Below are 227043 nucleotides of genomic sequence, written 5' to 3'. Positions count from 1 at the left end.
CGGCCGGTCCGGATGGAACGGGTCGCGATCGTGGCGCCCTCGCGCGTGCTGACCAACGTGCTGCGGCGGGTCGGGGACGCCGGGCTGGTCGAACTGTCCACGCCCGCCGACGCCTCCCTGGAGACGGTGGCGCGTACGGCCGTCGTCCGGGACGAGGTCGCGGCGCTCGCCGGCTGGATGCCCGCCCCGGCGATGCCCGAACTGGCGGGCCGTCTCGCGGCCCTCGGCGGCGCGGTCGTCGCGATCTCCCGGCCGAGGGGCGCCGAGGCGCCGTCGCTGCTGCGGGCGGGCGGGCTGCGCGGGTCGCTGTCCCCGGTCGTCTCCACGTACGGGACCGTGCCCTACCGCGACATCGATCCCACTCCGCTCGCGGCCGGGGCGTACGTCGTGATGTTCGGCATGATGTTCGGCGACGCCGGTCACGGGGTGCTGCTGCTCGTCGCGGCGGCGGTGCTGTACCGCGCGCACCGGACGGGCCGCACAGACCGCACAGGCCGCGCGGGCCGCCCGGGAGCGCTGGCCCGGTTCGGCCGGGGGTGGCCGTTCGCCCTCGGCGCGGGGGTGACGAGCATCCTGTTCGGCCTGGCCTACGGGGAGTTCTTCGGGCCCACCGGCCTGGTGCCGGTGCTGTGGCTGGCGCCGCTCGCCCAGCCCGTCCAGCTCCTGCTCACCGCGCTCGGCGTCGGCGCGCTGCTGCTCGGCGCCGCCTACGCGCTCGGCGTCGTCAACCGATGGCGCGAGGGCGGCTGGCCGGTCGCGCTCTACTCCCCGGCCGGGATCGCCGGCGCGGCGCTGTTCACCGGGGCCGGCCTGGCGGTCGCCGGTTGGTACGCCGGCCTCGACCTCCTCGCGCTGGCCGGCGGCCTGCTCGCCGCCACGGGGCTGGTCCTGGCCTTCACCGGCTTCCTGGCCGACGCCGGCGGTGGTCCGAGCGGGATCGCCCAGGCCGTCATGCGGCTGTTCGACGTTGTCGTACGGCTGGGCGCGAACCTCGTGTCGTTCGCCCGGCTCGCGGCGTTCGGCCTCACCCACGCGGCCATCGGCTCCATCGTCTGGGTGGGCACGACCACGCTGTGGGCGGGCCGCCCGGTCGCCGCGGTGGTGGTCTTCGTCGTCGGCAACGCGCTCGCGTTCACGATCGAGGCGCTGGTGGTCGGCGTCCAGGCGCTGCGGCTCGAGTACTACGAGCTGTTCTCCCGGCTCTTCCAGGCCGAGGGGCGTCCGTTCCGTCCGTGGCGTCTTCCACCGACATCCGGGGAGGCGAGGTCATGTCCGTCTGGATCAGGAGAGGCCTGCAGGCCGTGAACGCCGTCGTCGTGCTCGCCGCCCTCGCCGTCCTTCTCGCGGCGCTCACCGCGGCGGGCGCTCCAAGGGCGGACGCGGGCGGTGCCCAGGCGGCGGCGGCCGCCGCGGCCGTGAACGGGACGGCGCTGCTCGGCGCGGCCATCGCGGTCGGGGTCTCGGCGATCGGCGCCGGCATCGCCGTCGCCTACACCGGGGCCGCCGCCCTCGCCGCGATGAGCGAGCGGCCCGAACTGTTCGGCCGGGCCATCGTCATCGTCGGCCTCGCCGAGGGAATCGCGATCTACGGCCTCGTCGTCGGCGTCATCCTGATCCAGAGGGCGTGACGGGCGTGGGAACCGTGGCCGTGATCGGAGAGGCCGTCCGCGTCGCCGGGTTCGGCCTGGCGGGCGCGCGGGTCCTCGTGGCCGAGGACGCCGAGGAGGTCCGTACGGCCTGGCTGAGCCTCGGGCCGGGGGTGGCGGTCGTGGTCCTCACTCCCCGGGCCGCCGAGGCCCTCGACCCCACCGCGCCGGGGGAGGCGTCCGGCGGTCCGCTGACGGTGGTGATGCCGGGATGACGCCGATGCGGGACGCGCTCGCTCCCGTGACGGAGGCGCTGCTGCGGCAGGCGCGGCTGGACGCGGACGCCGTCGCCGGCGCGGCCGAGCGCGAGGCCGCCCGTACGGTCGCCGACGCCCGCCGGGATGCCTCGGCCGTCGTCGCCGACGCCACCCGGCAGGGGGAGGCGGAGGCGGCGGCGCACGCGGCGGCGGCGCGGGCGCGCGCCCGCCGGGAGGCGCGCGGCCGGGAACTGGCCGCCCGGCGGGAGGCCCTGGCGGACCTGCGCGGACGGGTCGTCGCGGCGGTGCGGGCGCTCCGCGGCGATCCCTGCTATCCCCGGCTCCTCGACCGCCTGGGCGAACTGGCCCGTGAGTCGGGCGGCGCGGATCTGGTGATCCGCGAGCACCCGGACGGCGGGGTCGTGGCCGAGGGGCCGGGCCGCCGGGTCGACTGCTCCCTCACGGCGCTCGCGGAACGCGCCGTCGACGCCCTCGGCGCGGAGGTGGAACTCCTGTGGGCACCGTGACGAGGGTGAACGGTCCGCTGGTCGAGATCGAGGGCCTGGCCGGGGCGGCGATGTTCGAGTCGGTCGTCCTCGGGCCGCACCGGCTGCCCGGCGAGATCATCGCCCTGCGCGGCGACCGGGCCACCGTCCAGGCGTACGAGTACACGGGCGGGCTCGCCCCGGGCCAGCCCGCCGAGCGCCGGGGCGCGCCACTGTCGGCCCGCCTGGGCCCCCACCTGCTCGGCGGGGTGTTCGACGGGCTGCTCCGCCCCCTCGGCGGCGTCGGCATGTGGCTCGACCCCGCCGCACCGCCCGCCCGTACGGATGACCGCTCGTGGCGCTTCACGCCGCTGGCCGGGGAGGGCCGCGCGGCGCCGCGCGGAACGCCCCTGGGCAGCGTCGAGAGCGGCTCGTCACCGCCCTACCTGGTGCTCTCACCCGGCGGCGAGGTGGCGCGGATCCGGCCAGCGGGCCCCTGCCCCTCCCGGGCGCCCGTCGCGGTCGTGGGAGGCGTCGAGGTGACTCTCGAACGCGAGCAGCCGGTGCGGCGGGCCCTGCCGTACGCCGCCCGGCTCCCCGAGCCGGTCCCCCTGACGACCGGGCAGCGGGTCGTCGACCTGCTGCTGCCGGTGTCCCTCGGCGGCACGGTGGCCGTGCCCGGAGGGTTCGGCACCGGCAAGACCGTGCTGCTCCAGCAGATCGCCAAATGGTGCGACGCCGACGTGGTGGTGTACGTCGGCTGCGGGGAGCGCGGCAACGAGATGGCGGACGTCGTCGCCGAGCTGGGCGAGCTGGCCGACCCGCGCACCGGCGGGCGGCTCGCGGACCGGACCGTCGTGATCGCCAACACGTCGAACATGCCGATGATGGCCCGCGAGGCCAGCGTCTACACCGGCGTCACGGTGGCCGAGCACTTCCGCGACATGGGCTACGACGTGGTGGTCATCGCCGACTCGACCTCCCGGTGGGCGGAGGCCCTGCGTGAGCTCGGCTCGCGCCGCGGCGCGCTCCCGGCGGAGGAGGGCTATCCCGCCGATCTGGCCTCCGCCCTCGCGGCCTTCTACGAAAGAGCGGGCCGGGTGACCACGCTCGGCGGCGCCACCGGGTCGGTCACGATCATCGGCGCGGTCTCCCCGCCCGGCGGCGACATGACGGAGCCGGTCACCGCGCAGACCCAGCGGTTCGTCCGCACCTTCTGGGCGCTGGACCGCGACCTCGCCTACGCGCGGCACTACCCCGCGGTGTCCTGGCCGGGGTCCTTCGCCCGCGACGCGGACGCGATGGCCGCGGCGGTCCCGGACGGCGCGGAGCGACGGGGGCGGGTGAGCGGCCTGCTCGCGGAGGCCGAGCGCGTCTCCGCGCTGGCCGAGCTGGTCGGAGCCGGCACGCTTCCCCCGCAGGAACGGGTCACCCTGCTCGCCGGACGGCTGATCGCGGAGGGCTTCCTGCGGCAGAGCGCGCTCAGCCCCCGCGACCCCTTCTGCCGGCCGGAGCGCACCGCCCTGCTCGCCGACGCGCTGCTCGCGGTCGTCGACCGCTGCCGGACCCTTGTCGAGGGCCAGGTGCCGGTCGCACGGCTGGAACAGCAGGACTTCACCCCGATCCTGCGGGCCAAGGAGGCGCCCGAGGAGGAGATCGCGGCCCGGCGCGACGCGGTGCTCGCCGCGCTGGAGGGATCGCGATGACGGCCTGGGCCCCGGTATGGGCGCCGGTGGAGTACACGGACGTGGTCGAGTTGCGCGGGCCGCTGGTCGTGGTCCGCACCACCGGGGGCGTCGGCTGGGACGAGCAGGCGTCGATCGAGCTGGAGACGGGGGAGCGCCGCCAGGGTCTCGTCCTGGAGGCCGACCGCGACCTCGCCGTCGTCCAGGTCTTCGAGGGCACCGCCGGGATCCGGGCCGAGGGCACCCGCGTCGCCTTCGCCGGGCATCCCCTGCGGATCCCCGTCGGCCCGGGCTGGCTGGGCCGGGTCTGCGACGGCCGCGGCCGGCCGCTGGACGGCGGGCCGCCGGTCTTCGGCGCGGCGGACGCGGCCGTGAACGGTCTCCCCCTCAACCCCACCCTGCGCGAGCCCCCGTCGGATCCGGTGCTCACCGGTGTCTCCGCCATCGACCTGCTGACCACCCTGGTCCGGGGACAGAAGATCGCCGTGTTCTCCGCCGGCGGGCTGCCCCACCTGGAGCTGGCCGCCCAGATCGCCGCGCAGGCGAACGCCGGAGGCGAGACGTTCACCGTCGTCTTCGCCGCGATCGGGCTGACCCACGCCGACGCGGCCACCGTACGGGACACTCTGGAGGAGCGCTCCGCCGCCGGCGAGCTGACCCTGCTGCTGAACCTCGCCGACGACCCCGTCATCGAACGGATCCTCACGCCGCGGCTCGCCCTGACCATCGCCGAGCACCTCGCCTTCGCCATGGGACACCACGTGCTGGTGGTGCTCGCCGACATGACCGGCTACTGCGAGGCGGTGCGGGAGGTGTCGGCCGCACGCGGGGAGATCCCCGCCCGGCGGGCCTACCCCGGCTATCTCTACAGCGACCTCGCCTCCCTGTACGAACGGTGCGGACGGGTGCGGGGACGTCCCGGCTCCCTCACCGTGCTGCCGGTGCTCACCATGCCGGCGGGGGACATCACGCATCCGGTGCCCGACCTCACCGGTTACATCACCGAAGGCCAGATCCTGCTGACCAGGGACGTCGGCCCCTATCCGCACATCGACCCGCTCTCCTCCCTGTCGCGGATGATGCGGGCGGGCGTGGGTGCGGGCCGTACGCGGCCGGAACACGCCGACCTCGCCGCGCAGATCGTCGCCGCCCTCTCCCGCGCCCGGCAGGCGAGGGAACTGGCCGAACTGGTCGGGGAGAGCGCCCTCGGCGAGGGAGACCGCCGTCACCTCGCGCTGGCGGAGGCGTTCACGCGGCGGCTGCTCGCCCAGCGCGGCGACGAGCCCCGCTCGCTCGCGGACACCTTCGGCCGTGCCTGGGAGGTCGTCTCCGTGCTTCCCCGCCGGGACCTGACCATGCTGTCGCCCGAAGCGCTCGACGCGGGCTACCGGGAGAGACGTTGAGAATCCGCGTCCCTCCCGGGAGGGCCGGGCGGCTGTGGCTGCGGCACCGGCTGGCCGTGCTGCGCCACGGACTCGCCGTGCTCGACCGCAAGCTGCGGCTCCTGCGGCAGGAGCGGGACCGCCTCGCCCGCGAGGCCGCCCGCACCGGCCGGGAGTGGGAGGAGGCCTGCCGGGCCGCCGACGCGTGGGTGTCGCGCGCCGCGCTGCTCGGCGGACGGCGGGTGATCCGGCTGGGCAGCGACGGCCGCCTCGCCGAGGTGCGAGTGGACTGGACCGACGCGATGGGGACGCGCTATCCCCGCCGGGCGCTCTTCCGCCCGCCGGACGAGCCCGGGCCGTCGGCTCCGCTCCCGCTCACCGCCGCGCTCGTCCCCGCCCGCGAGGCCTGCCGCGCCGCGCTGCGGGCCGCCGTGGACCACGCGGTCGCCGCGGCGGCCGCCCGCGTCGTGGCCGCCGAGGAGGAGGCGACCGGCCGCCGCATCCGCGCGCTCCGCGACCACGTCCTCCCCCGCCTGGAGGCGGCGCTGGCCGAGGTCGAGCTGTCCCTGGACGAGGCGGAACGCGCCGACGGCGCCCGGGTCCGCCGCGCCGCCGCCGCCCGCGAGGCCGCCGCCCGCGAGATCGAACAGGGCCCCGGAGGCTGATCCATCCGCGGCGACAGGGCAGGAGGTCCCTCGGTTACGGGACCTCCTGCCCTAAGCGGGAGGCGCGGCCCCGGCCACGCTGGAAGAGCAGCGACGGGGGAGAAGGGGGCGTACATGAAAGCGGCAGTCGGCGACCGGCTGATCATCGAGAGCCTTCACCTGGACGGGCCTCGCCGTACGGGCGTCATCACGGCCCTCCACCACAGCGACGGGTCCCCGCCGTACATGGTCAGATGGCTGGACGAGGAGCACGAGACCCTCATCTTCCCCGGCCCGGACGCCCACGTGGAGCCCCGCCGCGAACGCCGTAGGGAGGCGGGGGCCCGTCCGGCCGCCCGGTGACGCCGCGCGGCACGGACGGTCAGCGCAACCGGCGCCGGAAGGGTGAGGGAAGCGGCGGTGCCGGTGCGAGCCGTACGCGCGCGCGCACGACCACCACTCCGTACGGCGTCACGACGACGGGATCGAGGTCGATCGCCGCGATGCCGGGATGGTCGTCCATGAGGCGGCCGACGCGGACGATCTGGTCCTCCAGCGCGCGGACGCCGGCCTCCGGCAGGCCCTGGTGACCGTTTGGCAGCGCCGCGCGGCGCGCCTCGCCGATCATCCGTCGTGCCTCGGCCCGGTCGATCGGCGGCACCCGGAAGGCGTGCTCACCCGCCTGGTCACCCGCCTGGGCATCGGCATGGGCACCCGCCTGGTCACCTGCGTGGGCACCCGCCTGGGCACCTGCCTGGTCATCGGCATGATTATCGGCACTGTCACCGGGCGGCCCGGACGCCGTCCCGCCGGGGCCCACCATGACCAGCGGGCCGAGTGTCTCGCACGCAACGCCCCTGACGACCATCTCGGCGCCCTCTGCGCCCCCGCCGCTCTCGACGCCGGGGACCGTCGCGGCGACCGTCTCGGCGACGTGGACGCCGTAGGCCGCCAGCAGCCGAGCCGCCGTACGGTCGTCGAGCAGGCGTCCACCGGGATGGGCGGCCAGGTCCGCGGCGACGAGGCGGCGGGCGAGCGACGGGTCGACTCCCGGGAGTTCCTCCGGTGGAGGCACCGGCCGTGCCCGCCAGGCGGCGTACCCGTGCGCTCTGGCGAGAGCGTGCGCGGCCCGCTCGGGGGAGGCGTACGCCGGGATCCGGCCGTCGATCAGCCCGTCCCACCCGGCCAGGCACGCGAGCACGGGTTTCGTCGCGGCCCTGGTCACGGCCGCGATCGCCTCCCTGGTCGCCCCCGGGTCCGGGCCGGACGGCGGGGTGGAGACGACGAGGACGGCGTCGACGCCCGGGTCCGCCAGGACGGCCGTGATCGCGACAGCGAGGTCGCCCACGTCGCACAGGTCCGCCACGACCAGGCCGGCCCGCTCGCAGACGCCGGCGGTCACCGCCGCCGCGGGTCCGGAGTCGCTCACGATCGCCACCCGAGGGCCGTCCGGCAGCGGCTGGGAGGCCAGCAAGCGGGCGGTGTCGAGCATGCCCCGCACGCTGTCCTCCCTGATCGCACCACACGCGCGCAACAGCGCGTCCACAGCGGCGTCCTCGCTCGCCGCACCGGGGCCCGTGGCGGCCGGGCTTTCCGGGGCGTCGCGGCGGGCCTTCGTCACGATGATCGGTTTGCGGGTGCCGATCCTGCGGGCGATGCGGCGGAACCTGCGCGGGTTGCCGAACGATTCGAGGTGCAGGGCGATGACCCGGGTCGCGGGATCGTCCTCCCAGTATTCGAGCAGGTCGTTGCCGCTGACATCCGCCTTGTCCCCGACCGAGGCGAAGGAGGAGACACCGAGGCCGCGCCGTCCGGCCCCTTCGAGCAGGGCGACCACGGCCGTGCCCGACTGCGCCATCAGGCCCAGCGGTCCCGCGGCGGGACGTACGGGCAGGAGCCCGGCGTGCAGGCGGGCGGACGTGTTCACGACGCCGAGGCAGCCGGGCCCGACCAGCCGCATGCCCGCCTCGCGGCAGACGCGCGGCAGTTCACGTTCCGCCTCGCGGTCCCCTGCCTCGGTGAAGCCGCCGGTGAGCACGACGAGGGCCCGCACCCGGCGGCGGGCGCATTCGCGGGCGACGCCGAGCACGGCGGGGGCCGGTACGGCGACCACGGCCAGGTCCACCGGCCCGGGCACCACGGCGACGCCGGAACGGACGGGCAGGCCACACACCTCGGCCGCCGGGGACGCCTGGGCCGCGCGGGGGTCGACGGGGTGAATCGGGCCGGGGAAGCGTCCAGCGACCAGGTCACGCAGCACGCGGTTGCCCAGGCCGCCGGGGTCGAGAACGTCCCCGATCACGGCCACCGAGCCCGGGGTGAACACGTGCGCCAGCGACCCGCGCTCCGCCTCGTGCGCCCGGGCCTCGATCTCGGCCACGAGCCTCTCGGTGGGCCGGGCGGCGATGCGGATCTCGACCTGTCCCCGCTCGTAGCGCTGCTCCACCGGCAGGCCGAGATCGTGCAGGACGCGCAGCATCGCCCGGTTCTCCGGCAGGACGGTGGCGACCAGGTCCTCGACGCCCGCGTCCGCCGCGTCCAGTGCGACGTGCTCCAGCAGAAGCGTGCCGAGCCCCTGGCCGTGCACCCGGTCGTCCAGCAGGATCCCCACCTCGGCCTCCGCCCCGCCGGGGCCGGGGATCCACTCGGCCACGCCGGCCACGAGACCGCCGGCCAACGCCACCAGCGCGTGCCCGCCGTAATCCGGACCGGTGATCAGGTCCATGTACGCGTGGGCCGAGGCGGTGCCACCGGCGAAGAACCTCAGGTACGCCGAACGCGGGGACGACCGGGCGATCAGCGCGTGCAGGGCCGCGCGGTCCGACGGCCGCAACGGGCGGATGCGCGCCATGCCACCGTCACGCAGCAGGACGTCACACGCCTCGGCGACGCTTCGGGTCATGGTCCCAGCGTCGGCCGTCGCCCGGCCCGGCCCCAGGGACTTCCTCCCCTGTCAGGAGGGACCCTGGTCCCCACATACGTACGACGTCACCAGCCCACGGAGAGCTGTTGACCGCCCGCGCGAGCCGGTCGCGGGGGTCGTCTGCCCTCGGCAGACATATCGGCGGTTCGCGGGGTGGGGCGGATACAAAGGCGGCATGCCTGTTTCATCGAGCACGAGTTACCGGGATCGGCTGAACGAGAAGCTGTTCCAGCAACGGACACTGCTGTTGACCGGAGAGGTCGACGACGAGATGGCCGAGCGGGTGTGCGCCGAGATGGTGCTGCTGGCCTCGGCGGACCCCGAACGCGACATCATCCTCTACATCAACTCGCCCGGCGGGTCCGTGCTGGCCGGCCTCGCGATCTACGACACGATGAAGCTGGTCCCGAACGACGTGGTCACCGTCGCGCTCGGGATGGCGGCGAGCATGGGGCAGGTGCTGCTGGCCTCCGGCACACACGGCAAGCGGATCAGCCTCGCGCACAGCCGGATCATGATGCACCAGCCGTCGGCCGGGATCGGCGGCACGGCGATCGACATCGCGATCCAGTCCGAGAACCTCAGGTACATGAAGCGGCAGTCCGAGGAGATCCTCGCCGCCGAGACGGGCCGCAGCGTCGAGGAGATCTCCGCCGACAGCGACCGCGACCGCTGGTTCACCCCTGAACAGGCCCGCGACTACGGGATGATCGACGAGATCGTCGGCTCCTTCCGCATCCTCGCGCCGTACGCCGCGCCCACCCGGATGGGGTTCTCGTCATGACGCAGTACACGATTCCGTACGTGATCGAGAAGACGCCGGTCGGGGAGCGGTCGTTCGACATCTTCAGCCGGCTGCTCAACGAGCGGATCATCTTCCTCGGCACCGAGATCGACGACGGCGTCGCGAACGTCGTGATGGCACAGTTGCTCCACCTGGAAGCGGACAGCCCGGACCAGGAGATCAACCTGTACATCAACTCCCCCGGCGGGTCGTCGACCGCGATGCTCGCGATCTACGACACCATGCAGTTCATCCGCGCGAAGGTCGCGACATACTGCATGGGCCAGGCGGCCTCCGCGGCCGCGGTGCTGTTCGCCGCCGGAGCCCCCGGACGGCGGTTCGTGCTTAACCACTCCCGCGTGCTGCTGCACCAGCCGTCCACCCAGGGGCAGGGCACCATCTCCGACCTGGCACTCCAGGCGGCCGAGGTGATGCGGATGCGCACGCAGACCGAGGAGATTCTCAGCCGCCACACCGGGGTGGACGTCGAGCGGCTGCGCAGGGACACCGACCGGGACCGGATCTTCAGCGCCCGCGAGGCCATCGAGTACGGCCTGGCCGACGAGCTGATCGACACCCGTACGTAGCGCTCACGCCACCAGCAGCAGCGTCGTGCCGGACGCGCCGTGCCCGGCGATCCGGCGCGACGCCGTGATCCGCCGTACGGCACGGGTGAGCAGGTGCTCGATCGGCAGCCCGAGCGCGTCGCACACCGAGTGCAGCATCTCCGACGACGGCTCCTTGCGGCCGCGCTCGACCTCCGACAGATACTGCTTGGACATCCCGACCGCGCGCGCCACGTCCTCAAGCGTGCGGTCCTGGTCCAGCCGCTCGTCGCGGAGGATCTCGCCGTACACGGTGCGCAGCAGCCGGTCAGGGCCGTCGGGAATCTCCGGGCCGCGCTTCTCGCCGTCCCGGCGCGTCCGGATGTCGACGACCACTGGTCGGCCCGAAGCTGCCATGTCTGGAGTCTGACACGACCGGATCTCCGGCGACACGCCTGTTCGCGCACAGAGGAGCGGCCGGCCTCCGGAATTCAGGAGCGGCCGGCCTCCGGAATTCAGGAGCGGGTGGCGGGAGGGCGGACGGCGTTCACGTAGTAGAGCACCGGGCCGACGGTGCCCGTGCTCTCGACGCGGAGACCGGCGCCGGGCACCAGGGTGGCGAGCAGTTCCGGCATGGTGGGCCGTACCGCCGGACCCGCCACGATTTCGGCCAGGCGGGCGGCGAGGGGGTTGACCGGCGGGCGGAACTCGGCGATCAGCAGCCGTCCGCCCGGCCGCAGGACGCGGAACATCTCCTGCACGGCGGTGCCTCGGGCCGAGCCCGGCATGTGATGCACCGCGAGGCTGGAGACCACAATGTCGAACGAGGCGTCCGGGAAGGGCAGCGCCTGCCCCTCGCCCACCTCGTAGGAGCAGTTGCCGGGTGAGCGCCGGCGCGCATGCTCGATCATCGGAAGCGACGGGTCGAGGCCGATCACCCGCCCCTCGGGGCCCACGAGAGGAGCCAGCACCCGGCTCAGGTAGCCGGTGCCGCAGCCGACGTCCAGAATCCGATCACCCAGCCCTGCCCCGGACAACGCGGCCAGACGGGTGAAAACGCTGCGGCGACGCCCAGCGAACCCGATTTCGGCCAGAATTTCATAGCCCCGCGGATAATTGATCACGCCGCCCCCGTCATCGTTTTCCGAGTGACGGTGCATGAGCTTTCCCCTGGCCACAGCGCTTCTCCTTCTTGTTCCGGAACAACCTGTTCGGTTATAAATGATCGATTCGCTGGGCCGGAGTGGTCAACAAGCAAATCGGTCAGGCCGTGCCGTACTGAACAAAGGGGGAAACGTGTTCGGAAACCCGCAGCGGGAGAGCACCGACCGCCGGGTACGGCGCACCCGGAAGGCCGTTCAGCAGGCATTGCTGGAGCTGATTCTGGAGAAGGGCTACGAGGCGGTGACGGTCACCGAACTGATCAACCGCGCCGACGTCGGCCGCTCGACCTTCTACGCGCACTTCACCGACAAGCAGGACGTGCTGTTCAGCAACCTCGACGAGCTCTCCGGCCTGCTTCGTCTCGCTCCCGCGGCCGGGCCGGACACGCTGTTCGCGTTCAGCCTGCCGATGTTCGAGCACCTGCACGAGCAGCGCCGGCTGGCGCGCGCGTTGCTCGGACGGCGCGGAGGCAGCGCCGTGCTCGCGCGCGGCGAACAGATCCTGGCCACGGTCGTACGCGACGAACTGCTGGCGACCCTCCCTCCGCGAAGCACACCGCCGCCCTCGCTCGACCTGATGGTGACCTGCGTCGTGGGGGCGTTCATGGCGCTGCTGCGGAAGTGGGCGGACGGCGAGATCACCGCCACGCCCACCGAGTTGGACGCGGCGTTCCGCGCCGTGGTGGCGCCGGGTGTGGAAACCGCCCTGGCGGCAGACCGAAGGCCGTGAGGTCGCTCAGGCGAACAGGCTGAGGACTCGCTTTCCTTGTCGCTCCAGCGCGTCGCCTGCGTTGCGCTCGGCGAAGAGACCGCCCGGGCCGAGCATGAGCAGCCAGACGAAGGCGAGCAGACGCCGGATTTCCCGGACGCGGTCGGTCTCTGCCGCCGTCAGATCGAAGTGTTCCAGCAGCGCGGAGCCATCGAAGGCCCCGTCGAACCGGGAAATGTGCTCGACGACCTCGGCGAGTTCGAAGGCACAGTCGCTGCGGCCCGAGTCCTCCCAGTCGACCAGCCGCACGCGCTCGCCGTCCCACAGGTAGTTGGCCAGGTTGCCGTCCGACAGGCCGAACACCGGCGTGACCGTCGCCTCGGCCAGTTCGTCGGCGCCATTCCCGCTCGTGCTCACCGCGGTCCCAGGACGCGTACGTCTTGACGACCCCGCCGGCGGACATCGTGATGCCGTGGGTGCTGGACTGGCCGGTCATGTCGTCCTCCGGCGGTCGCGGCCGCCGCTTCGGGGGCGCGTGGATTGTCGGGTCCGGACGTTACGCTGCCGGGATGACCGACGCCACGCAGAAGACCGACCGGATCAGGCCGCAGCAGTTCCACGAGATCGGCGGCCTGGAGGACTGGCGGGTGCTGGGTGAGGGGGCGTGCGCCTACTTCCGTACCGGGTCGTTCGCGGCCGGGGCCGCGCTCGTGCGGGCGATCAGCGAACTGCCCGGCGTGGGAAGCGGACACCCCGACGTCGACCTGCGCCACGAGGGCGTCACGGTACGGCTGATCACGATCGCGGACTTCTACGGGCTGAGCGGCCGGGACGCCGAACTGGCCCGGCGGATCTCGGAGGTGGCCCGCACGCTCGGCATCCCCGCCGATCCCTCGGCCGTGCAGAGTGTGCAGGTCACCGTCGACGCCCTCGCCGGCGCCGAGGTGGTGGCGTTCTGGCGGGCCCTGCTCGGCTACGAGGACCGCGCGAACAGCCCGGAAGACCTGATCGACCCGCACCGTCGCGGCGCGGCGTTCTACTTCCAGCGGATGGACGCGCCGCGCCCGCAGCGCAACCGGGTGCACGTCGACGTCTGGGTGCCGTACGACCAGGCCGAGGCGCGGATGGCGGCGGCGATCGCGGCCGGCGGCCGCCTGGTCTCCGACGCGTACGCGCCGTCGCACTGGGTGCTGGCCGACCCCGAGGGCAACGAGGCCTGCGTGGGCGTGGCGGGCTGGATCGACCCCGGCCCGCGCGACCGGTAGGAGTCGTCCGCGGCGTTCGGCGGTGACCTCGGGAGGGGCGATGCAGCGCAGCGCTGTGAGATGGGTGGAGGCACGCCGGGCCAGGCACGCCGCGGCGGCGCGGTGCGCGGTGTCCGTCCAGGAGGCGTCCACGACGCGAAAGCGTCGCGGCCCTGACCGCGCTCACGCACGAACCAGGCCATCCGCCTCCTGGAGGACAGGCTCCGGATCCGGCTGCGCCGTACGACCCGGGACTGGGAGGACCTGCGCGGGCGACATCCCGTAGACGTCGACCAGGAGTGGCGGCGAGCGGTCTGCCCTTCGTGTTCTTCGCCGACAGGCGGACCGGGCGAGGCAACGTCGTCTATCACCGCTACGACGGCCACTACGGACTCATCACGCCCAGCGGCTGACCGGCGTCCCACGGCGGTGTGGTTGGCTGGATGTACTGGTGAGGAGGGGAGGACGCATGCGTATCGCCAACGTTTACCGTCCCCTGGTGTTCGGGTGCCCGGTGACTGCGAAACTGCCCGAGGTGGCGCGCCGGATGACGGAGAAGAACATCGGCGCGCTCGCCGTACTCGAAGCGGACCGGGTCACAGGAGTGATCACAGAACGGGACCTCGTGACGGCGCTTGCCACATCCGCCGACCCCGCCGCCCTGAGCGCGGGGATGTGCGCGTCGTCGGACATCAAGACCGCGACCTTGGACGAGGACACGCGTGAGGTGGCCCGCCGCATGCTCGACCACGGCATCCGTCACATTCCGGTGGACCAGGACGGGCGCCTGATCGGCATGGTGTCGATGCGCGACCTTCTCGCTCTGGAGACGCTCGCGCCTTGACCACCGCCACCTGGTCTTCGGGGTCAGGGGTGGGTTCCCCGTTCCGGCGGGATGGGCGAGAGCTCCAGTTAGATGCACGCCTCCAGTTCCTTCTTGCCGGGCAGGCGGCACAGGCGTACGAGCATGCGCCTGCGGACGAACGTCCCGAAGTCGAAGTGGGATCACACCGGTCCGTGGGTACGGAGCCAGGAACCAGGGGGTGGAACGCGAGATGTCCGGTCACGTTTTCCAGGACGAGATGCGGCAGGTGCTCGACGAGGTGTACCGCGGACGCGAAACGGTCGCGGTCCGGGATGTCTACGCGCAGGCGTCGGCGCGCCTGCACCTGACCGCCGACATGCTCGCGCACCTGAACGAGATCCCGGAGGGCGCCTACACCAGGCAGCAGATGGTCGCGGCGATCAACAGGGTGATCCTGCACCGCAACGAGCAGGACACTCTCGGCTTGATCGACGAGCCTTCCCGGACCGAGTAGGCACAGGACACGGCTGGGGCACGACGCGGCCGCGTACGTCCGCACCACGTCGGACAGAATCCGGCGTTCGCTGGTGATCGGCCGGCCGGGACCCTCGCGGATCCGGCGATCGGAGCGCCGCGTGAGTGGAACGACCTGCCCGCGCCGCCGGAGCGGGCGCGCCGGGAGGAGCTGCGGTGAATCCGTGGTCGCTGACTTACGAGGGGTTCGATCCCGATCACGAAGGACTGCGCGAGGCGCTGTGCACGCTGGGCAACGGCCGGTTCGCCACGCGAGGCGCGGCACCCGAGGCCGAGGCCGGCGCCGTCCACTACCCGGGGACGTACGTCGCCGGCTGCTACGACCGGCTCACGTCGGACATCGCGGGCCATCGGCTGACCAACGAGGACATGGTCAACCTGCCGAACTGGCTGCCGCTGACCTTCGCGACGCCCGGCTGCCCATGGTTCTCCCCCGGTACGGCGGACCTGCTCCGGTACCGGCAGGACCTGGACATGCGCCACGCCGTCCTGCACCGGCTGATCCGGTTCCGGGACGCCGAGGGCCGCGCCACCTCCGTACGGCAGCGCCGCCTGGTCTCCATGGCCGACCCCTACCTGGCCGCACTGGAGACGACCTTCACGGCCGAGAACTGGTCGGGGCCTCTCCGCGTACGCTCCGGGCTCGACGGCCGGGTTGCCAACTCGGGCGTGGCGCGGTACCGGGACCTGCGGGGCGACCACCTGACAGAGCACGCGACGGGAATCGCGGAGCCCCTGACGTGGCTCCGCGCGCGCACCCGCTCCTCCGGCATCGAGGTCGCCCTGGCCTCGCGGATCGACGTCTCCGGCGGCGGAGGCGGGGCGGAGATCGAGCGACACGACGACCACGTCATGGAGACACGCGTGCTGCCGCTGGGCCGGGACCACCCCGTCACGGTCGTCAAGACGGTGGCGCTCACCACGTCGCGCGACCTCGCGGCCGCCGACGCGACCTCGTCCGCGCTGCGGCGGGCCGGGCTCGCGCCCGGTTTCGGCGAACTCCTGGAACAGCACGAGATCGCCTGGCGTGATCTGTGGGATCGGGCCCGGCTGGAGGTGACGGGCCCGCACACCCAGCGGGACATCCGCCTGAACACCTTCCACGTGCTGCAGACCCTGTCACCGCACACCGCCGGCCTCGACGCGGGCGTGCCCGCACGCGGCCTGCACGGCGAGGCGTACCGGGGACACGTGTTCTGGGACGAACTGTTCGTGCTGCCCTGGCTGACCCTGCGGTTCCCCGAGATCGCCCGCGGGGCGCTGCGCTATCGCCTGCGGCGGCTGCCGGAGGCCCGGGCCGCCGCCCGCGCCGCCGGCCTGCGGGGGGCGATGTTCCCCTGGCAGAGCGGCAGCGACGGACGCGACGAGACCCAGCGGTTCCACCTCAACCCCCGCTCCGGGCGGTGGACGCCCGACCACACCCACCTCCAGCGGCACGTCGGGCTGGCCGTCGCCTACAACGCCTGGCAGCACTACGCGATCACCGGCGACATGGAGTTCCTCGCCGGGACGGGCGCCCATCTCCTGGTCGAGATCGCCCGCTTCTTCGCCTCGCTGGCGCGGCTCCATCCCGGGTCGGGCCGCTACGAGATCCGGGGCGTGATGGGCCCGGACGAGTATCACGACGGCTGTCCCGGCGCGGCGTCCCCGGGCCTGGACAACAACGCGTACACCAACATCATGACGGTGTGGCTGCTGCTGCGCGCCCGTCAGGCGCTCGACCTGATGCCGCGACGCGCGCGGGACGACCTGCGCCGCCGTCTCGGCCTGACGGACGTGGAGACCGAGCGGTGGGAGGACATCACCCGGCGGATGCGGGTGGACTTCCACGACGGCGTCATCAGCCAGTTCACCGGATACGAGCACCTGGCGGAGCTGGACTGGGATCGTTACCGGGGCGTGCGCCGGCTGGACCGGGCGCTGGAGGCCGCCGGCGACAGCCCCGACCGTTACCGGGCGTCGAAGCAGGCCGACGTGCTCATGCTGTTCTATCTGCTCACGGCCCGGGAGGTGCGGCAGATCCTCGACCGGCTGGGCTATCCGGCGGCGCCGGGCCTGACCCGCCGCACCATCCGCTACTACCTCGCCCGCACCTGCCATGGTTCGACGCTGAGCGCCGTGGTGCACGCCTGGGTGCTGGCGCGCTCGGACCGCACCGGCTCATGGCGGTTCTTCACCGAGACGCTGACGGGTGACATCACCGACGTCCAGGGAGGGACCACCGCCGAGGGTGTCCACCTGGGCGCCATGGCCGGCACGCTGGACCTGGTCCAGCGCTGCTACCTCGATCTGGAGGCCCGGCCCGACGGCCTGCACCTGAACCCGGTGCTCCCCGAACAGCTCACCACGCTGTCGCTGTGCCTCCGCTACCGAGGCGCGGAACTCGACGTCGACGCCGACCCGGCCCGCGTACGGATCGCCCGGGCCGACGACGGCCCCACCGCCCTGGACCTCGTGGTGCACGGTCAGCACGCCCGGCTCCGGCGCGGCGACAGCCGTACGTTCCCCCTGCCGGATCGCAGGCACGACGGGTGACCGGAGGCCGCGTTGAGGCACCGTCAGCTGGGCTGCCACAGCTCGACGCGGTTGCCCTCGGGGTCGGTGACCCAGCCGAACCGGCCGACGCCCTCCATGTCCTCGGTCTCCTCGGCCACGTCCGCTCCCTTGGCGCGCAGTTGCGCGAGCATCGCGTCCAGGTCGCGGACCCGGAAGTTGAGCATCGTCCGCTGGGCCCGGGAGCCGAGATAATCGGTCTCGGACTCGAAGGTCGCGAACACCGTCACCCCGGCCTCCTGACGCCACACGCCGTTCTCGTCGGCGTCCAGGCCGAGGCACTCGCGGTACCACGCACCCAGGGCCGCCGGGTCGGCGGCGCGCAGGAAGTATCCGCCGATTCCAAGCACACGTTCCATGCCGCTCATCCTGCCAGGATCGCGATCATCCGCCGCATCCCTCAGCATGGCCGCGTCGCCTCCGCGCGGTGCGGATGGTGATGCTGCCGTAAGGGAGATCACCGGTGAGCTGGAGGTGCAGCCCGACGTACGTAGCTCCTCCGGTCAGGCGAGTCGTCCCCCTGAGGCAGCCATCGGCCGGCGCCTCACCCGGTCCGTCCGGTGGGTCTCAGGTCACCAGGCCTCTGCGGTAGGCGTAGACCACCGCCTGCACGCGGTCGCGCAGGTCGAGCTTGGTGAGGATGCGTGACACGTACGTCTTGACGGTCTCCTGGCTGAGCACCAGTGTCGCGGCGATCTCACTGTTGGACAGGCCGTCCGCGATGAGGCGCAGGACCTCCAGCTCACGCGGGGTCAGCGCGACGTCGTCCGGTGTGCCCGCGGCGGGACGGATGCGCGCCGCGTACCTCCCGACGAGCTGCCGCGTCACCTCGGGCGCCAGCAGCGCGGCACCGGCCGCGACGGTACGGATGCCGTGCAGGAGCTGCGCCGGTGGGGCGTCCTTGAGCAGGAAACCGCTCGCCCCCGCGCGCAGCGCCTCGTAGACGTACTCGTCCAGATTGAACGTCGTCACCACGAGCACCCTGACGGGGTCCGCCACCCCGGCGCCGGCGAGCAGGCGGGTCGCCCCGATGCCGTCGAGCACCGGCATCCGCACGTCCATCACCACGATGTCCGGGCTCAGCCGGCGGGCGAGGTCGACCGCGGCGCGCCCGTCGCCGCACTCGCCCACCACCTCCAGGTCGGGCTGGGCATCGATGATCGTCGCGAACCCGGTGCGGATCAGCGCCTGGTCGTCGCAGACCAGGACCCGGACCGGCGCGGTCACGACGGGCTCCCCGCGGGGATTCGCGCCCGTACGACGAAGCCGCCGTCCGTCCGCCGCCCGGCGCTGAACTCGCCGCCCAGTGCGTCGACCCGCTCGCGGAGCCCGGCCAGGCCCCGCCCGCCTCCGCCGGGCGAGCCGGGCCGGGAGGCGGAACCGCCGGTGCTCACCTCCACGACAATCTCCTTCTCGCCATAGCGCACGCGGACCGCCGTGGGGCTGCCCTGGGCGTACTTGAGGGCGTTCGTCAGGGACTCCTGCACGACTCTGTAGGCCACGAACTCGGCGCTGCCGGCCGATTCCGCCCGCCTCCCGTCCTCGGCGAACTCCACCGGCTGCCCGGCCCGGCGTGTCTGCTCCACGAGCGTGCGGAGCTCGCCGACAGACGGCATCCTGACGTCGGTGTGGTCGGGGTTGAGCAGATCGAGCAGGTGCCGCAGGTCGGCGATGGCCCGCCGGCCGGTGTCGCTGACCGCGCTCAGGGCCGCGTCGAGGCGATCGGGCGCCGCGGTCAGGTAACGGGCGGCCTCGGCCTGCACGACCATCGCCGTCACATGGTGGGTCACGACGTCGTGCAGCTCGCGGGCGATCCGGGTGCGCTCCGCGGCACGGGTGGTCTCGGCGACATGCCGGCGGCGTTCCTCCTCCGCGGCCCGGGCGGAGCGCAGCCAGGCCCCGATGCCCCAGGCGAGCGCCAGCGCCAGGTAGAACACCGCGTAACCCTCCGCCTTCTCGGGCGCACCGATTCGCCCGAGCGCGAGCGCCAGCGGCACGTACGCCACGGAGAGGAGGACCACGGCGACGCGCCGGTGACGCTCCAGATGGGTGCCCGCGCTGATGAGCGCGATGGGCATCGCGTTGCTCGCGAGCACGTGGTAGGCGCGGATCTGGTCCAGGACGAAGCCGAGCGACACCAGGGCCAGGCACACGGCCGGCCACCGCCGGCGCACGGCGAGCGGAAGGCACTCCAGGGCGATCACCACGAACGCCAGTGCGTCGAAGGGACGAATCGGCAGGTCGCCGACCTGCGTCCCCTTGCCGTGCAGCGCCGGCAGGAGCGATGCGACGGCCAGCAGCAGCCCGAACGGCAGATCCCGGACCACGACGTCGCACCGCCGCCACAGATCCGTGACCCGCCGTAAATCGATCACTGTGCGAGGGTAGCGGTCGCGCCGCGCCGGAGCGGGACCACGTTGCCGCGCCGGCGGGCCAGCCACATGAACACGACCGTCAGCAGCAGGCCGAAAACCACCGCGTACGGGCTCGCCTCCGGCCCGAAGTCGCCGCCCGTGAGCAGGGCGGGGCCCGACGTCACGCCGTGCAACAGCCCCTGCGTCGCGCCGTTGCCCGAGACCTCGGTGCCGAAGACGCCGGCCGCGGCGAAGTTCCAGCCGAAGTGCACACCGATCGGCACCCACAGAGTTCGGGTCGCGGCGTAGGCGGCGGCGAGCATGCCGCCCGCCTCGACCGCGATGGCGATCGCACCCCACAGGCTGGCGTGCTGGTTGCCCAGGTGCATCAGGCCGAACACCAGACCGGTCAGCACCAGCGCGATCCACGTGCCGGTCCGTTCCTCGACGATCCGGAACAGGATGCCGCGGAACATCAGCTCCTCCGTCACGGCGGCGGCGGCCATGAAGCCGAACAGCCCGGCCGCGCCCGTCACCGAGCCGAGGCCGTCGACCCGGTAGCCCCCCAGGAAGGCGATGTTCGCGATGACCGCCGCGAACATCCCGGCACCGATCAGCAGCCCCCGGCCGACCGCGGCGACGGCCCCTTTCCGGGCCACCTCCACCGGTGCGCGGCGCTCGGACCACCGCACCGCCCGGGCGTACACGAACACGGCGAGCGCGGCGGTCGCGACACCGAGAACCAGGGTGAGGAGCGGGCTCCCCTGCACCGCGCCCACGATCGCGCCGCCGGCGAAGACGACCAGCACGACGGGCACGAGTTGTTTCAACAACCGCATGACGACTCCCTTGAGTGGGGGACTCCGCGACGGGGCGCCGCCGCTACGACTGGAAACGCTAGGGATTCGACGGTCGGGAATCGTCCCCGCACAGTGGACACTCGCGGGTAGCTCGCACGGGGGACAAGCGCAAGCGGCGCTTGACTTCTTGCTCTCGGGAATGCCAGGAGAAAGGCGTAGATCGTGGCGCTGCTGCGATGGTCAGTGGGTATTCAGGTTGGAATCTGCGAAGGGTAAGGTGAGGGTCTGTGACGACGTTCCGGATCAGTGAGGCCGCCGCGTTGCTCGGGGTCAGCTCCGACACCGTCCGCCGGTGGGTGGACGCGGGCCGGCTGGCCGCCGTACGGGACGAGCACGGCCACCGGCAGATCAGCGGGGCCGACCTGGCCGCCTTCGCCCGATCGCAGGTCGAGACGACCGGCGACGGCAGGCGGTCCTCGGCGCGTAACCGTTTCCGCGGGATCGTCACCGAGGTCGTCAGGGACGCGGTGATGGCCCAGGTGGAGATCGCCGCCGGGCCGTTCCGGGTGGTGTCGCTGATGAGCCGGCAGGCCGCCGACGAGCTGGGCCTGGAAGCCGGAGTGGTGGCGGTCGCCGTGATCAAGTCCACCAACGTCGTCGTCGAGATCCCCGGCCACGAGCGCGTGGTCACAACCCCGTAAGGAGCTCCCTTGGTGTTCAGGCGCCTTTCGCGATGGGCGGTCGCCGCGCCCGTCGCGCTGGTGATCGCCGGGCTGTCCGGTTGCGGCTCGGGCGAACCGGCCACGTCCTCGGCTTCCACATCGGCGGCCGCCGCGGCGAAGGAGGTGAACGTCTTCGCGGCCGCGTCGCTGACCGAGACCTTCACCGAACTCGGCAGGACCTTCGAGAGCGCCCACCCGGGCACGACGGTGAAGTTCAACTTCGGTTCCAGCGCCACGCTGGCCCAGCAGATCGTCCAGGGGGCTCCGGCCGACGTGTTCGCCGCGGCCAGTCCGGCCACGATGAAGACCGTCACCGACGCGTCGCCGGCGAGCGGGCCGACCACCTTCGTGCGGAACAAGCTGGAGATCGCCGTACCGAAGGACAACCCGGCCAAGGTGGACGAGCTGAAGGACCTGACCGATCCCAAGGTGAAGGTGGCGCTGTGCGCCGAGCAGGTGCCGTGCGGGGCGGCGGCCGTCAAGGCGCTGGAGGCGGCCGGGCTGAAGGTCACCCCGGTCACCCTGGAGCAGGACGTCAAGGCCACGCTGACCAAGGTCGAGCTTGGCGAGGTGGACGCCGCCCTCGTCTACGCGACCGACGTGATCGCCTCGGCGGGCAAGGTGCAGGGGATCGACTTCCCCGAGGCGGACAAAGCGATCAACGATTACCCGATCGCGACCCTGTCGAAGGCTCCCGCCGGTGACCTCGCCAAGCAGTTCGTCGATCTCGTGCTGTCCCAGCAGGGCCAGGACGTGCTGACCAGGGCCGGCTTCCAGTCGCCCTGACCCCGATGGGCTCCTCGAACGACCCGGACACGTCCGGCGCCGGGGCGGCCGCCGGACGTGGAGTCGCGGGCCGTCCGCCGTGGATGCTGGTGCTCCCGGCTGTGGCGGGGCTGGCCTTCCTGGTGCTGCCGCTGGCCGGGCTGCTGATCCGGGCGCCGTGGTCCACGCTGCTCCAGCGGCTCGCCGAGCCACAGGTGCTGGAGGCGTTACGCCTGTCGCTGCTGTGCGCCACCGCCGCCACGGCCGTCTGCGTGCTGCTGGGGGTGCCGCTGGCCTGGCTGCTGGCCCGGGTGGAGTTCCCGGGCCGGCGGGTGGCGCGGGCTCTGGTGACCGTGCCGCTGGTGCTGCCGCCGGTCGTGGGCGGCGTGGCGCTGCTGCTGGTGCTGGGCCGGCGCGGGCTGGCCGGACAATGGCTGGAGTCCGCCTTCGGGATCACGCTGCCCTTCACGACCGCCGGAGTGGTCGTCGCCGAGGCGTTCGTGGCCATGCCGTTCCTGGTGATCAGCGTGGAGGGGGCGCTGCGCGGCGCGGACCGGCGGTTCGAGGAGGCCGCCGCCACGCTGGGCGCCTCCCGCTGGACCGTCTTCCGGCGGGTCACCCTGCCGCTCGTCATGCCGGGCGTCGTGGCCGGAGCGGTGCTGTGCTGGGCGCGGGCGCTCGGGGAGTTCGGCGCCACCATCACCTTCGCCGGCAACTTCCCCGGCACCACCCGGACGATGCCGCTCGCGGTCTACCTGGCGCTGGAGACGGAGCCGGAGGCGGCCGTCGTGCTCAGCCTGGTCCTGCTGACCGTCTCCGTGGTCATCCTGGCCTGCCTGCGCGATCGGTGGGTGAACAGCCCGTGAGCCTTGACGGTCTGCGATCGGCCCTGGTCGTCCACCGGCCCGCTTTCACCCTGGACATCACGCTCGACGTCGCACCGGGCGAGGTCGTCGCGCTGCTCGGGCCGAACGGCGCGGGCAAGACCACCGCGCTGCGCGCCCTGGCCGGGCTGACCCCCATGTCCGGCGGGCACATCACCCTGGACGGCCGGCCGCTGCACACCCTGCCCCCCGAGCGCCGCCCGATCGGCATGGTCTTCCAGGACTACCTGCTCTTCCCGCACCTGTCCGCGCTCGACAACGTCGCGTTCGGGCCGCGCTGCCAGGGCGTCGCCAAGGCCGAGGCGCGCCGCGCCGCCGCCGCCCTGCTGGAGCGCGTCGGCCTGGCCGACCGGGCGGCGGCCAAGCCTCGTCAGCTGTCCGGCGGGCAGGCACAGCGCGTCGCCCTCGCCCGGGCGCTGGCCGTACGACCGAGGCTGATGCTGCTGGACGAGCCGCTGGCCGCGCTGGACGCGCACACCCGGCTGGAGATCCGCTCCCAACTGCGCCGCCATCTGACCGACTTCGACGGCGCCACCGTGCTGGTCACCCACGACCCGCTCGACGCGATGGTGCTGGCCGACCGGCTGGTCGTCGTCGAGGCCGGCGCCGTCGTCCAGCAGGGCGCCCCCGCCGAGGTCGCCCGCCGCCCGCGCACCGACTACGTCGCCCGCCTCGTCGGGCTCAACCTCTACCGCGGGCTCGGTGACGGCGCCGGGGCGAAGGTCGGCGAACTGCTGCTGCACACCTCCGAACAGCTCGACGGGCCCGCCTTCGTGGCCTTCTCACCCACCGCCGTGGCCCTCTACCGCACCCGCCCCGACGGCAGCCCGCGCAACCTCTGGCGGGCCAGGATCGACGGCATCGAACGGCACGGCGACAACGTCCGCGTCCACCTCGACGGCCCGGTCAGCGCCTTCGCCGACATCACCCCCGCCGCCCTGGCCGACCTCGATCTGAGCCCGGGTGAGCAGGTCTGGGCCTCGGTCAAGGCCACCGAGACCCACGCCTACCCGGCCTGAGCGGGCCCTCCGGCGGCATCCGGGCGCCGGCGGGGCGCCGCGTCAGGCCAGCAGGGTTTCGCCGATCCACCCCTTGGGGTCGCAGCCGGGAGGGACGGCGAAGACGGCGGAGCCGATCGGCGTCGTCCACTCGTTCAGCAGGTCCGCCTCGGCCAGCCGCTCCTGGATCGGGATGTACTGCCGGGCGATATCGGCTTGGTAGGAGGCGAACAGCAGCCCGGTGTCGGCGGTGCCGTCGGAGGAGACGCCCTCGTCGTAGTTGTAGACACGACGAAGGATGTGCGCGCCCGGGTCGGCGACATGCGCCCGGCGGATGTGGGCGAACTCGGAGATGACCGGCAGTCCGGCGGGGGTGAGGCGCGCGAGGTCCGGCTCGTCGTGCTCGCGGGCGCCGGTGAGCGGGGCGCCGTCGGTCAGGCGCCGGCCGATCGTGAACTCCTTGGCGCCGGTGTCGGCGGCGTCCCAGGTCTCCATCTCCGCGCGGATGCGCCGCAGAACCAGGGTGGTCCCGCCGCGCAGCCACTCCTGCTCCCCGGCGAACCAGACCGCCCGGTCGAAGTCGGGTGTGCCGGCGACGGGGTTGACGGTCCCGTCGAGCTGCCCCATCACGTTGCGCTGGGTGGTGTGGGGCTGCTGGGAGTGCGCGGCCCGCCGGAAGCCCCGCTGGGTCCAGCGGACCTTCGCGAACGACCGGGCGTCCTTGACGAGCACCCGCAGCGCGTGGGTGACGGTGAGCGGGTCGTCCGCGCAGATCTGGACGAGCAGGTCGCCGCCCGTCCACCGCTCCTTCAGCCGGTCGATGCGGAAGGCGGGGAGGGGAGCGACGGACTCCGGCCGCTGATCGGACGTCTTGGTGGCCGCGAACAGACCCGGTCCGAAGCCGAAGGTGACGGTCAGCCGGGCGGGCAGCACGGCCAGATGGGGCTCGGTGTCGGCGAGCGCGGGCTGTCCCTGGGTGATGCGCCGGGCATCGTCGGTGAGCACGCGCATCAGCCGCGCCACACTCTCCCGGTCCGAGCCCGCCCGCAGGTCGAACGCCACGAACGCGGCGTGCGCCTGCGGAGCCGTCGCGACACCGGCCTGGTGGGCTCCGTAGAACGGCTCCACCGCCGTCGCCTGGGGCGAGTTCACGCCCGAGCCGGTGGTACGGCCCGCCGTACGCGTGTCGTCGGCGTCGGCGCCCGCCCGGGCCACGACGGCCCCACTCGTCGCGGCGGCGGCCACCACGGCGCCGCCGGACAGCAGCGCCCTGCGGCTCAGGCGCGGGCGGGAGCCGTCCTCCGTCCCAGCATGCCGCTCACTCATCCCATGCCGTCCATGTCGGCGCCCGGCTGGTAGTTCTCCTTGGCTCCGGCGAAGTCCTTGCCCAGAGCCGTGAAGGTGTAGGTGCCGCCCCCCTGCAGCTCCAGCGTGAACGGCACTTCGGACCCCGGTTTGATCTCGGAGGGCACGTCCATGACCATGATGTGGTCGCCGCCGGGCTGCAGGACGTGGGAGCCGTGGGCGGGGACCACGAAACCGCCCTCCTTCGGCCGCATCACCATCTTCCCCTTGGACTCCACGACCTCGTGCAACTCCACCATGGGTGCCGCGGGAGTGCTGCCGGCGATGACGGTGACGTCCGAATCGGAGTTGTTGACCAGCGTGCCGAAGGCGGCGGTCATCCCCTTCTTGGTGGTCTTGACCCACGGGTCGGTGATGCTGAGAGCGACTGCGGAGGATGACGGAGAGGCCGCCACCGCCACCGCCGACGGCGCTGCCGATGAGACGGAGGACGTCCCCTCGGAACCGCAGGCCGCCGTGGCCGTCACTGCGCCCAGGCTGAGAACGACGAGCATGACACGGGAGAACATGAAGATCCCTTCACCCGGCTGAGCCGGTGACTGGTACCGCTGCACTGAACGAATTCGGCGTACTCGGGCGCACGCCGGACGCACCCCGCCACTACCGGGGGTGCCGGTCACATCGGAAAGAGCCCGCCGACCAGGTGACGGTCAGGCGGGAACAGTGCGAACGGTGCCGGGAGGGCCGCGCCGGCCCACCGAATGGCCGAGCAGAACCGACCGCGCGACCACCCGGCGCTCGATCACCGGGACGACGACCGCGCCGTACGCGGGGGCCGGGAAGGCGGCGAACACGATGCGCAGCCGGATCGCCAGCCGGCGCAGCAGGGCCCAGAGCAGGGCCTCGCCACGTGCCAGCCAGACCGCCGTCAGCGCGACCGCCCAGCCGTGCATGACCAGCATGCCCAGGCCGGGCACCAGCCCGGAGTGGACATGGACGCCGCTCATCGCGGAGTCGTCGGTGACCGGTCCCAGGGCGTGCGCGAACGAGAACAGCAGGTGGAGCGCCGCCTGCGAGGCCACCAGGGCCGGGAGGATCACGGCCAGCGTCCGCTCCCGCCGTGCGAGGGCGTGCGCGGGCAGGAAGGCGACGAACAGGGCCACGAGAACGGCGAGCGCGGAGACCGACCCGCCGCCGACAGCGTGCGCCCCGACGCCGAGCGCCACCGAGACCGCGGCGAACGCGGCGGCCCGTACGGCACGGAAGGGCAGGGTGGCTGTCATGGCGCCGCAATCATCGCACACCGCCTCCTCCACCCCCAGTACATGCGGTGCAAATCGTAATAATTGGGTCGAATGCCTCATGAAGGAGCGCGAGCGGTCGATGAGAACGAAGGAACCGGCGCGCGCACCCTGTCGCCCGGCACCGGTTCTCGCCTTCGTGCGGGGGCCCGAGCCCATCCTGAACGACCGATGGCGGCGGTATTGGGGCTGACCAGCCTTTGTGCGATAGTCGTTTTCATCATGCGCGCCGCCCTACCCCTGCGACTCGCGCGGTCGGCCGCCTTCACGGTCGTCTGCGTACTCCTCGCCGTAGGCGCGCACTGGTTCGCCGGCGGGGGCGCCCCGACTCTCCCCGCCCTTCTCGCAGGCGGAGCGGTCGTCATGACCACCGCCACGGCGATGGCGGGCCGGGAGAGGTCACCGTGGGTCGTCATCGGCCTGCTCCTGTCAGCCCAGGTCTTCCTGCACGAACTCCTCGGGTCGCGCTCGCCGTCGATGGAGACGACGGCCGTGGCGCACTCGCACCGGCTGGGAGTGAGCGCCGGGATGCTCACCGCGCATGTCACCGCGGCGGTGGTCACGGGGTGGTGGCTGTCGCGGGGCGAGGCGGCGCTGTGGTCGATCCTGCGCGGGATCGGCACGGGCGCGATCCACTGGCTCCGGGCCGTGCTCGCGGCGTGCCACGTCTTCGCCCGCCTACGCCCCCGCCCCCGGCTCGCGTCGTACGACCTGAGCCGCGAGCCCCGGCGCGAGGCCGTCCTGCGACACGCCGTCATCCGGCGCGGACCGCCGGTTCTCGTGTTCCTGTGATTCTCTCCGAGCCCTCCTGAGGGTTCCTTCGCGCGGCCTGCCCGCTCGGACGTCACGCCTGCCCGCGGAAGCGGCTCGCCTCGACGACCGCGGACCGCTCACGCCGGTCCGTACGGCCCGCGCGCTCGCAGGTGTTCACACACGACGACTGGAGATCCCCGATGACACCGCTGTCCGCCGTCACACGCCGGGCCACGGCCTCCCCGCATGCCTGGAGCCTGTCGTGAAGCGTCCCTCGCTCAGAGCGGTTCTCCTGTTCGGCATCGCGTGCCTCTTCGCGGTGGTGTTCGCCGCCCCCGCGTCCGCGCACGACAGCCTGAAGAAGAGCACACCCGCCGCGAACTCCGTCGTCTCCGGTCTCGGCGAGATCGAGCTGGAGTTCAGCGCGCATGTCAGTTTTCCCGTGGTCGTCCTTCATGACGCGACCGGACGCCGCTTCGAGTCGGGGACTCCACGCGTCAGCGACTCCATGGTGACGGAAGCGGTCTCGGGCCCGCTTCCCCCGGGCGGCTACACCATCGCCTGGCGGGTCGTCTCCTCCGACGGCCACCCCATCCAGGGGGAGATTCCGTTCGTCGTCGGATCATCGTCGGTGACGTCGGCCGGAGGTACGGCGCCGACCGCCACCCCGGTGGCCGGAGCGGACCGCCCGGATCGGGAGACCGGCACACCGGGCTGGATCTGGGCGGTCGTGGCCGCGGTCGCGGTACTCGGAGTGGCCGCCGTCCTGGTGGCGCGGGGCAGGAAACCGGCGACGCTCCCGGACAACTCGGAGGACCGCCCATCGGGCCACGAGAACGGTGAGGGCGAGTGACAGGGAAAACAGCCGGAGCGTTTCTGCTCCTCGGCCTTCTGTGCGCCGTCCTTGGAGTGTTCGCCGCACCGGCGCGGGCGCACGACACCCTGCGATCGAGCACACCCGTCAGCGACGCCGTGGTCTCCGGCCTCGATCTCATCGAGCTGGAGTTCAACAGCCACGTGCGTTATCCCGTCGTGCTCCTGCACGACGCGGCCGGGCAGCGCCTTCCGTCCGGCACACCCCGAGTCCGGGGCGCCAAAGTGACCGTGGACGTCGACGAGCCGCTTCCCTCCGGGAGTTACACCGTCGTATGGCGCGTCGTCGCCGCCGATGGCAGCCCCATCGAAGGGGAGATCCCCTTCACCGTGCGTTCCTCGTCGGCTCCGCCGCCGAGCGCTCCCGCGTCCAGCGCGCCCGTGACCAGCGCTCCGGTGCCCAGTGCTCCGGTGCCGTCGCGTACGCCCGTGCGCGCGATGGGCGGGACGGACGAGCAGGGCGGCCTCCCCGGCTGGACATGGGCGGCTGTGGCGGGGGCGGCACTCGCCGGAGCCGGGGCACTGCTGATGTGGCGGAGGAGGAAACCAGCTGACAGGGGCACCTCGTCCTGAGCCGCCTGGGCTTCTTCGGACATGGGGGCGCTGAAGCTCCTGCCGTGGCATCCTGCCGCGGCTCAGCGGGGCGTTACACGGAGCCCGGCCTGATGTGGCAGACGAAAATGGCGTCAGGGTTGTCTTCTTGTTTGTAGTCCGACCAGTCCGCGCCGCCGGTGTAGCGGTCCCAGTCCGCCTTGCTGATCTTCGTGCCGGGGTTGAATCGGCAATCAGCCTCCTCCGGGTCGGCGAAGGTCTCGGCGACAACGCCTGGATCCGCGCCTAACCGAGTGCCGGCGGGTGCTCGGCTGGACGGCGCCCCCAGGCCGAGATCAGCGGCGCGAGTGTCAGATCGAGTTCGCCCGCGTGGATGGCGGCCAGGTGCGCGTTGATCTCGGCGTCGTCGGCCAGGCCGGCCGCGAGCAGCTCGCCGCGCACGTGCCGGATGGTCGCCGCCTCCAGCCGGTCGCAGTCCGGCCCGCCGACCGGGAAAGAGCCCGCCGCGGCGACGTCTACCAAGCCGGCCTCACGCAGTGCCCGCGGCAGTGTCCGGCCGTAGCGCAGGTCCGCGCCGCGGCGCGCCAGCAGCTCCCGGACCGCGTCGCGCAGCCGGTTGGCCCGCCGCTGCGCCGGGCCGCTGTCGTCCAGGCATGCCAGTGGCTGCAGAGCCGTATCGGCGTCCTCGACCAGCAGCCAGCCGCCGGGCCGCAGCGCCGCCGCCATCGTGGCCAACGCCCGGGCCCGGTCGGGTACGTGGACCAGCACGAGCCGGGCGTGCACCAGATCGAACGTCCCCGGCTCCGGGGGCGGATCAGCGGCGACGTCGTGCCGGCGCACCTCGTAACCGTCGCCCGCCTTCAGCCACGACGGGTCGATGTCCGTGGCCAGCACGTACCCGGTCGGACCGACGGCCGCCGCGAGCGCCTCCGGGATACTGCGGCCACCGGCCCCCACCTCCCAGCAGCGCGAGCCGGCCCCGACCCCCAGCCGATCGAAGTGTCCCCGCGTCACACCGTCGAACAGCTCGGCCAGCCAGACGAATCGCTCGCCCGCCTCGGCGCGCGCGTTGTCCAGCAGGTACCCGCGGGCGGGAGCGGGCTCTCCACCGAGCGGGGTGGTCCCGCCTGTCGGATCCGGTCGGCCACCGACGTGCGGCGGGCGGGGCGAGGAGGTCATCACCACATGGTCACCTCCCCAGACGGCCGGCGCCACGACGACGCAGGAGGGATATCTCACACAGCCGGCGAAACCCACACGTCCCACAGGCCGGACTCTCGATCGGGCGAGACCTCACGGGGAGCGCCGGGCGATATCCGAGGGTTCCGAACTGCGCTTCTGCGCTCAGACCCGGAGGCAATGAAACAGGAAGGCGGTGCCTGGTCTGTCGGCGAACCGTGGGGCGGGAAGGCCGATGGCGGCGAGGGCGCGGCCGGTGAGCCGCACCTGGCTCGACGCCCAGTCGGGATGACGGTCGAGCGGTCCCGACACCTCGCCGGCGATGGCCTCGACGACGTACTCGGCGTCGGGGTCGAGCCCGGGCAGTCGCATCGGTGCCGTCCGCTCCACGACGCCGGTCTCCAGCTGCACATAGGCGTACACGGCCCGGCTCCGGTCGAGGGCCACGATGCCGTGGACCCACGCGGCGGGGTCGGGGTGGTCGGCCCGCACCACCTCGCCGGTATGCAGCAGCGGGCGCAGTTCCTTGTACAGGGCGATCCATTCTGCCAGCGCGGCCCGCTCGGCCGGGGCCCATGCGGTGATGTCGGCCTCGATCCCGGCATGTCCGAACAAAGCGGTGGCAGCCCGGAAACCGAGCGTGGTGACGCGCCCTGTGAGGTGGGATGGGGAGGAGCCGACGTGTGAGCCGATCAGCTCGTACGGCAGCAGCAGGCTGGTCCAGCGCTGGATGTGCTGGCGTTCGACGGGGTCGATGTTGTCCGAGCCCCAGACACGGTCGGTGCGCTCCAGAATGCCGAGATCGGCCCGGGCGCCGCCGGAGGAGCACGACTCGATTTCCAGGGTGGGGAACCGGGCGCGCAGCTCGTCCAGCAGCCGGTAGACGGCCTCGGTCTGCGCATGAGTCCCGGGCACGCCTTCGTGCACGGGCTCGGCCAGGTCACGGTTGTGATCCCACTTGATGTAGTCGATGCCGTACTCGACCACCGTGCTGCTGATCCGTTCCAGCAGGTAGGCGTACACCTCGGGATGCGCCAGGTCCAGAGTGTGCTGGCTGCGCCGGGGTAGCGGCCACCGCCGCGGGTCGGCCAGCAGCCAGTCCGGATGGGCACGGACCAGATCGGAGTCGACGTTGGCCATCTCGGGTTCGAACCACAGCCCGAACTGCATGCCGTGCTCGCGCACCCGCCGGACCAGTTTGTGCAGGCCGTCGGGCCAGACGGTCTCGTCCACGTACCAGTCGCCCAGGCCCGCGTCGTCGCTCCTGCGGTGGCGGAACCAGCCGTCGTCGACGACGAACCGCTCGGCCCCCACCTCCGCCGCGGCGTCGGCGAGCGCGAGCAGGCGGTCCTCGCGGTGGTCGAAGTAGACCGCCTCCCAGGTGTTCATCGTCACCGGGCGCGCCGATCCCGGATGATTCGCCCGGGCGCGCAGCATGGCGTGGAACCGGCGGCTCAACCCGTCCAGACCGGCGTCGGAGGCCGCGAAGTACACCCACGGCGTAATGTACGACTCCCCCCGGCCGAGCCGTACCTCGCCGGGTTCGAGCAGCTCGCCGGCGGCGAGCACGCTGTCCCCCTCCGGGAGCCGCTCGACGTACTGGACGTGGTTGCCGCTCCAGGCGATGTGCACCCCCCACACCTCACCGGTCCGAAACCCGAACCCCGGTGTGCCGACGACGAGCGGGCCGGCGTCGAACCAGGTCCGGCCACGGCGGTTCTCTCGTGACCAGGTGCCCTGGCGCAGCGGCGCCCGCTGCGGGGACCGCTCCCTGGCCCAGCGGCCGGCGAAGTCGAGCACCTCGCCGGCCTGCGCGGGCAGCGGCATCAGGCAGGCCAGGCGGTCCAGCGTGTACGGCGAGGTGGCGGTGTTGACGAGCGTGTGCCGCATCCGTAGCACACCCTGAGGCGTCAGCTCGATCTCAGTGATCAGGTCCAGGCCACAGTCAGGGTCCTGGGCGAGCGCCTCGACCCGGCTTCCGGTCACGGTGACGGCCTCGGCCAAGGTGAACCGGGACGGACGCCAACCGCTGTCGTGACGCCCGGACAGCACCGGTCGGCCGAACCAGCCGTCGCCCTGGCTGGGCACCACATCCTGGCCAGGCGCCGGCGGAAGCCCGGTGAGCGGTCCCGGGCAGACACCCCAGTACGCCACCCGCGGCGGGCGCGGGCCGGCGAGGTCGAGGACGACACCGACGCCGTCCGCGGACAAAGCGATCACCAGAGCTCCAAGCCAAAGGTATCGGGTAGGCATGGCCCCGGAGAACCTGCGAGAGGGAAGGGGCCGGCAGGTGGGTGGGGTGACGCACTCCTCATGCGGCGTTCGCCGGTGCGGTGGTCCCTCGGGGATGAGGTGGTTCTCGATGCCCTGCAGGGTCGCCATGTCGATAGGCGAATCGCAGGTGAAGCATAGGCGCAAGCGCTGGTCGAGAGCAGTCCCGACTGTCCCCGCCTCGCTCCGGCGGTGATCTCTCGATCCGGAAAGCGCCGCAAGAATCGATCGGCGCACCTACAACGAGCTGCCGTCGGCGACGCTCGCCGGGCCGTCCGGCGGGACGGGAAGGATGAATTTCGGGGAGCCACATGATGCCTGACCGAGTAAGTACGGAGTTGCTTCGCACCTGGCGCTCCCCCTGGGCGAACTGCCACTGCTCATGCAACGCAGATGAGGGACAGGAAGGGTGGTGCGAGGGAACGGCAGGCGGGATGCTGGCATGAGGGAGACGAAAATTCCGTCGGGGTGTTCCACAAGCCGGCGAGGGACCACGCGTCACAGGGATTGTTCTCGCTGGTAGAACCCGACACCGCCAACGTCGGAGGTGGCGTGCTTTCCGGTTCTCCCGCTCGGGCCGATGCGCACCGGCGCCGGAACGAGTTCTCTTCACGAGCTGGAATAGCCGAGGGGTTGGTCCCGTGAGCGTCCCGAGAACAGAAAAGCCCCACAAGGCGGTGCTGGCCACCTACAGCGGCTACGACGCGGCCCAGCACGCGGTGGACGTCCTGGCCCGCCACGACTTCCCGATCGCACACGTCACCATCGTGGGCTGCGATCTGAGGTGGGAGGAGAAGGTACTCGGGCGGTGGGGCCTCGGCAGGGCGCTCGTCACCGGCGCGGGTACCGGCGGCTGGATCGGTCTTCTCATCGGCTTGATATTCGCGATCTTCAGCCCGTGGGCCGGATGGGCCATCGGCTCCTCGATCGTGCTCGGGCTGATCTTCGGCCTCGTCTGGGGTGCGATCAGTCACGTGGTGCAGCACCGGGCGTTCGCCTCGATGCCCGCGGTCGTCGCCGACCACTACGACATCCTCGTGGACCCCGAATTCGCCGACGAGGCCCGGCGAGTGCTCACCGACGCTCGTGAGGCCGCTGCGCTCAGGTGAGCGCCAGGAGGGGGATGAGGACATGGCCAAGGCGGTGGGCATCGACCTCGGCACGACGAACTCGGTCATCGCGACCACCGAGGACGCGCACCCGACGGTCGTCCCGAACGCCGAGGGGGCGCGCACGACTCCCTCGGTGGTGGCCTTCACGGACCAGGGCGAGGTGCTGGTGGGCCAGATGGCCAGACGCCAGGCGATCCTCAACCCGAAGGGCACGATCTATTCGGCCAAGCGCTTCATCGGACGCAAGTTCGACGAGGTGCAGAGCGAGATCAAGGCGGTCTCGTTCGACGTCGTGCCGGGCCCGGACGGCGCCGTGCGGTTCAAGGTGCGCGACAAGCTGTACGCGCCGGAGGAGATCTCCGCCTTCGTGCTGCGCAAACTGGCCTCGGACGCCGGGAAGTTCCTGGGAGAGAAGGTCAACGAGGCCGTCGTCACGGTCCCCGCGTACTTCAACGACGCGCAGCGGCAGGCCACCAAGGACGCCGGCAAGATCGCCGGCCTGGAGGTCCTGCGGATCATCAACGAGCCGACCGCGGCGGCCCTGGCGTACGGCCTGGACAAGAAGGGCAACGAGACCGTTCTCGTCTTCGATCTGGGCGGGGGCACGTTCGACGTCAGCGTCCTCGACATCGGCGAGGGCGTCGTCGAGGTCCGCGCTACCTCGGGCGACACTCACCTGGGCGGCGACGACTTCGACCGGCGCGTCGTCGACCATCTGGCCGACGAGTTCCACCAGCAGCAGGGCATCGACCTGCGGCGCGATCCGCAGGCCCTCCAGCGGCTGTTCGAGGCCGCGGAGAAGGCCAAGGTGGAGCTGTCGGCGGTCACCCAGACGCAGGTCAGCCTGCCGTTCATCACGGCCGACGCGACCGGCCCCAAGCACCTGAACACGACACTCATGCGCTCGACCTTCGAGCAGATCACCCACGACCTGCTCGAACGCTGCCGGGGCCCGGTGGAGCAGGCCATGGCCGACGCGAAGCTGACGACGAACGACCTCGACGAGGTGATCCTCGTCGGCGGCTCCACCCGCATGCCGGCCGTACAGCAACTCGTGCGGCGGCTGGCGGGCAAGGAACCGAACATGACGGTCAACCCGGACGAGGTCGTGTCCGTCGGCGCGGCCGTCCAGGCCGCCATCATCAAGGGCGAACTGAAGGACGTCGTGCTGCTCGACGTCACTCCTCTGTCGCTCGGCGTCGAGACGCTCGGCGGCGTGATGACGAAGATCATTGACAGGAACACCACGATCCCGGCCCGCCGCACGGAGACGTTCAGCACGGCGGACGACAACCAGTCGGCCGTGGACGTGGTCATCCTGCAGGGCGAGCGCGAGCGGGCCGCCGACAACCGGGTGCTCGGCCGGTTCCGGCTGGAGAACATCCGGCCCGCGCCGCGCGGGGCGCCGCAGATCGAGGTCACCACCGACATCGACGCCAACGGCATCCTGAACGTCTCCGCCAAGGACAAGGACACCGGCGCCGAGCAGCGCATCACGATCAGCGAGAGCTCCAACCTGGACAGGAGCGAGATCGACCGGATGATCGCCGACGCGGAGCGGCACCGCACCGAGGACGCGCAGCTTCGCGCCACGATCGACGCGCGCAACGAGCTGGACTCGGTCGCCCACCAGGTGGAACGCCGGCTGTCGGAGCTGGGCGAGGCCGTCCCGGTGCACGAGAAGGCGCGGGCCGAGCAGCTGATCATGGACGCGCGTCAGGCGATCAAGGAGGAGGCGCCCGTCGACCGGCTGCGCGGCCTGACCGCGGAGCTGCAGCAGGTCTACCACGGCCTCGGCGTGGCGGCGTCCGCCGCCCAGGCCCAGACCCAGGGGCCGACTCAGACCGGGCCCGGCCAGGCCGCCGCCGGCCCCTCGGACGAGGACGTCATCGACGCCGAGTTCACCAGCTCCGAATAGCCCGTGACATGACCGAGCGGAATGAGACACCACCTCCGGAGCCCCGGCAGGCCGTCGAGGAATCCGTTGCGGAGAAGCTCGCCGAGCTGGAGGACCGGTGGCTGCGGGCCGTCGCCGAGCTCGACAACCTCCGCAAGCGTGCCGCGCGCGACTTGGACCGGCAGCGGATCGACGAGCGCACGCGGGTCGCGGCGGAGTGGCTGCCGGTGGTCGACAACCTCGAACTCGCGCTCAAGCACGCGGGCGCCGACGCCGACGCGGTGATCGAGGGGGTTCGGGCCGTCCGCGACCAGGCGGTCGGCGTGCTCGCACGCCTCGGCTTCCCGCGCGGGGACGACGTGGGTACGCGGTTCGACCCCGCCAGGCACGAGGCGGTCAGCACGGTCGCCGTCCCGGACGCCGACCCCGGCACCGTCGTCGAGGTCGTACGGCCCGGCTACGGCGACGGCGCGCTGCAACTACGCCCGGCCTCCGTCGTCGTCTCCACGAAGGCCGACGAGTGATGGCGGAGCGCGACTTCTACGAGATCCTGGGCGTGCCGAGAACGGCGAACCAGGACGAGATCCAGCGGGCCTACCGGAAGCTGGCCCGCACCTACCATCCCGACGTCAACAAGTCCCCCGACGCCGAGGACCGCTTCAAAGAGGTCTCGGAGGCGTACGAGGTGCTGTCGGACCCCGGGACGCGGCGGCGGTACGACGCGTTCGGACCGGACTTCCGCCGCGTACCCGAAGGCGTCGACCCGGCGACGTACGCCCGCGCCGGAGCGGGAGCCGGCGCGGGACCGGGCTGGGCGGGGCAGGGGCCCGGCTGGGCCCGCGGACCGGGCGGGGAGGAGATCCACTTCACCACCGGCGAGGGCTTCGAGGGCATCGACCTCGAAGACCTGCTCGGCGGCGTCTTCGGCAGGCGCAGGCGCGGCGCGACCGGCCGCGGCTGGGGCCCGGTGCCCGGCGCCGACCAAGAGGCCGAGCTGCCGCTCACGGTCGAGGAGGCCTACCGCGGCGGCCGGCGGACCATCACGATCCCCGGCCCGGGAGGCGGGCGGACCCTCCAGGTGAACATTCCCCCCGGGGTGACCGACGGCCAGCGGATCCGGCTCGCGGGCCAGGGCGGCGCGGGCGGCGACGGCGCCAGGACGGGCGACCTCTACCTGATCGCGCGGATCGCCGACCACCCCCGCTACCGCCTGGAGGGGCGAGACATCCACGTCCGCCTCCCGCTGACGCCGTCGGAGGCCGCGCTGGGTGCGACCGTCGCGGTCGACACGCCCGGCGGGGAGGCGAAGGTCAAGGTGCCGCCGGGCACCTCGTCCGGGCGCCGCCTGCGCCTGCGCGGACAGGGCATGCCTAACCCGCGCGGCCGGCCCGGAGACCTGCTGGCCGAGGCCCGGATCATGGTGCCGCCCACGCTCGGCGACGAGGAGCGCCGTCTGTACGAGCAACTGGCCAGGATCTCGGCGTTCAACCCGAGGAGCCCGTCATGACCTATCCGCTCGTCCGGCTCGCCCAGGTGGACGTCGGGCACCTGGACCTGGAGGGCTTCTCCCGGGCCACGGGACTGCACCCGGAACTGGTGCGTCGCCTCGTGGCGCTCGGGCTGATCGACGCCTGGACCGGCTTCTCGGGCGGCCTGTGCTTCCCGCCCGCCCAGGTCGCCGCCGTGGGGCGCCTTCAGCGCCTGCACGCGGGGCTCGCCGTCAACTACGCCTCCCTCGGCCTCGTGACGGACCTCCTGGACCGCATCGCGGAGCTGGAGGCGGCTCTGCGCACCCGTACGAGATGGACCGGAGACAGATCGTGGACCTGAACCGCCTGACGCAGAAGTCGCAGGAGGCCCTGCACGACGCCCAGACCGCGGCGATCCGCTTCGGACACACCGAGGTCGACGGGGAGCACCTGCTGCTGGCGCTGGTCCGGCAGCCCGACGGACTCGTCCCGCGCCTGCTGTCCGCCGCCGGCACCGACCCGGACAAGCTCCGGCTCGAACTGGAGCACGAGCTGGAGCGGCGGCCCCGCGTCACCGGTCCCGGCGCCGCTCCCGGCCAGGTCTACGTCACCCAACGGCTGTCGCGGCTGCTCGACGCCGCCGAGCGGGAAGCCGGCCGGCTGAAGGACGAGTACGTGTCGGTCGAGCACCTGCTGATGGCGCTGCTGGACGAGGGCGTCGACAGCGCGGCGGGCCGGCTGCTCAAGGGACACGGGCTGACCCGGGAGCGCTTCCTGCAGGTCCTGACGCAGGCACGCGGGAATCAGCGGGTGACCTCCGCCAATCCGGAGGTCGCGTACGAGGCGCTGGAGAAGTACGGGCGCGACCTCGTCGCCGCGGCGCGGGCGGACAAGCTCGACCCGGTCATCGGGCGGGACGGCGAGATCCGCCGGGTCGTCCAGATCCTGTCCCGCAAGAGCAAGAACAACCCGGTCCTGATCGGCGACCCGGGCGTGGGCAAGACGGCGATCGTGGAGGGCCTCGCGCAGCGCATCGCGCGCGGCGACGTGCCGGAGGGCCTGAAGGACAAGACGATCTTCAGCCTGGACATGGGCGCGCTCGTCGCGGGGGCGAAGTACCGCGGCGAGTTCGAGGAGCGCCTGAAGGCCGTGCTCACGGAGGTGACGGCGTCCGAGGGACGCATCCTGCTGTTCGTCGACGAGGTGCACACGGTGGTCGGCGCGGGCGCCGCCGAGGGGGCGATGGACGCCGGCAACATGCTCAAGCCGATGCTGGCCCGCGGCGAGCTGCACATGATCGGCGCCACGACGGTGGGGGAATACCGCAAGCACATCGAGAAGGACGCCGCGCTGGAGCGCCGCTTCCAGCCCGTCTTCGTCGACGAGCCGTCGGTCGAGGACTCCATCTCCATCCTGCGCGGACTGCGCGAGCGGCTGGAGGTCTTCCACGGTGTGAAGATCCAGGACGGCGCGATCGTCGCCGCGGTCGTGCTGAGCCATCGCTACATCTCCGACCGCTTCCTCCCCGACAAGGCGATCGACCTGGTCGACGAGGCGTGCGCCATGCTCCGTACGGAGATCGACTCGATGCCCGCCGAGCTGGACGAGCTGACCCGCCGGGTGACGCGCCTGGAGATCGAGGAGGCCGCGCTGGCCAAGGAGGACGACCCGGCGAGCCGGGAGCGCCTGGAGACGCTACGCAAGGAGCTGGCCGACCTGCGGGCAGAGGCCGACGCCATGCGGGCCCAGTGGGAGGCCGAGCGGCACGCACTGCGCAAGGTGCAGCAGCTGCGCGAGGAGATCGAGAGCGTACGCCGGGAGGCCGAGCAGGCCGAGCGCATGTACGACCTGAACCGCGCGGCCGAGCTGCGACACGGCAGGCTCCCCGAACTGGAGCGCAGGCTGCGTGCCGCGGAGGAACAGCTGGAGAGCAAGCAGGGCGGACACCGGCTGCTGCGCGAGGTGGTGACCGAGGAGGAGATCGCCGGCATCGTGTCGCGGTGGACCGGCATCCCGATCAGCCGCCTGCAGGAGGGCGAGCGGGAGAAGCTGCTACGGCTCGACGAGATCCTGCACCAGCGGGTGATCGGCCAGGACGAGGCCGTGCGGGCGGTCGCCGACGCCATCATCCGCGCGCGCTCGGGGATCAAGGACCCCCGCCGCCCGATCGGGTCGTTCATCTTCCTCGGGCCGACCGGAGTCGGCAAGACCGAGCTGGCCAAGACGCTGGCCGAGGCATTGTTCGACACCGAGGAGAACATCGTCCGCGTCGACATGAGCGAATACCAGGAGCGCCACACCGTCAGCCGCCTCGTCGGCGCCCCGCCCGGGTACGTCGGCTACGAGGAGGGCGGCCAGCTCACCGAGGCCGTGCGGCGCAAGCCCTACTCCGTGGTGCTCTTCGACGAGATCGAGAAGGCACACACGGACGTGTTCAACACCCTGCTGCAGGTGCTGGACGACGGGCGGCTCACCGACGCCCAGGGGCGCACGGTCGACTTCCGCAACACCGTGATCATCATGACGTCCAACATCGGCTCGCACTACCTCAGTGAGAAGGCGGCGCCGTCGGGCGAAATCGACCCGGAGGTGCGCGAGATGGTCATGGCGGAGCTGCGCGCCCGCTTCCGCCCCGAGTTCCTCAACCGCATCGACGACATCGTGCTGTTCAAACCGCTCACCGAGGCCGAGATCGAGCAGATCGTCAAGCTGATGTTCAACGACATCGGAGCGCGGCTCGCCGAGCGCAGGATGACGCTCGAGATCAGCCCGGAGGCGGTCCGCCACATCGCCGAGCGCGGGTTCGACCCGATCTACGGAGCCCGCCCGCTGCGGCGTTACATCGCCCGCGAGGTGGAGACCCGGGTCGCGCGGGCGCTGGTCGCCGGCGACGTCCGCGACGGCGCGACCATCCGGGTGGAACTGTCCGGCGGCGAGATCGTGGTCACGTACGAGAACCCGGAGGGCTGACCGATGCCGCGCACGTTCACCATCCTCGATCCCGGCCTGAAGAATCCGAGGACCGAGCAGTGGGAACGCGTGATCCGCGTTTTTGAGCTGCTTCTCTAGAAGCGAGGACATCATGAAGGCAGTCGTATACGAGGGACCCCGACAGGTCGGCGTCAAGAACGTCCCGGACGCGCGGATAGAGACGCCCACCGACGTCCTGGTCCGTGTGACCACGACCAACATCTGCGGGTCGGACCTGCACATGTACGAAGGCCGGACCGACCTGGAGCCGGGCCGTGTCCTCGGCCACGAGAACCTCGGCGAGGTGGTCGAGGTGGGGCCGGGAGTGGTACGCGTCCGCGTCGGCGACATGGTCTGCGTGCCGTTCAACGTCGCGTGCGGCTTCTGCGCCAACTGCGAGAGAGGCCTGACCGCCTTCTGCCTCACCACCAACCCGGAGCCGGGAGTGGACGGGGCCGCCTACGGCTTCGCGGACATGGGCCCGTACAACGGCGGTCAGGCCGAGCTGCTGCGCGTGCCGTTCGGCGACTTCAACTGCCTGGTCCTGCCGGACGACGCGCGGGAGAGGCAGAGCGACTACGTCATGCTGGCCGACATCTGGCCCACCGGCTGGCACGCGACCCAGCTCGCCTGTGTGCAGGCCGGCGACTCGGTCGTGATCTACGGGGCGGGGCCGGTCGGCCTGATGGCCGCCTACTCCGCGACGTTCAGGAGCGCGGGCATGGTGATGGTCGTGGACCGCCACCCGGACCGGCTGGCCAAGGCCGAGGAGATCGGGGCGATCCCGATCGACGACTCCAAGACGTCGCCGGTCGACCAGGTCATGGAGCTCACGCACGGCAGGGGCGCCGACCGGGGCTGCGAGTGCGTGGGCTACCAGGCGCACGACCCCCAGGGGCACGAGCATCCCAACATGACGCTGAACAATCTCGTCAAGTCGGTGAGGTTCGCCGGGACGATCGGGGTCGTGGGCGTGTTCATCCCCATGGATCCCGGCAGCCCCGACGACCTCTACAAGCAGGGCGAGATCGCCTTCGACTACGGGATGTTCTGGTTCAAGGGCCAGACCATGGGCAACGGCCAGTGCAACGTCAAGAACTACAACCGGCAGCTCTGCACCCTCATCCACGAGGGGAAGGCCCGGCCGTCGTGGGTCGTCTCACACGAGCTGGATCTGGACGACGCGCCCGGCGGCTACGAGCACTTCGACCGGCGGGATCCTGGCTGGACCAAGGTCGTCCTGCATCCCGCCGGCACCGGCTGACCCTCCCGTGGCGGCCGCGGGGCCCCGCGGTCCGACCGCCGGCAGTGAGGGGGACGCGCCATGTGCATGCCGGACGCCCGCTGGCTCAAGCAAAGGCTGCACGACGCCTTCAACAGGCACGATCTGGACGAGGTGATCCAGTGTCACAGTCAGGACGCGGTCCTGGTGACCCCGGCGGGCGTCGCGGAGGGGCACGGAGAGTTAGCTCGTGAACGACCCGCTCTGGTTCTCGCTTGCACGGGATGGCGACGTCATGCGCAGGCGCTAGCCGCTCGCGGTAGCCGGACAGAGCGTCGCTGGTGGCTCTGGTCTGGGGCGAGGCCGAGGCGTTCTGCATGCTGGGGATCGCAGCCGGTGCAGGCCGGATGCTTGACCCTGGGCCGCTTCATAAGTGACTGCCTCGGCAGTCCTCATCGTGTCGATCTGGACTGATCTCTGTCACCTGGTCAGGGGCGGTCCCACCAACAAATGGCTAACAAACGATCAAAAGGCCAGGTCCCTGATCTTGGGAACTGGCCTCTGAGCTGGTGATACGTGGTGGGGCTACCAGGACTTGAACCTGGGACCTCTTCCTTATCAGCCTTTACATCTCGTTCAACCCTGTGTAGTCATTGCGCTACCCTCCGAGTAAAATCGCAGGTGAAGAGCCATTCTGCTGCCATCAGGTGCCGCCAACAGTCGGCTCGTCCCGGACGGTCCTGGTGGCAAGTCGATGGCACAAGATCACCTAGCGAGAGGGGTGAGCGCCGTTGGGATTCTCCCGACCCCGCGTCGGAAAGGACGGCAAGGTTCGCTACGCGGCCGTCTACCGGCCGTTTCAACGACCGCTGGTGGTCGAAGTCGAAGTCCTCCAGCGCTTTTCGGGCAGGAAAGCGGGCGGCGCGGATGCGGGCCTCACCGCCGTGCGATTCGCGGGCGGCGACCTCACGCTGCAGGCAGGCGGCCGGCGTCGTTGTTGACCGCGTGGAGGTGGCCGAGGCGTACGTGACGATCTGGGTTCGTCCCCGTGCCGAGCAGGGCACATGCCCGAAGTGCGGGTGCGTCTCCACTCGTGTGCATAGTCACTATGAGCGACGGCTCGCTGATGCGGCGTTCGGCGGTCGCAGGGTGCTGATCCGGGTGCTGTCCCGCCGGTTCTTCTGCGACAACAGCCTCTGCCCCGCCCAGACGTTCGCCGAGCAGATCGCAGGCTTGACCAGGCCGTACGCGCGGCGGAGCCCGTTGTTGACCGGGATGCTGGATGCGATCGCGCTGGCGTTGGCGGGCCGCGCGGGTGCCCGCCTGGCCGACCTGCTCGGGCTGAGGACCAGCCGCAGCACGCTGCTGCGCCGGATCCGGGCGATGCCCGATCCGGAGATAGGTGTGGTGACTGTGCTCGGGGTGGACGATTTCGCGTTCCGCCGTGGCCACGTCTACGGAACGATCCTGATCAACATGGACACCCATGACCCGGTCGACGTGCTGCCCGACCGGGAGGCCGAGACGCTGGCCGCATGGCTGCGCGCGCACCCGGGCGTCGAGGTGATCTGCCGGGACCGCGCCGGAGCCTATGCCGACGGCGCCCGTACCGGCGCACCGGACGCCATCCAGACTGCTGACCGCTGGCATCTGTGGAACAACCTGGGCAAATACGTGGAGAAGACGGTGGCCGCCCACCACCACTGTCTGCGCCGCGCCGACCCTGCCCAGCCAGCCCCGGTCGCCGGCAAACCCGACCGCGACCTGCAGCAACTGGCCGACAACGCGGCTAAGGCCCGCGCGGAGACCAGCGCGATCGTGGTCCGCACGCGCGAACGCTACGCCAAGGTCCAGGCGTTGAAGGCCGCAGGTAAGGGCATCAAGCCGATCATGCGCGAGCTCGGCCTGGCCAAGGAGACCGTCCGCCGGTTCTACCGCGCCGAGACGGCCGAGGACGTCGTGGCCACCAGCGTGGCCGGGCGGCCGAGCAAGCTTGACCCGTACAAGCCTCACCTGCATGAACGCTGGAACCAGGGCTGTACCAATGTCCTGGAACTGCACCGCGAGATCGCCGCGCGGGGGTACCGAGGCAGCTACGGCTCGGTCCGCGACTACCTGGCCCCGTTCCGCGAGACCCGCGTCGCGCCGCCCGCCGTCACCAAGCCGCCCAAGGTGCGCACCCTCACCGCGTGGATCATGACCCATCCCGACAACCTCGACAGCGACGACCAACTCGCCCTCAAGCAGGCACTCGCCGACTGCCCGCACCTGGATGTCCTTGCCGGGCATGTACAGGGCTTCGCCCAGATGATGCTCGAACGTCGCGGCGATCGGCTCGACGACTGGATGGCGAAGGTCGACGCCGACGACCTGCCCTACCTGCGGTCCTTCACCAAAGGCCTCCGACAAGACCACGCGGCCGTCCTCAACGGCCTGACCCTGCAGCACAGTTCCGGCGCTGTCGAGGGCAACGTCAACCGGCTCAAGATGCTCAAGCGGCAGACCTACGGCCGCGCCACCTTCGACCTGCTTCGCAAGCGCGTGCTCCTCACAACGTGATGCTCATAGGGGGTCGTGATGATCACGAGATGTGGGCCAGATCCAGTTTTCACGTGTCGTCGACAGCTGTTTCGGACAGATGGGATGGCAACGTAACTCCACGCTCTAGGAGCGTGCCGTCCCAAGTGAGGCCCAACCGTGGGCGCCAGTTGCATCCTCTCGCGGTGCGGGTCCTTCGGCGGCTGACGATGGGCCCGGGCTGCTTCCATCGTCCCGAATGGCTGGCATGGTCGTCCTGCTGCTGACGGTCGTGCTCGTGTACGCCGAGTTGAACTGGCCGGGCCGCTTGTTGGGATTGGGCTGGGGAGCCGCTCTCGTGACCGCTGGCGGCTGAGCCTCGGCGATCCCGCGACCCTCACGCCTGGCCCTCGGCCTCCTACTCGGCTCGGTCGTGCCCATGCTCGTGATCGGCGGTGATCTTGAAACGTGAGCCAAGTCAGGTCCATCAAACCCAGCACTTGACACCTCTGCGGATGCAACCTGGGCTTTCATTCACGTGTCGTCGACACCACTCCGGCCGACCGCACCCCGAGACAGAAAAATGAGCGCGTCTACGGCTTCGCGAGCCGAGACTTCGCGCCTTGGCGACTCATGACGGTTCATCGCCGTTGAGCTTCTGGCTTATATTCAAGGCCTCCGTGTGAAGCCCGCCGAATTCCCTGGGGCGTTGGCCGGCAAGAGGCCTGAGGATCTCGATCGCCTCGGAGAGGCTACTTCTTGCTCGATCGGCATGCTCGCCGGTCCGCATCAGTGCTTTCGTCAGGGTGGTCAGCGCCCTCGCCAAGCCAGAGCCGTCTGTGGTGCCAGCCAGGGCGCGGTGTATCTCGACGGCTTCCTCCGCCGCGTTCAGCGCCGATCGTGGCCGCCCAGCATCCAGCAGGAATGCCGCGTGGTTGACCAGCGCTTGCGCGAGCCCAGGGCCATGCATGACGTGGTTGTCCCGGGTCAACTTGCGGTACATCGCTTGCGCCTTCTCGGAGGCCGCCAGCGCTTCGTCCCGATGCCCCAGTATCCACGCCACTCTGGCCATATGACTCATCGACATCGCCAGAGCGGGCAGATGCGCCGCGGGGTTGTCATTCCGCAGGCGACGGCGAAGCTCGACGGCATCCCGTGCCAGGTCGTACGCCGCGAACGGCTGATGCAACAAGTCCAGCATCTGCACGCTGAGGTTGTGCAGCGTCATCGCCAGGTCGGGCTCGTACGCGGCCGGATTATCGCGGGCCAGCCCGTGATACAGACTCATGGCTTCCGTGGTCGCCTGCACCGCCTCCAGGTCACCCAACAGCGACAACTGCTTACCGAGGTTGGTCAACGCCGCGGCAAGTCCGGGCTCGTGAGCAGAACGATTGACCGCGACCAGTCGCCGGTATATCTCAACGGCTTCCAGTGTCGCCTTCCGCGCCATCTCCGGCTCACGCACCTCCAACTGGAAACCGAGGGCGATCAACGCTCCGGCGAGGTCAGCATCGTGAGCGGAGGGATTGTCGCGCGCCAGTTCACGAAGAACATCCACGGCATACCCTGCCGGTTGGCCGGCCTGGTCACGGCGGCCGGATTGTGCGAGTTTCGCGCCCAGATTCATCGCGGACTTGGCCAGATCGGGAAGGTGTGTCGCTGGGCTGCCCCCGGCCAGACGGCGGCGAATCCCCAAAGACTCCTGGGCTGCGCGCACCGCGTCCTCGGGCCGTCCGAGCTCCGAAAACTGTGTGGCCGCGTTGGACAGCGAACGGGCAAGGCCAGGCTCGTGCTGGTCGGGATCGTTCCGGACCAGCACCCGGTATGTCTGGATCGCCTCGTCGGTGGCCTTGAGCGCCTGATCCCACCTACCTAGGCCGGCCCAGGCACGTCCCAGGTTGTTCAGAGCCAAGGCACGATGGGCCGCGTGGCGAGCCGCCTCCTTCCTGGGCAGCTTGCCGAGGAGTGCGATGGCCTCCTCAGCGGCCTCCCTCGACGAATCCCACCTTTCGAGATCGCCCAGATTGGACGAGTGGTTGATCAATGCTTGCGCATGGAGCAGCAGATACAGTTTGGCCTGTGTGACGTGCGGCCCTGGAGATACGCCTGCCCGTCGCGATTCGGATACCGCCGCTTCTGACGCGGTCGCTGCCTCTTCGCGCATCCCCGCGTGCCTCAGCCGGACTGCAGCGCTATTGAGGACATATGCGCGAAGGAGCGGATCCCTCGTCCTCGCGATGATGCCGTCCGCGTATCGGAGGGCGATGGCCGCCATACCGGCATCGAGATCGATGTGCCGGTCGGACGGCAGGTGGGCATGGATGTCGAACAAGACAGCCCAGTCGAGGTCAACGAGGTCAGCCAGCGCGATCAGGGCTGCGCTGCCCGCCTCCAGAGCAAGCCCCGGGTCGGCTGCAAGGATCCTGTTCAAGTGGGAGGCCACGTGAGGCCATCGGTCTCGTGCGGCGGCTGCGGTCAGAAATGTCATCACACGGGCAGCGTGCGCCGGTGGGCGGCCATCGGCCTCGCGGGCGACGAGGATGTCGAGGATCGACGGGGCCCAAGGCGCTGGAGGGTGCGCGGCGACGTTGTGCGCCGGAAGGTGGAGTGCCAGGAAGTCCTCGGCGAGGCGATCGGGATACATCGGCTCGAGAACCGCCTCGCCATCGGCTGCCGGGTAGCAGACGGCGTGGTCGTCGAGGAGCTGGTCGAGGTGGGTCTCCAAGCCGACGCTACGCAGGATCGCCTCGGCATGAGGATAGGTGGTGGGGCCGGTCAGCGTGGCGGTGAAGACGGCCCGGTCCATCTTTGAAGGCCGTGTGTGGAAATCGAGCCCTTCCAAATGTCGTTCATACAGCGCCGTCCAGTGCCCGCGCTCGCGATCGAGCAGATACACCGAAAGGCCGACCATGTCGGCCGGAGGGCGTACGCCTTCGACGTGGGCGTCGACACCGACCAGGGCCGCCACGTGCAGGCCGAGGGTCAGCCCGAAGTCGGGATGCTTCAGCGAGGGCGTTGCCACCTCGGCCGGGTCCGCAAGACCGTAACGGGCCGCGAAGGCGTCACGAGCGGCCGTGAACATTCGTTCCCGTTCACGGAGATCGCCGTCAGAAAGGTGTTCCAGCGCCTGGTCGGTGGTGTCGGCCAGGAGGGGAGGCTTGGCCAGTTCGGCTCGTACAGCGGACCACGGCCGAATCGTGCGGGCCAGCAGCAGCACGCGGACCGGCCCACCCTGGCTGAAGACTTTGTTGCTGAACAACCAGCTGAACTGCGAAAGCGGCCACCGGTCAGCGTAGTCCACGATCACCAGAAGACCGGCGCTGTCGGTGAGCCGGAGATCTTCATGGCGTTCAGAAGATCGAAAGACCGTGCCCTGCAGGGCGGTGGTGATGACCTTCCAGCCGACTGCGGCACTACGCTGGGCCAGCTCCGCCGCCAGCCGTGTCTTCCCCTGCCCGCCGGGGCCGTGCAGCCACCGCACGCCGACCGCAGAGCCAGACTGATCGCGCCAGCGCGTCAGCTCATCGAGTTCCCGATGACGGCCGATGAAATCGACGATCTGGAAGCGAGCGTTGAGCATGCGGCTGGGCTGAGAAAGCAACGTGGCGGTATCGGGCTGCTCACTGGGGCGATGCTCGGTCAACACCCACATGGGCCCACGGCCCTGGAAGACATTCACATCAGCATTGACCGCACCATAGGCGAACCCGCCTTCCGCGCGCAGCACCTGCCGATGATTCTCAGGCTCTTCAGACCTCACCGCCTGTCACCGCGTCCCATCAGACGCGGCGGCATTCGGAGGTCGGACCTGCGCGGGGCCAGCGTGATAGACGTTCACATCACCGCCCATCGCCCCATACGCGTGACCGTGATCACGGGCGGTTATCTGCTGCACCCAGTTCTGCTGCCTTTGTGGCAGCAAGCTCTGTATCTCATCCACCAAGACCTGTATCTCGGCGGCAGCGTCCGGATGCTGCTCCAAAAGCGTTTTGAGCTGTAGGCGCCACAGCGGGGCCACGTCCTGCCGGGCACGCTCCACATCGGACGCCGCGGCCAGCAAAGAGTTGTTGTGGTCCAATAAAGCCTCGACAAGCCTTTGCTCGTTCTGGTCGCGGCGAAATAGCGTGATGACCTTTTCGCGGGTGTAGTCCCATGCGTTGGTTGCCATGGCCGCCACCACAGTCGTGCCTGCGATCTCGATCAATGTCTCTAGCATCGAGTTCTCTCCTCTGGTGGTGAACTATCTGATATCTAACTGTCACCAAGACCTGACCTTGGTGCGCCGTGAGACGGACCCTGCCATCGGCGTTCACAAGCAGCGCCCTCCACTATCCTGGACGTCGACATAGCGGTGTGTCCGCGCCCCATGGTCTCGCCCAGGGACGGTCGGCGGCTTGGTGGCAGCGACCACCACCCGGGTCTAATGGACTCCCGTCATCACGAGGGAGCGACTCAACCGGCATACAGCCCAAAGTAGAACTGACCCACTAGCAATAGACCTACAGCGATCAATTCGTTACAACGCCCCCTCGCGATGATCGCAAAAACTTTTGCGCCGTCCAGGGGACATAGGTCTCCGTCCCCTGGCCCGCGACGCCGGCACCCGGCTCGCGGATGCCACAGGAAGGGTCAAAGCATGGAGATAGGGGATCGATCGAGAGAAGGTTGAGAAGTCGGCCTGCTTGCCACTGCAGTGCGCCCTCCGGATTGCGCGCGGAGAAGAGGCCGCCCGGGCCAAGTGCGCACAGCCAGGAGAAAGCGGAACCTGTCAATTTGATCAAGGCAGTTGAGCTGGGCTAATTCTGTGTCGGCTTCTCCGGCGCGTCCTTCTGCTCGTTCGTGTCGTCGTTGTTGGGCTTGTTGATCCATGCCGGGCCGGGCAGGTCGGGCGGGGTAGGGGTGCCGCCGGAGGCGAAGCGTTCGGGACGGGCTGCCTGAGCGGCGGCCAGAACGCGGGCGCGTCGGTCACGGACGACGGCGGCGCGACCGTAATGTACGTCGACCGGATGGTGGTAGCCGATCCCGGAGTGGTAGTGGTCGTGGTTGTACCAGGTGTAGAAGGTCTGGCAGAAGGCGCGGGCGTCCTCGATCGAGCCGAAGTGGCCAGGGAAGGCCGGGCAGTACTTGAGGGTTTTGAAGCTCGCCTCGATGTGGGGGTTGTCGTTCGATGTCTTGGGGCGGCTGTGGGACTTGGCCACGCCGAGGTCGATGAGCAGTTCGGCCACGGTCTTGGACTTCATCGAACTGCCGCGGTCGGCATGCAGGGTGAGGGTGTCGCGGTTGATCTTCTGCTTGACGGCGGTCTGAGCGATCAGCCGTTTGGCCAGCGCGGCCGACTCGCGGGAGGCGACCATCCAGCCGACCACGCAGCGGCTGTAGATGTCGATGATCGTGTACAGGTGGTACCAGACACCCTTGTCCGGGCCGCGTAGCTTGGTGATATCCCATGCCCATACGCGGTTCGGGGCGTCGGCGAACAGTTCGGATGGTCTTGGGCGGGTGGGTGGCCTGACGGCGCCGATCACGGCCGACCTCGCCATGCTCGCGCAGGATCCGGTACATCGTGGACTCCGACGCCAGGTAGGTGCCCTCGTCCAGCAGCGTGAAGTACGCCGTGGCGGGGGCCGCGTCGGCGAAGCGCTCGTTGAGCACCGCTCGGACGCGGTCACGCTCGGCGGTCGACAGCGCGGCGGGGTGCGGCTTGCGTGGGGTGATGGGACGGGCCGGAGCCGGACTGCGGCGGTTCTTTCGGTACCAGTTGGCCTGCGGCACTCCGGCCGCAGCGCACGCTTTGCGGCGCCCGAGCAACGGGGTGAGTGCCTCGATCGCCTCGGCCTGCGCGGTCTGGATGATCTCGGTCACTGCTCGCCCCGAGCCGTCGAGTTCTCGCTGCTGGTGGCGAGCTGATCCAGCAGCGCGAAGAGCTTTCCCTGCACCTCGATCACCTGCGCCGACACCCACGCCGGTGCCGCACCCGGCGAGGCGGGCGTGCATGTGGTCGGCCTGCCCGAGCTGTCGGTCTGGCCCGCCCGCGCGAGGATCCGCGCCGCGATCTGCAACAGCGGAACACCCTGGCCAGACACACAGGTCACGGTGACGGTGACACCGGCGCTCCCGATCTACAACGCGGCTGCCGATCTCGCCCTGGCCGTGGCGGCGCTGGCCGCCGCAGGCCTCATCCCACCCGAACGGATCACCGGGCGGGTGTTCCTCGGTGAGCTGGCGCTGGACGGCCAGATTCGCCCCATTAGAGGCGTCCTGCCGATGGTGGCCGCCGCGGTCCGGGCCGGTATCAGCACAGTCGTCGTCCCCGCCGCATGCGCGCGGGAGGCGGCGCAGGTGCCCGGCGCCGTGGTAATCCCCGTAACCCGCCTGGGCGACGTCGTCGACGATCTCCGCCGTGGGACCCTCCGCAACCACCACCATGACCACGGGCCGGAGTTCGCGCCGTCGCCGTTCGCCGTCGACCTGGCCGACGTGCCCGGCAACCCGGCGGCCCGCCGCGCGCTGGAGGTCTGCGCGGCAGGCGGGCACCACCTGTTCCTGTCCGGCGACGGCCCGGCCACGATGCTCGCCGAACGCCTCCCCGGCATCCTGCCGCCCCTGACCGACCAGGCAGCCCGCCAGGTCGCCGAGATCTACTCGCTGGCCGGACACCCCGGCAGGGCGCCGGGGATCACGCCTCCGCTGTCGGCGCCGCATCACACGTCCACAGCGGCCGCGATCTTCGGCAGCGTGGCGGGCAACCGCCCCGGCGCGGTCTCACTCGCCCACCGCGGCGTACTGCACCTGGCCGACGCACCCGAATTCGCCCGCCCGGCCCTGGACGGCCTGTGCCGGCCACTGGACAGCGGACAGGTCCACCTCACCGGACTGGGCCGCAGCGTCCGCTACCCGGCACGGTTCACCCTGGTCCTCGGCGCCCGCCCCTGCCCATGCCCCGAACGGCGGGAGGAGTGCGCGTGCATGCCCGAGGTGAAGCGACGCTACCGGGCGCGCCTGGCCCTGCTGCTGTCCCGCGTCGCCGTACGCGCACCCGTCGAGCAGGGGGACACCCTCGCGCGGGCAGGTGAACCGAGCGCGACGGTGGCCGCGCGGGTGCTCGACGCGAGGGACCGGGCGGCCCACCGGCTGGCCGACACACCATGGCGAACCAACGCCGAGATACCCGCACCGAACCTGCGCACCCGCTTCCCCGTCTCCCCGGAGGCCGCCGAGCTCCTACGGTCCGCGACCAACGCCGGGCTCGTGACGGCTGACGGGCTATCGAGGCTGCTGCGCGTGGCCTGGACACTGGCCGACCTGCGCGGAGTTGACCGCCCCCAGGCCGACGACGCCGCGGGAGCCCTCGACCTGTGGAAGGGGGCAGACGGCGATGCAGCCCGGTGACCGCGTCCTGGTCCGCCCCTCCCTCCACATCCCGGTACGCCCGTGGTGGACCGAGTCGTACCACTCTCCGTTCTACTACCCGGGCACGGTGACCCAGGTCAACACACAGCACGGACGCGCTCACGTCGAACTGGACGAGTCGCTATACCCCACACCCTGGCAAGACCGCATCCAGCTTTTCCACCTCAGCGACATCCACAGCTACGGCTGCCGCTGCCAGGAATGCGCCAAACCCGGCCGAGACATCTACCGATACCGCGCCGAGCAAGAACACCGACGAAACAAAGAGCAGCCGCGAGCATTCCGGCTCGACGGGTGATGCCTTGAATTAAATCGGCCACCAAACCCGTCACACCTGTGCCGTCAGCGCAGATCAACGCGGATAGCGGCCGTGATGGCGGACGTTCGGACCTCGCCGCCGTCCGCATTTATTTGTAAGCCGAAACCGGCTAGCGGCGGTATCCCCGCCCATCGATACTCCACGCCCTTTTCCCGGGTGAGACATCCACCTTGAGCTAATCCAACGCCTTGAAAGGAGCGTGCCCATGAACGCTTGGGAGATCGAGGAATTGGTGATCGAAGTCGCGGAACATCTCGACGGCTTCACACCGCTCGTGCGGGCGGGACACCCCGCTTACCTGGTAGGTCCCGGTGGCGCCCGGCTCGTCGTCCACCCGCTGTGGAACCGGCAGGGCCGCATCCGCGTGCTCGGCGTCTACCCCGACGGAAGCAGGAGCGTGCTGCCCGACCAGAGGCGACACGAGATCACCGTGACCGCGGCCCGAGGTGCCGTATTCATCGCCAAGAAGATCGAGCGGCGCCTCCTGCCCGGCTACCGGACCGACCTGGCCGCTTGCCACGGACGCCTGGCCGCCAGAGCCACGCAGGACGGCACTCGGGCCCAACTCGCCGAAACCCTCATTACGTTGCTGCCGGGTGCGAGGTTGATCGACAACGAGCGCACGACCGTCATTTCTTGGCGGCTGGGCACTGCCTCCGGCGCCTTCACCATTCACGGCGACGTCACCGCCACGATCCAGATCGCCGCCGCCGATCGCGAGCTCACCGAACGCATCGCTGACGCCGTACGCCACCGCGCGAGCTGACCGGCGCACCACTGCTGCCGCCCTTCTCATACACACCGAACGGAGAAAGAGCATGTCCAAGGAGACGCTGGAGTGGCTGAACGCCAACACCCTGATCGGCTACACCGCCGCACGCGGGACCGCCTGGCACTACCGCGCCAGCATGCAGGGCGAGGAAGCCAACCACTACCCCGGGCCGGTTCCCGTCGACGACGTCAGACGTCGCCTGTTCAGCTGGGAGGCCCTGTCCCGGCCGATCTACGTCGAAGACCCCGTCACCGGTGGCTTGGCCACCGTCCCCGAGCGTCAGGCCATCGTCCGCAGCGACACCGGCCACGTCATGGGCATCTTCTCCGACGCCTACGAGCCGCACCCGTACGTCGAATGGCTGGTCAACACCATCTCCCGGCTTCTGGACGACGACCTGTCCATCGGCTCGGCCGGGCTTCTCAAGGGGGGAGCGGTCGCCTGGGTCTCGGTGGAGGTGCCCGAGAACATCACCACCCCTGAAGGCGTCGAGTTCCGGCCACACCTCATCGGGGCGACCTCATTCGACGGCTCTTTGGCGACCACCTTCAAGAGAGTCGTCACAAACGTGGTGTGCGACAACACGATGGCCGCCGGCCTCGCCGAGCACGGCCAGCAGGTAAAGATCAAGCATTCGAAACACTCCAAGCTGCGCCTCAACGAGGCCCGGGACGCGCTCAACATCGTCTACCAGGTCGCCGACGACTTCGCCGAGCAGGTCAAGCGGCTGTGCGAGACGAGCGTGACCGACCGCCAGTGGGCCGCCTTCCTGGACGAGTTCGCGCCCATGCCCGACGAGCGGGGACGTTCCCGGAGCCTCGCCGAGAACAAGCGCCAAGTCCTCAACCGGATGTGGCGCCACGACGACCGGGTCTCGCCTTGGGCCGGCTCGGGCTGGGGTGTCATGCAGGCCATCAACACCTACGTGCACCACGAGCAGACCGTCCGCGGCGCCTGCCGCGCAGAGCGCAATGCGCTTCGGACGGTCACCGGTGGCGTCGACGACCTCGACCGTGAGACCACCCGGATGCTTGAGAAGGTGCTCGGCCGCGCCGTCCTGTCCCCCGCTGTCTGACCGCCCATCTCGTACGGCTCGCCGACTCTCGTGCGGGCCGTACGAGGTATTGCGCATCCGAACGAGGCCTCATCGGGCAGGATCAGAGATGGCGACTGCCCGGGGAGTGCGAGATGAACGACAAGACAGCGGCCCTGCTCGACGACGTTGTCTCTCGGCTGGAGAAGAGCATCGTCGCTCGCGACTGCCCGGCCATCGTCGTCCTTGACGGGGACCGCAGGCTCGTGCTCAGCGACTATGACTACCTGCGCGACGAGGCGACGGCCGCAGCCTTCGAGACAGGAGCCGCCGCCAAGGCCCACGAGATCGGCGCAACACGGTGGGTGCTCGCCGTACCGCAGGTGTGGGTCTTCATCCCTCCGAGCACGGTAGCCATGCGCGCGGTGTCGAACCATCCCCTGCGTGAGGGCGAGCAAGAAGCCATTACGTGGATGAGCTGCGACAAGAACGACGGCGTCGACTACGGCCGCGTCCCGTACGCCCGCCGCCCCAATGGTGAACCGATCTTCGGTGATCCAGAGGTATTCACCGTAGGCGTCCGCCCACATGACAGCATGCCGGGCTTCACCCTGCTGCAGGAATATCTTGAGGGCGATACAACCGGCCCTGGCTAGCCGAACAAAGGTGACGATCGGATGAAGACCGCCGCAAGACCTGTGACTACCTAGCCCGAGCAGCCCTCAAGTCAGCGAGAGCTGATATCCCTTCTCTGTGCTACGCCGCATGTTCCAGGCTATTAAAGTGGTGGTCATGTCTTATCCCGAAGATATGGCACGATACGCGGACATGCTCGAGGCGGGCGTGCTGGGCGAGCATATGTGCCTGTCGTGGTGCCGGGGACACAGACCGCAGAGCGTGGCCGAGACGCTCGGAGGCTCCCCTGCGGACATCTCCCTCATGACGCTGCCCGAAGCAGTCGATGAGGCGACCCCGTTCGCCTTGGTCGACGTACGAGGCGATTGGGCACTTATCGCGGAGCCTTTTGGCGGACGCGCCGGCAGCCCGGCGATGCTGCGCCGTCTCGCTGATGGCGGCCGGGCACTCAGTGTGTCGTGGAACGTGGAGTTCGATGTTCGGCTTGTCCATATGAGCGGCGATCATGTCCAGATCCTGGTCGACCCTCCTTCCCGTGGGCAGATTGTCGCGCCGGATGCCGCGGATCTGCCTTTCGGGGAGGGTGTCATGGCGATGCTCGCCTCCGGGCTCGCGCTCGGCGAGAGGCTGTCGGGCCTGCGAATCGATGACGAGTGGTTGCGACTGCCACATGCCCGGATCCGGCTCAGGGGTGGCGCCGCCTCGGCCGGGTCCTGGTTGCCTGAGCGCGCCCAGGGGCATCCGATGCTGGCTGAGCCCGCGCTCGCTGAGATCGTCGAAAACCCCACGCCGCCTGCTCTCCCGCGTATCGCCGCACAAGCTGCGCTCACCGTTGCGGAGCTCACCGGTCTGGCTGACGCGCGCGCCCTGCTGCTCGCTCCGCTCAGTGACCGCGAGCGGAGCGAGCAGCAGGCCAGGTACGAGGCAATGGCCTACCAACTGCTGCGGGACGCTGCCGGTGAGTCCGGCGAGGGAGTGGCGCCGTTGGGCTCGGCCGCAGTCGAACTGCACAATCGAGCCCGGGCGGCGCTGGCCGTCGCCGCCGCTCTCGGCGACGACCCGCAGGAGTCGGCGCGCCTTGCCGTGATCCGGGCCAAGCAGGTGCGTGCGCTCGACACGGATGCTCGGCTGAGACTGCTCGTACTCGGCGAGTGCGCGCGCTTCATCCAGGCACGCGGATGAGCGCTACTGTTTGTCGCAGAAGCTTTCTCCTGGGGGTGGCGTGTTCGGCCCTCTCGGATTGGACGGACCGGAGATGACAATTTTGACATAGAAAGGTGTGCCCGCCCGAGTGCCATTCAGTCCTGGCACGTCCGGGATTATTCGGTTCTGCTGGTAGAACCATCCGAGTCGGGACCCGGACGCACAGTTATCGGAATGTGATATCAGTCGCGCGGAGTAGTTGTTCCCGGCCGACGCCGCACCTTGGCGAGTTGAGGCGAACGGGTACTCGTCGCAGCTCTCCGGAAAGGTGTAGTCGGGGTCGATCTCCCGGCATGTCCCCACAGCCTTATCCCGGTTGGAGGCGATCAGGCTTCCCGCGATGCGAAAGAGCGGTTTCCTCTCCGAGTATAATCCTGAGATGTCCTTCGTGGCGCTATAGGGGTCAGTCAACTGCGGCCGGAACAGGGCATCGTCAATGTGGTGGGCCGTCTCGGTCACCTTGTCGTCGCTCTTACTCAGGCGGTACGTCGGGTTGGCACGGTTGACGACGCAGCCGCCTCGATAGACCGAGATATTTGGCGAGGAGTCGCAGCGGAGGAGCCGGTTGATGTCGAAATGCTGGTAAGGACTGAGCGAGTTATAGTCGAGATAGGATGGGACGTACATGACCGGATTGATCTGGCAGGTCGCCGTGTAGTGCGGAAGGGTGCTTCCGGCGCGGACGGAGCGCAAGTTGTGCATCACCCATCCATTCGACTGCCAGCCGGCTACGGTACGCCTAACGACAACTGGGTCGCCGCCACCCGCACCGGGGATCTGCTCGCACTGGGAGGGACCAGGTGAGCCGACGTTGTCGAGCCACAGCTCGATCGGAGCGGAGTTGAACCTCGCGCCGCCGAGTCGGATCGTGACGTCGCTGAGCCGCCAGGTCGTCTCGATCACACGGGCTCTGGCGTACTCGACAGCCATAACGCCTCGGTAGGCATTGATGATCTGCGTCAGGGTGGCCGTGACCCGGCCCTCCAGCTTCGGCGGTTTCCTAGTGCTGATCGTCCACCACGTGACCTCCATATTCTGCTTGTCGCACACGTTGTGCTGGTTCTTGACCCACCCGTCCTTCGAGTACGCCTTGGTCTTATTCGCCGACTGGTTGCAGTCGTCGAACCAAATCCGTCCAGGCACAGTGGGGACTGCAGTCGCGGCGGCGGTGACCGTGCTGCGCGCGGCTACTCCTGCTGTGGTCCCGGGGTCCGCCACGGTCACACGTAGCATCGGCGGAGTGCCCCCGGCGGTCCGAGAAGACTCAAAGTACCGCTCGTAGCGGGTGCCGGAGCTGACCGAGCCGGTGAGTCTGATGCCGTGGTTGTCGACGCCGTCGGCCCACGCCTGGGCGATGCCGGTAACCGGCCACGTCATTGGTCCCGGTGCCAGGCATTCGCCGGGGTCGTGCGCGGTCACGGCGTTCTGGGTGCTCACCGCAGGGCGCTCGAACCAGTTGATGGTCTGTGGGTCCCACGGCTCGGTGACGGCGCTCGCGGTGATGTCGGCCCCGTCGCAGCCGTAGCCGTCCTGGACATGGAGGGTCAGCTCGGCGGCGACCACCTCCCGCCCGGCCAGCGCCGAGGTGTCGAATGCGAGGTAGGCGTCGGACAGGTCGACGTCGCCGCTGCCGTCAAAGTAGTCGTACGTGCCGGCGGACAAGCCGTCCTCGAAGTATTCGTAGCCCCAATTGGACACCGTGACGTCGGCGGTTAGCGGTAGATCGATGACGGTGTTCTCTCCGGGCGGACCAGTCGGGGTGGGACTGGGACTGGGACTAGGGCTGGGTCCCGGAGTCTCCGTCGGGTCGGGGACGGGCTCCTCCTCCACCCAAGGCGGGTTGTTGGGATCGGTCGCAGCCTCGGCCTGCTCAGGGGTGATGTCTTCGGGGTAGGTATCGGAGTCGGGGTCGTCGAACTCCACGCCGTTCTCGGCTGCGTCCGCCGCTGCTTCCTCCAGAGTGACCGGCTCCTGCATGGGAGGTGCTGCGGACATCTTCTCGGCGGCTTCGACCGCCTCCTCATATGTGGGCTCCTGCAGCTCACCATCGCGGGTCAGCCGCACAGCGACCATGGTGCTGGCTGGCTGGTACTTGATGAACAGGACCGGTCCGCGGGGGACTACGGCGGCTACGAGGGCGGCGGCGCCTACCCGAAGGAGCGGTACCAGCGCCAGTTGGTGTAGTCAGATTCGCTGACCGAGCGAAGCTGGACGCCGTAGTCGGGGTCACCATCCATCCAGCTTTGTACGATCTGCTCGATGGAGTAGTACAGTTCGCCCTCGCCGCGGGGCAGTCGTCGCTGTAGGCGCCCTTGTTGCTGTATTGGCCGGTGCTGGTGGTGGAGGGCTGGTGGGACCACGTCAGAGTGTTGACGTCCCAGTCGGTGGTGATCTTACGGTCGCGGCCGCCGCCGCTGAGCGGTTCGGTGAACCACAGCACGTTGACCGGCAGCAGCACATGCGTCCGCCCGCACCCGGCGCAGATCGTACTCGCCGCGCAGGTCCTCCCTAGGCCGTTGGACGATCGCGGCCGCCTCGGTGAGCGGCAGCGACGACCAGTTGGGCACCTTGACCAGCCGGGAGAAGAACGCCCGTGCCGCGTAGTGGGGGTCGGTCACCTGGCCCTTGGTCCCCCACCCGTTGACGGGGCGCTGCTGGAAGAGGCCGAAGGACGTCCCGTGGTCCCCAACCACGTCGTTCTTCAGGCCCGACTCCTGCAGAGCCGTCGCAATCCCGATAACCGCGGCGCGGCGGGGGAGCTTCATGGAGTTCGCCGTGTCCAGGATGGTGCGCGCGTTCGTCGCCTGCTCCCTGGTCAGGTCGGCCTCTACCGTCGTGGTGCTCGGCTGGACCTGCGAGCAGAACGCTGCGGTAACGCTGGAGGTAGCCGCGACCTTGGCGCCGCCGGCCATTCCGGCGATCAACGCGATACCTGACACGATGCCTCCTCCGGCGATCACAGCTTTGGCCCCCAGCCCGGTCTCGACGATCATTCGTCGTCCTCCTGCGGCGGGTTGTCGGGCGGCGGGGCGGCCTTGCGCGGTCCCAAGCCGGGCCAGTGCAGGGCCAGGCCGGCCAGACGGAGCCGAGGCCCCTCTACGTCCGCGGGCAGCCACTTCTCTCCCGCGGGACCGTCGTTCACGGGCCCGACGAGCACGGACGGGTTGCCGGTGGCGATCGGCACGTAGGTGTTCGCCGGGTGCTGCACGAGCTTGCGCCGGAGATTCACCTCGCGCCGCTCCCCCTGGACCCAGAAGAGGACGGGGGTGATGACCCGGGTGGCCTTGCTCAGGGCCGCATATCCGTCGAGCTTTCGTACGACGCGGTCCAGCGGTTCGCTGCCGGTGTCGTACTCGAGGAAGAAGTCGACGGTGTACTCACCCTGGCGCCATCGGCCGTACGCGTCGGGCCGGACGGTGTCGCCCCAGAGGGAGGTGCAACGGTCCTCAGGCCACCAGTCGAGCAGTTCGGCGTCCTCGTAGCGCCGCGCGAAGGCCCGCAGTTCGGCTCCGAAGCCGTTGGTCCCGACGGTGTGCGCGAGACGCTGGCTGTAGGCGATGGACAGCACGCGCTCTCGGCGGTAGCCGGAGCTGCTCGGATCCACGCCGTCCTCCGAAGCGAGCACGGCCGCCCCGGCGGGGCCGATGACGTAGTGGTACGGCGCCGTGCCCATGCCCGGCGGCAGGTTGGGCCGGAAGCGGTCGAGCACGCCCATGTGGTTCAGGGCGAGCAGACGCTTCCGTGCGGCGTCGTCCGTGTCGAAGGCGATCTGGGCGATCTGTGTCGAAGTCAGGACGCGCTGGCTCCTGACCATCCGCAGCAACTCGCGGTCCCGGGACGTGAGCCGGGCAGCGAGCTGGGCCAGAACCGCCGGAGTGAATCGGGTTACGGACATCTGCTTCTCCTTCAGTGCTGGAGCCGGGGGTCGTCCCGGCGGACCGTGGGCGGTGTGGTCGAGGTGCGCCCGTGGGCCTTGGCAGCCGCGGCCCTGATGACGCGCTCGACCTCGCGTGAGGGTTCGGGCAGCGGCCGGGTACGAAGCGTGAAGGGAGGAGCCTCCGAAGACGTCGACATCAGGCGGGCGGCGGCCTGATAGGCCCCGAGGTTGGCGAGGTCGTGAGCACGCAGGTAGGGAGTGAAGTGGTGCTCGACCTCCCGGGCGTCCTCCGGGGACAGCGAGAAGTAGATCTTGTTGCGCGCGTCGGAGGAGATGGCCTGGCGGAGCTCCCGCGGCAACTGGGCCAGGTGCTGATGGGCGATCACCAGCGAAAGCCGGTATGCCCGGGCCTCTGCGAGCATGTCGCTGAGCGCGTGCGGCAGCGTGAGGAAGTTGTGCGCCTCGTCGACATAGAGCGCGGCCGGTGAACGCTGCTTGCCGAGCTTGGCGCGGTGCGACGCGGCCTGCCAGATCTGCGCCAGCACCATGGAGCCGAGGAGCCGGGCGCTGTCGTCGCCGAGCACTCCCTTGGGAAGCCGCACGAGCAGGGTCCCGCCGTCCAGCACGTCGCCGACGTCGAAGGTCGATCGGGCGGTGCCGAGGACATCGCGGACGAACGGCCGGAGCAGGAAGGCCCGCAGCTTGTTCATGATCGGGCTGGTGACGTGGGCCCGAGCGGAGTCGGACAGGCTCTCGTACCACTGCCAGAAGCCGAGAAGGAGCGGGTCACGCACGCCGGCCACGAGACGGCGCCGGAATTCGGCGTCGATGAGCAGTGTGGGAACGTCGGCGAGGGTGCCCCCGTGCGCGGCCAGGGTCAGGGAGCAACCCCGCAGGATGTCGTCGGTGCGAGGCCCCCAATAGTCGGCGTAGATCTTGTGGAAGATGCCGACGAGGTTGTCCACGCCCCGGTCCAGCTCGGCACCGCCGAGGACGTTGAGCGACGGGCGAGCGTGCCGGTCGTCGGGGTCGATCAGGACGACCTTGTCGGCGGCGGACTCGGGGATCAGTCCCAGCAGATCGTTGATCAGGTCGCCTTTCGCCTCGATCACCGCGGTTCCACGTCCGGCCTCGATGTCGGAGAGGATCATCTGGGCGAGCAGCGTCGACTTCCCGGTGCCGTTCGGGCCGAGGACGTGCACGTGATGGAAGGAATCGGCGACGCGCAGGGCGACCGGCCGTTCGTGCCCCGTGTTGGAGCGGCCGAGCACCTTCGCGTGCTCCCCGCCGTACGCGATCTGCGGTGAGGGCGGGACGCTGTTGGCGCCGGCCCGTTGGAGCCCCGGCACCGCGACGTCCAGCGGAAGATGGGCGAGTCCCGCGAGCTCGGACAGGGAGAGCAGGAATCCTCGGCCGAGGCGCCGTCCCGCGAGCTGCGCGGCCGCCAGGGGCAGGTGTTGCCGTTCGAGCCGGTTGTGCCCGGAGAACAGGGCGAACGCCGAAGCGATCGCGTGTGCTCGCCCTCGGATGCGTTCCGTCTGGCTGCCCGCGCCGCTTTCCGCGCCGGCTCATCGCCGCTGGTCGGCAGATCGGCTTGTACGGCGTAGCGGACCGCGACGACGTAACGCGGCTGGAGCGCCTTGTCCCTGATGGCGCGAGCCTCGGCTGACTCCTCCAGCTGGGCCGCCCGATCCTTCAGGTACTGGCGAAGATGCTGGGGGTGCAGCTGCTGGTGCGACGGTCCGGGAGTCAGCAGGTCGAGGACGGCCCGCACCAGCCCGGCCGGTCCGCCGTTGATCGCGCTGATGAGGCGGCGGCCGGTCGCCGGCCGGATGAGGATCTGCACCGCGGCGCGCTGCCATGTGGGCATGCCGACGGCCGCGCCGACGAGTGCTCGGATCGGGTCGGTGTTGTGGTCGTGCCGGATGGGGAGCCGCTCGGTGCGGGCGATCTTCAGCTGTCCGCCGTACGACAGGCCGGTGAGGGGCACAGGCGGCGTCGCTTCCCGCACTTCGGTACGCGCGGACGGCCAGGCGGCCTCGATGGCGTGCTCCACCAAATGCTGGGGGATGACCCCCGGCACCCAGAGCCTGATGGTCACGCCGCCGACTCCGAAGACGTACTCGAAGGCCAGGTGCGGCTGCCCGAACAGCACACGCTTCCAGGCCGGGCGGAGCAGGCCGATGAGGTTGCCCCAAAGGGCCTCGGCGCCCGGCATGTCGGCGACGGGCGGCGCGAGGATCTCGACGCAACGGGCACCGCGGGACCAGGGCCAGTGGCGGAGACGCACCAGGGCCTGTCCGACCAGGAGCTGCCCGACGTCCAGGCCGACCAGGAAGGCGATCACGTGCCACAGGTGCGTCTCCAGCCAGGCGTACGCCGTGCTCAGGAGGGCGGACGGGTCGGTGATGAGGTCCTCGATCACAGGTAGTTCTCCTCGTCGTAGTCGATGCGGGACAGTTCCTGTGGTGATGAGGTCACGAGGTCGTGCTCGCGCTGGCTGGAGATCACTTGCAGGGGCACGCGCTGAGCACCGGCGCCAGCAGTGAGCAGGCCGGTCCCGCGTTCAGCGGAGAGCAGGAGCTGTCGCTCTCCCTCGGAGAGCTGGAAGGCGGCGACGACCTTGTCGATCGCCTGGGGTGCCTGCTTGAGCAGGATCTGAGTGGTGGAGTTGGCGATGATCGCCTGGCCGATCTCCGAACTGAGGAGGTCGCCGGCGTCCTGGGTGACCACAGAGAGCCCGGCCCAGTGCTTGCGGGCGGCCTTGGCCATGCGCAGGAGGAACCGGGCCCCTTCGGGGTCGCGCATCAGCAGCCATGCCTCGTCGACCACGACGAGGCGAGGCCGCCGGTCGTGGGGATCGGAGACGCGACGCCAGATGGCGTCCAGCGTCAGCAGGGTCCCTACCGCCTTCAGCTCCTCCGGGAGGTCGCGGAGGGAGAAGACGATCAGGTGAGAGTCGGGCCGGGTGCTGGTCGGGCCGTCGAAAAGCTGGCGGTGGCTTCCGGTGACGTACGGCGCCAGCCCTGCCGCCAGCTCCTTCGCCTTGGGATCGGCATCATCGGTAAGCGCGGTTACCAGATCCCGCATGAACGGCGGGCGGCGGTTCCAGGTGCGGGGCTCGAAGGTGATCCCGGCCCTGCGGTAGGCGGTGAGGATGGCGCGGTCGAGCGCCGCCTTGCTCGCCTTGTCGAGCGGTTCGCCGAGCATGAGCCTGATCAGGGTGTGCAGGAACAGCGCGCGCCGGGTGAGCGGGTCGCTGTCGCGCTGGCTCCTGAGCTGCAGGTCGAAGGGGTTCAGCCGCACCTTGGGAGCGCCGAGATGGATGTACGCGCCGCCGACGGCGGAGCACAGCCGGGCGTACTCGTCCTCGGGATCGATGACGGCGACTTCGACGCCCGTGTAGAGGGAGCGCAGGGCCTCCAGCTTGGCGAGGTACGACTTGCCCGCCCCCGACCGGGCGAGGATCACGGAGTTGTGGTTGTCCTGGGCGAATCGGTCCCAGGCGACCAGGGACGAGCTGGCGGTGTTGGCGCCGTACAGCACGGCCGTAGGACCGAGCTCCGCGGTGAGGTCCGGGCTCGTGAAGGGGAACGCCGCGGCCAGGGCCGGCGTGTCGAACGTCCGGCGCATGCCCACGTTGTCGTACGCGAACGGCAGGCTGCTGATCCAGCCCTGCATCTGCCGGAAGGTGGCCAGCCGGGCGTCCAGGAGGAGCGAGGCGGCCAGCGCGCGAACCTGGGCGCATGCGTCGTCGAGCTCCTGCTCGTTTCCGGCGTGGACGGTCAGGTAGATGGCGGTGCGGAAGAGCTTGGCCTGACCGCGCGCGATCCTTGACGCCAGTTCCTGGGCGTCCTCAGCCGCGGCCTCCGTGCCCGGGTCCATGAGCCGTCCGTGCTCCTGGTCGGAGCGGAGTCCTGATTCCAGGCGGGCGAGCTGCTTTCGGAGCCGGTCGGCAGCGACCAGGGAGGGCAGCGAGTCGATGTGCACGGAGACGTCGAGCCGGCCGGGGTATGCCAGTAGCGGCTCCAGCCATCCAGGCGCGACCTCGCGGGGGAGTCCCGTGACGACGAACGTGGCGCAGAAGCCGTCAGCCAGATGCAGGCAGCGGGGCCGGACCTGGATCGAATCCGGCCCGACGCGCGAGGGCGGAGCAGGCGTACGACGGAGGCGGAGCTTCATCGGCGGTCTCCCCTGCTGATCAGTTCGTCGGGGTGGGCGAGCTGGTCCGCGGGCAGGGGCGGGGCCATCGGGTCGAAGCAGGAGGCCAGCAGCGCGCCGACGGCTGCGGCGTCCAGCGGGCGTACAGTGAGCCCGCACGCGCCCAGAAGCCGGGCCGCCTCGGCCAGGCGGCGGTAGGCGCGAGCCGCGGCCGCGGTCGTACCGTTGGCGCCGACGGCGGGTTCACGAATCACCAGCAGGACCTGACGCCGCAGCAGCTCGTGACGGGTGGCCAGGTCCGTCAGGAACATGGCGTGCTCGCGGGCGGCATGAGCCAGCGCTGGGTGGGGGAGCTGGGGGATTCGCTCCTCAAGGACGCCGATCGTCGCGGCGAGATCGACGCGCTCGGCGCGAACCAGGATCTGCACTCGCGCAGACAGCGAGTTCAGCCAGCGTCCGAAGGCGGCGACCAGCCCGTCCTGCTCGTCCGGGGTCCGCAGTGCGAAGCTGACCGTGGAGACCTCAGTGACCGCGACGATTCCGTCCGGCCCAAGGTCGATCAGGCCGTCTTCCGTCACTCCGCGCGCCGGCAGTCTGAGCGGTGCCGGGCAGGGGCTGCGACCGGCCGCGATCCAGGCGGGCGGCGGTGCAGCGATGCCGGGCGCCGGTGCCAGGTGCTTCGCGGACCGGTGATACCGGAGGGCGGCGAGGAGGAACCGGTCGAGGCTGCCGCCGTCGTGGGTGGCGACGGCCAGCAGGATTCCCAGCACCGCCACCGGCAGGGCGATCGCCGCGAAGACGGCAAGGGGAAGCCGCTCACCGAGCATCGTGTAGCCGAAGTAGAGAGCCACACCGGTGACGGCGAGGATCGCCACCTGCCGAGCGGTGAGCCCCCAGACGATCCGGTCGGGCTGTTCCACATCGGCGGGAATGCGGACGACTTCGCTCCAGCTCATCGTCCCTCACCTCCTCGCTGCCCGCGCGTACGGCGACGAGGTGGTGGTGGCTTACGTCGTCCGGGGTTCTCGGGCCAGTCCACGGAGCCCGGGACGGGAGCATCCGGAGGCACGATCGGCTGCACCGGTCGTCTGGGTGCCGCCGGCGGGACGACCGTCTGGCGTGGGGGAGGCGGTGAACTGGTTCCCGCGCTCCGCAGCCGGTACATCTGATTCAGCCCGGCGGGCCCGGCGGCGTAATAGTTGTCGCGCGGGTAGCCGAAGACGGGAGTCGATGGCGGAACCGGACGCGAGGGCGCGGGCGTCGGACGGTACTTACCCTGGACCGGCGGGGCGCTGGGAGCGTGCTTGACGACCGACGGCTGCCAGTTGGCCGGGTTGACCGGGCGCCGGGCGAAGACCGGGGCATGCTTGGCCGGTCCGGCACCTCCGCGCGCTGCGGCAGCGGCGGTTGCCGCAGTGGCAGCGGACGCGGCAGCCGTACCGGCCGGGCCTGCCACCAGGGCGGGCAGGACCTTCGTGGCTATTGCCGTGGTCGCCGCGCGACGTGCCATGCCAGCCTTGGAGCCCTTCTTGAGGTGCAGGACGTTGAGGAGCGGGCTGGTCAGCTTGTAGGCCACGGCGTACTTGACGATGCGGACCAGGCCGAGCCCGCGGCCGCCGGGCAGGAACATGGCGCGTGACACCCAGGTGGGGATGCGCACCAGAATGATCAGCAGGACGAGGGCGAGGAGCATGTTGTAGAGCGGGCCCCGGCCGGTCAGCCCCATGACCTCGCGGCCGTCCTGGTTGAAGAAGACCCGTACGGCCGTGACGAGCGTGAGGGACTGACAGATCTGGATGAGCAGCAGCCCGGTGAACACCCGCCACCACAGCCGAGCCAGACCATCCGTCTGCGGCAGGGCGTGACACGCGAGGGCCAGCGGGGCCGCGACGACCAGCAGGGTGGTGAGGGCCACCCGCAGCACGAACGTGATGAGCAACACCACGAGCAGCACCACGGCCACCAGGGCGAGCAGGATGTAGAAGATCGGTGATGCGTCGGGCAGCAGGACGAGCAGGCGGATCGCGTTGGCCGCCCTGCGCGCGTCGAAGCCTTGACCGAGCAGCGCCTGGGCGATCGCGTTGCCGAGATCGATGGCCTTGCCGGCCAGCAGGAAGCTGGCGTTGGCGGCCAGGAAGGCCACGACGAGCCGGGGCAGGATCTCCTTGATCGCGTACCTGGTCTGGACGGTCTCGTAGCTCATGGCCAGGATCCCGCCGACGGTGGCGAACAGGATGAAGGATCCGTTCGCGATAACCAGGGTCACGTGCCACAGGTCCTCGATCCGCGTCTGGCCGTCGATGCTCGGCGTGGCGAGGAGCGTGGCGGCCAGGGCGTCCAGCAGCGGCTTGATCGCGGATCCGACGAGGTCGGCGAACCAGGCGTTGATCTGGTTGGTGATCCAGTCGCCGATGCCGAAGCTGATCCCGGTGGTGCCGCTCGGGAGCGGCGGCAGTTCAGGCGTCGTCTTCGGAGCGGGCGAGGGATTTGTCCACAGGATGTGGATAAGAATCTCGATGGACATCGCCGTCACCCGCCGACGACGTGCCTGAGCACGTTGACGAACAACGGCGCCAGCACGGCCAGGGCGTAACCGAGCGCGGCGGCCTTGAAAGCGACCTTGGCTTTCTGGACCTCCCCGGGGTCCCCGCCGGCGACCAGGTAGCGCAGGCCACCGATGGTGAACATGAGCGTCGCCAGCGTGGCGAGCAGCCCGACGATCCAGTTCCGCAGGTTGGTGAAGACCTTCTCGAGCTGGTCCGGCCGGGTCGGCGGAGCCGCGGCGCGAATGACGGCAGTCGCGTTGCCGCCATCGGCCACAGCCGCGGCAACGAGAACGGCAACAATTGCCACCGCGATGCCGACGACGAGCAGCACGCGGACGACGTGCCGCCGCGGCTTCCGCAACGCCGGCAGGTGAGGAATCCGCGCGGAGCCGGTGAGGCTGCCCCGGCCTCCTTTCCTCGTGGCGGTCTCGGGTTGCGTATCCGAGCTCCGGCTCCGCGCGGAAATCATGGAGACGTCCTCCTCCACCCCTCTAGAAGGGGCAGGGGAGATCGTCAGGGACGTGGCTGCCTCGACCTCGCCGCTCAGAATGGCGTCGACAAGGATCGGCTCGCACCGCTGGCGGCGCTTCTTGGCGGCCTCGGTGGTCAGGCCGAACTCCCGGGCGGCGTCGGCCAGGGTGCGCTTCTCCAGCCGGGTCATGCCGATCAGTTCGGCGTCGACCTCGCTGATGACGCCCTTGGCAACGGCGTCCAGGAGGACGAGGTCCGGATGCCCCCACGGGACGGCAGGGGGTGCCGATTCCTGGAGCGGAAAGCCCCGGGCGACTCCGGCCTCCGCGTTCTCCCGCGCGCGCTCGCCGGCCCGCTTGGCCACGGCACACATCCTGGGAAAGACGCCCGGGCGGTCGAAGTCCACCGTACGGATCGCCTCGATGAACGCGGTCAGAACCTCGGTGTCGATGTCTTCCGCGTCTCCGGCAACGTAGCCGCGGCAGATCCTGCCGCTGATGCCGCGCAGTGCCGGAACGGCAACCCCGACGGCACTCACCATCCACTGCGGCCCGTTCTGCCGGGCCCGCGCCACCAGCAACCGCCAGACCGCGTCGCGGGCGGCGTTCGAGCAGGAGGGGTGGATCAGCACATCCCGCAGCTCGATCAGCAGCATTCGCCGGCGGGGCAGGTCGTGCCCGACCTGTCTGCCGTCGACGGCGAGGCTGCTGGGCGCACAGGCGAGCATCCGGAAGGCCCGCTCGGCGATGTCCAAGGGTGACCGGTCCGGGCCGGCCAAGTCGGATGGGTTCGTAGGCATCGGGTTCTCCACGGCGAGAGGGATTTCGCTTCGTCGAACCCGGTTGTAGGAGGCGCCTCTGGCACGGCTCCGGCGCCAGTCCCCGGCTGCTTCTGGCACGCCTCTGGCGTTTGGTGGTGCGGTATATCGGCGGGCGTCCGCCGGAGCGACGCCAAAGGTACGCAGGTGCTTCCACCAGGGTTAACGGCTTACGCCGGAGCGGTGCCGGAGACCACTGCTGCACTCGAAGCGCGTATCTGAGTTCCGCCCCGGAACAGAAATGAAGGCAACGAACACGACCTGGCGACAGGTCCCTCACCAGCCCGCCTCGGCCGGTCCTCACATGAGGGCTCTCTCCGTGCAGGGGGAGGTGCGATGAGGGTCCCGTACTGGCGAGACGACCACACCACCCTGCACCTCGGCGACGCCCGCGACGTGCTGTCTGAGATGCCCGACCGCTCCGTGGACTGCCTGGTGACCAGCCCGCCCTACTACGGGCTGCGGGACTACGGCCGCGGCCAGTACGGCCAGGAGCCCACACCGGACGACTACGTAGAAAACCTCCGCGCCACCTTCGCCGAAGCCCGGCGGGTCCTCGCCAACGACGGCACCTGCTGGCTCAACCTCGGCGACATGTACGCCGCCAACTCCGACGGCTACGCCCGCGGCACCAGCTACAACCAGCGGCAGCCGACCGTACGGCCCCGCTCCCGTCGCATCGTGCCGCCCAAGAACCTGCTCGGCATGCCCTGGCGGGTCGCTTTCGCCCTCCAGCGCGACGGCTGGATCCTACGCAACGCGATCGTCTGGTCCAAGCCCAACGCCATGCCCCAGTCGGCCCTGGACCGGCTCTCCACCCGCTACGAGCTGATCTTCCTGCTCGTCAAACAGCGCTTCTACTGGTTCGACCTCGACGCCATCCGTGAGCAGTACACCGGCGACCGATCCCTCTCCCGCCGGGCACGACGCGGCGGGACCAAGGCCAACGCCATCCAAACGACCTGGCCGCCGACCGGCACGCCGGAGCCAGCCGGCACATTGCCCGGCACCGCCAACCGCCCGAACGGCCGCGCCACTAACGCGGCCAACCCGGACGGCCGCAACCCCGGCGACGTCTGGACCATCTCCACCAGGCCCTACCGTGGCGCCCACTTCGCCCCGTTCCCGATCGACATCCCGCTCCGCGCCATTGCCGCCGGCTGCCGCCCCAGCGGCACCGTCCTGGACCCGTTTTCCGGAGCGGCAACAACGGCTCTTGCCGCCCGGCAACTCGACCGGCAGTTCATCGGCATCGAACTCAACGCGGACTACTGCAAGCTCGCGGTCGCGCGTATCCGTGAGGCATCGGCAAAGGCTGGGGGCATCGAATGAAGGACATCACCCTCCGGGACCTGCAGGATCTGCCGCCGACGCTCGACCTCATGACCGCCGCAAGGATCCTCGGCATCGGCCGCACCAAGGCCTACGAGCTGGCCAAGAAGGACGAGTTCCCCGTCCGGACCCTCCGCATCGGGGACCTCTATCGGGTCTCGACGCCAGACCTGCTGCGACTTCTCAACGGTGACGCCCAGTGAAGACGGGAAGACGAACCCCACGTGGGCAAGCGAGGTGCTGGCCGCTGCGGCCACCTCTGAAAAGACGGTGTTCGACCGCCTCCAGCAGTCCCCCCAAGCGCGAGCGTCGCAACCGCCGCTTCCCTGGGCGGGGCGGGATCCGCAAGCACCGCGGCAACGACCGAGCTGCTCGGCCACGCGGGCGAGGTCGGAGGACTCACGCGCCCACCCGCCCTGCCGGCGTTCGGCCAAGCCGTGCTTAGCGAGGGCGCGGAGGCCGGCGGAGACGGCCGTCGCTGACAGCTCAGCCAGCGCGCCGAGTCCCCCCGTTCGAGCGGGTTGGGTCGGGAGGTGCTTGTACAGCGACGCCGCCGTGCCGTCGAGGAGACAGAAGCTGAGTGGCCCGAGGCGGCCGTGTTGCAAGCGGCCGTTGCCAGCGGCTCCAGGTGGCGGCTTCGACTCAGGCGTGGAAATGCGGAGCCGGGAGCGGTCGGCGTGGAGGCCCTGGTGTTCCTGCACGAGGACGTGACTGCAGAATCACAGGCGTTTCGTATCACGAATCGAGCACCATCTGCGTGGGGACTCCTCGTGGTCCGGTCCGCCGTCAGGCGGAGACGGGCTGTCGGTTGGGGCAGCTAGAGTCCCGCTATGACCGATAAGACGGCGGACCCGGGTTCGGAAATCACCGGAATCGCCGCTGAGCTACGGCAACAGGAGGACCTGTTCAAGGCCCTGGCACCGTCGAGCACGTCCCTTCAGCAGCGGATTGGTGATCTCGTAGAGTCCGTGATGCCCCCTCGGACGATGGCTGACATTGTGGAACGGGTAAGCGCTCGTATTGAGCTGGACCTCCAGTCTTCGCGGTTCGTGGACCTGTTCGCCGACGTACTGGTCGAGTCCCCAGTGCAGAAGGCCCTCCGGGAAACGGCCGCAACCCAGCTCACCGAACTCACTGCTGGCCTGCGATTCCCAGAACGCGCGAACCCCTTCGCTGATCTGCTGGCCGAGTCCCCCGCCAAGAAGGCCATTCGGGAACTAACTAGGGCTCCTCTCAGCGACCTCAAACTCGCTGGGGATGCGCTGGCGGCGCTCACCGCGAAGCTAGACACGGCGTTCGCCGGGCTACCGGACTTCGCCCGGATCCTGCAAGCGATGCCTCTGTCGCCGCCCAGCCCGCCCGCTTCCGCCACGGCCGTGCCTAACAAGCGCGGTGTGGTCACCTCGGACGTCGCCGCATTGCTTGAGTCGGCGCATGTCGAAGAGATCGTGTCTTCAACCGGCCTGACCCCGGAGCAAATGCGCCTAGTCCTTGTCTGGTACGTCTACACCGTGGTGCTGCTTACTGTGGCCGGGGCAGCCATCCAGTTCCAGGAAGCCGCCGGCATGGTGTCCTCCATTGTCGGGGGGAGCGCGCACAGCGTGGCCCGGTGGTGCTCGGCGCTGATCGGTAAGTCGTTCGACAAGCTGTACCCGCCAAAGGAGTAAGCGACCACCCCGCATCGTTGGGGAAAGCGGTCTCCTGCCACACGACGTCGGCGGCCCGCCCCTACACCGGGAGCCGGGCCGCCTCTGTAGGGTCAGGCCGCGCACCGACGCCGTCTCGTCCGGGAGGAGGCCCTGGTCGGTGATCTTCTCCAGGAGGTGGTGCCGCATGCGGCCAGCGCAGATGTTTCTGGAGTCTGGGGTCGTCCCGCTCCTGCCGGTGGGCGGCTGCCGCCAACTGGGCACGTTTCATGAAGCGGTATGGCAAGCACGGAGCCTATGCGCCCGAACCCTCCCCATCCTGAAGCTTTCTGAGCCTGGATCCACCGAGCCGAATCTGAGGAAAATGCCTTGAAATGAGGAGGAGGTGCCCTCCGACCTGGGATGATGGGAGTTCTTCAGGCTTCCGTCAACCAGATCAAGAGGACACCTCTCAAGTGCTAGTTTCTCACGCCCCGGCCAACACTCATGCGAGCTTCGATGAGGAGCACCTGGTCGCGTACGCGGGGCTGGTGCCGGCGATGCGACTGGCCGAGCGGTGCGGCCTGGCCGCACTGGTGGGCGAGCACGTGGCGATCGCCGACCGGCTCGGCGTGAACGCGCCGCTGAAAATCGGGTCCATCGTCGCCGGGATGCTCGCCGGAGCCGACTCCATCGACGATCTGGACACGCTGCGGCACGGCGGCATGGGCACGCTGTTCGACGGTATCCGCGCCCCGTCCACCCTCGGCTCGTTCCTGCGCTGCATGAACTGGGGAAACGTCCGCCAGCTCGGCAAGGTCTCCCGGATGCTGCCGGCCCGGCTCGCCGCGCATACGCCGCTGCTTCCCGGAGCCGGCACCGTCGCGTTCCTGGATGTGGACTCGACACAGAAACGGACCTACGGATACGCCAAGCAGGGCACCGGGTTCGGCCACACCAAAATCCAGGGCAAGAGTGTGCTGGTGCGCGGGTTGAACGTGCTGGCCTCGGTGCTGTCGACGCCGCTGGCCGCCCCGGTCATCACCGGCACCCGGCTACGCGGCGGGAAGGCGAACTCCGCCCGCGGCGCGGAATCGTTCGCGGCCGAGTCGATAACGGCCGCGCGGGCGGCGGGCGCCACCGGCATCCTCCTCGTGCGCGGCGACTCGGCGTTCTACGCGGCGGGCGTCATCGCCGCCTGCCGCCGCGCGGGCGCGCACTTCTCCGTCACCGCGAAGATGGACCGCAAGATCAAGGCGGCGATCGCCGCCATCGATCAGGACGCCTGGACGGCGATCGCCTACCCGGACGCGATCTTCGATGAGCAGGCCGGATGCTGGGTCTCCGACGCCGAGATCGCCGAAGTTCCCTACACGGCGTTCGCGTCGAAGAAGAAGCAGGCCACAACGGCCCGGCTGATCGTACGCCGGGTCAAACGGCTCAACCCCCACGCCGGGATCGGCCAGGACGAGTTGTTCAGCACCTACCGGTATCACGCGGTGTTCACCGACAGTCCGTTCCACCTCCTCCAGGCCGAAGAGCAGCATCGTGACCACGCGATCGTCGAGCAGATCTTCGCCGACCTGGCCTGCGGCCCGCTCGCCCACATGCCCTCAGGCGACTTCAACGCCAACGCCGCCTGGCTGACTTGCGCCGCGATCGCCCACAATCTGCTGCGCGCCGCCGGTTGCCTGGCCGGACCCGTTCACGCCCGTGCCCGCGGCGCTACCCTGCGCCGTCACCTGATCTGCGTGCCCGCCCGGATCGCCCGCCACGGACGCGGTCACATCACCCTGCACCTGCCGCGGCATTGGCGCTGGCAGAGCGCGTGGATGAACGTCTTCGACGCCGTCCACGACCCGCCGCCCACGCTGGTGGCCTGACCCGCCGAAGCCCTCGGTCACCGCCGGCTCCACCACGACCACGACGGTCACCCGCGCCATCGGCGCATGAACCCCGCTCCCAAGCCCTCGGACATGTGGACAAGCTGCGACCCGCGCGCAGCCGCCCTCACATGCCCGGAAACAACACTTCACCAGCGGAAACGGCCCTCGTAGAGGAATTGGACCGAGAATCGATCAAAGAAATCACGCGGTGGATCCAGGCTGAGGAGCATATTTGGTGCCAAGCTCCGCCCCATAACAATTGGCACTCACGGCTGGGCCGACCACCGCGCAGATTACACACCTTGCCGTAACGGGTACGTCTCGTCTACTGGCTTGCCCTGCCTTTCGGGGAAGGGTCTGCAACCCTGATAGTCCGAATCGGTCGAAAGGTGATCGGTGATGTCACCTCGATGGCGAAGGCAGCGAGTCCTGCTCGTCGTCGTAGGATGTGCGCTTCTCGCGTCGGTCCCTGCCGTGGTTTCGGCAATCAAGGTCGATAATCCCGTGGTGGTGAGCGCGGCTATCGCCGTCGCGGCCGTGGTGGTTGTCCTGGGCGCAGTATGGCAAGAGCGTTACAAGGCGGCATTCGCGCGGCAGGACGCCGCCAGGCATGCCCTTCAAGACGGTTGTCTCGTGCTGGCTGACGGACAGTTTCCACGTGTCAACCAGATCCGTGACCCAGTCGCGCTGGGTGTGCACCGCGCTATTGCCCTCTCCGGTGACTCGACGGCGCCTACCTACATACCCCGCGATCAGGACGCGGCTCTGCGCGAATGCCTTTCCCGTGCGGGGTTCATCCTGCTGGTCGGTCACTCGACTTCCGGCAAGTCCCGGGCAGCCTTCGAGGCGCTGCAGAGCGTCCTGCCGGACCACCTCCTGATCGTCCCCAGAGACCAGGGAGCCCTCCCTGCCGCCATCGACCGGGCGGCGCAGAGCCGTAAGTCCGTCCTCTGGTTGAACGACCTCGAACGCTACCTCCGGCCCGGCGGGCTTACCCGCGACCACATCACCCGCTTGGTCGCCGGGACCGACCATCATCGAGTCATCCTGGCCACGCTGCGGAGCTTGCAGCGGGCGGAGATGCTGCAAAGCCAAGCGGCGCTAGGGGACGCGGCGCAGCTGGGCACCCGCCAGGTTCGAGAGGTCCTCGACCAAGCCCATGAGGTGCATCTCGATCGCCGGTTCAGTCCTGATGAGCTAGATCGTGCCCGGCAACTGACCGACGATCTCCGGATCGAGGCCGCTCTCAGGCACGCTGACGAGTACGGCATCGCCGAGTATCTGGCTTCGGGACCGGCGCTGCAGCGCCGCTACGCCGACGCGTGGGACGGGCCCAATCCGCGCGGCGCCGCCCTCGTCGCCGCCGCAATCGATTGCTTCCACGCCGGGTTCACCAAACCCTTGCCGAAAAGGATGCTTGAGGAGCTCCACGAGGAGTATCTGGCTGAACGGGGTGGCCGCCTCCTGCTTCCTGAGCCATTGGAAGCCGCTTGGGAATGGGCGACGATCCCGATGCCCGGCACCACCACTGCCTTGCTCTCCCCGACCGGCTCCGGTGACTTCGTGACCGTCTTCGACTATCTCGTGGATGTTAAGCAGCAGACAGAAGGACCTAGGCGCCGGATCTCTGCAAGCCTGGCGGCAACCGCGCTGGCCTACGCGTCCGGGCCAGACGCCTTATCCATCGCCACGATCCTGGACCAGACGGACATGGCCGTTGTGGTCCTGGACCGCTTCGGCAATGCACTCCGCTGGAATCCCTTCGCTGAGCAGGTTTTCGGCCCTCATGAGCTAGGGTCCCCTCCATCGTTCCTGACGGCTATGGGCGAGAAGGACGGCATGACGGCAGCCGGGATCATCTTCCAGGTCTGCGAGAGCGGATGTCTGTGGGAAGGGACCCTTGAGGGTGCCGGAGCCAGGGTCCGCACCCAAGCAATGCCACTGACTGGCGTTACAGGGCAAGTCACCGGCGTCGTCCTGTTCGCCAGGTCGGCGCCAGACGACTTCGCTCAGGAACGGTTGGCACTCGTGGAAGAGATCGGCCATCTACTCAACGCCGCCACGGATCTCACCGAAGGCCTTCAGGAGGTCATCGACGTCTTAGTACCACGTCTCGGCGATCGCTGCCTCATCCGCATTGAGTCGCGTCAGGTCTCAGTCCCCGACATATGGCCTGCCGACGCTCCTCCCGAAGAGATCCTCACCCCTACCCTCATGAACGCCACGAATTGGTGTGACCGGGTCGGCGTGAAGTCCGCCATCATCACTCCGCTCCGTGCACGGGGTGCCAATTTGGGGCTCCTGGCGCTCGGCTCCACGACCAGGGTCCTTAGCCTGCCGGAGCGTGATCTGATTAGTGTCGTCGCCTCCCGAGTGGAGCTCTTCGCGGACAACGCTCTTCTCCTGGAGCAGCAGGCTGAGACAGCGAGGGAATTAATCCGACACCTGCTGCCCCGGTATCTGCCCGGGCTCGACGGGCTCGACACGGCGCTGCGGTACTACCCCGGCCACAGCACTCAACTGCCCAGCCAGATGAGCAGTGACTGGTGGGACATAATTCCCCTGTCCGCTGGCCGCGTGGCCTTCGTGGTCGGGGACGTCGAAGGCAGAGGTCCCCGAGCGGCGGCGCTCATGGGGCAGCTCCGGGTCCTCCTGGGCACCCTCGCCCATGCCGAACTCCCGCCAGCCGAGATCCTCACTCGCCTGGACGAATGGACGCAGGCCATGACCATGCATTCCGAGAGCGTCGCCCCGCCGATCGTCACCTGTCAGTACCTCGTCTACGACCCCTGGTTACGCCAACTTTCATACGCCAGTGCCGGTCACGCGCCCCCCTTGTTGCTCCACGAAGGAGTCTGCGTCGAACTCGACATCACAGAGGTCGGCCCCCCACTCGGCATATCGTCCGTCGATCCGCGCTACAAGGAAGTGACACGCACCTTGCCGTCTGGCTCAGCGCTCCTGCTCTACACCGACGGCCTCGTGGTCAGGAGATCCAATGGTTCTAAGGGCGGCCTCTGGGACGCAACGGACGTACTCCTCAAGAAGCTCTCCGCGGTCGCCGACGCTCCTGTGGAGCGCATCGCCGACGCCGCGACGATCGCAGTGCCCGGTGATCCCGACGACGACATGGTCATCTTGGTGCTCCGTACTAGCAATCATGAGCTCGACGAGGTGGTACGCACCTTCCCAGCCGAGCCTGCCACGGTTGCTGAGGCCGTCACGCTGGTCTCATCGACTCTCAGCACCTGGCAGATCCACGACGAGCAGATTCGTACAGCCAGCTCCCTGGTCAAGGAGCTAGTTACCAACGCCGTCCAGCACGCAGTCGGCAAGCCGTTTGCTGAGTCGGAGTTCACCCTCCGCGTGCGCCGTGGCGCTCAGTCCGTCTGGGTCGATGTCTTCGATCAAGACCTCCGCATGCCTCGCCTCGCCGACCAAGGCGAGCCCGGCCCAACAGGCCTCCGCCTTGTAGGCCAACTCGCCAAGCGGTGGGGAGCCCGCCCCGCACGGAACGGCAAGTCCGTATGGTTCGAGATCTCCCTTGGGCTGGGTGATGTCGCCGGATCGTGACTTGATTTCCCGGGCTACATATTCTGGGCGTAGCACGTCGAAATTACGCCCCCTGGATCTGCGAAGCGCACGCAGATGATCAATGTGATCAGAGCAGCCGCACTCACCTCTCCTCTGGCGACCTAGACCAGGCGGTCCCCGTGGACGAGCACGCTCGCTCGAACCTGACCAGCTGGGCCAGCTACGGCTACTGCCGCTCCCACTCTCTCGGCCGGCGGATGTCGCTGATCGAGCTGCGGGATGTGCTGATCCACCCCTCCTGCTCGAACCCGGCCCGCGACTCGGTCTGGCGTTTGCTGGTGACGCGGGCCCGGCACAACGGGCCGCAGTGGATCGTGATTGCCGCCGGGATTGCCGTTCCGGCACTGCGCGGCATCAGCGGCAGGATCTGCCGCGGCTACGTTGCCGGAGACCCCGAAGACATCGACACGGAGGTCCTGACCGGCTATGACGTGCTGGCCATGGTAGAGATCACCCCGTTCGTGGAGTCCTTCCTCGTGCTCATCGTCATGCCGCTGGCCGCCGCGGTGACGTGCGGACACTCGCGCCCTCACAGCGCCGGCCAGGTGGCCGAGGGGGTCACGGCCGGAACGATGACTCCGCTGATGATGGCCACGCTCGCTGTCATCATCGGTTCGCGAATCGCCGCGGTCGGTCCCCAGGTCGTGGTGCTGGCGCAGATGATCCCGCCTTTGCCTCTTGTGGCGCTCGCCGTAGCCGCCTACAGGCTCGCCGGCCGCGCAACACGTGTACCCGCCGCGGCCGAAGCAGTGGGCCGACCTTACCGCTCTCGACCGCTATCCGACCGAGGTTGCGCGGCAGCTACGTAAGGACGGGGTCGACAGCAGCCTCTTCGACCACAGCGAGTTCGTTGTGCCGCAGGACGACTACCACGTGAGCCAGAACCCGCGCGGATACCGGACGGACACCTACTCATTCGAGGCGTCGCCGAACGAGATCGCCGCGATCCGCGCGGCCGCCCGGAAAGATGACGCCTGAGAGGTGACCGAGCGTCGGGGTGAGTCCGTCGTCCGCGAAGGCAATCGAGGACTCTTGAGACCTTGAGCAGACCAGCTGGGCACGGTGCACGACGAGGTCGAGTACGAGGGCGGTTCTGACCTTGCCGCGTTCAATTTCCGCCCCTGACACGGGAGACCAGGTGTCACGAACTTTCGATGTGGGCTGATCTATGTCACCTGGTCGAGGCTGATCCCGCTAACGAGTGACTAACAAACGATCAAAAGGCCAGGTCCCGGATCTTGGGAACTGGCCTCTGAGCTGGTGGTTTGTGGTGGGGCTACCAGGACTTGAACCTGGGACCTCTTCCTTATCAGGGAAGCGCTCTAACCGTCTGAGCTATAGCCCCGCGATGCGCAACGAACGTTACCGCATCCGGTTTCCGGTTGCGAATCCGCTTCCGGACGAGGAAAAGCTTACCGTGTACGGCCCGGTGGTCGTACCGCGAAGCGCGGTGCCGCCTCGTACGGCCGGCCGCTCAGGGCGGCCCGCCGTACGAGGGGATCACTCCGCTTCGCTGAAGGTGACCTCGACGCCCCCGACGAGGTCCGCGGAGATGTTGTAGATCACGGCGCCGAGGGTGGACAGCGCGGTGATGAGGACGACGTTCAGCGCGCCGAGCAGGGCCGCGTACCCGAGGATGCGGACCGGCTCGAACCAGCCGCGGATGTCGATGGTGCCGACGCCCTTGCCCGCCACGCCGCCGCTCGTGGTGAGCTGCATGACGGTGTCGGTGATCGAGGTGAACACGCCCAGCGCCGAGAGCACGCCGTACAGCACCGCGACGGCCACGAACAGCACGACGAAACACACCAGCGAGACGACGAAGCTGAACTTCATCGCCGACCACGGCTCGACCCGGCGCAGCACCAGGTGGGCCTTGCGCGGCGCGCGGACACCGGCTCCGGGCTTCTTGTCCCTGCCCTTGGCGGCCTCGGCGCGGTCCCCGCCGTCGGGGCCGAAGGTGAGCCCGCGTACGGACCCGCCGTCCATCTTGGCGCCGTTGTCCACAGGCGCCCGGGCGCCGTCCACAACGGGGGCGGCCGCGGCCACCCCGGCGGGCCGGGGATACTGCGCCGTGGCGCCGCCGTCGGGTCCGCCGCTGCCGGGCCTGCCCTTCTCGGGCCTGCCGTTCTCGGTGGCGCCGGCCGCGGTCGCCGGCCGCTTCCACGGCTGGTCGGCGGCCGTGGTCCGGATGCGCATGGTGTCTTCGGCCTTCGCCTTGTCGGCGGCGGTCACGTCATCTCCTTCGGAAGCCACCCTGGGGACGCTACCGCCATCCTGTGCCCGCGCGGTAACGCCGCTGGAGGACGCCGCCGCCGGACGGGCGCCCGCCGGTTTCTGCCTGGCGCTGCCGGGGGTCGGTGCCCCGCCGCTGTCGCTCATGCCACACCCTCGCCTGACGGCTCGAGTCCGCATTCGCGAATCGCACTGTGCTCATCGATTCGCCCGCTGCGCTCGCTCATGCCTCGTCTCCTGCCCCGTTCTCCTCGGTCACCGACGAGTCGGCGTTCTCCTCGGCCACCAGCGCCTCGGCGTTACGAGCGAGAGCGACGACACTGTCGCCCTCGGCCAGATTCATCAGGCGGACGCCCATGGTCTGGCGGCCCGACTGCTTGATCTGGCCCGCGCTGGTACGGATCACCCCGCCGGCAGAGGTGATCGCGAAGACCTCGTCCTCGGGACGCACCATGACGGCACCGACCAGCTTGCCACGAGCACTGACAATCTTCGCCGTCAGGACGCCCTTGCCGCCCCGGCCCTGCACCGGGTACTGGTCGGCGGGTGTCCGCTTCGCATACCCGCCCTCGGTCGCGATCAACACGTCGTCGCCGTCGCCCATGACATTCATCGCGAGAAGTTCGTCACCGTCGATGAACCGCATGCCGATCACGCCGCTGGTCGCGCGGCCCATCGGGCGCAACGCGTCGTCCGAGGCGGTGAACCTGATCGACTGCGCGTTCTTGGACACGAGCAGCAGGTCGTCACCCTCGGACACGAGACGGGCGGCGATCACCTCGTCATCCTCGCGCAGGTTGATCGCGATCAGGCCACCGGAACGCGGCGAATCGTATTCGGAAAGCCGCGTCTTCTTCACCAGGCCGCTGCGGGTCGCCAGCACCAGGTACGGCGCGACGTTGTAGTCCCGCAGGTCGAGGATCTCCATCACGTGCTCGTCGGGCTGCATGGCGAGCAGGTTGGCCAGGTGCTGGCCGCGCGCGTCCCGCCCCGAGTCCGGCAGTTCGTACGCCTTGAACCGGTAGACCCGGCCCTTGTTCGTGAACGCCAGCAGCCAGTGGTGCGTCGTGGTCACGAAGAAGTGCTCCACGATGTCGTCCTGGCGGAGCTGGGCGCCCCTGACCCCCTTGCCGCCGCGCTTCTGCGCCCGGTAGAGGTCGGTGCTCGTCCGCTTCGCGTACCCACCGCGCGTGATCGTGACGACCACGTCCTCCTCGGCGATCAGGTCCTCGATGGACATGTCGCCCTCGTACGCGATGATCTCGGTCTTCCGCTCGTCGCCGTACCTGGCGACGATCTCCCCGAGCTCGTCCGACACGAGCCGGCGCTGCCGGACCTCGGAGGCCAGGAGGTCCTGGTAGTCGGCGATCTGCGTCATCAGGCCTTCGTACTCGTCCTGGATCTGCTGCCGCTCCAGCGCGGCCAGCTTGCGCAGCTGCATGTCCAGGATGGCCTGCGCCTGCACCTGGTCGATGTCCAGCAGCGTCATCAGGCCGCCCTGCGCCTCGGCCGCCGACGGCGACCGCCTGATCAGGGCGATGACGTCGTCCAGCCGGTCGAGGGCCTTGAGCAGGCCGCGCAGGATGTGCGCCCGCTCCTCGGCCTTGCGCAGCAGGAACCGGGTCCGCCGGACGACGACCTCGATCTGGTGCGTGATGTAGTGCCGGACGAACTGGTCGAGCCGCAGCGTCCGCGGCACCCCGTCGACCAGCGCGATCATGTTCGCGCCGAACGTGGTCTGGAGCTGGGTGTGCTTGTAGAGGTTGTTCAGCACCACCTTGGCGACGGCGTCGCGCTTGAGCACGATCACCAGCCGCTGGCCGGTGCGCGAGGAGGTCTCGTCGCGGACGTCCGCGATGCCGGTGACCTTGCCGTCGCGGACCAGCTCGGCGATCGTGAGCGCCAGGTTGTCCGGGTTCACCTGGTACGGCAGGGCCGTGACCACCAGGCACTGCCGCCCCTTGGGGTCCTCCTCGACCTCGACGACGGCCCGCATGATGATCGAGCCGCGGCCCGTGCGGTAGGCGTCCTCGATGCCGCGGCGGCCGACGATCAGCGCGCCGGTGGGGAAGTCGGGGCCCTTGACCCGCGCGAGCGCCCCGTCGAGCAGTTCCTCGTCGGACGCCTCGGGGTTCTCGAGCGCCCACATGACGGCGCCGCCGACCTCCCGGAGGTTGTGCGGCGGGATGTTGGTCGCCATGCCGACCGCGATGCCGGCCGCCCCGTTGACCAGCAGGTTCGGGAACCGCGACGGAAGGACGACCGGCTCCTGCGACCGCCCGTCGTAGTTGGGCTGGAAGTCGACGGTCTCCTTGTCGATGTCCCGGAGCATCTCCATGGCGATCGGCGCGAGGCGGCACTCGGTGTACCGCATCGCCGCGGCCGGGTCGTTGCCCGGCGAGCCGAAGTTGCCCTGCCCGTCGACGAGCGGGTAGCGCAGCGACCACGGCTGCGCGAGCCGTACGACGGTGTCGTAGATCGACGTGTCGCCGTGGGGGTGGTAGGAGCCCATGACGTCGCCGACGACCCGGGAGCACTTGAAGTAGCCGCGGTCGGGCCGGTAGCCGCCGTCGAACATCGCGTACAGCACGCGGCGGTGCACGGGCTTGAGGCCGTCGCGGACGTCCGGCAGCGCGCGGGACACGATGACGGACATCGCGTAGTCCATGTAGCTGCGCTGCATCTCGGCCTGGATGTCGACCGGCTCGATCCGATCGGCGGGGGGCCCAGGCGGCGTGTTCACTTCCGTCACGAAAAGTCCTTCTGGTTATCCGCGCCGCTCAGACGTCAAGGAAGCGGACGTCACGGGCATTGGTGATGATGAAATTCCTGCGCGCCTCGACGTCCTCACCCATGAGCACGCTGAACATGTCGTCGGCCTGGGCGGCGTCGTCGAGGGTGACCTGGCGGAGCACGCGGGTGCCGGGGTTCATCGTGGTCTCCCACAGCTGGGAGGCGTTCATCTCGCCCAGACCCTTGAACCGCTGCACGCCGTCGTGGAGCCGGGGATCGCGCCGGCCGCGGCCGACGCCCTCCTCGATGATCGAGTCCCGCTCCCGGTCGGAGTACGCGTACGACGCGTCCTCGCCCTTGCGGTCCCACTTGATCTTGTACAGCGGAGGCTGGGACAGGTAGACGTGGCCCGCCTCGATCAGCGGCCGCATGAAGCGGAACAGCAGCGTCAGCAGCAGCGTCGTGATGTGCTGGCCGTCCACGTCGGCGTCCGCCATGAGGATCAGCTTGTGGTAGCGCAGCTTCGAGATGTCGAACTCGTCGTGCACGCCGGTGCCGAGGGCCGTGATCAGCGCCTGGACCTCGTTGTTCTTGAGGACCTTGTCGATCCGGGCCTTCTCGACGTTCAGGATCTTGCCGCGCAGCGGGAGGATCGCCTGGAACTTGGGGTCGCGCCCGCCCTTGGCCGAGCCGCCGGCCGAGTCGCCCTCGACGATGAACAGCTCGCACTTCTCCGGCTCCGACCACTGGCAGTCGGCCAGTTTGCCGGGGAGCCCGCTGCCGCTCTCCAGCAGCGACTTGCGGCGGGTGAGGTCGCGCGCCTGGCGGGCCGCGATGCGGGCCCGGGAGGCCTGCAGCGACTTGTTGATGATCTCCTTGGCCTCGCCCGGGTTGCGCTCGAACCAGTCGCGCAGGTGGTCGTTGCAGGCCTTCTGGACGAACGACTTCGCCTCGGTGTTGCCCAGCTTGGTCTTGGTCTGGCCCTCGAACTGCGGGTCGGCCAGCTTCACCGAGATGATCGCGGCGAGCCCCTCGCGGACGTCGTCGCCGCTGAGGTTGTCGTCCTTGCCCTCCTTGAGGAACTTCTGCTCGCGCGCGTACCGGTTGACGATGGTCGTCAGCGCGGCGCGGAAGCCCTCCTCGTGGGTGCCGCCCTCGGCGGTGTTGATCGTGTTGGCGAAAGTGTAGACCGACTCGCTGTAGGAGGCGTTCCACTGCATGGCGATCTCAACCGAGATGCCGTCGCCGTGCTCCTCGAAGTCGACGACCGAGTTGTGGATCGGGTCCTTCTTCGAGTTCAGATGGGTGACGAAGTCGGACAGGCCGCCCTCGTAGTAGTACGTGACGACCTTGGACTCGCCGTCGATGATGTGGTCGGGCCGCTCGTCGGTGAGCCTGATCGTGAGGCCCTTGTTGAGGAAGGCCATCTCCTGGAAGCGGCGCGCCAGCGTCTCGAAGTTCCAGGTGACGGTCTCGAAGATCCCCTCGTCGGGCCAGAAGCTGATCGTGGTGCCGTGGTCCTCGGTCGGCTCGCCCTTCTGCAGCGGCCCGGTCGGCTTGGCCGTCAGGTACTTCTGGCGCCACACGTGGCCGTCGGTGCGGACCTCGACCTCCAGGCGGGTCGACAGGGCGTTGACGACCGACGCGCCGACGCCGTGCAGGCCGCCCGAGACGGCGTACGACTTGCTGTCGAACTTGCCGCCGGCGTGCAGCACGGTGAAGACGACCTCGACGGCGGGCCTGCCCTCGGCGGCGACGATGCCCACGGGGATGCCGCGTCCGTGGTCCATCACGCGCACGCCGCCGTCGGCGAGCAGGGTGACCTCGATCAGGTCGTTGTGGCCGGCCAGCGCCTCGTCGACCGCGTTGTCGACGATCTCCTGGACCAGGTGGTGCAGCCCGCGCTCACCGGTCGAACCGATGTACATGCCGGGCCGCTTGCGGACCGCTTCCAGCCCTTCGAGAACGGTGATAGAGCTAGCGTCGTAGGACAAGTGCGAAATCCTCCTGCCGCGGACACGCGGCGAAGCTACGCCGTGGATCGGCTGCCCCTGCCGTGCCCGTCACCGTCGTGAGTGCCCCGATGCGCCCGCCCAGGGAAACCGGCCCGCTGGACCGGGGGTGACGCAAACCGGACGTGTCCTTGAGTCCTCCTCCATTCTACCGGTCCGACCGACAACCGGTGGCATTCACGGGGGCTGTGATGCTCTGTCGCTTGATGATCATGTTTCCGACCGTCCCCCACAGGGGACGGGGGTCATGGCCTCAGGCGCGATTTTGGGCCGGTTCGGGCTTCCGAAGACCTCCCACTGCCCAGCGAGCGGGCCCGTTCACCCGTAGGTGTCGCCCGGGCCCCGGCTGCCGCGCACCCGGAGGCCGCCCTCCGGCCGCGGTCCCGCGCCGGGGCCGCGCACCTTCACCCTGGTCACCGTGCCGTCTCCGAGCTCCTCGTTCAGCCGCTTGACCAGCGTGGCGGCGAGCAGGCGCACCTGGGTCGCCCAGGCGGTCGAGTCGGCGGCGACCAGCACCTCGCCGTCCTCGAAGCTCTCCGGCCGGGTGTGGGCGGCGAGGTCGGGCCCGACGATCTCCGGCCAGCGGCCGAACACCCCGCCGACCGCGACCGGCTGCTCCCATCCCCGGGCGGCGAGCAGGTCGCGGATCGCCCGGCCGAACGGCAGCGGGTCTCCGGAGTCACGCCGCGGGCCGCCCGAGCCGGATCGGCGGCGGGGCTCGCTGCGCGGCAGCTGTCCTCGCTTCCGCGCGTCGGACTTGGCCTGCACCAGCTTCTCCCGCGCCAGCGCGGCGCCCCGCGCGGCCGAGCCCTTCGGGGATTGTCCACCGCCTGTGGATATCTCATCGGACACGGGTCACGCTCCCTTCGGTCACGTCGAACCGGGCACCGGTCAGCTCGGACGGCACGTCGTCCGGCACCGCGGCGGTGATGAGCACCTGCTCGGCCGGGGCGACGATCTCGGTGAGCCGCCTGCGCCGCTGCCCGTCCAGCTCGGCGAAGACGTCGTCGAGGATCAGCACGGGGTCGCCCCCGTCGGTTCTCAGCAGGTCGTAGGCCGCGAGCCGCAGCGCGAGCGCGAACGACCACGACTCACCGTGGCTCGCGTAGCCGCGGGCGGGCAGCTCGCCCAGCCGCAGCAGCAGGTCGTCGCGGTGCGGGCCGACGAGGGTCACGCCGCGTTCGAGCTCGGCCTGACGCGCCTCGGCGAGGCCCGCCCGCATGGCTTCGGCGAGAAGTTCCCGGTTTGTCCCCAGGGTGGGGATATCTGTGGATAACCCCGACGCCCGGTACTCCAGATCGGCGAGCCCGGACGACGGCGCGAGCGTCGCGTACGCCTTGGCGGCGAGCGGGCGCAGCAGATCCACCAGGTGCAGCCGAGCCGTCAGCAGTTCGGCGCCGAACCGCACCAGGTGGGTGTCCCAGATCTCCAGCGTGCTCAGCACGTCCCCGGCGCCGGCGGCGGCGAACGCCGCGTCGTCGTCCTGCCTGCGGGGGGCGCGCCGCCGCCCCGCCCGGCTCGCCGCGGCCGTACGCAGGAGGGTGTTGCGCTGCTTGAGCACGCGCTCGTAGTCGGCGCGTACGGCCGCGAACCTGGGGGCGCGGGCGACGAGCAGCTCGTCCATGAACCGGCGGCGCTCGGACGGGTCGCCCTTGACGAGCGCGAGGTCCTCGGGGGCGAAAAGGACGGTGCGCAGCAGGCCGAGCGCGTCGCGCGGCCGCGGGACCGGTGAGCGGTTCACCCGGGCGCGGTTGGCCCGGCCCGGGTTGATCTCCACCTCGACGAGGGCGCGGCGGTCGTCCCTGACGACCACGGCCCGCACGACCGCCCGCTGGGCGCCGTGCCGTACGAGCGGCGCGTCGGTCGCCACCCGGTGGCTCGAATGGGTCGCGACGTAGCCGAGCGCCTCGACGAGGTTGGTCTTGCCCTGCCCGTTCGGCCCCACGAAGGCCGTCGCGCCCGGTTCGAGCGTCAGCTCGACCTCCGGATAGGACCGGAAGTCGGTGAGGGACAGGCTCGCCACGTGCACGCCCGCAAGGCTAGCCGTCTGCTCGCGTTCCGGGGGTGCTCACCGGTCGGCTTCGGGGGGCGGAGCCACGTCGGCGCCGGGGGAGTCGGCGCCCCTGCCGGTCTGGCCCTCGGCCGACTCGACCGCGTGGCCGCCGAACTGGTTGCGCAGCGCCGCGACCATCTTCATCGCCGGGGAGTCGGTCTGGCGCGAGGCGAACCTGGCGTACAGCGCGGCCGTGATGGCCGGCAGGGGCACGGCGTGGTCGACGGCGGCCTGCACGGTCCACCGGCCCTCGCCGGAGTCCTCCGCGTACCCCTTCAGCTCGTCGAGGTCGGGGTCCTCCCGCAGTGCCCGCACCAGCAGGTCGAGCAGCCAGGACTGGATGACCGTGCCGTGCCGCCAGCTCCGGAACGTGTCGGGGACGTTGGTGACGACGTCGCTGGCCTCGAGCAGTTCCCAGCCCTCGGCGAAGGACTGCATCATGCCGTACTCGATGCCGTTGTGGACCATCTTCGCGAAGTGGCCCGCACCGACGCTGCCCGCGTGCACGAAGCCGTCCTCGCCCTCGGGCTTGAGCGTGTCGAAGACGGGCATGAGCCGCCCGACGTGCTCGTCCTCGCCGCCGACCATCAGCGCGTAGCCGTTCTGCAGGCCCCACACGCCGCCGCTGACGCCCACGTCGACGAAGCCGATGCCGCGGGTGCCGAGATCCGCCGCGTGCCGCTGGTCGTCCAGATAGTTGGAGTTGCCGCCGTCGATCACGACGTCGCCCTCCGACAGCAGGTCGCGCAGTTGCTCGACGGTGGCACGGGTCGGCGCTCCGGCGGGGACCATCACCCAGACCGCGCGCGGCGCCTGAAGCCTCTCGACGAGGTCCTTCAGGCTGCCGACGTCGCTGACTGAGGGATCGCGGTCATAGCCGACGACCTCATGGCCGGCGCGCCGCAACCGCTCGGCCATGTTGCCGCCCATCCTGCCGAGCCCGATCATGCCGATCTGCATCTGAGCCACCCCTTGACGTCCGCGTCGTCCACCGAGGCACGCGTACCCGTGCATCGGGGGTCCATGCCACGGCCAAAGAGTATGCCCGGGGCGTCACGGCGAGATCAGCTGGACAGGCGGATGGGCATGATGAGGTAGCGGTAGTCCTCGTTCGCGCCTTCGTCCACAGGCTTGCCCGCGGTGAGGATGGCCGGCTTGGTCGGCGTGGTGAACTGCAGCCGGGCGATGTCGGAGTCGATCGCCCCCAGGCCCTCCAGCAGGAACTGGTGGTTGAACGCGATGTTGATCTCGTCGCCGTCGAAGTCGACCGGAAGCGCCTCCACCGCCTGGGCCTCGTCGCCGCTGCCGGCCTCCAGGACGACCTCGCCGCCGCGGAAGGCCAGCCGTACGGGGGTGTTGCGCTCGGCGACGAGAGCGACGCGCTTGACGGCCTCGACGAACGAGCCTGTGGACAGATCGGCCCGGGCGGAGAACTCGGTGGGCAGCAGCGAGCGGTACTTGGGGAACTCGGGGTCGAGCAGCCGGGTCGTCGTCCGCCGCCCGGAGCTGGAGAACCCGATCATGCCCTCGCCGGTGCCGCCGGCGGAGCTGAGCGCGATCTCGACCTCCGCACCGCTGCCGCCGAGCGCCTTGGCCGTGTCGGCGAGCGTACGGCCGGGAATCATCGCCACGGCCTGGAAGCCGGGCTGCTCCGGCTGCCACTTCAGTTCGCGTACGGCGAGCCGGTAGCGGTCAGTGGCGGCGAGGGTCACCGTGTCGCCGTCGATCTCCATCCGGACGCCGGTCAGCATCGGGAGCGTGTCGTCCTTGCCCGCGGCCACGGCCACCTGGCCGACGGCGGAGGCGAACACGTCGCTGCCGACCCGTCCGGCGGCGGGCGGCATCGCCGGCAGGGAGGGGTAGTCCTCCACAGGCATGGTGAGCAGGGTGAACCGCGCGCTCCCACAGGTGACCACGGCCTTCGCCCCGTCCACGACCAGTTCGACCGGCTGTGCGGGGAGGGCACGGGTGATCTCGGCCAGCAGTTTGCCCGAGACGAGCACCACGCCCGCCTCCCCGGTCTGCAGGTCGAGGGTCACCTCGGCGGAGACCTCGTAGTCGAAGCCGGAGAGCTTCAGCCGCTGGTCGTCGGTCACCTCAAGCCGCATGCCGGCGAGCACCGGCACCGAGGGACGGGCCGGAAGGCTCCGTGCCGTCCACGCCACGGCCTCGGCGAGGACATCGCGATCGATCCGGAACATCACGTGGATCAGCCTCCTGGGTGTCGCTGCATCGTCAAGTCTTCACTCTCCCGCACCTGTGTGCCTCCAGAACCCCTTCTATGGTTCTTGAGTTCCTTAGAGAGAGATACAAGTCATCGCATTAGGGAGTGTGGATATGTGGATGAGGAGCATTTTCGCAGCTCAGTGGAGATGCTTCATCCACCGGGGCTGTGGGGGAACGGTGGACGGACCCCCTGTGGATTGTGGGTGACCGTGCTGTCCCCACAGCCCGTCCCCAGGTTCGGGCCCCTCTGTCCACGAGTAATCCACCATGTTTCCACCGGTTGTCCACGGGGTAAAAGGGACAGCCGATGTGCCTGTGACGAGTACGCACAGGGCGTCCCCAGCCTGCCCACAGGTATTCCCCAAGCTGTCCCCAGCTTTTCCCCAAAGTTGTCCCCAAGCGCGGACGGCCTGCCGGCGGGCCGGAGAGGGTGGGGGTAACGCGATTCGGGCCGCGACAAGGCGGCATCCCTGATCCACAGAGTTATCCACAGCCTGTGTACTAAGCGTTGCGTGCGCGCTGCTTGATCCGGGTGGTCAGCTCGTTGACCTGGTTGTACATCGAGTGCCGCTCGGCCATGAGCGAGCGGATCTTACGCTCCGCATGCATGACGGTGGTGTGGTCACGGCCGCCGAACTGCTGGCCGATCTTCGGCAGCGACAGGTCGGTCAGCTCGCGGGCCAGATACATCGCAATCTGCCGGGCGGTGACCAGCGCCCGCGACCGGGAGCTTCCGCACAGGTCGTCGAGCGAGACGCCGAAGTACTCCGCGGTTGTGGACATGATGAGGGAGATGGTGATCTCCGGGCTCGCGTCCTCGCTGATCAGGTCCTTGAGGACGATCTCGGCGAGCTGGAGGTCCACGGACTGGCGGTTGAGGCTGGCGAACGCGGTGACCCGGATCAGCGCCCCCTCCAGCTCGCGGATGTTGGTGGCGATGCGGCTGGCGATGTACTCGAGGACGTCGGGCGGCGCTGCCAGGCCCTCCTGGATCGCCTTCTTCCGCAGGATCGCGATGCGGGTCTCCAGCTCCGGCGGCTGGACGTCGGTGATCAGTCCCCACTCGAAGCGGTTGCGCAGCCGGTCCTCCAGCGTGACGAGCTGCTTGGGGGCGCGGTCGCTGGAGATGACGATCTGCTTGCTGGCGTTGTGGAGGGTGTTGAAGGTGTGGAAGAACTCCTCCTGCGTCTGCTCCTTGCCCTCCAGGAACTGGATGTCGTCCACAAGGAGGATGTCGACCGCGCGGTAGCGGGCCCGGAACCCGTCCGCCTTGTGGTCGCGGATGGAGTTGATGAAGTCGTTGGTGAACTCCTCGGAGCTCACGTACCGCACCCGGGCACCGTCGTAGAGGCTCTGCGCGTAGTGGCCGATCGCGTGCAGCAGGTGCGTCTTCCCCAGCCCGGAGTCGCCGTAGATGAACAGCGGGTTGTACGCCTTGGCGGGGGCCTCGGCGACCGCGACCGCGGCGGCGTGGGCGAAGCGGTTGCTCGCGCCGATGACGAACGTCTCGAAGGTGTACTTGGCGTTCAGCCGGGCCGACTCTCCACCTGGGCGGCCGCCCCGCGCGTCCCAGCGGTTCTGCGCCGGCAGGGGCTCCGGCTTGGGTGCGGGAGGCGGCTCGGGCGAGTAGCCGCCCGGCCGCTGCGGGCGGTCCGGCGGGGAGACCTGCTGGCCGGGCTGTGGATACTGCTGGTCCTGTCGATACTGCTGGTCGTGTGGGTACCGCGGCCCGCCGTGGATCTGCTGCGACTCCTGGGGGCGTCCATGGGCGGGACCGTATGCCGGACCATGGGCGGGGCTGTGGATACTCGGCGGGGCGTGCGGCTCGGGCTCGCGCCGGGACGGCCCGTCCTCGCCTAAGGGGAAGCGCGGAGCCTGGGAATTGGGCTGTGGATAATCTGTGGACGACTGCTGTGGATGACGGTCGGCCGGCGCCTGGCCCACAGGGTCTGGAGCGGCCTGAAGTCCCGCGCCGGGATCCACCATCACCGCGATCCGCACCGGCCTGCCGAGCTCCTGCGACAGCGCGTGCACGATCAGCGGGCGCAGCCGCACCTCGATGACCTCTTTGGCGAAGTCATTCGGGGCGGCCAGGAGGATGGTGTCGTTGATGAGGCCGGAGGGCTGGGTCATCTGGAGGAACGCACGCTGCTGCCCGGAGACGCCCTCGTCGAGGAGGGTGCTGAGCGCCCGAGCCCATACAGCGTTGAGATCGACGCCTTCCATGGCTCGGCCCCTCCTCCCTTTGCGCGGCCCCGTCCGCCGCCGCGATCCGTGCCGTGTTCCGTCCGGTACGCCGCACGGCGCCGGCCCTCTTCCAGATGCCTGATCCACACGTGATCCACACGCTGTGCACAGGCCGCGTATTTTTCCCGGGCACATCAACGCTGATGAGGGGAAGGGCCGGACGGCCGACAGTAGCGGTGTGCACACCCGCGTTCAAGGCGTTGTCCACAGCCTAGTGGGCCATGGTCGCCCGCCGTACTCGGTTGGCGGCACGGGTGTTGGTTTGACCTGACGTAGGGTGGCCCCGTAACGTGTCCCGGTCGGCTAATCACGCGACGGCTATTTCGCATGCCCGCGCATATGACGAGCCGCGTGACATTGGATTGTGCCGCGTCCGCAGCCCGCGGACGTACCTGAAGCCTGGAGCCCACTCGTGAGCAAGCGTACTTACCAGCCGAACAACCGTCGCCGCGCGAAGACCCACGGCTTCCGGCTGCGCATGCGCACCCGGGCCGGTCGCGCCATCCTGGCCGCGCGCCGCCGCAAGGGCCGCGCCGAGCTGACGGTCTGACGACCAGTCGCCGCCCGCTCGTGCCCGGTGCCCCTCGCGGCGCCGGGCACGAGCGGGCGGCCGTACGTCGAGGAAGGCCCGGTGCTTCCGTCCGCGTCCCGCATGCGTCGGGGTGACGAGTTCGCCGACGCGATCCGCCGTGGGCGACGCGCCGGGCGTCCCGCCCTGGTCGCACATTTGAATCTGCGCGACGCCGACGAGCCACCGCTGGTCGGCTTCGTCGTGAGCAGGGCGGTCGGCGGCGCCGTGGTGCGGAACCAGGTCAGGCGCAGGTTGAGACACCTCATGCGGAGCCGCCTGCCGATGCTGCCGAGAGGTAGCCTCTTGGTGGTACGCGCCAATCCACCGGCCGCGTCCGCGCGTAGCGAGCACCTGGCCGCCGAACTCGACGTCGCGCTGAGTCGTTTACTCCGGCGGCGCGGGTCCGAGGCCCGGACCCCGACGGATGGACGGTCATGACAGCGCAGCATCCGACCCCGGCCGAGGTGCCTGGGGAGGCCGACCTGCCCGGAGGCGGGCTGGTCGCCCGCCTGCTGCTCGCGCTCATCCGGTTCTACCGCGCATTCATCAGCCCGCTGCTGGGGCCGAGGTGCCGGTTCGAGCCGTCCTGTAGTGCCTATGGTCTCGAGGCCGTCGCCGTTCATGGAGCGGCGCGCGGGGTATGGCTGACCGTCAGGCGTATTGGACGGTGCCATCCGTTCCATCCTGGAGGTTTCGACCCGGTGCCCCCACGCCGAGTCCGGTCTCACGACGAAACGCAAGGGAGCTAGCTCGGTGGAGCTGCCATTCCTGAATTGGCTGTATACGGCGGTGGCCCAGGTGATCACCTGGATCCACGGCGGTTACAGCACCTTTATCCCCGCCAGTAGCGGTCTCAACTGGGCGCTGACCATCATCACCCTGACCGTGCTGATGCGTCTGCTGATCTTCCCGCTCTTCATGAAGCAGATGCGCTCGTCGCGGAAGATGCAGGAACTCGCGCCCAAGGTGCAGGAGCTGCGCAAGAAGTACAAGAACGACAAGCAGCGCATGAACCAGGAGGTCATGAAGCTGTACCAGGAGGCGGGCACCAACCCCCTGGGTGGCTGCCTCCCGATCGTCGCGCAGTTCCCGATCTTCATCTCGATGTTCACCGTGCTGCGGGCCATCGCCGAGGACCGCCCTGCCTTCGGCATGACGAAGGAACTGGTGAACAGCGCGCGTGCCGCGCACGTCATCGCCGCGCCGCTGACGGCGAAGTTCTTCGACAGCGCGGAGGTCATCAGGGGCCTCGGCGCCGAACCGGTGCTGACGAAGATCGTGCTCGGCTGCTTCGTCGCGGTCAGCTCGTGCACCACCTTCCTCACCGTCCGGCAGAGCGTCAGGCGCTCGGTGGCGCAGATGCCGGACAACCCCATGGCGCAGCAGCAGAAGATCCTGATGTACATCTCGCCGCTGTTCGCCATCTTCAGCCTGAACTTCCAGCTCGGCCTGATCCTCTACTGGGTGACCACCAACCTGTGGACACTCGGCCAGCAGCACTGGTTCTACAGTCGGCACCCCATGCCGGTCGTGGACGAGAAGGGCAACGTCACCACCCCCGAGCCGAGCAACGGCGTCTTCACGAAGCTGGTGGGCAAGCCCAAGACCACAGCCCCCGAGATCGAGCCCGAGCCCGCCCCCAAGATCGTCCGTCAGCAGCCGGCACGCCAGCCCCGCAGCAAGCGCACCGGCAGCAAGAAGTCGTAGGAGAAGGAGAGTCCGGACGTGACCGAAGCTGGGGAGACCCTCAAGCCTGCTCCCGACGCCGACGCCCTGGAACAGGAGGGTGAGATCGCGGCGGACTACCTGGAGGGCCTGCTCGACATCGCCGACCTGGACGGCGACATCGATATGGACGTGGAGGGGGACCGCGCCTTGGTATCGATCGTCGGGATCGAGGGCGACGATCTCGTGGGCTCCGGCGGGGAGGTGCTGGAGGCGCTGCAGGAGCTGACGCGGCTCGCCGTGCACCGCCAGACGGGGGAGCGTTCCCGGCTGATGCTCGACGTGGGCGGCTACCGGGAACGGCGCCGCGCCGAGCTGACGAAGGTGGGCACCTCGGCGGCCGAGGACGTCAAGCGCACGGGCGAGCCGAAGGCGCTCACCCCGATGACGCCCTTCGAGCGGAAGATCGTGCACGACGCCGTCGCGGCGGCGGGCCTGCGCAGCGAGTCGGAGGGCGAGGAGCCCCGCCGTTTCGTGGTTGTCCTGCCCGCCTGACCGTTCCTTCCGGTTCCGAGTCCGCACGACTCCGGTCCCGCACGGTCCCAAGTCTGTACGGCGGCCGAGTCCGCACGGTTCCGGACCGTACGGTTCGCAAGCTCCGACGTGGGAAGCCGTCGGTCCCGATCTTCGGGGCCGGCGGCTTTTCCCGTCCTGGCGTCCTGCCACGTCGCGGATGAAGTGGCTCGCCACCCTGCACGTCCGGGGGCGGGCGGACCCGCCGCCGTATCCGCGGCTGACCATCCCCGGCCGGGGAATGACGACTACCCTTGGCCCACAGAGCGTTCCTGGATGAGTGAGTGATGACGGAGAGCAACGACCTGCCCGAGGCGCCCCCGGTGGCGCGTGAGATCTTCACCGGTGAGGCGCTTGAGCGGGCCCGGGTGTTCGCCGAGTTACTCGCCGGTCCCGGAGTGGTGCGAGGGCTGCTGGGGCCGAGAGAGGTGCCCCGGATCTGGGACCGCCATCTGCTCAACTGTGCCGTGGTCGAGGAGGCGGTCCCGCCTGACTCGACTGTCGTCGACATCGGCTCCGGCGCCGGCCTGCCCGGCCTGGTGCTCGCGATCGTCCGGCCCGACGTGACGGTGACGCTGCTGGAACCGCTGCTCCGCCGTACGGTCTTCCTCTCCGAATGCGTCGAGGCGCTCAAGCTTGACAACGTGGAGGTGCTGCGCGGACGCGCAGAGGAGATCGCACACAAGAGGATCTTCGATGTCGCGACCGCACGGGCGGTGGCGCCGCTCGACCGCCTGCTCTCATGGTCGATGCCGCTGCTCCGGGAAGACGGCGAACTGCTGGCGATGAAGGGGGAGCGAGCGCAGGAGGAACTGGAGGCCGCCCGTCCCTGCCTCCAGTCGTACGGAGTGAGGCACGTCGAACTCGTGACAGTGGGGCAGGGTAGGGTCGAGCCGCCCGCGACCCTTGTTCGCGTCGTCGCAGGACGACCCCTGCGAGCGGACACGCGGAGGCGACGGAAGAGGTGAGCCGCGTGGCGGACGCCGGATCAGGCGATGTGAATGCGGGACTGGGTTGGCCGGAGACCCGGCTCCCCCTACGCTGGGAGATCGCGGCAGCAGGCCGGTCCTCCGGGGTTGGCTGGCCTCGTCCCCCTGCTTCGCCGGTCGAAAGGACGACGACCGTGTCCCCGACCCCCCTTAGCCCTGGCGATTCGCCGCTGGTACGAGAGGCACTGAGTTCTGTGGTTTCACGTGAAACAGCCGCGCCCCCGCAGGCGGCTGCGCCTTCCGTCGGTTATTCGACGCGTGACGAGGGGAGCTGGCCCCGGCCTCCTCGCTGCCGGGTGATGACGGTGTCCAACCAGAAGGGTGGCGTGGGCAAGACCACCACGGCCGTCAACCTGGCGGCGGCACTGTCCATGCACGATCAGCGCGTTCTCGTGGTCGACCTGGACCCGCAGGGAAACGCGTCGACCGCCCTCGCGACCGAGCACCGGTCGGGGATGCCGTCGGTTTACCAGGTCCTGGTGGACGACATGCCGCTGTCGCAGATCGTGAACCCCGTGCCCGACATGCCGAACCTCTACTGCGCCCCCGCCACCCTCGACCTCGCGGGCGCGGAGATCGAGCTTGTCCCCATGGTCGGCCGTGAGACCCGCCTGCGGAGGGCGCTGGCGGCCTTCGACGCCATGGAGTTCGACTACATCCTCATCGACTGCCCGCCGTCGCTGGGCCTGCTGACGGTGAACGCCATGGCGGCGGCCCAGGAGGTGCTGATCCCCATCCAGTGCGAGTACTACGCCCTGGAGGGTCTCACCCAGCTCATGCAGAACGTCGAGCTGGTGCGTGCGCACCTGAACCAGACGCTCGCGGTCTCGACCATCCTTCTCACCATGTACGACGGTCGTACCCGCCTGGCGTCTCAGGTCGCGGAAGAGGTGCGGTCACACTTCGGCGACACGGTGCTCGACGCGGTCATCCCCAGGAGCGTCCGCGTCTCCGAGGCGCCCAGCTATGGCCAGTCGGTCATGACGTACGACCCGGGGTCCAGCGGCGCGCTCGCGTACATGGGGGCCGCCAAGGAGATCGCCTATCGTGCGGCGGCCCTCGCCGACGCCTGACAGCCGATATCAGAGACTCCGGGCTGAGCGGACATCCGGCGGCCGGCGGTCTCTTTTCGGGGTATGGGCGGCGGCCCGATCCCGGGTTATGAACAGCTCCATGTCTGAGGACTCGTGCGGAGGCGCCGCAGCGGTACTCTCTCCTGGTGTGTGCGTGCCGGTGCCCAGTGACCCCGAGTCGCTGGGCACCGCCTTCTGTGCGGGTGTGGGTATGAAGGAGCAGCGGTGAGCCAGCAGCGTCGGGGACTTGGCAAGGGTCTTGGGGCTCTGATCCCCACGGGACCGATCGTCGATCCGTCGCCTGTGGCGAGCGTGCCGTCCACTGCCGGTCTGCCGTCACCCGTATTGGGTGGCGGCGTGACAAACGGTGCGATGACGGGTGGCAGCGAGGCGGATGGCAGCGGAACGGGCCTGCGGCCGGTGGAGGGTGCGTACTTCCAGGAGATAGAGGTCGGATCGATCTCTCCCAACCCCCGCCAGCCGCGAGAGGTGTTCGACGAGGATCGTCTCGACGAACTGTCCGCCTCCATCAAGGAGGTCGGCCTGCTGCAGCCGGTCGTCGTACGGGCGCTGCCGGACGGCCGCTTCGAGCTCATCATGGGGGAGCGGAGGTGGCGCGCGTCCCAGCTCGCCGGCCTCGACCACATCCCCGCGATCGTCCGCAGTACGCAGGACGACGAGATGCTCCGCGAGGCGCTCATCGAGAACCTCCAGCGCGAGCAACTGAACGCGCTGGAGGAGGCGGCGGCCTACCAGCAGCTTCTGGACGACTTTGGCGCCACCCATGAGGTGCTCGCCAGGAAGGTGGGGCGGTCCCGCTCGCACATCAGCAACACCCTGCGACTGCTGAACCTCCCGCCGGAGGTGCAGCGCAGACTGGCGGCGGGGGTCATCAGCGCCGGGCACGCGCGTGCGCTGCTGACGCTCAGCGACCCGGCCGCCCAGGAGCGCCTGGCGAGCCGAATCGTGGCGGAAGGACTGTCGGTCCGGACCGTCGAGGAGATCGTGGCGCTGGGGGAGGCGACCGCGGGTCCGGCTCCCCGCAAGCCGCGGGCGAAGAAGCCGACGGCTCCGGCGCTGCGGGATCTGGCCGACCGGCTCTCCGACCACTTCGAGACGAAGGTGAAGGTCGATCTCGGCAGCCGGAAGGGCCGCATCGTGGTCGAGTTCTCCACCATCGACGACCTGGAGCGCATCATCGACACGATGGCTCCAGAGGCCGCCAACGCCATGCGCGGCGCGGGGGCCGTCACCGAGTAGCCGCTGTTTCACGTGAAACAGCGCCACTGCCGGCGCATGAACCGCCCTCGATCGCCCAAGTGGCCGCAGCAGGCGAGAGAACGCCGGGTGAAATCCGCAGGGGTGGCAGGAGTTCTCTGAGCCCCGCTCCGCCGGCCGTGTTCGGAGCCGCGCAGGCCGGGCCGGCAACGTCGTCACTCGCCGTGTCCCGTGAACCCGGGCCTCGCCTTCGATGAGTTGGGTCCCATGCGGACCGGGACATCCTCGTGAGAGCCCATCACACTGGGCGCGGCTTCTCACCAATCGTGCTCAGGATGGCGACGTGCTCAGGCACAGGCGACGCCGAACCGTGGAGGCGCGATGAACGACGAGGCTCCCTTCCGGATAGGGCTTCGGGTTGAGGACGTGAGTGCGGCGGCCGCGTTCTATGAGGGTCTGGGGTTCGAGCGGACCGGGACGCTGTCCAGCCCCGACGGCCGGATAATCATGGCGATCCTGCGACGCGGCGATCTCCAACTGCTCGTCGACGCCCTGACGGGCATGCCGTTTCCCGGCAGCGAGCGTGAACGATGCACCCTGGCCGGTCCCCGAGGCTTGGGCGTGGTCATCGGCGTCGCGATGGACGACGTGGGGGCGGCGGTGGACTACTGCCGATCGGCCGGTTGTGAGATCGCCACCGACCCCGTGGATGCCCCGTGGGGGGAGCGGTACGCCGAGGTCGTCGATCCATATGGGTACGCATGGAAGTTCTTCCAGGTGCTTCCCGATCCGCCCCATGACAGTTTGGGTAGCGCTTACGACAGCTGGTTCGGCTGACCCTGTCGCTTCGGCCGCCGCATGCGTGCCCATAGGCACGCATGCGGCGGTGCGTGTTTCACGTGAGACAAGGCTCAGCGGCGAGCCGCGGCAAGCTCCAGGAGTCCCCTGCAGAGGGTTCCCAGGTCGCGGTGAGCCGCTTCGGCGGCCATCGGAAGCAGGGAGGTCTCCGTCATGCCCGGGGCGACGTTCACCTCAAGGAAGAACGGCTTGCCGGTGGCGTCGACGATGATGTCGGTACGGGAGACGTCGCGCAGGCCCAGCGCCGTGTGCGCGGCCACGGCCATCCCCGCACACGCCTCGGTGGCCTCGGGAGAGAGCCGGGCAGGCGCGAAGAACTCCGTCTGGCCGGCCGTGTAACGGGCGGCGTAGTCGTAGACGCCGCGGTCGGGCACGATCTCCACCGGAGGCAGGGCGACCGGGCCGTCGCCGAGATCCACCACGGATACGGCGACCTCCACGCCTTGCACGTACTGCTCGATCAACGCGGTGTCCCCGTAGGCGAAGCAGCCGACCATCGCGGCGGGCAACTCCTCGGCGCTGCGGACGATCGACGCGCCGAGCGCGGACCCTCCACGTGAGGGCTTCACGAACAGCGGCAGTCCGAGGCGGTCGACGATGCGGGCGAGCACCGCGGTCGCGCCGAGGTCGTGGAACGTCTCCTTGGGCAGCGCCACCGAGTCGGGGGTGTTGAGCCCCCAGGATCGGACGACCGCCTTGGCGGTGGGCTTGTCGAAGGCGACCCGGCAGGCGTCCGGCGTCGCGCCGACGTAGGGCACGTCGAGCAGTTCCAGGACGGACCGGATGGCCCCGTCCTCCCCGGCGCCGCCGTGCAGGGTGACGAACACCGCGTCCGGCGGGTCCGACAACACGGCGGGCACGAGGGTGGCGTCGGTGTCGCGCGTCTCCACGTCCACACCGGCCGCCCGCAGCACCTCCGCCACCCGGCGACCGGAGCGCAGGGAGACCTCACGTTCGTAGGAGAGCCCTCCGGCGAGGACGAGCACGTGACCCAGATCGCTCATGCCGCCTCACCACCGACGCGGGCGAACACGCCGCCGAACTGGATCAGGTCATCCCGCAGCACACGCGGACCGGGAGACCCCGCGCGGCTGTGGGAGGCGCGACCCCCGATCCACCGGTGATCGGCGTTGCCCGGCCCGGGGCGCGTTCCCCTCCGCGAATGTGCGGGGGGCGATCCTGCGGTCATCGTTCGCTCGCTCACGAAGAGGGCCTTTCTCGCGTCGAGGAGTCGGTACGGCCAGCCTGAACAGGCTAGTGCCCCTCCCGGCGGTCGTCGTCCAGGCCCGGCCACGACAGGAGGGGCGAAAGGCGACGACATCCCAGTAGGAGAGGCTACGCCGGTTCGGGCGCGGGCCGTACCGCGCCTGAGCGAGACAGGCCGGACGCTTCCTAGACGAGGTCCGGGCCGGGGGTGTCCACGCCCCCATGCCGCGGGATGGAACCCGTACCGAACGTGTCCCGCATCCTGAGCTCCTGCTCGATGACCCCGGCGAGGCGGCGTACGCCTTCCTTGATGCGGTCCGGCTCCGGGTAGCAGAACGACAGCCGCATGTTCCGCGTGCCGCCGCCGTCGGAGTAGAACCCGGTGCCGGGCACGAAGGCGACCCGTTCGGCGATGGCGCGAGGGAGGAGAGCCTTCGAATTGAGCCCCTCTGGAAGCGTCATCCAGACGAAGAAGCCGCCGGCCGGGCGGGTCCACGTGCACCCGGGCGGCATGAACACCTCGAGCGCGCTCAGCATCGCGTCACGCCGCTCGCGGTACAGCTCCCGGAACGTCTTGATCTGCTCCCGCCACGGCTGGGTCGTGAGGTACTGTCCCACGGCGAGCTGGGTGAACGTCGAGTGCGACAACACCGCCGACTCCATGGCGAGGACCAGCTTGTCGCGGATCGCGTGAGGGGCGACGGCCCAGCCGACGCGGAAGCCCGGGGCCAGGGTCTTGGAGAACGAGCCAAGGTAGACGACACCGTCGGGATCGTCGGCCCGCAACGCCCGCATCGGCTCTCCATCGAACCCGAGCAGGCCGTACGGGTTGTCCTCGACGACGAGCACGCCGGCCCGGCGGCAGATCTCCAGCACCTGGCGGCGGCGCACCTCGTTGAGCGTCACGCCGGCCGGATTCTGGAAGGTCGGGATCGTGTAGAGGAACTTGATCCGGTTGCCCGCCGCCTGGAGGGCGTAGATGGTCTGCGCGAGCGACTCGGGAATCAGCCCCTGGTCGTCCATCGCGATGTGGACGACCTTCGCCTGGTAGGCCGCGAACGTGCCGAGGGCTCCGGCGTAGGACGGCCCTTCGGCGAGCACGACGTCACCGGGGTCGATGAAGATGCGGGTGATGAGGTCGAGCGCCTGCTGGGAGCCGACGGTGACCATGATGTCGTCGGGACCGGCTTCGATGCCCTCAAGGCGCATGACCTCGCAGATCTGCTCCCGCAGAGCGGGGTCGCCCTGGCCGCCGCCGTACTGCAGAGCGACGGAACCGCGCGTGGCGACCAGATCGGCGACGAGATCGCCGACCACGTCGAGGGGAAGGGCCGTGATGTACGGCATGCCGCTGCCGAGCGAGACCACCTCAGGCCTCGAGGCGACGGCGAAGAGAGCTCGGATCTCGGAGGCGACCATCCCGGCGGCGCGGGCGGCGTACCTGTCGACGTAGGCGTCAATGCGCGACCCGTGGGCCGCAGCCTTCCGACCGTGATCAAGCTCATGCGTCACGGTCCACCTCCGATCACATAGCCGAGAAATCCAGAGTACGGTAACGCGCCACGCTGCTCACAACAGGGTATTGACCATCACAGACCCCTTTTCCTGCATTCCTGTCTCACTGGTTTCACCGTGAGGACGATGTAAACGGTCAGCTGTGGCTCTTGTGGCGTACGCGCTCCCGTCCTGCCGCTGAGTTACGATGCGTGCAGTAGACGCCGTATTCGCGCGCTTTTCTGGCGGGACCGCTAGCGGGGATTGGGGCATCACGTGTCGCGTCGGCTGGTCAATGTCACCCTCGACAACCTCGATGACCTGCCGCGCCGGTGCCGGCGGTGCGTGTTCTGGGAGCTCGACCCCGTCAGTGGGGAGCGCGCGGTGGAGGCGGGCGACCCGAGCCTGGAGAAGGAGGCGTGGATCTCCGCGACCCTCCTCGAATGGGGGAGCTGCGGCAAGATCGCCTACGTCGACGGCGTGGCGGCCGGTTTCGTGCTCTACGCCCCGCCGCTGTACGTCCCCCGATCGGTGGCGTTCCCGACCTCTCCGGTCAGCTCCGACGCGGTGCTGCTGACGACCGCGCACATCGTGCCGGAGTTCTCCGGAGGCGGGCTCGGCCGGATGCTCGTGCAGGGCGTCGCCAAGGACCTCACCCGCCGCGGCGTACGGGCGATAGAGGCCTTCGGCGACCTCAAGTGGGAGCAGCCCGGCTGCCTGCTCCCGGCGGACTATCTGCTGTCGGTCGGGTTCAAGACCGTCCGCCCGCATCTGCGCTTCCCCCGGCTCCGTCTGGAGCTCAAGACCGCCGTCTCGTGGCGTGAGGACGTCGAGGTGGCGCTGGAGCGCCTACTCGGCTCGATGTCCCCGGAGCGGGCGCTGCGGCCCGTCTGAGGCGATCTCAGCCCCCCGATCGCCACTCCGAGTGATCCCCGCTCCGAGTGATCCCAGGACACGACGGAGCCCCCCACGCGAACTGCGCGGGGGGCTCCGGCCGGCTTCGTCCGGGGCGCGTCAGAGGACATCCTGCAGTTCGCGCAGCAGCATGGCCTTCGGCTTGGCGCCGATGATCTGCTTGACGACCTCGCCGCCCTTGTAGACGTTCATCGTCGGGATCTGCAGCACGCCGTAGTCGCGCGGCGTGGCCGGGTTCTCGTCGATGTTCAGCTTGACGATGGTCAGCCTGTCCGCGTTCTCGGCGGCGATCTCCTCGAGGATGGGCCCGACCTGGCGGCACGGACCGCACCACTCGGCCCAGAAGTCGACGAGAACCGGCTTGTCGCTCTTGAGGACCTCGGCCTCGAAGCTCGCGTCCGTCACGCTCTTGATGGCGCCCAAGGTAACTCTCCCCTTGTGTCTGGTGTGGTGGGTGCAACCGCGGGAACGGTCACCGCATTCCCGCGGACGCCCGGAATCCCGCGGCCGTCCCGGAAACGGTCTCAGGCGTTCAGCGTCAGCCAGCGCTCGGCGTCGAGCGCCGCGGAGCATCCGGTCCCGGAGGCCGTGATCGCCTGACGGTAGATGTGGTCGACGACGTCGCCCGCCGCGAACACACCGTCGATGTTGGTCCGGGTCGTCGGCGACTCCACGAGGACGTACCCCTCGTCGTCGAGATCGATCTGGCCCTTCAGCAACTCCGTGCGCGGCTCGTGGCCGATGGCGATGAACAGCCCCCCGACCGGCAGGTCGGTCTCCTCACCGCTCTTGAGGTTGCGCACGCGCACGCCGGAGATCCGGTCCTCGCCGAGCACGTCGACGACCTCGCTGTCCCAGACGAAGCGAATCTTCGCGTTGGCGAACGCCCGGTCCTGCATGATCTTGCTGGCGCGCAGCGTGTCCCTGCGGTGGATCACGGTGACGGTACGGGCGAACCGGGTCAGGAAGATGGCCTCCTCCATCGCCGTGTCACCGCCGCCGACGACCACGATCTCCTGGTCGCGGAAGAAGAACCCGTCACAGGTCGCACACCACGACACGCCCCGGCCGGACAGCCGCTTCTCGTTCTCCAGGCCGAGCTCGCGGTAGCGCGAGCCGGTGGCGATGATCACGGACTTGGCCAGGTAGGTGTCGGTGTACGTCTTGACCACCTTGGGGTCGGCCTCCAGGTCGACCTCCACGACGTCGTCCGCCACCAGTTCGGCACCAAAGCGCTCGGCCTGCTTGCGGAAGTTGTCCATCAGGTCAGGACCCATGATCCCGTCCGGGAACCCGGGGAAGTTCTCCACGTCGGTGGTGTTCATCAGCGCACCACCCGCGGTGACCGAGCCCTCGAAGACGAGCGGCCGCAGGTCCGCCCGCGCGGCGTACACGGCCGCCGTGTAGCCGGCGGGCCCCGATCCGATGATGATCACGTTACGGACGTCGCTCAACGGCCTAGCCTTCCGATCCCGGTGTGATGTGCAGTCGCGTCAACAGATCCTAGGGCCCGGCGATTCCCGCTGCCGACCCCCGGCACGCGGAGCACCGGGAGCCCCCTCATACGCGAAGCCCCCCGGAGGTCGCGGGGGGCTTCGTCACTGCCGATGGTACGGCTCGCGCCGTACGCCGTGCGCCGCCGGGAGCGGCGCCGGGTCACCTCCAGCTGGCCAGGCCCTCCGGCCGCAGGCGGCGGCACTCGGAGTCCACGACGACCACGCGTACGGCGTTGATGTTCTTGTCCTCCCAGAACGCCATGATCGTGGCCTCGTTGCCGTTGTACAGGGCCTTGTCGACCCCGATCGGCGTGCGGTCGAGCTCGGTGGAGAACTGCTTGACGCAGCTGTCGAGACCATCGTCGTTCGTGGACGCGCCGTCCACGCCGGGACCGACGCCGAAGTAGCCCAGCAGCGGCCCGCGCAGCTCCCGGCTGGTGTAGTTGTGGCCGCTGGCGTACGTCGAGTAGGTGAGCGCCTGCGCGCGGGTCTTCTCCGGGGTCTGGCTCGCGTCGCCCTGGCTGAGCGCGGACTGCGGCCGCGGGCCGCCGGACCAGAGCAGGCCGGTGGCGGCGACCCCGCCCCCGACCACGACGACCGCCGCCGCGGCGGCGGCGGCCACCGCGGGCATCGCCCACGCGCGCCGCCTGGTGGACCTACGGCCCCCCGCACGCGTGCGGCGCCCGATCGGCGTGATCGTCCCGTCGCCGGACACGACGCCCAGCGGACCGGTCGCCGCGGCGACCGGCGCGAACTCGCGCTCCGGCGCAGGCTCCGGCTCGGGTACGAGCCCCGGCTGTGGCGCCCCGGAAGGGACGATGGATTCGACCGGAGTCTCGACGGTCTCCCACGGCGCGTTCTCCCAGGGGGAGTCCCGCATGACGCGGTCCCAGTCCGGGGCCGCGGCGGCCAGCGCCTGGTCGATGCGTTTGGCGACGCCCAGAGGCATCGCCGGCACCGGCACCGCCGCCAGGACCTCGCGGACCGCGGCCAGGTCGGCGAGGCGCTCCCCGCAGGGGTCGCAGACCGCGAGGTGTTCGCGGACCAGCCGTGCCGTGGTTTCGTCGAGGAGACCCTCCGCAAGTTCGGCGAGAATCTCCAGGTCGTAGTGCGTGTCACCCGTCACGAAGTTCTGCTCCCTTCCCGGATGAGACGCGAGTGAGGTCTGATCGGTTCCGTAGATGAGAAAGAATCGGGGCGAGTTTGGCGCGGCCCCGCGCGCAGCGGCTCTTCACCGTTCCGGGCGGGACGCCCAGCACCGCGGCGGCGTCGTCCACCGCGTAGCCCATCATGTCGACGAGCACGAGCGCGGCCCGCTGGTCGGGCGGCAGCAGCTTGAGCGCCGCCGTCACCTCCAGGGCGACCTCCCGCTCGCTCGACTGGTCGGTGGCCGGAGCCTCCCGCTCGGCGGCCTCGATGAGTTCGTCGTCGGCGACGGGCCGCACCGACTTGCGGCGCATGCGGTCGAGGCAGGCGTTCACCACGATGCGGTGCAGCCACGTCGTGACCGCCGCCTCGCCGCGGAAGCTGTCCGCCTTCCGGTACGCCGAGACGAACGCGTCCTGCACCGCGTCGGCGGCCTCGTCGGGATCGCCCAGCGTACGCAGGGCGACCGCCCACATCCGGTCGCGGTGCCGCCGGACGATCTCGCTGAACGCGTGGGGATCGCCGCCGAGGTGGCGGGTCAGCAGATCGGCGTCGGACGCGGCGTGCCGCGCGTGCTCAGCCGTCGGGGGTGTGTCTGGTGGGGAGTTCACAGGTCCCTGCTATGGCGATCCGGGGGAGTGCACCGTTACTTCGTAGATGGTGCCACGATACTTCCCGAGATAGGGCGGAAGCCTGGTGAACCAGATCAAAACGTACTGGCCCGTGGTGGCCCTGCTCGGGGTGAGCGTGACCGTGCCCGAGGCGCCCCTCGCCTCCGCGAGGGTCCTCAGCGAACCGAGATCCGCCGCGTCGCCCACCTTGAGCTGCACGGTCGCGCCGGCGGAGTCGCCCAGGGAGACGACCACGTCGGCGATCGGGACCGGCTTGCCCATGTCGAGGATGAGCCCGACCCCGTCCTTGAGCCCGCCCAGGTCCGCGCCGAGGTAGCTGTCGGTGTGCCACTCGGTGGACGGCTTGCCGTCGACGGCGAGGCCGGCGATCTCCGGCTTCTCCGAGCCGTCGCCCAGGGGGTCGAACCCGGTCGCGCTCACCGGCTTGACGGCGACCGGCTTGGCCGTGGGGGACGGCGAGTCGGCGACGTCCGGCTGCGTGACCCGCGGAGTGTTGCCGAGGTTCTTGCCCACCGTCCAGGCGCCGACCCCGACGGCCGCCATCACGAGCAGCACGATGACGGTCAGCAGGATTCTGCTCGCCGCGCCGCCCTGCGGACGCGGCGGTTGCGGATGCGGATGCGGCCGCTGCGGCGGCATCGTGGTCCCGCCCATGCCCATGCCGTCGGGCGCCTCGGCGCGCAGGTTCAGCGCGGGCGGGGCGGTGTTGACCGGGACCGGCGTGGGACGCGGCACCTCGGCGAGGGCCTCGGCCACCTCGGCCGGGGTCGTCAGCGGAGGCTGTCCCCGCCTCGGCTCCTGCAGCAGCGCCCGGCACGTGATGGCGTCGAGATAACCCGGCACGCCGGCGGTGACCTGCCGGGGCGTGCAGACCCTGCCGTCGTCGAGGGGCGCGGGGGGCAGGCCGCAGTCGGACTCGCCCGGCCAGTGCCCGGTGAGCGCGGCGTACAGCAGGCGGCCCAGGCCCTCGGCGTCCTCGCGGGCGGGATCCTCGCTGTGGAGGTCGAGGATCGCGGCGTCGACGGCGAGCCCGAGGAGCTTGACCGTCCCGCCGCTCGTCCAGACCAGGCGGCCGGGGGTGAGATGAAGATGGGTGAGACCCGCCGCGTGGGCGTGCGCCAGCGCCTCGGCGGCCTCGGCGACCAGGGCGGCGCCACGCGCGATGTCGACCGGCCCGCTCTCCAGCAGGTCGAGCAGCGACTCACCGCTGACCCACTCGCTCACGACGTACGCCGTGCCGTCCTCGTCGGCCGCGTCGAAGACCTGGGTGAGACGTGGGTCGGTCAGCCGGCTCGCCACCCGGGCGGCCGTGACGACCTCGGTGACCCGCGGGAAGTCCGGCGCGAACGTGTGGACCGCGACCGGCCGGGCGAGGATCTCGTCCAGCGCCTTCCACAGGGTCGCGCCCGCGGACTCGTGGACCCGGTCCTCCAGGCGGAACCGGTCCGCCAACCGGGTCCCCGGTTCGACCGTGGACATGCTCATGCGGCCGCCCCGCTCCGCGGCCTGTCGGCATGCATCAGCCGATGCCGGGTGCTTCCGCCCACGCCTTCCCGCTTCCGCTCGCCGATCCCAACTCCAGGTCGCGCCCCCGGGATCTCGTGCCTGCCGCGGCACCGGACGGAGCACCGCCGGGCCGGATTTCTCCGGTAGGGCAAGATCCGCGGGACGTTTCGCTGGAAGGTGTATCAAAAGTGATGCCCTGCCGCGCCGAATCCCACCGGATTCCCGCTCGCAACGGACGCCGCTTCATCAACACTCCCTGGCGCACCATGCTAGTGCCGTGCCGCTTGTGCCCGCCTTCCCGATTGAAGACGTCCGAATCGGACTTCTGGGTTACCTTCGAGTTGCCGCTTGGTCGTGAGAACTCCTACCGTCCTACCCTGCCCGCCACGAGTCCAATGATGGAACGGACCTCGGGAACCCGCAGCCGGTGCGCGGCCAGCAGGTAGAGCAGCAGTCCGGCGCCGCCGCCGACGACGAGCACGACGGCCGAGCTCACCGGCGTGATCGCGGTGAGCTCCCGGGACAGCCACAGCACCGCCAGCGCGAGCGCGGCGGCCGGGATCGCCGCCGCGTACATCCGGCCCAGGCCGGTGGTGACCTCCCGGCCGGAGAGGCCGCCGATCTTCCGGCTCGCCAGCACCCACGCGACGCCGCAGAGCACGACGTACGTGGCCAGGTAGGCGAAGGCCATGCCGATGACGATGTACCGGTCGGGCAGCGTGAAGTACGCGACCAGGCTGAGCGTCGCGTTGATGGCCACGTTCACAGCCGCCATGATCGCGGGCGTGCGGGTGTCGCCGAAGCTGTAGAAGACCCGCAGCAGGAGCTGGAAGACCGAGAACGGCACCAGCGCCAGGCCGAACACCTGGAGGATATGCCCGATGTAGATCGCGTTCGCCGTCGTCATGTGGCCCCACGAGAAGATCAGCGTGGTGACCGCCGGGCCGAGCACCATCAGCAGCAGGCTCGCCGGGACGATGACGGACGAGACCAGCCGCACCGCCGAGGCGAACTCCGTGCGCACCTCCTCCAGCCTGCCCTCGGCGACGGACCGGCTCATCTTCGGCAGCATGGCGGTGATCACCGACACCGCGATGATCCCGTACGGGAGCTGGAAGAGCTGGAACGCGTACGCCCAGGCGCTGTTGCCGGCGCCCGGCGCCTGCTGGCCCGAGCCGGTGGAGAGCTTGGTGGTGACCCAGAACCCGATCTGGGTGATGCCGGTGTAGCCGAACGTCCACACGGCGGCTCTGGCCGCCTCCCCGAGCCCGGTGCCGCGCACCCCGAAGCGCGGGCGGAACCGGAACCCGGCCCGGTGCAACGCGATCACCAGCACGATCGCCTGGGCCACGATGCCCGCGGTGGTGCCGAGGCCGAGGAGCGTGAGGTCGCGCTCGCTCACCTTCTCGATGTCGGACGACCCGACGGCGTAGTAGGCGGCCAGGACGCCCATGACCACGATGTTGTTGAGCACCGGCGCCCACATCGGGGCGGCGAACCTGTCCCGCGTGTTGAGGATCGCTCCCGCCAGCGAGCCGACCCCGAAGAACGCGATCTGCGGCAGCATGAACCTGGCCAGGGTGGCGGCGACCTCCACCTTGTCCTCGGTCCAGTTCGAGGCGGTGTAGAGCTCCATGATCGGCTTGGCCAGCAGCACGCCGAGCAGCGCGACGGCCGTCAGCACCACCACCGCCAGCGTCATCAGCCGCTGCTCGAACGCCTGGCCCCCGTCCGGGTCGCGCTGCTGAGCCCGTACGATCACCGGCACGATCACGCTGCTCAGCACGCCCTGGAGCAGCAGGTCGAGCAGGATGTAGGGAATCATGTAGGCCGCGTTGTAGGCGTCGCCGAGAGCGAAGGTGCCGATGGCGGCGGCGAGCATCGCCGTCCGCGCGAAGCCGGTGAGCCGCGAGACCATCGTCCCGGCCGCCATGATCGCGCTGGCTCGCAGCATCCTGCTCATGGATGTCCTTCGGGTCACGACGGCCGCGTTCGCACGGCCGCCTCACTCGGGGTGGGCCGGACCAGGGGTCCGCCTACGGTGACTGCGTCCGCTCGGCCGGGACGGCGTCCGGCCGGTCCTCCGGCGGCCCCCCGCCGGCGGTCGTGCCGTCGAACGGGAACGCCCTCCTCGACCTGCGGCGCAGGACGCGCATCACCACGGCGGCGAGCATGATGACCAGGGCCGCCCCGACGATGACGACGGCGATGCCGGTGTAGCCCGTCGCGCGCACGACGACCCGTACGGCGCTGCCGTACGCCACGTCGCCGTCGGTGAGAAGCTGCACCGAGATGCTCGCCTCGCCGCCCCCGCCGCGTACGATCACCGGCACGTTGACGAGCTGGCTCCGGCCGGCGAGGACCCTGGTCGGCTGGGTCCGGTAGGTCCCGCCGGGCGCGTCGATCGCGAGGCGGGACTTGCTGCCCGAGGTGACCCGGATCCTGATCTCGATGTCCTCGTCCAGGTTGTTGGCCACGCTGACCGGCACCTGGCCGTTGCTCCCCGCCACCGAACGCGGGCTGTCGAGCACGGACACGCCGGTGATGCGCCGGTCGATCGTCTCCTTCACCCGCTGCGCGAAGGAGGCGGCCCGCTTGGCGTCGCCCCGGAAGGACGCCGAGGCCAGCCGGAGTATCGCGGCGTGGAAGAGGTCCGTGTGCTCCACCGTGACGGTGGCGGCGGCCTCGGCCTTGCGCTCCAGCTTCCGGATGGCGGCGAGATGGGAGCGGCTCAGCTCCGACTGGCGGTCGCGCTCGGTGTAGGCCAGGTCGTCCCGCGGCGCCCCGCCCCGCCCCGGCGTCACCGAGCCGAGCGAGGTCATGCGCAGCCAGGGAGCGGCCGAGGCGGCCTGGAGGAGGCCGGAGACGAACGCGGGGTCGGGCGTCCACAGGTGCGAGCCGGGCACCGCGATCACGGTGGGCGACGACGTCTTCGCCGATCCGGCCGATCCGTCCTGTGCTGACCGGTTTGGTTGGCCCGACGGGTCCGGCAGGCCCGGCTGCGCGGTCTCGCGCTCGAAGGCGATCATCGCGGTCTCGGCGAGGAACCGCTGCCGGGCCAGCATCGCCGCGCCGGGGGCCGAGACGTTCCCGCCGAGGACGGCGCTGAGCGTGGGGTCGGCGAGCAGCGCGGTCATCGGCTTGTCCGCCACGGAGTAGAGCGTGGCCGCGCCGTCGGGGGTGACCGGAGTGGACGTGAACGCCGCCGGGTCGTCCGGCGCCAGGGCCCGCACCGGCAGCGAGTCCCCGGACAGCAGCACGGACGTCACGCCCGAGATCGCCAGTTCGTCCAGCGTGTCCCGGTCGATCCGGCCGCCGGCCGGCCAGGCCGTGCTGCCGTGGATCTCCCGGCCGAGCACCTCGCTCGCGAGCGCGGCCCCGCGCTGCACCGACGCCGCGGCCTGCTTGTCGAGGCCGAAGTGGACCAGCGCGGTCAGGTCCGGATCGGCGTACGGCGTGGCCACGACGGGCTTGCCGGTGAGCGCGCCGCGCAGGCCGTTCAGCCACTGGCCCGCGGCCGGGTCGGCCTCCTTGCGCACGCCGCGCACGCTCCGCGCGCCGGCGGACAGGACGCGGACGTCGTCGAGCAGGGCGGGATCGACGAACCAGGTGACCTTGTCCCTGGTGTCCTGGGCGGTCTGGAGCAGCGCCGCCAGGCGGCCGGACGCGAGCGACGCGGACAGGTCGTCGTCCATGAACGTCGCGTCGTCGGCGCGGTGCGGACGGTCCACCAGGGGAAGGGCGAGCGCCAGCTTCACCTTGGGAATCTGCTCGCCCTTCGGGGCGTACGTCAGGAAGGTGCGCTCGATCGCGATCCGCTGACCGGTCGCCGCGTCGGCCACCTCGATCGCGAGGGGGTAGACGCCGGGCCGGGACATCCCCAGATCCGAGGGCGTCACGGTGAACCGGAAGGGCAGCTTGCCCGCTTCGTTGAGCGGCGTCGCCTGGACCCGGGTGCTGTAGTTGGAGGGGGCGTATCCCTGCTCGGACAGGTAGGCCGCCATCTCGTCGCGCGAGGCCAGCGGCCGGTTCGGCGAGTAGCGGACCACCACCCGTACGGCGGCTCCCGGGGTGCCCGCCACGGTCCCCGAGATCGTCACGTCGGTGGCACCGTCGCGGACGACCTCCGGCGTGATCTCGTTCACGACCAGCGGGTCGGCCGGAGCGGCGGCGGCCGCGACGCGACCCGCGGGTACGGCGGCAGCCGTACCGGCCATGCCCGCGGGGGACGCGAGCAGGGCGGTCAGCAGGGTCAGCAGTGCGGCCTTGCGAATCATGTGCGGGCCAGCGGTGAGGAACGGCGCACGCCCAGAATGCTATGGCCTAAGCGGTCCGGATAGGACTCGCGAGGCTCGCCGCGCCCCTCCGGGGGATCGTCCTGATGTCCACGGCCTTGGCCGCGACCAGGTCGAACAGGTGGATCGCGCGCAGCCGCAACGCGGTGCGGCGCTCGCCGGTCGCGGTGTGGACGACCTCGTCGGGATCGAGGCGGTCCCGCAGCCGCTGGTCCACCAGCACGGTCAGCTCGTCGGGCAGCAGCAGCGGGCAGACCAGCCCGTCGGCGTAGTCGGTCGCCGAGTTCACCGTGAAGGACGAGGCGGGGCGTACCCTGGGGGTACGCAGCAGGGAGGCCACCGCCGCGGGCGCGGGAGAACGGCCGACCGTGCTCACCACGGCCACCGCCCGGGTGCCCGTCCGCGCGGTCACCTCGAAGAGCGACACGCACAGGCAGGTCTCGGGGGCCACCCCGAGGACCTCGGGCAGCTCGTCGGCGCAAGTCAACGGACGCGGAAGACGTACGATCTCATGGTGGATCTGGTGGGCGAGGAGCCAGCGGTGAATCGCGAGAGCGTCTTTCATCTCGTGTGCTCCTTGCGTCGTCCAGCGCCCCCGAACCGTCCGTGGCCTGGTGATCGCTAGGCGTGTCTCCCCTGGGTGACACCCGGCACCTGGGCCGTCGGGGGAGAGTCTCTGTTCCGTGACCGAAGGACCTACCCAGCCTTGTCCGTTTCAAATCTGAGCGACGGCCAGCAGCACGCCGTGAACGAACTGTTCCGCCGGATCGCCCCGGTCGCCGACGAGCTCGGCGAGCTGTTCGCGGCCCGGGGACACGAGCTGGCCCTGGTCGGCGGATCCGTCCGCGACGTCTTCCTGGGCCGCGTGGGCAAGGACATCGACCTGACGACGGACGCCAGGCCCGACCGGGTGCTGGAGATCGTCAAGGACTGGGCGGACGCCGTCTGGACGATCGGGATCGAGTTCGGCACGGTCGGCGTCCGCAAGGGCGGCCGGCTCCTGGAGATCACCACCTACCGCAGCGAGTCGTACGACCCGGCCTCCCGCAAGCCGGACGTGATGTACGGCGACTCGCTCGACGGCGACCTCGCCCGCCGCGACTTCGCGGTCAACGCGATGGCGGTCCGCCTGCCCGGCCACGAGTTCGTCGACCCGTACGGCGGGCTCCCCGACCTCGCCGCCAAGGTGCTGCGCACGCCCGGCGCCCCGGAGCGGTCGTTCGACGACGACCCGCTGCGGATGCTGCGCGCCGCGCGGTTCGTCGCGCAGCTGGGCTTCGCGGTCGCCCCCGAGGTGGTCGAGGCCATGACCGCGATGGCCGGCCGCATCGAGATCGTCTCGGCGGAGCGCATCCGCGACGAGCTCGACAAGCTGGTCTGCGGCGCGTACCCGAGGGCCGGCCTCACGCTCCTCGTGGACACCGGGCTGGCCGCTCACGTGCTGCCCGAGCTGCCGAAGCTGCGGCTGGAGATCGACGAGCACCACCGGCACAAGGACGTCTACGAGCACACGCTGATCGTGCTGGAGCGGGCGATCGGGCTGGAGACGGCCGGACCGGACCGCGTGCTGCGGTGGGCCGCCCTGCTGCACGACATCGGCAAGCCGAAGACCCGCCGCAACGAGCCGGGGGGCCGGGTGTCGTTCCACCACCACGAGGTGGTCGGGGCGCAGATGGCGAAGAAGCGGCTGACCGAGCTGAGGTTCCCCAAGGACGTGGTGTCCGACGTGTCCAAGCTCGTGGAGCTGCACCTGCGTTTCCACGGGTACGGCACGGGAGAGTGGACCGACAGCGCCGTGCGCCGCTACGTCCGCGACGCCGAGCACCTGCTGTCCGGCCTGCACAAGCTGACCAGGGCCGACTGCACCACCCGCAACAGGCGTAAGGCGCAGGCCCTGTCGCGCACCTACGACCAGCTGGAGGTGCGCATCGCCCGGCTGGCCGAGGAGGAGGAGCTCGCCAAGATCCGGCCCGAGCTGGACGGCAACGAGATCCAGGAGATCCTCGGCGTGCCGCCCGGCCCGGTCGTCGGCCGGGCCTACAAGCACCTGCTGGAGATCCGCATGGACCACGGCCTGATCGGCAAGGAGGCGGCCGGGGACGCACTGCGCGCCTGGGCCCGCGAGAACGGTCTCCTGTCCTGAGCTCGGCTCACGTGACGGCGTTCAGCTTGTGACGGCGTTCAGCTCGTGACGGCGGCGACCATGGCGCGGGTGATCGCGGCGATGTCGCCGGGCTCGCAGGCGTACGGCGGCATCGTGTAGATCAGCCGGCCGAACGGCCGGAGCCACACGCCGTGCCGCAGCACGATGTCCTGGACGCGCGGCACGTCGACGGGATCGTGCGTCTCGATCACCCCGATCGCGCCGAGGACCCGCACGTCCCGTACGCCGGGATGGCCGGCGGCCGGGGCGAGGCCGTCGAGGAGCCCGGCCTCGATCCGCTTGACCTCCTCCCGCCAGGGACGCTCGGCGAGCAGGTCGAGTGAGGCGTTGGCGACGGCGGCGGCCAGCGGGTTGCCCATGAAGGTCGGCCCGTGCATCAGCACGCCGACCGCGTCGGCCACCCGCGCCGTGCACAGGGTGGCCGCCAGGGTCAGGTATCCGCCGGTGAGCGCCTTGCCGACGCACATGATGTCCGGCCGGATCCCGGCGTGGTCGCAGCCGAACAGCTCGCCGGTGCGCCCGAACCCCGTCGCGATCTCGTCGGCGACGAGCAGGACGCCGTGTTCGTCGGCCAGCTCACGCAGCCGCCGCAGATAGGCGGGGTGGTGGAAGCGCATGCCTCCGGCGCCCTGCACGACCGGCTCGACGATGATCGCCGCCAGCTCCGCCGCGTGCGCCCCGGCCAGCGCCGACAGCTCCGCCAGGTACGCCTCGTCGGGTGGCGTGCCGTACCCGGCGGGTGGGAGCGGAGCGAAGACGTGCTGAGGGAGCACGCCGGAGAACAGGTGGTGCATCCCGTTCACCGGGTCGCACACCGCCATCGCGCCGAACGTGTCGCCGTGGTAGCCGCCCCTGACCGTGAGCAGCCGGGTCCGCCCGGGTCCCGCGGCCTGCAGGGCCATCTTGATCGCCACCTCGACGGCCACCGAGCCGGAGTCGGCGAGGAACACCCGGTCCAGCCCGGTCAGCTCCGCCAGCCGTGTCGCGAGCCGTACGGCGGGCTCATGCGTGAGCCCGCCGAACATCACGTGCGCCATGTCGTCGAGCTGGTCGCGGGCGGCCTGGTTCAAGCGGGGGTGGTTGTACCCGTGGATCGCCGCCCACCAGGACGACATGCCGTCGACGACCTCCCGCCCGTCGCCGAGCGTGAGCCGTACGCCGTGGGCCCGCCGGACCACCTGCGCCGGAGCCGCCGAGGGCACCGCCGCGTACGGATGCCAGACATGCTCCCGATCCAGTCGCGCGATCTCCTCAGCCTCCACGCCCCGGACCCTACGCGACCGCCGGGAGTTCCCGCTGTAGTCACAAAACTACTTGGAGTGATGAGAGCATGAGTGCTTGTGCGTCCCCTCATTCCTGGATCGGTCGGCTATGTCGACGAGTCCATCCATGACGAGCCGGGCCTCTATCTCGTGGCCGTCGTCTACGCCGTCCCGGATCTGGCGCCGCGGGTGGGGCGAGAACTGGCGGAACTCATCCCGACGGCCACCAGGCCTCACTGGCATGCGGAGGACGGGCCGACCCGGCTGCGCCTGGTTAGGGCACTGGCCACACTTCCGGTGCGGGCGACGGTATACGTCTGTCGCTTCGAGTGCCGCGGGCACAAGGAGGCCTCTCGGCGACGCGCGCTGCGCTGGCTGGCGCTGGACGTCCCTCAGGATGTCCGGCGGCTCGTGCTCGACCGGAGGCAGGAAAAGCAGGACGAGAGCGACCGGAAGGTCTTGCGCGGGATGGCCGGGCGTCCCCCGCGTTTCACGGTCGAGCATGCCTCGTCCGCCAAGGAGTCGCTGCTCTGGCTGTCGGACATCCTCGTGGGAGCGGCCGCCGCGAGAGTGACAGGCCGGACAGGGGAGTATGTGGCGGCCGTGGATTCCATCCTGGATGGCGTCAACATCGAAAGCTGACCGTCCCGGGAAAACGCGATGGCCGGGTGCCCGTCATCCGGCGGGAAGCCCGGCCTCACTTCGCGGTTCGCATCCGACCGCGCGCTACTCATTGTAGTCGTCCGGTTGCGGGTGTCAATCGGAGGCGGCGACAGGGTGGCGGGGAGTGGGGGAGGGGAGGACCACGCGGTAGACCACCGCGCCGAGCGCATAGCCGGCGGCGATCACGGCGAGCGCCGGGTAGGACCTGCCGTCGTGGGGGAGGAGAGCCGCCGCCAGCACCGCGCCGAGGACCGTCATGCCGTTGAACAGCATGTCGTACACCGAGAAGGCGCGGCCGAGATAGGCGTCCTCGACGTCGCGCTGCACGACGGTGTCCGCGCAGATCTTCACGCTCTGCCCCGCGACGCCGATGACGAACCCGGCGCCGAGGAACCCCCACTCGCGGAACGTCACGCACAGCGCGAACTCCAGGATGCCGCAGGTGACCAGCATGGCCGGGACCCAGGTCTCGATCCGGACGCGTTCGGTGGCCCACGGGGTGACCAGCACCGCGGCGAAGCTCCCGGCGCCCACGGCGCCCAGCACGAGCGCGATGCCCTTCAGCGCGTCGTCGGGGTTGGTGGTGAAGGAGTAGCGGTAGATGAGGACCACCGCCGCCGTCGAGATGCCGAACATGAGGCGGTGGGCGGCCATGCCGGTCAGGGCGGCCGCCGCCGACCGCCGGTGCGCGACGTGCCGCGCGCCGTCCACCAGCCCGGTCAGCACGTGCCGTACGGCCTCGCGGGCCTGCGGGCGGTCCGGGTCGTACGCCGGGCCGAGCAGAGAGCGCTCCATCGTCCGGGCGATCAGCGCGCTCAGCCCGAAGACGACGCCGGAACAGACGAGCAGCACCGCCACGCCCCGGTCGTCCGATCCGGCGATGGTGCGAAGCGTCATGGCCGTGCCCATCCCGACGAACGTCGCCACCGTGCCGGAGGTGGGCGTCACCGCGTTGGCCATCATCAGCTGGTCGCCCGGCACGACGTGGGGCAGCGACGCGCCCAGGGCCGCCAGGAAGAAGCGGTTGACCGCGAGCACGCCGAGCGCCGCCACGTAGAAGACGACGTCGGAGGTGCCCGCCGCGACGAGGCAGGCGGCCAGCACCAGCAGCGTCCCGCGCACGATCGGCGCGATCACGAGGATCTGCCGCCGCGACCAGCGGTCGATGAACACCCCGACGAAGGGCCCGAGCACGCTGTACGGCAGGAGCAGCACGGCGAGGCCCGCCGCGATGTCGGCGGCGCTGGCCTGCCGTTCCGGGCTGAAGAAGGCGTACCCGCCGACGGCGAGCTGGAAGATCCCGTCCGAGAACTGCGAGACGAGCCTCGTGGCGAAGAGCCGCCGGAAGTTGCGACCCCGCAGGACCACCCGCAGATCGGAGACGTAGGACACGGCGACAGCCTACGCGGGCGATCTCCGAGAGGCATCAGGATCAACCCCGATAAAACCCCCTGCCACTGACCGGCGACGGCCCGACACCGTACTCTCTGACGGTGACCTCACCGGAACATGTCGTGCTGCTCGACCTCGAGGGCAACCCGATCGGCACCGCTCCCAAGTCCACCGTCCACGGCGCGGACACTCCGCTGCACCTGGCGTTCTCCAGTTATGTCTTCGACCGGCAGGGCCGGGTGCTGCTGTCGCGGCGGGCGGGCCACAAGCTGACCTGGCCCGACGCGTGGACCAACAGCTGCTGCGGCCATCCGCTGCCCGGGGAGCCGCTGTCGTCGGCGGTGGTCCGCCGCCTGGCGTTCGAGCTGGGGCTGGTCGTCGAGTCCGTCGACCTGATCCTGCCGCGCTTCGCCTACCGCGCGGTCATGGACAACGGGATGGTCGAGCACGAGCTGTGCCCGGTCTACCGGGCGGTGGTGACGGGAGAGGCCGTGCCCAACGCCGAGGAGGTCGGCGAGGTCCGCTGGGAGCCGTGGGCGAGCTTCGCGGCCGGCGTGCTGAGCGGTGAGCTCGACATCTCGCCCTGGGCCCGGGAGCAGGTGCCGCAGCTCGTCGCGCTCGGGCCGGACCCGCTGGCCTGGCCGGTGGCCGACCCGGCGGCCCTGCCGCCGGCCGCGCTCCCCGTCTCCTGAGTCACGGTCTCCTGAGGCACGCGTCCCGGAGCGCGTCCTGGATGCGCGTCCTGGACGCGCGTGCCGGGAAGAACACCGCCCCGGTCCGACACGGAACCGGGGCGGGACACGCGGCGAAGAGTCCGTCAGCGCTCGTTCTCGCCCCGGATGAACTTCTCGACGGCCTCACGGGCGGCGTCGTCGGAGTACTGCTCCGGCGGCGACTTCATGAAGTACGACGAGGGCGACAGCAGCGGGCCGCCGACGCCCCGGTCCAGGGCGATCTTGGCCGCGCGGACCGCGTCGATGATGATGCCGGCCGAGTTGGGCGAGTCCCACACCTCGAGCTTGTACTCAAGGTTCAGCGGGGTGTCGCCGAACGACCTGCCCTCCAGGCGGACGTAGGCCCACTTGCGGTCGTCCAGCCACGGCACGTGGTCCGACGGGCCGATGTGGACGTCGGCCTTCCCCATCTCGTGCGGGATCTGCGAGGTGACCGACTGGGTCTTGGAGATCTTCTTGGACTGGAGGCGGCTGCGCTCCAGCATGTTCATGAAGTCCATGTTCCCGCCGAAGTTGAGCTGGTAGGTGCGCAGCAGCTCCACTCCGCGGTCCTCGAACAGCTTGGCCAGCACGCGGTGCGTGATCGTGGCGCCGACCTGCGACTTGATGTCGTCGCCCACGATCGGCACGCCGGCCTCGGTGAACTTCGCGGCCCACTCGGGGTCGGAGGCGATGAAGACCGGCAGCGCGTTGACGAAGCCGACCTTGGCGTCGATCGCGCACTGCGCGTAGAAGCGGTCGGCCTCCTCCGAGCCCACCGGCAGGTAGGAGACGAGCACGTCCACCCGGGCGTCCCTGAGCGCCTGGACGACGTCCACCGGCTGCTCGTCGGACTCCTCGATGATCTCCCGGTAGTACTCGCCCAGCCCGTCGAAGGTGGGACCACGCTGCACGGTGACGCCGAGCGGCGGCACGTCGCAGATCTTGATCGTGTTGTTCTCGGAGGCGACGATGGCCTCCGACAGGTCGCGGCCGACCTTCTTGGCGTCCACGTCGAAGGCGGCGACGAACTCCACGTCACCGACGTGGTAGTCACCGAACCGCACGTGCATGAGGCCCGGCACACGGCTGCCCGGATCCGCGTCCCTGTAGTAGTGGACGCCCTGCACCAGCGATGAGGCGCAGTTGCCCACACCGACGATGGCTACGCGCACCGAACCCATAGCACTCGCTCCTTTACCTATCTGCCTCGGGCGTGTCCGCCCTCTGGGTCTCTTCCTGTACGGCCTGCGCGGGACCCGGGGGGTGACCCCCCTCGCCGGGAGCCGACCGGCTCCGCCGTTCTGAGTCGATCAGCTCGTTCAGCCAGCGAACCTCGCGCTCGACCGACTCCAGCCCGTGGCGCTGGAGCTCCAGCGTGTAGCTGTCCAGTCGCTCCCTCGTGCGGGACAGAGCCTCACGAACGCGGTCGAGGCGTTCTTCCAGGCGGCTGCGGCGGCCTTCCAGGATGCGCAGCCGCACCTCGGCTTCCGTGTGGCGGAAGAAGGCGAAGCGGATGCCGAAGCTCTCGTCCTCCCAGGAGGACGGGCCCGACTGGTTGAGCAGCTCCTGCAACCGCTCTTTACCCTCCGCCGTGAGCCGGTAGACGATCTTCGACCGGCGGCCGAGGACCGTGTCCTGCGGGGGCTCCTCCTCGACGATGAACCCGTCGTTGAGCAGGCCCCTGAGGCAGGGATACAGCGAGCCATAGGAGAACGCACGGAACATGCCGAGCAGCGTGTTGAGCCGTTTGCGCAGCTCGTAACCGTGCAGAGGTGTTTCGTGCAGCGACCCCAGGACGGCGAGCTCCAGCACACCTCCACGAGAGCCCGTCACTGGAACCACCTCCTGTGTCCGACTGATGTATCGACTCGATACATCAGCAGGATACGTCGGGCCGTCATAGATGGCAACGGGTCAACGGTTGGGCAAGATTTGGCAAAGGGCCGTAATCTGGCCACATGTGCTCACAGCGATCGGCCGAGGCCCGCGGCTTCGCCAGGCGGGCGGCCGTACGGTCCGTCCGTGCCGATCGCGCGCGGGCGCGGGACGTCTGGGACGCCCGCCCTCCACTCCCACGTACGGCCCGGCCTCACGCTGAGCCCACGTCTCGCCTCTGCCCCGGGCGCGGACGAAGGAACGTGACCAACGTCACACCCGTGTACGGGGACGGATGGGGACGAGCGGCGGGACGGACCAGAGGGAGGGCGGAGCACGCCGCGACGGCCCGGGAATACGGCGAATCCCGGGTCTGCGTGGGGGAGGTCTGCCAAGGTTGTACCTGGAACCACCTGGCGGTGTCGTTCGTCCACGGAACAGCCGATCCCCCGGGCCCTTCCCTGTAGGGCGACCTCCACCTTTCCAGGAGGAACGCTCCCGGCCTGCCGGCCGACGTCGATCAGTTTCCCGAGAACATCTGACGAGGACGTGTGACTTACAGCAGCTACGGACCGGAATCGTCCGGCCGCCCCGAGGACGCCTCGGGCTCCGGTGGATCATCCCGCCCTGGGCGCCGCCGTCGCTCGCCCCGGGAATCCGACGAGTACGGCGCCTACGGCGATCACGGCGGCGAGTACGGCGGTGAATACGGCGAACCCGCCCCGCCGCGGCAGCGCGGCCGGGGTCCCGCGCCGCAGCCGTCCCGCCCCGAGCCGGACCCCCGCCGCCGTTCGGCGGCCTTCGAGGACACGGCGGCCATGGGCGCGGTGCCGCCGACTCCGATGCAGGGCCCGGCACAGGGTTCGCCGCAGGGACCGGCACAGGGGCCGCGGGGTCCCGTGGGGGGCGGCCGCCCGCCGGGAGGCCGCGACCCGCGCTACGGCCCGCAGGGCCCCGGAGGTCCCGGCGTCGGCGGCCCGGGTGGCCCGGGCGGTTTCGGTGGCCCGGCCGGTCCCGGTGGTCCCGGTGGTCCGGGAGGTCCGGGACGGCCTGGGGTTCCGGGCACCGACGAGCGCACGCAGGCGCTGGGCATGCCGGCGGGCGGCCCTCGCCGCGACGCCGAGGGGCAGCCCACCGAGTCGATGCAGACCGGCGGACAGACCGGCGGACGTCGCCGCAGGCCGTCCGGCCGCGGTCCTGGCGGCCCGGGAGGCCCCGGTGGTCCGGGGGGACCGGGTGGGCCCGGTGGCCCGGGCGGGCGTGGCCCGCGTGACCCGCGCGACTTCGACGACGACGACTTCGAGGAGAACGCCAAGCCCCGCCGTACGGGCTGGAAGCGGTTCGTCCCAAGCTGGAAGATCGTGGTAGCGGCCTTCACCGTACTGGCCGCCGGCACCTTCGGCATGATCGCGGTCGCCTACGCCAACACCCCGCTGCCCGCGACGACGCAGGCGGAGGCCGTGGCGCAGGGCAGCGCCATCTACTACAACGACGGCAAGACGCTGATCGCCAAGGTGGGCACCCCGCGCGTCATCCTGGACGACATCAACAAGGTGCCGCGGCACGTCCAGGACGCCGTCATCGCGATCGAGAACGACACCTTCCGCGGCGACAGCGGCATCTCGATCCCCGGCATGGTCCGGTCGGTCTACATGACGGCGACCGGGCAGCAGCTCCAGGGCGCCTCGACCATCACCCAGCAGATGGCCCGCAACTACTACGACGGCCTCAGCCAGGAAGTGTCGATCAAGCGAAAGATCAAGGAGATCTTGGTCGCGGTCAAGCTCGACAAGTCGATGACCAAGGACCAGATCCTGCTGCAGTACCTCAACACGGTGCCCTTCGGCCGTGCCTACGGCATCGAGGCTGCCGCGCAGGCGTACTTCAAGAAGCACGTCGAACAGCTCACCCCGGAGCAGGGCGCCTATCTCGCCGCGCGCATCCAGACGCCCGCCCTGGACGCCGACTCCCCCCGGCTGCAGAGCCGGTTCAAGGACGTCGTCAACGCCATGGCCAAGCTCGACCCGGCCAAGTACGGCAAGCTGCCGAGCACGGCCAAGTTCCCCAAGACCGTCCCCGAGCGCAACAACAACGAACTGGGCGGTCTGAAGGGTTACATGGTCGTCCAGGTGCTGCAGGAGCTGAAGACCCGGATGAACCTGTCGCCCGACAATGTCAGGAGCGGCGGCTACAAGATCGTCTCGACCTTCGACAAGAAGCTCATGCAGGCCGCCAGGAAGGCGGTCATCGGCACCACAGCCAGCCTGCCGAAGGAGATCCACGCCGGCCTGGCCGCGGTGGACCCCAAGACGGGGCGGGTCCTCGCCTTCTACGGCGGCGAGGACTACGTCAAGGACAACTGGAACGAGCCGTTCGACTCCTACAAGCAGGCCGCCTCGGCCTTCAAGCCGTACGTGCTGGCCGCCTGGCTGGACGCCGGATACAGCCTCAACAGCTTCGTGCCCGGCAACAAGACGGTGCCGGAGGAGCTCCCCGGCACCAAGCCCATCGGCAACAGCCACAACGTCGGGTCGGCGATCAACGTCACCACGGCTACCGCCGACTCGGTCAACACGGCGTTCGCCTCGATGGCGTACAAGCTGGACGAGGCGAACGGCACGATCGGGCAGCTCAGCGCGGTGAAGCAGATCGCGGAGGAGGCCGGGCTCGGCAAGCAGCGCATGGAGGACGACGTCAAGGAGCACAAGTACGCGTTCTCCATCGGCAGCGCCCTGGTCACCCCGGTCGAGCAGGCCGCCGGCTACTCGATCTTCGCCAACGAGGGCAAGCACGTCGACTACCACGTGGTCAAAGAGGTCCGGAAGGACAAGTCGGTCGTCTTCGCCGAGCGCCGTGAGGTCAAGCAGGTGATCACGCCCGAGGCGGCGGCCGACTCCGTGGCGGCCATGGAGGAGGTCCTCAAGTCGGGTACGGCGCAGGGCAAGGGCATCGGCCGCCCGGCCGCCGGCAAGACCGGCACGAACAACGACAACAAGGAAGCGTGGTTCGTCGGCTTCACCCCGCAGATCTCCACCGCGGTCGGGATGTACCGCGAGCAGTGCGTCACCAAGACGGGCAAAATCGTCCAGCCTGTCGATGCGAACTGCCCGGAAAAGCCCAACCCCAAGAGCAAGAAGTACGGCCCGAAGAACCCGTACTCCAAGCCTCGTGAGATATCGCTCGGCAGCGGCATCGAGGGCGCGACCTACCCGACCACCATCTGGCGGAACTTCATGATGGAGGCGCTCGCGGGTAAGCCGGTCGAGCAGTTCCCGCAGAAGGCCGGGCTGGGCAGTCCGGAGAACATCGTGCCGAGCCCGACGCCGTCGCCCAGCCCGGAGCCGGACGACGCCGGGTTCCCCAACGACATGCCGACCGGCTTCCCGAACGGCGGCGGCGACGGCAGCGGCGGCAACGGCGCCTGTCTGCCCGGCGACCTGTCCTGTGACGGCGGCCCCGGCGGTGGCGACGACGGCGTGGGTCTCGATCTCGGCGACGACGGCCCCGGGCAGGGTGGGCCCGGAGGACCTGGGGGGCAGGGCGCTCCCGCGGACGGCGGCGGCGCCCCCGCGTCGGCGCCCGTGCCACAGTCAGGGACCAGACCGTGATCCCGTCCCGGGTCGTCCCCAGACCGTGATCCTGACACGACGCTCAGGCGACCCTGAGACGACACCGAGACCGTGACGAGGGGCCCGCGGCGACGCGCCGCGGGCTCCCTCGATTCGCCGGAGTCGCCAACTCACGGCGTTCGATGGTGCAATACCCACCATGACGACCCGGACCACGAACGACTCCGCCCCGATGCCCGGGGTCGCCGCGCGGGCGGTGCCGTACCTGCCTCTCGGGCTCCTCGCGGGACTCGGCGCCGTCCTCGCCTATCTGTGGAAGTATCCCTGCCGGTTCGGCGGCGCCTGGGACGGCGGAATCGGGCAGTACACGCACTTCTGCTACACCGACATCTATCCGCTGTTCTGGGCGGAGAAGCTCAACGAGGGCAAGGTCCCCTACGTCGACTACCCGGTCGAATATCCGGTGGGCATCGGCGGGATCATGGAGTTCGCCCGGCGCCTCGCCGGCGGCGACGGGGTCGTGTTCTACGACGTCACCGTGGTCCTGATGGGTCTCGCGCTGGTCGCGGGCGTGCTGCTGACGGCCGCGCTCGCGGGCCGCCGCCCCTGGGACGCCCTGTGGTACGCCATCGGCCCGGCCGTCATCCTCTGCGCGTACATCAACTGGGACCTCGCCGCGGGCGCGCTCGCGCTCGGCGGCCTGCTGGCCTGGGCCCGGCACCGGCCGTGGCTGGCCGGCGTGTTGCTGGCCCTGTCCGTGGCCACGAAGTTCTATCCGCTGATGTTCTTCGGCGCGTTGTTCCTGCTCACTCTGCGTACGGCCAGGTGGGTGCCGTTCCTGAAGACCGTCGCGGGGGCGGCGGGCGCCTGGCTGCTGGTCAACGTGCCGATCATGTTGGTCAACTTCGAGGGCTGGCAGCGGTTCTACGCCTTCAGCAGCGAGCGCGGCGCCGACTGGGGCGGCCTGTGGTTCTTCTTCCAGAAGACGCAGTGGTTCGGCCACGACCGGCCCGAGTTCCTGGCCTTCCTCGGGGACTCCGAGAAGCTGAACACGATGGCCATGGCCGCGCTGGCGGTGCTGCTGCTGGGCGTGGCCGTGCTCGCCCTCGCCGCGCCGCGCCGGCCGCGCCTGATGCAGCTGTGCTTCCTGGCCCTGGCCGCCTTCATGATCACCAACAAGGTCTGGTCGCCGCAGTACGTCCTGTGGCTGGTGCCGTTCGCGGTGCTGGCCAGGCCGAGGTGGGGGGCCCTCGCCGCCTGGCAGGTGGCCGAGTGCTGGTACTTCTTCTCGATCTGGCTCTACCTGATCACCCAGATTCCCGACCAGGCCTCGCTCGGCATCGGCGACGACCCCTACTTCCTGTCGGTCTGGGCCCGGCTGCTGACCATCCTCGTCCTGATGGCGCTGGTCGTCTGGGAGATCCTGCGCCCCGAGCACGACGTCGTCCGCCAGGGGGATGTGGACGATCCGTCCGGCGGCCCGTTCGACCAGGCCGCGGACCGTTTCGTGCTGCGCCGCGCGTTCCTCGCCCGGGGCGGGACCCAGGAGCGTGGCGAACCAGAGGAGCGTGGCGAACCAGAGGAGCGTGGCGAACCCGGGGAGCGAGGCGGGAAGGCGCAGCCGGAACCGGTCTGAGCCATGAATCTTTCATCGGATTTCGCGGCCCGTGCCTACCCTCGCGCGCACCCTCGCGCGTACTCTTTCGAGCGCCTCCGCCGGAGGTCCTCGCGAGACGTACGCGCGGGCTTCGCGTAACGTCGCACGCAAGCGTGCGGCGAACGGGGAGGAGACGGTGATGCGCAGGAGGCCGCCATGGCTTCTGCTGCTCGTGTGGACGGTGACCCGGGCGGGGCTGTTCCTCGTCGTGACCCAGGTCATCCCGACCGGCCACGGCGACTCCTTCAGCAACGACGTCTCCCTCTACCAGGGCTGGTCGGACGTCCTGGCGCGGGGGGAGTTCCCCGCCGGGGACGACAAGTGGCAGTATCCGCCGTTCGCGGCGCTGCCGATGCTCCTTCCCCGGCTGCTGCCGTTCGAGTATCACGTCGCCTTCTATCTGCTGTCCCTGCTGTGCGACCTCGCGATCCTGTTCCTGGTGTGGCGGTTCTCGCGGTCCCCGGACGGCGGTGGCCGCACCGGCCCGTGGGCGTGGACCATCGGCGCGGCCCTGCTCGGGCCGGTGCTCATCGCCCGGTACGACCTGATGGTCACGCTGGTGGCGGTGCTGGCGCTGACGGCCTCGGCGCACCCGGCGGTGCGCGGGTCGCTGATCGGCGTCGGGCTCATCGTCAAGGTGTGGCCGGTCGCGCTGCTCACCGGCCTGCGGCGGTGGCGCGAACTGCTGACCGCCACGGGCTCCACCCTCGTCGTCGCGGTGGCGGGCTGCGGCATGGCCGCCCTGACCCTGCCGCACGCGCTCGACTTCCTCACCGCCCAGCAGGAGCGGGGGCTGCAGATCGAGTCGCTCGCCGCGACGCCGTTCGCGCTGGCCCGGGCCGTCGGGTGGTGGGACGGCTTCACCACCTACCAGCACGGCTCGATGGAGGCCGTGGGCTCCGGCGTGGACACCGCCGTCTGGGTGAGCCTGGCGGCCACGCCCGCGGCGCTCGTGCTGATCGCGGTGTGGTGGCTGCGCGCCGCCCCGAGCCCGCGGTCCTACTACGACGCGGCGCTCACCACCGTGCTGTTCCTGGTCGTCACCAGCCGGGTCCTGTCGCCGCAGTACTTCGTCTGGGTGATCGGCGTCGCCGCCGTCGCCCTGTCGGTGCGGCGCGCGGAGCCGGGCCCGACGCAGCGGCCGGCCGCCTGGCTCGTCGTGGTCGCCGCCCTGCTCACCGGGATCATGTATCCCTGGGTGGAGCAGGACTACAGCTGGGAGGGCACGCTGCCCGGCACCGTGGTGCTGACCCTCCGGAACCTGGTCTTCCTGGCCGCGGCGGTGACGTCGTACGTACAACTCTGGCGGGCCACGCGCAGGCCGAAGCCGGCGAAGGACGAGCAGGACATTCGCGAAGCCCTACCCGTTTTCTGAGGCTCGCAATCCGCAGGTTTATCCACAGGCTGTGGACGGCCTGTCCCTAAAGATGCTTGCGGAGGAACGCGATGTCCTCGGCCTGACCCTCGAACGGCGTCTCGACCACGATCGGCGCCCCGGCCGCGCGGCAGACCGCGAGGATCAGCTCGGGGTCGATCCGGCCGGCGCCGAGGTTGGCGTGCCGGTCGGCGCCCGAGTCGAACGCGTCCCGCGAGTCGTTGCAGTGCACGAGGTCGATCCGGCCAGTGATCGCCTTCACCCGCTCCACCAGCCCGGCGAGCTCCTCGCCGCCCGCGTGGAAGTGACAGGTGTCGAGGCAGAAACCGACCATCGACGGATCCGGCGCCCCCGCCGTCGCGGCGTCCCACAGCCGGGCGATCCGCTCCAGCCTGCGGGCCATCGCGTTGCCGCCGCCCGCGGTGTTCTCGATCAGGACGGGAATCGGGCACTCGGTGCGCTCGAAGACCTTGCGCCAGTTGTCGAACCCGGTCTGCGGGTCGTCGCCCGCGTTGACGTGCCCGCCGTGGACGACCAGCCCCTTGGCGCCGATCGACGCCGCCGCCTTGAGGTGCGCGTCCAGGAGCTTGCGGCTCGGGATGCGGATGCGGTTGTTCGCGGTCGCCACGTTGATGACGTACGGCGCGTGGACGTAGACGTCGACGTCCGACGCGCGCAGGGCGTCGGACGTGGCCGGGAGCACCGGGCTCTTCCAGCCCTGCGGGTCGCCGAGGAAGAACTGCGCCACCTCGGCGTCGCGGGCCGCCGCGTGCGCCAGCGGGTCGTCCTGGTCGACGTGGGCCCCGATCCGCGGGCCGGCGCTGTGGCTGTCCATGAAGGTCCTCCAACACGTGCGTGCCTGGTGAGCGGCTGCCGGACGCGGAGGGCGAACTGTAGGCGCTCTCCAAGAGCGTTTCAAGAGGGCGTGCTGTTTCAAGAGAGCACGCAGGGGAAGTCGCGTGTCACGCGCCCTTAGACCCGCGCGCCGATCCTACTTCGTCAGGGAGACGAGCATGAGATATCGCTTAGGCAGCTTCATCCTTCTCATCTACATCCTCGTCGGCCTCTACGTGGCCTGGATCCACCACTACATCACCCCCACCCTCATCAAGCAGGTCGCCCAGGCCCTGATCGCCGTCTTCCTGTGGTTCCTCGTGCTCCTCGGCGTCGACCTGCACATCGGCGGCTGAGCCCCTGGGTTCAGTTGCGCGGGGTTCAGTTGCGCAGGGTGAACCCACGGGGGAAGAACCCGCCGTGCGCGATCCCCAGCGCCGCGCCGACGAACGACCCCACGATCCCCACGATGATCAGGGCTCGTTGCCTGCTGGTCGACGAGACGAACTGCGCGTAGAGGCCGCCCCAGAACCCGGCCGCGCCGACCCATGACGCGACCATGTGCGCCTGCACGACGAACCCGGTGACGAACGCCACCAGACCACACGCGAGCGTGGCGATCGTCATCGCGTTCTCCCGCGGGTGCGGCCGCCCGTCGGTGTTCAGCGTCAGGCGCACTGGGCGCCTCTTTCCCCGGCCGATGACACGTGGCATCGCGCCTCCCCCCTCTCCGACCTCCAGTTTCGCTCTTCGTCCGGCTCACGGCCAAGGGGCTGATAGCCTTGTTCGACTGCGTCTGACTCAGCGCGGGCGGCTGACCGCCCGGCATCGCGCAGGGTCCTCCTGTCACGGCAAGGTGTCGTGACCGCAAGAGTCCAGAGGAGGTTGGATAACACATGCGTCGCTACGAGATGATGGTCATCCTCGACCCGTCCCTCGACGAGCGCACCGTGCAGCCGTCGATCGACCAGTTCCTCGCCGTCGTCCGCAATGACGGCGGAAGCGTGGAGAAGGTCGATGTCTGGGGCCGTCGCCGCCTGTCCTACGACATCGAGAAGAAGTCCGAGGGCATCTACGCGGTGGTCGACCTGACCGCAGAGCCCGCCACCGTGAAGGAGCTGGACCGCCAGCTCAACCTGAACGAGGGCATTCTCCGCACCAAGGTCATCCGCCCCGAGCTGCACTAGTGCCCCTCCCGCCGATCTTTGCTTCGGGCAAATCTCGGCGGTCGCGGCACGACGGCTCCGAAGCCCGGCGGTTTGTCGGGCCTGAGCCGTACTCTGAGCCCTTGACGGCTCAGCTGGCGGGATAGGAAGGCGAAAGCGACCGATGGCAGCAGGCGACACACAGATCACCATTGTCGGCAATCTTGTCGACGACCCGGAGCTGCGCTTCACCCCGACGGGGCAGGCCGTGGCCCGGTTCCGCATCGCGTCCACTCCGAGGTTCCTGGACAAGCAGACCAACGAGTGGAAAGACGGCGAGGGCCTGTTCCTCACCTGCAACGTCTGGCGGCAGGCGGCGGAGAACGTCGCCGAGAGCCTCCAGCGCGGCATGCGGGTGATCGTGCAGGGACGGCTGCGCCAGCGATCGTACGAGACCAAGGAAGGCGAGAAGCGCACGGTCTACGAGGTCGAGGTCGACGAGGTCGGCCCTTCGCTGCGCAACGCGACGGCGAAGGTCAACAAGACCTCGCGCCAGGGCGGAGGCGGCGGCGGCTTCGGCGGCGGCGGCCCGGCCAACGACCCGTGGGCGTCCGCGGCTCCCGCTCCGCAGGGTGGTGGCGGCGGCTTCGGCGGCGCCCCCCAGGGTGGTGGCGGCTTCGGCGGCGACTTCAGCGACGAACCGCCCTTCTAGGGAAACGACCTTCGGGTACGACCCGGTCCCGGGCCTTCCGGTCCCCCTCACCGTAAACACAACCGAGCGACCATTCCCGCGAGACGCGGGGCTCTGAAAGGAGCACCACGATGGCGAAGCCGGCAGTGCGCAAGCCGAAGAAAAAGGTTTGCCTCTTCTGTCACGACAAGATCTCCTACGTCGACTACAAGGACACGGCGCTGCTGCGGAAGTTCATCTCCGACCGCGGCAAGATCCGTGCCCGCCGGGTGACGGGCAACTGCACCCAGCACCAGCGCGACGTGGCCACCGCTATCAAGAACGCTCGTGAGATGGCCCTGCTGCCGTACACGAGCACCGCGCGCTGAGAAGGGAGACCCAGGACATGAAGCTCATTCTCACCAATGAGGTCTCCGGGCTCGGCGCCCCCGGCGACGTCGTCGAGGTCAAGGACGGCTACGGCCGCAATTACCTCATTCCGCGTGGCTTCGCCATCCGCTGGACCCGCGGCGCCGAGTCGCAGGTCGCCTCGCTGAAGAAGGCCCGCGCCTCCCGCGAGATTCGCGACCTCGGCTCCGCCAAGGAGGTCGCCGGCCAGCTCGGCGCGCTCAAGGTCAGGCTGAAGACCCGCGCCGGCGAGTCCGGCCGGCTGTTCGGCTCGGTCACGACCGGTGACATCGCCGACGCCGTCAAGGCCGCCGGCGGTCCCCAGCTCGACCGCCGCCGCATCGAGATCGGTAACGCGATCAAGAGCGTCGGCACCCACAAGGTGAGCGTCCGGCTGCACCCGGAGGTCGCCGCCACCATCGATGTCGAGGTGGTCGCGGGCTGACCCCCGCCGCAGTCCGTCGAGGGCCCTTCTCCGTCCGCGGAGAGGGGCCCTTCGTCGTCCGAGCCGTTCCGGGGAGCCTGGATATCCGCGATATCCCCAGGTAAAGAGGGGTTTTACGGAACGCTAGTATCATCCCATCCGTTTCGACGGATTTCGTGGAAAGACCCCCTGATGGAGGCTGTGATGCGCCGTCCCTCTCTCCTGCTGGCGTCCGGTGCCCTCACGCTGGCGGCCGCCGCCTGCGCCCCGGCGAACGACGCCTCCACCACCGCGAGCTCCACCGAGAACTCCACGGCGGGCACGTCGGCGGGTGCCTCCACGGGCGCCGACGCGTGCGCCAAGGAGAGCCTGAAGCTCACCACCCCCGGCAAGCTCACCATCGGCACGGACAAGCCGGCGTACGAGCCGTGGTTCAAGAACGACGACCCCTCCAGCGGCCAGGGATTCGAGAGCGCCGTCGCCTACGCGGTGGCCGGGCAGATGGGCTTCACCCGGGACGAGGTCGCCTGGACGGTCGTGCCGTTCGACTCGTCGTTCGCCCCCGGCCCCAAGCAGTTCGACTTCGACGTCAACCAGGTCTCCATCACCCCCGAGCGGGCCAAGGCCGTCGACTTCAGCCAGGGCTACTACACGGTCAAGCAGGGCGTGGTCGCCCTGGAAAGCGGCAGGTACGCCTCCGCCACCAGCCTCGCCGATCTCAAGGACGCCAAGATCGGTGTGCAGGCGGCCACCACCGCGCTGCAGGCCGTACGGTCGGTCATCCAGCCGGCCAAGGACCCGAGCGTGTTCAACCAGCAGGTCGACGTGATCACCGCGCTGAAGAACAAGCAGATCGACGCCATCGTCGTCGACCTGCCCACCGCCTTCTACGTCACGGCCGCGCAGGTGAAGGGCTCGAAGATCGTCGGCCAGTTCGCCGCGACCGGCGGCGAGCCGGAGGAGTTCGGCCTGCTGTTCCAGAAGGGCAGCTCCCTGGTGAGCTGCGTCGACAAGGCGCTCGGCGAGCTGCGGAGCTCCGGTGAGCTGGCGAAGATCGAGGGCGACTGGCTGACCGCCGCCGCGGGCGCGCCGGAGCTGAAGTGACCGACGGGCACGCGGCGGCGCCGGAGTGGGTGAAGAGCGAGCGGCAGCTCCGCCGGGAGGCGGAGCTGCGCGCCCGCGGGCGGCGGTCGATCTCGGCCGCCACCGCGTCCACGCTCGTCGTGGTGGTCACGCTGATCGTGGTGATCACCACCTCGCCGGGGTGGCCCCGGGTCCAGGAGACCTTCTTGAGCCCCGAAGCCTTCGTCGAGGCGCTGCCCGACGTGCTGCGCGGCTTCCTGCTCAACATCAAGATCTTCCTCATCGCCGAGCCGCTGATCCTGGTGCTGGGGCTCGTCGTCGCGCTCGTACGCGGCCTGCGTTCGCCGGTGTTCTTCCCGCTGCGCGCGCTCGCGGTGCTCTACACGGACGTCTTCCGTGGCATCCCGACCATCCTGCTCGTCTACCTGGTCGGGTTCGGCGTTCCGGCGCTCCAACTGCAGGGCGCGCCGGGTGACCCGGTCACGCTCGGCATCATCGCCCTCGTACTGTCCTACGGCGCGTACGTCGCGGAGGTGTTCCGCGCGGGGATCGAGTCGGTGCATCCCAGCCAGCGGGCGGCGGCCCGGTCGCTGGCCCTCACCCATGGCCAGACGATGCGCTACGTGGTGCTGCCGCAGGCCGTCCGCCGGGTGGTCCCGCCACTGCTCAACGACTTCACCTCGCTGCAGAAGGACACCGCCCTGGTGGCCGTGCTCGGACCGCTGGAGGCGCTGCGGCAGGCGCAGATCCACGCCGCCATGTCCTTCAACTACACGCCCTACCTGGTCGCCGCGCTGCTGTTCATCGCGCTGACCGTGCCGATGGCCCGGTTCACCGACCATCTCGCCGCGCGGGCGCGGCGTCGTGAGGGAGGCGGGGACGCGTGAGCCTGCTGAAGGTCGAGGGCGTCTGGAAGCACTACCACCGTCAGAGCGTGCTGCGCGGCGTCGATCTGGAGGTCGCCCAGCACGAGGTGGTCTGCCTGATCGGCGCGTCCGGCTCGGGCAAGTCGACGCTGCTGCGCTGCGTCAACCTGCTGGAGACGATCGACGACGGCGCGATCCACCTGGACGGAACGGAGATCACGGATCCGCGGGCCGACGCGGACGACGTCCGCCGCCGCATCGGCATGGTGTTCCAGGCCTACAACCTGTTCCCGCACATGACCGTGCTGGACAACATCACGCTCGCGCCGCGCAGGGTCCACGGCGTGCGGGCGGAGGAGGCCGAGGCGCGGGCGCGCGAGCTGCTGGACAGGTTCGGGCTGGCGGACAGGGCGGACGAGTATCCCGACCGGCTCTCCGGCGGGCAGCAGCAGCGCGTCGCCGTGATCCGCGCGGTCGCGACCGGCCCGCGCCTGCTGCTGCTCGACGAGGTGACCTCCGCGCTCGACCCGACGCTGGTCACCGAGGTGCTGGGGATCATCCGCGAGCTCAAGGACACCGGGATGACCATGATCCTGGCCACCCACGAGATGGGCTTCGCCCGGGACATCGCCGACAAGGTCTGCTTTCTCGAAGGCGGCGTGCTGCTGGAGAGCGGCCCGCCCGGGCAGATCTTCACCGAGCCCCGGCACCCCCGCACCCGCGCGTTCCTCCAGCGGGTGCTGGAGGCCCGCCGCATGTGAGTCAGCCGGCCGTCCGCGAGGTGCCGGTGACCATCCAGGCGGTGCCGTACGCGCGGACGCCGAGCGTGACCAGCCGGGCGGCCATCCAGGCCCCGAGCGCGAGCCACAGGGCGACCAGGGTGTCCGCGACCATGGCGAACGGCAGGAAGGCCAGCGTCGTCCACAGCCCGGCGCGGGCGAGGTAGCGCTGGTCGCCGGCGCCGATGAGGACGCCGTCCAGCACGAACACGAGACCCGCGACGGGCTGGAGGAGGGCCACCGGCCACAGCACGGCCAGCAGTTCGGCCGCGGCCACGCCGCGCGCGTCGAACAGGGCCGGGACCAGCGGCCGGGCGGCGAGCACGAGGGCGCCGAACACCACGCCGCAGACGACGCCCCAGATCAGCATGCGCCGGGTCGCCGCGCGGGTGCCCGAGGCGTCTCCCGCGCCCAGCGCGCGGCCGGTGATGGCCTGACCGGCGATCGCGATGGCGTCGAGGGCGAAGGCGAGGAACGTCCAGATCCGGGTGGCGATCGTGTGCGCGGCGATCCGCTCGTCGCCCATGCGGGTCGCGATCGCCGCGGCGACGAGCAGCACCGCCTGCAGGCACGCCGTACGGACGACCAGGGCGAGCCCGGCCGTTCCGGCGGCGCGCAGCCCCGCGAGGTCGGGCAGCAGCGAGGCGCGCTGCGCGCGGGCGGCGCGCACGACCATCACGAGGTAGGCCGCCGCCGCGAGGGCCTGCGTGAGGACCGTGCCCCAGGCCGACCCGGCGAGCCCCCAGCCGAGCCCGAGCACGAACCAGGCGTTGAGCAGGCCGTTCAGGGCGAAGGACGCCACGGAGACCACGAGCGGCGTGCGCGTGTCCTGCATCCCGCGCAGCACGCCGGTGCCGGCGAGGACCAGCAGCATCGCGGGGACGCCGATGAGGCTGATGCGCAGGTAGGTGACCGCCCCCGTGGCGAGCTGGCCCACCGCTCCGAACAGGTGTACGATAAACGGAGCAAGAGGCCAGCACGCCACACCGACGGCCAGGCCGATGATCGCGGCCAGCCACAGGCCGTCCATCCCCTGGCGCATCGCCTGCCTGACGTCCCCCGCCCCGAGCCTCCGCGCGACCGCGGCCGTGGTGGCGTACGCGAGGAACACGCACAGCCCGACGAGAGCCGACAGTGCCGCGCTGGCCACACCGAGCGCGCCGAGCGCAGGATCGGGGAGGTGGCCGACGATGACGGAGTCGGTGAGCAGGAAGAGCGGCTCGGCCACGAGTGCCCCGAATGCCGGGATTGCGAGCCTCAGGATCTCCCTGTCGTGGGCGCGTCCGTGTCCTGTTCTGGGAGTAAGGGACATAAGCCTATTTTGCGGCTTACGAGGTCATGCTCGACCGGCATCGCGAATCCGTCTGCGACTTTCTTTCCTCCACAGGCGGTGGACAGCGAAACCGCAGGTGATGAGGGACTTCCGCGTTGAGGCCGCAGCTGTGTCCACAGGCTCGTCCCCAGGCTTCCCACATGTCACGGGCGTGCCTGCACACGTTGTCCACAGGCTTGTCCACCGGCCGGGTTGCCGCCCGGCCCCGAGGTTGGGGAGACTGTCGCACCGGATTGGGGATGCTGTGACCGCTGGGCAGGGGGTGTGAGGTGAGCGTGCTCGACTTCCCGGGAGGCCCGGGAGGCTCCGAATCGTCGTTCGAGCGGACGCCGCCGCACAACATCGAGGCCGAGCAGTCGGTGCTCGGCGGCATGCTGCTGTCCAAGGACGCCATCGCCGACGTCATCGAGGTGCTGCGCGCCGACGACTTCTACCGTCCGGCCCACCAGATCGTCTTCGACGTCATCACCGACCTGTACGGCCGGGGAGAGCCCGCCGACTCGGTGACGGTCTTCGACGAGCTGCAGAAGCGCGGCGAGGTCGCCCGCGTCGGCGGCGGCGCCTACCTGCACACCCTGACCGCGATCGTGCCCACCGCCGCGAACGCCGGCTACTACGCGAAGATCGTCCGGGAGCAGGCCGTCCTGCGGCGCCTCATCGAGGCGGGCACCCGCATCGTCTCCTACGGCTTCGGCGGTCAGGGCGAGGAGGTCGACGACCTGGTCGACCGCGCCCAGGCCGAGATCTACAAGGTCACCGAGCGCCGCACGTCCGAGGACTACCTCCCGCTGTCGGACATCATGCCCGCCGCCCTGGACGAGATCGAGGCCATCGGCAGCCGCGGCGGCCAGATGGTCGGCGTCCCGACCGGCTTCCAGGACCTCGACGCCCTCACCCACGGCCTCCACCCCGGCCAGATGATCGTCGTGGCAGCCCGCCCCGCGATCGGAAAAAGCACCCTAGGTCTGGATTTCGCCCGGTCTGCGGCGATTAAGCATCAAATGACCACGGTCATCTTCTCGCTGGAGATGTCGCGCAACGAGATCACGATGCGCCTGTTGTCGGCGGAGGCGCGGGTCCCGCTGCAGACGATGCGCTCGGGCTCGATGAGCGACGACGACTGGACCCGGATGGCCCGCCGGATGGGGGAGGTCGCCGAGGCGCCGCTGTTCATCGACGACTCCCCGAACATGTCGATGATGGAGATCAGGGCCAAGTGCCGCCGCCTGAAGCAGCGGCACGACCTGCGGTTTGTGATCGTCGACTATCTGCAGCTCATGAGCTCGCCGAAGAAGACCGAGAGCCGCCAGCAGGAGGTCTCCGAGCTGTCCCGGGCGCTCAAGCTGCTGGCCAAGGAGCTGGAGGTGCCGGTCATCGCCATCTCCCAGCTCAACCGTGGCCCCGAGCAGCGAACGGACAAACGCCCCCAAGTGTCAGACCTGCGCGAAAGTGGCTGTCTGACCGCATCTACGCGGATTCTCCGAGCGGACACCGGCAGCGAGGTCTCTTTGGGAGAACTTCTGGAGGCAGGGACACGCGACATCCCTGTCTGGTCCCTCGACGATCGGCTGAAGCTCGTGCCCCGGACGATGACCCATGTCTTCCCAAGCGGAACGAAAGAAGTCTTCCGCGTCAAGCTCAGGTCGGGGCGTGAAGTCGAGGCTACGGCGAACCACCCATTCCTGACATACGATGGATGGAAGCACGTAGGAGATCTCGCTCCAGGCTCTCGCGTAGCAGTCCCTCGCCATGTGCCGCCTCCGCTCGCGATCACAGAATGGGACGAGGACGAAGTCATACTGCTCGCTCACCTCATTGGGGATGGGTCTTTCGTACGTCGGCAGCCGATCCGATACGCGAGCACCGACAAGGCCAACCTCGCTGCGGTGGCCGCGTCCGCGGCTGCACGCTTCGGGATCACGGCCGTCGCGGACGAGTACGCCGCCGCACGCTGTACCACCTTGCGCCTGCCCGCACCGCACCGCATCGCCCGTGGACGGCGAAACCCCATTGCGGAATGGCTCGATGAGCATGGCTTGTTCGGCTGCAGAAGTCACGAGAAGTTCATTCCCCAAGGTCTCTTCTCCTTGCCCAAAAGGCAGATCGCACTTTTTCTGCGTCACCTCTGGGCCACTGACGGATGTGTGTGGTGGGATGAGAAAGCAGGGCAGGCGCGTATCTACTACGCCTCCACCAGCCGGCAGCTCGTCGATGGCGTCGCGCGACTACTGTTGCGGTTCAACGTGATGACTCGCGTCAAAGAGGTCCGCAAGGGTGATTACCGGCCCGGATATCAGCTGTTCATTTACGGGGCGGAGAATCAGTTGCGTTTCATCGACGAGATCGGTGTACACGGTGCCCGAGGCGAGATGGCGGCTCTGTGCCGAGAGAACCTCAAAGGAAAGTCGGGGAACACAAACCTCGACACGGTGCCCAAGGAGGTGTGGGACCGCGTTCGCAACGTGCTTGTTGAGCGGTCGCTGACACAGCGGGATTTCACGGCTGCATTGGGGAGCCGGTATTGCGGTACCGCTCTCTTCAAGAGCGCGCCGAGCAGGGAGCGCCTGGCACGTGTCGCAGGCATCCTGGATGACGTGGATCTCGAGATCCTTGCCACCAATGACGTTTTCTGGGACGAGATCTCCTCGGTCGAGAGTCTCGGGGAGCAGCCGGTTTACGACGCCACCGTTCTCGGAACCCACAACTTCGTCGCCAACGGCATTTCCGTCCACAACTCCATCGAGCAGGACGCCGACATGGTGATCCTGCTGCATCGGGAGGACGCGTACGAGCGGGAGTCGCCGCGCGCGGGCGAGGCGGACCTGATCGTGGCCAAGCACCGAAACGGCCCCACCGCCACGGTCACCGTCGCCTTCCAGGGTCACTACAGCCGCTTCGTCGACATGGCCACCCACTAGGTGACTGGTGTTTTTCTGGCGGCCTCGCGGTGGCCTCTTCTCGTGTGCCAGGGTGATCGTTGTTGGTCGCCGGGAGCGGGGAGAGGTTGAGGAATGGCAGTGGGCCGGACTCCGATGCAGCCGGGGTTGCTCTCCTCCACGGTGAGTTTCTGCGAGGGACGGCTGGCCCCGAACTCGATCTACGCGGTGCTGCACCGCGAGTGCCGCACGCTGTTCCCGGATGAGATGTTCGCTGACCTGTTCGCCGAGGACGGCCGCAGGTCGGTGCCGCCGATGATCGTGGCGGTGGTCATGGTGCTGCAGCGGCTGGAAGGGCTGTCGGACCGCGAGGCGGTGGACCGGTTCGCCTTCGATGTGCGGTGGAAGTACGCCGCCGGCGGGCTGGACTTCGACCACCCCGGTTTCGTGCACACCGTGCTGGTGGACATGCGGGCCCGGCTGGCCGCCTCCGACCGGCCGAACCGGATTTTCGAGCGGACGGTGCAGGTCGCCGCCCAGGCCGGGCTGGTGGGACGGCGGCGGGTGCTGGACAGTACGCCGATCTACGACGCGGTGGCCACCCAGGACACGATCACGTTGATCCGTTCGGCGGTCCGTGGGCTGCTGCGCGCATCCGACCACCGGCTGCGCGGGGAGCTGCGGGCGGTGATCTCCAGCGGGGACGCCTACACCGACACCGCCAAGCCGGTCATCGACTGGACGGACGCCGCTGAGCGGGAGGCGCTGGTCGACTCGCGTGCCCGGGACGGGTATGCGCTGCTGGCCGTGCTTGACGGTCGCACGCTGGAGCAGGACGTGGCCCAGGCGGCGCGTCTGCTGGCGACGGTGCTCGGCCAAGACCTGGAGCGCGACGGTGAGGGCGGGGTGTTGCGGATCGCCCGCAAGGTGGCCAAGGACCGCGTCATCTCCACCGTCGATCCCGAGGCCCGGCACGGGCACAAGACCGTCAGCCGGTCCTTTGACGGCTACAAGGGCCACATCGCTGAAGATCCCGACAGCGAGATCATCACCGCCACCGTGGTGACCGCCGGCAACGTCGGCGACGCCGACCCTGCAGCCGAACTATTGGCCGGCATCCTGCCCGAGCAGGCCGAGACCGCGTCCAGCGAGACCGCGTCCAGCGAGACCGCGTCCAGCGAGACCGCGTCCAGCGAGACCGCGTCCAGCGAGATCGGGCGGGCCGAGGTCTATGGTGACGCCGCCTACGGCACCGGGCCGCTGCTGGCCAAGCTGGCCGAGGGTGACGTCATCAGCATGGTCAAGGTGCAGCCCGCAGGCGCGCCGGGCGGGCGCTTCACCAAGGACGTGTTCTCTATCGACCTGGCCGGCGGGCGGGTCACCTGCCCGAATCAGGTGACCGTGGAGATCCGGCCGCAGGGTGACGGTGGCGGGGTAGCCCGTTTCGGCGCTGCCTGCGCGGCCTGCCCGTTGGCGGTGCGGTGCACCACCGCCAAGGATGGCCGCGACATCAAGATCAGCCCGTATGAACAGCATTTGGCCGCGGGCCGGGCCCGCAGCGCCGATCCGGACTGGCTGGCCGGCTATCGAGCCACTCGCCCGAAAGTCGAACGCAAGCTCGCCCACATGCTTCGCCGGCGCCATGGCGGACGCCGCGCCCGCGTGCGCGGCCGAGCCAAGATCGATGCCGACTTCTCTTTGCTGGCCGCCGCGGTCAACCTCGCACGTCTGGGCGTCCTTGGTGTGGCCTCCACCGTTCACGGAAGTTGGATGGTGGCTACCGTCTGACCAGCGGGAAGAGGTTAGCCACCCACGTGGTGGCCGGCTCGGGCGTTCCAGACCGGCTTCACCTGGACGGCACCGCTCGCTTCGAACGGGTCAGGCACAGGCCAACCGGTGACGCACAACGGGGCTGAGCGGGCCATCCCATGCGACAGCACGTTCAGGGTGACCCGCTTAACACCAGTCACCTAGTGCCTCTCCCGGGACAGGTGGTCGCAGGGTGCCGAGTGTCTCAGCCGGTGGGGAACGACACCTTTCTCGACCAAGCACAGCCCGGAGACGTCACAGGCGCTTGGAGCGGCCGCCGGCCGGTGGATCGAGCAGAGCCTGGAACTGGTCAGCACCGGGCAGCGCCGAGGCGAGGTCCGCGAAGGGCCGCTGGACCGTATCGCCCTGACGGTGTTCGCGCCGCTGCACGGATACGTCGGCCTGGCGGTGAGCGGCGTGCCGCTGCCCGATACGGACGAGCACGGACTCGACGACGTCATCGCGTCCATCATTCGTGCGTGCAGCCGGAATGAGCCGGGCCGGCCGCGGACACGGCGCCGGGTCTGTTCGCGGTTACAGAAGGTTCATGCGGGCCGCGGGCCGGGCGCGGTGGTTCCGGTGAGCCCTGTGGTTCCGGTGGGCGCGGTGGTTCCGTTGAGTTCGGTGCCCTCGGGTGAGTTCTGGTGGGGCAGGGCCGCGATCCGCGCGGCCGCCCATTCGGCCCAGTCGCGCTGGGCGGCGGTCAGGCGCAGGCCCCACTCCAGGGCGAGGTCTCCGTACAGCCGCAGCGCGTCCTCGCCCTGGCCGATGACCTGTTCGCGCACGCCGCGAAGCGCGGCGTGCTCCTCGCGGGCCTGGACGGCCAGTCCCTCCAGATAACGGTGGGCCTCGTCCGGCGTGACCGTGTCGAGGAAGAAAACCCGCAGCAGCATGTCGCTGCGCCGGTTCTGGGTGGGCGGCTCCTCCACCAGCCAGCGGCGCAGCTCGGCGAGGCCGTCGCCGGTGATCCGATATTCCTTGCGCCCGCGCGGGCCCTCGGCGGCGACCTCGATCAGGTCCTCGCGGGACAGGCGGCCCAGCTCCGAGTAGAGCTGACTCTGGGTGGCCGGCCAGACGTTGGCCAGCGATATCTCGAACGTCTTCAGCAGGTCGTATCCGCTGGCCGGGCCGGCCGACAGGAGCCCGAGAAGTGCGTGACGAAGACTCATGCGGCAGATACTACATTCCTGTGTTGACATGTCACCTCTGGAGCTTCTACTTTCGACATGTCACACATGGAACGTCATCCCGGAGGAATCCGCCGTGCTCCGTTACGTCCTCACCTTCCTCCCCTGGATCGTCTTCTCGGTGCTCAGCACCAACGGCGAGGCGAGGTACGGAGCCGCGGCCGGTCTCCTCTTCACGGTCCGCTATCCCCGGATCGTCCGCGCCCGCTACAAGCCCGCCTGAAGGCCGCCTGAAGGCCGCCGACCGAAAGCCGCCCTGAAAGGAGTCACGCGCCATGACCGCCTCCTACCTGTCCGGCCGCCTCGCCCCCGTGCCCGACGAGATCGACGCGCTCGACCTGCCCGTGGAGGGCACGCTGCCGCCCGAGCTGACCGGCCGCTACTTCCGCAACGGGCCCAACCCCCGCCCCGGCGACGACCCCGGTCACTGGTTCGTCGGCCACGGGATGATCCACGGCATCCGGCTGCGCGACGGGCGCGCCGAGTGGTACCGCAACCGGTGGGTGCGCACCACCCGCCTCGACGGCGCGTCCTACTTCGGCGAAGAGAGCGTCGACCTGGCCGCCGTCCCCGCCAACACCCACGTCATCTCGCACGCCGACAAGATCTTCGCGCTGGTCGAGAACGGCCTGCCGTACGAGATGACGCCGGAGCTCGACACGGTCGGCCCCTGTGACTTCGGCGGCCGGCTCGCCACCGCGATGACCGCACACCCCAAGGAGGACCCGGTCACCGGGGAGCTGCACTTCTTCGGGTACGGCTGGGCGCCGCCGTATCTCACCTATCACCGGCTGTCCGCCGCCGGTGAGCTGGTGGAGACCCGTGAGGTCGAGGTGCCCGGGCCCACGATGGCGCACGACTTCGCGATCACCGCGAACCACGTCGTGTGGCTCGACCTGCCGGTCGTCTTCGACCTGGACCTGGTGGGCCGGGGCATGCCGTACCGGTGGGACGACCTGTACGGCGCCCGGCTCGGCGTGATGAGCCGGAGCACCGGGAAGGTCCAGTGGTTCGAGATCGACCCCTGCTACGTCTTCCACGTGGGGAACGCGAGCGAGGACGAGCACGGGCGGATCGTCGTCGACGCCGTGCGTTACGCGCCGGGGGCGTTCCAGGCCTTCTGGCCGACCATCGGCGGCAGGGCCAATCCCGCCGCGCACACCGGCGGCGCGGCGCTGCACCGCTGGCTGCTCGACCCCGCGACCGGCGTGGCGAAGGACGAGGCCCTCGACGACCGGGAGGTCGAGTTCCCCACCGTCAACGAGACGCTGACCGGGCTGCGCAGCCGCTACCTCTACGCGGTCACCAAGGACGCGATCGTGAAGTACGACACGGGCGCCGGCACGAGCCTGGCCCACGAGACGGGCGACCGTGCGCCCGGTGAGGCCGTGTTCGTGCCCGCCGACAGCACCGCCGGCAGCACCGCCGGCGGGGACAGCGGCGGGGGCGGCGGGGGCGGCGAGGACGCGGGCTGGCTGCTGTCGATCGCCGGCGCCGACGACGGCGCCGAACTGCTCGTGCTCGACGCGTCGGACCTGTCCCAGGTGGCGTCGGTACGGCTGCCGCGGCGGGTGCCCGCGGGGTTCCACGGCTCGTGGATCCCCGACGCCTGAGCGCCGTCGGCGCCCGAGTCCGCCAGCACGTCCGTACGGCCCGCGCGGAAGATCCCGGCGCGGGCCGTACGGCTCAGAGCTCGGGGCCAGAGCTCAGGGACAGCGCTCAGGGACAGCGCTCAGGGACAGCGCTCAGGGAACGGGCCGGAAGTGGGTGGTGACCCGGCCGTCGTCGAGCACGTGCAGGGCGACGGCGGGAGGCAGGTCGCGGTCGATCGGCGGGTGCGCCGAGGTCTCGGACGGCAGCAGCGCCGTGCTGACCACGCCCGGCGCGACCAGCAGCGGCAGCCCGGCGAACGTCGTGGCCGCCGCGGTGTGGGCGTGCCCGGCCAGCACCGCGATGGCGTGCGGGTGACGGCCGAGGACCTCCGCCAGCCCCTCCGGCCGCCCGAGCCGGATCTCGTCCACGTACGGGATGCCGAGCGCGACCGCCGGATGGTGCATGCCGACGAAGGCCGGAACCCCGGGGGTCGCGGCGAGCACCGAGTCGAGCCAGGCCAGCGTGTCGTCGCTCAGCTCACCCTCGGGCCGCCCGGGGACGCTGGAGTCGCACAGCGCGATCGTCGCGTGGTCGAGGTTGAGGGCCTGGTTCACCGGGTGGTCGCCGTCCTGCTCCAGCAGGACCTTGCGGAGATGGGCGCGGGTGTCGTGGTTGCCCGGGCACAGCACGAGCGGCACGTCGTCACCCGAGACGAGCTCACGGATGATCTCGTACTCCTCCATCGCGCCGTGGTCCGCCAGGTCGCCGGTGAGCACGATCGCGTCGGGCCGCAGCGACCTCGCGTAGGTGAGCGCGCGTGCGGCGCGCGAGGTGTTCCGCTCGCTTCCGTCGATGTGGATGTCGCTGACGTGCGCCAGCACGAGCATGTGATACCTCCGGCCATGGATGGGGGGCTACCGGGATGCGGGTCAGTGCTCCGGCCCTTCAGGCCGGGGTGAAGGCCCGCACGGGAGTGCCCGCTAGGGCGCGAGCGTGCCGTGACTTGTTTGGGTTTGCTGCTCGGTCCACCACTCGTACGGGACCAGGACGGCGAATGGTGTGCCGTTACGTTCGATGATGGTGTGCTCGCCAAGGTAGTGGGCGGCGTTGACGCGGTCGCCGATCTTTTCGCGCGCTTCTCGTACACCTATACGAATACTCACAGATCGCATGGTACACTGTGTACCGTGCAGCTTCGTTACAACTACCGCCTCTACCCGACACCTGGTCAACGTGACGCGCTGGCCCGGGCGTTCGGGTGCGCGCGAGTGGTGTTCAACGACGCGCTGCGCATGAGACGGGAAGCCCGTGAGCACGGCTTGCCGCACATCTCTGACGCCGACCTGTCCAAACAGGTCATCACCGAGGCGAAAAAGACCTCAGAACGCGCCTGGCTGGGTGAGGTGTCCGCCGTGCTGTTACAGCAGGCGCTCGCCGATCTCAACACCGCCTACCGGAACTTCTTCGCCTCCCTGACAGGTAAACGGAAAGGACCGAAGGTCGCCCCGCCCCGGTTCCGGTCGAAGAAGGACAACCGGCAGGCGATCCGCTTCACCCGCAACGCCCGGTTCTCCATCACCGCGGGCGGGAAGCTGCACCTGCCGAAAATCGGGGATGTGCCGGTGCGCTGGTCGCGCGACCTGCCGTCCGACCCGTCATCGGTGACGGTGATCAAAGACGCATCCGGCAGATACTTCGCATCGTTCGTCGTCGAGACCGGCGACGAGCCGCGGCCGGAGGCGAGCAGCGAGGTCGGTATCGACCTCGGGCTCACCCATTTCGCGGTCACCTCGGACGGCCGGAAGGTGGACAATCCGCGCTTCCTGCGCAAGGCCGAACGACGCCTGCGGAAGGCACAAAAGGCCCTCAGCCGGAAGGAGAAGGGCTCAGTGAACCGGCAAAAGGCCAGGGTGATGGTTGCCAAGGCGCACGCCAAGGTGGCCGGCACGCGCCGCGACTGGACACACAAGCTCTCCACACAGATCATCCGCGACAACCAAGCGGTGTACGTGGAGAACCTTGCCGTCTCCGGCCTCGGCCGCACCCGCCTTGCCCGGTCGGTTCACGATGCGGGCTGGTCCCAGTTCGTGACCATGCTGGAGTACAAGGCCAAGCGCTATGGCCGCCACTTCGTCAAGGTGGACCGCTGGTTCCCCTCCTCGAAACTGTGCTCGGCATGCGGGACCCTGCGAGAGTCGATGCCGCTGAACGTCCGGACGTGGGAATGCCCGTGCGGCACAGCGCACGACCGGGACATCAACGCGGCCATCAACATCCTCGCCGCCGGACGGGCGGAGAGGCTAAACGCCTCCCACGAAAGTGGGCGGGACGGTGCGTGCCGTTCCGGCGGAGGGCAGGTAAGACCACCCCACGGGGTGGCACAGCCCGTCGAAGCAGGAAGCCTCAGAGGTGCCGCATGACGCGGCACGGGCTGAATCCCCAGCCTTCAGCCGGGGAGCGCGTCAAAGCTTCTCATGCGAGAGCGTGGGCAGACCTGATCAAGAGACCCCGCCCCGAGCCGTCATCCGCGAGCCGTCACCGGCGAGCCGTCACCCCGACCGTGCCGTACGCCGTGGGGCCGGTTCCGTCACGGCTTCAGGGCGGGTCCTTCCGACAGCCGTTCGGCGAGGATCCGGGCCCGCGCGAGCTGCACCTTCCGCGCCTGGCCCGCCGCGAAGCCCAGCAGGAACCACGCCGCGCTCACGTCGAGCCGGTCGTCCACCCGGGTTCCCGCCCCCTCCGGGGACAGGTCGAACCGGTAGCCGAGCCCGACGCCGCCGGGGCTGCGCACCTGCCCGCGTACGGACAGGCCCTCGGTGCGGAGCGTCACGGCGATGGGGTTGTCGTACGTGAGGCCGAGGAAGCGGAACCGCTCGACGGAGGTGTACCGCACGACCCCCGGCTCCGACCGGTCGACGTCGCGTACGGCGACCACGAGCGGCGACAGGCCGACATAGCTCTCGGGCGTCGTGAGATGCGCGAAGACCTTCTTCGGCGCGGCGTCCACCTGGAACGTGTTAAGCAGCACTCGTGTGGGCATTCCGGCCTCCTTCATCTCAGGCACGGCCAAGGCACGTGTCAATGCACGAAGTGTGACAGAACGCCGGACGCCGGATGATCTCCGGACGATCACGAAGACGTGTCGCGCAGGAAGGCGGCGGTCGCGGCGTCCGCCGGGTAGAACGACTCGATGGCCAGCTCGGAGACCGTGATGTCGAGCGGCGTGCCGAAGGTGGCCACGATGCTGAAGAACGACAGCTCCCGCCCGGCCCGCCGCACCCGCAGCGGCACCATGATGTCTCCCGGCCCGGGCAGCTCCACCTCCGGCTCGGGCTGGTCGCAGGGGTAGCCGCGCAATTCGGCGTACAACTCGGTGAGCCGGGGGTCGGCGGTGTGCGTGATCTGCCGCCGCAGCCGTCCGAGCAGGTGCGCCCGCCACTCGCCGAGGTTCAGGATGCGCGGCGCGAGGCCCTCCGGATGCAGGCTCGCCCGCAGCACGTTGCCCAGCAGGTCGGGATCGACGCCCTCGGCGAGCAGCGTGATCCCCTCGTTGGCGTCGACGAGGTCCCAGGCCCGGTCGACGACCACGGCCGGATAGGGGTCGTGGGCCGACAGCAGCCGGCGGATCGCCTCGCACACCGCCGCCATCCCCGGCGAGTCGAGCGGCGACTCGGCGTAGACCGGGGCGTACCCGGCGGCCAGCAGCAGGTGGTTGCGCTCGCGCAGCGGGAGATCCAGGTGCTCGGAGAGGTGAAGGACCATGTCGCGGCTCGGCGTGGCCCGGCCGGTCTCCAGGAAGCTGATGTGCCGCGTGGAGATCTCGGCCCGGTTGGACAGATCGAGCTGGCTCAGCCGCCGGTGCTCGCGCCACCGGCGCAGGAGCTCACCGAACGGCCGCTGGTGCAGCTGGGCGACGGTCACGTCCCCGACGCTATCCCCGTCCGGTCGGCCCGGCGATTACCCCTGGGGTAACCGCCGGGCCCCACCGGCCGCGGGCACCTCCCTGCCCCCGCCCCCGCGGCGGGGCACGGGACGGCCCGCGTCTCACTGCACCGGTCTCACTGCCAGCGGAACAGCCGCGCCGCCGCGAGCCCGGCGGCCAGCGCCCAGCCCGCCAGTACGGCGAGGTGGACGGGCTGGGGACCCCCGCCGCCCAGCGCGTCCGTGAGCGCCTGCCCGAAGGCCCCGGTGGGGGTGAAGTCGCTGATCCGGCGCAGAACCTCCGGCATGAGCGGCCGGGGCAGCCACATCCCGGCCAGGAACAGCAGCGGGAACATGAGCGCGGCGCCCGCCCCCTGGACGACCTTGGAGTTCGGCGCCACGGCGGCGAGGAGGAGCCCGATGGCGAGCATCGCGGTCGAGCCGAGGACGAAGACCCCCGCGAACGCCCAGGGCGAGCGGGGCGGCGGCACCCCGAGGAACACGTGCCCGAGCCCCAGTGTCAGCGCCGTCGCCACGACGGCCACGCCCACGTTGATCAGCAGTTGTGCGGCCAGCAGGGCGCCCGGCCGTACCGGCGTCGTGGACAGCCGCCGCAGCACGCCGCGCTCGCGGTAGGCCACCAGGACCGCCGGCAGCGCGCTGAGCGCGAGCGTCACGACCGACAGCAGCACCATCATCGCGGTGAAGGGCGCGTCCACGAAGCGCTGCCCGCCCAGGGACGGGTCCGCGTCGCGGAAGCCGGGGATCGTGGCGCCGAGGGTCAGCAGCAGCGCCACCGGCAGCACGACCGCGAAGAACACGGCGGCGGGCTCGCGGAGGAAGAGCCGGGCCTCCACGGCCGCGATCCGGACGAGAACCGGCGTACGGGCGGTGGTCATGATTCCTCCTGGGAGACGGAACGGGCCGGTTCGGGCGAGGGCCCATATGAGGGTCCGTGCGACGGCTCGGTGAGGGCGAGGAACGCGTCGTCGAGGGTGGTGCGCTCCATGCGCAGGCCACGCATCAGGGACGCGGGCAGCACGGCCATGACCGCGCTCAGCAGGTCGCCGTCGCCGGCGACGACGACCTCCCCGCCGTCCGCCGTGCTCCCCGCTGTGCTCCCCAAGGCGCTTCCCCCAGCAGCGCTCCCCACAGCGCCCATCACAGCGCCCTTCACAGCGCCTTCAACAGCGCCCTTCACCGTGGCCGACGTCACCTCGGGCAGCGCCCGCAGCGCCGTGACCTGCTCGTCCGTCAGCGGCCTGTCCGTACGGAAGACCAGGCGCTGCTCGCCGCCGGCGCGGGCGACGAGCCCGGCGGGCGTGTCGACCGCCCGCACCCGGCCGCGGGAGATGACCGCGACCCGGTCGCACAGCCGCTCCACCTCCTCCATGAAGTGGGTGACGAGCAGGACCGTCACTCCCCGTTGCCTGATCCGGGCGACCAGTTCCCAGGTCTCCCGCCGCGCCTGCGGATCGAGGCCGGTGGTGAGCTCGTCGAGGATCGCCACACGCGGGCTGCCCACCAGTGCGAGCGCGACCGACAGCCGCTGACGCTGCCCGCCGGAGAGCGTGGCGAACGACGCGCGGAGGTCCAGCCCGGCCTCGGCGGCCAGCGCCCGCCAGTCGGCGGGCCGGCGGTAGAACGAGGCGTAGAGCGACAGCGCCTCCCCGACCCGGATCTTGTCGGGCAGCGAGCACTCCTGGAGCTGCACGCCGACCTGTTCCTTCAGATCCGCGCCTGAGGCAGGGCCCAGGCCGACGTCCAGATCGATGGTGCCCGCCGTGGGGGTGCGCAGCCCGGCGACGCACTCGACCGTCGTCGTCTTGCCGGCCCCGTTGCGGCCGACGATGCCGAAGACCTCGCCCTCCTCCACGGAGAACGACACGTCCTCGACCGCCACGCGTGCCCCGTACGTCTTGCGGAGGTGGTCCACGGTGATGATTGCCATGCCGACGACGCTAGGAACCGGGCGAGCCGCCCGGAATGCGGTTACGGACCCGGCGGGGGTGCACTTTCCCCCACCCCTGCCGGGTGTCCGGGGCCACTGTGCGGAATCGCCCGGAACTCGCAGACTGGACGCATGAACGCAGCTCGCCCGACTCTCGTCGCACTCCGCAGAGGTGTCGCCCTCGCCGGTCTCGCCCTGCTGGGCCTGGCCACCGCCCTGGTGATGCTGACGGCGGCGCTGCTCACCTTCATGGTCGGCATGGTCTTCGTCGTGTCCCCGGCCGTACGGCTCGTGCGGGCCGTGACCGGGCTGGCGCGCGATCTGTCCGGCCGCTGGTCGGGCATGCCGGTCGACGCCCCGTACCTGCCGGCGCCGCTCCCGCCGGTGCCGCAGGCGGACGGCTGGTACCGCGACGGCCGCACCCTGTACAAGAAGCCCACGATCCCGGCTTTCAACAAGCGGTGGAACTGGATGATGAAGGACCCGGCGACCTGGCGCGACCTCGCCTACCTGCTCGCCGCGCCGGTGACCTGCGGGCTCGTGGCCGCCGCTCCGCTGCTCGCGACGGCGTACGGCGTCGTCCGGGTGGCGGGGGGCGATCCGCTGGGCGTGGTGTGGATCCTGCTCGCGGCGGGCGTCGCCCGCTGGTACGCGCCGTGGGCCCTGCGCGTCCACGGCGGCGTCGCCGCCGTGCTCCTCGGGCCCACCGAGAAGGCGCGGCTGGCCCGGCGGGTCACCCATCTGGACGCGGCGCGCACCGAGGCCGTCGACTCGCAGGCCGCCGAGCTGCGGCGGATCGAACGCGACCTGCACGACGGCGCCCAGGCCCGTCTCGTCGCGATCGGGATGACGATCGGCGCGGCCGAGCAGCTGCTGGAGACCGACCTGCGGGCCGCCCGGGCGCTGCTGGACAAGGCGCGCGACGCCTCGGCGGCCGCGCTGCAGGACATCCGGCGGCTGGTGCGCGGCATCCATCCCCCCGTGCTCGCCGAACGCGGCCTCGGCGACGCCGTACGCGCCCTCGCCCTGGACAGCCCGCTGCGCGCGCATGTGACCGTCGACGTGCCGGAGCGCGCGTCCGCGCCGCTGGAGTCCGCGGCGTACTTCGCGGTCAGCGAACTGCTGGCGAACGCCGCCCGGCACGGCGACGCGACCGAGGCGTGGGTGGACGTGAGCGCGCGGGGTCCCGCGCTGCGGGTGACGGTGACCGACGACGGCCGCGGCGGCGCGGACCCCGGGCGCGGCACCGGCCTGCGCGGGATCGAACGCAGGCTCGGGGCGTTCGACGGAGTGTTCGCGCTGAACAGCCCGGCGGGCGGCCCGACCACGGCGGTCGTCGAGCTGCCCCTGGCCTTCCCGCTGCGGGCGGCGCCCCGGTCTCCGTGGCGCCTTCTCGGCGGCCTCTGCTGGGCGCTGTGGCCGATCGCGCTGTTCCCCCAGGGGTTGGTCGCGATGGGGTTCAAGCTGGTCGGTTCGCCGGTGAAGTCCTGGTTCCTGGGGTTGTACATGCCCGAGCCCTTCCAGTGGCCGGTCATCGTCGGCATGATGCTGCTCGGCGGCGGCCTGCTGACCGTCGCGCTGACCACGACGGCGCGGGCCATGCGGGAGAAGGAGGGCGGCGGGTGCGGGTAGTCCTGGCGGAGGATCTGCACCTGCTGCGGGAGGGCCTGGTCCACCTGCTGCGCGCGCACGGCTTCGAGGTCGTCGCCGCGGTCGAGTCGGGCCCGGAGTTGCTCGCCGCGCTCGTCGGCGAGCGCCCGGACGTGGCCGTCGTCGACGTACGGCTCCCGCCGACGTTCACCGACGAGGGCCTGCAGGCCGCGCTCGCCGCGCGGCGGCGGGTGCCCGGCCTGCCGGTGCTCGTGCTCTCCCAGCACGTCGAGCAGCTGTACGCCAGGGAACTGCTGGCCGACGGCTCGGGCGGGGTCGGATACCTGCTCAAGGACCGGGTGTTCAACGGCGAGCAGTTCGTCGACGCCGTACGCCGGGTCGCGGCGGGCGGCACCGCGATGGACCCGGAGGTCATCGCGAGGCTCCTGGCGAGCAACTCGCGCAACGAGCCGCTCGGCCGGCTCACCCCCCGGGAGCGGGAGGTGCTGGAACTGATGGCGGAGGGCAGGTCGAACGCCGCCATCGGGCAGCGGTTGTTCCTCAGCGACAGCGCGGTGGGCAAGCACACCGCGAACATCTTCGCCAAGCTCGGCCTCGCGCCCTCCGACGACGACAACCGCCGGGTGCTCGCGGTGCTGGCCTTCCTGGGGAGCAGGCCCAGCTGAGCTGTGTGACCGGCCCTGTGACCGGCCCTGTGACCGGCCCTGTGACCGGCCCTGTGACCGGCCCTGTGACCGGCCCTGTGACCGGCCCTGTGGCTGGTCCCTCGAATGTCGGTGCCGGGCGCTACCTTGGGAGTCGAGTCGTGGCACAGGCAGGTGGCACGGGCAGGAGGTCGGGATGAAATTCCAGGTGAACCGCGACGTTCTCGCCGAAGCGGTGGCGTGGGCGGCCCGGGTGCTGCCCGCCAGGCCCGCCGTGCCCGTCCTCGCGGGGCTGCTGCTGGAGGCGGGAGACGACCTGCGGGTGTCCGCCTTCGACTACGACGTGTCGGCGCGGGCCGACGTCGAGGCCGAGGTGGCGGAGCCGGGGCGGGTGCTGATCCCGGGGAAGGTCCTGGCGGAGATCACCCGCAGCCTGCCCGCACGGCCCGTCGAGATCGTCACCAGCGGATCCGAGGCCGTGCTCACCTGCGGCAGTGCCGAGTTCGGCCTGCTGACCATGCCGGACGAGGACTTCCCCGCGATGCCGCCGATGCCGCCGAGGATCGGCGCCGTGGGCGGGGGCGTCTTCGCCACCGCCGTCAACCAGGTCGCGCCCGCCGCGAGCCGCGACGACACGCTGCCCATGCTCACGGGCATCCGGATGGACATCGAGGACGTGCGCGTCTCCCTGGCCGCCACCGACCGCTACCGCATCGCGGCGAGCGAGTTCCTGTGGCACCCGGAGCGGCAGGAGGAGCGGCACGGAGTGGTCGTGCCGGCGCGGGTGCTGGTCGAGGTGGCGCGATCGCTGCGCGGGGGCGAGGTGGCGGTCGGGCTCGGCGACAACGTGGCCGGCTTCGAGAGCCAGGGCCGCACCACCACCGTCCGGCTGCTCGACGAGCAGTTCATCGACTACCGTGCCCGGCTGACCGAGCACTGGCCGATCCACGCCGACGTCCCGGTGGGGCCGTTCGTGGAGGCCGTCAGGCGGGTGACGCTGGTCGCCGAGCGCAACACCGCGGTCCGGCTGTCGTTCTCCCCGGGGCAGGTGCTGATCCAGGCCGGCGGCGGCGACATCGGCAGGGGCGCGGAGGCCGTCGAGGCCGAGCTGGAAGGCCCGGACATCCAGATCGCCTTCCAGCCCCAGTTCCTGCTCGACGGTCTCGCGGGTGTCGGGACCGGGCGGGCGCGTGTCCACCTGGACTCGCCGACCCGGCCCGCCCTGGTCACGGACGAGGGCGACGACCCCGGCTACCGCTACCTGGTGATGTCCCTGCGCCTTGGCTGAGCTCCCGATCCCGATCCCTGGGAGCCGGGGGCTGCTCAGGAGGTGAGCGTCGCCGACTCGGTGAGGGCGATGAGGATGTGCTCCATGCACGCGTGACCCGCCCGCTCCGCCGCGGTGGCGTCACCGGCGACGATCGCGCGGACGATGGCGTCGTGGGGAATGTAGTTCTGCTCCAGCGAGCCGCCGGCCGCGGCGATGCTCGCCCGGAGGGCCGCCGAGAAGTCGACGTACAGGTCGATCAGCACGGTGTTGTGGGTGGCCTCGACGACCGCCACGTGGAAGGCGAGGTCGGACTCGACGAACGCCTCCGCGTCGCCGTCCGCCCACGCCTTCTCCCGTGCGGCCAGTGCGGCCTCGATGGACGCGATGTCCTGGTCGGTGCGCCGCGTCGCCGCGAGCCGGGCCGCCTCGACCTCCAGGGCACGACGCACCTCGAGGATCTCCAGCTGCTCGGCCGCCCGCAGCCGCCGGGCCATGGCGCCCGACAGCTCACTGGTGGCCCGCACGTACGTGCCGTCGCCCTGGCGGCATTCCAGCAGCCCGGCGTGGGTGAGCGCCCGCACCGCTTCGCGGACGGTGTTCCGGCCGACTCCGAGGTGCTCGGCGAGCACGGTCTCGGTGGGAATCTTGGCATGCATCTGCCAGGAGCCGGAGGTGATCTGCTCCTTGAGCTGGTCGATCACCTGGTCCACGAGAGACGCCCGCTGCGCCGTCCGCAGGCTCACAGTCAGCCTCCTCTGGGTAGCCAATCATCCGATGATGGAATGACTGGTCGACCCTAATTATTCCAGAGCTTCCAGAACAAATCCGGAGCTCCAGGGAGGCTATCGAGCGAGCGCCGCCGCGGTGGTGGAGCCCGGTATGTTCACGCGGATCCCCACGGCTTCCAGGGCTCTACGATATGCCTCCGTCTGCCGGCTGAGAGCACCGGCCTGGCCCCACAGGTCGCCGAGCATCCGCCAGGCCCGGGCGGTGTCCCGGTCCGGCGTCTCGCCGCCCAGCAGGTCGTGGGCCCGGGTGAGCGCGGCCCCCGGCTCTTCGGACCGTGCCAAAGCGATCTCGGCGAGCACCATGTTGGCGGTGGCTGCCGTGGTCCCCCGGGTGTCGCCCAGCAGAACCAGTGCCTTGTCGGCGAGTTCGAGTGCGGATTCCGTGTCTCCGGTCCGCAGCCGTACCGAACTCAGCACCACGAGGCCTCTCGCGTGCTCCTGCCGTTCGGCCGGGAATCGGGAGAAAACGCCCACGGCGGACGCCGCCAGCTCGTTGGCTCGATCCAAATCCGCACCTTCGGGATCCGCCGCTGTGATGCGAGCCCAGTGCATCGCGATGCGGGCGCACCGGACGGCGATCCGGGCCGGACGACCGGCCGCGATGGCGTCCTCGGCGAGCTGCACGGCCAGCGCCGAGTCCTCGCCCTCTCCCGCCGTCACGCTCGCCTGCCACAGCGCGAGGATCTCTCCGCTGCGGTCGGCGGCCTGCGGCAGTCCCGAGCTGTCCAGCACCCGCTCGACGTACGGCAGGCCGGTCTCGGCCTCCACGAGCGCCAGCGCGAGCTCGACGGCGAGGTCGCCCTCGATCACACCGAGCCGGTCGACCTGACCGAGCGCGTGGGCGCCGAGGTCGCGGGCGCGCAGCCGGTCGCCGGCCCGCTGGTAGCAGCGGCACAGCGCGACGGTCAGCGGCAGGTCGGCGAGGCGCTCGGGGTGCGCGGCGGCCTCGCGGCGCAGCCGCTCGTACGCCTCGACGGCCCGGCCGATGCGGCCCTGGGCCTCCAGCGCCCGCGCCATGCCGAGCCGCGCGTGCGCGGCCAGCATCGCGTTGTCCTCGCCCGCGGCCTTGGCGATCTCGCCGAAGCGGTCGGCGGCCACGGCGGGGTCGCCGTGGTACAGCTCCAGTTCGGCGTGCCGGAGGCCGAGCTCGGTGTCGATGCGCTGCCGAGGCTCTATCCCGTGAAGCAGGAACTCGGTGGTGCAACCGAGACGCTCGGCGAGCAGCCGGGCGACGACCGGCGTTGGCGTCCGCTTTCCGGACTCGATGAGTGAGACATAACTGTCGGATAGGTCGGGTCCGGCCAACTGGGCCTGCGACATTCGCCTGCTCAACCGCAGTCCGCGGACGCGGTCACCGATGGTTCCCTGACTCGGCATCTGATCTCTCAGGGCGGGGGAAGGGTCAATAGTGTCGCCATAATGGCACGAAGCGACCGATTCGTGTAACCCTCCGTCAAGAATCACGACGGTGAAGGTTCGATCACGGTGTCGAGATAACGGACGGCCGGAGGCCGTCAGTCGTCGTCCCCGTCCTTGCCAGGGAAGATCATCTGACAGACCTCTAGATACAGGGTCTCCGGATACGGAATGTGGGGGACCGTGCGGAAGGCCTGATCCTGGCCGGCCGACTCCAGGACGAACTCGCCGTAGCCGAGCATGCGGCCGAGGAGCGAGCGCTGGAAGCTCATGTCGGTGACCTTGCCCAGGGGCATCATCGCGACCTTGCGCGTGATGAGGCCGGTGGTCAGAAGCATGCGCTGGGAGGTGACGACGAAGTAGTCGACCGACCACTCCGCCACCTTCCATACGAAGCGGACGAGCAGCAGCAGCCAGGCCCACCAGACGATGGCGAGGGCCTGGGCGGCGCCGCCGTCGCTCAGGAACTTGCTGAGAACTCCGGCGAGGATGAGCCCCCCGAAGATCTCGGCGACCGGACGCAGGAGCACGGCAGGGTGCCGCCGCACCATGATGACCTGCTGTTCGTGGGGGAGGAGGTAGCGGTTGACCGACGACGGGGCGGAGTCCCCGTGGGTCACGAGTCTCATGTCAGGGAGGCGAAGAACTGCGCCATCGAGTCGGCCGCGTTGATCATTCCGTTGAGGGCTCCGTGGACCGTGTGGGCCGCGTCAGTCGGCCTCGTGATCAAGTAGAAAGCCACCACGACAATGACCGTCCACTTGAGGATCTTCTTCCCCTGCACCGCCGTCACCACTCCCATGACCAATACATTACCCAGTCACCCCGTTTGGTAAAGCGGCGAACCGCGAACGGGATCAGTGATCGTGACGGTGTCAGCCCCGCCCCTCGGCGGCGGTCGCGAGCACCCGCAGGTGTTTGCGGGCGATCCGCTCCACGAGCCCGGCGGGCGCGTGGCCGATGACCTCGACGGCGCCGTGGTGGGCGGCCTGCACGCACCGGGCCACCGTCGCGGGGGGATGCACTCCCGCGAACTCGTCCCTGAGCAGGGCCTCGAGCTGCTCGTAGTGCTCGCCGCCCGGATGCTGGCTCAATCGCTCTCCCTGTGGCGCCCCGCTCGCGTGAGCGCGAGGTGACGTCGTCATCACACTGCGTACCCTATCGGGAGCAGTGCGTAACCGGGGGAGAGAAAGGCTGCGGGGCGTGCGGAAGGAGAGGGAAATCAGACCCCGCCGTCAGACCCGTGCCGTCAGACCACGCCGTACAGGCGGTCGCCGGCGTCGCCGAGGCCGGGCACGATGTAGCCGTTCTCGTTGAGCCGCTCGTCGAGGGAGGCGGTCACCACCCTGATGGGCCGTTCGCCGCCCCGGAACGCCTCGTCCAGGTATGCGACGCCCTCGGGAGCGGCGAGCAGGCAGATCGCGGTGACGTCCCGCGCGCCGCGGCCGAACAGGAACTCGATCGCCGCCGCGAGTGTGCCGCCGGTCGCCAGCATCGGGTCCAGCACGTAGCACTGGCGCCCGGAGAGGTCCTCGGGCAGCCGGGTGGCGTACGTCTGGGCCTGGAGCGTGGACTCGTCCCGGATCATCCCGAGGAAGCCGACCTCGGCGGTCGGCAGCAGCCGCGTCATCCCGTCGAGCATCCCCAGCCCGGCTCGCAGGATGGGCACGACGAGCGGCACGGGGCGGGCGAGCCGTACGCCCTGGGCGGGGGCGAGCGGCGTGTCGACCGTGACGTCGGTCACCCGCACGTCGCGGGTCGCCTCGTAGGCGAGGAGCGTGACCAGTTCGTCGGCCAGGCGGCGGAACGTCGGCGAGTCGGTCCGCGCGTCGCGCAGCGCCGTGAGCTTGTGGGCGACGAGCGGGTGGTCGACGACGAGGGTCTCCATGGGAACAGAAGTTACCGTCTCCCACGTCGTGCCTCGACGCCGCCTGACTCTTTGATCACGATTTGGCGTGAGCACCGTACGGGGGGACCCCGATTCTGCGACGATTCCGTGCGTGAGGACCATGCGGTGGGGAAGACGATGACAGACGTGGACACTCTTGACTTCGCCATCGTTGTGTATCGGGAAGAGGACCGCTGGGAGGCCGAGATGCTCCCGGTGGCGCTCACCTCTGACCTGGACGGGCTCATTCACGCGCTGCGGCAGACGCCGAGCATGGGGACCACGATTGGCATGGTCGCCGTAGGGGATGACTTCTTCGTGGCGTTGCGGGTCTTCGGCGAGCAGGTCGACGTCTTCCTCTCGGATGTCACGGCCGCCTGGGAGTGGCCGCTGGCGCAGCAGGCCCTCGAGTACCTCGAGGTGCCGGTGCCCGAGGAGGAGGAGCTCGACAGCGTCCTTCCGGCCGGTGACCTGTCCATCTTCGCCGACCTCGGGCTCGACGAGATGGAGTTGGGCGCCCTGTCCGGCGACCTCGACCTGCTGCCCGACGAGGTGCTGTCGAGCATCGCCGCGCGCCTGGGCTTCTCCCAGCCCTTCGAACGCGCCGTCGACGCCGCCGTCGGCTGACCTGGGGAGACGGCAATGCCCTCCAGATCCAATCTCTTCTCCGCCGGTTTCGCCCGCGTCGAAGGCCGCTGGGCCGGAGCCGAGGTCGGCCTCGGCGAGGCCGAGATCGCCGACGATCTGGGCGACGCCCTGCAGGAGGCGCTCGGGCTCAACGGAGACGAGCTGGCCCTGCTCTGCGTGGAGGTCGAGGACGAGTGGTTCGCGATCATCCGTTATGAGGACGATCTCGATCCGCGCGTGTTCATCTCCGACGCGCACGCGGCGCAGCACGACCCGCTCGGTGAGATCTTCGCCGAGCTCGCCGGTGTGGTGGTGGACAAGGACACCCCCGATCTCGGCATCCGCCCGGTGGGCGACCTCGAACTGCTCGCCGACTTCTCGCTGAGCGCGGAGGAACTGCTGGAGCTCAGCATCGAGGAGGGCGTGCTGCCCGCCGACATCCTGTCGCTCATCGCCGAACGGCTCGGGTTCGCCGACGAGCTCGAACGCCTGCGGTGACCGGCTCGCCGCCGGGGCCGTACGACGCCGCGATGCGGCTGGCGCTGGGGGAGGCCGTACGGGCGGGTGAGCGCGGCGAGGTGCCGGTCGGCGCCGTCCTGCTCGGTCCCACGGCGGCGGGTGGTTCGGCGGCGGGTGATCGGGAACCGGGTCGCGTGCTCGCGGCGGCGGGCAACGACCGTGAGTCGAGCAGTGACCCCACCGCCCATGCCGAGGTGCTCGCCCTCCGGGCCGCCGCGGCCGTCCGGGGCGACTGGCGACTGACCGGCTGCACCCTGGTCGTCACGCTGGAGCCCTGCACGATGTGCGCCGGCGCCGCCGTGCTCGCCCGGGTCGACCGGGTGGTGTACGGCGCGGTGGACGAGAAGGCGGGCGCGGCCGGCTCCCTGTGGGACGTCCTTCGGGACCGCAGGCTCAACCACCGGCCCGAGGTCGTCATGGGCGTGCTGGCCGGCGAGTGCGCGGCCGTGCTGAGCGGCTTCTTCTCCGATCGCCGCGCCTGATCGCGGGGCTGCGGGGCGAAACGGGTGCGCGGGCAGTGGTGTTCGTCCGGTAAGCTGCTGCGCGGTGGAGTCGCCTAGTGGCCGAGGGCGCACGCCTCGAAAGCGTGTGTAGGGCAACCTACCGTGGGTTCAAATCCCACCTCCACCGCCACTGTCTCAGGACACCGAAAGAGCCGCCGACCCGCGTGAACAGGTCGGCGGCTCTTCTCGTGTGCCGGGCCGGTGTCAGTCCTGCAGCTCCAGCACGCGGGCGTGCAGCACGGAGCGCTGGTGCAGCGCGGCCCGCAGCGCGCGGTGCAGGCCATCCTCCAGGTACAGCTCGCCCTGCCACTGCACCACGTGCGGGAACAGGTCGCCGTAGAAGGTCGAGTCCTTGCTGAGCAACGAGTGCAGGTCCAGCACCGCCTTGGTGGTGACCAGCGTGTCGAGCCGGACCTGCCGGGGCGGGATCCGCGCCCACTCCCGGGAGGACAGTCCGTGTTCGGGGTAGGGCCGTCCGTCGCCGACCAACTTGAAGATCACGCTATGTAGTTTAGGAGACGTGGCGAACGGCCGGCGTCCGGAGCCGCCGCAGGCCCTGCGGCGGCCCCTACATCGGCCCGCACATCGGTCTCAGATGCTCCCGGAGAAGGTGTCGCAGCGTCCCGGGTCGCCCGACCCGTAGCCGTTCTTGAACCACTTGGTCCGCTGGGCCGACGTGCCGTGCGTGAACGCGTCCGGGTTGACCCTGCCCTGCGCCTGCTCCTGGATGTGGTCGTCGCCGACCGCCGCGGCGGCGTCGAGCGCCTCCTTGATGTCGGCGTCGGTGAACTCCTCGGCGTAGAAGCCCGTGCTCACCGCGTTCTTCGCCCACACGCCCGCGTAGCAGTCCGCCTGCAGTTCGAGCCGTACGGAACCGCTCTCCGCGCCCTGCTCCTGACCGACCTTGTTCATCGTGCCGAGCAGGTCCTGCACGTGGTGGCCGTACTCGTGGGCGATCACGTACGCCTGCGCGAACGGGCCGCCCTTGGCCCCGAACCGCGACCGCAGCTCGTCGAAGAACGACAGGTCCAGGTAGACGTGCTTGTCGTTGGGGCAGTAGAAGGGGCCGACGGACGAGTCGGCCGCACCGCAACCGGTCTGCACCCCGCCAGAGAACAGCGTGGTCTTCGCCTTGGTGTAGCCCTGGACCTGGTCGCCCCAGTACTTCTGGATGCTGTTGACCACTCCCACGACCCGGCACTTCTCCGACTGGTCGGCGTCGGCGCCGGTCTTGCACTGGGCGCTCAGGTCGGTTGTCGGCTGCGCCCCGGTGGGCTCGTCCCCGCCGCCCGTGATGTTCCCGGGGTTGATACCGAAGATCAGGGCCACGATGAGGGCGATGATGCCCGCGGCGCCGCCGCCGACGGCCAGGCCGCCACCCCGGAACCCGCCACCTCCGCCGACGTCCTCGACCTGCGAGGTGTCGAGTTGCGCTCGATCATCGAAATCCATCTGCGACGCTCCCGATGGCGTTTGCCGTCACTGCCGTCACTCACTGCCGTCACTCAAGCCGACACTGCGTTGCTCGCCGGGCCTACTGCCCCGCACAAGAGTGATCATGCCTCACGCCGCGCGGGTTAGGATGCGCGCGTGCCCAGGAGCGCCGCACACCGGCTGGTGCCGCCGATGCCGGGCGGGCGCGGGCGGCTCGGCCGGCTCGGCTGGTTCGGCCCCCTGGCCGTGGCCGCGTTCGGGGGGTTCCTCCGGTTCGATCGTCTCGACGTGCCGCACGCCTTCGTCTTCGACGAGCTGTACTACGCCAAGGACGCCTACTCGCTGATCACGTACGGGGTCGAGCGGCAGTTCGCCGACGGCGCGGAAGAGACGATCCTGCGCGGCGGCGCGGACGTCTTCCGCGCCTGCGCCCGGCCGGAGGACTGCGCCGCCTACGTCGCCCATCCGCCGCTGGGCAAGTGGCTGATCGGCGCGGGGGAGTGGGTGTTCGGCCTGACGCCCTTCGGCTGGCGCTTCGCCGCCGCGCTCGCCGGAACGCTGAGCGTGCTGGTCCTGGCGCGGGTCGCCCGCCGGATGACCCGCTCGACGCTGCTGGGCTGTCTCGCGGGCCTGCTGCTGGCGCTTGACGGCCTGCACCTCGTGCTCTCCCGGTCCGCGCTGCTCGACGTCTTCCTGACGTTCTGGGTGCTCGCGGGCTTCGCCTGCCTGGTCGCCGACCGCGACGCCGCCCGCGCCCGCCTGGCGGAGTGGTCCCGCACCTCCGCCCCGGAAGGACCCGGCCCGCGGCTCGGGCCCCGGCTCGGGCCCCGGCTCTGGCGGCCGGCCGCCGGGCTGTGCCTCGGGGCGGCGACGGCCACGAAGTGGACCGGCGTGCTCTTCGTCGTGGCGTTCGCGGTCATGGCGTTCGCCTGGGACCGCGGCGCCAGGCGCGCCGCCGGGCTGCGCCGCCCCGGCCGGCAGGCGGCCCGCCTCGACCTCCCGCTCGTCCTCGCGTGGCTCTGCGCCGTCCCCGCCGTCGCGTACGTCGCGTCGTTCGCCGGGTGGCTGGCCTCGGCCGGCGGCTACGGCCGCAACTGGGACCGCGCGAGCCAGAACGGCTGGGCCTACTTCGCCGTCGACTCACTGCGGTCCCTGATCGACTACCAGAGCCAGGTGCTGGGCTTCCACCAGGGCCTGAGCGCCCACCACGACTACCAGTCGGACCCCTGGAGCTGGCCGCTGCTGTTACGCCCGGTCCTCTTCTACTACCGCTCGTCCGCCGGCGCCTGCGGGGCGCGCTCCTGCAGCCAGGCGATCCTCGGGACCGGCACCCCGGTCGTCTGGTACGCCGGACTGCTCGCGCTGATCGCGATGGTCGTGTGGCACCTGACCACCCGTGACTGGCGCGCGGGGGCCGTCGTGCTCGGCTACGCGGCGGGCTGGCTGCCGTGGTGCTACTTCGCGCTGGCCGACCACCGCACGACGTTCCTGTTCTACCTGCTGCCCGCGCTGCCGTTCCTGATCCTCGCGATCGTGCTCGCCTGCGGGCTCGTCCTCGGGCCGCCGGGCGCCTCGGCCGTGCGGCGCTCCGCGGGCGCGGCGCTGGTGGGCGCGTTCGTCCTGCTGGCCCTGGCCGACTTCTGGTGGCTGTCCCCGGTCCTCACCGCCGTCCCCGTCCCGTACGGCACCTGGCTGAGCCGCATGCTGCTGCGCAGCTGGATCTAGGTCCGGTCGACTGAGAGCAGAACGGAGACCCCGGACGCGCGAAAGGCCCGGTTGGATGGGCCGGGCCTTTCGCGTTCTTGCTGCTCAACCATGCGCGGAGGATAGGAGATTCGAACTCCTGAGGGGTTGCCCCCAACACGCTTTCCAAGCGTGCGCCCTAGGCCAACTAGGCGAATCCTCCGTCGGACAGCTTAGCTCACTTCCGGTGCGGTTTCGACGGGGATGGCAACGAGCGATTCTGGTGCTCACGCACCCCCGCCGAGTGGCTAGACTGTCCAGCGGACCCCTCGCGCGGCGTCATCCTGTGAACCTCCCCAGGGCCGGAAGGCAGCAAGGATAAGCGGGCTCTGGCGGGTGTGCGAGGGGTCTCTCAGTTAGCGGGTACGCCGGCCGGGTCGACCCCCCGAGGAGGCGGCATGAGTCTTGCGCTGTACCGCAAGTACAGACCGGGGACGTTCGCCGAGGTCAAGGGGCAGGAACACGTCACCGACCCGCTGCGCCAGGCGTTGCGCAGCGGCCGGATCAACCACGCCTATCTCTTCAGCGGCCCGCGTGGCTGCGGCAAGACCTCCAGTGCGCGCATCCTCGCGCGGTCCCTCAACTGTGAGCAGGGCCCGACGCCGGACCCCTGCGGGAAGTGCGACTCCTGCGTGGCGCTGGCGCCCACCGGGCCCGGCCACCTCGACGTCATCGAGATCGACGCGGCGTCCCACGGCGGCGTCGACGACGCGCGCGACCTGCGCGAGCGGGCGTTCTTCGCCCCCGTCTCGGCGAGATACAAGATCTACATCATCGACGAGGCCCACATGGTCACCCGTGAGGGCTTCAACGCGCTGCTGAAGCTGGTCGAGGAGCCGCCGCCGCACCTCAAGTTCGTCTTCGCCACCACCGAGCCGGAGAAGGTCATCGGGACCATCAAGTCCCGCACCCACCACTACCCGTTCCGGCTGATGCCGCCCGCCACGTTGCGGCGGCTGATGGAGGAGATCCTCGAATCCGAGTCGGTGCCGTACGAGCCGGCCGCGTTACCGCTGGTCGTCCGGGCGGGCGCCGGGTCGGCCCGTGACACGCTGTCGATCCTCGACCAGCTTCTCGCGGGCGCCGACGAGGCCGGCATCACCTATCCGCGGGCGGTGTCCCTGCTCGGCTACACCGACGGCGACCTGCTGGACGAGGTGGTCGACGCGTTCGCCAAGCGGGACGGCGCGGCCGTGTTCCACGCGGTGCACCGGGTGATCGAGGGCGGCCACGACCCCCGCCGCTTCGCCACCGACCTGCTCGAACGCTTCCGCGACCTGGTGATCCTCTCCAACGTCCCCGAGGCCGCGGGCAGCGGACTGCTCGACCGGCCGGCCGACGAGCTGGAGCGCCTCCAGGCGCAGGCGGCGTCCATGGGCCCCGCGGAGCTGACCCGGGCGGCGGAGGTCTTCAACGCCGGGCTGACCGAGATGCGCGGCGCGACCTCTCCCCGCCTGCTGCTGGAACTCGTGTGCGCCCGCGTGCTGCTTCCCGGGGCCGACGAGGGCGAGGCCGCGCTGCTGGCCCGGCTCGAACGGCTGGAGCGCGGCGTCGTGGCCGGAACGCCCGTCGCCGCCGCCGCGCCACCGGCCGCGCCTCCTGCAGCACCACCGGTGACCTCACCTGTGACCCCATCGGTGACCCCGCCTGCGGCGCAGAGCCCACGGCCCCAGGCGGCCGCCCCCACGAGGACCGGCGACGCCGACGACTGGCCCACGCCCGTACGGCCCGGCTCCGGGGCCGCTCCGCCGCCCGCGCAGGCACAGGCGCCCGCGGCAGGCGTCGTCCAGGGCGTCGTCCAGGGCGGCGGGCCGGTGTACCAGGCCTGGCCGCGGGTGCTGGAGGCGATCAGAAACCGGCAGAAGGTCGCCTGGATCATCCTCAACGCCCAGGGCAGGCTGCTCGGCGTCGAGGGCAACGTGGTGACCATCGGCTTCGAGAAGCCGGGCGACGTGCAGGGCTTCCTCAAGGGCAAGCGCGAGGAGACGGTGGCCGCCGCCCTCGGCGAGGTGCTCGGCGGCGTCTGGCGCGTCGAGGTGGTCGTCGGCGGCTCGGGCCCGGGCCCGTCCGGCTCCGCCGCGCGCGGCCCGTCCGGCCCGCCCGCCCCCGCGCCGCCCGCGCCGGTCGCCCCCACGGGATCGTCGATGGCCGCGACACCCACGGCGCCCGTGGCACCCACGCCATCCGCCGCGCCGGTGGCCACTCCTCCCACAGCCGCCCCCCCTGCTGCCCCGACCGGCGCCCCTGCCCCGACCGGCGCCCCTGCCCCGGCCGGTGCCCGGCCCACGGCCTCTCCGGCCGGGAACGGCGGGGCGGGGGCCGGCGGGACGACCGACGAGAGCTGGCCGGACGCGCCCTCGGACGACTTCGACAGCCCGGCGCCCGGTCCGCCGTCGGGGGCGTCGTCCGCGTTCGCCACCGCGAGACCGGCCGGGCGGCCCGCCGGGCCGTCGAGGCCACGCCAGGCCTGGCCCGAGACGGTTCCCGGCCGCGGCGACGCGGGCGCGGACGTGAGCGAGCTGACCGGCATGGCCCTCATCCAGCACGAGCTCGGCGGCCGGATCATCGAGGAGATCGACCACTCCTGAACGATCACTCTGATCGGCCGTTCCGAACGCCTCACCCGCTCGGGAGACGGACGCCGCATGGACGGAGACTGGTGGGGTAACCGGTGTCCGTCCGCCGACCGCCCCGGGCGGAACACGCGTGCGGGCTCCGGTGCGGAAACGGGGACGGACGCCGTAGGCTCGTCGCGACGAACACGTCGCTGGACGCTGAGGAGCGCACCATCGTGAATCCAGGAGATGTCAATCTCCAGCAGTTGCTGGAGCAGGCTCAGCTGATGCAGCAGCAGCTCGTCACCGCGCAGCAGGAGCTCAGCGACGCCGAGGTCGACGGGACCGCCGGCGGCGGGCTCGTCCGCGCCACCGTGAACGGCAGTGGCGAGCTGCTGGAACTCGAGATCAGCCCGGTCGCCATCGACACGAGCGACCCGGAGGAGAGCGCGCAGACGATCGCGGACCTGGTGCTCGCCGCCGTGCGGGACGCCGTACGCGCCGCGGCCGAGCTGCAGCAGGAGAAGCTGGGCCCGCTCGCGCAGGGTCTGGGGGGCGGTTTCGGCGGCGGTCAGCTGCCGGGGTTCTAGAGCATGTACGAAGGGGTCGTCCAGAATCTGATCGACGAGCTCGGGCTGCTGCCCGGCGTCGGTCCCAAGAGCGCGCAGCGGATCGCGTTCCACCTCCTCGCCGCCGACCCGGCCGACGTCAAGCGGCTGGCGCACGCGCTGCTGGAGGTCAAGGAGAAGGTGCGCTTCTGCCGGGTTTGCGGAAATGTCGCCGCGGAAGAGGAATGCCGCATCTGCCGCGACCAGCGGCGTGACCCGCAGGTGATCTGCGTGGTCGAGGAACCGAAGGACGTGGTGGCGATCGAGAGGACCCGCGAGTTCCGCGGACGCTACCACGTGCTCGGAGGAGCGATCAGCCCGATCGACGGTGTCGGGCCGGACGACCTGAAGATCCGCGAGTTGATGGTCCGGCTGGCCGACGGCCAGGTCACCGAACTGATCCTCGCTACCGACCCGAACCTCGAAGGCGAGGCGACCGCCACCTATCTGGCCCGGCTCGTCAAACCTTTGGGGCTGAAGGTGACCCGACTGGCCAGCGGCCTGCCTGTGGGCGGTGATCTCGAGTACGCCGACGAGGTCACCTTGGGCCGCGCTTTCGAAGGACGGAGGCTGCTGGATGTCTGACGAGTGGAACGACCTGGCCGCGCGCGTCGCCGGACACGCGCGGAACTACATCGACGGCCTGACCCGCCTGGCCGGCGGCGAGGGCGGTGACGCGACGCTGCCGCTGCTCCTGGTGGAGGTGGCCCAGGTCAGCCTCGCGGGCACCCAGCTCGGGGCCGCGCAGGACGTGATCCTGCAGGGGAACGTCGAGCCCGTGCTGAGCGAGGACCCCGACATCGACCCCCTCCGTACGGCGCTGGCCGCCCGGCTCGGGCCGGTCGACGACTACGCCGAGGTCTTCGACCCCTACAAGGACGACGCCGTCACGCCGTACCGGCTGTCGGACGACCTCGCGGCGGTGGCGGCCGACCTCATCCACGGGCTGCGGCACTACAGCGCGGGCCGTCCCCTCGAGGCGCTGTGGTGGTGGCAGTTCTCCTACTTCAACACGTGGGGCAACCACGCCGGTGCGGCGCTGCGGGCCCTGCAGTCGCTCGTCGCGCACGCCCGCCTGGATGTGGTCGAAGAGGGGACTACGGTCTGACCGTCCACATGCTGGTCGCGTACGGTGGGCGTTTGGGACGCACAAGTACACTGTGAGCTCCACGTCCTGATTCGTTGGAGACTCCAGTGGCGCTTGTTGTGCAGAAGTACGGTGGTTCCTCCGTAGCCGACGCGTCCTGCATCAAGCGGGTCGCCCAGCGGATCGTGGCGACGAAAAAAGCGGGCAACGACGTCGCGGTGGTGGTCTCCGCGATGGGCGACACCACCGACGAGCTGCTCGACCTGGCCCGGCAGGTGTCGCCGCTGCCGCCCGGCCGCGAACTCGACATGCTGCTCACCTCGGGTGAGCGGATCTCGATGGCGCTGCTCGCGATGGCGATCGCCAACCTCGGCCACGAGGCGCGCAGCTTCACCGGCTCGCAGGCCGGCGTGATCACCGACTCGACGCACGGCAAGGCGCGCATCATCGATGTCACGCCGAGCCGCATCAGGGAGGCGGTCGACTCCGGCCAGATCGCGATCGTGGCCGGGTTCCAGGGGGTCTCCCAGGACAGCAAGGACATCACGACGCTCGGCCGGGGCGGCTCCGACACCACGGCCGTCGCTCTCGCGGCGGCGCTCGGCGCGGACGTCTGCGAGATCTACACCGACGTGGACGGCATCTACACCGCCGATCCCCGCATCGTCCGCACGGCACGGCAGATCCCGCGGATCTCCTACGAGGAGACGATGGAGATGGCCGCGTGCGGGGCGAAGATCCTGCACCTGCGCTGCGTGGAGTACGCCCGCAGGTTCGGCCTGCCCATCCACGTCAGAAGCTCGTTCAGCACGAAGGAAGGCACCTGGGTCGTCTCCGACCCCTACAGCGAAGGAACCGAAGTGGAGCAGCCCATCATCTCCGGGGTGGCGCACGACCGGAGCGAGGCCAAGATCACTGTGGTCGGGGTGCCCGACAAGGTCGGCGAGGCCGCCGCCATCTTCCGCACGCTGGCGGACGCGGAGATCAACATCGACATGATCGTGCAGAACGTGTCGGCCGCCGCGACCGGACGGACGGACATCTCCTTCACGCTGCCGGTGAACGACAGCCAGACGGCCCTCACCGCGCTGAAGAAGATCCAGACCCAGGTCGCGTTCGAGTCGCTGCTGTACGACGACCAGATCGGCAAGGTGTCGCTCGTCGGCGCGGGCATGCGCTCGCACCCGGGCGTCACCGCCACGTTCTTCGGCGCGCTGGCCGACGCCGGAGTGAACATCGAGATGATCTCGACCTCGGAGATCCGCATCTCCGTCGTCGTGGGGCAGAACGAGGTGGACACCGCGGTCGCCGCCGCCCACCGCGCGTTCGACCTCGACTCCGACCAGGTCGAGGCCGTTGTGTACGGAGGTACCGGACGATGAGCGAGCGAAGCGAGCAGGCAGGGGATTCTTCTGTGGGCTCTTCTGTGGGGTCCGGGGGGAACGCGGGGGGCGGAGCCCCCCGCAGGAAGCCCGTTCTGGCCGTCGTCGGCGCGACCGGCGCCGTCGGCACGGTCATGCTCGACATCCTGACCAACCGCCGCGACCTGTCCGACGCGTACGGCGAGATCCGGCTCATCGCCTCCCCGCGGTCGGCGGGCAAGGTGCTGAGCGTGCGCGGCGAGGACGTCGTGGTCCAGGCGTTGTCGCCGGAGGCCTTCGACGGCGTCGACATCGCGATGTTCGACGTGCCGGACGAGGTGTCCGCCGAGTGGGCGCCGATCGCCGCCGAGCGCGGCGCGGTGGCCGTGGACAACTCCGGCGCCTTCCGGATGGACCCGGATGTGCCGCTCGTGGTGCCCGAGTGCAACCCCGAGCAGGCCCGCAACCGGCCCAAGGGGATCATCTCCAACCCCAACTGCACGACGCTGTCGATGATGGCCGCGATGGGCGCGCTGCACCGCGAGTACCGCCTGCGTGAGCTGGTCGTCTCCTCCTACCAGGCCGTCTCCGGCGCCGGAGTGGCCGGCCCCGAGCGGTTGTACGCCGAGATCGAGGCCGTCGCGGGCGACCGGACGATGGGCACGGTGGCCGGCGACGTGCGCAAGGCCGTGCCGGACCTGGCCGACTCGCCGTTCCCCGCTCCGCTGGCGCTCAACGTGGTGCCGCTGGCGGGCTCGCTCCGGGGCGGCGGCTGGACGTCGGAGGAGCTGAAGGTCCGCAACGAGTCCCGCAAGATCCTCGGCATCCCGGACCTGCGGGTCTCCGCGACCTGCGTGCGCGTCCCCGTGGTGACCACCCACTCGCTGGCCGTCCACGCGACGTTCGAGCGGGAGGTGACCGTCGAGGGCGCCCGGGAGATCCTGGACGCGGCGCCGACCGTCGTGGTGCTCGACGACCCGGCCAACGGTGTGTTCCCCACGCCGGCGGACGTCGTGGGCACCGACCCGACCTACGTCGGCCGGATCCGGCAGGCGCTCGACTTCCCCAACACGCTCGACCTGTTCGTGTGCGGCGACAACCTCCGCAAGGGCGCCGCGCTGAACACCGCCGAGATCGCCGCGCTGGTCGCCACCGAGTTCGCCTGAGTCCGCCTGAGTCCGCCTGACCCCCGCTCCGCGCCCGGCCGCGCCGTACAGTGACGCCGTACAGTGACGATCGTGGCCGAGACAACACGGGAGCTCATCGTCGAAACGGCCCTGCGGCTGTTCCGGGAGCGGGGGTACGAGGCGACCACGATGCGTGCGATCGCCGCTGAGGCGGGCGTGTCGGTGGGCAACGCCTACTACTACTTCACGTCCAAGGAACAGCTGGTCCAGGCGTACTACGACCGGGCGCAGGCGACGCACGAAGCGGCCTGCCGCGAGGTGTTCGCCGCCGAACGGTCCTTCGCCGGACGCCTCGGCGGCGTGCTGCGCGAGTGGGTGCGGATCTCCGAGCCGTACCACGAGTTCGCGGTGAAGTTCTTCAAGCACGCCGCGGAGCCGAGCAACCCGCTCAGCCCGTTCAGTGCCGAGTCGGCGCCCGCGCGGGAGTCGGCCATCGCGCTCTACCGGGAGGTCGTCGACGGGTCGGCCGGGCGCATGGACGACGAACTGCGCGAGGAGCTGCCCGAGCTGCTGTGGATGCTGTGGATGGGCGTCGTGCTGTTCTGGGTGCACGACGTCTCGCCCGGCTGCGCGCGCACCCACCGCCTCATCGACCGGGTCGTCCCGCTCGTCGACCGGCTGGTCGCCCTGTCGCACCTGCCCGGCATCAAGGGCGTGGCCAGGGAGGTCATCGAGGTGGTGCACGAGCTGCGGGCGTGACAGGAACCGGACGGGCACGGCCGTACGTTAGCGGGAGGACAGGGCGGGCAGTGGGATCCGCAGTGGATCCGCACTGGAATCCGCAGTGGATCCGCACTGGAATCCGCACCGGTGTCCCCCGGGAGGTGTCCTCATGGTGAAGGCAGGACGTGCGGCGGCCACCTGGCGCGCCTACCGCGAGGTGTCCCGGCCGGGAGCGCCGGGCGTCGGACCGCGCCTCAAGGCCGTGCCCCGGATGATCCGCGCCGCCGTCAAGGGCGAGTACCACGGCCTGACGAAGGGCAAGCTGGCCATGCTCGGCATGGCCGTGGCGTACATCGTGTCCCCCATCGACGTGGTGCCCGACTTCCTTCTGGGCATCGGGATCGTCGACGACTTCGGCGTCCTGCTGTGGCTGGCGACCGCGCTGCTCGGCGAGAGCGGCCAGTTCGTCGAGTGGGAGAACGGCGCCCGGCCCGTCGACACCGGGCCCGTGCAGACCGCCCCCACTCGTACGGGCCGGACGCGGCGCTAGAGCCGCGTCAGCGCCGCGTCAGAGCTGTTCCATGCGCAGCCAGGCGCGTGACGGCAGTGGATGGCCGAACAGCCGGGCGGCGTTGCCGTACGAGACCCGGGCGATGTCGGCCGGGGGCAGGCTGCCGAGGTTGCGGGCCACCGCGCGCTGGGTGTCCGGCCAGGTCGACTCGGCGCGCGGATATCCGGCCTCCAGCAGGACGTGCTCCATGCCGACGGCCAGCCGTACGGAGCTGAGCGCGCTGTCGTCGAGGGTGCCGAAGAAGAAGTTGCGCCGCAACACCTCGCTGGGCTTCAGGCCGCCCTCCCAGGCCGGCTCGCCCGCGACGGGGTGGTCGAGCGCGTAGTCGGCCCGCTCGGCCAGCATCGGCAGCCAGCCCACGCCGCCCTCCACGATGAGGACGCGCAGCTTCGGGAAGCGCAGCGCGACCCCCGACCAGAGCCAGTCGGCGCAGGCGAACATCGCGCTGGCCGGGATCAGCGTGGTGATCGCCTCCACCGGGGTGTCGGGCGAGGGCACCGGCGCCCAGGAGGACGCCCCGGTGTGCAGGCAGAGGACCGTCCCGGTCTCCTCGCAGGCGGCGAAGAACGGGTCCCAGTGCCTGCTGTGGATGGACGGCAGCCGCAGCCGGGTGGGGAACTCGGGGAACACGACGGCCTTGAAGCCGCGGGCGGCGTTCTCCCGGATCTCCTTGGCCGCGACCTCCGGGTCGGGCAGCCAGGGCAGCTGGAGCGCGATCATGCGCTCGGGGTAGCTGCCCGCCCACACGTCGACGTGCCAGTCGTTCCACGCCCGCACCAGCGCGAGCCCGAGGTCCTGGTCGCGGGTGCGGCCGAACGCCACGCCCGCCTGGCTCGCCAGCATCCCGGGGAAGCAGAGGGCCGCCCAGATCCCGGCGCGGTCCATGTCACCGATGCGGGCCTCGATGTCGTGGCAGCCCGGCCGCATGTCGTCGAAGCGCACGGGGTCGAGGGTCCACTGCTCCTTGGGCAGGCCCGCCCCCACGTCGACCCCGGCGCAGGGATAGGTGGCGCCGCCGTACCGCCACACCTGGTGACCCGCCTCGGTCTCGACGACCCTGGGCGCGAGGTCCTTGTACTTCTCCGGGAGACGGCCCTCGAAGAGGTCGGCCGGCTCGATCAGATGATCGTCGACCGAAATGATCACGTAGTCCCGCCGCCTCGGCTCTGGGTCGGGATGCAGCGGCGTCGTCACGAGAGTAAACGGTAAAGCCAAGGGATAACACGGTACAAGCTGCGAGGTCTCCGGTTGGTATCCGTTCGCTCACCTTGCGGTGTCCCGGTCACTGGGTGTGATCAACGCGTCTGGCGCGTCCTCGGGAACGGCGGCCTCCGCAGTGTCCTCCGCAGTGTCCTTCCCGGTGTCCCCGGCCTCCCGCAGATCGCGGGCCTCCCGGCGGATGAGCAGGACCCAGCCGCCCACCGCGATCCCGATGAACAACCACCACTGCACGGCGTACGCGAGGTTGAGCCCGCCGCCGGCGCCCACGTCCGGCGGCGGCAGGAGCTCGGGGGAGGCGCCGGCCGGCGGCCGTTGATCGGTCAGCTCGACGAAGCCGCCGTAGACCGGGTACGGCAGGCCCCCGGCGACCGCGGACGTGTCGATCAGCAGGATCTGGCCGGCGGGCAGCCCGGCCCGGACCCTGATCCCGCTGTTCTCCCGCGTCTCGGCCGGGCGCAGCCGCCCGGTGACCGTCACCTCTCCGGCGGGCGGCGCGGGCACCCGCGGCGGCGCGTCCGCGGTCGCGCCGGCCGGGACCCAGCCCCGGTTCACCAGCACGGCGCCGCCGGGGGTGACGAGCGGGGTGACCACGTAGAACCCGACCCGGGCGTTGAGGGTGCGGCGGCGCACCACGAGTTCGTGCGCGGGGTCGTACCGCCCGGTCGCGGTGACGAGACGGTGCCCGTCCTTCTCCGGTACGGCCCCGCCGGGGCGGTCGAGCCGGTCGATCGGCACGGGCGCCGCGGCGAGGTTGGCGGTGATCCTGGTGCTTCTGGCCGAATTCTCCTCGAACCGCCCCCACTGCCACTTCCCCAGGAAGAAGAAGGCGGGGATCAGCGCGAGCACGAGCAGGTGCAGCCCGACCCAGCGGCGTGAGAGGAGGAACCGGTACACGTGACCAGCCTAGGCAGCCCTATGGGTGGTCCGTATGTCAGGCGTCGCTCCAGGTGCCGGTCCAGGTGTCGGCCCGGGTGCCGGTCCAGGTGTCGGCCCGGGTGTCGGTAGGTCGGGCAGCGGTCAGGCGGGGGCGCCGAGCCGGGCGCCGGGGCCAGGCCGGGGGGTCGCCTCCCGGGGCCCGCCGACCTCGTGGCCGTCCGCGCACAGCAGCCGCAGCGCGACCGGTGCGCCGCAGTCGCGGTGGGTCACCACGACCGGCGGCCCCGCGGAGTCGGCGAGGTAGCGGTCGCCCCAGTGCATCAGGGCGATCAGAATCGGGTAGAGGTCGAGCCCCTTCTGGGTGAGCCGGTATTCGTCGCGCTGACGCTGGCCCGGCTCCTGGTAGGGCACCTTGCGCAGCAGTCCCTCGTCGACGAGGCGGGACAGCCGGGCGCTGAGCACCTGCCGGGGCGCCCCCGTACGGGACTGGAGATCGGCGAACCGCCGGACGCCGGTGAACGCCTCCCGCAGCACCAGGAGCGTCCACTTCTCGCCGAGCACGGCGAGGGTTCGCTCGATGGAGCAGTTGTCCACCCGATAACGCCGCATGTCACGCATCGTATGCAGAAACCCCTTCCGGTCTGCCACAATCGAATCCGAAGCCACTCCCGCGTTTGCAGAACAAGGTTCTGTTGGTTCACCATTGACTTTGTGAACAACGTGAGAAGCGGGCGGGACGGCAGGGCAAGGATCATCGAGGGCGCCCTGCGCAGGTTCAGCCAGAGCGGGGTGTCCGCCACCACGCTCGCCAGCCTCCGCCAGGAGAGCGGCGTCAGCGTCGGCAGCTTCTACCACCACTTCACCAGCAAGGAGCACGTCTACGGGGTGCTCTACGCCGAGATCCTGGAGGCGTACCAGGACGCGTTCGTCGACGAGCTCATCCGGCACGAGGACGCGCGCGGCGGGATCGAGGCCATCGTCGCCCTGCACATGGCGTGGTGCGGGGAGCACCCGGAACGCGCCCGCCTGCTGATCAGCGAGCGCCCGCCCCGCCGCAACGAGCCCGGCGGCCCGGAGGTCGCCGAGTCGCGGCGCGACTTCTTCCGCCAGGTCGCCGACTGGTGGCGGCCGCACGTGAAGAACGGCGAGCTCCGGCCGGTCCCCCCCACCATGTGCTACGTGCTGTGGCTCGGCCCGGCGCAGGAGATGTGCCGCCTGTGGTTCAGCGGTGCCCACCAGCCCACCGCGGAGGAGATCCGCGAGCTGGGCGAGGCCGCCTGGCACAGTCTCAAGACGCCGTAGCGCCAACGCCGGGGCCCGGCAGCTCCCGGCTGAGCACCCGCCACACCCGGCCGTCGAGACAGATCTCCAGCCGCAGCTCGTAGCGGTGACGCCGCAGCCCCGGCACCGGCACGCGGTCCTGTACGTCGAACCGCCTGCCGCGGGCGTACCCGAAGCCCAGCTCTCCCGGGAAGACGCGGATCTCGTCCCGGTTGCCGCAGCGGGGACAGGTCCACATGACGACGTCCCTGGCCCGGTTGTAGTCGTGGCAGGCGTCGAAATACTCGTCGGAGCGCAGGCGGCAGTCGCACGCCAGACAGGGCAGCAGCATCGGGGTCCTCGGTCGGGGGGTTCCCCATATGAATACGGCCTGCGGCTTGAGTTTCACTTATCAACGGCTTACCGCCGAAGTCCGCGTGCCGTCCGGCGGCGCCGCGATACATTCGATCCGTGGACGCCCCTTCTGACCTGGTCCGACGGCTTCGCGACAGATTCGTGGAGACCGGTTACTCGATCGACGGCGTACGTGAGCGGCTGGGCGACATGGCGGCCTCGGCCCTGGCCCGTGAGGAGATCGTGCCCGCGCTGCGCGCCACCAGGGACGCCGACCCCCTCGCCGCGCTCATCCGTCTGTGGTGGCTCGGCGTCCCGGTCAGCATGGCCGCCGCCGACCTGCCCCTCCAGGACCTCATCGAGGCCGGTCTGCTGGTGCGGCTGGGCGACACCGTCCAGGCCGCCGTGCATCTCCAGCCCTGGGACGCGGGGACGGCCGACCCGGCGTACGTCGTCTCCGACCGCAAGGCGCGGCCCGGCGACCCCTCCCTGCGCCCCGACCACGTCGTCGGGGCCGGCGGGGCGTCGGCGAACCTCGCCCAGCTCGGCTGGGCCGCCCCGGCCGGCCGGGCGCTCGACCTCGGCACCGGCTGCGGGGTGCAGGTGCTGCACCTCGCTCCCCGGGCCGGCGAGGTCGTTGCGACCGACGTGAACCGCCGCGCGCTGCGGCTCGCCCGCCTCAGCTGGGAGCTGTCCGGCGTGTACGGCGTCGAGGCGCGCGAGGGGTCGATGTACGACCCGGTGGACGGCGAGAGGTTCGACCTCGTGGTGTCCAACCCGCCGTTCGTCATCGCGCCGGAGGCGAGGTACACCTACCGCGAGACCGGGCGGCGCGGCGACGACTTCTGCCGCGAGCTCGTCCGGCGCACGCCCCGCCATCTCGCCCAGGGTGGGCACGCCCGCTTCCTCGCCAACTGGCTGCACGTCAAGGGTGAGGACTGGCAGGACAGGGTGGGCGGCTGGCTCACCGAGACCGGCTGCGACGGCTGGGCCGTGCAACGCGACGTGCAGGACCCCGCCGAGTACGTCGAGCTGTGGCTGCGCGACTCCGCCGAGCACGGCACCTCGGCCTACCGGGAGCGCTACGACGAATGGCTCGCGTGGTTCGAGTCGATGGACGTGACCGGCGTCGGCTTCGGCTGGATCGCCCTGCACGACTCCGGCTCGCTCAGCCCGCTGGTGCGGGTGGAGGAGCTGACGCATCCGGTGGAGCCGCCGGCCGGCGCGCTGGTCGAGGAGGTTCTGCGGGCGGCGCGGACGGCGTACGAGCTCTCCGACGAGGACCTGCTCGACGCGCGCCTAAGGGTGGCCGAGGGCGTCGCGGAGGAGCGTGCCGGCCCGCCCGGCGCCGACGACCCCTCCCGCATCGTGCTCCGGCAGACCCGGGGGGCCCGCCGTACGGCCGTCGTGGGGACGGTGGAGGCGGCTCTGGCAGGGGTGTGCGACGGAGACCTGCCCACGCGGCCGCTGCTCGCCGCGATCGCGGAACTCACCGGAGAGGACCCGGACGCCGTGCTCGGCCGGGCCCCAGCGGCGCTCCGCCCGCTGGTCGCCGAGGGCTTTCTCTCGGTTGCCGGTTAGAGCGCAAGCTCGGCTGCAACCCCGATTGCAAGCCCGTGTTGATCGGAAGTTGAACGTCCGGGGCGACTCTGGTCATGTGCGGGCTCCGGGGGGGTTCGGGGCCCGCGCCGAAGCCTGGCCGGTCGTTCATGTGAGGCGGCGAGCCGCCACGGGGCGCACCGGTAAGGACCGGGCCCCCTGCGCGCCCCAAGGCGGCGGGCGGCCGGCCGGGCCGATCTCTCCGGAGTACGGGTCTCCGGAACACGAGAAGGGGCGAGCGTGTGATCAACCACGTCCGGATGAGCCGGTTGGACGACGACCTGCGATTCGACCTACGTGTCGACCTGGGTCTGGGCCTGGGCGGTCAGGAGTGCGGCGATGTCGGCGGCCTCGGGCGAACCGAGCCGGGCGAAGATCTCCTGAGCCTTCTCCAGGGCGTCCCCGCCCCGCGCGGCCTCTCCGACGCCCATGAGGGCCTTGCCGAGCGCGGCCAGTGACTGCGCCTCGCCGTACGGGTGGGTGATCTCGCGGCTGACCGTGAGGGCCTCCTCGGCGTGCCGGGCGGCCTCGGCGTACCGGCCAGCGGCGATGAAGGTCGCGGCGAGCCGGTAGCACACCCGCTGCTCCCAGACCCGCTGGTTGCTCGCGCGGAAGAAGGCCAGGCACTCGGCGTGGTGGACGACGGCCTCGTTGAGCCGCCCGACGTGTGACAGCACGTTGCCGAGGTGATAGCGCGCCCGGGCCGTCCCGGCGCCGCTGCCGATCTCGGAGAAGACCGCGAGACCCCGCTCGGCGGCGGCGATGGCGTCGCCGGGCCGGCCGAGACCGAGGTGGTCGCGGGCCGAGTAACACGACGCCAGCGCCTCGCCCGCGGTGTTGCCGACCTCACGGAAGATCGTCGCTGCCCGGCCGAACCAGTCGAGCGCCTCGGTGTGGCGGCGCTGCCGCCCCGCGACCACCGCCAGCGCGTTGCACGTCTCGCCGAGCACGACGTGGTCGCCGGTCTCCTCGCCCAGGGCCCGGGCGGAGAGGAAGTGCGACTCGGCCTCGGCCAGCCGGTTCGCGCCGAACAGCACCCGGCCGAGCATGTACCGGCAGCGCATCTCCGCGCGCCGCTCGCCCGCGTTCCGCGCGGCCGTCAGCAGCGCCGACACGCGCTGCTCGAACTCGCGCTGGCTGGTGCCCGACTCCAGCAGCGGCTCCAGCGCCAGCAGCAGGTCGGCCGCGGGGACCAGGTCCTCACCCGACCCGTACGCCCGGGCCACCGCCGCGAACAGGTTCTCGGCCTCCGCCGAGAGCCACGCCACCGCCTCGTCGGCGGAGCCGAAGGAGTGGCCGCGCATGCCCAGGTCGACCAGGTTGTCGGCGATCGCGCTGCCCTCGTACGCGAGGCGGTGCGCCGCGCCCGCCGACGCCAGCGAGAAGCCGAGCAGGCGGTGCAGCGCGAGCGCCCGGGCCTCGGGCTCCTCGTCCGCCTCCGCCTGCCGCCGGGCGAACAACTTGAGCAGGTCGTGGAAGCGGTAGCGGCCCTGCGCGGGCGCCTCCAGCAGGCTGGCGTCCACCAGCGACTCCAGCACGTCCTCGGCCTCCGTGAGGGCGAGGTCGAGCAGGGCCGCCGCGGCGGAGAGCGAGATGTCCGAGCCCTCCGGCAGCGACAGCAGCCGGAACGCCCTGGCCTGCCGGGCGTCCAGCTGGCCGTACCCGAGGGCGAACGTAGCCGAGACCGCCAGGTTTCCGATCTTCATCTCGTCCAGGCGGCGGCGTTCGTCGGCGAGCCGGGGGACGAGCGAGGCCACCGTCCACGACGGGCGGGAGGCGAGCCTCGCGGCGACGATCCGCACGGCCAGCGGCAGGAAGCCGCACGCGGCCACCACGTCCATCGCGGCCGCCCGCTCGGCCGCCACCCGCTCCGGCCCCGCGACCGCGGCCAGCAGCGACAGCGCCTCGTCGGGCTCCAGCACGTCGAGGTCGACGAGCCGCGCCGCGGGCAGGTCGGCCAGCTTGCCCCGGCTGGTGATGATCGCGGCGCAGCCGGCCGAGCCGGGCAGCAGGTGCTCCACCTGGTCGGCGTCCCGGGCGTTGTCGAGCAGCACCAGCATCCTGCGGTCCGCGAGCAGCGACCGGAACAACGCCGAGCGTTCGGCGAGGCCGTCGGGGATCACGTCCATCGGGATGCCGAGCGCCCGCAGGAACGCGACCAGCGCGGTCTCCGGCGCGGTGGGCTCGACTCCGTACCCGCGCAGGTCGGCGTAGAGCTGGCCGTCGGGGAACAGGTCCTCCGCGAGATGGGCCACATGGACGGCCAGGGTCGTCTTGCCCACGCCGCCGATGCCCGACATCGCCGCGATCGGCACTCCTTCTCCGGTGCCGCCGGACGGGCCCTCGCCGCGCAGCAGCGCGAGCAGCCGGTGCACCAGGCGGGTACGCCCGGTGAAGTCGGTGATCGCCGCCGGAAGCTGCGCCGGTCTCGGCATCTCGACCATCGGGCCGTGACCCCGGGTGGTCTCGCCGTCGTCGCCGTAGTCGGCGTCGTCGTGCTGCGACAGCCGTACGGGAGGGGACGTGGGGGCGAGCGAGGGGTCGGCGGCGAGGATCCGCCGGTGCATCTCGCTCAGCTCGGCGCCCGGCTCGATGCCGAGCTCGTCCACCAGCGCCTGCCGGGTCTCGGTGAACACCGACAACGCCTCGGCCTGTCTGCCGCACCGGTAGTAGGCCAGCATGAGCTGGACGCGGATCCGCTCGCGCAGCGGGTGCTCGGCGGCGAGCGCGACCAGCTCCGAGATGATCTCCGCGTGCCGGCCGAGTTCGAGGTCGACCTCCATGAGGGCCTCGACGGCGCCGATGCGGCGCTCGGCCAGCCGGTCGCGCTGGTGCTCGGCGTACGGCCCGACCGCGCCGGCGAGCGGCTCGCCCGACCACAGCCCCAGGGCGCCGCGGAGCCGCCGGGCGGCCTGCCCCACCCGGCCCGTACGGCGGTCCGACTCGGCGGCGGCGCACTCCCGGTCGAAGACGGAGAGGTCGAGCCGGGCGGGGCCGAGCCGCAGCGCGTACCCGCGGCCCACCGAGGTCAGCAGTTGTGGCGGCGTCCTGGGGGAGCGGCCGGGTTCGAGGACGGTGCGCAGGCGGGAGACGTAGGTGCGCAGCGCGCCCAGCGCACGCGGCGGCGCGTCCTCCCCCCACACGCCGTCGATCATCTCGGCCGGCGAGACCGCGTGCCCCTCCCGCAGCAGCAACATCGCGAGAATGGAGCGTTGCAGGGGCGTGCCGAGGTCGAGTTCGACGCCGTCGCGCCACGCCAGGACGGGTCCCAGTACGGCGAAGCGCAGGTCGTCCGAGGTGGCGTGGTCAGGCATGTGGACCTGTCTCCTGAACGGCAAGATTCGTGAGCAAATGATAGATCGTGCGGAGAGGCGCACGTATAACGCTCCCGCTGATTTACCAGGGTTCAGCGTCTGTTCAGGTGCTTGAAAGCGGCCTGCAAACCACCATCCGGGAGGTGAAAGCGACTTGCAGGCGGAGGGGCCTATCACTGAGACGTAACCCCGACAGCACCCGCTTCGGGGGATCGTCCTCGAACAGGAGAACCGAAATGCGTCGCTCCCTCACCCTCGGCCTCGCCGCCGCGACCGCCGTCACCGCCCTCGGGCTGCCGGCTCTCACGACCGCCGCCAGCGCCGCCCCGGCGTCCGCGACCTCCGCCTCCCACCACGACGACTGGGACTACTCCGAGTGGTGGGGCACCTACTGGTCGTCCAACCACCTCGCCAAGGCCAAGGGCCACATCGACGTGAACTACAGCGGCGAAGAGTCGAACCGGGTCCACATCACCGGCAAGCTGTACGACCTGGACCACCGCACGTACCGGCACGGGGGCAAGTGCGCCTACATCCAGTTCCGCGTGCAGGACTGGGAGAACAGCGAGGACGACTGGTCCTCCAGCTTCAAGTCGTACAAGTACTGCGGCGCCGGCGGCTACAAGCAGATCAACTTCTGGCGCTACGACGTCGCGCAGGTCCAGGCGCAGGTCTGCCAGATCGGTCTCAACAGCCGGTTCCCGGTCAAGTGCGGCCGCTGGCAGGAGCTCTACAACGCCTACGACGACGCGTACGGCTACGACGCCTGATCGTCCACGTGCATGACGCGGCCCGTCCCTTCCCGGGACGGGCCGCGTCCTTCTTATGGGCTTCGAGTGTGTCTACGGGGGCTGGTCAGGCTGCTTCCGACGCCGGTTCCAGAAGGCCCAGCCTCGCGCGGAGACGCTCGCGTACGGCGGGCCATTCGGGACTCAGGATCGAGTAATACGCGGTATCTCGGACCGTGTCGTCGGCGCCTCGGCTTTCCGCTCGCCGCACACCGTCCAGGTGCGCGCCGAGGGCCTCGATGGCGGCCCGGGATCGGGTGTTGCGTACGTCTGCCTTGAGGGTGATCCGGTGAACCTGCCAGGTCTCGAAGGCGAGGGAGAGCACCAGATACTTGCTCTCCCGGTTGACACCGGTGCCCTGGGCCGACGCGGCGAGCCAGGTGTACCCGATGTCCGCGACGGACGGGACCTCGCCCACGGCGCCCTTGGCGCCCGGAGGCCAAGGCATCGGGCCCTGCCAGTACTCCAGGTTCATCAGACGGGTGGCACCGACCACGCGGTCGGTGTGCAGCCACCGGATGGCGAAGGGCATCGTGCGGCCCTCCGCCTGCTCAGCCAAGGCGGCCTCCACGTAGGAGGCCATCTCGTCCCGTCCAGCGGGAACGCGAGTGAAGGCGTACGTAGAACGGTCTTCACTCGCCGCGGCGACAAGATCGTCAAGCACCGCGAGGCTGAGCGGTTCCAGGCGCACGGAGCGCCCAGACAGGGTGACAAAAGCGGGCATGAGCACATGATGGGGGCTGCCGTGCACGCCTGATGCCAAATGGCACAAGACATCTTGGCGGGGTGCGGGTTAAGGAGCGTGCCTGGTCGAGAATACGCAGGTCAGGGGGCTGATCGTCGTTCCCGGCCGCAGGCGTCCAGGGTAAAGATTCAGTCAGTGATCCGCCGGTGTGCTGAGGGCCGTTCGGCACGATCGAGCGGACGCCGGCGGCAGCCTGTTCGGCGCGTGCCGAACCCCCTGTCGACGGCACTCGCGACGCCCTTCTCAAGGCCCCGTCGCCCGGGTCCCGTCGCCCGGGTCCCGGCGCCAGGGTCCCGCGCCCGGGATCCGCGCCTGGGCCGGTGCCCGGTTCCCGCGGCGGCGAGTCGGTCCTCGGCCTCCGGCGCGATCCTCCTACGCGCCTGCTCCGGTGAATTGGCTCCCGGTCGACGTACTCGCCGATGCCGTTGCGCGTGCTCCCATGGAAAGCGCTCGGACGTCCTCGCGGGCCTCCGGGGATCGCTCTTGCGCTGCGCCGCGGCGGCGCCGGGGGCATGGAAGCCAGATCCGTCTGAAGAGTTGGATATCCGAGTTGCGTTGATATCAACAGATTTATCCGTAGCTCCAACTATTGTGTTCACCTGGTTGCTGTGAGTGATGCGAGATGGAAGAATACACACAGGATTTCGAATCGAGTGAGGGGGTGCGATGGACCTGTTCGATTTTGATGGTTCTGACCACCTCCATCGTTCGATCGGTGAGGGCACTGACTGGTGGGAGCGGCTGACAGCCGGCTCGCCGATGTGGTCCCCCGAGGGCTCGGCTGCCCGTGAAGATGTCCCGATCGTCGGCCCTCGGCCGCGGGAGAGCGCGAGCCGTGGCGACCGCCGGGCGAAGGCAGGCGCTTTCGGTGGCGCTCCGGGTAGTGCTTCTGGCGGTGTCTCCGGTGATGCCTCCGATGGTGCGTCCGATGGTGGCTTCGGCGATGCTGCTGGTGCTTGTGGTGCGGGGTCGTCGTCGTGGGTGGCGGTGGCGGCTCTTGTCGAGGCGGCTCGGGTGGTGGCGTTGGTGCCGGTGCCTGAGGACGCGGGTGTGTGTCTGGCCGAGGCGGAGGAGTTGCTTGCGGTCCGTGATCGGATCACGTCGGCGTTGGCGGCCCGGGTGGGTCGTGTCCATCGGGCCGGGGAGGCGAAGAACCACGGCCATGCGTCCACGAAGTTGTGGTTGCGGTCTGCCGGGGGGATGACCCCTGCGGGGGCCGGCCGGTTGGTGACGGTGAGCGTGGAGCTGAATCGCCTGCCGCAGGTGCGTGAGCGGTTCGCCGAAGGCAGCCTGCCCGAGGGGGTCGTGGAGGCGATCTGCACCGCCACCGCCGGGCTGACCGATGACCAGGCCACCACCGCTGAGGGGATCTTGCTGGAGTTGGCGAACTCGGCGGGTGCGGCGGAGGTGGCGAAGGCGGGGCGGTATCTGCGGGCGGTGCTGGACCCCGACGGGCACGAGAAGGACGAGCAGACGGATTTCGATCGCCGGTTCTTCCGGGTGCGCCGGCGTAGGGGCGGTGGGCTGGAGGGGGAGTTCTACCTGCCGGTGGAGGCGGCGGCGCGGTTGCAGCACATGCTGGACGTGTATGCCCGGCCGAAGGCTGATGGTGATGACCGGCCGTTGAGTGTGCGGAACGCGGATGCGTTGATCGCGTTCTTGGAGAACAAGATCGCGACTGAGCTTCTGGTGCTGGTCAACGCCGAATCCCTCGCCGACGACCCCCCAAGCACCGACCCGTCAGGCACCCATCCCTCAGGCACCCATCCCTCAGGCACCGGCCCCAGCCCTGCTCACGACGCTTCGAGTGCTGACCCGTCGGGCTCCCGTCCTTCGAAGACCGGCCCGTCAGGCACCGACTCGTCGTCGGGGACCGCTCCCGCAGACGCTGACGGGCAGGAGCCTGTCACCGGCCGCGCGGCCGCCGGTAGCTCGCCCATGGACGGTCCGGCTGCCGCCTGGCCGCACTTCGACCCCACCGACAGCGACCTGCGCGGCGACCTGCGCGGCGACCTGCGCGGCGACCTGCGCGGCGACCTGCGCGGCTGCGATGACGTCCAGCAGGACCACGCCGACGACCCTGACGACGACTCTGACGACGACTCTGACGACGGCTCTGACGACGGCTCTGACGACGACTCTGGCGACGACCCCGGCACTCAGGATGAGGGCATCGAGCGAGGACATCGCAGAAACCGGGCGCGGCGGCCGCAGCAGGCACGCCCGAAGCAGACGCATGCCCCTGACCCCCCACCCGAGCCCGACGCCCCGCCGGATGCGGAAGGGAGCGCCTGGGCGGGGGTGGGAGTCGACGCGCCGCCGGCAGCGGAACACGGCGGCGACGCCTGGCCGGGTGGGACTGCCTGGCCAGGAGGTGACGCCTGGGCGGGAGGCAACACCTGGGCGGGAGGTGGCGCCTGGGCGGGGGTGGGAGCGGATGCTTCGCCGGGGGTGGGGGTGAACTGTCCGCCGGGGTTGGGGGGCAATGCGCCGCCGGGGGTGTGGTTGCGGGGGTTGCCGGGGCTGATCCTGGCGACCGGGCACCTGCTGCCCGTTGTCAGCGTGCACCGGCTGGCCCGCACCAGCACCCTGGTGAGGATCGTGATGAACGCCGCCGGGCAGGTCCTGGACATGGGCCGCAAGGTCAGGTTGGCCACCCCGGCCCAGCGCCGGGCGGTCTTCGCCCGGTACGCCACCTGCTGGGTCGACGGCTGCCCCCTGCCCGCCACCATGTGCCAGATCGATCATTGCGACAACTGGAGCAGCGGCGGGCTGACCGACCTCAAGCTGCTCGGGCCGGCCTGCCAGTTCCACAACCGCGACCGCTACCGCCACCCCACCCGCTACACCCGCCGCACGATCGGAGACGACCGCTGGGCCTTCACCTACCGCAACCCCCGCACCAGCCGACTGCGGGTATAGAGGCGGGCGGTGGCGCCTGCGGGGCGCAAGCGGGACGGTGAGCCCGGACGAGCGAGTCTCCCAGTGCAGAGCTGCTCGGGCGAGCTCGCAACGAGCCGCGGCGCGTCTGGGCTACGCGGGTGTGAAGGGAACGGGACTGTGTGAGAGGACGCATTTGGGGGAGCGCTGAGTAGGTTACTGCGATCGGGCACGGGCGAGGAGATTGACGATGGAGCGGTTCGTCGGCGAGTTTGCCGTGGTCACCGGGGCGGCGCGGGGGATCGGCGCGGCGACGGCCCGCCGTCTGGCGGCGGAGGGCGCGGTGGTGGCGTGCGTGGACCTCACCGCGGACCGCTGCGCCACGATCGTGGACGAGATCACGGTCACCGGAGGCAGGGCGGTCGCCTTCGGCGGTGACGTCTCCGACAGTGCTCAGGTGGAGAGTCTCGTGTCGGGGGTGATGGCCGAGTTCGGCCGTATCGACGTGTTGGTGAACAACGCCGGGCTGACGCGGGACAACCTGGTGTTCCGGATGTCGGAGGACGACTGGGACAAGGTGCTCGACGTGAATCTGAAGGGCGCGTTCCTGATGAGTCGGGCCGTGCAGAAGCACATGGTGGACCAGGGGTCGGGGGCCATCGTCAACCTGTCGAGCCGGTCGGCTCTGGGCAACCGAGGGCAGGCCAACTACTCGGCGGCCAAGGCGGGGATTCAGGGGCTGACCGCGACTCTCGCGATCGAGCTCGGCCAGTTCGGGGTCCGCGTGAACGCGGTCGCGCCCGGGTACGTCGCGACGCCGATGACCGAGGCGACGGCGGTGCGCCTCGGCATGTCGCCGGAGGAGCACCAGGCCGTCGCCTCGCAGTTCGTGCCGTTGCGGCGGGTCGCCCAGCCGACCGAGATCGCGTCGGTGGTGGCGTTCTTCGCCTCCGACGACGCGTCGTACATCACGGGACAGACCCTCTATGTCAACGGCGGCTCGCAGTAGCGGGTGTTCAGCAGTCGACCAGGTCCGGACTCTGGTTCAGGATCTGCGCGCGGGGGGTGACGAACTCCCCGTAGGCCTCGGTCGCGGCCGGGTCGAAGACCGCGACTCGGTGGCAGTTCTGGAAGGCGAGCCGTACGCCGAAGTGTCTTTCGAGGGCGCCGCGCATCGCGTCGCTGGCGAGGCAGCGCAGCAACTGGCCGCGGGAGGCCTCGTCGGGCGGTGGCATCTGGTTGTCGGCGAAGTCGGCTCCCGATCGGTCACGCTGTTCGATCAGCGTGGTGATCGTCGTCCAGGCGTACGGCAGCGAGTCGCGGACGCAGGCGACGAAGGCCGCGTCGTCCACCTCACCGGCGTGGGCCTGGGCGAGCAGGTTGTCGGGCACGGACAGCGACATGGGCTGTTCTCCTCTCGGTGTCTCTTGACAGGTTGAGGGGTGGATTCAGGGGTGGATTCACTGAGTCGTGACGGCGGGGCCGTACACGAATTCGGGGTCGATCTGCGCGACCAGGTCTTCGCCGGTGGCGCGGTTCGCCCACGCGCGGGCGTTGCGGGTGTGGAACTCGGCCGCCTGCCTGCTGAACTTCGCCCAGTCCTTGGGCTGCGCGTCGAGCCGGTCGAGCATGGTGGCGAGTGCGTGGTGGGCAGGGGGCTCCAGGTCGCCGAGATCGAACGGCCGGCCCTGCTCCATCGCGCGGACGGCGGGCGAGTGGCCGAACCAGGTCAGCAGGTCGTCGCCCACGTGCTCGCGGAGGAACTCGGCGTCCTCCGGAGTATGGATCTTGTTGCCCACGACGGCCAGCGGGACGTCGAACCCGGCGGCGTGGTCGCGGTACTGCCGGTAGACACCGACCCCCTGCCGGGTGGGCTCGGCGACCAGGAAGGTGAGGTCGAACCGGGTGAAGAGCCCGGAGGCGAAGGAGTCGGCTCCGGCGGTCATGTCCACCACGACGTACTCGCCGGGGCCGTCGACCAGATGGTTGAGGTAGAGCTCGACCGCGCCGACCTTGGAGTGGTAGCAGGCGACCCCGAGGTCGTCCTCACCGAACGGGCCGGTGACCATGAGCGAGACATCGCCGGCGCGGCTGGACGGGAAGAACGGGTCGTCCAGCCGGACCAGCCGGGAGCCGCGCCCGGGGGGAGTCGTCTTGACCATGGACGCCGCGTCGCGGATGCGGGGGTTGTCGCCCCGCAGGTAGTCCTTGATCTCGGTCAGCATCCCGCCCAGCGGCCGAGGTTGCCCGGCCGCGCCGAGGGCCAGGCCGAGATGCTGGTTGATGTCCGCGTCGATCGCGACGACCGGTCCCCGCCGTGTCGCATACCTCGCGAACAGCGACGACAGGGTCGTCTTCCCGCTTCCGCCCTTGCCGACGAACGCCACCCGCATGGCGAGCCCCCCTGCTGTGAAACCACACCTGAAACCACACCTGAAACCACACCGTGAAACCACGCTAGAAAATGAAAACCGTTGTCACTTTCGGTTGTGGCTCATCATGGCACATCCGCGAGAGCGGGGAGAGGGTTTTCAGCCGGCGGCGGGCGGCTGGAAGAGCGAGAACACCTTGGCCAGGGTGGGTCGCAGGGCGTCCCAGTCGGAGGCCCGGGTGGTCCAGGTCAGCACGCTGGTCGTCGTGCCCGTCGAGATCACCCGGCGGTACTGGTGATATCTGACCCCCTCGACCAGATGGTCCCCTTCCGCCACCTTCCGCGGCTTCCAGGTGAACTCCCAGTCGGCGGTGGGTCCGTACGGGCTGGTCACGGGCTTGAGCCGGAGCTTGCGGTAACTCTTGGCGGTCGGCAGGAAGATGGCCTCGGCCTCGCCGAGCGCCGCGAGGGGGTCGGTGCCGCTCTGCGCGGTCACCTCGACGACGAGCGCCGCCCCGTCGTCCGGGGCGCGCCAGACGATGGTGTACGGCTGGTCCTCCCGGGTCCAGTCGCGGGGCACACCGGCCTGCCAGCCGGCGTCCGACCGGTACCACTTCAACTTGAGCCGCGGCGCGGGAGTGGCCGAGCCGGTGACGGGCACGGCGGCCGGCCCGACGGGAGACACAGGGGCAGACACAGCGGCAGACACAGCGGGGGACGCCACAGGCGTTGTGACCGGGGAGGCGGCCCGGCCTTCGGCGCCGGGGCGCAGCACCGCCCAGCCGCCTACGGCGCAGGCGACCAGTACGGCCACCGCGACGCCCGCGATCAGCCGGGTGCGGCCGAGGCTCCGCCGCACCGGGGGAGCCGGAGCGGGTGGCTCGGCCTCGGCGAGGAGCCGGTCGGCGGTCTCCGCGTCCATGCGCCGCCTCGGGTCCCGGGCGAGGAGCCCGGTCAGTACGGCGCGAAGCTCTTCGGGGACCTCTCCGAGCGGATGCGACGGCGGCCGGCCGGTGACCGCCAGATGGAGGGTGGCGCCCAGCGACCACAGGTCGGCGGCGATGGTGCGGGGGACGTCCGCGGAACGTTCCGGGGCCAGGAAGTGCTCCGGGTCCCGCCTGACGGTCACAGCGGCGGGAGCGGCGGTGGGAGCGGCGGTGGGAGCGGCTGCGGGGTCGCGGCGGGTGGGGGCGAATGCCGGGTCGGCGGCGAGCACGGAGACGCCGAAGTCGGCGAGCAGCACCCGGCCGTCGTGCCCGACGAGGACGTTGGCCGGCCGGACGTCGCCGTGCCGTACGCCGGCCGCGTGGGCGTGGGCCAGCGCGGACAGGACCTTCCGGGCGATCGGCGCGGCCTGCGCGGGTGTGAGCGGGCCGTCGCCCGCGACCATCCCGTCGAGGGAGCGGGAACGGACCAGTTCCATCACGATGTACGGAGTGCCGTCCTCCTCGGCCACGTCGTGGACGGCGGCGATGTTCGGGTGGCGCAGGGCCTCGGCCTGCCGGGCCTCCCGGGCGATCCTGTGGACGAGCCGCAGCCGCGCGGTCTCGCCCAGCCCCGGGGGCAGCAGCACCTCCCGGACCGCCACGGGCCGGTCGAGCAGGGTGTCGTGCCCTTCCCAGACGACCCCGGCGCGGCCACGGCCGAGAGCGCGGACCAACCGGTATCGCTTGACGATGAGCCGCCCAGCAGTACCCATCTCGCCCGCCCTCTACGCCTGGCACGTTTCACCTTGAAATCACCTTGAATGCGGAGTCTTGCACAACTAACCGGGCGAATAGCGGTGATTAGAGGGGCGGAAGTGAACCGGCCGCGATGTGGGCGAGGGTGACCTCCGTGAGCGTCGCCTGCTCGTGGTCGCGAAGCGCCGTCCAGACGTCGGCGAGCGGCCCGGCGACGCCGTGGAAATCCTCGTTGTCCTGCGGCGCTCCCTCGACGGTGAGCACGACGTCGGCGAGGGTGATCTCCGCGGCGGGCCGGGCGAGCCAGTAGCCGCCCTCCGGTCCCCGCTGGCTGTGGATGAGACCGGCGCGCCGCATCTGCAGCAGGATGTTGTCGAGGAACCGCCGGGGAATGCCCTGGGCCGACGCGATCCGCTCGGCCGGGACGGGCCCCGGCGCCGCCGCGGCCAGTTCGGCGGCGGCGCGCAGGGCGTACTGGGTCCTGACGGAGAGCCGCATCTCTCACACGGCACTGAGAACCAGGGACCGGGCCCCGGGGGAGGGCCTGAGGTGCACCGTGTCGCCGGGCTCCAGCGCGAGCCGGTCGGCCTGCTCACGCGTCACCTGGACCCACGCCTCCTCCGTGCCGATCTTCACCTCCACGCGGACCTCGAAGCCGAGCCGTACGACCCGGGAGACCACGGCGGGAGAACCGCCCTCGACGGGGCCGGAGCTGATCTCGATGTCGTGCGGGCGGACCAGGCTGCCCCCGATCTCGGTGACCGGGCCGAGGAAGCGCATCACGAACGGGGTGGCGGGGTTGTCGTACACCTCGCCGGGGCTGCCGGCCTGCACGACCTCTCCGTCGGCCAGCACCACGATCGTGTCGGCGACCTCGATGGCCTCCTCCTGGTCGTGGGTGACGAAGACGGTGGTGACATGCACCTCGTCGTGCAGCCGGCGCAGCCAGGCCCGCAACTCCTTGCGCACCTGCGCGTCGAGGGCGCCGAACGGCTCGTCGAGCAGCAGCACCTCCGGTTCCACCGCGAGCGCCCGGGCCAGGGCCATGCGCTGGCGCTGGCCGCCGGAGAGCTGCGACGGGTAACGGTCGGCCAGCTTCTCCAGGTGGACCAGCTCCAGCAGTTCCATGACCCGCCTGCGGATCTCGTCCTTGGGCCGCTTGCGGATCTCCAGGCCGAAGGCCACGTTGCGGAAGACCGACAGGTGCTTGAAGGCGGCGTAGTGCTGGAACACGAAGCCGACGTTGCGGCGCTGGGGCGACAGCCGGGTGGCGTCGACGCCGGAGATCCGGACGGTGCCGGTGTCGGGCCGTTCGAGCCCGGCGATCACCCGCAGCAGCGTCGACTTCCCGCCGCCGCTCGGGCCGAGCAGGGCGGTGAGCGACCCCGACTCGACGTCCACGGACACGTCGCGCAGGACCGGAGTGGCCCCGAACGACTTGTTCACGTCGCGTACCTCAATTGCCATCGGACAGATCCTTCGGGCGCAGGAGCTTGGTGAGCAGCAGGGTGACCACGGCGATCAGCGCGAGGGCCGTGGCGGCCGCGAACGCGGCCGGCTGGTCGAAGTTCTGGAACCGCTCCTCGACGAACAGCGTGAGCGTCTGGGTCTGGTCCACCAGTCGTCCCGACACCACCGCGACCGCGCCGTACTCGCCGAGCGAGCGGGCCAGGCAGAGCACGACGCCGTAGGCGAGCGCCCAGCGGATGCCGGGCAGCGTGATGCGGGCGAACGTCTGGAGACGGCTCGCGCCCAGCGTGTGCGCGGCCTGCTCCTGCTCGTCGCCGAGCTCCTCCAGCACCGGCACGATGGCCCGTACGACCAGGGGCAGCGCGACGAACACCGTGGCCAGCACCATGCCGGGAGTGGAGAAGATCACTTGGATGCCCCAGCTCTCCAGCAGGCCGCCCGCAGGGGAGAAACGGCCGTACACGAGGATGAGCGCGAGCCCGACGACGACCGGCGAGACGGCCATCGGCAGGTCGATGAACGCCCCGAGCAGCCGTTTGCCGGGGAACTCGTGCCGGACGAGCAGCAGCGCGGCGCCGACCCCGAAGACCGTGTTGGCTACGACCGCCCAGGCGGCGACCGTGATCGTCACCTTGAAGGCGTGTACGGCCGACGGCGAGGTCAGTGCCTCGACGAACGGGCCGAGCCCGTCTCCGAAGGTCCGCCAGATGATCAGCCCGACCGGCAGGACCAGCAGGAACAGGATGTAGGCGACGGCGGTCAGGCGCAGGACGTGCTTAGCCACGGCGGCTCCCCCATCGCTGCAGGACGTCGAGTGCGATCAGCGCGACCAGGGCCACCACGAGCAGGACCGTCGCGATCGCGGCCGCTCCCGTCATGTTGTCGCCCTCGATCTGGCTGAAGAGGTTCACCGCCGCGACCTGCGTCTTGAACGGCAGGTTGCCGGAGATCAGGACGGTCGAGCCGAACTCCGCGATGGCCCGGGTGAAGGCGAGCGCGGTGCCCGACAGCATCGCGGGAAGCAGGTTCGGCAGGATGATCCGGCGGAAGGTCTGGAACGGCCGGGCGCCGAGGGACGCCGCGGCCTGCTCCATCTCCGCGTCCAGTTCCAGCAGGACCGGCTGCACCGTACGGACGACGAACGGCAGCGTGACGAACATCAGCGCCAGCACGACGCCGGCCCTGCTGTAGGCCAGGTTGATCCCGAGCGGGGACTGCGGGCCGTACAACGCGAGCAGGACGAGACCCGCCACGATCGTCGGCAGCGCGAACGGCAGATCGATGATCGTGTCGAGGACCGCCCTGCCCGGGAAGCGGTCGCGGACCAGCACCCAGGCGATCAGCGTGCCCATGACCAGGTTGACCAGGGCCACCAGGGCGGACGCGCCGATGGTCAGGGTGAGCGCCGCCCAGGCGTCGGGGGTGGTGACCGAGCGCCAGAAGTATCCGGGGCCCTCGTCGGCCGACCGCCAGACCACGGCGGCCAGCGGGATCAGCACGATCAGGCTCAGGTAGAGCACCGCGGTCCCGAGGCCGGCGGCGGTGCCGCCGGCCAGGCGTCGGACAGGGCGCCGGGACGGCCGCATCCCTACAGCGGCGTCGACGCTCATCTCTCGCTGCTCACTTTCCCAGCGCTCACTTCCACGGCGCTCACTTCTCGGTGGCCACGCCGAGCTTGCGCTCGATGTCCGCGACCTTGCCGGTCTTGGAGTCGAAGAACTCGGTGGTGATCTTGTCCCAGCCGCCGAGGTCCTGGATGGTGAACAGCTGCGGCGGGGCGGGCCAGTCGAAGCCGGTCACCCCGTCGGCGACCGGGCGGTAGCCGTTCTTCGCGAAGATCGTCTGCGCCTCGACCGAGTAGAGGTACTTGAGGAAGGCCGCGGCCTCCGCCGGGTGCGCGCTGTTCTTCGTCACGGCCACCGGGTTCTCGATGAGGAGCGTGGCGTCGGGAACCGTGTAGTCGAGCTCCTGGCCGTTCTGCCGGGCGAAGATCGCCTCGTTCTCGTACGTGAGGATCGCGTCGCCCTTGCCGCCGGTGAAGGTCTGCAGCGACTTGCGGCCGCTGTCGTCCTGGACCGGCACGTTCTTGAGCAGCGAGTCGAGATAGGTGAGCCCGGTGGCCTGGTCGGCGCCCTTGTCCGACTTCGCGCCGTAGCCCGCGAGCAGGTTCCAGCGGGCGCCGCCGGAGGTGAAGGGGTTCGGGGTGATGACCTCGACTCCCGGCTTGATCAGGTCGTCCCAGGTCTTGATGCCCTTCGGATTGCCCTTGCGGGTGCCGATGACGACGACGGACCTGGTCAGAATCCCCTTGCTGGGCCCGGCGGCAGGGCCGGAGTTCCAGTCCGGCGCGACGATGCCGGCCTTCACGAGCCGGGTGACGTCGGTCTCCAGGGAGAACTCGACGATGTCCGCCTTGAGGCCGTTGGCCACGGCGCGGCTCTGGTCGCCGGAAGCGCCGAACGACTGGGTGAAGGTGATGTTCTTGCCCTCGGGCGTCTTCTGGAACGCCGCGATGATGTCCTTGAACGCCGCCTGGGGGGTGGAGTAGGCGACCAGCGCCAACTGGACCTTGCCGCCGCCGCCACTGCCGGCCGCACTGTCGCCCCCGCCGGCGTTGTCGCCTCCCCCGCAGGCGGTGACCAGGGTGGACGTCGCCACGACGGCGGCTGCGATGGCCCCGAGCCTGCGCACTCTCATGCCTTGCCCTCTATTCCTACCATGTCAGTCGGTTTAGTCGATATTAAAGACCGTTCCAGATATTCCGTCAACTCCGATGGGTTTGGAGGGTTTGTGGCTGGAGTGACGCCTGGAGTGACGCCTGGAGTGATGACTCAGTGACAGGATGGATTCCAGTGGTTGCTGTGAAATTTCCGGACAAGAACTGTCTGCGGCGCCGTCCCGTGACACGTCGGCCCGCACCCAGGATTCCGGGCCGCGGGCCGGCACGTCTCCGCGTCCGGGGCGGTCGCGCGGCCCGGTGCGGTCGCAGCCTCCGGTGACGGTGGACGAGCCGTCCGAGGCGCCGACGGCCGTCACACCTACGAACGAGCCGACGACCGAGCCCACCACAGCTCCCGCGCCTGCCCCCACCCAGGAGGCGCCGCGGCGCGGCGGAGGCCTGCTCTACCTGCTCTTCTAGATCAGGAGGCCGTGCGGCCGTCCTGGGTCAGGCGGGCGGGGCCGTACTGCCGCGGGTGGTGAGGCGCGGGGGCGCGTCCTCCAGCGGCCTGGTGTCCGCGCCGTCGATCAGCGACAGCAGTCGCTGCGCCGCGTGCCCGCCGTACGCCGGGATGTCGCGGGCGACCACGGTCAGCGGCGGCCGGACGACCTGGCAGAGCGGGGAGTCGTCCCAGGCGACGATGGACAGGTCGGCCGGCACGTCGAGCCGCATCTCCTGGGCGACGGACAGACCGGCCACGGCCATGATGTCGTTGTCGTACACGACCGCGGTGGGGCGGTCGGGCGAGCTGAGCAGCCGGCGGGTCGCCCGGGCTCCCTCCTCGCCGGTGTAGTCGGTGTGCACGGTGGGGCAGACGTCCAGGCCGAGGCCGGAGCAGACGCCGGTGAAGGCGCGGTCGCGGATGACCGTGTGGACGAGCCGCGGCAGGCCGGCGACGCGGGCGATCCGCCGGTGCCCGAGCGCGGCGAGATACTCCACCGTCTCCCGTATGGCCGCGCCGTCGTCGGCCCAGACCGGCAGGAGCGATCCGGCGGCCGAGGGGTGGCCGATCACGACAACGGGCATGCCCATCTCCTCGATCTCCGGCACCCGGGGGTCGTCGAGGTGGAGGTCGACGAGGATCGCGCCGTCCACCCGGCCCTCTCCCCACCAACGGCGGTAGACGCCCATCTCCGCCTCGTGGTCGCCGACCACCTGGAGGAGCAACGCGTACGAGCGGGCCGACAGCTCGGCCTCGATGCCGCTGATCAGCTCCATGAAGAACGGCTCGACGCCGAGGAAGCGGGCGGGCCGGCACAGGGCGAGGCCCACCGCGTGCGCGCGGGCGCCGTTGAGCGCGCGGGCGGCGATGTTCGGGCGCCAGCCGATCTCGTCGGCGATGGCCAGGATCCGCGCCCTGGTGGCCTCAGACACCCCCGGCTGGCCGTTCAGGGCGTACGACACCGCCCCCTTGGAGACTCCCGCCTGGCGTGCGATGTCCGCGATGGTCGGTCTTCTCACGTGTCCCCTCGTGGCTGAACCGGTCCAGTGGCTGTCAGCTTACTACCGTTACTTTGCCTCCATATTCTTTCTATTGACACCACTGACGTCCGGAATTTACGGTTTCGGCACTTATCCGGTTCAGCAGTAGCGAGCCGAGCAACATCGGGGCCGGGAGTGAAGACCCCGCGCGGCGTCGCGTGGGGGAAGGAGAGACACCATGCGAAACCGAGCGCGGTTTCTTGTACCTGTGCTGGTGACCGGCTTGTTGAGCGCAGCCTGCTCGGGCGGCGGGTCGCCGGCCCCGGGCGGCGCCGCGGGAGAAGCCGCGGGAGGAGCCGCGGCCCTGGCGGCGGGCGGCCGCGGTGGAGCCTTCCCCCGCAACGAGACCCTCTACACCAGCGGCACCCAGTGGGGACCCCCGGCGAACTGGAACCCCCTGCGCGAGTGGGACTTCGCCACGGGCACCAAGGGCCTGGTCTACGAGACGCTGTTCATGTACGACCCGAACACCGACAAGTTCTCGCCCTGGCTGGCCGAGAGCGGCGACTGGACCGGCGACCTGGAGTACACGCTCAAGCTGCGCAAGGGCGTCACCTGGTCGGACGGCAAGCCCTTCACCGCCGACGACGTCGTCTTCACCTTCGAACTCGGCAAGTTCGAGACCGTTCCCTACCACCCGCTGTGGTCCTGGATGAAGTCGGCCGACAAGGTCGACGACTACACGGTGAAGTTCACCTTCACCACCGCCAACCACCAGGAGTGGGCCAACCACCTCTACAGCCGGGCCATCGTCCCCAAGCACCTGTGGGAGAGCAGGCCGGAGGACGAGGTGATGAACGGGGTCAACGAGAAGCCGGTCGGCACCGGCCCGTACGCCTACCAGTCGCACGACCAGGACCGCATGGTCTGGGTCAAGCGCGACGGATGGTGGGCGACCAAGGCGCTGAACAAGGACGTCAAGCCGAAGTACATCGTCGACATCGTGAACTCCAGCAACGAGGTCGCGATGGGCCTGCTGCTGCAGAAGGGCCTCGACCTCAGCGTCAACTTCCTGCCGGGCATCTCCAACCTGGTCAAGGGCGACTTCGGCATCAAGACCTACTACGGGCAGCCGCCGTACATGCTGTCGGCGAACACGGCGTGGCTGTGGTTCAACACCACCAAGCGGCCGATGGACGACAAGGTGTTCCGCAGGGCGGTCGCCTACTCGATCGACACCAAGAAGATCGTCGAGGGCGTCTACGGCAACCTGGTCAAGGCCTCCGATCCGACCGGCCTGCTGCCGCAGTGGGACAAGTACATCGACAAGAACGTCACCTCCCGGATGGGCTTCTCCTACGACCCCGACAAGGCCAGGCAGTTGCTGGCCGGCGCCGGGTACAAGGACCGCAACGGCGACGGGCTGGTCGAGGGGCCGGACGGCGCCAAGATCTCGCTGAAGCTCAGCGTGCCCGCCGGGTGGACCGACTGGATGGAGGCCGCCCGGGTCATCAGCTCCAGCGCCAAGGCGGCCGGCATCGACATCGAGGCCGACTTCCCCGACTTCAACGCGCACGTCGAGATTCGCAACTCCGGCAAGTACGACATGATCATCAACAACGACAAGAACCTCGCGAACACCCCCTGGCTGTACTACGACTACCTGTTCCGCCTGCCGGTGCAGAAGCTGCAGACCACGACGAACTACGGCCGGTACGAGAACAAGCGGGCGTGGGACCTCACCCAGCGGCTCGACCAGGTCAACCCCGAGGACCTGGCGGGCATGAAGAAGATCACCTCGGAGCTGCAGAAGATCCAGCTGGAGGACATGCCCGTCATCCCCCTCTGGTACAACGGCCTGTGGTCCCAGACCACCAACTCGGTCTGGAAGAACTGGCCGTCCAGTGCGCAGGGCACGCCGAAGTATCCGCCGACGGTGTGGCGCAACTGGCTGGAGATGGGCGGCACGCTCATGCTCACCGAACTCCAGCCGGCCTCCGGCGGCTGATCTTCCCGCGCCCCCTTCCCCGCGGGGAGGGGGCGCCGTTCCGCGACCGGGAGGTCGGCGTGCGCCGCTACTTCGGCAGAAAGCTTCTCGTCTACGGCCTGACGTTCTTCGTGGCCGTGACCGTCAACTGGATGATCCCCCGCTTCATGCCGGGCGACCCCGTGCGGAGCATGCTCTCGCGGGCCAACGTCGCGCAGCCGGCCGCCGTCGAGGCAATGCGCGTCCACTACACCGCGATGTTCGGTTTCGACCTGCCGCTGTGGCGGCAGTACCTCAACTTCTGGGGCTCGCTGCTGCGGGGAGACCTCGGCATCAGCATCTGGCTGTTCCCGACACCGGTCACCGACGTGATCATCCGGGCCGTGCCGTACACGCTGGGCCTGCTGATCCCGTCCATCCTGCTGAGCTGGGTCGCCGGCAACCGGTTCGGCGCGTTCGCGGCGCGGCGCAGGTGGCTGGACAACACCGTGCTGCCGCTCGGCTACGTGCTGACCGCGACGCCGTACATGTGGCTCGCGATCCTGCTGGCCTGGGCGTTCGGCATCGTCGCGGGGATCTTCCCGGTCGCCGGGCCCTACGGCTTCGACCTCCAGCCGTCCTGGTCGTGGGTATTCCTCGGCAGCCTCGCCCAGCACTGGTTCCTCCCGTTCGCCTCGCTGTTCCTGGTCGCGTTCGGCGGCTGGGCGATCGGCATGCGCAACATGATCATCTATGAGCTGGAGGCGGACTACGTCAACTACCTGCGGGCGCTCGGCGCGCCGATGCGGCTGGTGCGGCGCTACGCCTTCAGGAACGCGATCCTGCCCCAGGTGACCGGCCTCGCCCTGCAACTCGGCGTGCTCGTGGCGGGCGCGCTGGTGACGGAGATCGTCTTCAGCTATCCCGGGCTCGGGCGCCTGATCCTCCAGGCGATCCAGAACCAGGACTTCTTCCTGCTGCAGGGGACCTTCCTGTTCATCGTGATCGGCGTGCTGATCGCCAACTTCGTCATCGACATCGCGTACGTCCTGGTCGATCCGCGCACCAGGACGGGGACGGGGGGAGCGGCGTGAGAAGCGAGGCGCTGCACTTCGCGCTGCGCAACCGCAAGCTGGTCGCCGGCACGGTCGTCGTCGCCGTCTTCCTCGTCGCCGGGGTGGTCGGGCCGATGACCATCGGTCACAAGCCCGCCGACTACGTCGGCCCGGCCATGGCGCCGCCGTCGGGGGAGTTCTGGTTCGGCACCACGACGTTCGGCCAGGACGTCTTCGCCCAGTTCCTGTACGGCCTGCGGTCGACGTTCCTGGTGGGCGTGCTCGGCGGCGTGCTGGCGTCGGTCGTCGGCATGGTCGTGGGTTTCGTCGCGGGCTACCGCGGCGGATGGGTCGACGAGCTGCTCACCGTGGTCACCAACATCGTGCTCGTGCTGCCCGCGCTGGTGGTGCTGCTGATCGTCAACGCGTACCTCGGGGTGCGAAGCGTCGGCGTGCAGGCGCTGTTCATCGGGCTGACCTCATGGCCGTGGGCGGCGCGGGCGATCAGGGCGCAGACGTTCTCGCTGCGCTCGCGCGACTTCGTGGACCTGGCCCGGCTGAGCGGCGTGCGCACCCCGAGGATCATCCTCCGGGAGATCGCGCCGAACATGGGCTCGTACCTGTTCCTGACGTTCACCCTCCTGTTCGGCAGCTCGATCCTGATCGCGGCCTCGCTCGACTTCATCGGGCTCGGCCCGACCGACTCGGTCTCCCTCGGGCTGATGCTCAACAACGCGGCCCGGTGGAGCGCACTCCAGCTCGGCATGTGGTGGTGGTTCGTCCCGCCGGGGGCCGGCATCACGGCGATCGTCGGCGCGCTCTACGTCATGAACGTCGGGCTGGACGAGGTGTTCAACCCGAAGCTGAGGGAGATGTGACGTGGCGCTGAAGGTCACCGACCTCCGGGTCTACTACCGGACGCTGCGCGGCGAGGTGAAGGCGCTCGACGGCGTCACGTTCTCCGTCGCGGACGGCGAGATCATGGGCCTCGCCGGGGAGTCGGGTTCGGGCAAGTCCACGCTCGCCAAGAGCCTGATCCGGCTGGACGGCCGCATGCGCCACGCCGGCGGCAGGGTCGAGCTGGACGGCAGGGAGCTGCCGATCGCTGACGACCGGGCGATGGACGAGTTCCGCTTCCGGGAGGTGTCGCTCATCCCGCAGTACTCGATGAGCGCGCTCAACCCGACCAGGAAGATCGGAAAGATGGTCGGCGAGCTGCTGGCCGCGCGGGGCATGTCCGACGGCACCACCGGCGGCACCGCCGAGCTGGAGCGCCGGCTGGAGCTGGTCGGCCTGTCGAAGGACGTGCTCGGGCGCTACCCGATCGAGCTGTCCGGCGGCATGAGGCAGCGGGTGGTCATGGTGGTCTCCACGCTGCTGGACCCCTCGCTGCTGATCGCCGACGAGGTCACCTCGGCGCTCGACGTGTCGAGCCAGAAGGCCGTGGCCACGACGCTGCTCGGGTTCCGCGACCACGGGCTGGTGACCAGCATGATGGTCGTCACCCACGACATCTCGCTCGTGTACCAGATCGCCGACACGATCCTCGTGATGTACGCGGGACGGCTGGCCGAGAAGGCCCCGGCCGACGTGCTCGTCACCGCGCCGAGGCATCCGTACACCAGGCAGCTCGTGTCGGCCGTGCCCGAGGTGGGGGTGCGCTACGAGGACCGGCGGCTGACCGGGATCCCCGGCAACCCGCCGTCCCTGCTGGACCCGCCCGGGGGATGCCGGTTCCGGGACCGCTGCCCGCTGGCGTTCGAGCAGTGCGCCGAGCAGCCGCCGTTCGCGGAGGTGGCCCCCGGCCACCTCGTCGCCTGCTGGAAGGCCGAGTGAATGCTGAGACTGGATGACGTCTCCAAGGTCTACCGCGTCGGCGCGTTCGGGGGGCGCGCGCTGACGGCCGTCTCCGGCGTCGGCTTCGAGGTCGGGGAGGGGGAGGTGGTCTCGCTCATCGGCGAGAGCGGCAGCGGCAAGAGCACGATAGGCCGGATGGTCCTGCGCCTCACCCAGGTCAGCGGCGGCACGATCAGCCTGGACGGCCGGGACATCTCCTCGATCAGGGACCGCAAGGAGTACTACCGGCAGGTGCAGGGCGTCTTCCAGGACCCCTTCAGCTGCTTCAACCCCATTTTCCGGGCCGACCGGGTCTTCGCCATGATCAAGGAGCAGTACTTCCGTGGGGCGGGCGCCCGTGAGTGGCGCGGGCGCGTGGAGGCCGCGCTGGAGAGCGTGCGGCTCGACCCCGGCAACGTCCTCGGCAAGTATCCCCACCAGCTCAGCGGCGGCCAGCTCCAGCGCATGCTGATCGCCCGGGCCGTGCTGCTCGACATCCGGCTGCTGGTCGCCGACGAGATCATCAGCATGCTCGACGCGTCCACCCGGATCGACGTGCTCAACCTGCTCGCCGACCTGCGGGCGCGCGGCCTAGGCATCCTGTTCGTCACGCACGACCTGTCGCTCGGCAACTACGTCAGCGACCGGACCGTGGTGCTGCGGGACGGGAGGATCGCCGAGATGGGCCCTACCCCTCTCGTCTTCGGCGACCCGAGGCATCCGTACACGCGCTCGCTGCTCGCCGCGGTCCCGCGCCTGCACACCAAGTGGACGGACGCCCCAGTAGACGGCACAGCGGATGGCACGGCGGATGGCACAGCAGCGGACACAGGGGAGGACCTACCGTGCGTCTACCACGAGGGCCCGGAGGAGCGCCGGACCCGTCCCGGGCTGGCCGAGGTGAGGGACGGGCACTACGTGGCCTGTTCCGGCTGCGCGGGAGCCGCGCTCGCGAAGAAGAAGCTCGCGAAGAAGAAGCTCGCGGAGAAGAAGCTCGCGAAGAAGAAGGAGACAGCGTGAGCTCGTACCGTCCCCTGCACGACGGGTGGACCGTCACCGCCGTGTCGTCGACCGGGCAGCTCCGGCCGGTGGTCGCGGGACTGCCCGCGTCCGTTCCCGGCTGCGTGCACACCGACCTGCTCGCCGCCGGGCTGATCGAGGACCCGTACCTGGACGACAACGAGGCGGGGCTCACCTGGATCGGCCGTACGGCGTGGGCCTACGAGACCACCTTCACCTGGGAGCCAGGGGGGGAGCCGGGTGGGGACGGCACCGGCGACGAGCGGACCGATCTGGTCTGCGCCGGGCTCGACACGGCCGCCACGCTCGTGCTCAACGGCGTCGAGATCGGCCGGACGGCCAACATGCACCGGTCGTACCGCTTCCCGGTGCGGCACCTGCTGCGGGTGGGCGACAACACGCTGCGGATCCTGTTCGAAGCGCCGTACGCGTACGCGGAGGCGCAGAAGGCGGCGCTCGGCGACCGGCCCGGCGCGTACGACGAGCCGTACCAGTTCATCCGGAAGATGGCCTGCAACTTCGGCTGGGACTGGGGACCGACGCTCGTCACCGCCGGGATCTGGCGGCCCATCGGCATCGAGACCTGGAGCGCCGCCCGCCTGGCCGAGGTGCGTCCCCTGGTGTCCGGGGACGGGACCGTCGAGGTACACGCGGTGATCGAGCGTGCCGCCGAGCGCCCGCTCACCCTTGCGGCAACCGTGGGAGGGGCCACCGAGACCGTGACCGTCGCGGCCGGGGCGCGCCGGGCCGTCGTCACGCTGACCGTGCCGGACCCCGACCTGTGGTGGCCGCGCGGGTACGGCGAGCAGCCGTTGTACGACCTCGCCGTCCGGCTCGAGGATCACGAGTGGACCGGCAGGATCGGGTTCCGCTCGGTGGAGCTGGACCGGACCGGCGACGCCTTCACGGTCGTGGTCAACGGCCGGCCGGTCTTCGTGAAGGGTTTCAACTGGATCCCCGACGACTGCTTCCCCAGCCGGATCACCCGTGAGCGCCTGGCCGAGCGGTTCGCCCAGGCGGCCGGAGCGGGCGCCAACTGCCTGCGGGTGTGGGGCGGCGGGAGGTACGAGAGCGACGACTTCTACGACCTCGCCGACGAGATGGGCCTGCTGGTCTGGCAGGACTTCCCGTTCGCCTGCGCGGCCTACCCCGAGGAGGGCCCGTTCGCGGCGGAGGTCGAGGCCGAGGCCCGCGAGCACGTCGCCCGCCTGGCCCGCCGTCCGAGCCTTGTGCTGTGGTGCGGCAACAACGAGAACATCGAGGGCCACGCCGACTGGGGATGGCAGGAGAAGCTGGAGGGCCGCGGCTGGGGCGGTGGTCTCTACTACGACCTGCTGCCCCGGATCGTCGCGGAGCTCGACCCGGCCCGGCCGTACTGGCCGGGCAGCCCCTACTCCGGCGCCCCCGATCTGCCGCCCAACGACCCGTCCCGGGGCACCGTCCACATCTGGACCGTCTGGAACACCCACGACTACCGCCACTACGCGGCCTACACGCCGAGGTTCGTGGCGGAGTTCGGCTTCCAGGGCCCGCCGACGTACGCCACGCTGCGCGCCGCGGTCTCCGACGACCCGCTGACGCCGTCGTCCCCGGGGGTCGTCCACCACCAGAAGGCCGCCGACGGCGACCTCAAGCTGCTGCGCGGCCTCGGCGAGCACCTGCCCCGGCCGGACGGCTTCGACGACTGGCACTACTCCACCCAGCTCAACCAGGCCAGGGCGATGGCGTTCGGGATCGAGCGGTTCCGGGCGCTCGCGCCGTACTGCATGGGCACGATCGTGTGGCAGCTCAACGACTGCTGGCCGGTCACCTCCTGGGCCGCCGTGGACGGCGGCGGACGGCGCAAGCCGTTGTGGCACGCGCTGCGCCGGGCCTTCGCCGACCGGCTGCTCACGTTCCAGGGCGACGCGCCGGCGGTGGGGCCGGCGATGGGGCCGGCGGTGGTGCTGGCAATGGTGAACGACACCGACGAGGCGTGGTCGGGCGAGCTCGCCGTCGGACGGCTGACCCTGGCGGGCGAGATCCTGGCCGAGGAGCGCTTCGCGGTGTCGGCTCCGGCGCGCGGCACGGCGTCCGTGGACCTGCCCGAGGTGGTGGCGCGGGCCGGGAACCCGGCGGGGGAGGTGCTGGTGGCGACCCTCGGCGACGCCCGCGCGCTGTGGTTCCCGCGCGAGGACCCGGCGATGGACTATCCCCCGGCCGAGATGGACACGGTGGTCGAGGAGACCGAGGGCGGCCTGCGGGTGACCGTGACCGCGCGGACGCTGGTGCGCGAGCTCGCGATCTTCCCCGACCGGCTCGATCCCGGGGCGACGGTGGACGACCAGCTCGTCACGCTGCTGCCCGGTGAGACGGCGGTCTTCCAGGTCAGCGGGGGTAGCCCCGACCCCGGCGCGCTGGTCCGACACCCCGTGCTCCGATGTGTTAACGAATCCCGTTAGTCTCGGACCGCGCTCGCTCTTCCCCCGCCGCATGCGAGAGGACGCACGTGGACCTGCTCACCAACCCCGTCAAGGACTACCCCTGGGGTTCCCGGACGGCCATCGCCGCGCTCACCGGCCGGACCGCCACCGGGCCCGAGGCCGAGCTGTGGCTCGGCGCCCACCCCGCCGCTCCCTCCCGGCTGACCAGGGACGGGGCCGAGACGACGCTCACCGACGTGATCGCCGCAGACCCGGCCGGCACGCTCGGCGAGGCCGTCGCGGAGCGGTTCGGCGGGCGGCTGCCGTACCTGATGAAGCTGATCGCGGTGGAACGGCCGCTGTCGCTGCAGGTGCATCCCGACGCCGAGCAGGCCGCGGCGGGTCACGCGCGGGGCGACGCGAACTACACCGACCCGTGGCACAAGCCCGAGCTGGTCTGCGCGCTCACGCCGTTCACCGGGCTGGCCGGGTTCCGGCCCGCCGAGCAGTCGGCGATGCTGGTCGACCGGCTGCGCGTGGAGCCGCTGCGGCCGGTGGTGCGGGCACTGGGCGACGGCGACGTGCTCGGCGCGCTGCGGACGCTGCTGGAGTGGCCGGGCTCCCGGCGGAAGCTGGTCGAGTCGGTGGTGTGGGCGGCCTCGGCGGTCCACGCGCCCGACTACGCGCTCGTGACGCGGCTGGCCCGGCGGTATCCGGAGGACCCGGCCGTGCTGGCGCCGCTGCTGATGCGGCGCCACACGCTGGCCCCCGGGGAGGCGTTGTTCCTCGGGGCCGGGGTGCCGCACTGCTATCTCGACGGCTTCGCCGTGGAGGTCATGGCGTGCTCCGACAACGTGCTGCGGGCGGGTCTCACCGGCAAGCCCGTCGACGTGGAGGAACTGCTGCGGATCACCGACCCCGTGGCGCAGCCCGTGGTGGTGGAGCCGGACGACGGCGCGTACGTGCCGCCGGTGCCGGAGTTCCTGCTCCGCAGGATCGCGCCCGGAGCGGCCGGGGTGCTCGTCGAAGCGGCGCCCAGGACCGTGCTGTGCGTCGACGGCGTCGTGAACGTGGGCACGACCGGAGGTGCGGCCGGGGGTTCCACTGGGGGTTTCTCTGAGGGTTTCTCTGGGGGGGCCGAGGTCAAGCTGCGTCCCGGGGAGTCCGTCTTCGTCGCCGCGTCCGAGGGACGGGTCCACATCGGCGGGGACGGCGTGGCCTTCTGCGCCGAGCCGCACATGTCTCTCACTTAGCGTGATGTTTGTCCTACACACCGTGAATTGAGCGCATTCGGCGGGTAGGAGCCCCTCATTGTCAAGCGCGGCCCGATGAGGGGGATCCATGGGGCGCTTCAGGATTGCCGGCGTCGTCGCGGCGCTGGTGGGTGTGGCCGGGGGCTCCGCCGTGCTCTCCGGCTGCGCGGCCGGCGGCGGCAAGCACGCCACGCAGGCGGGCCAGGCCGGTCACCAGCGGAACAAGGTGGCCAACGAGGCGGCGCTGCGCAAGTCCGAGATGGCCGCCGCCGCCCAGGTGAAGGCCAACGAGCTGGGCCAGATCCCGGTGATCATGTATCACCGGATCGTGCAGAACCCGCCGCCGGGCGACGACCGCAGCCCGAAGGATTTCCGGGACGAACTGGAGCGGCTGGCCGCCGAGGACTACGTGCCGATCACCGCGGCGGAGTACGTCACCGGCAAGATCGACATTCCGGCGGGCAAGCACCCGGTGGTGCTGACCTTCGACGACTCCTCGCCCGCCCAGCTCACTCTGGACGGCATGGGCAACCCGGCGCCGGACTGCGCGATCGGCATCCTCATGGACGTCGCGAAGAAGCATCCGGGCTTCCGGCCGGTGGCGACCATGTATGTGATCAAGGACCTGTTCGGCAAGGCCCGCCCGGAGGAGCAGATCCAGGTCCTGCAGTGGCTCAAGGACCACAACTTCGACATCGGCAACCACACCCGTGATCACCTCAACCTGCTCGGCAAGCCGAAGGACGAGGTGGAGAAGCAGATCGTGGCGGGGCAGACGCTGATCACCTCGCTCATCAAGACGCCGCCGGTCACGCTCGCCCTGCCGTACGGCAACCAGCCGCACGAGAAGAAGTGGGCGCTGCAGGGGACGTCCGGCGGGGTTCACTACGACTACAAGGGAGTGTTCCTGGCCGGGTACACCCCCGCGCCGTCGCCGTTCACCAAGGACTTCGATCCCCTCAGCATTCCGCGGATCAGGTCGAAGGAGAACAAGGTCGGCGACTGCAAGAAGTTCTGCTCGATGGCCTGGCTCGACTGGCTGAAGGCCAACCCCACCGACCGGTACACCTCGGACGGCAACGCGAAGACCGTGGCCTTCCCGAAGTTCAAGGCGGCGTTCGTGGCACCGGCTTACAAGACCAGTGTGCTGCCGTACTGAGTGGGCCGAACGGGCTGAGCGGGCGGACGGCCGTGTCCCGGGGGCGGCTACCCTGCCACCATGGAGGACGTTCCCGGACGGCCGGTCGCCGCCGTGTCCGATGAGCAGGGGTCCGACGAGCAGGGGTCCGACGAGCAGGGGCCCGGTGAACAGGTGCCCGCCGAGCAGGGGCAGGACGGCCTGCGGGGGCTCACCCCGCGGCTGATCGGCCCGGAGATCGTCGTGGTCTTCGCGGTCTCGCTCGGCGCCAGCGCGCTGCTGTCGCTCATCCACCTGGTCGGCGCGCTGACCGCCCCGAAGGAACTGGGCGACCAGCATGCCGTGCTCGTCGGCTCGCTGGCCCCCGGCCGCCCGTGGCTGGACCTCACACTGCACCTCGCGGGGATCGCGGTGAACCTTGCCCCGGTGGGGCTCGTGGCATACCTGCTGGCGCGGTCGGGCGAGTCCATGCGGACGATCGGGGCCGACTGGCGGGAGCCGGGACGCGACACGCTGCGCGGCGCCCTGCTTGCGGCCGTGATCGGCGGCACCGGGCTGGTGTTCTACCTGTTCGCCTTCAGGTCCGGGATCAACCTCAACGTCGTGCCGGACAGCCTGCCGGACGCCTGGTGGCGGGTGCCCGTCCTGGTCGCCGAGGCCGCCCAGAACGGTGTGCTGGAGGAGGTGCTGGTCAGCGGATATCTGCTGCACCGGCTGCGGCAGCGCGGCTGGTCGCCGTGGCGGTCGGTGGGCGCGTCGGCCGTCCTGCGCGGCTCCTACCACCTCTATCAGGGCTTCGGCGGCTTCGTCGGCAACATCGCGATGGGTGTGGTCTTCGGCCGGCTGTACCAGCGCTGGGGGCGCACGATGCCCCTGATCGTCGCGCACACGGTGATCGACGTGGTCGCCTTCGTGGGGTACGGCCTGCTGCGCGGCCGCGTCTCCTGGCTGCCCTGATCTGCTGCCCTGACCTGCTCTCTTGTCAGCTGTCTGATCGGGCGCTAATCGGGCCGAATGCGTTCTGTATGGCGCGCCTGATTGCTTTGGGCCCGATCCCGGTGCATCGTTGACGCGCCGCCGCACGTCTGGATCCCCCCGGGCAAACCGGCCTGTCCTGGCCGCATCTTCTTTCGGGGACATTCGGGGACTTCGCAGTGAGACGTTCAACGGCTGACATCACATATCCGACATATACGGGAGCGCGGTCATGTCGCGCTACGCGCCGGCCGGGCGGCCTGCCCCGGCCGCCCGGCCGCGCACGTCCCGTCCACCCGCCGCGGCGCCGGTTCCGCGCCCACGCCGGCCTGTCCGGCAGCACGACCGGCAGCACAACCGGGGGCACGACTGGCAGCACAACCGGGAGCATGACCTGCAGCGCGTCCGGGCCTGCGCCGGGCAGCGCCGGGTCGCCCGCCGCGCGTCCCGCCCTCAGCCCTGCCGGCCACCCTGTCGACCACCCTGCCGGCCAGCCCGCCGGGCGTCCGCGCCGGGCACTCCGGCGTACGGGGCCGCGACCCGCGCGGACGACGGCGCGGACGACGGCGCGGCGGACCACGCGGGTCTTATTACCACCGGTGCCGAGGGCACGGTCCGATCCGTTACGCGGGACAGCTGTTACGCGAGGCAGCACACTCAGGCAAGGCAGCACCGTCAGGCGAGGCAACACCGTCAGGCAAGGCAGCGCAGCGCGCCGCGGACGCGGGAGTCGAGCAGGTGGTCGGCGGGCAGGCGGCCGACCGCCGCCTCCACGAACTCCTCGGGGCCGAGATCGGCGGTCAGGCCGTCCACCTGCACCTCGATCCGGCCGCGGACGGGGACGACCTGCGCCTTCGACCCGCGCTCCGCCAGCGCGAACAGGCCGACGGGGACCCGCCAGCCGAGGCGGTCCCCGGCCTCGTCCGGCGTCACCGGCGCCCCCACGTCGTCGGCGTGCGTGGCGTACTCCGAGTCGTAGTGGAAGGTCTGCAGGCCCACCGGGTACGGCCCGGCCGAGGTGTGCAGGGTGCCGTCGCGGCCCAGGGCCCGCATCCGCCGGCGCGTCTCCGCGTTCTTCGTCCGCCACTCGTCGAGCACCTGCTCCACCGGCAGCCCGCGGCGCCTGCGCACGCACCATTCGTTGAAACCGTCGAAGCCGCCGCGCACGCCCTCGTGTTCGAGCATCTCGAAGAACCCGTCGATGTCGTCGTCGAGACACGCGTGGTTGTACAGCTCCTCACCCGCCAGGTGGGCGAGCACGTCGCGGGTCGTCCAGCCCTCGCATCGCGACGGGCGGTTCCAGCCGTCGTCGTCGAGCGAGGAGAAGTAGCGGTCGAGCCGGGCGGCCTCGGTGTCGAAGATGTCGAAGGGGTCGAGCCCCGTCAGTTCGTCCCGTGCTGAGGTCGTCATGGGGAAGCCGTACCCGGAGCCGCCCCGCCCTCACATGCCCGCCCTCACCTGCCCGGCTCACGCGTCCCTGCGGGTCAGCAGGACGGCGGCCACCCCGTACGGCACGGCCATCCAGGCGACCATGACCGCGAGCGCGGCGGCGGGAGAGAGCAGGGAGCCGCCGACCGAGCCGGGGTTGCCGGTGCCGGCCAGCTCGCCCGCCAGGGCGCCGGGGAGCACGGAGCCGAGGCGGTCGCCCCACGGGGCCGGGAGGTTGAAGGCTACGAGGGGGACGACGTACCACAGGGCCACCAGCACGGCGATCGCGGCGACGGCGGATCGCGTGACCGCGGCCAGGCCCAACCCGATCAGCGCGAACATCACGACGGCGAGGCTCATCGCCAGGAAGAGCGGGAGCTGCCGGGCGAGCGGCTCGGCCGACTGCCCCCGGATGGCGCGGTCACCGATGATCAGCCGCCCCAGCGCGTACGTCGCGAGGATGGCCGCGAGCCCGGCGCAGAACGACACGACCGCGAGGACGGCCGCCTTGGCGGCCAGCACCCGCCCGCGCGACGGCAGCACGGTGAACGTGCTCCGGATCATGCCGGTGGCGTACTCACCGGAGACGGCGAGCACGCCCAGCACGGCCAGGCACAGCGAGCCGAGCATGCCGGTGAGCTCCGGCAGCGACGACACGGCGAGATGGTCCCGCTGATCGGGGGGCAGGCCGTCCCAGAGGCCCGCGGCGTACCACGCCAGCAGGGCCATGAGGCCGACGACGACCACCACCACCCCGAGGACGACGGAGGTGGACCGGAGGGTGCGGAGCTTGAGCCACTCGGCGGCCAGCGCGTCGATCATCGGCCCGCCCTCCCACGCAGGGGATCGGCGCTCACGTGGTCCGTCACGTTCTCGGTGAGCCGCAGGTAGGTCTCCTCCAGCGAGGCGGCGCGCGGCGTGATCTCGTGCACCGGGATCGCGTGCCGGGCGGCGAGGTCGCCGATCTCGACCGGGTCGAGCCCGCGCACCGACAGGTCCGCCCCTTCCCCGCTCCCCGCCCCGTTCCCCGGCCCGGCCGGAGTGACCGTTCCGCCCGCGGCCGACAGCGCGGCGGCGAGATCCGCGGCGCGGGTGCTGCGGACGAACACGTCCCGTACGCCCGTCAGGTCGCGCATGGCGGTGTCGGCGAGGAGCCGCCCACGGCCGATGATCACCAGGTGGTCGGCGGTGAGCTCCATCTCGCTCATCAGGTGGCTCGACAGCAGCACCGTTCGCCCCTCGGCGGCGAGGCCGCGCATCAGCTCGCGGATCCAGCGCACGCCGTCCGGGTCGAGGCCGTTGACCGGCTCGTCGAACAGCAGCACGCCGGGGTCGCCGAGCAGCGCGGCGGCGATGCCGAGGCGCTGCCGCATGCCGAGGGAGAAGCCGGCGATCCGCTTGCGCGCCACCCCCGCGAGGCCCACCTGCTCGATCACGGACACGACCCGATCCCGGCCGACGCGGTTGCTGCGGGCGATCCAGCTCAGGTGGCCGAGCGGTGTGCGACCCCCCTGGACCGCCCCGGCGTCCAGGAGGGCGCCCACCTCCCGCATGGGGTGGCGGATGCCGGCATAACGGCGGCCCCCGACGAGCGCCGCACCGCTCGCCGGGTGGTCCAGGCCGAGGATCACCCGCATGGTCGTCGACTTGCCGGCGCCGTTCGGCCCGAGGAACCCGGTGACCCGGCCTGGTTTCACGTGGAACGTCAGCCCGTCCACGGCGACCGTACGGCCGAACCGTTTGGTCAGCTCTCTGACTTCGATCATGTCTCGACGGTCCCGCGCGGCGGCCCGTCCCGGCGTCGGGCCTGGGGGCGATCTTCTCGCCGTCCCTCCGACCAGGGGATGACAGACCCCGGTGGGAGGCGGCCGGGGCTCCGCGCGGTCTACCGTGGGCGGGTGGACGATCCGGACGTACGGCCGCTGTTCCCCCGGCCGCTGCGCCGCGGTGAGCTGGTCGCACTCGACACCCTGGCCGGGCTGGGATACGCGTTCGTGCTGTCCCTCCAGGCGGGCGGGCCGGCCACGTGGACCGCGCACGCCCTGATCGCGGTGATGACGCTGCCGGTCGCGGTCAGGCGGCGGTGGCCGCTGCCGGTCTTCGGCGTCGTGTTCGCCGCGTCCGTGGCCGCAGCGGTGCTCGGCGTCGTCCGCGAGCCGCTGGCCGCCGCGGCGTACGCGCTCTATCCGGTCGCGCTGACGACGCCGCGGCGCAGGTGGGAGCCGACGACGGCGATCGGGGTGCTGAGCCTGGGGGCGCTGCTGTTCGCCGCGGTCGGCGGGGTGTCGGCGGACCCGGCGTCCAGACGGGTCGTGGCGAGCCTGGTGCTCGGCGCGCTGGCACTGGGCGGCGCCTGGACGATCGGCCGGGCGGTGCGGGAGCGGCGGGCGTACGCCGCCCGCGGCGCCGAACTGGGGGCGGAGCGGGCGGCCGAGCGCGCGGTCGCCGAGGAACGGCTGCGCATCGCCCGCGAGCTGCACGACGTGGTCTCCCACACGCTGAGCCTCATCGGGGTGAAGGCCGGGGTGGCCGCGCACGTGGCCGACCGGCGCCCGGAGGAGGCGAGGGAGGCGCTGCGGGTCATCGAGGACACCAGCAGACGGGCTCTCGCGGAGATGCGTCAGGCGCTTGGCCTGTTGCGGGACGACTCTCCCGGCCGGTCCCCGGCCGCCGGTCTCGCGGCGCTGCCGGAACTGGCGGAGCGGGCGGCCGCCGCGGGCGTGGAGGTCGACCTGGACGTGCGCGTGACGGGCGCCCTGCCGGAGACGCTGGAGCTCGCCGTGCACCGGATCGCGCGGGAGGCCCTCACGAACGTCGTACGGCACGCGGCTCCCGCCCGGTGCCGGGTCCTCGTCGAGCGGGACGCGGCAGAGGTGCGGATCGAGGTGACCGACGACGGCCCCGGCCGCCGGACGCTGCCGCCGGGCCCGCCCGGGCACGGCCTGATCGGCATGCGCGAGCGCGCACTGCTGTTCGGCGGCGAGTTCACGGCCGGGCCACGCCCCGGGGGCGGCTTCCGGGTGCTCGCCCGCCTGCCCGTCCCAGACCCCGGGAACCCTGCCGTCGATGGGGAGGACCGGTGACCGCACCCGAGCTGCCCGAGCTGCCCGAGACGTCTGGGCCGATCCGGGTGCTGCTCGCCGACGACCAGGACCTGCTGCGCGGCAGCCTGCGCCTGCTGGTCGACAGCACGCCCGGGCTGGTCGCGGTCGGCGAGGCGGGGACCGGGACGGAGGCCGTCGAACTGGCCCGGCGCGAACGCCCCGACGTCGTGCTGATGGACGTGCGCATGCCCGGCCTGGACGGCATCGAGGCGACCCGGCGGATCTGCGCCGAGTCCGCCGCCGTGAAGGTGCTGATCCTCACCACGTTCGACCTGGACGAGTACGTCTACGCGGGGCTGCGTGCGGGGGCCGGCGGTTTCCTGCTGAAGAACACCCCGCCGGCCGACCTGCTCGCGGCGATCCGCGTCGTCGCGGCGGGGGAGGGGCTGCTGGCGCCGAGCGTCACCCGGCGGCTGATCGCCGAGTTCGCCCGAACCACCCCGGCCCGCTCGCGACGGGACGCGTCGCTGGACGGCCTCACCGGGCGGGAACGCGAGGTGCTCACCCTCGTCGCGCGCGGCCTGTCCAACCAGGAGATCGCCGCCGCGCTGCACGTGAGCACGGCCACGGTCAAGACCCACATCGGTCACCTGCTCGCCAAGCTGGGCGCCCGGGATCGGGCTCAGCTCGTCATCGCGGCCTACGAGGGCGGGCTCGTCTCCGTGACCTCGCGGCGCCCGTGACAGGGTGGACGACGGTACGAGAGGAAGGGTGACCATGCCGGAAGTCTTCGATGTGATCGTGGTGGGCGCGGGACCGGCGGGGGAGGTGGTCGCCGGGCGGGTGGCGGCGGCCGGGCTGAGCACCGTCGTCGTCGAGCGTGAACTGGCCGGTGGGGAGTGCTCCTACTGGGCCTGCATGCCGAGCAAGGCGCTGCTGCGGCCGGTCGACCTCGCGGGCGAGGTGAGCCGGGTCGCGGGGCTGCGGCTCGACGGCCCGATCGACGCCGGCGCCGTGCTGGCCCACCGTGACACCGTGGTCTCGAACTACGACGACGCGGGGCAGGCCAGATGGCTCGACTCCGCGAAGGTGACACTCGTACGCGGGTCCGGACGGCTCACCGGCGCCCGGAGCGTCGAGGTCGCGACGGCCGACGGCGGCACGCGCACGCTCACCGCGAACCACGCCGTCGTGCTCGCCACCGGCAGCGGCGCGGTCATCCCCCCGGTCGCCGGGCTGGCCGCCGCGCGGCCGTGGACGAACCGTGAGGTGACCGCGGTGCGCGCCGTACCGGACCGGCTCGTGGTGATCGGCGGCGGCGTGGTCGCGTGCGAGATGGCGCAGGCCATGCGCGGGCTCGGGTCGCGGGAGGTGACCATGCTGGTCCGGGGTGACGGGCTGCTCGACCGGGTGGAGCCCTTCGCCGGGGAGGCGGTGGCGCGGTCGCTGACCGAGCAGGGCGTCGGCGTCCGCCTCCGTGAGAGCGCCGAGAAGGTCGAGCGGCCGGAGCCGGGCGGAGAGGTGACGGTGCGGCTGGCGAGCGGAGACGCGATCACGGCCGACGAGATCCTGGTCGCCACCGGGCGCCGTCCCGCCACCGGCGATCTCGGCCTGACGTCGGTGGGCCTGCCGGAGTCGGGTCCGGTGGGCGTGGACGACGGCATGCGGGCCACCGGCGTGGCCGACGGCTGGCTCTACGCGGTGGGCGACGTCAACGGCCTGGCCCTGCTCACGCACATGGGCAAGTATCAGGCGCGGATCGCCTCGGACGTGATCGTCGCCCGGGCCCGGGGCGAGGCGGACGACCGGCCCTCGATGCGCGACCGCGGGCATGGGCTCGGCGCCCCCCAGGTGATCTTCACCGATCCCCAGGTGTGCGCGGTGGGCCGCACCGAGGCGCAGGCCCGTGCCGAGGGCTTCGACGTACGCGCCGTCGAGTACGACATGGGTCAGGTGGCCGGCGGCTACCTGCTCGGCGACGGTTACGGAGGCAGGGCCAAGGCGGTGGTCGACGAGCGCCGCCGGGTGCTGCTCGGCGTGACCTTCGTGGCTCCCGGCGCGGCCGAGTTGCTGCACGCCGCGACGATCGCGGTCACCGCCGGGGTCACCCTGGACGACCTGTGGCACGCCGTGCCCTCCTACCCGACCGTGAGCGAGGTGTGGCTGCGCCTGCTGGAGGAGTACGGCCTGTGACACGGGCCGGTGCGAGCAGGGCGTGAGGGCCGGGGCGTGTCCCCGGCCTTTTTTCATGTCGCCCCGCCGGCGATTGATTTGGGTTCAATGTCGGATATCGAATAAGCGGCCTGATGCGACAGCGACGAATAATTCGGACTCCCTCATTCTGGGAGTGGCAAACACCTGGGAAAACATGGGGGCAGTCGTTTGTGTCGGCAGAACCGGGGAGATTTACCGGCTGGCAGGATGTCACACGGTGACACCGGGGAGGAACGTCCTCGCCGAGCTGCAATCTCGATATCTCGAGCATCGCTGTTTGAAAGGTACGGAAATGCGTAAGCGCACGAATCTCGTCAAGGGACTGCTGGCCGGCGCGGTGCTGGCCGGAGGCGCGGCCATGGCCGCGCCGGCGACGGCCGCGGTGGTCGCTCCGCAGGCTCTGCCGACGTGTGACACGATCACGATCACGATCACGGCCACCGTCTGCCCGCCGAGCGCGACGCCGACGCCGACGGTGACGACCTTGGAGGCACCGACGTCGCCCAGCCCGGACCCGACCTGCACGCCGACCTGCGCCACCTGCGGCGACCCGTCGACCGTCACCTACAGGAGGCACCTCCTCAACGTGGGGCTTCTCGTCGGCCTGGGCCTCGGCATCGGCTGAGTGAGAAACCGGGATCGGCGATTGCGCGGCACGGCCGTCGCGGCGCCGGTCCCGGTAATCGGCCGGCGGAATTCCGCCCCGGCCACGCCACCATTCCGGTTCCGCGTATCGGAGAAGCGGCGAGTGCGTGCGGTTGACCGGATCGCGCCCGATGTCACCTGACCGGCCAGGAAATGGCTCGGACATCGTCACTGCGAGGAAGAAGAGTTGAAGAACTGCATGGGCATGCGTGTGGTGGTCAGAGTGGGCGCCGTATTCACCGGAGGGTTCGTGGTTCTGGGCGCCGTCGTCGCCGCTCCGGCACAGGCGGCGCCGGGAGACGGGGTACCCATCACGGTGCGGCGACCCGTCGTCAGCATCCACCCGGCCGCCCGCCACCCCCGCCACCCCCGGCACGTCAAGCGTGCGCACAAGCAGCGGCCGCCGGAGCGGCAGCGTCCCCACCAGCGGGAGCCGCAGCCCCAGCAGCCGCGACCGAACCTCCCTCCGGCCGTCACACCTGGCACGACCGGGCCGAACAGTCCGGGAGTCCCGCCGTACAACCAGCAGGGCCCCGGCGGGCCGGTGATCGGCAACGGCCCCGGGTGGACCCCGGCGCCCGTGTGGAACACGCCGGAGAGCGAGGACACACCGATCCTCCCGACGCCGGAGTGGCTTCCTGCGCCCGACGTCCCGGAGGTCGTCGTGCCGCCGGAGGTCGTCGCGCCTCCGGAGAAGAACGTCGTGGACGTTCCCCGCAACTCGAACGGCCCGGGGACACCGCCTGGCACTCCGGTCGACCCGCCGTCCGACCCGCCGTCCGACCCGCCGTCCGGCCACCCCTGCCCCTGCACCACCTGCTGCGCCGCGGGATCCCAGGACGACACCCCCTTGCTGGGGGTCACGCTCGGCCTGGGGGCCACGCTCGGTCTGGGCGCCGGGCTGGGACTCCCGCTGAGCCTGGGCGGCCTGCTGTAGCGGAGCAGCCGTTCAGCTCAGGCACGACCTCACCCGGCCGCGGCCACCGGTTCAGCCCGGCCGGGTGACCACGGCGGGCCGGCGCGGGTCCTCGACGCGGACCACCACGTCGGCGGCCCGCGCCGGGCCCGTCTCGCGTTCGTACCGTTCGTAGGCGGGCAGCGTCCAGTGCTCCTCGGGGGGCGTGCGGCGCGCCAGCGCGGCCGGTGACAGGGACAGGTGGACGGTCAGGTCGAACGGCAGGCCGCGGCCGAGCAGCAGCGCGCCGTCCACCAGCGCCACCCCGCCCGGCGGCAGCGTCACGTAACCGGCCCGGGTGGCCCGGTCCCGCGCGCCGTCCCACAGCGAGGGCAGCGCCCGGCCGGTACCGCCCGGCTCCAGCGGTCCCAGCACCTCGCGGACGAGGCCGGCCGCGTCCAGCCACTCGTCGTGGAACACGTCGGGGTCGGTCCGGCCGAACTCCAGCCGCAGCGACGCCGGGCGCAGGAAACCCGACGCGGGCGCCCGCAGCACCTCCCGGCCGCGCAGGCGCAGCAGGCTGGCCAGGGCGTCGGCCAGCCGTCCCGGCCCGGCGGCCGGGGCGCCGTCCACCGCGACGCGCACCCACGCGTCGCGCGGCCGTGCGGCGATCAGGTCGGCGAGTTCCTCCACGAGCAGGGACGGGGAGACGGGACGGACGCGCACCCGTCCATCATCCGCCACCACCGTCACCTCCGGCGGCGCGGCGACGGTCAGCGGTTGAGCCTGCGGCCGGAGATCTGCTCGGGGGCCATCACGATGAAGTGGTCGCGGGTCCCGGGCACCCACGGCGACAGCGGCAGCGCCGACAGGCGGTCGATCTCCTCGGGTTCCGACACCGCGCGGGCGTGCCCGACCGCGGTCACCGACCAGCCCGTACGGAACGTCGCGTCGAACTCGTCGGCCTCGAAGGCGACGACGGCGTTCCGCGCAGCCGCGGCGAGCTTGGAGCCCGCGGCGGTGCGGATGACGATCTTCCCGTCGAGCAGGCAGAAGTTGACGGGCTGGACGGCGGGGAGGGCCCGGTCGGTGAAGACGATCCTGCCGATGGGGGTGGAGGCCAGCAGGTCCAGACATTCCCCTCCGGTGAGAATCTCAAGGCCGGCCGAGTCGAGCTTCATGTCTGCCAGCCTGCGTGATCGGCCCGCCGGCGGGTTAGGGACGAAGGTCCCGTAATCGCCGTCGATCGGCCTCCCGCCGCGCTCCCGGAGATCTCGGGGTGTCAGCCCCGGGGGTGCAGGCGGCGGAGGGCGTCGCGGATCCTGCCGCCGAGCGGCGCCCGCCGCCGGGGCTGCGCCTCCCGGGCGTCCCGCAGTTCGGCGAGGGCCGAGTCGGCGTCCGGACGCTTGGCGGGCGTGAGGTCGCGCATCCGCCGTACGAGGTCCATGACCTCCGGGGCGACGCCCGCGGCGGCCGGCTCGGCGTCCATGCCGGGCATGGGGAGCTCGCCCGTCAGCAACTGGAAGGCGATGACCCCCGCAGAGTAGACGTCCGAGGCGGGAGTCATCCGTTCGGGCCGCGCCCGGCACTCGGGGGCGACGTAGTGGACGTCGAGGATGTTGGGGAGCTCGTTGGCGACGGTGTGCTTGCGCGGGCCGGGCTTGGCGTAGTCGAAGCCGGTCAGCATGGCGTTGCCGTCGTCCGCCACGAGCACGCAGGCGGGGGTGAGCGCCCGGTGGATCACCTTGTTGGCGTGGACGTGGGCGAGGCCGTCCAGCATGTCCTCCAGCACGGCGAGCTTGGCGCCGACGTCCAGCCCCCGCCCGGTCAGATGCAGGTGCAGGGCCTGCCCGTGGACATCGTCGAGCACGAGCACGAACCGGCTCTCGTCGTCGATGGCGAAGAAGTCCCGCGAGCGTACGACGCAGGGATGCGGCGGGATCTTGGCGAGCGCCTGGTAGGCGTTGGCGATGCGGCGCTGTTCGGCGACCCGCCGCTGCTGCTCGGCCATCGGGTCGGCGCGGTAGACGCGCAGCAGCACGGTCCCGCTGGTCGGCGCGGTCGCGTTGACGGCGCGATACTCGGTGACGCGGTTGTCGCCGCCAAGCTGCTCCTCGACCTCCCAGTTGCCGAACCGCGGCGGGGCGGTCGGCCGGCGCACGGTCCCGTTCAGCGCCTCGATGATCGCGGTCCGGTACGGCGCGGCGTCCCGGCTGCACCCGTGCCTGACCCGGGACACGTCGCTGAGCATGGGGACGAGCCCGGCGATCGTCGTGACGTGCCGGGCGTCGCGCCCGCTGTGGTCGACGAGGACGGCTCCCGGGGCGGTCAGCACCACGATGTTGTCGACGTACAACCGTTCGAGCTCGCGGTGCTCGTCGATCAGCAGGCCCTTCAGCGCCCGCGCGGTGCCGCGCAGCTTGGCCACCGGCGAGCCGAACGCCTCGCGGTGCTGGGGGAACCACCGGTTGCCCGACACCTCGAACCGGCCCCGGGCGCCCTTCACGTCGATCACGACGAGCGAGTGGCCGGTCAGCACGACGACGTCCACCTCGAACAGGTCGGCGCCGCGCGGCACCTCGATGTTGTGCAGCAGCAGCCAGTCGTCAGGGGCGTTGTCCCGCAGGTGGGCGATGACCCGTCGCTCGGCGTCATTGACGGGGCGTCCGCCACCGACGATCTGAGCCATCTCCGCTGTTCCGCCTCTCTGACCACTATGAGAACTTAATCCTCCTAGGTAGCGGTATTCCCGCGCCACCACTGATTCCCCCGCATTGTCCCAGGGGAAATCTGGAGCTCCCGCATCCCCGAGGCGGACGGGCGCATGATCGCGACTCTGTCGGGGATGGGGCTATCGCACCCTTTGGGGCGGTTTGTCGCGACGGGTGTCGGGAAACGGAGAGCCTCATGCGAGTTGTCGTGGTTGGCGCGAGCGGGAACGTCGGGACCAGCGTGCTCACCGCTCTGGAGTCCGAGCCGAGCGTGACCTCGATCGTCGGAGTGGCCCGGCGGATGCCGGACTGGCGCCCGGCGAAGACCGAGTGGCGGACGGCCGACGTCTTCCGGGACGACCTCGACCCGATTTTCGCCGGGGTCGACGCCGTGGTCCACCTCGCCTGGCTGTTCCAGCCCACTCACGATCCCGTCACCACCTGGAACTCCAATGTGATCGGGAGCATGCGCGTCTTCGCCGCGGCGGCCAAAGCCGGGGTGTCGGTCCTCGTGCACTCGTCGTCCGTGGGAGCGTACTCGCCGGGGCCGAAGGACCCGCCCGTCGACGAGTCCTGGCCGACCCACGGCTGGCCGAACGCCGCCTACGCCCGCGAGAAGGCGTACGTCGAGCGGGTGCTCGACATCTTCGAGCGCGACCACCCGGATATCCGGGTGGTGCGGATGCGCCCCGGCTTCATCTTCAAGGAGGAGGCGGCGACCGAGCAGCGGCGGCTGTTCGCCGGGCCGTTCCTGCCGCAGCGGCTGGTGCGGGCGGGGACGATCCCGTTCGTGCCGGACATGCCCCGCCTGCGGTTCCAGGCGCTGCACTCGCTGGACGCCGGCGAGGCGTTCCGCCTGGCGCTCACCCGCGACGTGCGGGGCGCGTTCAACCTCGCCGCCGACCCGGTCGTCGACCCCGCCGTGCTCGCGGACCTTCTCGGCGCGCGGCGGGTGCCGGTGCCGGCCACGCTGATGCGTACGGCGGTCGCGGCGGGCTGGCACCTGCGGCTGATCCCGGCCTCGCCCGGCCTGGTGGAGATGGCCCTGCAGATCCCGATCATGGACATCACGCGCGCTCGCGAGGAACTGGGCTGGCGGCCCCGCCACAGCGCGGTGGACGCGCTGCGCGCCGTGCTGGAGGGAATGCGGCGCGGCGCGGGCATGGGCACCCCGCCGCTCGCCCCGGCCTCGGGCCGGCAACGGATCAAGGAAGTGACGACCGGCGCGGGCACCCGGCCCTGAACCCGCCCTGCACCCGCCCTGCACCCGCCCTGCACCCGCTCTGTCGATCCCGGTACGGGAGGAGTCGCGATGGCGCTGCTCGACCCCGACTGCGTACGACGGCTGCTGGAGTCGGCCGACCCGGACGTCGCGCTGGTCTTCGTCCGGGGCGAGTGCCTGGTGCTGCCGCTCGACCAGATAGACGAGCGGCACCGGCCGCTGGTGATCGCGCGCCGCGCGGACCTGCCCGAGGCCGCCGACGACCGGCCCGTCACCGAGGAGCGGGTCGAGACGCTGACCCGGTGCCTGGAGAACGTCGCCCGCGACCTCGGCGGCTGAGGTGCGGTGGCTCTGAGGTGCGGTGGCTGACGTGCGGTGGCTGAGGTCGCGGCTGACGGCTGCGGCCGGGATCAGCTTCCGGCCCGCCGGGGCGTCGAGGCGTGTGTGACCACTCCGTCACATTCGGTAACATCGTCTCTGGGGCCTCCGTGCGCTTCCGGGGAGAACTCCGCGGTCGTTGTGTGCCGCCCTGGATTGCCGCCTGCCGCCGTCCGCGGAGACAAATGGCGGCGTGTCGCGAGCTGGTCCAAATTTCCGGAAAGAGCCGCGGACAAATCAGACAGCGAAGCACGCTTTCCGGGATGTATCAGGGCGAAAACTCCTCGCAAACTGTGACACGATCGTCACCCTTCGTGTGGAACTCCAAATGCGCTTCGTGTGCGTTGCGTGCACGCTGGGTCAGCTGTGACCATCGGGGAAAGGTCCGGGGATCACTTCCCGGACAGCGCATAGGGGGAGGGTGCCCCGATGAGTGCCATCAGGCCCCGCGGAAGCGGGGAAAGCCGTCAGGAAGTCCGGTTCCACGACCCGGAGATCGGCTCGTGGGTCGGCGAGGTGGCCAGAGCGGTCCGGGACGTCGTCGACAGCACGCCCCGGACCATCCGCCTCTGCGTCCTGATCGCGGTTGCCGCCGCGTCATGGGCGTTCCTCAGGTAGCCGTCCAGCGTCCCTGGAGGAGGTGGTGGCGGGACCCCAGGTTATGGCGCTCGGTCCGTCGCGTCGGCCCGGTTTACGGGATCGAGAGGATAACCAGGGTCAACGCGGGACCGGCCGAAGGCCCGGCCGCCGGATCAGAACGGGTCGGCGTTTCCTCGTACGGGAGCGGCGCCCGCTCCGGCGGCCGGGCCGCCGGTGTCGAGATGCCCGGTGTCGAGATGCCCGGTGTCGAGATGCCCGGTGTCGAGATGCCCGGTGTCGATATGCATGGACAGCCGGATCGTCGACCGGCCTGGCACCTGCTCGATCATCACGGAGTCGCACAACTCGCCCATGAGCCACAGGCCGAAGCCCCGGACGCTCCGGCCGGTGGGCTGCCGTCCGGGTACGGCCGCGGGGGACAGGGTGCCCACCTCGTCGGCCACATCGACGGCGATCACGGCGCCGTCGGTGGACATCGCCAGCGTGCCCGCTCCGCCGCCGTGTTCGAGCACGTTGATCGCGGCCTCGTTGGCGGCGATGACGAGATCGTCCAGCCGAGCGCCGGCGAGTCCCGCCTGACCGGCGAACCGCTGGATGTCGTCGCGTAACGTCGCGAGGTCATCCGTTATCGGCCACTGCCGATGGTGGTCCACCACCTGTCCTCCTCGACGCCGCCCTGCCACGCCCCTCACCGGGCTCTGCCGCTCACTCACCTCGGCGTCACCGAGGCTACCTTCTTATGACCCCTCCGATGCCCCTACCTGCCCTACTCGGGCCCCGGCCGGGTGTTCAGCGCGCCGACGGCCTCGGCGAGGTCCGGCTCGACGGTGAACGCGTGGATCAGCCCGGTGGTCCGGAAGATGCGCGCCAGCCGGGAGTTCAGGCCCGCCAGCGTCACCCCGCCGTCCCGCTCCTGCAGAAGCCGGCGTACGGACAGCAGGATCCGGATCCCGGTGGAGTCGCAGAAGTCCAGCGGGCTGAGGTCGAGGAGCAACTCGCGGTGGCCCTCGCCGACAGCGGCCGTGAGCTCCTCACGCAGCCGGTCGGCGTTGGTGTAGTCCAGCGCGCCGTGGAGCGCCATGACCAGGACGTGGTCGGGGACGTGCGCGGGCACGGGGGTCACTACGACGGCGGCGGTCACTGGCACACCTCGGCGGGCTGCTGGCCTCAAACGTGGGCATCGGTTGCGGGCATCGGACGTGAGCATCGGATACGACGGTTACCGGTAGGGCCGGACGGCCTCGGTCAGGCGGTCAGTCTAGTGGCGCGGCCCGCCAGGGCAGGGCCGTACCCACCCGCGTCAAGAAACGGCATTTGTGGTTTTTCGCGGCATCGTCGTGGGGAATGGGGGACTGATTCACTGGACCCTCCTCCGAGAAAGACCACTTCCGAGAAAGACCACTGATGCCAGACGTGACAAGGGAGGGCCGGTTCGACACCGTCCACGGATCTTCCCCCGTCACCCGGGCACCCGTGGACCCGGCGGCGCTCACACTCGGCGTCGAGGAGGAGTTCCTTCTCCTGGACCCCGGCACCGGACGGGTCGTCCCGGCGGCCGAGGAGGTGCATGCGCGGCTGGCCGGGCCCGCGGCGAGCCGGTTGGTGTTCGAACTGACGCGGTTCCAACTGGAGAGCAACAGCGCCGTGCACACCGAGCTGCGTGCTCTGCACGGCGACCTGGTGGAGTCGCGCCGGGCCGCCGCCCGCGCCGCCGCGGACGCGGGCCTGGGGCTGGCCGCGTGCGGCACGGCCCTGGACGGCAACGTCGGCGTTCCACCCCTGTCGTCGTGCCCCCGTTACCACGCGATGCTCCGCGAGTTCGGGGCCGTGATGGAGGGCCAGGGGGTCTGCGGCTGCCACGTCCACGTCGGGCTCGGGGACCGCGAGGAGGCGCTCCGGGTCAGCAACCACCTGCGGCCCTGGCTGCCCGTACTGCAGGCGCTGACGGCCAACTCGCCGATCGCGGACGGCAGGGACACCGGCCACGCGAGCTGGCGGGCGATGGTCATGGGCCGGTGGCCGAGCGCGGAGCCGCCGCCGTACTTCCGCTCGCGCCGGCACTACGAGAGCCTCGTCGCCGGGATGCTGACCGGGGGCGCGATCCTCGACCGGGGGATGATCTACTGGCTGGCCCGTCTCTCCGACCATGTGCCGACGCTGGAGATCCGCGCGGCCGACGTGTGCCCGACCGCCGCCGAGACCGCGATGCTGGCCGGGCTCGTGCGGGGCCTCGCCGCCACCGCGCTCCGCGACGTACGGGCCGGGGTGCCCGCCCCCGATGTGGAGGACACTCTCCTGCGCGCGGCCTTCTGGCGCGCGGCGCACGACGGAGTGGAGGGCGAGGCGTACGACCTGCTCGCCGGCGCCCGCGTGCCCGGCTGGCACCTGGTGGACCGCATGCTGGAGCACGTGCGGCCGATGCTGGAGGAGAACGGCGACTGGGCCCCGCTGACCCTCCAGCTCGACCACCTGCGGCGGTACGGATCGGGGGCCGCGCGGCAGCGGGCCGCCTACGCCCGCGGCGGCCGTCCGCGCGAGGTCGCCGAGATGCTCCTGGCGGAGACCGTCAGCTCCCGCTGGGCGTGAGGCCGGGTCGTCACTCCGCGACCACCCGGAGTGTCTTCAGCGTGGGGTCGCTCGCGTCCGGGATGTCCATCCCGCCGTCGAGCCCGGTGGTCAGGTAGCTCAGCACCGGCCCGGTGATGACCTCGCCGGGGCACAGGGCGGGCGCGCCCGGCGGGTACGGCGTGACCAGTTCGGCCGCGATCCGCCCCACCGCCTGACCGGTGGGCACGATCTCGACCCGGCCGAAGAACGCGTCCCTGGGCGGCATCGCGACCTCCAGCTCCAGCTCACCCGGCTCGGGCACGTCGATCCGGGCGGCGGGCGGCAGGTCGCGGGCCGACGACAGGGTGCGCAGCGCGTCGAGCAGCACGCCGACCGTCTCCTCGCTGTCGGCGACGGTGATCTCGGCGCTGACCCTGCGGTGGTCGCTCAGCGAGAAGTTGACGTGGCAGTGCTCGCGCAGCCAGTCGGAGGCGTGGTAGCCGTCGACGCCGAGGCCCGACACGTCGATCACTATCTTCAGCGGGTCGACGTCGAACGCGCCGGTGTTCTCCTCGTCCAGCACCCAGAGCCCGTGCGTCTTGCCGATCTCGGCGCGGGCCGTCGCCGCGAGCTCCAGCGCGCGGTCGAGCAGGTCCTTGCCGTGTTCCACCATCTGCCGGCGCCAGCCGTCGAGCGCGGCGTATATAAGGGTGGAGGGGCTGGTCGTGCCGAGCAGGTCCTCGCGGGCCTTGAGGACGGCCGGGTCCACGCGGTTGCCCTGCAGGTGGAAAACCGAGCTCTGCTCCAGCCCGTTGCCCATCTTGTGGACGCTCGTCACGCACAGATCAGCCCCGATGTTCATCCCCCACTCGGGCAGACCGTCGTGGAACGGCAGGTGGGAGCCCCAGGCCTCGTCCACGATGAACGTGCGGCCGTGCCTGCGGCACACGTCGTTGATGCCGGATCCACCCCACGGCCCTGCTTGTGCCCCGGAGGAGTGAAGCTGAGGTCTCCTCGCCTGCGGTAGGCGGCCAACGCCTCCAGCACGGGCACACGGGACTGATCCATGGTGCCTCCCCCTAACGGTCCGGTCCTTTCCTCGTCCGCGCGTACCCGGGCCCGACCGGTGCAAACGGCCGGCGGCGCCACGCCAGGGGGCTTCCGTACGAGAGCCCCCGCCCTCGGCGGGAGGGCGGGGGCGGGGTGATCAGTGACCGGACTCCAGCGATCAAACCCGGCGATCAAACCCGGCGATCAAACCATGGACACGTCGTGCGAGTCCGTCACCACCATGGCGGCGACGGCCTCGACGGGTGTGCCGTCGATCGAGAACGTGCCGCGCAGCCGGGTCGCCTCAAGGACGATCCTCAAGACGCCGTGAACTCCGGTGAGCCGCAGGCAACCGGCGGCCTTCTCGATGTCGTCCCGGGCGTCCAGCAGCGCTTCCAGGCCGCAGGAGTCGCAGAACCGCAGATCGGACGCGTCCACCACGATCTTCGCGCGACCCTGGTGGACGAGCTTCCTGATCACGCTCCGGAGACTGTCTCCGGTGGCGATGTCGAGTTCACCCCTCAGCTCGACCACGACGGCCGGCTGGTGATCGCTCACAGTGATCTCAAGCTGCTGCGTTGTCATATACGCGCCTTCATCCATATTTTTCGGGCGTACTGTCTGGAACGACGCTACCCGGAGGAGTGTCAGCTCCCAGTAATGTCCGGCAGTCGATGGACTGCGAGTCCGTCCGGCAACCCCACTTGCACGCCATATAGGGGCAAATAAGTAAAGAACAGGGGACTTATCCTGGTTGCTTCGGGGGGTCTCCCGCGCTACGGGGATCATGCAAAACCCCTGTTCCGTAAGGGTTTCCGTGACGTGAGCCAGTCGTCCGAGCCGGTGGCGCGGTGCAGCTTCGGGTCGGCGGGCAGATGCCTCACCGCCGCCCGCCCTACCGGGGACTTGAGTCATTCAAACATACCAGCTAGCCGGATAAGCGGGCTATCCCCAATATCCCCCTTAACGGATATTACGTTCAGGGGGCTGCCCTTGGCATGGGCATTACCCAATGATGACCAGGAGCCGTGGTCCCGGCGCCACGCCTCGCTTGATCGTGCTTGGCTCGCGCGTAGCCGGGTAGAGGGGCGGTTCCCGGAGACACGGCGAGCGGGAGGATCGGCATGACGAACGAGATGACCGCGGGCAGGGGCGCGGCGCGGACCCTGGCGGCGAAGACGCCCGGCTGGATGGTCTGGTACGGCGAGCGCACCGGCAGCTTCTGGGCCGTCCCCCGGGTGACGACGCGAATCGTGGCCCGCCTGCTGGAGGCGCCCACGCCGGGCGACCTCGAAGAGGAGATCAGGAAGGCCGAGGGCCGGGCGCCGCGCCAGGCGACGACGCCCGAGCAGCCGGGGCGCGAGCAGACCGGGCCCGAGCAGGCGGGTTCCGGGCAGGCCGGGCGCAAGCAGAATGGCGGAGGCTCCAGTGGGGACGCGCCGCGCCACCGGAGGACCACCGCCGACCCTCAGGCTCCCCGAGTCCCCGTCACCCACTGACCCGCGCCCGGTATACGTGGCCGGGGGCGCCATGCCCCTGCCGCGGGAACCGTCAGGGCTCGAAGAGCAGTGATCCGGGCCGTTTACCCAGGCGGTCGCTGACGACGAGTCCGCCGCGCCAGCGACCCGAGTCGTCCTTGTAACGGTACTGAAGTGCCTTCACCCGTGATCCGAACCCCTGCCGCACACCGTCATAGCGGCCAGAGGAGTGTGGGTTTCCCGGCATGCTCGGACAGAACGCCGAGGCGGCCATTGGGAACACGAGAGTGGAGGCCAGTATGTCGGCGATCTGTACACCGGCGTGATTGTCGCTGGCGGCGAAGAGCGGAACGTCGCAGAGAGCGGGATACGGATCGCCTCCTGAGCGCCACTTCTGCGTGAAGATCGAGTGGGCCACCTTACGGTTGGTCTGATGCGATCGTCCGTCCGCGATCAGAACACCCGTCTCGTCCTGGGCGGACAACAACTGATTGAAGTGAGTGCTTGTGTCCTGGACGGCATAGCAATAGCTCCCATCCGGCGACATGTTCTTACCGGGCTCTTTTATCCAGGTTCTCGCGATCAGTTGACACTTGTGTGTCTCCACGATGTCCAGGAGGCTGGACCGAATCATATCCGCTTGCCGGCGTTTGTTGCGTGACGAGCTACGGGTCATCTGCAGAATCTTCTACCCTTGATCTCCATCAGGATGTGATCAAGGGCGCGGCTGTCGGTAAAGCGGCCAGGGAAGTGCCGTCGCTTGAGCGCGAGGAAGTCTCGTGTGAGCGTCGGGACCGAAGTCGCGTCGACGACCAGCCCTAAGATCACCATGACGGGCGTCGCCGCGCCATTGCTGTCCGGGGCCTCGCAGCCACCCGATTCGTCGAGGTAGCAGATACGCATCCGCGTACCTTAGCGCTAAGGCCGCCCCGAGGGGCGGCCTTAGGATGTGGTGTTCGGGGAAATCCCCTAAGCACCGTGTGAAGTTTTCTACCCCCAGTTAAGCACAACAAGCGCTGCAAAGGCAAAGGATGGGTCCTTCATGCCGTGACTTTCCCGGGCGGTGAAGTCGACCCGTCTGTGACGCTCCCCTTGCCGGTGGCGGATCGGACGTCGGGCGAAACACTCGGAAGAGGTGCCGGACATGAACGATATATCCGAGACCTGTCCTGAGCGGAGTCGTCTGTGACCCATCCCCCGGGAGCGCGAGACCGTATGGAAGCGATCTACAAGGCGCACTACCCGGCCATCCACCAGTACGCAGCCCGCCGTACGAACTCGCCCGACGACACGGCGGACCTGATCTCCGAAACCTTCCTCACCGCCTGGCGGCGCATCGCCGACGTGCCCAAGGGCGACGACGCCCGCCTGTGGCTGTACGGCGTGGCGCGCCGCGTCCTGGCCAACCAGCGGCGCGGCCGGTCCCGCAGCGCGGGGCTGGCGGAACGGCTCAAGGAGGAGCTTGCCGCCGCGCGGCCGGCCACCGCCGGCGGACCCGATCCCGTCCGGGAGGCGTTCGACGACCTGCCGGACCGGGACCGCGAGGTGCTCGCGCTGGCCTACTGGGAGAACCTGACCGGCCCGGAGATCGGCAGAGTGCTCGGCTGCACGGCGACCGCGGCCCGCATCAGGCTGCATCGCGCGCGCAGGAGGCTGGCCGAGGCGCTGGGAGTGACCGGGGAAGGCCGGACCTTCGCGGAACGGGGACTGAGAGGAGAGCACCTGTGAGCAGGATCGGCCGGATGGTGGCCGCAATCGACCCCGAGCCCAGGACGCCGGAGCAGGGGCGGGGAGCGCGTGAGCTGTTCCACGAGATCGTCGCGACTCCGGGCAGGACCCGTCGCAGGGTCCGCTGGCCCGTGCTGGTCCCCGTAGCCGCGCTGCTGGCCGCGGCGGCCGTCGTGAGCCCGGCCTTCGTTCCCCGCGGCGCGCCGAGCGGCATCGCCCCGCACCCCGCGCTGGCGTTCCTGCGCTCGGGCGACGACTGGATCGTCACAGTGAAGGACCTGTACGCCGAGCCCGGGCGATTCGCCGCCGAGTTCAGGGCACGTGGACTCGACATCGGCCTGTCGATCGCTCCCGGCTCGCCGAGCGTGGTCGGCCATGTCACGAACGGAGTGTTCTCGGAAGGGGCACGCATAGAGGAGGAGCTGGCGGACTGCGGGGTTCCCGCCGACCGATGCGTGGTCTCGTTCCGCGTTCCGGCGGGCTTCAGGGGCAGCGCGCGGATCTGGCTCGCCCGCCCGGCCCGACCCGGCGAGCGGTACGTGTCGGCCGGCACCGCCGACGCCGCGGGTGAGCTGCTGCACTGCGTCCCGTTCCGCGGCATGACCGTGGACGACGTACGGGCGGCGCTGGCGCGGCGCGACGGCTCGATCGAGGACTTCCGGGTCGGCGAGAGGAGCGAGCGGGCTCGGCGGGTGCCGGGAAGCTGGTTCGTCGAGGACGCGGTGCCGTCGGACCCGGGACAGGTGATCGTCTGGGCGCGGCGGGGCCGGGTGACGCTTTCTCCCGAGCTGACCGCGCGCGTGGAGAAGATGGAGGCCGGATGCCCTGCCGCCTCGGGATGATAAGGACCGGTCCAAATTTGACCTGCGCCCCCAAACGCGGTTGACATTTGTCCGTAATGCGAGGAAATGGTGGCTAGTGGCGCAATATTCAACTACTCGTGGGTGCTGCTGCTACACGATGATCCCGTCTGACCTGCGGAGATGCTGAAAATATCCAGCACTTACGCCCAATGCCCGCCATTGCGGACGCATTTCCGGATCGGAATGACATAATGCGTGGGAGCGCTCCCGCGCTCGCGACTGCATTCTTCGCAGCGCACATACGGCACGGCACGCCTGCCCCGGGGGCCGTTGGAGGGAAGGTGCCGCGTTTCCATGCCCGCGCCGGTCGCCGAGAAGGCCCGATGAGCGTCGCGGTCACCATGTTCAACGGCGGACGCGGAGCGGCCAGCATAGCGAGGGGCATGCTGGGCACTCCCGGCGTCGGTCTGTCGCTGGTGGTGAACGGCTACGACAACGGCCGGTCCACCGGCGCGCTGCGGCGCTACCTGCCCGGGATGCTCGGGCCTTCGGACTTCCGCAAGAACCTGCTGCTCCACCTCGATTCCGCCGACCCGGCGCAGGCCGCGCTGATGACGGTGCTCGAACACCGCCTGCCGGGCGGGACCACGCCCGCCGGGCTGACCGAGGTCATCGACGCCGTCGCGGCGCGGCACGGCCGGTTCGCCGCGCTGCCGGAGGAGGCGTCCGCACTCGTCGCGGGGCACCTGCGCGCCTTCGCCCGGCGGCTCGCCACCGCGCCGCACGGGCTGGACCTCGCCCACAGCGCGCTCGGCGACCTCGTGTTCGCCGGGGCGTACCTGCGGCTCGGCCGCGACTTCAACGCCGCCGTCGACGCCTGCGCCCGGGCGTTCGGCTCGCCCGTACGGCTGCTCAACGTGACCAACGGGGAGAACGCGTTCCTGGTCGCGCTGCGGCGGGACGGCACGCTGCTGGCCGACGAGGCTGACATCGCCGCGCCGCGGGACCGGCGGCGGCCGCAGGCGACGATCACCGATCTGTTCCTGCTGCCCGAGCCGGTCGGCGGGCGGCGGCGGGCCGCACTCGAGGCGTTGCCCCCCGAGTGGGCGAGGGACGATCTACTCCGCGACCGCGCCGGGGTCACGCCCAACCCGCGGGCGCTGGAGGCGATCGGGAACGCCGGCCTCATCGTGTACGGCCCGGGAACGCCGCACTTCTCGCTGCTGCCCAGCTATCTCACCCCCGGCGTGGCGGACGCCGTGGCGCGGAGCCGGGCTTCGGCGAAGGTCTTCGTCGTCAACACCCGCGACGACCACGACAGCCGGGGGCTGAGCGCGCCCGACCTCGTGGACCGCACGCTGGCCTACCTCGGCGACCCCGGCAACCGGCGGCGCCTGGTGACCCACGTCCTCAGTCATCACGGGCCGGGCGTTCCGCCGGTGCCGCACGACGTGCTCGGGCGGGGCGAGTGGGCGGGTGCCCGCTGGCTCACCGCCGACCTGGAGGACCCCGGCCGCCCCGGCGCGCACCACGGGAGGCGTACGGCCGACGCGCTGCTCACCATCAGGGACGAGGCGGCGCCGCCGGGGGCCAGGTGACCGGGCCGGCGGCCGGGATCAGGCGCAGCCGACGCGGCCGGTGCTCAGCGTGATGTCGTCCATCCAGAGGTCGTACGCCGAGGGTGTGGGATTCGGCTGGTAGAGCTGCCAGCCGAGCTTCACCGTGTCGAACCTGGGGAAGACGAAGTCCACGTCGTTGCCACCGTGAGAGCGGGTGGACACGCTCAGGTCGGGCTGGGGGACGCCGTCGAACCACACCGAGATCCGGTTGTCGGCGGGGTCCATCCGCCACTCGACGCACTGCCAGACCCCGGCCCGGGAGGGCGCGGACTCGCGCCAGTTGGTCCAGTCGCCGGTGGGGCCGCCGTCCGCGCCGACGCCCCAGAGGTCCTTGCGCAGCGTGGGGACGTACTGCCCGCCGAGCGGGCGGACGACCTCCGGGCCCGCGCCGGTGGCCTCGATCAGCGTGTAGTGGGCCCAGTCGGGCGCGGTGGGGAACGCCTTCACCCGCAGCCGGACGCGGCCGTAGAAGCCGTTGCCGGGCGGGGCGAAGTCGTCCACCCTGAGGAAGGCCCGGCCGTTGCCTTCTGTGTGAACGTGCAGCACCTTCTGGCCGCCCGCAGCGGGTTCGACGGTCAGCGTGCCGTGCTTGGTGTCGACGCCCCACTTGAGGCTCGCCGCGCCGCCGAGGGGCAGCGACTGGAAGTCCTCGCAGAACAGCGTGGCCTTCTTCGCGCAGGTCCCCGGCCCGTGCCCGCCGGGACCGCCGTCGTGTCCCCCCGAGGCGGAGGCGACCGAGGTCGCCGACAGCGGCAGCAGCAGGGCCAGACCGGCCGCGGATAACAGACGTCTCACAACACGCTCCCTTTCCCGGTGACAACGGCAGAAGTAAGGTACGTCACTTGGGAGCGCTCCCATAGAGGTGTGCCGAAGATCGACGAAAGCGGTGGATCGCGCGGATAATCTACGTGTGAAGGGACCTTCCCGGCGATTATTTCTCCAGTTCAGCGGACTCGCCGTCCTCCTCACGGCCTGCGCCCCCCACACCGGGCCCGCCACCGGGGCCGACGCTGAGGCCAGTGCGGAGGCCCTGATCCTGCTGGGCCGCCGCTGGCGGGAGGTCACGCTCGGCGCGGGGCTGTTCGATCCCGCGCGGGAGCCGTACCGGGCCCGGCTGGCGCGGCTGGGTGCGGCGGCCCGCCTGCACCGCGACGCCTTGACCCCCACCGGCCGGTCACTCTGGCCCGATCTGCCTTTCCCGTCCCTCGGCGCCACCCCTGCGCGGCTGCGGGCCATGGCCCGCGCGTACGCGCTGCCCGGCACCGGGCTGACGGCCGAGCCGGGCCTCGGCTCGGCCGTGGCCACCGGGATCGAGCACTACGTGCGGCAGGTGTACGCCGCCGACGCCGGCCAGACCGGAAACTGGTGGGACTGGCAGATCGGGGCGCCGAGGGCACTTCTCGACGCGGCCGTGCTGGCCGGTCCGCACCTCACGGGTGGTCAGAACGCGGCGCTGTGCGAGGCTGTGGACAACTTCGTCCCGCCGGACCGCCTCGACGACGGGCCGGCGTGCCGGTCGAGACCGTGGTGGACAACCGCAGGACCGGCATCACCCTCACCGGCGCCGCCCGCACCGTGGACTCCCTGCCTGTGGACGCCCTCACTGTGGACGCAGTGGCGGGGTGGGCGCATCTGGACGGCCACGGCGGTTACGTCCTGCCCCCGGGTCAGCCGCTGCGGACGCTGCGCGAGACCCGTACGGCGGGCGGGGCGACCCGGTCGTACGCCACCATCTGGCTGGACCACGGCGTGGACCCGGACGCGGCCGGCTACGTGTACCACCTCATGCCGGGCGCGGGCCCGGCCGCGACGCGCGCCCGTGCCGCCGACGCCGGCTGGGCCCGCGTGCTCGCCAACACCTCCGCGCAGCAGGGGATCGAGGTGCCGTCGCTCGGGATCACCGCGGCCTGCTTCTGGGCCGGGGGACGGGCGGGCCGCCTGGCCGCCTCCGATCCGTGCGCGGTCCTCGTGCGGGATCTGGGCGACGGCACGGCGACGGTGACGGTGGCCGATCCCCGGGCCGATTCCCGGGCCGATTCCCGGGCCGATTCACCGCGCGACCTCGACGGGCTGACGGTGACCTGGGACCGCGCGGTGGCCGGGATCGTGGACCCGCATCCGCCCCTCGGCAGCGCCCGCACGGGGGCGCGGCTCACGCTCGTCTTCGGCCGGTCGGCGGATCACGCCGGCGCCTCCCACACGGTCACCGTACGGCTCGCGTGAGGCGCCGTTTCGACAGGCTGAGCAGGGGCGGGGCATCATGAACGGCGTGTCCGTCCTTCCCGATGCCCTCGAAGACGCGCTGGAAGCGGCGCTCGGGCGCTTTCCCGTGCCCGAGCTGACGCGGAACGTCCAGACGCTCATCCGGCAGTACCGGGAGGGTTTCGACCGGAGCGTCCCCGCGCTGGGCTCCGAGGCCGCCGTCGCCGCGTACGCCGGCTACCGCATGCCGGCGACGTACAGCGCGATGGCCGCGGCGCTGCGCCAGGTCGCCCTGCTCGCGCCCGGCTTCGCGCCGGGGACGCACGCCGACGTGGGGGGCGGGACGGGCAGCGCGGTGTGGGCCGCGAACGCGGTCTGGCCCGGCCTGACGGACGTCACCGTCCTCGAACAGTCCGCCTCTGCGATCGCCTTCGGCCGGCGGCTGGCCGCCGGCGCCCCGGCGGCGGCCGTACGGGAGGCCCGCTGGCGGCAGACGGTGCTCGACCGGGGGACGGCCGCGCCCTCGGCCGACCTGGTCACCATGTCGTACGTGCTCGGGGAGCTGTCACCCGAAGTCCGGGACGACTTGGTGCGGTCCCTGGCGCTGGAGTCGGCGCGGCACGCGGGCATGCTGGTGATCGTCGAGCCCGGCACGCCCGCCGGCTACGCCGGGATCGCGGCGGCCCGGCGGCTGCTGGCGGAGGCGGGCCTGCACATCGTCGCGCCCTGCCCGCACGACGGCGAGTGCCCGATCGTGGAGGGCCGGGACTGGTGCCACTTCGCGGTCCGGCTCAACCGCAGCGCCCTGCACCGCCGGGTCAAGGACGGCACGCTGAGCTTCGAGGACGAGAAGTTCTCCTACGTCGCGGCGTCGGCCCGGCCGTGGCCGCGCGCCGAGAGCCGGGTCGTGCGCCACCCGCTGAAGCGCAAGGGGCTGGTGACGCTGCGCCTGTGCACGAACGGCGACGGGCTCGCCGACCACCCCGTCTCCAAGCGGCAGGGGGAGGCCTACCGCGAGGCGCGCGACGTCGCCTGGGGCGACGCCTGGCCCCCGCCCGCCGTCTAGGACTCGATTCCGTGGACCGTGGTGACCTGTACGAGGCCGGAGATGGTGAGCACCGGGGCGAGCAGGTCGTTGGCGACGAGCTCGATGCGCGGGGCGTGCGCGAACAGCACGGTCAGCCCGGCGCTGTCTAGGTGTTCGACCGCGCTGAGGTCGACCAGGACCAGCAGGGCCTGGCCGTCGACGGAGGCGCCGGACAGCGCACCGGACAGCACATCGGACAGCACATCGGACAGCACATCGGACAGCGCGGCGTCGAGCTCGCCCGCGTTGCTCATGTCGATCTCGCCGCTGACGGTGAGGACCGGGGTGCCGTCGGGACGGCGAGACGGAGCCAGGGTCAGGGGAGTCGTCATCGGGGGATCCTCGCGTGCATGTCGACGGTGGTGCCGGCGGCACCGGGATGGATGGTGACGCGCTGCATCAGGGCACGCATCAGGGCGACCCCGCGGCCGCGGTGCGTGTTGGCCTCCGGTCTCGGCGGTTTCCAGTTGCCGCTGTCGGCCACGGTCAGGTAGAGGTCGCCGGCGGTGGCGACCGCCCGCAGCCGTACGGTGCGCCCGGGGGCGTCGCGGTGGCCGTGCTCGATCGCGTTGGCGCAGGCCTCGCCCGCCGCGACCAGGATGTTCTGGATCATCGCGGAGTTCAGCTCGCACCGGTTCAGCCAGTCGCGCAGGGCCGTACGGACCGGGGCGAGCTGGCTCGACTCGGCGGGGAAGGCCACCTCCAGCGGCGCGGGCTGGCGGTACAGCAACAGCGCGACGTCGTCGCTGTATCCGGCGTCCGGCGCCAGCCGGCGCATGACCAGTGTCGCCAGGTCCTCGATCGGGGCGGAGCGGCCGTCCTGCACGACGGCGCTCGCCCGGTCGATGCCGGTGGTCAGCGCCCTCCGGCGGCGCTCGACGAGGCCGTCGGTGTAGAGCAGCAGCGTCGACCGTGGTGTCGAGGACGCCGCAGAAGACGGTCGTGCAGCGGGCACCGGGCACCAGGGCGGCGAACTTGTCGAGGGCGGTCAGCACCTGCGCCTGGCCCGGGTGTCGTGCCGCCCTGTCGGGCGAGTCCGGCAGGTCAGGGAAGGAACAGTTCAATGGTTTCGTAGGATAGGGCAAACGTTTGACCGGTGACGCGGGCCCCCACGGGGTGCGCCCCGGTGACAGGTGAGGAGCCCGAGGTCAGCACGGTCGAGGAAGCACCCGGCAGGCCCGCGGTGGCGGACTCCGACGAGGAGGCGCGCCGGCTGGAGGCCGTGCGCCGCTACGCGGCCCTGGAGACCGCGTCCGGCGGCGCGTTCGACCGGGTGGCAGCCCTGGCCGCGCGGATCTTCCAGGCTTCCTTCGCCACGGTGACGATCCTCGGGGACGACCTCGTCCGCGTGATCGCCGCGCACGGCCCGCCCGCGCGCCGCGCCGTCGCCGAGACCCCGATCGCCGAACCGCCGATCGCCGAACCGCCGATCGTGGAGCCGCCGATCGTGGGGAGTCTGTGCGCCGCGGCCGTACGGCACGACGGCCCGCATGCCGTCCCCGACGCCCGGCTGCACCCGGGAGCGGCCGGCGACCCGGCGGTGCGCGGCGATCCGGGGATCAGGTTCCACGCGGCGGCGCCGATCGTGACGCCCGACGGCGAGCCGCTGGGCAGCGTCAACGTCATGGACACCCGCCCGCGCGAGGCCGGCGAGGAGGAGCTCGCCTGCCTGCGGGACCTGGCCGACCTCGTGCGGGACGAGCTCCAGGCGCGGCTGGTCACGCAGCGCACGGTGGAGATCGAACGGCAACTCCGCGCGGGCGCGGAACGGCTGGCCCGCACGTTGCAGCGGACCCTGCTGCCACCCGCGCTGCCCCGGGTGCCGGGCCTGCGCGCGGCCGCCGCCTACCACCCCGTCTCCGCCGACGAGGTCGGCGGAGACTTCTACGACCTCTTCCCCCTCGACGGCGACCGGTGGGGGTTCTTCCTGGGCGACGTCTGCGGGAAGGGCGCCGGGGCCGCCTCCCTCACCTCGCTGGTCCGCTACACGCTGCGCGCCGCCGCGGTGTACGACGCCGATCCGCACGCCGTGCTGGCCAATCTCGACGCGATGCTGCAGCAGGAGCACGCGGGCGGCGACATGCCGGCGCCGTACTGCACCGCGGTCTTCGGGATCCTGCAGCCCGACGGCGACGGGTTCGGTGTCACGCTCGCCACGGGGGGTCATCCTCCAGCGCTCGCGGTGCGGGCGGACGGCGTGGTCGAACCCATCCACCCGGCCGGCGGACAGCTGATCGGCATCCTGCGGAACCCCCACTTCGCCCAGATCCGCGCGCGCCTGAACGCCGGCGACGCGCTGCTCCTCTACACCGACGGCCTCACCGAGGCCCGCACCGAGACCGGCTCGATGCTGGACGAGGACGGCCTGACGGCCTGCCTCGCCGCGGCCGGGCCGACGAGCGCCGACGCCCTGCTGGACACGGTGCACAACCTGATCACGGCCCTGGGCGAGGGAGTGTCCGACGACACCGCGGTCCTCGCCCTGTCCGTCCCGCCCGCCACCCGATCATCGTCCTCCGGGAGCCAAGGTGCAGCATGATCACGGCCTGACCGTCAACCTTCAACCGGACACCGCGGGGCCACGCGTGCTGGTCGTGACCGGCGATCTGGACCACCACACCACTCCCCGGCTGCGCGCGGCCCTGGCGGAGATGCCCTTCGGCCCCGGCGTCGACCTGGTGATCGACCTGTCCGGCCTGACCTTCTGCGACTCGACGGGCATCGCCACGCTGGTGGCCGCCCATCAGCGCGCGCACGACGCCGGTGGCGCCCTGCTCCTGGCCGGCCTGGAGCAGGACATCGCCCGGGTCTTCCACATCATGGGCCTGGACCAGCTGCTCGCGTTCTACGACTCGCCCGAGGAGGCCGTACGCGCCGTGAAGGACCGGCGCGAGTCGACGACGTGACGCGTGGCGGCGGCCACCGGGCCCCGCTCTCAGGAATCCGCGGCG

General features: G+C 70.6%; 217 protein-coding genes, 3 tRNA genes, 1 other RNA gene and 2 pseudogenes (2 of these 223 cut by a window edge). 122 read left to right on the top strand and 101 right to left on the bottom strand.

Annotation, left to right across the window (positions count from 1 at the left end):
* The 8 genes from OG344_RS08980 to OG344_RS08945 form a co-directional block, all read left to right on the top strand.
* Positions 1-1305, top strand: partial view of a V-type ATPase 116kDa subunit family protein gene (locus OG344_RS08980; protein ID WP_405087815.1) — the 3' portion only. The gene continues 180 nt to the left of window position 1, outside the view; only the last 1305 of its 1485 coding nucleotides appear in the window; its start codon lies off the left edge, out of view; it ends in the stop codon at positions 1303-1305.
* Positions 1269-1628, top strand: coding sequence for an ATP synthase subunit C (locus OG344_RS08975; RefSeq protein WP_405087814.1), 360 nt, complete (start codon positions 1269-1271; stop codon positions 1626-1628). The genes OG344_RS08980 and OG344_RS08975 overlap by 37 nt, the downstream gene beginning before the upstream one ends.
* Positions 1625-1861 carry a V-type ATP synthase subunit F gene (locus tag OG344_RS08970; RefSeq protein WP_405087813.1) on the top strand — a complete coding sequence of 79 codons (237 nt, stop codon included), beginning with the start codon at positions 1625-1627 and terminating at the stop codon, positions 1859-1861. The genes OG344_RS08975 and OG344_RS08970 overlap by 4 nt, the downstream gene beginning before the upstream one ends.
* A gap of 5 nt (positions 1862-1866) precedes the next feature.
* Positions 1867-2370 (top strand): hypothetical protein, encoded by a 504-nt coding sequence (locus tag OG344_RS08965; RefSeq protein ID WP_405087812.1) that lies wholly within the window; start codon positions 1867-1869, stop codon positions 2368-2370.
* Between the two features lie 5 nt (positions 2371-2375).
* Complete coding sequence (locus tag OG344_RS08960; protein ID WP_405087811.1) at positions 2376-4034, top strand: V-type ATP synthase subunit A; 1659 nt, start codon at positions 2376-2378, stop codon at positions 4032-4034.
* Complete coding sequence (locus OG344_RS08955; RefSeq protein ID WP_405087810.1) at positions 4031-5416, top strand: V-type ATP synthase subunit B; 1386 nt, start codon at positions 4031-4033, stop codon at positions 5414-5416. The genes OG344_RS08960 and OG344_RS08955 overlap by 4 nt, the downstream gene beginning before the upstream one ends.
* Positions 5413-6060 carry a V-type ATP synthase subunit D gene (locus tag OG344_RS08950; protein ID WP_405087809.1) on the top strand — a complete coding sequence of 216 codons (648 nt, stop codon included), beginning with the start codon at positions 5413-5415 and terminating at the stop codon, positions 6058-6060. Before OG344_RS08955 ends, OG344_RS08950 begins: the two co-directional genes overlap by 4 nt.
* A 114-nt stretch (positions 6061-6174) precedes the next feature.
* Positions 6175-6402 (top strand): DUF1918 domain-containing protein, encoded by a 228-nt coding sequence (locus OG344_RS08945; protein ID WP_405087808.1) that lies wholly within the window; start codon positions 6175-6177, stop codon positions 6400-6402.
* A 19-nt stretch (positions 6403-6421) separates the two neighbouring features.
* On the opposite strand, the gene OG344_RS08940 is transcribed toward OG344_RS08945, so the two are convergent.
* A complete protein-coding gene (locus OG344_RS08940) occupies positions 6422-8941 on the bottom strand; it encodes a GNAT family N-acetyltransferase (protein ID WP_405087807.1) in 2520 nt (839 codons plus the stop codon).
* Between the two features lie 196 nt (positions 8942-9137).
* On the opposite strand from OG344_RS08940, the gene OG344_RS08935 reads away from it, so the two are divergent.
* Both OG344_RS08935 and OG344_RS08930 read left to right on the top strand, forming a co-directional pair.
* Entirely contained in the window at positions 9138-9746 is a 609-nt protein-coding gene (locus OG344_RS08935; RefSeq protein WP_327048751.1) for an ATP-dependent Clp protease proteolytic subunit, read from the top strand.
* A complete protein-coding gene (locus tag OG344_RS08930) occupies positions 9743-10333 on the top strand; it encodes a ClpP family protease (protein ID WP_405087806.1) in 591 nt (196 codons plus the stop codon). The genes OG344_RS08935 and OG344_RS08930 overlap by 4 nt, the downstream gene beginning before the upstream one ends.
* 3 nt (positions 10334-10336) lie before the next feature.
* Here OG344_RS08930 and OG344_RS08925 read toward each other — a convergent pair whose 3' ends face one another.
* Positions 10337-10708 (bottom strand): helix-turn-helix domain-containing protein, encoded by a 372-nt coding sequence (locus OG344_RS08925; RefSeq protein ID WP_405087805.1) that lies wholly within the window; start codon positions 10706-10708, stop codon positions 10337-10339.
* A gap of 98 nt (positions 10709-10806) precedes the next feature.
* A complete protein-coding gene (locus tag OG344_RS08920) occupies positions 10807-11451 on the bottom strand; it encodes a class I SAM-dependent methyltransferase (protein ID WP_405087804.1) in 645 nt (214 codons plus the stop codon).
* 136 nt (positions 11452-11587) lie between these two features.
* Between OG344_RS08920 and OG344_RS08915 the strand changes: the two genes are divergently transcribed.
* Positions 11588-12184 (top strand): TetR/AcrR family transcriptional regulator, encoded by a 597-nt coding sequence (locus OG344_RS08915; protein WP_405087803.1) that lies wholly within the window; start codon positions 11588-11590, stop codon positions 12182-12184.
* Positions 12185-12190: 6 nt separating this feature from the next.
* Here the strand turns inward: OG344_RS08915 and OG344_RS08910 are convergent, their stop codons facing one another.
* A complete protein-coding gene (locus tag OG344_RS08910; protein ID WP_405087802.1) occupies positions 12191-12580 on the bottom strand; it encodes a phosphotransferase family protein in 390 nt (129 codons plus the stop codon).
* Positions 12581-12732: 152 nt separating this feature from the next.
* On the opposite strand from OG344_RS08910, the gene OG344_RS08905 reads away from it, so the two are divergent.
* From OG344_RS08905 to OG344_RS08885, 5 genes are all read left to right on the top strand, one after another.
* On the top strand, positions 12733-13428 hold the full coding sequence (locus OG344_RS08905; RefSeq protein ID WP_327048746.1) for a VOC family protein: 696 nt from the start codon (positions 12733-12735) through the stop codon (positions 13426-13428).
* Between the two features lie 278 nt (positions 13429-13706).
* Complete coding sequence (locus tag OG344_RS08900) at positions 13707-13820, top strand: sigma 54 modulation/S30EA ribosomal C-terminal domain-containing protein (RefSeq protein WP_405087801.1); 114 nt, start codon at positions 13707-13709, stop codon at positions 13818-13820.
* Between the two features lie 56 nt (positions 13821-13876).
* Positions 13877-14251 (top strand): cyclic nucleotide-binding/CBS domain-containing protein, encoded by a 375-nt coding sequence (locus OG344_RS08895; protein ID WP_405087800.1) that lies wholly within the window; start codon positions 13877-13879, stop codon positions 14249-14251.
* Positions 14252-14462: 211 nt separating this feature from the next.
* Positions 14463-14726 (top strand): hypothetical protein, encoded by a 264-nt coding sequence (locus OG344_RS08890; protein WP_405087799.1) that lies wholly within the window; start codon positions 14463-14465, stop codon positions 14724-14726.
* Between the two features lie 176 nt (positions 14727-14902).
* Positions 14903-17281 carry a glycoside hydrolase family 65 protein gene (locus OG344_RS08885; protein WP_405087798.1) on the top strand — a complete coding sequence of 793 codons (2379 nt, stop codon included), beginning with the start codon at positions 14903-14905 and terminating at the stop codon, positions 17279-17281.
* A gap of 23 nt (positions 17282-17304) precedes the next feature.
* On the opposite strand, the gene OG344_RS08880 is transcribed toward OG344_RS08885, so the two are convergent.
* The 4 genes from OG344_RS08880 to OG344_RS08865 all read right to left on the bottom strand — a co-directional run bounded on the left by OG344_RS08880 (position 17305) and on the right by OG344_RS08865 (position 20492).
* Positions 17305-17658 carry a VOC family protein gene (locus OG344_RS08880; RefSeq protein WP_405087797.1) on the bottom strand — a complete coding sequence of 118 codons (354 nt, stop codon included), beginning with the start codon at positions 17656-17658 and terminating at the stop codon, positions 17305-17307.
* A gap of 208 nt (positions 17659-17866) precedes the next feature.
* Positions 17867-18526 carry a response regulator gene (locus tag OG344_RS08875; protein WP_405087796.1) on the bottom strand — a complete coding sequence of 220 codons (660 nt, stop codon included), beginning with the start codon at positions 18524-18526 and terminating at the stop codon, positions 17867-17869.
* Positions 18523-19674, bottom strand: coding sequence for a sensor histidine kinase (locus OG344_RS08870; RefSeq protein ID WP_405087795.1), 1152 nt, complete (start codon positions 19672-19674; stop codon positions 18523-18525). The genes OG344_RS08875 and OG344_RS08870 overlap by 4 nt, the downstream gene beginning before the upstream one ends.
* A complete protein-coding gene (locus OG344_RS08865; RefSeq protein ID WP_405087794.1) occupies positions 19671-20492 on the bottom strand; it encodes a CPBP family intramembrane glutamic endopeptidase in 822 nt (273 codons plus the stop codon). The genes OG344_RS08870 and OG344_RS08865 overlap by 4 nt, the downstream gene beginning before the upstream one ends.
* 248 nt (positions 20493-20740) lie before the next feature.
* Between OG344_RS08865 and OG344_RS08860 the strand changes: the two genes are divergently transcribed.
* The 4 genes from OG344_RS08860 to OG344_RS08845 are packed head-to-tail and all read left to right on the top strand — an operon-like array spanning position 20741 to position 23843.
* The gene (locus tag OG344_RS08860) at positions 20741-21154 is read left to right on the top strand and encodes a molybdopterin-binding protein (RefSeq protein WP_405087793.1); all 414 of its coding nucleotides are present in this window, start codon (positions 20741-20743) and stop codon (positions 21152-21154) included.
* A 12-nt stretch (positions 21155-21166) separates the two neighbouring features.
* Positions 21167-21961 carry a molybdate ABC transporter substrate-binding protein gene (gene modA, locus OG344_RS08855; protein WP_405087792.1) on the top strand — a complete coding sequence of 265 codons (795 nt, stop codon included), beginning with the start codon at positions 21167-21169 and terminating at the stop codon, positions 21959-21961.
* A 5-nt stretch (positions 21962-21966) separates the two neighbouring features.
* Positions 21967-22806: an ABC transporter permease gene (locus tag OG344_RS08850; RefSeq protein WP_405087791.1), complete on the top strand. Its 840-nt coding sequence runs from the start codon at positions 21967-21969 to the stop codon at positions 22804-22806.
* The gene (locus OG344_RS08845; protein WP_405087790.1) at positions 22803-23843 is read left to right on the top strand and encodes an ABC transporter ATP-binding protein; all 1041 of its coding nucleotides are present in this window, start codon (positions 22803-22805) and stop codon (positions 23841-23843) included. Before OG344_RS08850 ends, OG344_RS08845 begins: the two co-directional genes overlap by 4 nt.
* Before the next feature lie 42 nt (positions 23844-23885).
* On the opposite strand, the gene OG344_RS08840 is transcribed toward OG344_RS08845, so the two are convergent.
* The 3 genes from OG344_RS08840 to OG344_RS08830 all read right to left on the bottom strand — a co-directional run bounded on the left by OG344_RS08840 (position 23886) and on the right by OG344_RS08830 (position 26410).
* The gene (locus OG344_RS08840; RefSeq protein WP_405087789.1) at positions 23886-25148 is read right to left on the bottom strand and encodes a Dyp-type peroxidase; all 1263 of its coding nucleotides are present in this window, start codon (positions 25146-25148) and stop codon (positions 23886-23888) included.
* Positions 25145-25696 (bottom strand): copper chaperone PCu(A)C, encoded by a 552-nt coding sequence (locus OG344_RS08835; RefSeq protein WP_327048731.1) that lies wholly within the window; start codon positions 25694-25696, stop codon positions 25145-25147. Before OG344_RS08835 ends, OG344_RS08840 begins: the two co-directional genes overlap by 4 nt.
* A gap of 141 nt (positions 25697-25837) precedes the next feature.
* On the bottom strand, positions 25838-26410 hold the full coding sequence (locus tag OG344_RS08830) for an MFS transporter (RefSeq protein ID WP_405087788.1): 573 nt from the start codon (positions 26408-26410) through the stop codon (positions 25838-25840).
* 240 nt (positions 26411-26650) lie between these two features.
* On the opposite strand from OG344_RS08830, the gene OG344_RS08825 reads away from it, so the two are divergent.
* Positions 26651-27220, top strand: coding sequence for an MFS transporter (locus OG344_RS08825; protein WP_405087787.1), 570 nt, complete (start codon positions 26651-26653; stop codon positions 27218-27220).
* Between the two features lie 52 nt (positions 27221-27272).
* Here OG344_RS08825 and OG344_RS08820 read toward each other — a convergent pair whose 3' ends face one another.
* A complete protein-coding gene (locus OG344_RS08820; RefSeq protein WP_405087786.1) occupies positions 27273-27404 on the bottom strand; it encodes a hypothetical protein in 132 nt (43 codons plus the stop codon).
* Positions 27405-27443: 39 nt separating this feature from the next.
* Here OG344_RS08820 and OG344_RS08815 point away from each other — a divergent pair, with 39 nt between their 5' ends.
* Both OG344_RS08815 and OG344_RS08810 read left to right on the top strand, forming a co-directional pair.
* Positions 27444-28034, top strand: coding sequence for a copper resistance protein CopC (locus tag OG344_RS08815; protein ID WP_405087785.1), 591 nt, complete (start codon positions 27444-27446; stop codon positions 28032-28034).
* On the top strand, positions 28031-28627 hold the full coding sequence (locus tag OG344_RS08810; RefSeq protein ID WP_405087784.1) for a copper resistance protein CopC: 597 nt from the start codon (positions 28031-28033) through the stop codon (positions 28625-28627). Before OG344_RS08815 ends, OG344_RS08810 begins: the two co-directional genes overlap by 4 nt.
* A gap of 264 nt (positions 28628-28891) precedes the next feature.
* Here OG344_RS08810 and OG344_RS08805 read toward each other — a convergent pair whose 3' ends face one another.
* Both OG344_RS08805 and OG344_RS08800 read right to left on the bottom strand, forming a co-directional pair.
* A complete protein-coding gene (locus OG344_RS08805; protein WP_405087783.1) occupies positions 28892-29785 on the bottom strand; it encodes a methyltransferase domain-containing protein in 894 nt (297 codons plus the stop codon).
* Between the two features lie 165 nt (positions 29786-29950).
* A complete protein-coding gene (locus tag OG344_RS08800; RefSeq protein WP_405089063.1) occupies positions 29951-32038 on the bottom strand; it encodes an alpha-galactosidase in 2088 nt (695 codons plus the stop codon).
* A gap of 659 nt (positions 32039-32697) precedes the next feature.
* Between OG344_RS08800 and OG344_RS08795 the strand changes: the two genes are divergently transcribed.
* The 7 genes from OG344_RS08795 (at position 32698) to OG344_RS08765 (ending at position 40768) form a co-directional block, all read left to right on the top strand.
* On the top strand, positions 32698-33165 hold the full coding sequence (locus tag OG344_RS08795; RefSeq protein ID WP_405087782.1) for a general stress protein: 468 nt from the start codon (positions 32698-32700) through the stop codon (positions 33163-33165).
* A gap of 22 nt (positions 33166-33187) precedes the next feature.
* Complete coding sequence (gene dnaK / locus OG344_RS08790; protein ID WP_405087781.1) at positions 33188-35086, top strand: molecular chaperone DnaK; 1899 nt, start codon at positions 33188-33190, stop codon at positions 35084-35086.
* Between the two features lie 8 nt (positions 35087-35094).
* Positions 35095-35589, top strand: a complete 495-nt coding sequence (locus OG344_RS08785) for a nucleotide exchange factor GrpE (protein WP_405087780.1) — start codon at positions 35095-35097, stop codon at positions 35587-35589.
* On the top strand, positions 35589-36572 hold the full coding sequence (locus OG344_RS08780) for a DnaJ C-terminal domain-containing protein (protein WP_405087779.1): 984 nt from the start codon (positions 35589-35591) through the stop codon (positions 36570-36572). Before OG344_RS08785 ends, OG344_RS08780 begins: the two co-directional genes overlap by 1 nt.
* On the top strand, positions 36569-36895 hold the full coding sequence (locus OG344_RS08775; RefSeq protein WP_405087778.1) for a chaperone modulator CbpM: 327 nt from the start codon (positions 36569-36571) through the stop codon (positions 36893-36895). Before OG344_RS08780 ends, OG344_RS08775 begins: the two co-directional genes overlap by 4 nt.
* Positions 36886-39504: an ATP-dependent chaperone ClpB gene (gene clpB, locus OG344_RS08770; protein WP_405087777.1), complete on the top strand. Its 2619-nt coding sequence runs from the start codon at positions 36886-36888 to the stop codon at positions 39502-39504. Before OG344_RS08775 ends, clpB begins: the two co-directional genes overlap by 10 nt.
* Positions 39505-39616: 112 nt before the next feature.
* A complete protein-coding gene (locus OG344_RS08765; protein WP_405087776.1) occupies positions 39617-40768 on the top strand; it encodes a glutathione-independent formaldehyde dehydrogenase in 1152 nt (383 codons plus the stop codon).
* 608 nt (positions 40769-41376) lie between these two features.
* On the opposite strand, the gene OG344_RS08760 is transcribed toward OG344_RS08765, so the two are convergent.
* On the bottom strand, positions 41377-41760 hold the full coding sequence (locus OG344_RS08760; protein ID WP_405089062.1) for an ATP-binding protein: 384 nt from the start codon (positions 41758-41760) through the stop codon (positions 41377-41379).
* On the opposite strand from OG344_RS08760, the gene OG344_RS08755 reads away from it, so the two are divergent.
* The gene (locus OG344_RS08755) at positions 41654-43285 is read left to right on the top strand and encodes an ISL3 family transposase (protein WP_405087775.1); all 1632 of its coding nucleotides are present in this window, start codon (positions 41654-41656) and stop codon (positions 43283-43285) included. The two genes, OG344_RS08760 and OG344_RS08755, sit on opposite strands and share 107 nt — an antisense overlap.
* Positions 43286-43874: 589 nt before the next feature.
* Here the strand turns inward: OG344_RS08755 and OG344_RS08750 are convergent.
* The 3 genes and pseudogenes from OG344_RS08750 to OG344_RS08740 all read right to left on the bottom strand — a co-directional run bounded on the left by OG344_RS08750 (position 43875) and on the right by OG344_RS08740 (position 49093).
* On the bottom strand, positions 43875-46970 hold the full coding sequence (locus OG344_RS08750) for a tetratricopeptide repeat protein (RefSeq protein WP_405087774.1): 3096 nt from the start codon (positions 46968-46970) through the stop codon (positions 43875-43877).
* A gap of 39 nt (positions 46971-47009) precedes the next feature.
* The gene (locus OG344_RS08745) at positions 47010-47459 is read right to left on the bottom strand and encodes a hypothetical protein (protein ID WP_405087772.1); all 450 of its coding nucleotides are present in this window, start codon (positions 47457-47459) and stop codon (positions 47010-47012) included.
* 580 nt (positions 47460-48039) lie between these two features.
* A pseudogene (locus tag OG344_RS08740) lies at positions 48040-49093 on the bottom strand (IS3 family transposase).
* 90 nt (positions 49094-49183) lie between these two features.
* Here OG344_RS08740 and OG344_RS08735 point away from each other — a divergent pair.
* From OG344_RS08735 to OG344_RS08715, 5 genes are all read left to right on the top strand, one after another.
* Positions 49184-50632: a YifB family Mg chelatase-like AAA ATPase gene (locus tag OG344_RS08735; protein WP_405089061.1), complete on the top strand. Its 1449-nt coding sequence runs from the start codon at positions 49184-49186 to the stop codon at positions 50630-50632.
* A 545-nt stretch (positions 50633-51177) separates the two neighbouring features.
* Positions 51178-51738 (top strand): hypothetical protein, encoded by a 561-nt coding sequence (locus OG344_RS08730; protein WP_405087771.1) that lies wholly within the window; start codon positions 51178-51180, stop codon positions 51736-51738.
* Between the two features lie 52 nt (positions 51739-51790).
* Positions 51791-52819 (top strand): DUF932 domain-containing protein, encoded by a 1029-nt coding sequence (locus tag OG344_RS08725; protein ID WP_405087770.1) that lies wholly within the window; start codon positions 51791-51793, stop codon positions 52817-52819.
* A gap of 113 nt (positions 52820-52932) precedes the next feature.
* On the top strand, positions 52933-53433 hold the full coding sequence (locus OG344_RS08720; RefSeq protein WP_405087769.1) for a hypothetical protein: 501 nt from the start codon (positions 52933-52935) through the stop codon (positions 53431-53433).
* 109 nt (positions 53434-53542) lie between these two features.
* A complete protein-coding gene (locus OG344_RS08715) occupies positions 53543-54595 on the top strand; it encodes a hypothetical protein (protein WP_405087768.1) in 1053 nt (350 codons plus the stop codon).
* A 3-nt stretch (positions 54596-54598) separates the two neighbouring features.
* Here the strand turns inward: OG344_RS08715 and OG344_RS08710 are convergent, their stop codons facing one another.
* The 9 genes from OG344_RS08710 to OG344_RS08670 form a co-directional block, all read right to left on the bottom strand.
* Positions 54599-56680 (bottom strand): DNRLRE domain-containing protein, encoded by a 2082-nt coding sequence (locus tag OG344_RS08710; protein ID WP_405087767.1) that lies wholly within the window; start codon positions 56678-56680, stop codon positions 54599-54601.
* Positions 56681-57009: 329 nt separating this feature from the next.
* Complete coding sequence (locus OG344_RS08705) at positions 57010-57609, bottom strand: hypothetical protein (protein ID WP_405087766.1); 600 nt, start codon at positions 57607-57609, stop codon at positions 57010-57012.
* Complete coding sequence (locus OG344_RS08700; RefSeq protein WP_405087765.1) at positions 57606-58511, bottom strand: replication-relaxation family protein; 906 nt, start codon at positions 58509-58511, stop codon at positions 57606-57608. Before OG344_RS08700 ends, OG344_RS08705 begins: the two co-directional genes overlap by 4 nt.
* Before the next feature lie 11 nt (positions 58512-58522).
* Positions 58523-59041 carry a TraM recognition domain-containing protein gene (locus tag OG344_RS08695; protein WP_405089060.1) on the bottom strand — a complete coding sequence of 173 codons (519 nt, stop codon included), beginning with the start codon at positions 59039-59041 and terminating at the stop codon, positions 58523-58525.
* A gap of 599 nt (positions 59042-59640) precedes the next feature.
* Positions 59641-60918, bottom strand: coding sequence for a hypothetical protein (locus OG344_RS08690; protein ID WP_405087764.1), 1278 nt, complete (start codon positions 60916-60918; stop codon positions 59641-59643).
* Positions 60915-62675 (bottom strand): VirB4 family type IV secretion system protein, encoded by a 1761-nt coding sequence (locus OG344_RS08685; RefSeq protein ID WP_405087763.1) that lies wholly within the window; start codon positions 62673-62675, stop codon positions 60915-60917. Before OG344_RS08685 ends, OG344_RS08690 begins: the two co-directional genes overlap by 4 nt.
* Positions 62672-63610 carry a PrgI family protein gene (locus OG344_RS08680; RefSeq protein WP_405087762.1) on the bottom strand — a complete coding sequence of 313 codons (939 nt, stop codon included), beginning with the start codon at positions 63608-63610 and terminating at the stop codon, positions 62672-62674. Before OG344_RS08680 ends, OG344_RS08685 begins: the two co-directional genes overlap by 4 nt.
* Positions 63607-65178 carry a hypothetical protein gene (locus tag OG344_RS08675; protein ID WP_405087761.1) on the bottom strand — a complete coding sequence of 524 codons (1572 nt, stop codon included), beginning with the start codon at positions 65176-65178 and terminating at the stop codon, positions 63607-63609. The genes OG344_RS08680 and OG344_RS08675 overlap by 4 nt, the downstream gene beginning before the upstream one ends.
* A 5-nt stretch (positions 65179-65183) precedes the next feature.
* Positions 65184-66425 carry a pilin gene (locus OG344_RS08670; protein ID WP_405087760.1) on the bottom strand — a complete coding sequence of 414 codons (1242 nt, stop codon included), beginning with the start codon at positions 66423-66425 and terminating at the stop codon, positions 65184-65186.
* Between the two features lie 399 nt (positions 66426-66824).
* On the opposite strand from OG344_RS08670, the gene OG344_RS08665 reads away from it, so the two are divergent.
* From OG344_RS08665 to OG344_RS08640, 6 genes are all read left to right on the top strand, one after another.
* Positions 66825-67820, top strand: coding sequence for a DNA-methyltransferase (locus OG344_RS08665; protein WP_405087759.1), 996 nt, complete (start codon positions 66825-66827; stop codon positions 67818-67820).
* Entirely contained in the window at positions 67817-68023 is a 207-nt protein-coding gene (locus tag OG344_RS08660) for a helix-turn-helix domain-containing protein (protein WP_405087758.1), read from the top strand. Before OG344_RS08665 ends, OG344_RS08660 begins: the two co-directional genes overlap by 4 nt.
* 627 nt (positions 68024-68650) lie before the next feature.
* Positions 68651-69487, top strand: coding sequence for a hypothetical protein (locus tag OG344_RS08655; RefSeq protein WP_405087757.1), 837 nt, complete (start codon positions 68651-68653; stop codon positions 69485-69487).
* 434 nt (positions 69488-69921) lie between these two features.
* A complete protein-coding gene (locus tag OG344_RS08650; protein ID WP_405087756.1) occupies positions 69922-71328 on the top strand; it encodes an IS1380 family transposase in 1407 nt (468 codons plus the stop codon).
* A 477-nt stretch (positions 71329-71805) separates the two neighbouring features.
* Entirely contained in the window at positions 71806-74904 is a 3099-nt protein-coding gene (locus OG344_RS08645) for a SpoIIE family protein phosphatase (protein ID WP_405087755.1), read from the top strand.
* 140 nt (positions 74905-75044) lie between these two features.
* Complete coding sequence (locus tag OG344_RS08640) at positions 75045-75734, top strand: hypothetical protein (RefSeq protein WP_405087754.1); 690 nt, start codon at positions 75045-75047, stop codon at positions 75732-75734.
* A gap of 459 nt (positions 75735-76193) precedes the next feature.
* Here OG344_RS08640 and OG344_RS08635 read toward each other — a convergent pair.
* The 9 genes from OG344_RS08635 to dnaA form a co-directional block, all read right to left on the bottom strand.
* Positions 76194-76270, bottom strand: a tRNA-Ile gene (locus tag OG344_RS08635).
* A gap of 155 nt (positions 76271-76425) precedes the next feature.
* On the bottom strand, positions 76426-77160 hold the full coding sequence (locus OG344_RS08630) for a DUF3566 domain-containing protein (RefSeq protein WP_405087753.1): 735 nt from the start codon (positions 77158-77160) through the stop codon (positions 76426-76428).
* Between the two features lie 223 nt (positions 77161-77383).
* Positions 77384-79912 carry a DNA gyrase subunit A gene (gene gyrA, locus OG344_RS08625; protein WP_405087752.1) on the bottom strand — a complete coding sequence of 843 codons (2529 nt, stop codon included), beginning with the start codon at positions 79910-79912 and terminating at the stop codon, positions 77384-77386.
* Between the two features lie 28 nt (positions 79913-79940).
* Entirely contained in the window at positions 79941-81887 is a 1947-nt protein-coding gene (gene gyrB, locus OG344_RS08620; RefSeq protein ID WP_405087751.1) for a DNA topoisomerase (ATP-hydrolyzing) subunit B, read from the bottom strand.
* A 336-nt stretch (positions 81888-82223) separates the two neighbouring features.
* Positions 82224-82757 (bottom strand): DciA family protein, encoded by a 534-nt coding sequence (locus OG344_RS08615; protein ID WP_327048710.1) that lies wholly within the window; start codon positions 82755-82757, stop codon positions 82224-82226.
* Entirely contained in the window at positions 82747-83934 is a 1188-nt protein-coding gene (gene recF, locus OG344_RS08610) for a DNA replication/repair protein RecF (RefSeq protein WP_405087750.1), read from the bottom strand. The genes OG344_RS08615 and recF overlap by 11 nt, the downstream gene beginning before the upstream one ends.
* A 39-nt stretch (positions 83935-83973) precedes the next feature.
* Positions 83974-84972 carry a phosphogluconate dehydrogenase (NAD(+)-dependent, decarboxylating) gene (gnd, locus tag OG344_RS08605; RefSeq protein ID WP_405087749.1) on the bottom strand — a complete coding sequence of 333 codons (999 nt, stop codon included), beginning with the start codon at positions 84970-84972 and terminating at the stop codon, positions 83974-83976.
* A gap of 50 nt (positions 84973-85022) precedes the next feature.
* Complete coding sequence (dnaN, locus tag OG344_RS08600; protein ID WP_111700099.1) at positions 85023-86162, bottom strand: DNA polymerase III subunit beta; 1140 nt, start codon at positions 86160-86162, stop codon at positions 85023-85025.
* 523 nt (positions 86163-86685) lie between these two features.
* Positions 86686-88410 (bottom strand): chromosomal replication initiator protein DnaA, encoded by a 1725-nt coding sequence (gene dnaA, locus OG344_RS08595; RefSeq protein WP_405087748.1) that lies wholly within the window; start codon positions 88408-88410, stop codon positions 86686-86688.
* 433 nt (positions 88411-88843) lie between these two features.
* Between dnaA and rpmH the strand changes: the two genes are divergently transcribed.
* The 9 genes from rpmH to OG344_RS08550 all read left to right on the top strand — a co-directional run bounded on the left by rpmH (position 88844) and on the right by OG344_RS08550 (position 95357).
* Positions 88844-88981, top strand: coding sequence for a 50S ribosomal protein L34 (gene rpmH / locus OG344_RS08590; RefSeq protein ID WP_015772801.1), 138 nt, complete (start codon positions 88844-88846; stop codon positions 88979-88981).
* A 102-nt stretch (positions 88982-89083) separates the two neighbouring features.
* On the top strand, positions 89084-89440 hold the full coding sequence (rnpA, locus tag OG344_RS08585) for a ribonuclease P protein component (RefSeq protein WP_405089059.1): 357 nt from the start codon (positions 89084-89086) through the stop codon (positions 89438-89440).
* The gene (gene yidD, locus OG344_RS08580; RefSeq protein WP_405087747.1) at positions 89437-89751 is read left to right on the top strand and encodes a membrane protein insertion efficiency factor YidD; all 315 of its coding nucleotides are present in this window, start codon (positions 89437-89439) and stop codon (positions 89749-89751) included. Before rnpA ends, yidD begins: the two co-directional genes overlap by 4 nt.
* Before the next feature lie 4 nt (positions 89752-89755).
* The gene (gene yidC, locus OG344_RS08575) at positions 89756-90709 is read left to right on the top strand and encodes a membrane protein insertase YidC (RefSeq protein WP_405087746.1); all 954 of its coding nucleotides are present in this window, start codon (positions 89756-89758) and stop codon (positions 90707-90709) included.
* A gap of 18 nt (positions 90710-90727) precedes the next feature.
* A complete protein-coding gene (locus tag OG344_RS08570) occupies positions 90728-91222 on the top strand; it encodes a protein jag (protein WP_405087745.1) in 495 nt (164 codons plus the stop codon).
* Positions 91223-91527: 305 nt separating this feature from the next.
* Positions 91528-92208 (top strand): 16S rRNA (guanine(527)-N(7))-methyltransferase RsmG, encoded by a 681-nt coding sequence (gene rsmG / locus OG344_RS08565; RefSeq protein WP_327048702.1) that lies wholly within the window; start codon positions 91528-91530, stop codon positions 92206-92208.
* Positions 92209-92528: 320 nt separating this feature from the next.
* Entirely contained in the window at positions 92529-93302 is a 774-nt protein-coding gene (locus OG344_RS08560) for a ParA family protein (protein WP_327048701.1), read from the top strand.
* Between the two features lie 372 nt (positions 93303-93674).
* On the top strand, positions 93675-94562 hold the full coding sequence (locus OG344_RS08555) for a ParB/RepB/Spo0J family partition protein (protein ID WP_405087744.1): 888 nt from the start codon (positions 93675-93677) through the stop codon (positions 94560-94562).
* Between the two features lie 339 nt (positions 94563-94901).
* Positions 94902-95357, top strand: coding sequence for a VOC family protein (locus OG344_RS08550; protein ID WP_405087743.1), 456 nt, complete (start codon positions 94902-94904; stop codon positions 95355-95357).
* Positions 95358-95431: 74 nt separating this feature from the next.
* Here OG344_RS08550 and OG344_RS08545 read toward each other — a convergent pair whose 3' ends face one another.
* Together OG344_RS08545 and OG344_RS08540 are read right to left on the bottom strand one after the other, a co-directional pair.
* Entirely contained in the window at positions 95432-96382 is a 951-nt protein-coding gene (locus OG344_RS08545) for a D-alanine--D-alanine ligase (protein WP_327048698.1), read from the bottom strand.
* 388 nt (positions 96383-96770) lie between these two features.
* A complete protein-coding gene (locus tag OG344_RS08540; protein WP_405087742.1) occupies positions 96771-98096 on the bottom strand; it encodes a PLP-dependent aminotransferase family protein in 1326 nt (441 codons plus the stop codon).
* Positions 98097-98354: 258 nt separating this feature from the next.
* Here OG344_RS08540 and OG344_RS08535 point away from each other — a divergent pair, with 258 nt between their 5' ends.
* Complete coding sequence (locus OG344_RS08535; protein ID WP_405087741.1) at positions 98355-98972, top strand: GNAT family N-acetyltransferase; 618 nt, start codon at positions 98355-98357, stop codon at positions 98970-98972.
* 120 nt (positions 98973-99092) lie between these two features.
* Here the strand turns inward: OG344_RS08535 and trxA are convergent, their stop codons facing one another.
* The 8 genes from trxA to OG344_RS08495 all read right to left on the bottom strand — a co-directional run bounded on the left by trxA (position 99093) and on the right by OG344_RS08495 (position 108633).
* The gene (gene trxA, locus OG344_RS08530) at positions 99093-99416 is read right to left on the bottom strand and encodes a thioredoxin (protein WP_405087740.1); all 324 of its coding nucleotides are present in this window, start codon (positions 99414-99416) and stop codon (positions 99093-99095) included.
* Between the two features lie 101 nt (positions 99417-99517).
* Positions 99518-100447 (bottom strand): thioredoxin-disulfide reductase, encoded by a 930-nt coding sequence (trxB, locus tag OG344_RS08525; RefSeq protein WP_327048695.1) that lies wholly within the window; start codon positions 100445-100447, stop codon positions 99518-99520.
* A 202-nt stretch (positions 100448-100649) separates the two neighbouring features.
* On the bottom strand, positions 100650-101615 hold the full coding sequence (locus OG344_RS08520; protein ID WP_405087739.1) for an anti-sigma factor family protein: 966 nt from the start codon (positions 101613-101615) through the stop codon (positions 100650-100652).
* On the bottom strand, positions 101605-102246 hold the full coding sequence (sigM, locus tag OG344_RS08515; protein ID WP_327048693.1) for an RNA polymerase sigma factor SigM: 642 nt from the start codon (positions 102244-102246) through the stop codon (positions 101605-101607). Before sigM ends, OG344_RS08520 begins: the two co-directional genes overlap by 11 nt.
* Before the next feature lie 9 nt (positions 102247-102255).
* On the bottom strand, positions 102256-103752 hold the full coding sequence (locus OG344_RS08510) for a protein kinase family protein (protein WP_405087738.1): 1497 nt from the start codon (positions 103750-103752) through the stop codon (positions 102256-102258).
* 385 nt (positions 103753-104137) lie between these two features.
* The gene (gene murJ / locus OG344_RS08505) at positions 104138-105736 is read right to left on the bottom strand and encodes a murein biosynthesis integral membrane protein MurJ (RefSeq protein ID WP_405087737.1); all 1599 of its coding nucleotides are present in this window, start codon (positions 105734-105736) and stop codon (positions 104138-104140) included.
* A gap of 73 nt (positions 105737-105809) precedes the next feature.
* Positions 105810-108050, bottom strand: coding sequence for a hypothetical protein (locus OG344_RS08500; protein ID WP_405087736.1), 2241 nt, complete (start codon positions 108048-108050; stop codon positions 105810-105812).
* 46 nt (positions 108051-108096) lie between these two features.
* Complete coding sequence (locus OG344_RS08495; RefSeq protein WP_405087735.1) at positions 108097-108633, bottom strand: aminoacyl-tRNA deacylase; 537 nt, start codon at positions 108631-108633, stop codon at positions 108097-108099.
* Between the two features lie 180 nt (positions 108634-108813).
* Between OG344_RS08495 and OG344_RS08490 the strand changes: the two genes are divergently transcribed.
* The gene (locus OG344_RS08490; protein ID WP_405087734.1) at positions 108814-110211 is read left to right on the top strand and encodes a CCA tRNA nucleotidyltransferase; all 1398 of its coding nucleotides are present in this window, start codon (positions 108814-108816) and stop codon (positions 110209-110211) included.
* Positions 110212-110249: 38 nt separating this feature from the next.
* Here OG344_RS08490 and OG344_RS08485 read toward each other — a convergent pair whose 3' ends face one another.
* Complete coding sequence (locus OG344_RS08485; RefSeq protein WP_405087733.1) at positions 110250-111494, bottom strand: adenosylmethionine--8-amino-7-oxononanoate transaminase; 1245 nt, start codon at positions 111492-111494, stop codon at positions 110250-110252.
* A 72-nt stretch (positions 111495-111566) separates the two neighbouring features.
* Here OG344_RS08485 and OG344_RS08480 point away from each other — a divergent pair, with 72 nt between their 5' ends.
* The gene (locus OG344_RS08480) at positions 111567-112136 is read left to right on the top strand and encodes a hypothetical protein (RefSeq protein WP_405087732.1); all 570 of its coding nucleotides are present in this window, start codon (positions 111567-111569) and stop codon (positions 112134-112136) included.
* 114 nt (positions 112137-112250) lie between these two features.
* Here OG344_RS08480 and OG344_RS08475 read toward each other — a convergent pair whose 3' ends face one another.
* Positions 112251-113549 (bottom strand): MFS transporter, encoded by a 1299-nt coding sequence (locus OG344_RS08475; protein WP_405087731.1) that lies wholly within the window; start codon positions 113547-113549, stop codon positions 112251-112253.
* 101 nt (positions 113550-113650) lie between these two features.
* Here OG344_RS08475 and idi point away from each other — a divergent pair, with 101 nt between their 5' ends.
* Complete coding sequence (idi, locus tag OG344_RS08470; RefSeq protein WP_327048685.1) at positions 113651-114241, top strand: isopentenyl-diphosphate Delta-isomerase; 591 nt, start codon at positions 113651-113653, stop codon at positions 114239-114241.
* 125 nt (positions 114242-114366) lie between these two features.
* Here idi and OG344_RS08465 read toward each other — a convergent pair whose 3' ends face one another.
* Together OG344_RS08465 and OG344_RS08460 are read right to left on the bottom strand one after the other, a co-directional pair.
* Positions 114367-115446 carry an inositol-3-phosphate synthase gene (locus tag OG344_RS08465; protein WP_405087729.1) on the bottom strand — a complete coding sequence of 360 codons (1080 nt, stop codon included), beginning with the start codon at positions 115444-115446 and terminating at the stop codon, positions 114367-114369.
* A gap of 13 nt (positions 115447-115459) precedes the next feature.
* Positions 115460-116098 (bottom strand): helix-turn-helix transcriptional regulator, encoded by a 639-nt coding sequence (locus OG344_RS08460; protein ID WP_327048683.1) that lies wholly within the window; start codon positions 116096-116098, stop codon positions 115460-115462.
* Between the two features lie 125 nt (positions 116099-116223).
* Here OG344_RS08460 and OG344_RS08455 point away from each other — a divergent pair, with 125 nt between their 5' ends.
* The 4 genes from OG344_RS08455 (at position 116224) to OG344_RS08440 (ending at position 122741) form a co-directional block, all read left to right on the top strand.
* Complete coding sequence (locus OG344_RS08455; RefSeq protein WP_405087728.1) at positions 116224-116607, top strand: DUF5318 family protein; 384 nt, start codon at positions 116224-116226, stop codon at positions 116605-116607.
* An 84-nt stretch (positions 116608-116691) separates the two neighbouring features.
* Positions 116692-119748, top strand: a complete 3057-nt coding sequence (locus OG344_RS08450) for a transglycosylase domain-containing protein (RefSeq protein ID WP_405087727.1) — start codon at positions 116692-116694, stop codon at positions 119746-119748.
* A gap of 160 nt (positions 119749-119908) precedes the next feature.
* Complete coding sequence (locus OG344_RS08445) at positions 119909-121345, top strand: glycosyltransferase family 87 protein (RefSeq protein WP_405087726.1); 1437 nt, start codon at positions 119909-119911, stop codon at positions 121343-121345.
* Positions 121346-121505: 160 nt separating this feature from the next.
* Positions 121506-122741, top strand: a complete 1236-nt coding sequence (locus OG344_RS08440) for a glycosyltransferase 87 family protein (protein ID WP_405087725.1) — start codon at positions 121506-121508, stop codon at positions 122739-122741.
* 46 nt (positions 122742-122787) lie between these two features.
* Here the strand turns inward: OG344_RS08440 and OG344_RS08435 are convergent, their stop codons facing one another.
* Positions 122788-123576, bottom strand: a complete 789-nt coding sequence (locus OG344_RS08435) for a deoxyribonuclease IV (protein WP_327048678.1) — start codon at positions 123574-123576, stop codon at positions 122788-122790.
* A gap of 178 nt (positions 123577-123754) precedes the next feature.
* Between OG344_RS08435 and OG344_RS08430 the strand changes: the two genes are divergently transcribed.
* On the top strand, positions 123755-123931 hold the full coding sequence (locus OG344_RS08430) for a hypothetical protein (protein ID WP_165900793.1): 177 nt from the start codon (positions 123755-123757) through the stop codon (positions 123929-123931).
* A gap of 25 nt (positions 123932-123956) precedes the next feature.
* Here OG344_RS08430 and OG344_RS08425 read toward each other — a convergent pair whose 3' ends face one another.
* Complete coding sequence (locus tag OG344_RS08425) at positions 123957-124253, bottom strand: hypothetical protein (RefSeq protein WP_327048677.1); 297 nt, start codon at positions 124251-124253, stop codon at positions 123957-123959.
* Positions 124254-124471: 218 nt separating this feature from the next.
* Between OG344_RS08425 and rpsF the strand changes: the two genes are divergently transcribed.
* The 7 genes from rpsF (at position 124472) to OG344_RS08390 (ending at position 128932) form a co-directional block, all read left to right on the top strand.
* Complete coding sequence (gene rpsF, locus OG344_RS08420) at positions 124472-124762, top strand: 30S ribosomal protein S6 (RefSeq protein WP_327048676.1); 291 nt, start codon at positions 124472-124474, stop codon at positions 124760-124762.
* 142 nt (positions 124763-124904) lie between these two features.
* Positions 124905-125432, top strand: coding sequence for a single-stranded DNA-binding protein (locus OG344_RS08415; RefSeq protein WP_405087724.1), 528 nt, complete (start codon positions 124905-124907; stop codon positions 125430-125432).
* Between the two features lie 110 nt (positions 125433-125542).
* The gene (gene rpsR, locus OG344_RS08410) at positions 125543-125779 is read left to right on the top strand and encodes a 30S ribosomal protein S18 (RefSeq protein ID WP_036324737.1); all 237 of its coding nucleotides are present in this window, start codon (positions 125543-125545) and stop codon (positions 125777-125779) included.
* A 17-nt stretch (positions 125780-125796) separates the two neighbouring features.
* Positions 125797-126243 (top strand): 50S ribosomal protein L9, encoded by a 447-nt coding sequence (rplI, locus tag OG344_RS08405; protein ID WP_327048674.1) that lies wholly within the window; start codon positions 125797-125799, stop codon positions 126241-126243.
* 183 nt (positions 126244-126426) lie between these two features.
* Positions 126427-127326, top strand: coding sequence for an ABC transporter substrate-binding protein (locus OG344_RS08400; protein ID WP_327048673.1), 900 nt, complete (start codon positions 126427-126429; stop codon positions 127324-127326).
* Positions 127323-128192, top strand: coding sequence for an amino acid ABC transporter permease (locus tag OG344_RS08395; RefSeq protein ID WP_327048672.1), 870 nt, complete (start codon positions 127323-127325; stop codon positions 128190-128192). Before OG344_RS08400 ends, OG344_RS08395 begins: the two co-directional genes overlap by 4 nt.
* On the top strand, positions 128189-128932 hold the full coding sequence (locus OG344_RS08390; protein ID WP_405087723.1) for an amino acid ABC transporter ATP-binding protein: 744 nt from the start codon (positions 128189-128191) through the stop codon (positions 128930-128932). Before OG344_RS08395 ends, OG344_RS08390 begins: the two co-directional genes overlap by 4 nt.
* 1 nt (position 128933) lies before the next feature.
* Here the strand turns inward: OG344_RS08390 and OG344_RS08385 are convergent, their stop codons facing one another.
* On the bottom strand, positions 128934-130262 hold the full coding sequence (locus OG344_RS08385) for an MATE family efflux transporter (protein WP_405087722.1): 1329 nt from the start codon (positions 130260-130262) through the stop codon (positions 128934-128936).
* Between the two features lie 392 nt (positions 130263-130654).
* On the opposite strand from OG344_RS08385, the gene OG344_RS08380 reads away from it, so the two are divergent.
* The gene (locus tag OG344_RS08380; protein WP_405089058.1) at positions 130655-133201 is read left to right on the top strand and encodes a replicative DNA helicase; all 2547 of its coding nucleotides are present in this window, start codon (positions 130655-130657) and stop codon (positions 133199-133201) included.
* A gap of 99 nt (positions 133202-133300) precedes the next feature.
* Entirely contained in the window at positions 133301-134947 is a 1647-nt protein-coding gene (locus OG344_RS08375) for an IS1182 family transposase (RefSeq protein WP_405087721.1), read from the top strand.
* A gap of 276 nt (positions 134948-135223) precedes the next feature.
* On the opposite strand, the gene OG344_RS08370 is transcribed toward OG344_RS08375, so the two are convergent.
* Together OG344_RS08370 and OG344_RS08365 are read right to left on the bottom strand one after the other, a co-directional pair.
* The gene (locus OG344_RS08370) at positions 135224-135412 is read right to left on the bottom strand and encodes a hypothetical protein (protein WP_405087720.1); all 189 of its coding nucleotides are present in this window, start codon (positions 135410-135412) and stop codon (positions 135224-135226) included.
* Positions 135413-135513: 101 nt separating this feature from the next.
* A complete protein-coding gene (locus OG344_RS08365) occupies positions 135514-136137 on the bottom strand; it encodes a PadR family transcriptional regulator (RefSeq protein WP_405087719.1) in 624 nt (207 codons plus the stop codon).
* A 94-nt stretch (positions 136138-136231) separates the two neighbouring features.
* Here OG344_RS08365 and OG344_RS08360 point away from each other — a divergent pair, with 94 nt between their 5' ends.
* Positions 136232-136378, top strand: a complete 147-nt coding sequence (locus tag OG344_RS08360; protein WP_405087718.1) for a hypothetical protein — start codon at positions 136232-136234, stop codon at positions 136376-136378.
* A 52-nt stretch (positions 136379-136430) separates the two neighbouring features.
* Complete coding sequence (locus OG344_RS08355) at positions 136431-137768, top strand: carotenoid oxygenase family protein (protein ID WP_405087717.1); 1338 nt, start codon at positions 136431-136433, stop codon at positions 137766-137768.
* Between the two features lie 132 nt (positions 137769-137900).
* On the opposite strand, the gene OG344_RS08350 is transcribed toward OG344_RS08355, so the two are convergent.
* The gene (locus tag OG344_RS08350) at positions 137901-138635 is read right to left on the bottom strand and encodes a metallophosphoesterase (protein WP_405087716.1); all 735 of its coding nucleotides are present in this window, start codon (positions 138633-138635) and stop codon (positions 137901-137903) included.
* Between the two features lie 93 nt (positions 138636-138728).
* Positions 138729-138911, bottom strand: coding sequence for a type II toxin-antitoxin system Phd/YefM family antitoxin (locus tag OG344_RS08345; protein ID WP_405087715.1), 183 nt, complete (start codon positions 138909-138911; stop codon positions 138729-138731).
* A gap of 24 nt (positions 138912-138935) precedes the next feature.
* On the opposite strand from OG344_RS08345, the gene OG344_RS08340 reads away from it, so the two are divergent.
* Positions 138936-140168 carry an RNA-guided endonuclease InsQ/TnpB family protein gene (locus OG344_RS08340; RefSeq protein WP_405087714.1) on the top strand — a complete coding sequence of 411 codons (1233 nt, stop codon included), beginning with the start codon at positions 138936-138938 and terminating at the stop codon, positions 140166-140168.
* 167 nt (positions 140169-140335) lie between these two features.
* On the opposite strand, the gene OG344_RS08335 is transcribed toward OG344_RS08340, so the two are convergent.
* The 4 genes from OG344_RS08335 to OG344_RS08320 all read right to left on the bottom strand — a co-directional run bounded on the left by OG344_RS08335 (position 140336) and on the right by OG344_RS08320 (position 143620).
* The gene (locus OG344_RS08335) at positions 140336-140788 is read right to left on the bottom strand and encodes an SRPBCC family protein (protein WP_405087713.1); all 453 of its coding nucleotides are present in this window, start codon (positions 140786-140788) and stop codon (positions 140336-140338) included.
* 89 nt (positions 140789-140877) lie between these two features.
* Positions 140878-141669 carry a helix-turn-helix domain-containing protein gene (locus OG344_RS08330; RefSeq protein ID WP_405087712.1) on the bottom strand — a complete coding sequence of 264 codons (792 nt, stop codon included), beginning with the start codon at positions 141667-141669 and terminating at the stop codon, positions 140878-140880.
* Between the two features lie 137 nt (positions 141670-141806).
* A complete protein-coding gene (locus OG344_RS08325; RefSeq protein WP_405087711.1) occupies positions 141807-142568 on the bottom strand; it encodes an ABC transporter permease in 762 nt (253 codons plus the stop codon).
* Positions 142565-143620 (bottom strand): ABC transporter ATP-binding protein, encoded by a 1056-nt coding sequence (locus OG344_RS08320; protein WP_405087710.1) that lies wholly within the window; start codon positions 143618-143620, stop codon positions 142565-142567. The genes OG344_RS08325 and OG344_RS08320 overlap by 4 nt, the downstream gene beginning before the upstream one ends.
* Positions 143621-143752: 132 nt before the next feature.
* On the opposite strand from OG344_RS08320, the gene OG344_RS08315 reads away from it, so the two are divergent.
* The 3 genes from OG344_RS08315 to dnaN (OG344_RS08305) all read left to right on the top strand — a co-directional run bounded on the left by OG344_RS08315 (position 143753) and on the right by dnaN (OG344_RS08305) (position 147163).
* Positions 143753-145252: a sensor histidine kinase gene (locus OG344_RS08315; protein WP_405087709.1), complete on the top strand. Its 1500-nt coding sequence runs from the start codon at positions 143753-143755 to the stop codon at positions 145250-145252.
* Positions 145243-145896 (top strand): response regulator transcription factor, encoded by a 654-nt coding sequence (locus OG344_RS08310; RefSeq protein WP_117408395.1) that lies wholly within the window; start codon positions 145243-145245, stop codon positions 145894-145896. The genes OG344_RS08315 and OG344_RS08310 overlap by 10 nt, the downstream gene beginning before the upstream one ends.
* Before the next feature lie 175 nt (positions 145897-146071).
* Positions 146072-147163, top strand: a complete 1092-nt coding sequence (dnaN, locus tag OG344_RS08305) for a DNA polymerase III subunit beta (RefSeq protein WP_327048657.1) — start codon at positions 146072-146074, stop codon at positions 147161-147163.
* A gap of 35 nt (positions 147164-147198) precedes the next feature.
* On the opposite strand, the gene OG344_RS08300 is transcribed toward dnaN (OG344_RS08305), so the two are convergent.
* From OG344_RS08300 to upp, 6 genes are all read right to left on the bottom strand, one after another.
* Positions 147199-147888, bottom strand: coding sequence for a FadR/GntR family transcriptional regulator (locus OG344_RS08300; protein WP_117408393.1), 690 nt, complete (start codon positions 147886-147888; stop codon positions 147199-147201).
* Positions 147889-147987: 99 nt separating this feature from the next.
* Positions 147988-149310, bottom strand: coding sequence for a helix-turn-helix domain-containing protein (locus OG344_RS08295; RefSeq protein WP_405087708.1), 1323 nt, complete (start codon positions 149308-149310; stop codon positions 147988-147990).
* Positions 149311-149447: 137 nt separating this feature from the next.
* The gene (locus OG344_RS08290) at positions 149448-149978 is read right to left on the bottom strand and encodes a PH domain-containing protein (protein WP_117408391.1); all 531 of its coding nucleotides are present in this window, start codon (positions 149976-149978) and stop codon (positions 149448-149450) included.
* Positions 149975-150151, bottom strand: a complete 177-nt coding sequence (locus tag OG344_RS08285) for a hypothetical protein (protein WP_405087707.1) — start codon at positions 150149-150151, stop codon at positions 149975-149977. The genes OG344_RS08290 and OG344_RS08285 overlap by 4 nt, the downstream gene beginning before the upstream one ends.
* 73 nt (positions 150152-150224) lie before the next feature.
* Positions 150225-150443, bottom strand: a complete 219-nt coding sequence (locus OG344_RS08280; protein ID WP_150933485.1) for a hypothetical protein — start codon at positions 150441-150443, stop codon at positions 150225-150227.
* Between the two features lie 155 nt (positions 150444-150598).
* Positions 150599-151237 (bottom strand): uracil phosphoribosyltransferase, encoded by a 639-nt coding sequence (gene upp, locus OG344_RS08275; protein WP_405087706.1) that lies wholly within the window; start codon positions 151235-151237, stop codon positions 150599-150601.
* A gap of 138 nt (positions 151238-151375) precedes the next feature.
* On the opposite strand from upp, the gene OG344_RS08270 reads away from it, so the two are divergent.
* The 4 genes from OG344_RS08270 to OG344_RS08255 all read left to right on the top strand — a co-directional run bounded on the left by OG344_RS08270 (position 151376) and on the right by OG344_RS08255 (position 153016).
* Positions 151376-151864 carry a tRNA adenosine deaminase-associated protein gene (locus tag OG344_RS08270; protein WP_327048653.1) on the top strand — a complete coding sequence of 163 codons (489 nt, stop codon included), beginning with the start codon at positions 151376-151378 and terminating at the stop codon, positions 151862-151864.
* 15 nt (positions 151865-151879) lie between these two features.
* Positions 151880-152362 (top strand): tRNA adenosine deaminase-associated protein, encoded by a 483-nt coding sequence (locus OG344_RS08265; protein ID WP_327048652.1) that lies wholly within the window; start codon positions 151880-151882, stop codon positions 152360-152362.
* A 32-nt stretch (positions 152363-152394) separates the two neighbouring features.
* Positions 152395-152865: a nucleoside deaminase gene (locus tag OG344_RS08260; protein ID WP_405089057.1), complete on the top strand. Its 471-nt coding sequence runs from the start codon at positions 152395-152397 to the stop codon at positions 152863-152865.
* A gap of 63 nt (positions 152866-152928) precedes the next feature.
* A tRNA-Ser gene (locus tag OG344_RS08255) sits at positions 152929-153016 on the top strand.
* 74 nt (positions 153017-153090) lie between these two features.
* On the opposite strand, the gene OG344_RS08250 is transcribed toward OG344_RS08255, so the two are convergent.
* On the bottom strand, positions 153091-153387 hold the full coding sequence (locus OG344_RS08250; RefSeq protein WP_150933483.1) for a type II toxin-antitoxin system VapB family antitoxin: 297 nt from the start codon (positions 153385-153387) through the stop codon (positions 153091-153093).
* Between the two features lie 90 nt (positions 153388-153477).
* Positions 153478-154338 (bottom strand): neutral zinc metallopeptidase, encoded by an 861-nt coding sequence (locus OG344_RS08245; protein WP_405087705.1) that lies wholly within the window; start codon positions 154336-154338, stop codon positions 153478-153480.
* Positions 154339-154476: 138 nt separating this feature from the next.
* Between OG344_RS08245 and OG344_RS08240 the strand changes: the two genes are divergently transcribed.
* Positions 154477-156045, top strand: a complete 1569-nt coding sequence (locus OG344_RS08240) for a dolichyl-phosphate-mannose--protein mannosyltransferase (protein WP_405087704.1) — start codon at positions 154477-154479, stop codon at positions 156043-156045.
* Positions 156046-156140: 95 nt separating this feature from the next.
* On the opposite strand, the gene OG344_RS08235 is transcribed toward OG344_RS08240, so the two are convergent.
* Positions 156141-156226, bottom strand: a tRNA-Ser gene (locus tag OG344_RS08235).
* Positions 156227-156323: 97 nt separating this feature from the next.
* Here OG344_RS08235 and ffs point away from each other — a divergent pair.
* The 9 genes from ffs (at position 156324) to OG344_RS08190 (ending at position 164074) form a co-directional block, all read left to right on the top strand.
* Positions 156324-156419: signal recognition particle sRNA small type (gene ffs / locus OG344_RS08230), an RNA gene on the top strand.
* A gap of 42 nt (positions 156420-156461) precedes the next feature.
* The gene (locus OG344_RS08225) at positions 156462-158651 is read left to right on the top strand and encodes a DNA polymerase III subunit gamma and tau (RefSeq protein ID WP_405087703.1); all 2190 of its coding nucleotides are present in this window, start codon (positions 156462-156464) and stop codon (positions 158649-158651) included.
* Between the two features lie 203 nt (positions 158652-158854).
* Positions 158855-159208: a YbaB/EbfC family nucleoid-associated protein gene (locus tag OG344_RS08220; RefSeq protein ID WP_150933480.1), complete on the top strand. Its 354-nt coding sequence runs from the start codon at positions 158855-158857 to the stop codon at positions 159206-159208.
* Positions 159209-159211: 3 nt separating this feature from the next.
* Positions 159212-159811: a recombination mediator RecR gene (gene recR / locus OG344_RS08215; protein ID WP_150933479.1), complete on the top strand. Its 600-nt coding sequence runs from the start codon at positions 159212-159214 to the stop codon at positions 159809-159811.
* The gene (locus tag OG344_RS08210; protein WP_327048647.1) at positions 159804-160334 is read left to right on the top strand and encodes a DUF5063 domain-containing protein; all 531 of its coding nucleotides are present in this window, start codon (positions 159804-159806) and stop codon (positions 160332-160334) included. The genes recR and OG344_RS08210 overlap by 8 nt, the downstream gene beginning before the upstream one ends.
* An 86-nt stretch (positions 160335-160420) precedes the next feature.
* Entirely contained in the window at positions 160421-161695 is a 1275-nt protein-coding gene (locus tag OG344_RS08205; RefSeq protein ID WP_405087702.1) for an aspartate kinase, read from the top strand.
* 32 nt (positions 161696-161727) lie between these two features.
* Positions 161728-162840 carry an aspartate-semialdehyde dehydrogenase gene (locus tag OG344_RS08200; protein ID WP_405087701.1) on the top strand — a complete coding sequence of 371 codons (1113 nt, stop codon included), beginning with the start codon at positions 161728-161730 and terminating at the stop codon, positions 162838-162840.
* 72 nt (positions 162841-162912) lie between these two features.
* Positions 162913-163560, top strand: a complete 648-nt coding sequence (locus OG344_RS08195) for a TetR family transcriptional regulator (RefSeq protein ID WP_327048644.1) — start codon at positions 162913-162915, stop codon at positions 163558-163560.
* Between the two features lie 133 nt (positions 163561-163693).
* Complete coding sequence (locus tag OG344_RS08190) at positions 163694-164074, top strand: YkvA family protein (protein ID WP_405087700.1); 381 nt, start codon at positions 163694-163696, stop codon at positions 164072-164074.
* An 18-nt stretch (positions 164075-164092) separates the two neighbouring features.
* Here the strand turns inward: OG344_RS08190 and OG344_RS08185 are convergent, their stop codons facing one another.
* From OG344_RS08185 to OG344_RS08175, 3 genes are all read right to left on the bottom strand, one after another.
* The gene (locus OG344_RS08185; RefSeq protein WP_405087699.1) at positions 164093-165289 is read right to left on the bottom strand and encodes an amidohydrolase family protein; all 1197 of its coding nucleotides are present in this window, start codon (positions 165287-165289) and stop codon (positions 164093-164095) included.
* A gap of 69 nt (positions 165290-165358) precedes the next feature.
* On the bottom strand, positions 165359-166210 hold the full coding sequence (locus tag OG344_RS08180) for an SURF1 family protein (protein ID WP_405087698.1): 852 nt from the start codon (positions 166208-166210) through the stop codon (positions 165359-165361).
* A 123-nt stretch (positions 166211-166333) separates the two neighbouring features.
* On the bottom strand, positions 166334-166801 hold the full coding sequence (locus OG344_RS08175) for a helix-turn-helix domain-containing protein (RefSeq protein ID WP_327048640.1): 468 nt from the start codon (positions 166799-166801) through the stop codon (positions 166334-166336).
* Positions 166802-166903: 102 nt separating this feature from the next.
* Here OG344_RS08175 and OG344_RS08170 point away from each other — a divergent pair, with 102 nt between their 5' ends.
* The gene (locus tag OG344_RS08170; RefSeq protein WP_327048639.1) at positions 166904-167494 is read left to right on the top strand and encodes a TetR/AcrR family transcriptional regulator; all 591 of its coding nucleotides are present in this window, start codon (positions 166904-166906) and stop codon (positions 167492-167494) included.
* On the opposite strand, the gene OG344_RS08165 is transcribed toward OG344_RS08170, so the two are convergent.
* A complete protein-coding gene (locus OG344_RS08165; protein WP_150933470.1) occupies positions 167481-167804 on the bottom strand; it encodes a hypothetical protein in 324 nt (107 codons plus the stop codon). The genes OG344_RS08170 and OG344_RS08165 overlap by 14 nt on opposite strands.
* Before the next feature lie 110 nt (positions 167805-167914).
* Here OG344_RS08165 and OG344_RS08160 point away from each other — a divergent pair, with 110 nt between their 5' ends.
* Positions 167915-169387: a methyltransferase gene (locus OG344_RS08160; RefSeq protein WP_405089056.1), complete on the top strand. Its 1473-nt coding sequence runs from the start codon at positions 167915-167917 to the stop codon at positions 169385-169387.
* Positions 169388-169698: 311 nt separating this feature from the next.
* Here the strand turns inward: OG344_RS08160 and OG344_RS08155 are convergent, their stop codons facing one another.
* Positions 169699-172719, bottom strand: coding sequence for an AfsR/SARP family transcriptional regulator (locus OG344_RS08155; protein ID WP_405087697.1), 3021 nt, complete (start codon positions 172717-172719; stop codon positions 169699-169701).
* A 236-nt stretch (positions 172720-172955) separates the two neighbouring features.
* On the opposite strand from OG344_RS08155, the gene OG344_RS08150 reads away from it, so the two are divergent.
* Positions 172956-173489 (top strand): hypothetical protein, encoded by a 534-nt coding sequence (locus OG344_RS08150; protein ID WP_405087696.1) that lies wholly within the window; start codon positions 172956-172958, stop codon positions 173487-173489.
* An 85-nt stretch (positions 173490-173574) separates the two neighbouring features.
* On the opposite strand, the gene OG344_RS08145 is transcribed toward OG344_RS08150, so the two are convergent.
* Complete coding sequence (locus tag OG344_RS08145) at positions 173575-174231, bottom strand: GNAT family N-acetyltransferase (RefSeq protein WP_405087695.1); 657 nt, start codon at positions 174229-174231, stop codon at positions 173575-173577.
* Between the two features lie 687 nt (positions 174232-174918).
* Between OG344_RS08145 and OG344_RS08140 the strand changes: the two genes are divergently transcribed.
* Positions 174919-177174, top strand: coding sequence for a DUF222 domain-containing protein (locus OG344_RS08140; RefSeq protein ID WP_405087694.1), 2256 nt, complete (start codon positions 174919-174921; stop codon positions 177172-177174).
* Between the two features lie 208 nt (positions 177175-177382).
* Complete coding sequence (locus OG344_RS08135; protein ID WP_405087693.1) at positions 177383-178141, top strand: glucose 1-dehydrogenase; 759 nt, start codon at positions 177383-177385, stop codon at positions 178139-178141.
* Positions 178142-178148: 7 nt separating this feature from the next.
* On the opposite strand, the gene OG344_RS08130 is transcribed toward OG344_RS08135, so the two are convergent.
* The 8 genes from OG344_RS08130 to OG344_RS08095 form a co-directional block, all read right to left on the bottom strand.
* Positions 178149-178535, bottom strand: a complete 387-nt coding sequence (locus tag OG344_RS08130; RefSeq protein ID WP_405087692.1) for an SCO5389 family protein — start codon at positions 178533-178535, stop codon at positions 178149-178151.
* A 57-nt stretch (positions 178536-178592) separates the two neighbouring features.
* Positions 178593-179525, bottom strand: a complete 933-nt coding sequence (locus OG344_RS08125; RefSeq protein WP_405087691.1) for an ATP-binding protein — start codon at positions 179523-179525, stop codon at positions 178593-178595.
* 138 nt (positions 179526-179663) lie between these two features.
* Complete coding sequence (locus tag OG344_RS08120) at positions 179664-181202, bottom strand: serine/threonine-protein kinase (RefSeq protein ID WP_405087690.1); 1539 nt, start codon at positions 181200-181202, stop codon at positions 179664-179666.
* An 88-nt stretch (positions 181203-181290) separates the two neighbouring features.
* Positions 181291-181683, bottom strand: a complete 393-nt coding sequence (locus OG344_RS08115) for an Rrf2 family transcriptional regulator (protein ID WP_327048629.1) — start codon at positions 181681-181683, stop codon at positions 181291-181293.
* A 3-nt stretch (positions 181684-181686) separates the two neighbouring features.
* On the bottom strand, positions 181687-182652 hold the full coding sequence (locus tag OG344_RS08110) for a sulfate/molybdate ABC transporter ATP-binding protein (RefSeq protein ID WP_405087689.1): 966 nt from the start codon (positions 182650-182652) through the stop codon (positions 181687-181689).
* On the bottom strand, positions 182642-183439 hold the full coding sequence (locus OG344_RS08105) for a sulfate ABC transporter permease (RefSeq protein WP_405087688.1): 798 nt from the start codon (positions 183437-183439) through the stop codon (positions 182642-182644). The genes OG344_RS08110 and OG344_RS08105 overlap by 11 nt, the downstream gene beginning before the upstream one ends.
* Positions 183432-184265 (bottom strand): sulfate ABC transporter permease subunit CysT, encoded by an 834-nt coding sequence (gene cysT, locus OG344_RS08100; RefSeq protein ID WP_327048626.1) that lies wholly within the window; start codon positions 184263-184265, stop codon positions 183432-183434. Before cysT ends, OG344_RS08105 begins: the two co-directional genes overlap by 8 nt.
* Positions 184266-184305: 40 nt before the next feature.
* Positions 184306-185352, bottom strand: a complete 1047-nt coding sequence (locus OG344_RS08095) for a sulfate ABC transporter substrate-binding protein (protein ID WP_405087687.1) — start codon at positions 185350-185352, stop codon at positions 184306-184308.
* Between the two features lie 304 nt (positions 185353-185656).
* On the opposite strand from OG344_RS08095, the gene OG344_RS08090 reads away from it, so the two are divergent.
* The gene (locus OG344_RS08090; RefSeq protein WP_405087686.1) at positions 185657-185794 is read left to right on the top strand and encodes a hypothetical protein; all 138 of its coding nucleotides are present in this window, start codon (positions 185657-185659) and stop codon (positions 185792-185794) included.
* 27 nt (positions 185795-185821) lie between these two features.
* On the opposite strand, the gene OG344_RS08085 is transcribed toward OG344_RS08090, so the two are convergent.
* Positions 185822-186835, bottom strand: a complete 1014-nt coding sequence (locus tag OG344_RS08085) for a LacI family DNA-binding transcriptional regulator (RefSeq protein WP_405087685.1) — start codon at positions 186833-186835, stop codon at positions 185822-185824.
* 235 nt (positions 186836-187070) lie between these two features.
* On the opposite strand from OG344_RS08085, the gene OG344_RS08080 reads away from it, so the two are divergent.
* The 9 genes from OG344_RS08080 to OG344_RS08040 all read left to right on the top strand — a co-directional run bounded on the left by OG344_RS08080 (position 187071) and on the right by OG344_RS08040 (position 198423).
* On the top strand, positions 187071-188804 hold the full coding sequence (locus OG344_RS08080; RefSeq protein ID WP_405087684.1) for an ABC transporter substrate-binding protein: 1734 nt from the start codon (positions 187071-187073) through the stop codon (positions 188802-188804).
* A gap of 59 nt (positions 188805-188863) precedes the next feature.
* Positions 188864-189856: an ABC transporter permease gene (locus OG344_RS08075; protein WP_405087683.1), complete on the top strand. Its 993-nt coding sequence runs from the start codon at positions 188864-188866 to the stop codon at positions 189854-189856.
* On the top strand, positions 189853-190695 hold the full coding sequence (locus OG344_RS08070; RefSeq protein WP_405087682.1) for an ABC transporter permease: 843 nt from the start codon (positions 189853-189855) through the stop codon (positions 190693-190695). Before OG344_RS08075 ends, OG344_RS08070 begins: the two co-directional genes overlap by 4 nt.
* Before the next feature lies 1 nt (position 190696).
* Positions 190697-191653: an ABC transporter ATP-binding protein gene (locus tag OG344_RS08065; protein WP_405087681.1), complete on the top strand. Its 957-nt coding sequence runs from the start codon at positions 190697-190699 to the stop codon at positions 191651-191653.
* Positions 191654-192673, top strand: coding sequence for an ABC transporter ATP-binding protein (locus tag OG344_RS08060; protein ID WP_405087680.1), 1020 nt, complete (start codon positions 191654-191656; stop codon positions 192671-192673).
* On the top strand, positions 192670-195114 hold the full coding sequence (locus OG344_RS08055) for a glycosyl hydrolase 2 galactose-binding domain-containing protein (RefSeq protein ID WP_405087679.1): 2445 nt from the start codon (positions 192670-192672) through the stop codon (positions 195112-195114). The genes OG344_RS08060 and OG344_RS08055 overlap by 4 nt, the downstream gene beginning before the upstream one ends.
* A gap of 47 nt (positions 195115-195161) precedes the next feature.
* Entirely contained in the window at positions 195162-196328 is a 1167-nt protein-coding gene (manA, locus tag OG344_RS08050; RefSeq protein ID WP_405087678.1) for a mannose-6-phosphate isomerase, class I, read from the top strand.
* Between the two features lie 88 nt (positions 196329-196416).
* Entirely contained in the window at positions 196417-197487 is a 1071-nt protein-coding gene (locus OG344_RS08045; protein WP_405087677.1) for a polysaccharide deacetylase family protein, read from the top strand.
* A 60-nt stretch (positions 197488-197547) separates the two neighbouring features.
* Positions 197548-198423 carry a CPBP family intramembrane glutamic endopeptidase gene (locus tag OG344_RS08040; RefSeq protein WP_405087676.1) on the top strand — a complete coding sequence of 292 codons (876 nt, stop codon included), beginning with the start codon at positions 197548-197550 and terminating at the stop codon, positions 198421-198423.
* Between the two features lie 711 nt (positions 198424-199134).
* On the opposite strand, the gene OG344_RS08035 is transcribed toward OG344_RS08040, so the two are convergent.
* The 3 genes from OG344_RS08035 to OG344_RS08025 are packed head-to-tail and all read right to left on the bottom strand — an operon-like array spanning position 199135 to position 201635.
* On the bottom strand, positions 199135-199851 hold the full coding sequence (locus OG344_RS08035) for a maleylpyruvate isomerase family mycothiol-dependent enzyme (RefSeq protein ID WP_405087675.1): 717 nt from the start codon (positions 199849-199851) through the stop codon (positions 199135-199137).
* A 57-nt stretch (positions 199852-199908) separates the two neighbouring features.
* Positions 199909-200691, bottom strand: coding sequence for an ABC transporter permease subunit (locus tag OG344_RS08030; protein ID WP_405087674.1), 783 nt, complete (start codon positions 200689-200691; stop codon positions 199909-199911).
* Positions 200688-201635, bottom strand: a complete 948-nt coding sequence (locus tag OG344_RS08025; protein WP_405087673.1) for an ABC transporter ATP-binding protein — start codon at positions 201633-201635, stop codon at positions 200688-200690. Before OG344_RS08025 ends, OG344_RS08030 begins: the two co-directional genes overlap by 4 nt.
* Before the next feature lie 132 nt (positions 201636-201767).
* On the opposite strand from OG344_RS08025, the gene OG344_RS08020 reads away from it, so the two are divergent.
* From OG344_RS08020 to OG344_RS08000, 5 genes are all read left to right on the top strand, one after another.
* On the top strand, positions 201768-202952 hold the full coding sequence (locus OG344_RS08020; protein WP_405087672.1) for a sensor histidine kinase: 1185 nt from the start codon (positions 201768-201770) through the stop codon (positions 202950-202952).
* Positions 202949-203656 carry a response regulator gene (locus tag OG344_RS08015; protein WP_405087671.1) on the top strand — a complete coding sequence of 236 codons (708 nt, stop codon included), beginning with the start codon at positions 202949-202951 and terminating at the stop codon, positions 203654-203656. The genes OG344_RS08020 and OG344_RS08015 overlap by 4 nt, the downstream gene beginning before the upstream one ends.
* 34 nt (positions 203657-203690) lie before the next feature.
* The gene (locus OG344_RS08010) at positions 203691-205106 is read left to right on the top strand and encodes a dihydrolipoyl dehydrogenase family protein (RefSeq protein WP_405087670.1); all 1416 of its coding nucleotides are present in this window, start codon (positions 203691-203693) and stop codon (positions 205104-205106) included.
* Positions 205107-205419: 313 nt separating this feature from the next.
* Positions 205420-205752: a hypothetical protein gene (locus tag OG344_RS08005; protein ID WP_405087669.1), complete on the top strand. Its 333-nt coding sequence runs from the start codon at positions 205420-205422 to the stop codon at positions 205750-205752.
* A 219-nt stretch (positions 205753-205971) separates the two neighbouring features.
* Entirely contained in the window at positions 205972-206709 is a 738-nt protein-coding gene (locus tag OG344_RS08000; protein ID WP_405087668.1) for a hypothetical protein, read from the top strand.
* Positions 206710-206760: 51 nt separating this feature from the next.
* On the opposite strand, the gene OG344_RS07995 is transcribed toward OG344_RS08000, so the two are convergent.
* From OG344_RS07995 to mads6, 3 genes are all read right to left on the bottom strand, one after another.
* Positions 206761-207411 (bottom strand): uridine kinase, encoded by a 651-nt coding sequence (locus OG344_RS07995; RefSeq protein WP_405087667.1) that lies wholly within the window; start codon positions 207409-207411, stop codon positions 206761-206763.
* 29 nt (positions 207412-207440) lie between these two features.
* Positions 207441-207848, bottom strand: a complete 408-nt coding sequence (locus tag OG344_RS07990) for a pyridoxamine 5'-phosphate oxidase family protein (RefSeq protein ID WP_405087666.1) — start codon at positions 207846-207848, stop codon at positions 207441-207443.
* A gap of 101 nt (positions 207849-207949) precedes the next feature.
* On the bottom strand, positions 207950-209356 hold the full coding sequence (gene mads6, locus OG344_RS07985; RefSeq protein ID WP_405087664.1) for a methylation-associated defense system protein kinase MAD6: 1407 nt from the start codon (positions 209354-209356) through the stop codon (positions 207950-207952).
* A gap of 218 nt (positions 209357-209574) precedes the next feature.
* On the opposite strand from mads6, the gene OG344_RS07980 reads away from it, so the two are divergent.
* From OG344_RS07980 to OG344_RS07970, 3 genes are all read left to right on the top strand, one after another.
* A complete protein-coding gene (locus OG344_RS07980; protein WP_405087663.1) occupies positions 209575-210621 on the top strand; it encodes an NAD-dependent epimerase/dehydratase family protein in 1047 nt (348 codons plus the stop codon).
* A 69-nt stretch (positions 210622-210690) separates the two neighbouring features.
* Complete coding sequence (locus OG344_RS07975) at positions 210691-210939, top strand: hypothetical protein (RefSeq protein WP_405087662.1); 249 nt, start codon at positions 210691-210693, stop codon at positions 210937-210939.
* 468 nt (positions 210940-211407) lie between these two features.
* Positions 211408-211596, top strand: coding sequence for a hypothetical protein (locus OG344_RS07970; protein WP_327048602.1), 189 nt, complete (start codon positions 211408-211410; stop codon positions 211594-211596).
* Positions 211597-211730: 134 nt separating this feature from the next.
* On the opposite strand, the gene OG344_RS07965 is transcribed toward OG344_RS07970, so the two are convergent.
* On the bottom strand, positions 211731-212234 hold the full coding sequence (locus OG344_RS07965) for an ATP-binding protein (RefSeq protein WP_405087661.1): 504 nt from the start codon (positions 212232-212234) through the stop codon (positions 211731-211733).
* A gap of 110 nt (positions 212235-212344) precedes the next feature.
* Entirely contained in the window at positions 212345-212719 is a 375-nt protein-coding gene (locus OG344_RS07960; protein WP_405087660.1) for an STAS domain-containing protein, read from the bottom strand.
* Positions 212720-212982: 263 nt separating this feature from the next.
* Here OG344_RS07960 and OG344_RS07955 point away from each other — a divergent pair, with 263 nt between their 5' ends.
* The gene (locus tag OG344_RS07955; protein ID WP_405087659.1) at positions 212983-214164 is read left to right on the top strand and encodes a glutamate--cysteine ligase; all 1182 of its coding nucleotides are present in this window, start codon (positions 212983-212985) and stop codon (positions 214162-214164) included.
* A gap of 10 nt (positions 214165-214174) precedes the next feature.
* Here the strand turns inward: OG344_RS07955 and OG344_RS07950 are convergent, their stop codons facing one another.
* Together OG344_RS07950 and OG344_RS07945 are read right to left on the bottom strand one after the other, a co-directional pair.
* A complete protein-coding gene (locus tag OG344_RS07950) occupies positions 214175-215074 on the bottom strand; it encodes an aminotransferase class I/II-fold pyridoxal phosphate-dependent enzyme (protein ID WP_405087658.1) in 900 nt (299 codons plus the stop codon).
* Between the two features lie 305 nt (positions 215075-215379).
* On the bottom strand, positions 215380-215760 hold the full coding sequence (locus OG344_RS07945) for an STAS domain-containing protein (RefSeq protein ID WP_405087657.1): 381 nt from the start codon (positions 215758-215760) through the stop codon (positions 215380-215382).
* Positions 215761-216299: 539 nt separating this feature from the next.
* Between OG344_RS07945 and OG344_RS07940 the strand changes: the two genes are divergently transcribed.
* Positions 216300-216674, top strand: a complete 375-nt coding sequence (locus OG344_RS07940) for a hypothetical protein (protein WP_405087656.1) — start codon at positions 216300-216302, stop codon at positions 216672-216674.
* Positions 216675-216726: 52 nt separating this feature from the next.
* Here OG344_RS07940 and OG344_RS07935 read toward each other — a convergent pair whose 3' ends face one another.
* Together OG344_RS07935 and OG344_RS07930 are read right to left on the bottom strand one after the other, a co-directional pair.
* Complete coding sequence (locus OG344_RS07935) at positions 216727-217260, bottom strand: DUF3800 domain-containing protein (RefSeq protein WP_405087655.1); 534 nt, start codon at positions 217258-217260, stop codon at positions 216727-216729.
* A gap of 65 nt (positions 217261-217325) precedes the next feature.
* A complete protein-coding gene (locus tag OG344_RS07930; RefSeq protein WP_405087654.1) occupies positions 217326-217556 on the bottom strand; it encodes a DUF3800 domain-containing protein in 231 nt (76 codons plus the stop codon).
* Positions 217557-217868: 312 nt separating this feature from the next.
* Here OG344_RS07930 and OG344_RS07925 point away from each other — a divergent pair, with 312 nt between their 5' ends.
* The 3 genes from OG344_RS07925 (at position 217869) to OG344_RS07915 (ending at position 220782) form a co-directional block, all read left to right on the top strand.
* Positions 217869-218381, top strand: a complete 513-nt coding sequence (locus OG344_RS07925) for an RNA polymerase sigma factor (protein ID WP_405087653.1) — start codon at positions 217869-217871, stop codon at positions 218379-218381.
* On the top strand, positions 218378-219223 hold the full coding sequence (locus OG344_RS07920; protein ID WP_405087652.1) for a hypothetical protein: 846 nt from the start codon (positions 218378-218380) through the stop codon (positions 219221-219223). Before OG344_RS07925 ends, OG344_RS07920 begins: the two co-directional genes overlap by 4 nt.
* A gap of 344 nt (positions 219224-219567) precedes the next feature.
* Positions 219568-220782 carry a 2-phospho-L-lactate transferase CofD family protein gene (locus OG344_RS07915; RefSeq protein ID WP_327048594.1) on the top strand — a complete coding sequence of 405 codons (1215 nt, stop codon included), beginning with the start codon at positions 219568-219570 and terminating at the stop codon, positions 220780-220782.
* A gap of 18 nt (positions 220783-220800) precedes the next feature.
* Here the strand turns inward: OG344_RS07915 and OG344_RS07910 are convergent, their stop codons facing one another.
* A complete protein-coding gene (locus OG344_RS07910; RefSeq protein WP_327048593.1) occupies positions 220801-221598 on the bottom strand; it encodes a hypothetical protein in 798 nt (265 codons plus the stop codon).
* A 67-nt stretch (positions 221599-221665) separates the two neighbouring features.
* Here OG344_RS07910 and OG344_RS07905 point away from each other — a divergent pair.
* The 3 genes and pseudogenes from OG344_RS07905 to OG344_RS07895 form a co-directional block, all read left to right on the top strand.
* Positions 221666-222280: pseudogene (locus OG344_RS07905) on the top strand (hypothetical protein); the annotation flags it as partial.
* 32 nt (positions 222281-222312) lie between these two features.
* Positions 222313-223026, top strand: coding sequence for a polysaccharide lyase beta-sandwich domain-containing protein (locus OG344_RS07900; protein ID WP_405087651.1), 714 nt, complete (start codon positions 222313-222315; stop codon positions 223024-223026).
* 46 nt (positions 223027-223072) lie between these two features.
* On the top strand, positions 223073-224071 hold the full coding sequence (locus tag OG344_RS07895; RefSeq protein ID WP_405087650.1) for a small ribosomal subunit Rsm22 family protein: 999 nt from the start codon (positions 223073-223075) through the stop codon (positions 224069-224071).
* On the opposite strand, the gene OG344_RS07890 is transcribed toward OG344_RS07895, so the two are convergent.
* Positions 224068-224424: an STAS domain-containing protein gene (locus OG344_RS07890; protein WP_405087649.1), complete on the bottom strand. Its 357-nt coding sequence runs from the start codon at positions 224422-224424 to the stop codon at positions 224068-224070. The genes OG344_RS07895 and OG344_RS07890 overlap by 4 nt on opposite strands.
* Positions 224421-225047: an ATP-binding protein gene (locus OG344_RS07885; RefSeq protein ID WP_405087648.1), complete on the bottom strand. Its 627-nt coding sequence runs from the start codon at positions 225045-225047 to the stop codon at positions 224421-224423. The genes OG344_RS07890 and OG344_RS07885 overlap by 4 nt, the downstream gene beginning before the upstream one ends.
* Positions 225048-225218: 171 nt before the next feature.
* On the opposite strand from OG344_RS07885, the gene OG344_RS07880 reads away from it, so the two are divergent.
* Positions 225219-226631, top strand: coding sequence for a PP2C family protein-serine/threonine phosphatase (locus OG344_RS07880; protein ID WP_405087647.1), 1413 nt, complete (start codon positions 225219-225221; stop codon positions 226629-226631).
* Positions 226621-226998: an STAS domain-containing protein gene (locus tag OG344_RS07875; RefSeq protein ID WP_327048588.1), complete on the top strand. Its 378-nt coding sequence runs from the start codon at positions 226621-226623 to the stop codon at positions 226996-226998. Before OG344_RS07880 ends, OG344_RS07875 begins: the two co-directional genes overlap by 11 nt.
* 29 nt (positions 226999-227027) lie before the next feature.
* On the opposite strand, the gene OG344_RS07870 is transcribed toward OG344_RS07875, so the two are convergent.
* Positions 227028-227043: the 3' end of a hypothetical protein gene (locus OG344_RS07870; RefSeq protein WP_405087646.1), read on the bottom strand. 392 nt of this gene lie beyond the right edge of the window; only the last 16 of its 408 coding nucleotides appear in the window; the start codon falls outside the window, past its right edge — the gene reads right to left on this strand; the stop codon is at positions 227028-227030.

The organism is Microbispora sp. NBC_01389 (assembly GCF_045040095.1).
GTDB lineage: Bacteria > Actinomycetota > Actinomycetes > Streptosporangiales > Streptosporangiaceae > Microbispora.
Note: the sequence above shows the minus strand (reverse complement) of the source record. Positions and strands in the feature narration are given on the sequence as shown.

What these genes read in the sequence shown, in the direction of transcription:
- OG344_RS08025 (WP_405087673.1), bottom strand. Translation starts at nt 201,635, where the DNA reads ATGATCGAAGTCAGAGAGCTGACCAAACGGTTCGGCCGTACGGTCGCC.
- upp (WP_405087706.1), bottom strand. Translation starts at nt 151,237, where the DNA reads ATGGAGACCCTCGTCGTCGACCACCCGCTCGTCGCCCACAAGCTCACG.
- OG344_RS08010 (WP_405087670.1), top strand. Translation starts at nt 203,691, where the DNA reads ATGCCGGAAGTCTTCGATGTGATCGTGGTGGGCGCGGGACCGGCGGGG.
- OG344_RS08355 (WP_405087717.1), top strand. Translation starts at nt 136,431, where the DNA reads ATGACCGCCTCCTACCTGTCCGGCCGCCTCGCCCCCGTGCCCGACGAG.
- OG344_RS08295 (WP_405087708.1), bottom strand. Translation starts at nt 149,310, where the DNA reads ATGCCGAGTCAGGGAACCATCGGTGACCGCGTCCGCGGACTGCGGTTG.
- OG344_RS08720 (WP_405087769.1), top strand. Translation starts at nt 52,933, where the DNA reads ATGAACGACAAGACAGCGGCCCTGCTCGACGACGTTGTCTCTCGGCTG.
- OG344_RS08730 (WP_405087771.1), top strand. Translation starts at nt 51,178, where the DNA reads ATGAACGCTTGGGAGATCGAGGAATTGGTGATCGAAGTCGCGGAACAT.
- OG344_RS08920 (WP_405087804.1), bottom strand. Translation starts at nt 11,451, where the DNA reads ATGCACCGTCACTCGGAAAACGATGACGGGGGCGGCGTGATCAATTAT.
- OG344_RS08155 (WP_405087697.1), bottom strand. Translation starts at nt 172,719, where the DNA reads ATGCCTGACCACGCCACCTCGGACGACCTGCGCTTCGCCGTACTGGGA.
- OG344_RS07930 (WP_405087654.1), bottom strand. Translation starts at nt 217,556, where the DNA reads ATGCGTATCTGCTACCTCGACGAATCGGGTGGCTGCGAGGCCCCGGAC.
- murJ (WP_405087737.1), bottom strand. Translation starts at nt 105,736, where the DNA reads ATGAGCAGGATGCTGCGAGCCAGCGCGATCATGGCGGCCGGGACGATG.
- OG344_RS08695 (WP_405089060.1), bottom strand. Translation starts at nt 59,041, where the DNA reads ATGGTGCTGGCGCAGATCTGGCAGGCCGCGTCGCACCGCGCCAAGCTC.
- OG344_RS08270 (WP_327048653.1), top strand. Translation starts at nt 151,376, where the DNA reads ATGACAGACGTGGACACTCTTGACTTCGCCATCGTTGTGTATCGGGAA.
- OG344_RS08500 (WP_405087736.1), bottom strand. Translation starts at nt 108,050, where the DNA reads ATGATTCGCAAGGCCGCACTGCTGACCCTGCTGACCGCCCTGCTCGCG.
- OG344_RS08120 (WP_405087690.1), bottom strand. Translation starts at nt 181,202, where the DNA reads ATGGGTACTGCTGGGCGGCTCATCGTCAAGCGATACCGGTTGGTCCGC.
- OG344_RS08685 (WP_405087763.1), bottom strand. Translation starts at nt 62,675, where the DNA reads ATGAAGCTCCGCCTCCGTCGTACGCCTGCTCCGCCCTCGCGCGTCGGG.
- OG344_RS08510 (WP_405087738.1), bottom strand. Translation starts at nt 103,752, where the DNA reads ATGAGCATGTCCACGGTCGAACCGGGGACCCGGTTGGCGGACCGGTTC.
- OG344_RS08880 (WP_405087797.1), bottom strand. Translation starts at nt 17,658, where the DNA reads ATGGAACGTGTGCTTGGAATCGGCGGATACTTCCTGCGCGCCGCCGAC.
- OG344_RS08245 (WP_405087705.1), bottom strand. Translation starts at nt 154,338, where the DNA reads ATGGATTTCGATGATCGAGCGCAACTCGACACCTCGCAGGTCGAGGAC.
- OG344_RS08045 (WP_405087677.1), top strand. Translation starts at nt 196,417, where the DNA reads ATGGGGCGCTTCAGGATTGCCGGCGTCGTCGCGGCGCTGGTGGGTGTG.
- OG344_RS08225 (WP_405087703.1), top strand. Translation starts at nt 156,462, where the DNA reads ATGAGTCTTGCGCTGTACCGCAAGTACAGACCGGGGACGTTCGCCGAG.
- OG344_RS08035 (WP_405087675.1), bottom strand. Translation starts at nt 199,851, where the DNA reads ATGACGACCTCAGCACGGGACGAACTGACGGGGCTCGACCCCTTCGAC.
- OG344_RS08835 (WP_327048731.1), bottom strand. Translation starts at nt 25,696, where the DNA reads ATGTTCTCCCGTGTCATGCTCGTCGTTCTCAGCCTGGGCGCAGTGACG.
- rnpA (WP_405089059.1), top strand. Translation starts at nt 89,084, where the DNA reads ATGCGTCGGGGTGACGAGTTCGCCGACGCGATCCGCCGTGGGCGACGC.
- recR (WP_150933479.1), top strand. Translation starts at nt 159,212, where the DNA reads ATGTACGAAGGGGTCGTCCAGAATCTGATCGACGAGCTCGGGCTGCTG.
- OG344_RS08465 (WP_405087729.1), bottom strand. Translation starts at nt 115,446, where the DNA reads ATGGGTTCGGTGCGCGTAGCCATCGTCGGTGTGGGCAACTGCGCCTCA.
- OG344_RS08680 (WP_405087762.1), bottom strand. Translation starts at nt 63,610, where the DNA reads ATGAGCTGGAGCGAAGTCGTCCGCATTCCCGCCGATGTGGAACAGCCC.
- OG344_RS08110 (WP_405087689.1), bottom strand. Translation starts at nt 182,652, where the DNA reads ATGGCAATTGAGGTACGCGACGTGAACAAGTCGTTCGGGGCCACTCCG.
- yidD (WP_405087747.1), top strand. Translation starts at nt 89,437, where the DNA reads ATGACAGCGCAGCATCCGACCCCGGCCGAGGTGCCTGGGGAGGCCGAC.
- OG344_RS08545 (WP_327048698.1), bottom strand. Translation starts at nt 96,382, where the DNA reads ATGAGCGATCTGGGTCACGTGCTCGTCCTCGCCGGAGGGCTCTCCTAC.
- OG344_RS07980 (WP_405087663.1), top strand. Translation starts at nt 209,575, where the DNA reads ATGCGAGTTGTCGTGGTTGGCGCGAGCGGGAACGTCGGGACCAGCGTG.
- OG344_RS08060 (WP_405087680.1), top strand. Translation starts at nt 191,654, where the DNA reads ATGCTGAGACTGGATGACGTCTCCAAGGTCTACCGCGTCGGCGCGTTC.
- OG344_RS08715 (WP_405087768.1), top strand. Translation starts at nt 53,543, where the DNA reads ATGTTCCAGGCTATTAAAGTGGTGGTCATGTCTTATCCCGAAGATATG.
- OG344_RS08965 (WP_405087812.1), top strand. Translation starts at nt 1,867, where the DNA reads ATGCGGGACGCGCTCGCTCCCGTGACGGAGGCGCTGCTGCGGCAGGCG.
- OG344_RS08095 (WP_405087687.1), bottom strand. Translation starts at nt 185,352, where the DNA reads ATGAGAGTGCGCAGGCTCGGGGCCATCGCAGCCGCCGTCGTGGCGACG.
- OG344_RS08455 (WP_405087728.1), top strand. Translation starts at nt 116,224, where the DNA reads ATGTGCTCACAGCGATCGGCCGAGGCCCGCGGCTTCGCCAGGCGGGCG.
- OG344_RS08125 (WP_405087691.1), bottom strand. Translation starts at nt 179,525, where the DNA reads ATGCGGGTGGCGTTCGTCGGCAAGGGCGGAAGCGGGAAGACGACCCTG.
- OG344_RS08675 (WP_405087761.1), bottom strand. Translation starts at nt 65,178, where the DNA reads ATGTCCATCGAGATTCTTATCCACATCCTGTGGACAAATCCCTCGCCC.
- OG344_RS08175 (WP_327048640.1), bottom strand. Translation starts at nt 166,801, where the DNA reads ATGCGGCGTTATCGGGTGGACAACTGCTCCATCGAGCGAACCCTCGCC.
- OG344_RS08315 (WP_405087709.1), top strand. Translation starts at nt 143,753, where the DNA reads ATGAACGCAGCTCGCCCGACTCTCGTCGCACTCCGCAGAGGTGTCGCC.
- OG344_RS08850 (WP_405087791.1), top strand. Translation starts at nt 21,967, where the DNA reads ATGGGCTCCTCGAACGACCCGGACACGTCCGGCGCCGGGGCGGCCGCC.
- rplI (WP_327048674.1), top strand. Translation starts at nt 125,797, where the DNA reads ATGAAGCTCATTCTCACCAATGAGGTCTCCGGGCTCGGCGCCCCCGGC.
- OG344_RS08930 (WP_405087806.1), top strand. Translation starts at nt 9,743, where the DNA reads ATGACGCAGTACACGATTCCGTACGTGATCGAGAAGACGCCGGTCGGG.
- OG344_RS08440 (WP_405087725.1), top strand. Translation starts at nt 121,506, where the DNA reads ATGCGCAGGAGGCCGCCATGGCTTCTGCTGCTCGTGTGGACGGTGACC.
- OG344_RS08945 (WP_405087808.1), top strand. Translation starts at nt 6,175, where the DNA reads ATGAAAGCGGCAGTCGGCGACCGGCTGATCATCGAGAGCCTTCACCTG.
- OG344_RS08805 (WP_405087783.1), bottom strand. Translation starts at nt 29,785, where the DNA reads ATGACCTCCTCGCCCCGCCCGCCGCACGTCGGTGGCCGACCGGATCCG.
- OG344_RS08495 (WP_405087735.1), bottom strand. Translation starts at nt 108,633, where the DNA reads ATGAAAGACGCTCTCGCGATTCACCGCTGGCTCCTCGCCCACCAGATC.
- OG344_RS08890 (WP_405087799.1), top strand. Translation starts at nt 14,463, where the DNA reads ATGTCCGGTCACGTTTTCCAGGACGAGATGCGGCAGGTGCTCGACGAG.
- OG344_RS08700 (WP_405087765.1), bottom strand. Translation starts at nt 58,511, where the DNA reads ATGTCCGTAACCCGATTCACTCCGGCGGTTCTGGCCCAGCTCGCTGCC.
- rsmG (WP_327048702.1), top strand. Translation starts at nt 91,528, where the DNA reads ATGACGGAGAGCAACGACCTGCCCGAGGCGCCCCCGGTGGCGCGTGAG.
- OG344_RS08415 (WP_405087724.1), top strand. Translation starts at nt 124,905, where the DNA reads ATGGCAGCAGGCGACACACAGATCACCATTGTCGGCAATCTTGTCGAC.
- OG344_RS08365 (WP_405087719.1), bottom strand. Translation starts at nt 136,137, where the DNA reads ATGAGTCTTCGTCACGCACTTCTCGGGCTCCTGTCGGCCGGCCCGGCC.
- OG344_RS08285 (WP_405087707.1), bottom strand. Translation starts at nt 150,151, where the DNA reads ATGGGAGTGGTGACGGCGGTGCAGGGGAAGAAGATCCTCAAGTGGACG.
- OG344_RS08555 (WP_405087744.1), top strand. Translation starts at nt 93,675, where the DNA reads ATGACGGGTGGCAGCGAGGCGGATGGCAGCGGAACGGGCCTGCGGCCG.
- cysT (WP_327048626.1), bottom strand. Translation starts at nt 184,265, where the DNA reads ATGAGCGTCGACGCCGCTGTAGGGATGCGGCCGTCCCGGCGCCCTGTC.
- OG344_RS08925 (WP_405087805.1), bottom strand. Translation starts at nt 10,708, where the DNA reads ATGGCAGCTTCGGGCCGACCAGTGGTCGTCGACATCCGGACGCGCCGG.
- OG344_RS08030 (WP_405087674.1), bottom strand. Translation starts at nt 200,691, where the DNA reads ATGATCGACGCGCTGGCCGCCGAGTGGCTCAAGCTCCGCACCCTCCGG.
- OG344_RS08550 (WP_405087743.1), top strand. Translation starts at nt 94,902, where the DNA reads ATGAACGACGAGGCTCCCTTCCGGATAGGGCTTCGGGTTGAGGACGTG.
- rpsR (WP_036324737.1), top strand. Translation starts at nt 125,543, where the DNA reads ATGGCGAAGCCGGCAGTGCGCAAGCCGAAGAAAAAGGTTTGCCTCTTC.
- OG344_RS08830 (WP_405087788.1), bottom strand. Translation starts at nt 26,410, where the DNA reads ATGACAGCCACCCTGCCCTTCCGTGCCGTACGGGCCGCCGCGTTCGCC.
- OG344_RS08380 (WP_405089058.1), top strand. Translation starts at nt 130,655, where the DNA reads ATGCTGCTGTCCAAGGACGCCATCGCCGACGTCATCGAGGTGCTGCGC.
- OG344_RS08975 (WP_405087814.1), top strand. Translation starts at nt 1,269, where the DNA reads ATGTCCGTCTGGATCAGGAGAGGCCTGCAGGCCGTGAACGCCGTCGTC.
- OG344_RS07915 (WP_327048594.1), top strand. Translation starts at nt 219,568, where the DNA reads ATGAGCGTCGCGGTCACCATGTTCAACGGCGGACGCGGAGCGGCCAGC.
- OG344_RS08040 (WP_405087676.1), top strand. Translation starts at nt 197,548, where the DNA reads ATGGAGGACGTTCCCGGACGGCCGGTCGCCGCCGTGTCCGATGAGCAG.
- OG344_RS08895 (WP_405087800.1), top strand. Translation starts at nt 13,877, where the DNA reads ATGCGTATCGCCAACGTTTACCGTCCCCTGGTGTTCGGGTGCCCGGTG.
- OG344_RS08780 (WP_405087779.1), top strand. Translation starts at nt 35,589, where the DNA reads ATGGCGGAGCGCGACTTCTACGAGATCCTGGGCGTGCCGAGAACGGCG.
- OG344_RS08290 (WP_117408391.1), bottom strand. Translation starts at nt 149,978, where the DNA reads ATGAGACTCGTGACCCACGGGGACTCCGCCCCGTCGTCGGTCAACCGC.
- OG344_RS08775 (WP_405087778.1), top strand. Translation starts at nt 36,569, where the DNA reads ATGACCTATCCGCTCGTCCGGCTCGCCCAGGTGGACGTCGGGCACCTG.
- OG344_RS08800 (WP_405089063.1), bottom strand. Translation starts at nt 32,038, where the DNA reads ATGCCTACCCGATACCTTTGGCTTGGAGCTCTGGTGATCGCTTTGTCC.
- OG344_RS08210 (WP_327048647.1), top strand. Translation starts at nt 159,804, where the DNA reads ATGTCTGACGAGTGGAACGACCTGGCCGCGCGCGTCGCCGGACACGCG.
- dnaA (WP_405087748.1), bottom strand. Translation starts at nt 88,410, where the DNA reads ATGGAAGGCGTCGATCTCAACGCTGTATGGGCTCGGGCGCTCAGCACC.
- OG344_RS08745 (WP_405087772.1), bottom strand. Translation starts at nt 47,459, where the DNA reads ATGCTAGAGACATTGATCGAGATCGCAGGCACGACTGTGGTGGCGGCC.
- OG344_RS08350 (WP_405087716.1), bottom strand. Translation starts at nt 138,635, where the DNA reads ATGCTCGTGCTGGCGCACGTCAGCGACATCCACATCGACGGAAGCGAG.
- OG344_RS07990 (WP_405087666.1), bottom strand. Translation starts at nt 207,848, where the DNA reads ATGAAGCTCGACTCGGCCGGCCTTGAGATTCTCACCGGAGGGGAATGT.
- OG344_RS08000 (WP_405087668.1), top strand. Translation starts at nt 205,972, where the DNA reads ATGGGCATGCGTGTGGTGGTCAGAGTGGGCGCCGTATTCACCGGAGGG.
- OG344_RS08840 (WP_405087789.1), bottom strand. Translation starts at nt 25,148, where the DNA reads ATGAGTGAGCGGCATGCTGGGACGGAGGACGGCTCCCGCCCGCGCCTG.
- OG344_RS08655 (WP_405087757.1), top strand. Translation starts at nt 68,651, where the DNA reads ATGACCGATAAGACGGCGGACCCGGGTTCGGAAATCACCGGAATCGCC.
- mads6 (WP_405087664.1), bottom strand. Translation starts at nt 209,356, where the DNA reads ATGGCTCAGATCGTCGGTGGCGGACGCCCCGTCAATGACGCCGAGCGA.
- OG344_RS08335 (WP_405087713.1), bottom strand. Translation starts at nt 140,788, where the DNA reads ATGCCCACACGAGTGCTGCTTAACACGTTCCAGGTGGACGCCGCGCCG.
- gnd (WP_405087749.1), bottom strand. Translation starts at nt 84,972, where the DNA reads ATGCACGGGTACGCGTGCCTCGGTGGACGACGCGGACGTCAAGGGGTG.
- OG344_RS07945 (WP_405087657.1), bottom strand. Translation starts at nt 215,760, where the DNA reads ATGACAACGCAGCAGCTTGAGATCACTGTGAGCGATCACCAGCCGGCC.
- OG344_RS08145 (WP_405087695.1), bottom strand. Translation starts at nt 174,231, where the DNA reads ATGCCCGCTTTTGTCACCCTGTCTGGGCGCTCCGTGCGCCTGGAACCG.
- OG344_RS08785 (WP_405087780.1), top strand. Translation starts at nt 35,095, where the DNA reads ATGACCGAGCGGAATGAGACACCACCTCCGGAGCCCCGGCAGGCCGTC.
- OG344_RS08660 (WP_405087758.1), top strand. Translation starts at nt 67,817, where the DNA reads ATGAAGGACATCACCCTCCGGGACCTGCAGGATCTGCCGCCGACGCTC.
- OG344_RS08825 (WP_405087787.1), top strand. Translation starts at nt 26,651, where the DNA reads ATGCGCGCCGCCCTACCCCTGCGACTCGCGCGGTCGGCCGCCTTCACG.
- OG344_RS08005 (WP_405087669.1), top strand. Translation starts at nt 205,420, where the DNA reads ATGCGTAAGCGCACGAATCTCGTCAAGGGACTGCTGGCCGGCGCGGTG.
- OG344_RS08430 (WP_165900793.1), top strand. Translation starts at nt 123,755, where the DNA reads ATGAGATATCGCTTAGGCAGCTTCATCCTTCTCATCTACATCCTCGTC.
- OG344_RS08115 (WP_327048629.1), bottom strand. Translation starts at nt 181,683, where the DNA reads ATGCGGCTCTCCGTCAGGACCCAGTACGCCCTGCGCGCCGCCGCCGAA.
- OG344_RS08445 (WP_405087726.1), top strand. Translation starts at nt 119,909, where the DNA reads ATGACGACCCGGACCACGAACGACTCCGCCCCGATGCCCGGGGTCGCC.
- OG344_RS08705 (WP_405087766.1), bottom strand. Translation starts at nt 57,609, where the DNA reads ATGATCGTCGAGACCGGGCTGGGGGCCAAAGCTGTGATCGCCGGAGGA.
- dnaK (WP_405087781.1), top strand. Translation starts at nt 33,188, where the DNA reads ATGGCCAAGGCGGTGGGCATCGACCTCGGCACGACGAACTCGGTCATC.
- OG344_RS07940 (WP_405087656.1), top strand. Translation starts at nt 216,300, where the DNA reads ATGACGAACGAGATGACCGCGGGCAGGGGCGCGGCGCGGACCCTGGCG.
- OG344_RS08905 (WP_327048746.1), top strand. Translation starts at nt 12,733, where the DNA reads ATGACCGACGCCACGCAGAAGACCGACCGGATCAGGCCGCAGCAGTTC.
- OG344_RS08165 (WP_150933470.1), bottom strand. Translation starts at nt 167,804, where the DNA reads ATGCTGCTGCCCTGTCTGGCGTGCGACTGCCGCCTGCGCTCCGACGAG.
- OG344_RS08265 (WP_327048652.1), top strand. Translation starts at nt 151,880, where the DNA reads ATGCCCTCCAGATCCAATCTCTTCTCCGCCGGTTTCGCCCGCGTCGAA.
- dnaN (WP_327048657.1), top strand. Translation starts at nt 146,072, where the DNA reads ATGAAATTCCAGGTGAACCGCGACGTTCTCGCCGAAGCGGTGGCGTGG.
- OG344_RS08940 (WP_405087807.1), bottom strand. Translation starts at nt 8,941, where the DNA reads ATGACCCGAAGCGTCGCCGAGGCGTGTGACGTCCTGCTGCGTGACGGT.
- OG344_RS08385 (WP_405087722.1), bottom strand. Translation starts at nt 130,262, where the DNA reads ATGTCCCTTACTCCCAGAACAGGACACGGACGCGCCCACGACAGGGAG.
- OG344_RS08130 (WP_405087692.1), bottom strand. Translation starts at nt 178,535, where the DNA reads ATGTCGCTGTCCGTGCCCGACAACCTGCTCGCCCAGGCCCACGCCGGT.
- OG344_RS08400 (WP_327048673.1), top strand. Translation starts at nt 126,427, where the DNA reads ATGCGCCGTCCCTCTCTCCTGCTGGCGTCCGGTGCCCTCACGCTGGCG.
- rpsF (WP_327048676.1), top strand. Translation starts at nt 124,472, where the DNA reads ATGCGTCGCTACGAGATGATGGTCATCCTCGACCCGTCCCTCGACGAG.
- OG344_RS08135 (WP_405087693.1), top strand. Translation starts at nt 177,383, where the DNA reads ATGGAGCGGTTCGTCGGCGAGTTTGCCGTGGTCACCGGGGCGGCGCGG.
- OG344_RS08320 (WP_405087710.1), bottom strand. Translation starts at nt 143,620, where the DNA reads ATGGCAATCATCACCGTGGACCACCTCCGCAAGACGTACGGGGCACGC.
- OG344_RS07890 (WP_405087649.1), bottom strand. Translation starts at nt 224,424, where the DNA reads ATGACGACTCCCCTGACCCTGGCTCCGTCTCGCCGTCCCGACGGCACC.
- OG344_RS08190 (WP_405087700.1), top strand. Translation starts at nt 163,694, where the DNA reads ATGGTGAAGGCAGGACGTGCGGCGGCCACCTGGCGCGCCTACCGCGAG.
- OG344_RS07955 (WP_405087659.1), top strand. Translation starts at nt 212,983, where the DNA reads ATGCCAGACGTGACAAGGGAGGGCCGGTTCGACACCGTCCACGGATCT.
- OG344_RS08765 (WP_405087776.1), top strand. Translation starts at nt 39,617, where the DNA reads ATGAAGGCAGTCGTATACGAGGGACCCCGACAGGTCGGCGTCAAGAAC.
- OG344_RS08325 (WP_405087711.1), bottom strand. Translation starts at nt 142,568, where the DNA reads ATGACCACCGCCCGTACGCCGGTTCTCGTCCGGATCGCGGCCGTGGAG.
- OG344_RS08865 (WP_405087794.1), bottom strand. Translation starts at nt 20,492, where the DNA reads ATGCGGTTGTTGAAACAACTCGTGCCCGTCGTGCTGGTCGTCTTCGCC.
- OG344_RS08435 (WP_327048678.1), bottom strand. Translation starts at nt 123,576, where the DNA reads ATGGACAGCCACAGCGCCGGCCCGCGGATCGGGGCCCACGTCGACCAG.
- OG344_RS08725 (WP_405087770.1), top strand. Translation starts at nt 51,791, where the DNA reads ATGTCCAAGGAGACGCTGGAGTGGCTGAACGCCAACACCCTGATCGGC.
- OG344_RS08150 (WP_405087696.1), top strand. Translation starts at nt 172,956, where the DNA reads ATGCGTCGCTCCCTCACCCTCGGCCTCGCCGCCGCGACCGCCGTCACC.
- OG344_RS08140 (WP_405087694.1), top strand. Translation starts at nt 174,919, where the DNA reads ATGGACCTGTTCGATTTTGATGGTTCTGACCACCTCCATCGTTCGATC.
- OG344_RS08665 (WP_405087759.1), top strand. Translation starts at nt 66,825, where the DNA reads ATGAGGGTCCCGTACTGGCGAGACGACCACACCACCCTGCACCTCGGC.
- OG344_RS08955 (WP_405087810.1), top strand. Translation starts at nt 4,031, where the DNA reads ATGACGGCCTGGGCCCCGGTATGGGCGCCGGTGGAGTACACGGACGTG.
- OG344_RS08755 (WP_405087775.1), top strand. Translation starts at nt 41,654, where the DNA reads ATGCGGGCCTCACCGCCGTGCGATTCGCGGGCGGCGACCTCACGCTGC.
- OG344_RS08935 (WP_327048751.1), top strand. Translation starts at nt 9,138, where the DNA reads ATGCCTGTTTCATCGAGCACGAGTTACCGGGATCGGCTGAACGAGAAG.
- OG344_RS08560 (WP_327048701.1), top strand. Translation starts at nt 92,529, where the DNA reads ATGACGGTGTCCAACCAGAAGGGTGGCGTGGGCAAGACCACCACGGCC.
- OG344_RS07975 (WP_405087662.1), top strand. Translation starts at nt 210,691, where the DNA reads ATGGCGCTGCTCGACCCCGACTGCGTACGACGGCTGCTGGAGTCGGCC.
- OG344_RS07970 (WP_327048602.1), top strand. Translation starts at nt 211,408, where the DNA reads ATGAGTGCCATCAGGCCCCGCGGAAGCGGGGAAAGCCGTCAGGAAGTC.
- OG344_RS08260 (WP_405089057.1), top strand. Translation starts at nt 152,395, where the DNA reads ATGCGGCTGGCGCTGGGGGAGGCCGTACGGGCGGGTGAGCGCGGCGAG.
- OG344_RS07925 (WP_405087653.1), top strand. Translation starts at nt 217,869, where the DNA reads ATGGAAGCGATCTACAAGGCGCACTACCCGGCCATCCACCAGTACGCA.